This window comes from Bacillus pacificus, from assembly GCF_020861345.1.
Taxonomy (GTDB): domain Bacteria; phylum Bacillota; class Bacilli; order Bacillales; family Bacillaceae_G; genus Bacillus_A; species Bacillus_A pacificus.
The window spans coordinates 3223144-3453829 of the sequence record NZ_CP086328.1; the positions used below are offsets into that span (position 1 = coordinate 3223144).

The 230686-nt window shown below is 34.2% G+C and carries 197 protein-coding genes, 9 pseudogenes, 3 riboswitches and 4 other annotated features (1 of these 213 cut by a window edge); of the genes and pseudogenes, 55 read left to right on the forward strand and 151 right to left on the reverse strand.

Annotated elements, in window-relative coordinates:
* The 11 genes from LMD38_RS16875 to LMD38_RS16925 form a co-directional block, all read right to left on the reverse strand.
* A protein-coding gene (locus tag LMD38_RS16875; RefSeq protein WP_062821936.1) for a glycosyltransferase crosses the window boundary here: on the reverse strand, window positions 1-1195 show its 5' portion. It extends 1367 nt beyond the left edge of the window; the window shows 1195 of its 2562 coding nt (coding positions 1-1195); its start codon is at window positions 1193-1195; its stop codon lies off the left edge, out of view.
* 106 nt (window positions 1196-1301) lie between these two features.
* On the reverse strand, window positions 1302-2450 hold the full coding sequence (locus LMD38_RS16880) for a hypothetical protein (RefSeq protein WP_062821937.1): 1149 nt from the start codon (window positions 2448-2450) through the stop codon (window positions 1302-1304).
* Between the two features lie 315 nt (window positions 2451-2765).
* Window positions 2766-4490 (reverse strand): thiol reductant ABC exporter subunit CydC, encoded by a 1725-nt coding sequence (gene cydC, locus LMD38_RS16885; RefSeq protein ID WP_062821938.1) that lies wholly within the window; start codon window positions 4488-4490, stop codon window positions 2766-2768.
* 2 nt (window positions 4491-4492) lie between these two features.
* Window positions 4493-6208 carry a thiol reductant ABC exporter subunit CydD gene (gene cydD / locus LMD38_RS16890; protein WP_227585352.1) on the reverse strand — a complete coding sequence of 572 codons (1716 nt, stop codon included), beginning with the start codon at window positions 6206-6208 and terminating at the stop codon, window positions 4493-4495.
* On the reverse strand, window positions 6208-7224 hold the full coding sequence (gene cydB / locus LMD38_RS16895) for a cytochrome d ubiquinol oxidase subunit II (protein ID WP_000950072.1): 1017 nt from the start codon (window positions 7222-7224) through the stop codon (window positions 6208-6210). Before cydB ends, cydD begins: the two co-directional genes overlap by 1 nt.
* Window positions 7211-8614 (reverse strand): cytochrome ubiquinol oxidase subunit I, encoded by a 1404-nt coding sequence (gene cydA, locus LMD38_RS16900; protein WP_061182820.1) that lies wholly within the window; start codon window positions 8612-8614, stop codon window positions 7211-7213. Before cydA ends, cydB begins: the two co-directional genes overlap by 14 nt.
* A gap of 605 nt (window positions 8615-9219) precedes the next feature.
* Window positions 9220-10275 carry an LLM class flavin-dependent oxidoreductase gene (locus LMD38_RS16905; RefSeq protein WP_000417590.1) on the reverse strand — a complete coding sequence of 352 codons (1056 nt, stop codon included), beginning with the start codon at window positions 10273-10275 and terminating at the stop codon, window positions 9220-9222.
* 120 nt (window positions 10276-10395) lie between these two features.
* Window positions 10396-10839 (reverse strand): MarR family winged helix-turn-helix transcriptional regulator, encoded by a 444-nt coding sequence (locus LMD38_RS16910; protein WP_001205526.1) that lies wholly within the window; start codon window positions 10837-10839, stop codon window positions 10396-10398.
* A gap of 153 nt (window positions 10840-10992) precedes the next feature.
* Entirely contained in the window at window positions 10993-11316 is a 324-nt protein-coding gene (locus LMD38_RS16915) for a carboxymuconolactone decarboxylase family protein (protein ID WP_000980852.1), read from the reverse strand.
* A gap of 1 nt (window position 11317) precedes the next feature.
* Window positions 11318-11725: a tautomerase family protein gene (locus tag LMD38_RS16920; protein ID WP_001117257.1), complete on the reverse strand. Its 408-nt coding sequence runs from the start codon at window positions 11723-11725 to the stop codon at window positions 11318-11320.
* A 41-nt stretch (window positions 11726-11766) separates the two neighbouring features.
* Window positions 11767-12306, reverse strand: coding sequence for a DUF4865 family protein (locus LMD38_RS16925; RefSeq protein WP_062821940.1), 540 nt, complete (start codon window positions 12304-12306; stop codon window positions 11767-11769).
* Window positions 12307-12426: 120 nt separating this feature from the next.
* Here LMD38_RS16925 and LMD38_RS16930 point away from each other — a divergent pair, with 120 nt between their 5' ends.
* On the forward strand, window positions 12427-13215 hold the full coding sequence (locus tag LMD38_RS16930; RefSeq protein WP_062821941.1) for a LysR family transcriptional regulator: 789 nt from the start codon (window positions 12427-12429) through the stop codon (window positions 13213-13215).
* Window positions 13216-13313: 98 nt separating this feature from the next.
* On the opposite strand, the gene LMD38_RS16935 is transcribed toward LMD38_RS16930, so the two are convergent.
* The 5 genes from LMD38_RS16935 to LMD38_RS16955 form a co-directional block, all read right to left on the reverse strand.
* Window positions 13314-14267, reverse strand: coding sequence for a branched-chain amino acid ABC transporter permease (locus tag LMD38_RS16935; protein ID WP_029141105.1), 954 nt, complete (start codon window positions 14265-14267; stop codon window positions 13314-13316).
* Between the two features lie 49 nt (window positions 14268-14316).
* Window positions 14317-15177 carry a branched-chain amino acid ABC transporter permease gene (locus LMD38_RS16940; protein ID WP_000382789.1) on the reverse strand — a complete coding sequence of 287 codons (861 nt, stop codon included), beginning with the start codon at window positions 15175-15177 and terminating at the stop codon, window positions 14317-14319.
* A gap of 21 nt (window positions 15178-15198) precedes the next feature.
* Window positions 15199-15900 carry a branched-chain amino acid ABC transporter ATP-binding protein gene (locus tag LMD38_RS16945; protein ID WP_001196704.1) on the reverse strand — a complete coding sequence of 234 codons (702 nt, stop codon included), beginning with the start codon at window positions 15898-15900 and terminating at the stop codon, window positions 15199-15201.
* Entirely contained in the window at window positions 15878-16651 is a 774-nt protein-coding gene (locus LMD38_RS16950; protein ID WP_000149327.1) for an ABC transporter ATP-binding protein, read from the reverse strand. Before LMD38_RS16950 ends, LMD38_RS16945 begins: the two co-directional genes overlap by 23 nt.
* Window positions 16652-16739: 88 nt before the next feature.
* The gene (locus LMD38_RS16955) at window positions 16740-17957 is read right to left on the reverse strand and encodes a substrate-binding domain-containing protein (protein WP_061182825.1); all 1218 of its coding nucleotides are present in this window, start codon (window positions 17955-17957) and stop codon (window positions 16740-16742) included.
* 1383 nt (window positions 17958-19340) lie between these two features.
* On the opposite strand from LMD38_RS16955, the gene LMD38_RS16960 reads away from it, so the two are divergent.
* Window positions 19341-20843 (forward strand): IS110 family transposase, encoded by a 1503-nt coding sequence (locus tag LMD38_RS16960; RefSeq protein ID WP_062821942.1) that lies wholly within the window; start codon window positions 19341-19343, stop codon window positions 20841-20843.
* Between the two features lie 233 nt (window positions 20844-21076).
* Here the strand turns inward: LMD38_RS16960 and LMD38_RS16965 are convergent, their stop codons facing one another.
* A complete protein-coding gene (locus tag LMD38_RS16965; protein ID WP_228920370.1) occupies window positions 21077-22303 on the reverse strand; it encodes a protein kinase domain-containing protein in 1227 nt (408 codons plus the stop codon).
* Between the two features lie 166 nt (window positions 22304-22469).
* Window positions 22470-23906, reverse strand: coding sequence for an IS4 family transposase (locus tag LMD38_RS16970; protein ID WP_001053964.1), 1437 nt, complete (start codon window positions 23904-23906; stop codon window positions 22470-22472).
* Between the two features lie 434 nt (window positions 23907-24340).
* On the opposite strand from LMD38_RS16970, the gene LMD38_RS16975 reads away from it, so the two are divergent.
* The 4 genes from LMD38_RS16975 (at window position 24341) to LMD38_RS16990 (ending at window position 29444) form a co-directional block, all read left to right on the forward strand.
* Window positions 24341-25000, forward strand: a complete 660-nt coding sequence (locus LMD38_RS16975; protein ID WP_227585729.1) for a response regulator transcription factor — start codon at window positions 24341-24343, stop codon at window positions 24998-25000.
* Complete coding sequence (locus LMD38_RS16980) at window positions 25001-26431, forward strand: sensor histidine kinase (protein ID WP_062821061.1); 1431 nt, start codon at window positions 25001-25003, stop codon at window positions 26429-26431.
* Window positions 26432-26559: 128 nt separating this feature from the next.
* The gene (locus LMD38_RS16985; protein ID WP_061182347.1) at window positions 26560-27198 is read left to right on the forward strand and encodes a hypothetical protein; all 639 of its coding nucleotides are present in this window, start codon (window positions 26560-26562) and stop codon (window positions 27196-27198) included.
* 1463 nt (window positions 27199-28661) lie between these two features.
* Window positions 28662-29444, forward strand: coding sequence for a M15 family metallopeptidase (locus LMD38_RS16990; protein ID WP_061182346.1), 783 nt, complete (start codon window positions 28662-28664; stop codon window positions 29442-29444).
* 205 nt (window positions 29445-29649) lie between these two features.
* On the opposite strand, the pseudogene LMD38_RS16995 reads toward LMD38_RS16990, so the two are convergent.
* Together LMD38_RS16995 and LMD38_RS17000 are read right to left on the reverse strand one after the other, a co-directional pair.
* Window positions 29650-29916, reverse strand: a pseudogene (locus LMD38_RS16995) (IS4 family transposase); the annotation flags it as partial.
* Between the two features lie 60 nt (window positions 29917-29976).
* A pseudogene (locus LMD38_RS17000) lies at window positions 29977-30189 on the reverse strand (recombinase family protein); the annotation flags it as partial.
* On the opposite strand from LMD38_RS17000, the pseudogene LMD38_RS17005 reads away from it, so the two are divergent.
* Window positions 30189-31301, forward strand: a pseudogene (locus LMD38_RS17005) (Tn3 family transposase); the annotation flags it as partial. The pseudogenes LMD38_RS17000 and LMD38_RS17005 sit on opposite strands and share 1 nt — an antisense overlap.
* A 189-nt stretch (window positions 31302-31490) precedes the next feature.
* Window positions 31491-32927, forward strand: a complete 1437-nt coding sequence (locus LMD38_RS17010) for an IS4 family transposase (protein WP_001053964.1) — start codon at window positions 31491-31493, stop codon at window positions 32925-32927.
* Between the two features lie 62 nt (window positions 32928-32989).
* Here LMD38_RS17010 and LMD38_RS17015 read toward each other — a convergent pair whose 3' ends face one another.
* The 3 genes from LMD38_RS17015 to LMD38_RS17025 form a co-directional block, all read right to left on the reverse strand.
* Window positions 32990-33415, reverse strand: a complete 426-nt coding sequence (locus tag LMD38_RS17015; RefSeq protein WP_061182358.1) for a hypothetical protein — start codon at window positions 33413-33415, stop codon at window positions 32990-32992.
* A gap of 229 nt (window positions 33416-33644) precedes the next feature.
* A complete protein-coding gene (locus LMD38_RS17020) occupies window positions 33645-35387 on the reverse strand; it encodes a UvrD-helicase domain-containing protein (RefSeq protein ID WP_061182359.1) in 1743 nt (580 codons plus the stop codon).
* Window positions 35384-37462 carry an ATP-dependent nuclease gene (locus LMD38_RS17025; protein WP_228919817.1) on the reverse strand — a complete coding sequence of 693 codons (2079 nt, stop codon included), beginning with the start codon at window positions 37460-37462 and terminating at the stop codon, window positions 35384-35386. Before LMD38_RS17025 ends, LMD38_RS17020 begins: the two co-directional genes overlap by 4 nt.
* Before the next feature lie 617 nt (window positions 37463-38079).
* Between LMD38_RS17025 and LMD38_RS17030 the strand changes: the two genes are divergently transcribed.
* Entirely contained in the window at window positions 38080-38274 is a 195-nt protein-coding gene (locus LMD38_RS17030) for a hypothetical protein (RefSeq protein ID WP_000852178.1), read from the forward strand.
* 333 nt (window positions 38275-38607) lie between these two features.
* Here LMD38_RS17030 and LMD38_RS17035 read toward each other — a convergent pair whose 3' ends face one another.
* The gene (locus LMD38_RS17035) at window positions 38608-39525 is read right to left on the reverse strand and encodes a CobW family GTP-binding protein (RefSeq protein WP_062822521.1); all 918 of its coding nucleotides are present in this window, start codon (window positions 39523-39525) and stop codon (window positions 38608-38610) included.
* A 103-nt stretch (window positions 39526-39628) separates the two neighbouring features.
* On the reverse strand, window positions 39629-41065 hold the full coding sequence (locus LMD38_RS17040) for a flavin monoamine oxidase family protein (RefSeq protein WP_062822522.1): 1437 nt from the start codon (window positions 41063-41065) through the stop codon (window positions 39629-39631).
* A 201-nt stretch (window positions 41066-41266) separates the two neighbouring features.
* Here LMD38_RS17040 and LMD38_RS17045 point away from each other — a divergent pair, with 201 nt between their 5' ends.
* Window positions 41267-42211 carry an L-lactate dehydrogenase gene (locus LMD38_RS17045; protein ID WP_061182701.1) on the forward strand — a complete coding sequence of 315 codons (945 nt, stop codon included), beginning with the start codon at window positions 41267-41269 and terminating at the stop codon, window positions 42209-42211.
* Between the two features lie 55 nt (window positions 42212-42266).
* On the opposite strand, the gene LMD38_RS17050 is transcribed toward LMD38_RS17045, so the two are convergent.
* From LMD38_RS17050 to LMD38_RS17075, 7 genes are all read right to left on the reverse strand, one after another.
* Entirely contained in the window at window positions 42267-43280 is a 1014-nt protein-coding gene (locus tag LMD38_RS17050) for an AI-2E family transporter (protein ID WP_062822523.1), read from the reverse strand.
* A 178-nt stretch (window positions 43281-43458) separates the two neighbouring features.
* Window positions 43459-45069, reverse strand: a complete 1611-nt coding sequence (locus LMD38_RS17055) for an amidase family protein (RefSeq protein ID WP_062822524.1) — start codon at window positions 45067-45069, stop codon at window positions 43459-43461.
* 111 nt (window positions 45070-45180) lie between these two features.
* Window positions 45181-45312, reverse strand: coding sequence for a hypothetical protein (locus LMD38_RS28645; protein ID WP_000997344.1), 132 nt, complete (start codon window positions 45310-45312; stop codon window positions 45181-45183).
* Window positions 45313-45438: 126 nt separating this feature from the next.
* Complete coding sequence (locus LMD38_RS17060; protein WP_001277021.1) at window positions 45439-46041, reverse strand: nitroreductase family protein; 603 nt, start codon at window positions 46039-46041, stop codon at window positions 45439-45441.
* Between the two features lie 57 nt (window positions 46042-46098).
* The gene (locus LMD38_RS17065; protein WP_000216684.1) at window positions 46099-46749 is read right to left on the reverse strand and encodes a DsbA family oxidoreductase; all 651 of its coding nucleotides are present in this window, start codon (window positions 46747-46749) and stop codon (window positions 46099-46101) included.
* A 69-nt stretch (window positions 46750-46818) separates the two neighbouring features.
* The gene (locus tag LMD38_RS17070; RefSeq protein ID WP_061182697.1) at window positions 46819-47250 is read right to left on the reverse strand and encodes an Rrf2 family transcriptional regulator; all 432 of its coding nucleotides are present in this window, start codon (window positions 47248-47250) and stop codon (window positions 46819-46821) included.
* A 120-nt stretch (window positions 47251-47370) separates the two neighbouring features.
* The gene (locus LMD38_RS17075) at window positions 47371-48240 is read right to left on the reverse strand and encodes a LysR family transcriptional regulator (RefSeq protein ID WP_062822525.1); all 870 of its coding nucleotides are present in this window, start codon (window positions 48238-48240) and stop codon (window positions 47371-47373) included.
* Window positions 48241-48337: 97 nt separating this feature from the next.
* Here LMD38_RS17075 and LMD38_RS17080 point away from each other — a divergent pair, with 97 nt between their 5' ends.
* Complete coding sequence (locus LMD38_RS17080) at window positions 48338-49243, forward strand: DMT family transporter (RefSeq protein ID WP_000192788.1); 906 nt, start codon at window positions 48338-48340, stop codon at window positions 49241-49243.
* A 42-nt stretch (window positions 49244-49285) separates the two neighbouring features.
* On the opposite strand, the gene LMD38_RS17085 is transcribed toward LMD38_RS17080, so the two are convergent.
* The 5 genes from LMD38_RS17085 to LMD38_RS17105 form a co-directional block, all read right to left on the reverse strand.
* Window positions 49286-49906, reverse strand: coding sequence for a YcnI family copper-binding membrane protein (locus LMD38_RS17085; RefSeq protein WP_061182695.1), 621 nt, complete (start codon window positions 49904-49906; stop codon window positions 49286-49288).
* 34 nt (window positions 49907-49940) lie between these two features.
* On the reverse strand, window positions 49941-51590 hold the full coding sequence (locus LMD38_RS17090; RefSeq protein ID WP_227585641.1) for a copper resistance CopC/CopD family protein: 1650 nt from the start codon (window positions 51588-51590) through the stop codon (window positions 49941-49943).
* A 332-nt stretch (window positions 51591-51922) separates the two neighbouring features.
* Window positions 51923-52342, reverse strand: coding sequence for a VOC family protein (locus tag LMD38_RS17095; protein WP_061182693.1), 420 nt, complete (start codon window positions 52340-52342; stop codon window positions 51923-51925).
* Between the two features lie 83 nt (window positions 52343-52425).
* Window positions 52426-53784 (reverse strand): branched-chain amino acid transport system II carrier protein, encoded by a 1359-nt coding sequence (brnQ, locus tag LMD38_RS17100; protein WP_016717198.1) that lies wholly within the window; start codon window positions 53782-53784, stop codon window positions 52426-52428.
* 238 nt (window positions 53785-54022) lie between these two features.
* Window positions 54023-54715 carry an FMN-dependent NADH-azoreductase gene (locus LMD38_RS17105; protein ID WP_062822527.1) on the reverse strand — a complete coding sequence of 231 codons (693 nt, stop codon included), beginning with the start codon at window positions 54713-54715 and terminating at the stop codon, window positions 54023-54025.
* 443 nt (window positions 54716-55158) lie between these two features.
* On the opposite strand from LMD38_RS17105, the gene LMD38_RS17110 reads away from it, so the two are divergent.
* Window positions 55159-56124, forward strand: a complete 966-nt coding sequence (locus LMD38_RS17110) for an arsenic resistance protein (protein WP_061183903.1) — start codon at window positions 55159-55161, stop codon at window positions 56122-56124.
* A 55-nt stretch (window positions 56125-56179) separates the two neighbouring features.
* On the opposite strand, the gene LMD38_RS17115 is transcribed toward LMD38_RS17110, so the two are convergent.
* From LMD38_RS17115 to topB, 3 genes are all read right to left on the reverse strand, one after another.
* The gene (locus LMD38_RS17115) at window positions 56180-57397 is read right to left on the reverse strand and encodes an MFS transporter (RefSeq protein WP_228919819.1); all 1218 of its coding nucleotides are present in this window, start codon (window positions 57395-57397) and stop codon (window positions 56180-56182) included.
* Window positions 57398-57506: 109 nt separating this feature from the next.
* Window positions 57507-57612: riboswitch (SAM riboswitch) on the reverse strand.
* A gap of 133 nt (window positions 57613-57745) precedes the next feature.
* Window positions 57746-58993, reverse strand: coding sequence for a DUF4153 domain-containing protein (locus LMD38_RS17120; RefSeq protein WP_062822529.1), 1248 nt, complete (start codon window positions 58991-58993; stop codon window positions 57746-57748).
* Between the two features lie 269 nt (window positions 58994-59262).
* Window positions 59263-61407 (reverse strand): DNA topoisomerase III, encoded by a 2145-nt coding sequence (topB, locus tag LMD38_RS17125; protein ID WP_062822530.1) that lies wholly within the window; start codon window positions 61405-61407, stop codon window positions 59263-59265.
* Window positions 61408-61740: 333 nt separating this feature from the next.
* Between topB and LMD38_RS17130 the strand changes: the two genes are divergently transcribed.
* Entirely contained in the window at window positions 61741-62316 is a 576-nt protein-coding gene (locus LMD38_RS17130) for a hypothetical protein (protein WP_061183856.1), read from the forward strand.
* Window positions 62317-62326: 10 nt separating this feature from the next.
* On the opposite strand, the gene LMD38_RS17135 is transcribed toward LMD38_RS17130, so the two are convergent.
* Both LMD38_RS17135 and LMD38_RS17140 read right to left on the reverse strand, forming a co-directional pair.
* Window positions 62327-63967: a multicopper oxidase family protein gene (locus LMD38_RS17135; protein ID WP_062822531.1), complete on the reverse strand. Its 1641-nt coding sequence runs from the start codon at window positions 63965-63967 to the stop codon at window positions 62327-62329.
* Window positions 63968-64085: 118 nt separating this feature from the next.
* Window positions 64086-65369: an aminopeptidase P family protein gene (locus LMD38_RS17140; protein ID WP_061183858.1), complete on the reverse strand. Its 1284-nt coding sequence runs from the start codon at window positions 65367-65369 to the stop codon at window positions 64086-64088.
* Window positions 65370-65558: 189 nt separating this feature from the next.
* Here LMD38_RS17140 and LMD38_RS17145 point away from each other — a divergent pair, with 189 nt between their 5' ends.
* On the forward strand, window positions 65559-65789 hold the full coding sequence (locus LMD38_RS17145) for a DUF896 domain-containing protein (protein WP_000789787.1): 231 nt from the start codon (window positions 65559-65561) through the stop codon (window positions 65787-65789).
* Between the two features lie 47 nt (window positions 65790-65836).
* On the opposite strand, the gene LMD38_RS17150 is transcribed toward LMD38_RS17145, so the two are convergent.
* The 13 genes from LMD38_RS17150 to LMD38_RS17210 form a co-directional block, all read right to left on the reverse strand.
* Window positions 65837-66316, reverse strand: a complete 480-nt coding sequence (locus LMD38_RS17150) for a CcdC family protein (protein ID WP_016717190.1) — start codon at window positions 66314-66316, stop codon at window positions 65837-65839.
* A 15-nt stretch (window positions 66317-66331) separates the two neighbouring features.
* Window positions 66332-66727 (reverse strand): DUF2871 domain-containing protein, encoded by a 396-nt coding sequence (locus LMD38_RS17155; protein WP_228919821.1) that lies wholly within the window; start codon window positions 66725-66727, stop codon window positions 66332-66334.
* Between the two features lie 146 nt (window positions 66728-66873).
* On the reverse strand, window positions 66874-67269 hold the full coding sequence (locus tag LMD38_RS17160; RefSeq protein WP_000358526.1) for a cytidine deaminase: 396 nt from the start codon (window positions 67267-67269) through the stop codon (window positions 66874-66876).
* A 33-nt stretch (window positions 67270-67302) separates the two neighbouring features.
* A complete protein-coding gene (locus LMD38_RS17165; RefSeq protein WP_001983022.1) occupies window positions 67303-68604 on the reverse strand; it encodes a pyrimidine-nucleoside phosphorylase in 1302 nt (433 codons plus the stop codon).
* Window positions 68605-68640: 36 nt separating this feature from the next.
* Window positions 68641-69822: a NupC/NupG family nucleoside CNT transporter gene (locus tag LMD38_RS17170; RefSeq protein WP_000876191.1), complete on the reverse strand. Its 1182-nt coding sequence runs from the start codon at window positions 69820-69822 to the stop codon at window positions 68641-68643.
* 102 nt (window positions 69823-69924) lie between these two features.
* Window positions 69925-70596 carry a deoxyribose-phosphate aldolase gene (gene deoC, locus LMD38_RS17175; protein WP_001017443.1) on the reverse strand — a complete coding sequence of 224 codons (672 nt, stop codon included), beginning with the start codon at window positions 70594-70596 and terminating at the stop codon, window positions 69925-69927.
* A gap of 308 nt (window positions 70597-70904) precedes the next feature.
* Window positions 70905-71852, reverse strand: a complete 948-nt coding sequence (locus tag LMD38_RS17180; RefSeq protein ID WP_061183860.1) for a DNA-binding transcriptional repressor DeoR — start codon at window positions 71850-71852, stop codon at window positions 70905-70907.
* A 653-nt stretch (window positions 71853-72505) separates the two neighbouring features.
* Window positions 72506-72649, reverse strand: coding sequence for a Phr family secreted Rap phosphatase inhibitor (locus LMD38_RS17185; RefSeq protein ID WP_095209882.1), 144 nt, complete (start codon window positions 72647-72649; stop codon window positions 72506-72508).
* The gene (locus LMD38_RS17190) at window positions 72646-72870 is read right to left on the reverse strand and encodes a hypothetical protein (protein WP_061183861.1); all 225 of its coding nucleotides are present in this window, start codon (window positions 72868-72870) and stop codon (window positions 72646-72648) included. Before LMD38_RS17190 ends, LMD38_RS17185 begins: the two co-directional genes overlap by 4 nt.
* A 457-nt stretch (window positions 72871-73327) precedes the next feature.
* A complete protein-coding gene (gene nheC / locus LMD38_RS17195; RefSeq protein ID WP_062822705.1) occupies window positions 73328-74407 on the reverse strand; it encodes a non-hemolytic enterotoxin NHE subunit C in 1080 nt (359 codons plus the stop codon).
* A gap of 107 nt (window positions 74408-74514) precedes the next feature.
* Entirely contained in the window at window positions 74515-75723 is a 1209-nt protein-coding gene (nheB, locus tag LMD38_RS17200) for a non-hemolytic enterotoxin NHE subunit B (protein ID WP_062822706.1), read from the reverse strand.
* Between the two features lie 31 nt (window positions 75724-75754).
* Window positions 75755-76915: a non-hemolytic enterotoxin NHE subunit A gene (nheA, locus tag LMD38_RS17205; RefSeq protein WP_016717184.1), complete on the reverse strand. Its 1161-nt coding sequence runs from the start codon at window positions 76913-76915 to the stop codon at window positions 75755-75757.
* Between the two features lie 599 nt (window positions 76916-77514).
* On the reverse strand, window positions 77515-79341 hold the full coding sequence (locus LMD38_RS17210) for an APC family permease (protein WP_062822707.1): 1827 nt from the start codon (window positions 79339-79341) through the stop codon (window positions 77515-77517).
* 144 nt (window positions 79342-79485) lie between these two features.
* A riboswitch (cyclic di-AMP (ydaO/yuaA leader) is annotated at window positions 79486-79632 on the reverse strand.
* 139 nt (window positions 79633-79771) lie between these two features.
* Here LMD38_RS17210 and LMD38_RS28650 point away from each other — a divergent pair.
* Window positions 79772-79900 (forward strand): hypothetical protein, encoded by a 129-nt coding sequence (locus LMD38_RS28650; protein WP_000031869.1) that lies wholly within the window; start codon window positions 79772-79774, stop codon window positions 79898-79900.
* Between the two features lie 70 nt (window positions 79901-79970).
* On the opposite strand, the gene LMD38_RS17215 is transcribed toward LMD38_RS28650, so the two are convergent.
* A protein-coding gene (locus LMD38_RS17215; RefSeq protein ID WP_085966774.1) for an IS3 family transposase occupies window positions 79971-81304 on the reverse strand; the annotation gives its coding sequence in 2 pieces (ribosomal slippage) (window positions 79971-80917 and window positions 80917-81304; 1335 coding nt in all).
* 123 nt (window positions 81305-81427) lie between these two features.
* Complete coding sequence (gene panE / locus LMD38_RS17220; protein WP_061183865.1) at window positions 81428-82372, reverse strand: 2-dehydropantoate 2-reductase; 945 nt, start codon at window positions 82370-82372, stop codon at window positions 81428-81430.
* Between the two features lie 175 nt (window positions 82373-82547).
* On the opposite strand from panE, the gene LMD38_RS17225 reads away from it, so the two are divergent.
* Window positions 82548-84023, forward strand: a complete 1476-nt coding sequence (locus LMD38_RS17225; protein ID WP_062822654.1) for a hypothetical protein — start codon at window positions 82548-82550, stop codon at window positions 84021-84023.
* Between the two features lie 257 nt (window positions 84024-84280).
* Here LMD38_RS17225 and trhO read toward each other — a convergent pair whose 3' ends face one another.
* A complete protein-coding gene (gene trhO, locus LMD38_RS17230; RefSeq protein WP_000246219.1) occupies window positions 84281-85240 on the reverse strand; it encodes an oxygen-dependent tRNA uridine(34) hydroxylase TrhO in 960 nt (319 codons plus the stop codon).
* A 477-nt stretch (window positions 85241-85717) separates the two neighbouring features.
* Between trhO and LMD38_RS17235 the strand changes: the two genes are divergently transcribed.
* The gene (locus LMD38_RS17235; protein WP_001030650.1) at window positions 85718-87013 is read left to right on the forward strand and encodes an Nramp family divalent metal transporter; all 1296 of its coding nucleotides are present in this window, start codon (window positions 85718-85720) and stop codon (window positions 87011-87013) included.
* A 216-nt stretch (window positions 87014-87229) separates the two neighbouring features.
* Here LMD38_RS17235 and LMD38_RS17240 read toward each other — a convergent pair.
* The 4 genes and pseudogenes from LMD38_RS17240 to LMD38_RS17255 all read right to left on the reverse strand — a co-directional run.
* Window positions 87230-87382, reverse strand: a pseudogene (locus LMD38_RS17240) (alpha/beta fold hydrolase); the annotation flags it as partial.
* A gap of 12 nt (window positions 87383-87394) precedes the next feature.
* On the reverse strand, window positions 87395-88255 hold the full coding sequence (locus LMD38_RS17245) for a M23 family metallopeptidase (RefSeq protein ID WP_062822655.1): 861 nt from the start codon (window positions 88253-88255) through the stop codon (window positions 87395-87397).
* An 82-nt stretch (window positions 88256-88337) separates the two neighbouring features.
* A complete protein-coding gene (locus LMD38_RS17250; RefSeq protein ID WP_016717178.1) occupies window positions 88338-89405 on the reverse strand; it encodes a sensor histidine kinase in 1068 nt (355 codons plus the stop codon).
* Window positions 89395-90093: a response regulator transcription factor gene (locus LMD38_RS17255; protein ID WP_000414533.1), complete on the reverse strand. Its 699-nt coding sequence runs from the start codon at window positions 90091-90093 to the stop codon at window positions 89395-89397. The genes LMD38_RS17250 and LMD38_RS17255 overlap by 11 nt, the downstream gene beginning before the upstream one ends.
* Window positions 90094-90235: 142 nt before the next feature.
* Here LMD38_RS17255 and LMD38_RS17260 point away from each other — a divergent pair, with 142 nt between their 5' ends.
* Window positions 90236-90766, forward strand: coding sequence for a GNAT family N-acetyltransferase (locus tag LMD38_RS17260; protein ID WP_016717177.1), 531 nt, complete (start codon window positions 90236-90238; stop codon window positions 90764-90766).
* Window positions 90767-90817: 51 nt separating this feature from the next.
* On the opposite strand, the gene LMD38_RS17265 is transcribed toward LMD38_RS17260, so the two are convergent.
* Window positions 90818-92446: a peptide ABC transporter substrate-binding protein gene (locus LMD38_RS17265; RefSeq protein WP_000823509.1), complete on the reverse strand. Its 1629-nt coding sequence runs from the start codon at window positions 92444-92446 to the stop codon at window positions 90818-90820.
* Window positions 92447-93033: 587 nt separating this feature from the next.
* On the opposite strand from LMD38_RS17265, the pseudogene LMD38_RS17270 reads away from it, so the two are divergent.
* Window positions 93034-94421: pseudogene (locus LMD38_RS17270) on the forward strand (alpha/beta hydrolase family protein).
* Between the two features lie 151 nt (window positions 94422-94572).
* Here the strand turns inward: LMD38_RS17270 and LMD38_RS17275 are convergent.
* The 7 genes and pseudogenes from LMD38_RS17275 to LMD38_RS17305 form a co-directional block, all read right to left on the reverse strand.
* Window positions 94573-95898 carry a bifunctional S-methyl-5'-thioadenosine deaminase/S-adenosylhomocysteine deaminase gene (locus tag LMD38_RS17275; RefSeq protein ID WP_139867755.1) on the reverse strand — a complete coding sequence of 442 codons (1326 nt, stop codon included), beginning with the start codon at window positions 95896-95898 and terminating at the stop codon, window positions 94573-94575.
* Between the two features lie 53 nt (window positions 95899-95951).
* Window positions 95952-96311, reverse strand: a pseudogene (locus LMD38_RS17280) (YunG family protein).
* A 27-nt stretch (window positions 96312-96338) separates the two neighbouring features.
* Entirely contained in the window at window positions 96339-96782 is a 444-nt protein-coding gene (locus LMD38_RS17285; RefSeq protein WP_062822656.1) for a GNAT family N-acetyltransferase, read from the reverse strand.
* A 214-nt stretch (window positions 96783-96996) separates the two neighbouring features.
* Window positions 96997-98511 (reverse strand): succinyl-CoA:acetate CoA-transferase ScpC, encoded by a 1515-nt coding sequence (locus LMD38_RS17290; protein WP_016717171.1) that lies wholly within the window; start codon window positions 98509-98511, stop codon window positions 96997-96999.
* 127 nt (window positions 98512-98638) lie between these two features.
* The gene (locus LMD38_RS17295; RefSeq protein WP_000389708.1) at window positions 98639-99283 is read right to left on the reverse strand and encodes a LytTR family DNA-binding domain-containing protein; all 645 of its coding nucleotides are present in this window, start codon (window positions 99281-99283) and stop codon (window positions 98639-98641) included.
* Window positions 99284-99364: 81 nt separating this feature from the next.
* Window positions 99365-99970 (reverse strand): pentapeptide repeat-containing protein, encoded by a 606-nt coding sequence (locus LMD38_RS17300; RefSeq protein WP_014893850.1) that lies wholly within the window; start codon window positions 99968-99970, stop codon window positions 99365-99367.
* 54 nt (window positions 99971-100024) lie between these two features.
* Window positions 100025-100948: an alpha/beta hydrolase gene (locus LMD38_RS17305; RefSeq protein ID WP_227585703.1), complete on the reverse strand. Its 924-nt coding sequence runs from the start codon at window positions 100946-100948 to the stop codon at window positions 100025-100027.
* A gap of 204 nt (window positions 100949-101152) precedes the next feature.
* Here LMD38_RS17305 and LMD38_RS17310 point away from each other — a divergent pair, with 204 nt between their 5' ends.
* Window positions 101153-101914, forward strand: a complete 762-nt coding sequence (locus tag LMD38_RS17310) for a DODA-type extradiol aromatic ring-opening family dioxygenase (RefSeq protein WP_227585702.1) — start codon at window positions 101153-101155, stop codon at window positions 101912-101914.
* A 117-nt stretch (window positions 101915-102031) separates the two neighbouring features.
* A protein-coding gene (locus tag LMD38_RS17315) for an IS3 family transposase (protein WP_085966774.1) occupies window positions 102032-103365 on the forward strand; the annotation gives its coding sequence in 2 pieces (ribosomal slippage) (window positions 102032-102419 and window positions 102419-103365; 1335 coding nt in all).
* A gap of 73 nt (window positions 103366-103438) precedes the next feature.
* Here LMD38_RS17315 and LMD38_RS17320 read toward each other — a convergent pair.
* The 3 genes from LMD38_RS17320 to LMD38_RS17330 all read right to left on the reverse strand — a co-directional run bounded on the left by LMD38_RS17320 (window position 103439) and on the right by LMD38_RS17330 (window position 106402).
* Window positions 103439-104653: a multidrug efflux MFS transporter gene (locus tag LMD38_RS17320; protein ID WP_000179308.1), complete on the reverse strand. Its 1215-nt coding sequence runs from the start codon at window positions 104651-104653 to the stop codon at window positions 103439-103441.
* Window positions 104654-104821: 168 nt separating this feature from the next.
* Window positions 104822-105673 carry a GNAT family N-acetyltransferase gene (locus LMD38_RS17325; RefSeq protein WP_062822320.1) on the reverse strand — a complete coding sequence of 284 codons (852 nt, stop codon included), beginning with the start codon at window positions 105671-105673 and terminating at the stop codon, window positions 104822-104824.
* An 18-nt stretch (window positions 105674-105691) separates the two neighbouring features.
* Complete coding sequence (locus tag LMD38_RS17330; RefSeq protein WP_062822321.1) at window positions 105692-106402, reverse strand: DUF554 domain-containing protein; 711 nt, start codon at window positions 106400-106402, stop codon at window positions 105692-105694.
* A 212-nt stretch (window positions 106403-106614) separates the two neighbouring features.
* On the opposite strand from LMD38_RS17330, the gene LMD38_RS17335 reads away from it, so the two are divergent.
* Both LMD38_RS17335 and LMD38_RS17340 read left to right on the forward strand, forming a co-directional pair.
* A complete protein-coding gene (locus LMD38_RS17335; RefSeq protein WP_062822322.1) occupies window positions 106615-107718 on the forward strand; it encodes a CapA family protein in 1104 nt (367 codons plus the stop codon).
* Window positions 107719-107770: 52 nt separating this feature from the next.
* Entirely contained in the window at window positions 107771-107998 is a 228-nt protein-coding gene (locus LMD38_RS17340; RefSeq protein WP_000910230.1) for a hypothetical protein, read from the forward strand.
* A 79-nt stretch (window positions 107999-108077) separates the two neighbouring features.
* Here LMD38_RS17340 and ilvA read toward each other — a convergent pair whose 3' ends face one another.
* From ilvA to ilvE, 6 genes are read right to left on the reverse strand one after another with little or no spacing between them, the layout of a single operon-like run.
* Window positions 108078-109340, reverse strand: a complete 1263-nt coding sequence (gene ilvA, locus LMD38_RS17345) for a threonine ammonia-lyase IlvA (RefSeq protein ID WP_062822323.1) — start codon at window positions 109338-109340, stop codon at window positions 108078-108080.
* A gap of 31 nt (window positions 109341-109371) precedes the next feature.
* Window positions 109372-111045: a dihydroxy-acid dehydratase gene (gene ilvD / locus LMD38_RS17350; protein ID WP_001255810.1), complete on the reverse strand. Its 1674-nt coding sequence runs from the start codon at window positions 111043-111045 to the stop codon at window positions 109372-109374.
* A 46-nt stretch (window positions 111046-111091) separates the two neighbouring features.
* Window positions 111092-112099: a ketol-acid reductoisomerase gene (gene ilvC / locus LMD38_RS17355; protein ID WP_016717166.1), complete on the reverse strand. Its 1008-nt coding sequence runs from the start codon at window positions 112097-112099 to the stop codon at window positions 111092-111094.
* 14 nt (window positions 112100-112113) lie between these two features.
* Window positions 112114-112344, reverse strand: coding sequence for an ACT domain-containing protein (locus tag LMD38_RS17360; RefSeq protein ID WP_016717165.1), 231 nt, complete (start codon window positions 112342-112344; stop codon window positions 112114-112116).
* The gene (ilvB, locus tag LMD38_RS17365) at window positions 112341-114056 is read right to left on the reverse strand and encodes an acetolactate synthase large subunit (RefSeq protein WP_062822324.1); all 1716 of its coding nucleotides are present in this window, start codon (window positions 114054-114056) and stop codon (window positions 112341-112343) included. The genes LMD38_RS17360 and ilvB overlap by 4 nt, the downstream gene beginning before the upstream one ends.
* A gap of 22 nt (window positions 114057-114078) precedes the next feature.
* Window positions 114079-114978, reverse strand: coding sequence for a branched-chain-amino-acid transaminase (gene ilvE / locus LMD38_RS17370; protein WP_016717163.1), 900 nt, complete (start codon window positions 114976-114978; stop codon window positions 114079-114081).
* Window positions 114979-115131: 153 nt separating this feature from the next.
* Window positions 115132-115371, reverse strand: a binding site (T-box leader).
* Window positions 115372-115433: 62 nt separating this feature from the next.
* Window positions 115434-115679: a binding site (T-box leader), on the reverse strand.
* A 201-nt stretch (window positions 115680-115880) separates the two neighbouring features.
* Between ilvE and LMD38_RS17375 the strand changes: the two genes are divergently transcribed.
* Complete coding sequence (locus LMD38_RS17375) at window positions 115881-116639, forward strand: SDR family oxidoreductase (protein WP_000911811.1); 759 nt, start codon at window positions 115881-115883, stop codon at window positions 116637-116639.
* A gap of 90 nt (window positions 116640-116729) precedes the next feature.
* A complete protein-coding gene (msrA, locus tag LMD38_RS17380; RefSeq protein WP_001291871.1) occupies window positions 116730-117266 on the forward strand; it encodes a peptide-methionine (S)-S-oxide reductase MsrA in 537 nt (178 codons plus the stop codon).
* Window positions 117267-117434: 168 nt separating this feature from the next.
* Here the strand turns inward: msrA and LMD38_RS17385 are convergent, their stop codons facing one another.
* The 4 genes from LMD38_RS17385 to LMD38_RS17400 form a co-directional block, all read right to left on the reverse strand.
* Window positions 117435-117641 (reverse strand): hypothetical protein, encoded by a 207-nt coding sequence (locus LMD38_RS17385; RefSeq protein ID WP_062822325.1) that lies wholly within the window; start codon window positions 117639-117641, stop codon window positions 117435-117437.
* A gap of 109 nt (window positions 117642-117750) precedes the next feature.
* Window positions 117751-118392 carry a FusB/FusC family EF-G-binding protein gene (locus LMD38_RS17390; RefSeq protein WP_016717160.1) on the reverse strand — a complete coding sequence of 214 codons (642 nt, stop codon included), beginning with the start codon at window positions 118390-118392 and terminating at the stop codon, window positions 117751-117753.
* Window positions 118393-118502: 110 nt separating this feature from the next.
* Window positions 118503-119189 carry a DUF421 domain-containing protein gene (locus LMD38_RS17395; protein ID WP_061183877.1) on the reverse strand — a complete coding sequence of 229 codons (687 nt, stop codon included), beginning with the start codon at window positions 119187-119189 and terminating at the stop codon, window positions 118503-118505.
* Window positions 119190-119346: 157 nt separating this feature from the next.
* Window positions 119347-119610, reverse strand: coding sequence for a CD3324 family protein (locus tag LMD38_RS17400; protein WP_000878308.1), 264 nt, complete (start codon window positions 119608-119610; stop codon window positions 119347-119349).
* Between the two features lie 326 nt (window positions 119611-119936).
* On the opposite strand from LMD38_RS17400, the gene LMD38_RS17405 reads away from it, so the two are divergent.
* Window positions 119937-120641: a polysaccharide deacetylase family protein gene (locus LMD38_RS17405; protein WP_062822326.1), complete on the forward strand. Its 705-nt coding sequence runs from the start codon at window positions 119937-119939 to the stop codon at window positions 120639-120641.
* Window positions 120642-120676: 35 nt separating this feature from the next.
* On the opposite strand, the gene LMD38_RS17410 is transcribed toward LMD38_RS17405, so the two are convergent.
* A complete protein-coding gene (locus LMD38_RS17410) occupies window positions 120677-122014 on the reverse strand; it encodes a sodium-dependent transporter (RefSeq protein WP_001088180.1) in 1338 nt (445 codons plus the stop codon).
* 300 nt (window positions 122015-122314) lie between these two features.
* Window positions 122315-122537 (reverse strand) — a binding site (T-box leader).
* 220 nt (window positions 122538-122757) lie between these two features.
* Here LMD38_RS17410 and LMD38_RS17415 point away from each other — a divergent pair.
* Entirely contained in the window at window positions 122758-124392 is a 1635-nt protein-coding gene (locus LMD38_RS17415; protein ID WP_062822327.1) for a putative polysaccharide biosynthesis protein, read from the forward strand.
* A 40-nt stretch (window positions 124393-124432) separates the two neighbouring features.
* On the opposite strand, the gene LMD38_RS17420 is transcribed toward LMD38_RS17415, so the two are convergent.
* The 4 genes from LMD38_RS17420 to LMD38_RS17435 form a co-directional block, all read right to left on the reverse strand.
* Window positions 124433-125257 (reverse strand): DUF4037 domain-containing protein, encoded by an 825-nt coding sequence (locus LMD38_RS17420; protein WP_000523167.1) that lies wholly within the window; start codon window positions 125255-125257, stop codon window positions 124433-124435.
* 90 nt (window positions 125258-125347) lie between these two features.
* A complete protein-coding gene (locus tag LMD38_RS17425; RefSeq protein ID WP_000771318.1) occupies window positions 125348-125860 on the reverse strand; it encodes a GNAT family N-acetyltransferase in 513 nt (170 codons plus the stop codon).
* A gap of 77 nt (window positions 125861-125937) precedes the next feature.
* Window positions 125938-126855: a cysteine synthase A gene (gene cysK, locus LMD38_RS17430; protein WP_000762262.1), complete on the reverse strand. Its 918-nt coding sequence runs from the start codon at window positions 126853-126855 to the stop codon at window positions 125938-125940.
* A gap of 10 nt (window positions 126856-126865) precedes the next feature.
* Window positions 126866-128077, reverse strand: coding sequence for an MFS transporter (locus tag LMD38_RS17435; RefSeq protein WP_001149408.1), 1212 nt, complete (start codon window positions 128075-128077; stop codon window positions 126866-126868).
* Between the two features lie 222 nt (window positions 128078-128299).
* Between LMD38_RS17435 and LMD38_RS17440 the strand changes: the two genes are divergently transcribed.
* Complete coding sequence (locus LMD38_RS17440; RefSeq protein ID WP_062822328.1) at window positions 128300-129940, forward strand: peptide ABC transporter substrate-binding protein; 1641 nt, start codon at window positions 128300-128302, stop codon at window positions 129938-129940.
* Between the two features lie 41 nt (window positions 129941-129981).
* Here the strand turns inward: LMD38_RS17440 and hflX are convergent, their stop codons facing one another.
* Both hflX and LMD38_RS17450 read right to left on the reverse strand, forming a co-directional pair.
* Window positions 129982-131241, reverse strand: coding sequence for a GTPase HflX (gene hflX, locus LMD38_RS17445; protein ID WP_062822329.1), 1260 nt, complete (start codon window positions 131239-131241; stop codon window positions 129982-129984).
* A gap of 483 nt (window positions 131242-131724) precedes the next feature.
* Window positions 131725-132279, reverse strand: a complete 555-nt coding sequence (locus LMD38_RS17450) for a cobalt transporter CbiN (RefSeq protein ID WP_016717151.1) — start codon at window positions 132277-132279, stop codon at window positions 131725-131727.
* Between the two features lie 175 nt (window positions 132280-132454).
* Here LMD38_RS17450 and LMD38_RS17455 point away from each other — a divergent pair, with 175 nt between their 5' ends.
* Window positions 132455-133441 (forward strand): ketoacyl-ACP synthase III, encoded by a 987-nt coding sequence (locus LMD38_RS17455; protein WP_062822330.1) that lies wholly within the window; start codon window positions 132455-132457, stop codon window positions 133439-133441.
* Between the two features lie 50 nt (window positions 133442-133491).
* Here the strand turns inward: LMD38_RS17455 and LMD38_RS17460 are convergent, their stop codons facing one another.
* The 15 genes and pseudogenes from LMD38_RS17460 to LMD38_RS17530 all read right to left on the reverse strand — a co-directional run bounded on the left by LMD38_RS17460 (window position 133492) and on the right by LMD38_RS17530 (window position 149612).
* The gene (locus LMD38_RS17460; protein ID WP_062822331.1) at window positions 133492-134757 is read right to left on the reverse strand and encodes an MFS transporter; all 1266 of its coding nucleotides are present in this window, start codon (window positions 134755-134757) and stop codon (window positions 133492-133494) included.
* Between the two features lie 210 nt (window positions 134758-134967).
* Window positions 134968-135303 carry a YrdB family protein gene (locus LMD38_RS17465; protein ID WP_000023130.1) on the reverse strand — a complete coding sequence of 112 codons (336 nt, stop codon included), beginning with the start codon at window positions 135301-135303 and terminating at the stop codon, window positions 134968-134970.
* Between the two features lie 285 nt (window positions 135304-135588).
* On the reverse strand, window positions 135589-137346 hold the full coding sequence (locus LMD38_RS17470) for an MFS transporter (protein ID WP_062822332.1): 1758 nt from the start codon (window positions 137344-137346) through the stop codon (window positions 135589-135591).
* Window positions 137347-137381: 35 nt separating this feature from the next.
* Window positions 137382-137919, reverse strand: a pseudogene (locus tag LMD38_RS17475) (PadR family transcriptional regulator).
* Between the two features lie 176 nt (window positions 137920-138095).
* Window positions 138096-138908: a polyphosphate kinase 2 family protein gene (locus LMD38_RS17480; RefSeq protein WP_062822333.1), complete on the reverse strand. Its 813-nt coding sequence runs from the start codon at window positions 138906-138908 to the stop codon at window positions 138096-138098.
* Between the two features lie 271 nt (window positions 138909-139179).
* Window positions 139180-140121, reverse strand: a complete 942-nt coding sequence (locus LMD38_RS17485) for an ROK family protein (RefSeq protein WP_062822334.1) — start codon at window positions 140119-140121, stop codon at window positions 139180-139182.
* A 19-nt stretch (window positions 140122-140140) separates the two neighbouring features.
* A complete protein-coding gene (gene pfkB / locus LMD38_RS17490; protein WP_000562120.1) occupies window positions 140141-141064 on the reverse strand; it encodes a 1-phosphofructokinase in 924 nt (307 codons plus the stop codon).
* A 12-nt stretch (window positions 141065-141076) separates the two neighbouring features.
* Window positions 141077-141922: a tagatose-bisphosphate aldolase subunit GatY gene (locus LMD38_RS17495; protein ID WP_000961489.1), complete on the reverse strand. Its 846-nt coding sequence runs from the start codon at window positions 141920-141922 to the stop codon at window positions 141077-141079.
* A 4-nt stretch (window positions 141923-141926) separates the two neighbouring features.
* Window positions 141927-143090, reverse strand: coding sequence for an N-acetylglucosamine-6-phosphate deacetylase (nagA, locus tag LMD38_RS17500; protein WP_001110428.1), 1164 nt, complete (start codon window positions 143088-143090; stop codon window positions 141927-141929).
* Between the two features lie 6 nt (window positions 143091-143096).
* Complete coding sequence (locus tag LMD38_RS17505) at window positions 143097-144284, reverse strand: SIS domain-containing protein (protein ID WP_062822335.1); 1188 nt, start codon at window positions 144282-144284, stop codon at window positions 143097-143099.
* 77 nt (window positions 144285-144361) lie between these two features.
* On the reverse strand, window positions 144362-145081 hold the full coding sequence (locus tag LMD38_RS17510; RefSeq protein WP_000560690.1) for a GntR family transcriptional regulator: 720 nt from the start codon (window positions 145079-145081) through the stop codon (window positions 144362-144364).
* A gap of 164 nt (window positions 145082-145245) precedes the next feature.
* Complete coding sequence (locus tag LMD38_RS17515) at window positions 145246-146511, reverse strand: Gfo/Idh/MocA family protein (RefSeq protein WP_000626886.1); 1266 nt, start codon at window positions 146509-146511, stop codon at window positions 145246-145248.
* Window positions 146512-146537: 26 nt separating this feature from the next.
* Window positions 146538-147371, reverse strand: a complete 834-nt coding sequence (locus LMD38_RS17520; protein ID WP_011198667.1) for a carbohydrate ABC transporter permease — start codon at window positions 147369-147371, stop codon at window positions 146538-146540.
* Window positions 147364-148308 carry a carbohydrate ABC transporter permease gene (locus LMD38_RS17525; protein WP_000389885.1) on the reverse strand — a complete coding sequence of 315 codons (945 nt, stop codon included), beginning with the start codon at window positions 148306-148308 and terminating at the stop codon, window positions 147364-147366. The genes LMD38_RS17520 and LMD38_RS17525 overlap by 8 nt, the downstream gene beginning before the upstream one ends.
* Window positions 148309-148361: 53 nt before the next feature.
* Window positions 148362-149612 (reverse strand): ABC transporter substrate-binding protein, encoded by a 1251-nt coding sequence (locus LMD38_RS17530; protein WP_000758667.1) that lies wholly within the window; start codon window positions 149610-149612, stop codon window positions 148362-148364.
* 435 nt (window positions 149613-150047) lie between these two features.
* Here LMD38_RS17530 and LMD38_RS17535 point away from each other — a divergent pair, with 435 nt between their 5' ends.
* The 3 genes from LMD38_RS17535 to LMD38_RS17545 all read left to right on the forward strand — a co-directional run bounded on the left by LMD38_RS17535 (window position 150048) and on the right by LMD38_RS17545 (window position 153184).
* On the forward strand, window positions 150048-150911 hold the full coding sequence (locus tag LMD38_RS17535) for a PucR family transcriptional regulator (RefSeq protein ID WP_000615934.1): 864 nt from the start codon (window positions 150048-150050) through the stop codon (window positions 150909-150911).
* Between the two features lie 102 nt (window positions 150912-151013).
* The gene (locus tag LMD38_RS17540; protein ID WP_062822336.1) at window positions 151014-152117 is read left to right on the forward strand and encodes an ABC transporter ATP-binding protein; all 1104 of its coding nucleotides are present in this window, start codon (window positions 151014-151016) and stop codon (window positions 152115-152117) included.
* Window positions 152118-152719: 602 nt separating this feature from the next.
* Window positions 152720-153184 carry a hypothetical protein gene (locus LMD38_RS17545; RefSeq protein WP_061536817.1) on the forward strand — a complete coding sequence of 155 codons (465 nt, stop codon included), beginning with the start codon at window positions 152720-152722 and terminating at the stop codon, window positions 153182-153184.
* Window positions 153185-153203: 19 nt separating this feature from the next.
* On the opposite strand, the gene LMD38_RS17550 is transcribed toward LMD38_RS17545, so the two are convergent.
* On the reverse strand, window positions 153204-153482 hold the full coding sequence (locus LMD38_RS17550; RefSeq protein WP_062822337.1) for a hypothetical protein: 279 nt from the start codon (window positions 153480-153482) through the stop codon (window positions 153204-153206).
* Between the two features lie 29 nt (window positions 153483-153511).
* Window positions 153512-154774, reverse strand: coding sequence for an MFS transporter (locus LMD38_RS17555; protein ID WP_062822338.1), 1263 nt, complete (start codon window positions 154772-154774; stop codon window positions 153512-153514).
* Window positions 154775-154910: 136 nt separating this feature from the next.
* On the opposite strand from LMD38_RS17555, the gene LMD38_RS17560 reads away from it, so the two are divergent.
* Complete coding sequence (locus tag LMD38_RS17560) at window positions 154911-155393, forward strand: 8-oxo-dGTP diphosphatase (RefSeq protein ID WP_062822339.1); 483 nt, start codon at window positions 154911-154913, stop codon at window positions 155391-155393.
* Between the two features lie 29 nt (window positions 155394-155422).
* On the opposite strand, the gene LMD38_RS17565 is transcribed toward LMD38_RS17560, so the two are convergent.
* The 3 genes from LMD38_RS17565 to LMD38_RS17575 are packed head-to-tail and all read right to left on the reverse strand — an operon-like array spanning window position 155423 to window position 158571.
* Window positions 155423-157048, reverse strand: a complete 1626-nt coding sequence (locus LMD38_RS17565; RefSeq protein WP_062822340.1) for a YndJ family protein — start codon at window positions 157046-157048, stop codon at window positions 155423-155425.
* A gap of 5 nt (window positions 157049-157053) precedes the next feature.
* Window positions 157054-157659: a DUF4166 domain-containing protein gene (locus LMD38_RS17570; protein WP_062822341.1), complete on the reverse strand. Its 606-nt coding sequence runs from the start codon at window positions 157657-157659 to the stop codon at window positions 157054-157056.
* Between the two features lie 3 nt (window positions 157660-157662).
* Window positions 157663-158571 carry a DoxX-like family protein gene (locus LMD38_RS17575; protein ID WP_062822342.1) on the reverse strand — a complete coding sequence of 303 codons (909 nt, stop codon included), beginning with the start codon at window positions 158569-158571 and terminating at the stop codon, window positions 157663-157665.
* 190 nt (window positions 158572-158761) lie between these two features.
* A riboswitch (Lysine riboswitch) is annotated at window positions 158762-158948 on the forward strand.
* Between the two features lie 199 nt (window positions 158949-159147).
* On the opposite strand from LMD38_RS17575, the gene LMD38_RS17580 reads away from it, so the two are divergent.
* Window positions 159148-160377, forward strand: a complete 1230-nt coding sequence (locus LMD38_RS17580) for an aspartate kinase (RefSeq protein ID WP_062822343.1) — start codon at window positions 159148-159150, stop codon at window positions 160375-160377.
* Between the two features lie 353 nt (window positions 160378-160730).
* Window positions 160731-161186: a VOC family protein gene (locus LMD38_RS17585; RefSeq protein ID WP_000041941.1), complete on the forward strand. Its 456-nt coding sequence runs from the start codon at window positions 160731-160733 to the stop codon at window positions 161184-161186.
* Between the two features lie 232 nt (window positions 161187-161418).
* On the opposite strand, the gene LMD38_RS17590 is transcribed toward LMD38_RS17585, so the two are convergent.
* Both LMD38_RS17590 and asnA read right to left on the reverse strand, forming a co-directional pair.
* Window positions 161419-161847 carry a helix-turn-helix domain-containing protein gene (locus LMD38_RS17590; protein ID WP_000051966.1) on the reverse strand — a complete coding sequence of 143 codons (429 nt, stop codon included), beginning with the start codon at window positions 161845-161847 and terminating at the stop codon, window positions 161419-161421.
* 137 nt (window positions 161848-161984) lie between these two features.
* On the reverse strand, window positions 161985-162968 hold the full coding sequence (asnA, locus tag LMD38_RS17595; RefSeq protein ID WP_000284908.1) for an aspartate--ammonia ligase: 984 nt from the start codon (window positions 162966-162968) through the stop codon (window positions 161985-161987).
* A 70-nt stretch (window positions 162969-163038) separates the two neighbouring features.
* Window positions 163039-163297: a binding site (T-box leader), on the reverse strand.
* A gap of 406 nt (window positions 163298-163703) precedes the next feature.
* Between asnA and LMD38_RS17600 the strand changes: the two genes are divergently transcribed.
* Window positions 163704-163838, forward strand: coding sequence for a DUF3934 domain-containing protein (locus LMD38_RS17600; protein WP_000047591.1), 135 nt, complete (start codon window positions 163704-163706; stop codon window positions 163836-163838).
* 100 nt (window positions 163839-163938) lie between these two features.
* Here LMD38_RS17600 and LMD38_RS17605 read toward each other — a convergent pair whose 3' ends face one another.
* The 8 genes from LMD38_RS17605 to LMD38_RS17640 form a co-directional block, all read right to left on the reverse strand.
* On the reverse strand, window positions 163939-167133 hold the full coding sequence (locus LMD38_RS17605) for a DEAD/DEAH box helicase (protein WP_062822344.1): 3195 nt from the start codon (window positions 167131-167133) through the stop codon (window positions 163939-163941).
* Between the two features lie 129 nt (window positions 167134-167262).
* On the reverse strand, window positions 167263-170904 hold the full coding sequence (locus LMD38_RS17610) for an S-layer homology domain-containing protein (RefSeq protein WP_227585270.1): 3642 nt from the start codon (window positions 170902-170904) through the stop codon (window positions 167263-167265).
* A gap of 50 nt (window positions 170905-170954) precedes the next feature.
* Window positions 170955-174878, reverse strand: a complete 3924-nt coding sequence (locus LMD38_RS17615) for a choice-of-anchor L domain-containing protein (protein WP_227585271.1) — start codon at window positions 174876-174878, stop codon at window positions 170955-170957.
* A gap of 224 nt (window positions 174879-175102) precedes the next feature.
* Window positions 175103-176035 carry a response regulator gene (locus tag LMD38_RS17620; protein ID WP_227585272.1) on the reverse strand — a complete coding sequence of 311 codons (933 nt, stop codon included), beginning with the start codon at window positions 176033-176035 and terminating at the stop codon, window positions 175103-175105.
* Window positions 176036-176037: 2 nt separating this feature from the next.
* Window positions 176038-177336, reverse strand: a complete 1299-nt coding sequence (locus tag LMD38_RS17625) for a sensor histidine kinase (RefSeq protein WP_080454405.1) — start codon at window positions 177334-177336, stop codon at window positions 176038-176040.
* A 65-nt stretch (window positions 177337-177401) separates the two neighbouring features.
* A complete protein-coding gene (malS, locus tag LMD38_RS17630; RefSeq protein ID WP_062822354.1) occupies window positions 177402-179114 on the reverse strand; it encodes an oxaloacetate-decarboxylating malate dehydrogenase in 1713 nt (570 codons plus the stop codon).
* 75 nt (window positions 179115-179189) lie between these two features.
* Window positions 179190-180629, reverse strand: a complete 1440-nt coding sequence (gene aspA / locus LMD38_RS17635; protein WP_000224208.1) for an aspartate ammonia-lyase — start codon at window positions 180627-180629, stop codon at window positions 179190-179192.
* A 24-nt stretch (window positions 180630-180653) separates the two neighbouring features.
* Window positions 180654-181925, reverse strand: a complete 1272-nt coding sequence (locus tag LMD38_RS17640; protein ID WP_000713289.1) for a cation:dicarboxylate symporter family transporter — start codon at window positions 181923-181925, stop codon at window positions 180654-180656.
* A gap of 376 nt (window positions 181926-182301) precedes the next feature.
* Between LMD38_RS17640 and pyrH the strand changes: the two genes are divergently transcribed.
* On the forward strand, window positions 182302-183045 hold the full coding sequence (gene pyrH, locus LMD38_RS17645) for a UMP kinase (RefSeq protein WP_001248048.1): 744 nt from the start codon (window positions 182302-182304) through the stop codon (window positions 183043-183045).
* A gap of 51 nt (window positions 183046-183096) precedes the next feature.
* Here the strand turns inward: pyrH and cls are convergent, their stop codons facing one another.
* The gene (gene cls / locus LMD38_RS17650) at window positions 183097-184308 is read right to left on the reverse strand and encodes a cardiolipin synthase (RefSeq protein ID WP_062822349.1); all 1212 of its coding nucleotides are present in this window, start codon (window positions 184306-184308) and stop codon (window positions 183097-183099) included.
* A gap of 118 nt (window positions 184309-184426) precedes the next feature.
* On the opposite strand from cls, the gene LMD38_RS17655 reads away from it, so the two are divergent.
* Complete coding sequence (locus LMD38_RS17655; RefSeq protein ID WP_061183899.1) at window positions 184427-185365, forward strand: esterase/lipase family protein; 939 nt, start codon at window positions 184427-184429, stop codon at window positions 185363-185365.
* 45 nt (window positions 185366-185410) lie between these two features.
* On the opposite strand, the gene LMD38_RS17660 is transcribed toward LMD38_RS17655, so the two are convergent.
* The 5 genes from LMD38_RS17660 to LMD38_RS17680 all read right to left on the reverse strand — a co-directional run bounded on the left by LMD38_RS17660 (window position 185411) and on the right by LMD38_RS17680 (window position 190510).
* Complete coding sequence (locus tag LMD38_RS17660; RefSeq protein WP_016717127.1) at window positions 185411-186556, reverse strand: ABC transporter permease; 1146 nt, start codon at window positions 186554-186556, stop codon at window positions 185411-185413.
* Window position 186557: 1 nt separating this feature from the next.
* Entirely contained in the window at window positions 186558-187667 is a 1110-nt protein-coding gene (locus LMD38_RS17665; RefSeq protein WP_001020172.1) for an ABC transporter permease, read from the reverse strand.
* Window positions 187668-187704: 37 nt separating this feature from the next.
* Window positions 187705-188643 carry an ABC transporter ATP-binding protein gene (locus LMD38_RS17670; protein WP_001093843.1) on the reverse strand — a complete coding sequence of 313 codons (939 nt, stop codon included), beginning with the start codon at window positions 188641-188643 and terminating at the stop codon, window positions 187705-187707.
* A gap of 123 nt (window positions 188644-188766) precedes the next feature.
* The gene (locus LMD38_RS17675; protein ID WP_016717125.1) at window positions 188767-189867 is read right to left on the reverse strand and encodes a sensor histidine kinase; all 1101 of its coding nucleotides are present in this window, start codon (window positions 189865-189867) and stop codon (window positions 188767-188769) included.
* Window positions 189868-189871: 4 nt separating this feature from the next.
* On the reverse strand, window positions 189872-190510 hold the full coding sequence (locus LMD38_RS17680; protein ID WP_000694106.1) for a response regulator transcription factor: 639 nt from the start codon (window positions 190508-190510) through the stop codon (window positions 189872-189874).
* A gap of 283 nt (window positions 190511-190793) precedes the next feature.
* Between LMD38_RS17680 and LMD38_RS17685 the strand changes: the two genes are divergently transcribed.
* Genes LMD38_RS17685 through exsE form a run of 4 tightly spaced genes read left to right on the forward strand, consistent with a single transcriptional unit; the run spans window position 190794 to window position 193732 of the window.
* Window positions 190794-191276, forward strand: a complete 483-nt coding sequence (locus LMD38_RS17685) for an RNA polymerase sigma factor (RefSeq protein ID WP_228919822.1) — start codon at window positions 190794-190796, stop codon at window positions 191274-191276.
* Complete coding sequence (locus LMD38_RS17690; protein WP_016717122.1) at window positions 191273-191716, forward strand: hypothetical protein; 444 nt, start codon at window positions 191273-191275, stop codon at window positions 191714-191716. The genes LMD38_RS17685 and LMD38_RS17690 overlap by 4 nt, the downstream gene beginning before the upstream one ends.
* The gene (locus tag LMD38_RS17695; RefSeq protein ID WP_001039094.1) at window positions 191709-192779 is read left to right on the forward strand and encodes a hypothetical protein; all 1071 of its coding nucleotides are present in this window, start codon (window positions 191709-191711) and stop codon (window positions 192777-192779) included. Before LMD38_RS17690 ends, LMD38_RS17695 begins: the two co-directional genes overlap by 8 nt.
* Entirely contained in the window at window positions 192776-193732 is a 957-nt protein-coding gene (exsE, locus tag LMD38_RS17700) for an exosporium protein ExsE (RefSeq protein ID WP_228919823.1), read from the forward strand. Before LMD38_RS17695 ends, exsE begins: the two co-directional genes overlap by 4 nt.
* Window positions 193733-193763: 31 nt before the next feature.
* On the opposite strand, the gene LMD38_RS17705 is transcribed toward exsE, so the two are convergent.
* The gene (locus tag LMD38_RS17705; protein ID WP_061183902.1) at window positions 193764-195011 is read right to left on the reverse strand and encodes a DUF445 domain-containing protein; all 1248 of its coding nucleotides are present in this window, start codon (window positions 195009-195011) and stop codon (window positions 193764-193766) included.
* Window positions 195012-195153: 142 nt separating this feature from the next.
* Here LMD38_RS17705 and LMD38_RS17710 point away from each other — a divergent pair, with 142 nt between their 5' ends.
* Complete coding sequence (locus LMD38_RS17710) at window positions 195154-195468, forward strand: CPBP family intramembrane glutamic endopeptidase (RefSeq protein WP_073530914.1); 315 nt, start codon at window positions 195154-195156, stop codon at window positions 195466-195468.
* Window positions 195469-195492: 24 nt separating this feature from the next.
* Here LMD38_RS17710 and dsdA read toward each other — a convergent pair whose 3' ends face one another.
* Both dsdA and LMD38_RS17720 read right to left on the reverse strand, forming a co-directional pair.
* Window positions 195493-196833 carry a D-serine ammonia-lyase gene (dsdA, locus tag LMD38_RS17715; RefSeq protein WP_016717118.1) on the reverse strand — a complete coding sequence of 447 codons (1341 nt, stop codon included), beginning with the start codon at window positions 196831-196833 and terminating at the stop codon, window positions 195493-195495.
* A gap of 247 nt (window positions 196834-197080) precedes the next feature.
* On the reverse strand, window positions 197081-198634 hold the full coding sequence (locus tag LMD38_RS17720; protein WP_080495925.1) for an IS200/IS605 family accessory protein TnpB-related protein: 1554 nt from the start codon (window positions 198632-198634) through the stop codon (window positions 197081-197083).
* A gap of 265 nt (window positions 198635-198899) precedes the next feature.
* Here LMD38_RS17720 and LMD38_RS17725 point away from each other — a divergent pair, with 265 nt between their 5' ends.
* Window positions 198900-199445 carry a helix-turn-helix domain-containing protein gene (locus LMD38_RS17725; RefSeq protein WP_000427640.1) on the forward strand — a complete coding sequence of 182 codons (546 nt, stop codon included), beginning with the start codon at window positions 198900-198902 and terminating at the stop codon, window positions 199443-199445.
* A gap of 50 nt (window positions 199446-199495) precedes the next feature.
* Here the strand turns inward: LMD38_RS17725 and LMD38_RS17730 are convergent, their stop codons facing one another.
* From LMD38_RS17730 to LMD38_RS17750, 5 genes and pseudogenes are all read right to left on the reverse strand, one after another.
* Entirely contained in the window at window positions 199496-200176 is a 681-nt protein-coding gene (locus LMD38_RS17730) for a prolipoprotein diacylglyceryl transferase family protein (protein WP_000454859.1), read from the reverse strand.
* 18 nt (window positions 200177-200194) lie between these two features.
* Window positions 200195-200749, reverse strand: coding sequence for a TlpA family protein disulfide reductase (locus LMD38_RS17735; RefSeq protein ID WP_000734019.1), 555 nt, complete (start codon window positions 200747-200749; stop codon window positions 200195-200197).
* A gap of 56 nt (window positions 200750-200805) precedes the next feature.
* A pseudogene (locus tag LMD38_RS17740) lies at window positions 200806-201548 on the reverse strand (M56 family metallopeptidase).
* 4 nt (window positions 201549-201552) lie between these two features.
* Complete coding sequence (locus LMD38_RS17745) at window positions 201553-201966, reverse strand: BlaI/MecI/CopY family transcriptional regulator (protein WP_016717115.1); 414 nt, start codon at window positions 201964-201966, stop codon at window positions 201553-201555.
* 93 nt (window positions 201967-202059) lie between these two features.
* Window positions 202060-202458, reverse strand: coding sequence for a DUF3942 family protein (locus LMD38_RS17750; RefSeq protein ID WP_014893865.1), 399 nt, complete (start codon window positions 202456-202458; stop codon window positions 202060-202062).
* A gap of 496 nt (window positions 202459-202954) precedes the next feature.
* Here LMD38_RS17750 and LMD38_RS17755 point away from each other — a divergent pair, with 496 nt between their 5' ends.
* Complete coding sequence (locus tag LMD38_RS17755; protein ID WP_000762133.1) at window positions 202955-203653, forward strand: peptidase E; 699 nt, start codon at window positions 202955-202957, stop codon at window positions 203651-203653.
* A gap of 56 nt (window positions 203654-203709) precedes the next feature.
* Here LMD38_RS17755 and LMD38_RS17760 read toward each other — a convergent pair whose 3' ends face one another.
* The gene (locus LMD38_RS17760) at window positions 203710-205119 is read right to left on the reverse strand and encodes an MATE family efflux transporter (protein WP_000804169.1); all 1410 of its coding nucleotides are present in this window, start codon (window positions 205117-205119) and stop codon (window positions 203710-203712) included.
* A gap of 99 nt (window positions 205120-205218) precedes the next feature.
* Window positions 205219-205983 (reverse strand): DUF2087 domain-containing protein, encoded by a 765-nt coding sequence (locus LMD38_RS17765; RefSeq protein ID WP_014893866.1) that lies wholly within the window; start codon window positions 205981-205983, stop codon window positions 205219-205221.
* 224 nt (window positions 205984-206207) lie between these two features.
* Here LMD38_RS17765 and LMD38_RS28655 point away from each other — a divergent pair, with 224 nt between their 5' ends.
* Window positions 206208-206333, forward strand: coding sequence for a hypothetical protein (locus tag LMD38_RS28655; protein WP_262464893.1), 126 nt, complete (start codon window positions 206208-206210; stop codon window positions 206331-206333).
* A gap of 852 nt (window positions 206334-207185) precedes the next feature.
* Window positions 207186-207551 (forward strand): PH domain-containing protein, encoded by a 366-nt coding sequence (locus LMD38_RS17770; RefSeq protein WP_043896957.1) that lies wholly within the window; start codon window positions 207186-207188, stop codon window positions 207549-207551.
* A 64-nt stretch (window positions 207552-207615) separates the two neighbouring features.
* Here LMD38_RS17770 and fumC read toward each other — a convergent pair whose 3' ends face one another.
* The 5 genes and pseudogenes from fumC to LMD38_RS17795 form a co-directional block, all read right to left on the reverse strand.
* Window positions 207616-209004, reverse strand: a complete 1389-nt coding sequence (gene fumC, locus LMD38_RS17775; RefSeq protein ID WP_228919824.1) for a class II fumarate hydratase — start codon at window positions 209002-209004, stop codon at window positions 207616-207618.
* Between the two features lie 369 nt (window positions 209005-209373).
* Window positions 209374-210777 carry a Na+/H+ antiporter NhaC gene (gene nhaC / locus LMD38_RS17780; protein ID WP_000843989.1) on the reverse strand — a complete coding sequence of 468 codons (1404 nt, stop codon included), beginning with the start codon at window positions 210775-210777 and terminating at the stop codon, window positions 209374-209376.
* 332 nt (window positions 210778-211109) lie between these two features.
* A complete protein-coding gene (locus LMD38_RS17785) occupies window positions 211110-211769 on the reverse strand; it encodes a class I SAM-dependent methyltransferase (protein WP_016717111.1) in 660 nt (219 codons plus the stop codon).
* Between the two features lie 111 nt (window positions 211770-211880).
* Window positions 211881-212747 (reverse strand): TIGR03943 family putative permease subunit, encoded by an 867-nt coding sequence (locus tag LMD38_RS17790; protein ID WP_153044382.1) that lies wholly within the window; start codon window positions 212745-212747, stop codon window positions 211881-211883.
* A gap of 13 nt (window positions 212748-212760) precedes the next feature.
* Window positions 212761-213737 (reverse strand): annotated as a pseudogene (locus LMD38_RS17795) (permease).
* Between the two features lie 183 nt (window positions 213738-213920).
* Here LMD38_RS17795 and LMD38_RS17800 point away from each other — a divergent pair.
* The 3 genes from LMD38_RS17800 to LMD38_RS17810 all read left to right on the forward strand — a co-directional run bounded on the left by LMD38_RS17800 (window position 213921) and on the right by LMD38_RS17810 (window position 216947).
* Window positions 213921-215108: a GTP-binding protein gene (locus LMD38_RS17800; protein ID WP_061183321.1), complete on the forward strand. Its 1188-nt coding sequence runs from the start codon at window positions 213921-213923 to the stop codon at window positions 215106-215108.
* Window positions 215109-215293: 185 nt separating this feature from the next.
* Window positions 215294-216259, forward strand: a complete 966-nt coding sequence (locus LMD38_RS17805) for a DMT family transporter (RefSeq protein ID WP_061183351.1) — start codon at window positions 215294-215296, stop codon at window positions 216257-216259.
* Between the two features lie 16 nt (window positions 216260-216275).
* Window positions 216276-216947, forward strand: a complete 672-nt coding sequence (locus tag LMD38_RS17810; RefSeq protein ID WP_061183350.1) for a GntR family transcriptional regulator — start codon at window positions 216276-216278, stop codon at window positions 216945-216947.
* Window positions 216948-217003: 56 nt separating this feature from the next.
* Here the strand turns inward: LMD38_RS17810 and fbpA are convergent, their stop codons facing one another.
* Both fbpA and LMD38_RS17820 read right to left on the reverse strand, forming a co-directional pair.
* Window positions 217004-217174, reverse strand: a complete 171-nt coding sequence (gene fbpA / locus LMD38_RS17815) for a Fur-regulated basic protein FbpA (RefSeq protein WP_000098301.1) — start codon at window positions 217172-217174, stop codon at window positions 217004-217006.
* A gap of 193 nt (window positions 217175-217367) precedes the next feature.
* Complete coding sequence (locus tag LMD38_RS17820) at window positions 217368-218267, reverse strand: cation diffusion facilitator family transporter (protein WP_061183322.1); 900 nt, start codon at window positions 218265-218267, stop codon at window positions 217368-217370.
* Between the two features lie 189 nt (window positions 218268-218456).
* Here LMD38_RS17820 and LMD38_RS17825 point away from each other — a divergent pair, with 189 nt between their 5' ends.
* Window positions 218457-219530 (forward strand): WD40/YVTN/BNR-like repeat-containing protein, encoded by a 1074-nt coding sequence (locus LMD38_RS17825; protein ID WP_016717107.1) that lies wholly within the window; start codon window positions 218457-218459, stop codon window positions 219528-219530.
* Between the two features lie 40 nt (window positions 219531-219570).
* On the opposite strand, the gene LMD38_RS17830 is transcribed toward LMD38_RS17825, so the two are convergent.
* Window positions 219571-220677, reverse strand: coding sequence for a DUF4179 domain-containing protein (locus LMD38_RS17830; RefSeq protein WP_228919825.1), 1107 nt, complete (start codon window positions 220675-220677; stop codon window positions 219571-219573).
* Window positions 220674-221240, reverse strand: coding sequence for a sigma-70 family RNA polymerase sigma factor (locus tag LMD38_RS17835; RefSeq protein ID WP_061183324.1), 567 nt, complete (start codon window positions 221238-221240; stop codon window positions 220674-220676). The genes LMD38_RS17830 and LMD38_RS17835 overlap by 4 nt, the downstream gene beginning before the upstream one ends.
* Before the next feature lie 264 nt (window positions 221241-221504).
* On the opposite strand from LMD38_RS17835, the gene asnB reads away from it, so the two are divergent.
* Window positions 221505-223328: an asparagine synthase (glutamine-hydrolyzing) gene (asnB, locus tag LMD38_RS17840; protein ID WP_074585823.1), complete on the forward strand. Its 1824-nt coding sequence runs from the start codon at window positions 221505-221507 to the stop codon at window positions 223326-223328.
* 42 nt (window positions 223329-223370) lie between these two features.
* Here asnB and LMD38_RS17845 read toward each other — a convergent pair whose 3' ends face one another.
* Entirely contained in the window at window positions 223371-224198 is an 828-nt protein-coding gene (locus LMD38_RS17845; protein WP_228919827.1) for a PP2C family serine/threonine-protein phosphatase, read from the reverse strand.
* A gap of 121 nt (window positions 224199-224319) precedes the next feature.
* On the opposite strand from LMD38_RS17845, the gene LMD38_RS17850 reads away from it, so the two are divergent.
* The 3 genes from LMD38_RS17850 to LMD38_RS17860 are packed head-to-tail and all read left to right on the forward strand — an operon-like array spanning window position 224320 to window position 225940.
* Window positions 224320-224730: a MarR family winged helix-turn-helix transcriptional regulator gene (locus tag LMD38_RS17850; protein ID WP_061183326.1), complete on the forward strand. Its 411-nt coding sequence runs from the start codon at window positions 224320-224322 to the stop codon at window positions 224728-224730.
* Window positions 224714-225043 carry a DUF3147 family protein gene (locus LMD38_RS17855; protein ID WP_016717102.1) on the forward strand — a complete coding sequence of 110 codons (330 nt, stop codon included), beginning with the start codon at window positions 224714-224716 and terminating at the stop codon, window positions 225041-225043. The genes LMD38_RS17850 and LMD38_RS17855 overlap by 17 nt, the downstream gene beginning before the upstream one ends.
* Window positions 225044-225103: 60 nt before the next feature.
* On the forward strand, window positions 225104-225940 hold the full coding sequence (locus tag LMD38_RS17860) for an alpha/beta hydrolase (RefSeq protein ID WP_289814197.1): 837 nt from the start codon (window positions 225104-225106) through the stop codon (window positions 225938-225940).
* 18 nt (window positions 225941-225958) lie between these two features.
* On the opposite strand, the gene LMD38_RS17865 is transcribed toward LMD38_RS17860, so the two are convergent.
* From LMD38_RS17865 to LMD38_RS17885, 5 genes are all read right to left on the reverse strand, one after another.
* Window positions 225959-226330 (reverse strand): hypothetical protein, encoded by a 372-nt coding sequence (locus LMD38_RS17865; RefSeq protein ID WP_000461775.1) that lies wholly within the window; start codon window positions 226328-226330, stop codon window positions 225959-225961.
* 87 nt (window positions 226331-226417) lie between these two features.
* The gene (locus tag LMD38_RS17870) at window positions 226418-226993 is read right to left on the reverse strand and encodes a histidine phosphatase family protein (RefSeq protein WP_016717100.1); all 576 of its coding nucleotides are present in this window, start codon (window positions 226991-226993) and stop codon (window positions 226418-226420) included.
* Window positions 226994-227149: 156 nt separating this feature from the next.
* On the reverse strand, window positions 227150-227791 hold the full coding sequence (locus tag LMD38_RS17875; protein ID WP_029141095.1) for a DUF3885 domain-containing protein: 642 nt from the start codon (window positions 227789-227791) through the stop codon (window positions 227150-227152).
* 50 nt (window positions 227792-227841) lie between these two features.
* Window positions 227842-228933, reverse strand: a complete 1092-nt coding sequence (locus LMD38_RS17880) for a serine hydrolase (protein WP_061183329.1) — start codon at window positions 228931-228933, stop codon at window positions 227842-227844.
* A gap of 203 nt (window positions 228934-229136) precedes the next feature.
* Window positions 229137-230678 (reverse strand): SNIPE associated domain-containing protein, encoded by a 1542-nt coding sequence (locus tag LMD38_RS17885; protein ID WP_228919831.1) that lies wholly within the window; start codon window positions 230676-230678, stop codon window positions 229137-229139.
* Window positions 230679-230686 lie beyond the last annotated feature (8 nt).

Here is a 230686-nt window from a genome sequence, read left to right on the forward strand (position 1 = left end):
GTTCTATACACTTATTAAAGTTTTCAGCAACTAACGGAGTTTCATTTTTAACATATGTAATACACTCATATTCACGTAAATACGGTTGAATCATAGCATTGACTTCATTATTTGTACTGTCGTCAGAAATAATAATTTCAATATTTTCATATGTTTGATTCAGAGCGCTGTTAAGCGCCAATTCCAAGTAATACGGCCTATTATACGCAGGAATAAGTATACTTACTTTCGGTAAAGGCGAATTATTATTTATATGTTGTTTTTTCTTTTCTATGTTTATTTTCTTTTCTTTAATTTTTTGATAATAGTCTAATGTATATAATATTGATGGTGGAACTATCCTTCTTGCATAATCTAGAAAATTAGTTATCGCTTTATCTAACTCTTTTTCATTAGATAAGAAACCATATTTTTCTGCTACTAAAATACTATGTGAAAAATCTTCTAATCCATCCATCATTTTATTAGATTCATTTAACTGTTGATCTGGATGTAATCGAAAGTAACTCAGTGTCTCTGCTATATATACTGCTTTTCCTTTACTTAATAAAGATAACCATGAAGCTATATCTACGTTACAAAGATACCTCCTCTTATCAAAAATCCCATACGGTTCTTGTAAATCATTTTTACGAAATAAAACTGTTGTCGGTTCTCCAATATAATTTTTTTGATCGACAATTACCCTATTTGCTAATTCTGTTCCCTCTATAATCGTATCCTCTTTAAATAAACGGACAGTTGAATAAATATGTCGTAGTTCTTTCCCTTTTTCATCAATTACTTGACGATGAGATGTTACAAGCTTAATTTCATTAGCTAGATCATTGAAAAAATACTTCATCATTCTTTCAATTTTATTCACATGAAATAAATCATCATCCATTAAAAAGTTTATATACTCACCGTTCGCTTCATTAAATAACATGAGCGCATTTTCAAACTGTCCGAGAGTTGACTTGTTTTTTATATAAGTAATATTTGAATGATCACATAAGTATTTTTGTAACACCTTTTCTGTTTCGTCATTCGTGCTATCATCTCCAACTATAATCTCTATATTAGGGTACGTTTGTTCTAACACACTACATAACGCCTCTTCAAAGTAGCGTGGACGATTATATGTAGGAATTAATACACTTACCAACGGAAGTTGATCTACCACCTCTTCATTTCTTTCAATACGAGTTCTCATTTTACTCTCTCACCTCTTCGCATATTATTTATATACGCGACACAAAAATCACATTACTGTAACCGAATGGAGCCTATATACTTTTATGCAGACATGAAACGAAATATCATACTTTTCGTTCCTGAATAAACATATTTAATAACATGGACATTTTATTTGCACCTTTTTTATTCATATGATCACTATCATAAAAATCATCATCGCAAAATAATGGCGAATCAAATAAATCTATAATTTGAAAAGAATATTGAGATTGAAAATCTTTTATAACGTTATAAAAATCTTCTTTTAATTTCTTACTACTACAATTGAAATAATGTGAAGTAACAGGAAATACAACAATTAGTGGTTTTATATCATGTTTTAACAATAGTTCTAAATATTTTTTGAAAATCGTTTTATTTTCAACTAAAGTATGAGGATATGACAATTTAGCATGTGAAGCTGCTCTTATTTTTCCGTGTTCTTCAAAAGGAATGTGAAGAGGCGTGTTATTCCATTCAGCATTTAACCAAGGCAACATCAATGATTCATCTTTTAGTTCGTCTAATAAAATATATTCAAAATGCAAATTAAAAATAGAAGAAAGTGGTTTCGGGGTATCTAGATGTGAGAATCCATCAGTGGGTAAAGGAGAATGCACTACAGTATGATGACCGTCTTGAAACAATGGATAATATACTTTGTGAATTCTATATGATTCAGATGATAACGACATGTCAAAGTAAAAAGAGAAATAGGCTATTCCTATCAAACAATATTGAAAGGAATGATCGTTTGATAGAAGTTGTGACGCTATTAAATAATCATAGTACAGGTCTTGTGATGGAAGTGTAAATTTTATTGACTTTTTTGAGAGGAACTCCGTACTTATACCACAATGCGGATAAGATAAGCCCGTCGCAAACAATTCATACGTCGGATCACCCTTTGCTTTTTTCATAGAAATGTATAAAGATATAAGATCCGGATTTATTTGATAGATAGAAATTAATTTATTCCTCCATTCATACATGTATTTTGTTAAATTAATAATTTTTGAACTTTGCACGCCCCTGTTTATTAATTCATTTGTAATTTTTTCTGCGTCCATTCTCCAAATGACTATATATTGAAAAGAATTTTCTATTTGAACAATGGCTGAAACATCTACAAGATGAACGATTGTTTTACATTTATTTTTGTCTAATGCATTTTGAATCTTCCCCTTTGATAATTCATCACTTAAAACAATAATTTTATACTGCTCCTTCACGTATATCCCCTCCATTATATGTATAATATGAAATTCATTTTTCATTCGTAACGATCATATACATTTGCCATCCATCATAAACAAGAATAGAATATTCATTTCAAAACAAAAAAATAGCTCCACCATTAGGCGTAGCTATTTTTCCATTACATACTTAATAAAGTGAAACTTTAATCAGTGGGGGTTTTCTTCATCCCCCACTGATTATTAGTTGAACCAATCGGACTTTTATGGGCAGTTGATCCCCCACCTAACTTCTTTGCTTTCACTGCATTTTAAGGTGGGGGTCTTACTGCCCATTAAAGTCGGATAAAATTATATTCCTTTGTCTAACTCATAAAGCATACGATACTTTTCGTTTTCTTTCAGAAGTTGTTCATGACTACCTTGCATCACAATTTGACCACGATCAAGGAATATTACTTCATCAACATGCTCCATTCCTACAAGATGGTGCGTAATCCAAATTACTGTCTTTTCTTCCGTTGCAGAAAACATCGTTTCAATTAAAGATAATTCTGTCTTTGGATCTAAACCGATTGTAGGTTCATCTAGTACAATGATTGGTGCTTCTTGCATTAGCGTTCTTGCAAAAGCAACCCGTTGTCTTTCCCCACCAGAAAATCTTTTTCCCATCTCATGCATTTTTGTTTGTAATCCATCTGGAAGAGAAGCAATATGAGAAGCTAATTGTGCTTTCTCTAAAGCTTTCCATATCTCTTCATCTGTTGCCTCTGGTTTGCCGATTCGCACATTATTTCCAATTGTCGTATCGAATAAATGCGGCTTTTGATTCAATACAGAAATATATTTTGATAAAAGATTCGTGTGAGCATGTTCACTATTCAATAAAACTTCACCATGTAACGGGCTTAGCGCACCTGTTAACAATTTTAACAAAGTAGATTTTCCGGTTCCGCTTCTTCCTAAAATGGCAATTTTCTTTCCTGCTTTTATTTGTAATGATACGTCTTTCAATACAACTTCATTACTATGTGGGTAACTATACGATACATGATTTAATTCAATGTCTATATGTTTTGGTGCAACATAATCTTTATCTCTAGGTAATTCCTTTTCATCCTGTAAAACACCATTACCTTCTACTTGATTGAGACGATGAGCGGATTCTACATATGATGGAATTCGATCGATAGCATCTGACAGAGGGATTAACGCGTTTGTGACAGATAACGTCATTAAGACGAAAGCCGCAATAACGGTAGGAGCAATTTGTTCACTCGCAGCCTCATTTCCAGTCCATATAATCATTGCAATAACTACAATACCCACTACTAATTGAATAATACTGTCCCGAATATGATTCCAACGCTTCATTCTTTTTTCCGTTTTTAACAACTGAGCATTTTGCTCTACATACTTATCAATGAATTCATCTTTTCTACCACTTGCTTGCCAATCAGATAATCCAAAAACAGCATCTGTTAGTTGTTGATACAAACGATTTCTTCCTTGTTTTAAAGTAACATGATGTCGCTTCATTAAAAGTAACGATACAAATGGAAGCAGAAAAACGATAATAGCTAGCATACACCCTGCAATAAGTGCAAACACTACGTCAAATGTACCGATAACAAGTACGAATATGCTATATACAACTAATGCTAATATGCTAGGAAATATTGTACGTAAATATAGGTTTTGTAAATGCTCTATATCTTCGGATAATACGCCTAACATATCGCCCGTTTGAAATCGTGAACGGAAAAATAACGCCTGTGGTTCTACTATCCCATATAGTTTCGTTCTCATCTTTTCTAATATGCGTAATACAACATCGTGTCCAACTAAACGCTCTACATAATGAAATACCGCTTGTCCTACACTAAACGCACGTGTTGCAACGATAGGAACATATACAGCCATTACATTTTCTGGTCTAAGAGCAGATTTAGAGATTAAATAACCTGAAATGAAAAGTAGCATCGCACCTGAACTAACTCCAAGAAGGCCAAGGAAAATAGTTACAGTCATTCTACCTTTATTTTGCTGTATATACGGTTTAATCCAGTTACTCATCTCTATCCCCTCTCTTTCCTGTGAACATGTAATGCCTCATTCTTTACAAGTTCTTCATACGTTCCACTTTCTATCATTTTCCCTTTATTTAAAATAAGAATATGATCCATTTGTTTCATCCAGTGAAGACGATGTGTTGCAAGAAATACTAACTTACCTTCAAACAGACGTAACATCGCTTGCTTTATTTCAAATTCAGTTTCAATATCAAGATGTGCCGTAGGCTCGTCTAATAAAATAATTGGCTTTTTGCTTAAAAGGGCTCGCGCCATTGCGACACGTTGTTCTTGTCCGCCACTCAGCATACGCCCACCTTCTCCAATTCTTTCATACATTCCATTTGGAAGCGATGTAACAAGTGAACGAAGACCGACTTCATTCATAACTCTTTCCACTTCTTCATCAGTTGTATTTGTTTCATAGAAACAAATGTTATCTTTTAATGAAAGCGGAAAAATATAAGGTTGCTGTGGAATATAAGCAATATTCTTTTGCCACTCTTCACGAGTAGACCCGTCAATTTCTACACCATTTACGATCATCTTTCCACCCGAAGGAGTTAAAAATCCAGCTAATACATCGATTAACGTCGATTTCCCTGCTCCACTTTCACCAATTACACCTATAGCGCCAGTGCCTTTCCAAGTAAAATCAATTCCCTCTAATATAGCTTTTCCAGATTCATCATTCTTTACTTTTACAACTTGTAATTTCAAGTTACTAGTTGAATTCCATATTAAGTCTACATTAGATTCTTTCTTCCCTATTTCTTTTTGTCGCTGTAAAATCTCTTCTATTTGCTCCATTGCAAGTTGTCCATCTAACGTAGCATGATAATTTGCTCCAACTTGTTTAATCGGCAAGAAGTATTCCGGAGCTAAAATTAAAATCGTAAGGGCTGGCAATAGTACAATTGTTCCATCTATTAAACGTATCCCTAATCCGACCGCTACAAATGCAATTGATAAACTCGTAAAGAAATCTAATGCAAATGAAGAAAGAAAAGCAACTCGCAAAGTACGCATCGTTGCTTTTCTATATCTTTTACTTACTTTCTCAATCTTTCCTTCGTGTTGTTTACTTTGACCTAAATACTTTAATGTTTCTAATCCTTTTAACGTATCTACAAAATGATTAGAAAGAACACGATATGTTTCATATTGGCTATCCGCCATTTTCTGCGCTGCTAATCCTAGTAGGATCATAAAAATAATTACGATAGGAATCGTTACAACTAAAATGATTCCAGACTCAATATCTAGTGTAAAAACATATAGTACAATTAGTCCTGGTACGATACTACTTCTAATCATTTTAGGAATTGTTAATTCAATATATGTTTTAAATTTCTCAATACCCTCTATCGATAAGGTAACCAGATGACCTGTTCCAACAGTTTGAACATACCGTGGACCTAATGTGAAATACGCCTCTATTAATTGTTTTCTCAGTAGCGATCCTGTTTTTTCAGCGAAACGTTCCACTAATACTTGTGACATTCGAACTAGCAAGTGACGTACTGCAAACGTGATTCCGAAATAAACTGTTTCATTTAACACAGATTGCACTACTTCTCCCTGAAATAAAAACGTGATAGCTCGCGCTAAAAACACTGTTTGTGCAATAATACTAAAAGCTTCTAACATGCTAATGATTGTTAACACTACATATAAAACTCGGCTACCAGGATACGACGGAAGTCCTCTTTTTCTTTTCATTAGTACTCCAAATCTTTATCTGACTTAACAGGTTGTCTAAACACATAGAAACTCCATATTTGACTTCCCAAAACAAATGGCAATATAGCAATTGAAAAATATGTCATCAGTTTTAGTGCATAATCTCCTGATGCTGCATTATAAATTGTCAAATCGTATATTGACCCTAACGAGCTAATTAAGACACGTGGGAACATGCCAGCAAACACACTCGCACTTAGTAAAATGATTGTTAAACTTGTCATAAAGAAAGCCCAACCATCTCTTCTTCTTTTATTTAATAATGTTGACGCACATAACGCTACAAAAGCTCCGATTGGAACCATAATCCACTCTGTACCATGACCAGTGAAAATATCTGTTTTCCATAACCCTACACCGGCAAAAATAAGAAGTGCTATAATTGCGAGTGGTGCAATTTTCAACGCGGCAATACGTGCACGTTCTCTTAACTTACCTGTTGTACGTATAGTAAGGAATTGCAATCCGTGAACAATACATAACAGAAGGAACATAACTCCTCCAAGTAATGCAAATGGATGAAGTAATTGTAAGAATCCACCTACAGCATTTTTCGTCTCATCAATTGGAATACCTACCATAAAGTTAGCAATGGCAACTCCCCAAAGGATAGGCGGTAGTAAACTTCCTAAAAACATACCCCAATCCCAAAAGCCTTTCCATTTATGATTATCTATTTTCGCACGGAATTTAAAGGAAACACCTCTAATAATTAAAGCAAGAAGCATAAATACAAACGGAATGTAAAACCCACTAAATAAAGTTGCATACCAATGCGGGAATGCCGCAAACATAGCGCCACCTGCACAAACAAGCCATACTTCATTCGCGTGCCAAAATGGACCAATTGTATTTAAATATATTCTTTTCTCTAAATCGTTTTCTCCTAAAAACCTTGAAACTATACCTACACCGAAATCGAAACCTTCAAGTACAAAGAAGCCAACGAATAAAACTGCAATAATAATAAACCACAACTCATTAAGAGATAACATACTCATCCTCCTTATCAAATGGATCATGGCTTTGAGAATTCTGTTTCGCTTTCTTATTCTCATGTCCTTTAATAATACGAACGAATAAGTAAACTGTAATTCCACCTATAATTAAATATAATGATGTGAACGAAACTAAAGAGAATAGCACTTCTCCGAACGTAACATTTGGAGATACAGCATCTTCCGTTTTCATAACACCGAAAACTACCCAAGGTTGACGTCCCATTTCAGTCATAATCCATCCTACTGTATTACCGATAAACGGTAGTGAAATTGCATACACCATTAATTTTAAATACCAAGTTTTTTCAGCTAAACGATCTTTTCTTGATAAGAACCAACCGTACGCTCCTAGAAGAAGCATAAATGTTCCACTCATTACCATCGCTCTAAAGCTCCAGAACATCGTGTGTACTGGTGGAATATAATCTCCAGGCCCATATTTTTCTTCATATTGCTTTTGAATTTGATTCATCCCTTCTACTTGGCCGCTAAATTTATCATATGATAATAGACTTAGCATATACGGGATTTGAATTTCAAACGAATTTTCTTTCTTCTCCGCATCAATTTTCGCAAATACTGTAAATGGCGCTGGATCTTCACTCGTATTCCATAACGCTTCAGCTGCTGCCATTTTCATTGGGTGTGTCTTAATTAATTGTTGTGCTTGCGCATGACCGAAGAATAGTACTAGCGCCGTTGTAAGTGTTCCAACAATGATAGAAATGCGGAATGATTTTTTAAACACTTCAGTTTCTTGCGCTTTCGTTATTTTCCATGCACTCACACCGGCAATAAAGAATGCACCAGTTGCAATTGCCGCTGTAATGGTATGCGGGAATTGTACCCATAATTGTGGATTTTGAATAATTGCTAAGAAATCATTCATTTGTGCACGTCCATCTGCTGCCATTTCATATCCTACTGGCGATTGCATAAATGCACTTGCAGTTAAAATCCAAAATGCTGATAACATTGTTCCAATTGAAAGGAGCCAAATACATAAAAGATGAATGCGCTTCGGTAATTTATCCTCACCGAATACCCATAAACCTAAAAATGTAGACTCAATGAAAAATGCTAATAAACCTTCAATCGCAAGTGATGGACCAAACACATCGCCTACGAAACGTGAATAGGTTGACCAGTTCATGCCAAACTGGAATTCTTGTAGAATACCAGTTACTACACCTACTGCAAAGTTAACAAGGAATATTTGCGTCCAAAACTTTGTCATCTTCTTATAAATTTCTTGTCCCTTTACCACATATAACGTTTGCATTAACGCAATGATAAAAGCTAAACCAATAGACAGCGGAACAAAAAAGTAATGGAAAATCGTTGTTGATGCGAATTGTATTCGTGCCAATTCGAGCGTTTCCATACTACAATCACTTCCTTCATAGTTTTTATAATAAAAGTTAATTGAGCAATCTTATCAAACTCAATTATTAAGAAATACGAAAAGACAAAAACATTTTGTATGTATTGTCGAAAAATATGAAGTTTCAGTTTTTCAAACTATTGTAATGCTATTTTTTACCTTTTCACTATTTCTGTAGTGTTTTATTCGTTAATCGAATTGTATAATATACCTGCATAGTAAATTCAGCTGATTTTTGACGTATTATTGACATCATTTTGTCTGAAATATGTCTTTTGGTATTTTTTTGAATTATATTTTCCTCATCGATAAAATGTGTTTTTTTAATATGAGACTTATCTTTGCATCAATAAAATAATCGTTTTTCTCTTTATACACTTGACTTTTCTACGAAAAAATGTCCTATTAACCAATGGATAAATTCGTTATTTTTTTGTCAAGAGAAAAATGTATTTCTAAAATTCAAACACGAAATAATGTTATTCAAAAATAGAAAATACACTCCCTCTTTCTAGACTAAAAATTCATTTTATTGTCATTTTTCTAAACTAAATTCATACATAAAAAAATACCGAGAATCGATTAGACTCTCGGTATTTTTTAAGTTATTTTGCTGTATGTTTTCTAATAGCCGGTAAAATTTCAGTAGCAATTAATTCGATGTTTTTCTCAATTTTATCAAATGGTACACCACCAAAATCAATTTCTGCCATAAAACGTTGTTGCCCAAACAATTCATATTGGTAAAGCATTTTTTCGATAATTTGTTGCGGGCTACCAACCATTAACGCGTCACGGTAATCTATTGCATTTGTAAATTGTTGTTTCGGATACCCACCACCGCGTAGCGTAAGCATACCAGCATTAATGTGAGGATAGTATTCACTAAGTGCATCTTGTGAATTTTTTGCTGTGTAAAATAAACTCGTTGTTGCAACTGGCAAACTCGCTGGATTAAATCCACTTTGCGCAGCCGCCTCACGGTAAGCATCTACTGATCCTTTAAAGTTAATAGCTGGGCCACCTAGTGTTGTTATCATCATTGGTACACCTGCACGTCCTGCTTTAATCGCACTAGCTGGTGGGCCACCAACTGCACGCCAAATTGGTAAGTTATTATTTTTAGCTCTTGGAATAACCGATGCATGCGCAAGCGGTGCTCTGAACTGTCCATTCCATGTTACATGTTCCTCTTTATTAATTTTTAATAAAAGATCCATCTTCTCTTCAAATAACTCTTCATAATCATTCACATCATAACCAAGTAAACTATATCCCCCAATACGAGATCCACGACCAGCCACAATTTCTGCACGTCCATTAGAAATCAAATCAAGTGTAGCAAAGTCCTCGTATACTCGTACCGGATCAGATGTACTTATTATCGTTGCTGAACTTGCAATTTTTATATTTTTCGTAGCTTGCGCAATCGCTCCTAAAATAACTGTATGAGCTTGCGTTGTAAAGTGCGTTTGATGACTTTCACCGACAGCAAATACATCAAGTCCAGCTTCATCCGCTAACTTTGCTGTTTTAATTAATTCATGAATTCTTTGTTCAGCACTAATTTTCTCTCCGTTATGTGGATTTAAAACATGATCCCCAATTGAATATAATCCAAACTCCATTCCTTTACTTGTATTCATACGGTATTTTTCCATCATTGCTCTCTCCTTTGATGAGGTGTTATTATTTTCTCTTTTAAAAACATTTGTAAGTCAAATGTTTTTCCCTATTGCTTACAACATCACTTGATTAGTCAATTGATAGTGTAAAAAAAATTACTCTTGCGGTAATTCTTTTTTTTCACTATGCTTATGAACTTTCGTCATTAGCTCGTATAACATTTTCTGCTCTTCTTCATTTAATACATCATCAAAAAACGATGATTGAAATGCAAGCTGCTCTGGCAGTGCTCTCTCTAAGGCCGCTTCCCCTTGCTCTGTCAGACTAATTGTTTTCGTTTTCCAATCTTGTTTTCGCACAATATATCCTTCTTTTTCAAGACGCGTTAACATTCGAGAAATACCGCCTTGTGTAACAGTTACCTTTTCAGCTAACTCCATTTGTGTTAGTGGTTGATACGTACGTATTTGCAAAAGCACATCAAATTGAGCAGTCGTTAAATCAAAGCGTTTTAAAAACTCATTTGACATCTGATTACTTTGGTTCGTAAATCGTATTAAACGTAACCATATTAATGATCCTATCGTATTATCACGCATGTTTGATCACTTCCTATCGTGAATCTTACTATCACTTTACTACGCAAGTGATAAAAAAGCAAGAGAAACCGTGAAAAATATTTCATTAAAGTATTGCATACATAACGATAAGAAAGAATTCATGTTTAAACGAATTCTTTCTTATCGTTATTCTTAACTTTCCATTTCATTCATTACTATATGTAAAGTTCCCGCTGCTTTGGGCCAACCAACATAAAAAGCCATATGTGTTATTAATGCAACCAACTCATTCTCCATAATCCCATTTTGTTTAGCTAGCTTCAGATGAAATGGTAATTGTTCTGTATTACCAAGACTGATTAGTGCTGACACAGTACATAAACTTCTTTCTCGTAATGTTAAAGTGTCATCTCGCCACACTTCCCCGAACAGTATCTCTTCACTATAATGTGCAAATACAGGTGCCATTTCTCTCATTTTCTCTTGAATACAATATCCAATGGATTCATTCATCATTTCACTCCCCCTTCACTTTTACCAATTGTGCCATTCCTTGACCAAATGACCAATTTTCTGCAGATGTCTCATTTACCGTAATAAAAATATTTGCACTTTTTATACTAGAACATTCAGAAACCTTCGAGGATATCGAATGATATAGATCACTTTTCTGTTTTATCGTTCTTCCCGGTCCACATGTGATAGAAACATACATCATATTCTCTGTTCTCTTTTCTCCTCTTTCTAATAAATAATATGGATTATATAAAAAGTGATTTTGTTGATAGGGTAAAAACATTTGAAAGAAATCATTTTCAGGAATGTTAAAATGTTCAATTAATGAAAGATGAATACATTCACCTATCTTTTTGATTTCTTCTTTATTTAATTTATTTTCATGATAATAGACGTTCACAAAAGGCATACATTGTCATTCCTTTTTCTTAATTTAACTTCAACAAGTTTTCATCGTGAAATGTGCAAAATCTCATATAATGTAACACCTTTATTCGCTATAATATCAGGCTTCTCTTCATAAAAATTAAACTGACTATATCCCCATTTATCTGGATTATATACTATTACATTTCCTAAACAATTTTCTACCTTTTGATCCACAATGATAGATTGAATCCCACTCAATGATTCACTTGGAGAAATACTTCCTTCATATTCAACAACATATCTACATTTCTTAAAATTACCCTTTACATTAACAACTAATGGAACACCTATATTTATTTGTTGCCATCCAAAAGATTGTAAAATATTATCGTAATACCCTTCAAAGATAAATTTGTTCATTCCTTCATGACCATTCCAAATATATAAAGGTGCATAACAGTTATAGAAATTTCCGTCCTTATCTGCCTCAGTAATTAAATAAGCTTTAAAATTCAGGTCTTGAAAACCATCCGTTTTATACCCATTATCCTTTACCCTTTTCTTAATAATCTCCATATCATAATCTTTCGGCAAAATGACCTTATATTGCATTCCAATCATGTTTATCACTCACTTTCCATCTTATATACACAATGATAAACCGATGATTGACTAACGTAAAATAGGTATAAATTATGTTTGGTATCATTTATAATGATATCGTATAAGGGGCTGTGATAAATGGAAATAAATGATCTTATTATATTCAAAACTGTGGCTAGCGAAGGCTCTATTAGTAAAGCTGCGAAAGAGTTAGGGTATGTTCAACCGAACGTAACTGAGCGAATTAAAAAATTAGAACAAGAGTTAGAAACACCTTTACTACATAGAGATAACAAAGGCGTTTCTTTATTACCTTCTGGTGACATTTTATTAGACTACACAAATCAAATATTAACGCTAGTAGAAGAAGCAAAAGATAAAATTAAAACGAGTGGGTCTTCTTATATAATCGCAACGTCACAATCTATTTTGACTAATTATGTAAGCAAGCGCATTAAAGAAAATTTTAGGAGTTATCAAATATATGTAGAAAATAGTAGTCATTTGCAAAAATTACTGCAGCAACAAAAAGTTGATATGGTCATTACTTATGAGGATTACCCAGACATATCGTTTAAAAAAGTATTTTCCACTTCAATTTCTATCGGCTTATTAAAACCGAAAGAAAAGTGTACCATTGAATTTTCAAAGGAACTCTTCTTCGTTAGTAATGACAAAAAGTGCCCTTTTAGGAATAAGACGATACAATTTCTAAAAGAAAATAATTTATCTCAGCGCCAACTTCAACAATTAGATTCTTATTCGCTTATAGAAGAGTTTATTCAGGACGGAAAAGGAATAGCCTTTTTACCAATTAAAAATGATAAATTAGTACCAATTGAAAATGTTCCAATTGAGAAATTAGCTGTTCATTTCTTTACGAATCAAAATTCTTTCAAACAAATCCCTGATGAACTATTTGATTAATATAATAGCTATAAACGAACTAAATTTACATACAGCAATAAAAATCCCTCCTTTCCGAATCTAAAAGAGGGATTTTCATATTCTATACAATTGATTTTTCACACATTTTGCTCCACTTCTGCACTTTTCTCCTTCTTATTCCGTTTCATATTCTTCAGTCTCTTAACCGTGCCAACTAATCCTTTCGGGAAAACTAGCAATACGATAATGTACAATACACCAAGAATAATCGTCCATCGTTCAAAGATCGGATACTCTGTAGCTAGTTCTGATAAATAATATTTTAGGGATTCAATAATTCCAGCTCCTGCAATGGCTCCTATTAACGTTCCAACGCCTCCAATCATAGTCATCAATAATGCATTTAATGTCATTTCAATTGAAAATACAGTTGTATTAACAAAGCGTAAAGTGATAACAAATAAACCACCGCTAATTGCAGCTACTACTCCTGCAACAATGCTAGCAATAATTTTATAATGAAGAACTTTATATCCTAGTGCTTCAACACGTTGCTCATTTTGTGAAATTGCCTTTAATACTTTTCCAATAGAAGATTTGGTGAAAAGACGTAACAGAACAAAAATGATAAGTAAACATATAAGTGTTACATAATAAAACGTAAAACGATCACGGAATACTTCTGGTACACCAAATGTAAAACCATCTCCTCCGTGAGTGAGCCCACGCCATTTTTCAGCAAGTACGAAAAACAACTGTGAAATAGCAAGTGTTAACATCGCATAAAAATGACTTTTCAGCCGTAAAGAAAGCAAACCGATTATATAACTAACGATTGCTGAAATGATAATTGCAGCTACTATTCCTATTAAAAAGTTCGTTATGGATACTCCTTGTCGATCAAATAAAAGCGCTACGCCATATGCTCCTATCCCAAAGAACATACAATGGCCGAATGATACAATTCCTGTATATCCAAGCAATACATCAAAACTCATTGCAAAAATAGCAAAGATGAAGATTTGAGTGAACAAAATTAACAAGCTCCGTGAATCATTTACGAATGGAAATACACTTAAACAAATGAGCATACATACTCCGAAGTATACTTTAATTCGATTTGATGTGCTGTTCACCATTTCACCCCTTTTCACCAACAAGTCCATTTGGCTTCACTATTAAGAAAAATAGTAACATTAACATATTGATTGCAAGTGATAAATCCGGTATAAAATACGCTGTAAAAGCACCAGCTAATCCGACAATTAAAGAAGCGATGGCTGAACCTTGTACGCTTCCTAGCCCTCCAATGATTACTACTATGAAAGCTAAAATCGCATACTGCATACCCATCTCAGCGAAAATAACGCCTGAGTATGGTGCTAATAAGAAGCCACCTAAGGCAGCCATCCCTGCTCCTAATAAAAAGACGAAAGAAAATATAGCTTTTACGTTAATACCGAGCGCTTGAACCATCTCTTTATCCATTACACCTGCGCGTATCATAAGACCTATCTTTGTTTTTTTGAGCAATAATAATAAGGCAATGTATATGATAACCCCAATTATGATAACGAATAGACGATATTTAATTAATATAACGCCTCCGAACGTAAAACTTCCTTGTAGCCATAACGGTAACTTTGCCCCAATTGGATTTGGTCCCCAAAATACTTTAATACATTCACTAAGTACAAGCATTCCTCCAAGTGTAACAAGAAGCTGTCGAACATGATTTCCGTATACCGGTCTAATAAGGAATCTTTCTAAAATAAATCCAAGGAACATTCCCATAGCTATTGCTCCAATTAAAGCTAACACATAACTCCCTGTCATATTAAATAGCCAAACACCTGTAAATGCTCCCCATGCAAATAAACCACCATGTGCGAAGTTTAGAACACTCATTAAACCGAAAATAAGTGAAAGACCTGATGCTAATAAAAAAATGAGCATCCCTGTTGAAATCCCATTTACAAATAAATTGATTAACACATCCATCCTTCTCACCCCGGATTCATGTTAAGAGATTCCTAAATATTTGTGACACATTTCCTTATCCTCTTTTAATTCATGCATAAAACCGTTATGAACAATTTTTCCGTTATCCATAATATAAAAATAATCACCAATTTGACTAGCCATCATAAAATTTTGTTCAACGAGTAAAACTGTTGTTTTCTCCTTCATTTTCAAAATAGCTATCATTAATTTTTCTATCATAATAGGAGACAAGCCTTTACTCGGCTCATCAATAAGTAGTAAACCATCACTATTAATAAATGCTCTTGAAATTGCTAACATTTGCTTTTGTCCCCCGCTTAAGAGTCCACTTTTTTTGTGCCAAAATTGCTTTAAATCTGGAAATAGTTCAAGCATCCATTCTATCTTTTCTTCCGCTTCTTCGCCCTTACCTCTAGCAAGAGCGAATGTTTCTTCTACTGTCAGATCGTGAAAAATACCTTGATTTTCTGGTACATACCCTATCCCTTTCCTTGAAATTAAATGTGTAGATAATCCATTTACTTGTGTACGATCATAATAAATTTCACCATGTGCGATATGGTGAAACCCCATAACCGAACGTAACGTCGTAGTCTTCCCTGCCCCATTTCTTCCAAACAGTACAGTAATCGTTCCTTTCTCAACAGTAAGAGATACCCCTTGTAAAATATGAAACTGATCTAAATACGTCTCTATATTATTCACTTGTAATAGTGCCACTATATAATCCCCCTAAATAAGCACTTTGTACACGCTCATCTTTCATAATTTCTTCGGGTAAACCTTCAGCCAATAACTCTCCATGAAATAAAACGATTAGATGATCTGACAAACCTAATACCATATCCATTTTGTGTTCAATAAGTACAATTGTACTCTCTGGATGTTTCTTAATATTTTCAATCACTTGTAATATAGCTGGGACTTCCTCAACCGAAATACCTGCCGTCGGCTCATCAAGTAATAACACATCCGTTTTTAAAGCTAATAACATCGCAAGTTCTAGCTTTCTTTTCTCTCCATGTGCCAAATCTTTTGCTAATACATTCTCTTTCTCCTGAAGTAATACTGTTTTTAAGAAACGTCTCGCCTCTCCAACTTGTTGCTTTAATTTTGCTGGACTCGGGAAAAAACTATAGTAATCTTGTACGAATGATTGAACACTTAAACGGACATTTTCAAGTACCGTTAATTCTGGGAATATGTTTGTAAGCTGAAAAGAGCGACCGATTCCTAAGCGTGTTCGATCTGAAATCGATAGTTTTGTAATATCTTGCCCTTTAAAATACACTTCACCTGTTGTGGGTGAAATCTGTCCACTTAGTAAATTAAATAATGTTGTCTTACCCGCACCATTTGGCCCGATAATAGAAATGAGTTTTCCTTTTTGTACAGTTAAATTTACATCTTTAATAACATGATGCTCGCCAAAAGATACACTAAGATTTTTCGTTTCTAGCAAATGTGTCATGAAATCCCCCCTTTAAAGCTTTAAGTATGAAAAAAATACGTACAAAGAGGGGATCCCCTCTTTATACAAAAACAACAGAAAATTCAGTCTATTTATTTTGAACTGGTGGCTCTGTCTCTTTCATCGTTAATTCTCGCTCTAATACTGGCACTGGATAGTCAACACCATCTTGCTTTTTCAACGTGATAGAATAAAGCGTCTGCATCGCTTGGTGATCCTTTTCTCTAAACTTCATCTTTCCTTTCGGTGTATCAAATTCCATTCCTTCCATTTTCTTAATTAATGTATCTACATCTGTATCACCTTTTGTTTTCTTTAACGCTTCTACAATAGAAATTGCCGCTGACATTCCCCCTGCTGTAAATAAATCTGGCACCGCACCATTAAATCGTTTTTTATGTTCTTCTACTAACCAATCATTCACCTTATTTTTCGGGAGTGTATGATAATATACCGAAAACCCTTGCATTCCTACTAACGCATCCATCGTTTTTAATGCCGGAATATCTGGTGCACCAGTAGAAATTTTAATACCTTGCGCTTCCACATTCATATCTTTCAACTGTTTCCAAGGTGAATTTGCCCCTGCCCAAACAATAAATAAATAATCTGGTTTTGAGCTAATGATATTTTGAATATTTGCAGTGAAGTCAGTCGAATTTGTATCAGCATATTGCTCGTTCACAATATTTGCACCTAATTTCTTCGCTCCAGCTTTAAATGCAGCAATCCCTTCACGACCGTAAGCATTATCTTGTGCTAACGTTGCTATTTTCACATCTTTTTTAGCAATTGCTGCAGCACCAGCGACTGCATCTTGAGATGAATTTCTACCTGTTCTAAAAATATATTTATTCCAGTTCTTACCGGTAATACTATCAGCTACCGCCGGTTCTACAACCATTATTTTTTCATATTCTTCAGCTAGTGGTAAAACCGCTAATGTATCACTTGAACTAGACGATCCGACTAAAAAATCAACTTTCTCTTCTTCTAATAACTTCGTAGCTTTTTTTACCGCTACATCAGCTTTTGTTTCTGTATCTTCTACAACAAACTTAATCTTCTTTCCTTCCACTTTCCCAGTTCCACCGGTTGCATAGTCTAATCCTAATTCAAATCCGTTCATGGTTTGTTTTCCATATGATTCTAATGGACCTGTTAATGAAGCAAGAACACCTACCTTAATCGTCTTGTCACCCTCTGTACTTGTTTTCTTTCCTGAACAAGCTGCGGTTATTAATAATGAACCTAAAACACAACCAGTAGCCATCATTCTTAGCCATTTACGTTTTTTCATCGACATTGTGATCCTCCCCATACTTTACTTTCTGATAGAATCAAACACGCCAAAGTCCCCTGTCCGTAATCATGACTAACTATAAGATAGGTAATGGAAAACTCTTGTAGTATCCTCTACATTCGGCACAAATCTATAATCACCTTCCTATTTAATGGAAACGGACATACAATCAATATATATTCTACTTTCCAATTGAAAATACTGTTTCGTTGCAGTATTAATCATGAAAAAAGCTACAATAATTTCCGTAGTCTTTTCCGTAGTCTTTTTAGAATAAATTAGTTAAAAATAAAAGACTACATACTATACGCGAAAGAGTATAAAACAAAGGAATTATATAAGGGGTTAATTGGTTTTGGTGGAGGACATAGCTCATGGCGGGGAGGCGTATCCGCAGATGTGAGGTATCGAGGAACTTAAAAATAAGAATAATCAACTAAACAAAGGTTTATAAAATTGAATAAAATAATCTGCTGTCTAGGAAACTATTAGACGATACAATACAATACAATATGAAATATAATTATAATGCCAGTGCATCTCTTAAGTTAATGTGGGTACACTTTCGAGCAGTAACTCTTGCGATAATTTTGGAGCATTGGTTTCCACATAAAAAAGACTCCGCAGCAAGAGGGTCTTTTTTATGCCTTTTATTCCAATGAACGTGCTAACAACTAAAACTGGTAAATAGAATAAAAAGTGAGTTATAATAATAATGCCAATGTATCTTTTTTGTTAATGTGAGTATGCTTTTGAGCAGTAACTCTTTCAACTTATTGGGAGCATTGGCATACATAGAAAAAAGACTCCTACAAAAAGGGGTCTTTTTTTATGTTTCTTGCTTATCATAAGAAAATAGATTTGTTTACTATGAACATAGACAAGTTTTTTATTGGCAGTAAACCCACTATCCCGGTAAATTAGTTTAGAAGATAAGGGATTTATCTAGGGTGTGCAGAGCCTTGTACCCACAAGTAGTGGAGTGCCCCAATTGCATATAAGAGGTCTAGGATATATAATGCTAGCCCCAATCCAGTTATGGTCGGAAACACCTTAAAAGGTCACTGCACACACTCATTATAACAAATTAATCAAAAAAAGATAAAAAATTCTGTGAACCAGGCAGGAAATAGGATACCAGATAAAGAATTTTTCTTTTAGAAATTTAAAAAGACTATATGCAAGTAAAATTCAAATACGTATATAGTATTTAACAAAATTAGCGATTGAAACTCTTTGGTTATTTGGGGCTGGCTCTTGACTAGACATCTTTACTTAATGTGAGATTTACCATCTGGCGTTATAGTCCTGACATACTACATTGGGCATTAAGCTCTAACGGAAAATTGGACAGTCAGATGTATATATCGCTAGGAGGATTTATGTATGAATGAAAACACAGTAGTACCCTTTAGTTTTATAGAGGAATCCAAAGAAAAAGAGAAAGAAACTAAGAGGAAGATGTACCAGTTATTTGTGGGAATTGACATTGGTTCCTCTTTTCACGTTGCTAGTTGTATCCCCTTTCAAGCTTTTTTGGACCCAAAGGGACGTGAATGGAAACGGACAAAGACAATGAAGTTTAATGCGGACAGTCTGGGAATATCACAGTTCTTACAAGCCTTAGAACAAATGGAAAAACAGCTAGGAATTCATAAATCGGACTTCCTAGTTTTACTAGAACCAACAGGTGGTCACTACTCTTACCTACTTCAACAAGTCCTTTTGAACGAAAATTTTGATGTATACCTATTAGAAAATTCCGCAGTAAAAGACTTCCGCGAAAAACATTTAGGAATTACTGAAAAATCAGATGCAGTTGACGCAAGGGTAATGTCCTATATGGGATGTCATAAAATCTTACACCCTCATATGAAAGGAGTTAGCTTACTTAAACCAGCTTCTGTAACTCAATCTATTTTTCGTTCGTTAACCCGTGACCGATGGTTATTAAATACTCAGTTAACACGGCGTAAAAATCAGGTACAGCAACTTTTAACTGTTACGCACCCAGACCTCAAAGTAGCATTTAAGAAGCTTGGTACCACTTCTGTCATGAAATTCGTATTGAAGTATCCTACTGGTAAAGATTTAAAACTAGCCACACAGGAAGAACTACGACAAGCAATGATTGAATCTGGGGCAAAGAGAGTAGCTACAAAGGCGTCTGAGGCACTAGCAAAAGTTACAGCAAAATCTATAACAATTGATGTCCCTCATTTAGTTGGAAGACAAAATTGGATAATTGAAGAAGCATTACGTATTGAAGAAAGTATTAAAGGAATTGACAATCACATCCAAGAACTACTTCACGGAAATTCAGGAAAAGGTATTAAACCTCACCCTTATACAGAGTTATTATACTCTTTCCCTTTTATGAGTGATAATTGGGCTTGTACCCTTATCGGAGCCATTGGTGATGTTGAACGATTTAATACATATAAAGAGTTCAAAAAATATCTTGGTGTTTCGGCTGAAAATAAACAATCCGGGACATCAGTAAAGGGTACGAGAATGACCTTTAGTGGAGTTCGAGATGCACGTCGAGTGCTGTTTCAAATGGCAATGATTATCATTGCGACAAAATCCCAGCCATCCGTATTCAGCTCCTATTATCATCGTCTAGTAGAGCGTAAAATGAATGGAAAAACAGCAATTGGGCATATGTGTGGCAAGATTGCCAAGATCCTTTATATGATGCTTAAAACGGGGCAAAAATATGACCCTGTAAAACACGCCCAAGCAACTGGTATTCCTTGGGATTCTGTTTACGACAAAAGAGAAAAAAATGCAAACTCGGAGAAATTTTATCAAGAAGCATTAAAGCTTGCGGGGGATTCAACATCTGACGAAATTGAATTAATTGAAACAGATGTTGATTTAAAATAAAGTTATTTAATTTTTAAAACCTAAAACTATCTTAACCACGTTCTAAATTTAAGACAGGGTTAAGATAGTTTTATAATTTTCTATATAAGTTACTTCACTATACTTAAAAATATAAGAATAAAAAAACAGCAAGGTATATACTTTATTGTTTTAGCCCTGTTTCGCAAAATATGTTCTTGCCAAGAAACTTTCAACAAAGTTTTATAAAAATTATCTTGTATTGATAAAATTCTTTAATTTTCTATATTGATGTTTAATAGCGTTTTCAACTCTTCATCTGTCATAAGCCTAATTCGTTTCATTTCTTCAAATATACCTTCTTCTAAAGGATCTCTATTAGCAATATAAGAGAAATAATCACTTAAGAGCTCATGGTTATAAAAATACTGTAATATCTCCATATATTCTCTAAACTCATCTGCATTGAACTTTGAATGTTGTCCATCATATGTACTGTGAATAAAATTATATATAGACCCTTTTGGCACTATCAAAAATGAACCATCGAACCATCTAGTAACACTGAAATGTGCTATCTCATCATCTTCGTAATAATTCTCATATTCTCCATTATTATTAACAATCAAATTTTCTGAAACTATCTTGTCATAATCTCCAAATTCCTGATTCCCCCCAAAATTTTCTAATTCTTCAACTACTTTAGGATAAATGGGATCTATTTTATCGAATTCTAAACGAAAATAGCTAAAGGCAGGATCCTCGTTTGGCAGCTCCCATATTAATTTTTTTACTTTAAATACGTGTCCCCTTCCATAACCAAAGTCAATCATAACCATATCTTTTTCTATTTCCTCTAACAATTTTATATCTATTAAATCCATTCCTCCGCCTGAATGAATAAATGTATGATTAAAGTTTAAAATCGTTAATTGCTTAAGAATTTCTACTACTTGGATTTTGTCTCTCCAAATAACTGTACTTGGATTTTTCTGTTGTACAACGGTTTGTTCTATAAATCTCCATAAGCTTTTATGTGCTTCACGCTCATTTTGAGCTATACTTTCCCACTCTTGCAGTCTAATTAAAAACTCATCAATTGTTGGTCTTTTTTCAGGATTTTCAACTGTCGAATCTGCTAACAGCTTATACAATTCAACAAAATGTTGGTCAGGATATTTATTTTGTAATTTATTATTTTCAAAATAATTAAATTGACCATCAAATGCATATTCTTCACCAGTAAGTATAATCCAAAGTGTTTTTGCAAATGAATAAACATCTGCTGGCTTAGAATCATCTACTTGTGAAGGCGTTCGCATTTCAGGAGCCATTGTTTTTCGATTTCCTAGTGCTTCTTTTGCTTTAGTTAAATCTTCTTTTTCAGGAAAATCCATTAAACCAAAGTCTCCAAAACAAAATTCACCTTGATAATATAGTATATTTTCTGGCTTAATATCACGATGAGTTATTATTTTTTTATGTAGTTCACTTAATGTCATAGCCAAATCTTTAAAAATCTCTATTAGGGGTCACCATACATGCCCATCAACTTAAGAACGAAAACAAAATGAACTTTCGTTCAAACAAACTAAAAAACACGTAATGTACTTTTGGTATTGAAAAGTACACACACCAAATAAACTCTAACGAGTTTCATTTTAAAAATTATGCAGCTTTCTTTTGTTTTCCAAACCCATTATACTCATAGACAACACCCATAATATCAAAGATAGTTTTCTTCTCATATCGATGAGATTTCCGTCCATTCTTCTGTAGGAGGTCGAACAAACGGATTAAAATCTTTGTTAGATTTTGGGTGTTTCTCTGTATCGCTTGATATAACAGCGATACATGATCTTGAATCATCCCAATGGCTTTATATTCACTTAATTCTCTTTTGTTCTTTTGCAAAAGAAGTTTACGCATCTTAAACATCGTAGAAGAACAGATAAAGATGGCAATAAGTCTTCCATACACATGACATTCTAATCGCTCTTTTTTGATAGTTTGCCAATGATGAATTTGAAATAAGGATTTCCACGTTTTAAAAATAATTTCTATTTGCCAGCGAAGGGAGTAAAAGTCATGTATTTGTTCCATCGGAACAACTCCTTCAGGCGTATTTGAGACATATATGTTGATACCCGTTAATCGTTTACTCTTTTCTGAAAATGTAATACCCTTTTTACTTTCAGTGTAACTTTGTTTTTTTCTACGTTCCTGTATCTGTTTGTCTGTTAAACGATAGATAATTACACGTGTGAATAGTTTTTGATTCTTTCCAATGTAAGCTTCTTTTATTTCGTATGTTTGACCGGGTTTTAAATTGTTCATAATATGTTCTAAATCAACTTGGATATACTGTGATTGCTTTTTTACGGTTCCGTTTCGAAAGTATTCTGGAAACGGATTTTTTACATACACGGTATGGTTTAATTTTAATCTGGATATATAATAAGCACCTCGTTGATCCATTTGATCTAAGTCTTCTAATGAAAAATAACCTAAATCACGGATACATAAATCGCTTGGACGTAATGTGTCTAAGCATTCTGTTCCAAAGGTCTTATCATTATTTTTTCCTGGACCTATCTGAAAGTTTAGAAACTGTCCGCTATGTAAGTCATATTCTAATTGAATCTTGATACCCGCTGTTTGTGCACAACCACCTGATCCAGGATATACATGGGCTAAATGTTTTGGTACTTGGAAAATCGTCGCATCTAAAATACGAATTCGTTGAAAATACGTGAGCGCCGCGCTTGAAATGGCCGATGTTTCACAGATTTTACTTTTCCATAATGCCGAAAAAATATATTTCAAAAATTCAACCGCTTTTTTATCAAAGCGTTTATTGAGTCCTTCTGGACTCATAAGAGTGCCTGTGGCCGCATGTAATTGACTGCATAGTCGAACAAGCGAGTCACTCGCTGTACGTTGACTTACCCAAATACATATGGTAGCTAATTCATTTCCAGAAAACTTTCGTTTTCTTTTTACAAAACCCAATTCTTTTGCGAGTTCTTCCAAAAGAGAAGGGGTTAAATGACGATACAGTTCTTCAGAAAATAGTTGTAATTCATCTTGAATCGAAAGATTCATAAAAAATGTCACCCTTTCTAGCTAGCTTTTTAGAAAGAATAACGTTTTTTGTCACTTGGGGGTAGTGAAAATTCTTAAGTTGATGGGCATGGGGTCACCATATCAAAAAAATAAAATTGTACGTTTGGACACAATTTGGTCACATTTAAGCCGGTTCCCTGTACGTTAAGGAATCGGCTATTATCATCCTATTACTTTTTAACCCGTAATATTTAGAAGATAGGCCCGACATGGTCAAAAAAGAAATATGTTTCTTTGATTTGGTAACAATATGAGCTGGAAATGGATCTTATTTATTTGGTAAGATGGGCTAGGTAGTTGAACAAACAGCAATTTGGCAAATTAAATACTAACTGTGATGGAAGTCTAATGTATTATTTATCCCTTTTGGGGGATTTGTACGGTAAGTATTATTTTTTTGGGAGAGTGAACTGATGAAAGCAGAAAAAATATTAATTGTAGAAGATGAGCCAACTATTTCAGATTTAATAAACCTAAATTTGAAAATGGTAAATTATGAAACTATCCAAGTTTACAATGGAAGACACGCTTTAGAATTAATAGAAACGGAACAATTTGATTTAATACTTTTAGACGTTATGCTTCCAGAAATAGACGGGTTTAGCATAATAGATAAAATAAAGCATAAGGACATACCTGTAATTTTTTTATCAGCTAAATCATCCATTACGGATAAGGTTAAGGGTCTTAAAATGGGAGCAGATGATTATATAGGAAAACCTTTTGAATCTATAGAACTTTTGGCAAGAGTTGAAACAGTTTTAAGACGTTACAGTAAAAAAAATAACGCCATAAGTTTCGGGAATTTAGAAATATATATAGAAGAAATGCTTGTGAAAAAAGATGGCAATAGTATCGATTTAACTCTAAAAGAATTTGAGCTTTTATGTCTTTTAATACAAAATAAAGGAATGGCTTTATCTAGGGAAAAAATTTTAGAAAAAATTTGGGGATATGATTACCTAGGAGAAACTAGAACTGTGGATATGCATATTCAAAGGATTAGAAAAAAACTTGATTTAGACGAGAAAATTAGAACGGTTCATAAGGTCGGGTACAGATGGGAGACTTAAATGAAATTTTGGCATAAAATATCCATATATTCATCATTGTTATTTTTGGTAATATTTAACTTTGGTGCTGTTTGTTTAATACAAAATAGTCATAACTTAAACTTAAAAAGAGAGATTGATAGATCATTAGATGAACATAGAAATATTTCGACAGGAATTAGTTATTATAATATGATTTCAAATAATTACTTATATATTGAGTCTAAAAATATAGTTAAGGCTGATTATAAAGAAGTTATAAAAAAATATTTAGAAAAATTGAATTCAAAGAATAATTATTTAGAGATAGTAGACAAAAATAATCATGTAGTTTTTAGTAACCTAGATTTTAAGGTTTCACGAGATAGAGAAGAGTTAAAAAATGCATCTCACGATAAAAGAAAATACATTATAAGAGATGTAGAAAATAAAACATTATTATTTGTAACTAGTTTAATAAATATAAATGGAGAAGATTTGAAGTTTTCATATGTTCGTGATGTAACATATATTTATGAAGATAAAAAAGAACAATATAATTTTTATATTCGATTATCAATAAGTATAACTATAATTTTAGCTATTGGCATGTATATGTTAAGTAGGTATATTACAAAGCCCATAGAGAAGCTAATAAATATAACCCAAATAGTATCAAAGGGTAATTATTCAAAAAGAGTAGAGATTGATTCTAAAGATGAAATAGGTATTTTAGCAGAAAATTTTAATGAAATGGCAGCTGCTGTTGAACAAAAAATCAGTGAACTAGAAATGAAAGCTGCAGAAAAACAAAGGTTCATAGATAATTTAACTCATGAATTTAAAACACCCTTAACTTCCATAATTGGATATGCAGATTTTCTTCGCTTAACTGCATATAATGAACAGATATTTATAAAAGGGCTAAACCATATATTTAAAGAAGGAAAAAGATTAGAGGAATTATCCCGGAAAATGATGGATTTAATGTTGCTTGAAAGAGAAAAATTTAAAATGAGAAAAGAAAATATAGGAGATATATTATTTGATATAAAAGATATATTAAAGCCTAAATTAAAGAGTAAAAGTATCCACTTAATGATTAGCGGTGAAGATTATGAGGTAGTTGTCGAAAGCGATTTAATTAGAAATTTCATTTGTAATTTTATTGATAATTCTATTAAGGCTTCAAAAGAAGGTAGCAATATATATTTACATGTATATAAAAATAAAGAAAATAAAACTGTGCTTGAAATAAAAGATGAAGGTATAGGAATTTCAGAAGAAGATTTACCTAAAGTGTTTGAAGCCTTTTATATGGCTGATAAATCAAGGACTAGGGCTAATAATGGAGTTGGATTAGGACTTACAATATGTTCTGAAATAGCAAAAATCCATGAAATTGAATTAGAAATGGAAAGCCAACTAAATAAGGGGACAATTATAAGAATAACATTTACCTTGAATTCGTAATGAAAGTTCCTGGCATTTTGTTTGCTGCCTTATGATTTTACAACTATGTTACAATTCGTAGATTGTTTCTATAAGGGTATGATGTATTATTCTAACTGTAGCAAACAAATTAAAGGAGGGAAGATTTTATGAAGAAAAAAGGAATCACTGCATTAGGTTTAATTGGAGCATTAAGTATTAGTGGTGGTGCTTTAACTTTTGCACAAGTATCAAAAAATACAGTATCAAAGAACGAAGTAATGACGGAGTCAAGTACTGCACAAGTAAGTAATAAAGATGAAACCTATAAAAAAGTAGTACTAGATGCTTTTAAAAAGTATTTTAATGTAGATGTAATGCAAAATAGTAAAGGGTTAAAATTTAAAACAATAGATGGTTATGGGATGCTTTCTGTAATGTGGGACGATAAAGATAATATTATGGTATATGATGCTATAATAGATAAAAAAACTAATAAGATAATACGCTTATCATGTTTTCCAGAGGTTCCTAAAAATGAAGATTATCAAAATCTTTCTTATGATACAGCGAAAGATATAGCAGATAAATTTGTTAAAGATAATAATTTATTCGATAATACAAATTATGAGTTTTTAGAGAAGGAAAGCATTAAGACAAATTCAACGTTGGATAAAAAATCTCCAGTATATGTTTTCTATTATAAATGTAATGGAGAAGAATGGTCATTAACTGTAAATAAAGATCTCAAGAAAGTAGAACAATTTCAGATCTTCCCCGAAGAACAGATCGGAGTGGGATTGGGCTAAAAGTAGATTTTCATTATGTTTTAAAGAGGATGGAAGGTATTGTAATAATTTCAATTTGGATAACGCACAGTTCAATATTCCCCAAGTTGGAGTATTGTGACAGTCCAAAACCTTCAAGGCTTGACGGGCACCACCATGTGTAAAAATGCACTTAGCCTGTGAAATTCTATGTTCCCTACTAGAACTGCGGGTCACGGGACTTACTTTTTGGGTAGAATAAACTCTATCCTAAACCGACCTATTAATGATCACATACCCGACGGCCGTCCGTTATGTGGGAGATATGCCATAACTTTTTGTAAACATCTGCATAAGTTACTTTCAGTTGTTCTCTAGTTGCTTGTTTTCTTCCTCCAATTTTTTGTTCTTCCTTTTAAGAGGTTGTCATAGGAGTTAAAGTGGATTTATTATCTTGGATAGCTGTTGGGTTCATCATAATCAGATTTATTATTCATGCTTTTATAACAAGAAATGTGAAAAGTAAGATTCCTCAAAGTTCAGCTATCCAATCCATAGTTTGGAGGATAGTGAGAACCACAGTTTTTTGGATGGTGAGTATCTTCCTTATTGTATAGTGGTTACTTCCTAGATTTTTGTGAAGAACTGTACTTAAACAAACGGGCACGATTGTGGAGCAACATAAGTAGGAAATGATCAAAATTTTTTATAAAAGAATGAGTCAATAAAAAATAATAAGAGCGTGTTTTAATAAATCTATTTTTTACAAAAACGCTTTTTTCTATATTTGTTTATCAAGATTATCAGCAGCAATTTGATCAAACATTATTTTAAAGCAACACGTAGCTTCTTGTTTTAGTTTTGTAAGTGACTCAAAAAAGAAGGAATCGTTGCCGTACCTCCTTAACGTAGGAAAATAGGCTTTTTATCTCCCGAAAAATGTCTTATCGTGAATTTCATGTCATTTGGTTGGCGGGACCCCATGTATGGTTGAAAAAATAGAGGTGAGTGCTATGAAAAAGTTATATAGCGGAAATGGAATGTTAATAGTTATAACGATTATTCTATTAATTACATGTATTATCTTTGTGTGTAATCCACTTATTTTCTCAAATTCTATAAAAAGCTTTTAAAAGAATTAAGATATATAAACCCAGCCTAAGAGTAAAGTGTTTGGGATTAGTTCAATCAATAAAGGTAATGGGTATATGCTAGGAAGCTACAAGACAATCGGAGGTTACTTTACGCTTCCTAGCAAAGGTGCTCTTTCTATTCCTAAAACCGGTCCTTGGAGCCCCAATAGCTCATTAATTAAATTCTATCTATATATTAATAACGTGACAGACTAAAGCAGCAACCCTGTGGTTACCCCATATAAATGAAAAAACTCTTAAAATATTTGATATCTTTAAAAATGAGCAAACTCACTTTATACTTCTTTTTCAAATAACTAAATTTATAATGGAAAAATAAATTATAAGAAAGGACTGAAATTACCCGGATTTATGAAAAAAATAGTTATTATTTCAGCCGCTACGATTGGAATCGGTATCACATCCTTCGCTTATTTCGGTTCGAGATCTCCACTACACAATGAAGCGAAAGTTGTTAAAACACAAAAACATGATGAACATCCAAAAGAAGAGATTCCTGCCTTTCCAAAAGCAGCAGATACAGCCAAAAAAACAGATGAAAACTTTCTTCTTGTTACAAATCCAGATTCACCCCTTGTATTAGTAAATAAACATCGTAAATTACCAGATGGCTATATACCAAAAGATTTAACTAAACCAAACGTTCCATTTACATCTCCAAAAGATAAAGAAAAAACATTACTTCGTAAAGATGCTGCCACTGCTCTTGAAAAAATGTTCCAATCTGCAAAAGAGCAAGGTCTAGAGCTTACAGCTGTATCAGGTTATCGTTCATATAAACGACAACAATCCTTACGTAATACGTATATCAAACGTCAAGGAAAAGCCAAGGCTGATTCAGTTAGTGCAGTTCCTGGAACGAGTGAACATCAAACAGGACTTACAATGGATATTAGTTCAGAATCTGCAGAATATAAATTAGAACCTATCTTTGGAGAAACAGAAGAAGGAAAGTGGGTAGCAACACACGCCCATGAATTTGGCTTCGTTATTCGTTATTTAGAGGATAAGACAGATAAAACAGAATATGCATATGAACCATGGCATCTTCGCTACGTTGGCAATCCATATGCTACATACTTATATCAACATCACCTAACATTAGAAGAAGCAATGGGTGAAAAAAATAAGTGAACCATAAAATATATCCTATAAAATAGACACTTAAAAAAGTCTATTCTATAGGGTATTTCTTGTATAAGTGGTCCCGCCCCATCACTATTAACTTAAGGTATATTTTTATACAAAATGCGGTCTTTCCATATAGTTTTTTATTATCTTTTATAGATTTTATAAAAGTAGGCATATCAAATAAACCCTGACAGTTTTCAATTTTTTACTATGCTACCTGATGAGTAGAAGTGGTATACTCATAAACAACACCCAAAATATCAAAGACTGTTTTTTTCTCATATCGATGAGATTTTCGTCCGTTGTGCTGTAGGAGGTTAAACAGACGAAGGAGAACCTTTGATAATTCTTGGGTGTTTTTGTGTAATGCTTGGTAAAAAAGTAAAAAATAACCCTTAATTATGTACATCGCTTTATATTCACTTAGCTCTTTCTGTTTCTTACGTAACAGGAATTCTCGCATTTTAAACATAGTAGGGGTAATACCAGCGTTCTTACAACTAGGGGCAAAGTAACAGTCCATATAGGAGAGATGCTACTTTGCCTCTTCGTATTCCTTCATTATTTTATAAAACGTGTTTTTCTTTAGCTCTAACATTTCCATAAACATAACAGCAGTGATTTCTCCACTCTTCCATTTTGAATGAGTTTCTTCTATTATATTTATTTGTTGTTTGCTTAAAGTCGAAAGAGTCACCTGAGGACGGCCTAAATGTTTTCCTTGAGATTTAGCTACTGCAATCCCTTCCTCTAGGCCTTTCAAAAATGGCAGATGCATGTCCAAATATATCTTATACACAATTAGCTTGGATATCAGATTGGTATATAAGGGATGAAAATTACTCCAAAGCTCTTGGAGCAATCACTGATTTTCAGCATATATATCCATTCTCTTCTCATTGGGGAGATGGTTCGACTTCATCTTCTGATGGACAATTCTTTAGAGCTGGTGGGCAGTCTAGTCCGTTAGCACAAGTAAATGCAAAGCATGGTAGGGATCCAGGCTTAAGTTTTTATACACATATCTCAGATCAATACGCCCCATTTTATGTACAAGTTATTAGTTCTTCAGAAGAAGCTCCACATATTATTGATGGTCTACTATATCATGAAACAGATTTGGAAATTGAAGAACATTATACGGATGCAGCAGGCTTTGTAGATCATGTTTTTGCCATGTGCCATATGTTGGGGTTTCGATTTGCTCCTAGAATCAAAACGTTTAGTAAGAATAAAATCTATACTTTTGAAAAGCCCTTAAATCAACCGCATCTAGAATTTATGATTGGTGGAACAATTCATACAAAGAAAATAAGAGAAAATTGGGACGATTTATTACGATTAACTAGTTCTGTTCGTAATGGAACAGTCACAGCTTCTCTTATTCTCAAAAAGCTTGCGGCCTATCCAAGACAGAATAGCTTATCTGTAACTTTGCGTGAGATAGGAAGGATTGAAAGAACTTTATATACATTAGAATGGTTGCAGAGTCCTGATCTTAGAAGACGTGTACAGGTTGGTTTAAATAAAGGTGAAGCAAAACATGCACTTGCTCGAGCTGTATTTTTTAATCGATTAGGGGAAATTCGTGATCGTTCTTATGAGGATCAATTACATAGAGCAAGTGGTTTGCAGCTTCTTATTTCAGCAATTGTATTATGGAATACGGTATATATATCACGTGCAGTAGATGCTTTACGTGCAAAAGGCGTGGACATTCCAGAAGAATATTTACAACATATATCTCCACTTGGATGGGAACATATTACGTTGACAGGTGATTATGTTTGGAACTTAAATGAAAAAACAAATTTTAATAATCTAAGACCATTACGAGACAAAAATTATATAAAAAAGTAGTAAAGTAAGTAGCCGGTTCCTTAACGTACAGGGAACCGGCTGAAATGTGTCCAAATTGTGTCTAAACGTACAATTTTCTTTTTTTGATATGGTGACCCCATGCCCATCAACTTAAGAATTTTCACTACCCCCAAGTGACAAAAAACGTTATTCTTTCTAAAAAGCTAGCTAGAAAGGGTGACATTTTTTATGAATCTTTCGATTCAAGATGAATTACAACTATTTTCTGAAGAACTGTATCGTCATTTAACCCCTTCTCTTTTGGAAGAACTCGCAAAAGAATTAGGTTTTGTAAAAAGAAAACGAAAGTTTTCTGGAAATGAATTAGCTACCATATGTATTTGGGTAAGTCAACGTACAGCGAGTGACTCGCTTGTTCGACTATGCAGTCAATTACATGCGGCTACAGGCACTCTTATGAGTCCAGAAGGACTCAATAAACGCTTTGATAAAAAAGCGGTTGAATTTTTGAAATATATTTTTTCGGCATTATGGAAAAGTAAAATCTGTGAAACATCGGCCATTTCAAGCGCGGCGCTCACGTATTTTCAACGAATTCGTATTTTAGATGCGACGATTTTCCAAGTACCAAAACATTTAGCCCATGTATATCCTGGATCAGGTGGTTGTGCACAAACAGCGGGTATCAAGATTCAATTAGAATATGACTTACATAGCGGACAGTTTCTAAACTTTCAGATAGGTCCAGGAAAAAATAATGATAAGACCTTTGGAACAGAATGCTTAGACACATTACGTCCAAGCGATTTATGTATCCGTGATTTAGGTTATTTTTCATTAGAAGACTTAGATCAAATGGATCAACGAGGTGCTTATTATATATCCAGATTAAAATTAAACCATACCGTGTATGTAAAAAATCCGTTTCCAGAATACTTTCGAAACGGAACCGTAAAAAAGCAATCACAGTATATCCAAGTTGATTTAGAACATATTATGAACAATTTAAAACCCGGTCAAACATACGAAATAAAAGAAGCTTACATTGGAAAGAATCAAAAACTATTCACACGTGTAATTATCTATCGTTTAACAGACAAACAGATACAGGAACGTAGAAAAAAACAAAGTTACACTGAAAGTAAAAAGGGTATTACATTTTCAGAAAAGAGTAAACGATTAACGGGTATCAACATATATGTCTCAAATACGCCTGAAGGAGTTGTTCCGATGGAACAAATACATGACTTTTACTCCCTTCGCTGGCAAATAGAAATTATTTTTAAAACGTGGAAATCCTTATTTCAAATTCATCATTGGCAAACTATCAAAAAAGAGCGATTAGAATGTCATGTGTATGGAAGACTTATTGCCATCTTTATCTGTTCTTCTACGATGTTTAAGATGCGTAAACTTCTTTTGCAAAAGAACAAAAGAGAATTAAGTGAATATAAAGCCATTGGGATGATTCAAGATCATGTATCGCTGTTATATCAAGCGATACAGAGAAACACCCAAAATCTAACAAAGATTTTAATCCGTTTGTTCGACCTCCTACAGAAGAATGGACGGAAATCTCATCGATATGAGAAGAAAACTATCTTTGATATTATGGGTGTTGTCTATGAGTATAATGGGTTTGGAAAACAAAAGAAAGCTGCATAATTTTTAAAATGAAACTCGTTAGAGTTTATTTGGTGTGTGTACTTTTCAATACCAAAAGTACATTACGTGTTTTTTAGTTTGTTTGAACGAAAGTTCATTTTGTTTTCGTTCTTAAGTTGATGGGCATGTATGGTGACCCCTATTAGTTCATAAATCTTATTACAGTCCTTTACCTTTTCTTCTAAAGGAATTGCTTTAGGCATAACGAAAAAATACTTACCAGTTTTTTCACATGGTAATTCATAAGTTTCGACTGGAATTATACCTTGCTGGCCATTTTTGTATAACTCATGTACTTTAGTAGCTTCTGTTTTAAATCTTTCTAATTTTAACCTTGTATAATCTCCCTTTGATTTTTTAACTTGTTCATCGTTAATTTTTGAAACTTTAACTGCAAATTCGTTATTAGAATTATCCCGCATAAGGTAAACCCAACCATTTCCTCCTTCCCCTAGTGAATCTAATAGTCGATAATCTGTATAGCTCATTCATTAACCCCCATTTTCTATTCTTTTAACTGAGCATATAATATTACTTTTTTATGATAAATTGAGAGGCTTTTTTTATTTAAACTCGTCATATAAGTATAAAGAGATAATAAAGTTATTTAATTCTAATTCAACTAACGCACCCATTAGTTTAAGTACATTTCTTCACAAAGCGAATAATTAAACATAGCTTCCTTTATACTATCTAAGATTCCAATTATATTTAACCTTAAATTAATTGCGGTTCTTTTTCTAAATCTATTATTTGAAAATTGAATTTAGACTCTATTATTGCTCGATTCACTTTTGATAATTCGGGCGTCACTATAAATAGTCTATCCATAGCTCTACTTATACCTACATAATAAATTCGTTGTTCTTCATCTTCAGCTAAGTTTGGGTTAGTAAGAAACTCTATCGTATCTACTATCAATAAGACATTTTGAAACTCATCCCCTTTAGATTTATGAATAGTCCGATGCTGACTAATATCTTCTTTATAGGTTATACATAGTGCTACCTCTTTATAAGAATATGTATTATAAAAATCTTGGCTAGCACCTTTTCTAAAACCAGGCATCTCTATGTCTTCTCTAATTAATTGATAGAATTCCATTAAAGGCTCTTCCAAAAGTGTCCCTTGTCTTTGTATTAATTTTTGTAAGACTAAGACGGATTTTTTGAATTGCTCTTTTTCAGAATAACGAATAAAATTAGCACTCATTATTTTTATAGCATTTTTATAATCACTATGTTTAGCAAACTCTAGAGCTTCCATTGAATTTTTTATAATATTAAAGCGCTTGGTATTATCCTTTAAAGCTAATTCATCTAATAGTTTAGTATTTAGCTTACTATTGTCTACCGCAAATTTCATTGCATTTGCGGTTGGATTATCTCTAGCTAAGGTTTGAATGAACATGCCATTACCGTATTTTTCTTGAATTTCATTATATGCCTCCATGCTATTCCCTACAAATAAGATAGGTCTATCATGGTCTACATTTCTAATTGTAGTTTGATCAATATCTGTTCTAATTTCATTTAATAAATCTATTATTTGATTTGAACTTCGTCTATTTTCTGTAATAGTATATTCACTTTGATTTTCAATTTTGAATTTAAGGTACTCTTCTATACTAGCACCTTGAAATGAATATATTGATTGTGCAGGATCTCCAATTACCCCTACAATAGTTTCTTCTTCTGCTAATAAGGATACTATCTTAGCTTGAATCGGATTAGTATCTTGAAATTCATCTATAAAAAAATAAGGGAACTTAGCACGTAACACACTTAAAATAAAGGGGTACCGTGTAATCAATTCATAACTAAAATACAGCACATCATCATGATCGATTTTACCGTCCTTCCAATATATTTTTTTATAACTAAATAAATCTGTTTCTAAAATTTTTACTATCTTACGTAACTGCTTAGCCTTACTATCCTTACCTCTTAAATTTAATTTTAGTTCACTATTAAAACTATATTTAACACTCGATAACCAATCGAATAGTGCTTCTTTATTTTCTGGTAATTTTATCAATTGATTTATTGTATATGGGTGCCTTAACTTATCATTCATAGAATGATTTTCTAACCAAAATTGAACTTTATTATGTTTAGGTTCGATCGTATCATGACCCTTTATTTTTTGAATTTCTATGTCAAATAGTTCTGCTATATGAGTAAGATATGGTTTAACAACATGACTATATAAGAAGCTATGAATAGTTGAAACTTCTACTTGACTGACGGATTGAGTTCCTAGTCTGTTTAAAATAGTTTCTACAGCTATGTTTGTATATGTTATGCATGCTATTTTTCGAGTTTTCTCTAATCTCTTAGAATTTTTTAATGTGTTTTTAATATGATTAATTAGCCAGTGCGTTTTACCGGCGCCAGGCCCCGCAGTAACTTTGAAATGTTGCTCAATATCTATTGTATCTTCAGAAGAAATAAGAATCATTCTTCACACATCCATTCTATAGCTTCTTTGATATAATCTGGTACGATAAACTCTTTAAATTTAGTGCTTTCTTCTTCTCCAGCTATATTTTTTTTCAATAAGTTTTCCTCTAGTTCATAAGCTAATTCTAATGCATTTTCTCCTTTTCCCACTGAATTTAAATATCTTGAAGCAATTAATGCTTTTTTCTTATCTTCGTCTTTCCATTTTAATCTTTCATCTGCTAATGCTTTTCTAATCCGTTCGTTTTCTTCTGAAGTATTCAAACTCCCAAGCATTGTATCTAATGATTTACCCTCACTATATTGATCCATTAACTTAAAAATCTCTGTTCTATTGGTAGTAGACTCTGTAACCAATCCCTTAAATTTTGGGTTAAAACGAACCAAGTCGTACTCCAATGTTTTACCATAGTTTTCATCCTGCATAAAGAATCTAATATTATCAGGATAACCATTTTTCTCTTCATTTCGTTTATACTCATACCCAGTTTCCTCTATATACATTTCAAGTGGATAACACTTTTTAAATGATATTTTTTTAGACTTATCGCTAGGGTTTAAATTTTTCCACTCTGGATCTCTATCTGTTATACAAGCTATTTTTCTTCTAATAGCATTTGGATTTGAAATATTAAATAAATGTAAAAAGTGATCAAAATATTTTCCATCCGCATTTATTACTGCTATATGATTATCTTCTAGAGAAACATTCAAATATTCAGCGAATATATACATGAGTAACTGTTCTGCCAATCCCTCTACGAAAATAATTTTTTCGGCGAATAGCATATTGGATTTAGTAGCATCTAAAAATCTTTGAACGTATTTTTTACTCTTTTTATTGTCACCGAAAGTTTTTCCTGGATAACCAATTAAAGTTTCACTTTGATTTTTATATATACAAATTAATTCATCCAAATTCACAGCACCGGCTATATGAGTGGAATGTGTAGTAACGAAAATTTGTCTCACTTTTTTGTTCTTTAAATTTTTTTTAAGAAAATTTAATAATTGTCTTTGCATTGTAGGATGTAAGTGTGCTTCAGGTTCTTCAATAACTAACATTGGATATACCTTAGCATTACTACCTAAATAGTCTTCACTTGCATCAACCTGCATTTTTGCAAGTAATAACGACATAAATATTAAATTATTGTATCCAAGTCCATTATTAATAATAGGCATCTTAATACCTGTCTTATATTCAACTATTAATTTTAAAGCAGAATAAAGTTCAATATCTGTTATACTTCCATCGAAATTTGGAGTAGATTTATCATATGAAGCACCTATATCTTGTGCATATGATAAAATATGTTTTTTCCCTTCTGTCATCCGCTCATTCAATAGTGAAATTAAATCTCCTGCGGATTCTCCGAATTTTTTCTTTTTGATTTTAATTTCCGCTTCTTTTTGTTCCTTTTCTAAAGTTTTATCAGATTTTATGTTATAGTCCATGAAGAAATCTAAAACATTTTTTAACAGCGTATTCTTCCCGCTGAACATATCTCGTTCAACATCTCTTATTGCATCTAAAAATTGAAAATCAAATTTTTGTAATGATTCACTATCAGCAGTTATTTGATTAGTAGATTCTCCACCCCAAATTTTATATGTATACAGTCTCAGAAATTCATCTTGAATAACTTGCCATACTTCAAATATATTTTCCGCTTCATTTATTACGCTCTGATACTTTTCATGAAACTTAGTTGGGAGATAAAATTCATATTGCAGTTTAGCTTCATAAGGTTCTTCTAACCTAGTTAGCCAGTTACTTACAGTCACTAAGTCATCACTCATTAAGTCTTCACAGTCGTCTTGCTTTAATGTAGCAGTTATTTTAATACTAGGTGGATATTCTTTTAATTCTTCTATTGGTATGTTTTTATTAAAATCATCAATTGATAAATGCTTTTTACTATTAGAATTAAAAATTAATGCTAATGCTCGTAATAAATTTGATTTACCAGCATTATTATGTCCTAAAATAACGTTTATACCATTATTAAAATCTATAGAGTTGGTACGGAAGTTTTTATAATTAGTTATATTGATATTTGAAATATACATTGAAATTAAGCTCCCTTTAATGATGATTTATAACTATTGTTTGTCCTTAACTTTTTCGATAATCATTTTGGTAAATAGCTCTTTCTGCTTTGTATAGAGGATTCTATTATTTATATTATACAAAGAAAAAATAAAAAGTGGTATAAAACCCCAATTTCACACCACTTTTTTAACAACTATTTTGTTTTATATAGGACTTTATTACGTTTTAAACAACTTTATTATTCACAGACAATAGACCATATTACTTGTTTCTATCATTGCACTTATTAATTTGGATACTTCACCTGAAATGAATAGTATTCTAATTATGTGTGCATTAGTTTTAAGCTTTGTTGTATGAGCAGTCAGTTCAACATATCATCAATTTTAAAAGCTAAATATCTTCTTACATAAAACGTGGGTCTTACCAAGTGTAGCATAAGAATAACCTCTTTATATTGTGCTTTTTCTTTTGAATATATGTCTTCGAAGGAAAATATTTTCTATTTTACTTTTTCTTTTTTTGCATATTTAAAATAGTTTCAGGGAATTTTTCTTACAAAAGGTTCCTTAAAAACCTTATTTTTCAACCTTGATTTTGTATACAAACGTATGCAATAAACGGAGTGGTATAGATGGCAGAAACATTTAGAAGAGGCAAAATAATCGATCATACTAAACGCCTTATTTCCCGTAAAGAGATAATCTCAAGTCAAATGACACAAAATGAATTCTCTTGTATAAGAGAGAGTCTTTTAGGCCAAGCTCAATGTTTAGACTTTATAATAAACGAACTTATTATTGAATTTGACCTAAAAAAGGAATTATAAACTTAATTCAACTTACATATACCTCAAATCATCAAGTAAATTCGGTATACATTTGTATACCGAATTTACTTGATGATTACTTCATGAAAAATCCTTTCTTAACACCATTATAAGAAGGGATTACACTACCCGTATATTTTTCAATTCTTGACGTTATCCATAAAGACTTAAAAAACTAATTTTCTGTAAGTGTTTTAAAAGTTAAAAATAACTGTTTACGGTATAAAAATAGTGCTATCTACCAAGAGGAATTTTTTAATTTCCTTTAGGATAGCACTACACTACATTAACTTAAGTTCTTAAGTCAATTATTGCAGCCTATGTAAAAAACACTTAATTATTTTCCACTTCCTCTAACCCTTCAGCCAATCGCTTCTTATCTAGCCCTTCCCCTATCACTACCAAGTTCGTCGGGAAACCGAAGTCTTGTTCCAGTAAAGTCGGTACCCCGAACGAATATTGGAATAAGTGCGGGTATTTATCTCCATGAAATTTCACAAAACCTTTCACACGATAAATACTATCTGGTAAATTTGAAAGCCATTCGTATAATTTATCTTGATCAATCGATTTCGTAAATTGATATGTCATCGTTTGTATATGTAAATGCTGTTTTACATGTAGCGTCTCATGTTCCGCGTCATTCGTAAATTCAGCTTCTTCTATGTCTTCTAAAGATATATTGCAATATTTTGTTTCAAACAATTTCGCATGATTATTTATCACTTTCACTTCTTCTATTACTTTGTTCTTATCCGCATCTGTTAGTAAATCTGATTTATTAATTAAAATGTGGCTACCAAACTTCAGTTGTTCATGCAATAATTGCTGAACGTTTGCACTTAATACACTTCGATTTAACCATCTTACTGCATCTAAAACGACTACAATGGATTTCACTTCTAAGAAAGGTGCTAAAATTGGTGATACACATGCATCTAACACTTCAATTGGATGCGCAACACCTGTCGTTTCTATATAAATGACATCTGGTCTTTCTTGCTGATATAACGAATGCAACTGTATTTCAAGCTCTTCTTTTAACGTACAACAAATACATCCTTTCAGAAGTTCCCTTAAAACATTCTCTTTTCCAATAATATCGGTATCTACCGAGTATTCACCAATTTCATTCATCAATACTGCAACTTTTCTATTCTTCTTTTTCTCCGCTAACAATAAATTTTGTAATAGCGTTGATTTTCCACTACCTAAAAAGCCACCTAATATATGAATTTCTACTTTATTCATTTGATCGACCATCCATTTCTTTATTTCAAACGTATTCAAAGCGTAATAATTACGATTTATATTTATTATTTTATTAAAAGAGTCGTGATTTGTAAATATATCTTCACTGTTCGTTTACTTCATACGCAACTCTAATTCCAGACTCTATTGCTCCTTGCATCCATCCATGTGTTAATGTCGTATGCTCTCCTGCAAAATGTACTTTCCCAGATGGTGGTGTAATATACGGAAATAACTCGAGCTCTTGGCCCGGTTCGAACGCTGTAAATGCGCCGCAAGAATACGGATTTTGACTCCAGCTAAAAGAGGTTCCAGTGACAAACTCACTATAGACGATGTCACCGTATATTTCCGCTAAATTTTTTAATGCGTAACGAATACGATCTCTTTGCGAGAGACTATCCCATGTTAATGCCTCATCTGCCCACGTATAACTTGCTATAACGATAGCTGTTCCTGGAGTATGAATGCCATAGCTCGGATAGTATGTAAAACGTATAGGTAAATCTGTAATAGATTTACCACCACACTGTCCCGCTTTCTCCCAAAATCTACTTTTAAACTCTATCGCAATTTTCGTTGCAGCAATATAATTCAATTCACGAATTGCTCGTCTTTTAAAATAAGAGAATAAATGGTATGGCTGAACTTCTACAAATCGTAACGCTGAAAATGGAATTGTGACAATAGCAATATCACCTTTTACCATAAACGAATGTAATGTTCGTTCATTTGTTACTTGCATCATTACCTTATTATCTTCCTGTATAATTTTTTCTACTTTATACAGCATAAAAATATTATCTTTTAACTCTGGTAAAAATGAATTTGGTAATGCATCCATTCCGCCTGTTATCTCATAATATTTCGTCGTTGAAGTAAAAAAAATCATTTCCCGTAATACTTCAATTAAAGACATTCCCATATAAGCTTCCATATCAAGAAGTACCCCGATCATGTCTATTGCACCGTCTGAATAATATTCAGTTAAAAATGTGCCGAGCGAATATGCTTTATACTTTTTTTCAACGATAATCCAGTTTTTATTAGGATCTTTTTTTATAAAATTTAGTATGGGTTCTAATACTGCCAACATTAATTCTTCTGCTGTTTTACCTTTTTCGCTCTCCAAAATTGGATATCCAAGTATACTTGGATTTTTTTCGAAGATGCTCAATCTCGTTTTAATATTATTCGTATAAATAATATCTGAAGCGGTTTTATTTATAAAAAGATTTAACGGTAATTTAAATTTACGAATGTATGCTAAAGTTAACTCGTGTGTTTCAGGAATTCGCATCGGCCCTGTATTAAAATATAAACCTCTGCTAAACGGTTCACGCATCGTATATATTCTTCCGCCTATTCGGTTATTCGCTTCTAAAATGGTTATATTATGACCTGCTTCTTTCAATAATGATGCTGCAACTAATCCTGAAATCCCTGCACCAGCAATAATAATATGCTTTGGATTCTTCGTTTTAACGAGCCCCACATTAATAATATGAAGCATTCTTTCCATCGTTAATGGCTGCATCATGCCCTTTTCCCCTTCAATAAAGGATTTTATTGCATTATATTCGATTAACTTACTTCCTATGTTTCATGCAAAGAATTGCACGGATACATTTTCAATTACTTGAATATCTTTTATAAAATGTAATAAACTAGATATGACTCTATAGAAGTAAGACGTATTATCTTACATAATAAAATTAATGAAATTGCGAGGAATTTTGAAATGAAAAAAGGGATTAACCGTGTTGTATTAGTAGGAACAGGAGCGGTTGGATGTAGTTATGCTTACTGCATGATTAATCAAGCTGTGGCTGAAGAATTTGTTTTAGTTGATGTAAACGAAGCAAAAGCTGAAGGGGAAGCAATGGATTTAAGTCATGCTGTTCCATTCGCGCCAGCTCCAACTAGAGTATGGAAAGGTAGCTATGAAGATTGTAAAGATGCTGATCTTGTAGTCATTACGGCTGGATTACCACAAAAACCAGGCGAAACACGTTTAGATTTAGTTGAGAAAAACGCAAAAATCTTTAAACAAATTGTTCGTAGTATTATGGATAGCGGCTTCGATGGTATCTTCTTAATCGCAACTAACCCTGTCGATATTTTAACTTACGTAACTTGGAAAGAATCTGGTTTACCGAAAGAGCGCGTAATTGGTTCTGGTACAACACTTGATTCTGCTCGTTTCCGCTATATGTTAGGTGAGTACTTCAATATTGGTCCACACAACATTCACGCTTATATTATCGGCGAACATGGCGATACTGAACTTCCAGTTTGGAGCCACGTATCAGTAGGTATTCAAAAACTACAAACACTGCTTGAAAAAGACAACACGTATAATCAAGAAGATTTAGACAAAATTTTCATAAACGTTCGTGATGCAGCTTACCATATTATTGAGCGAAAAGGTGCAACTTATTATGGTATTGGTATGTCACTTCTACGTGTTACTAAAGCGATTTTAAATGATGAAAATAGTGTATTAACTGTATCGGCTTACTTAGAAGGTCAATATGGTCAAAAAGATGTGTATATCGGTGTACCTGCTGTTTTAAATCGCAGCGGTGTTCGTGAAATTTTAGAAGTAGAATTAAGTGAAGACGAAGAATTAAAATTCGATCACTCTGTTCAAGTGTTGAAAGAAACAATGGCTCCAGTTCTTTAATATATAAAGTAAAAAGCAATCCAAAATAAATTGGATTGCTTTTTACTTTATTTTTCTATTTTTTAATCGATTCCTCATTATTTACATCAAGTACATCTAATAAAAAGATAAAGATTGGTATCCCGATAATAAGCCCCCATATTCCAAGGAAATGTTCAGAAAAGATGAGAATCATAAATGTATAAAAGATTGGTAAATTTGTTTTCGCAGACATAAACTTCGGATTTAAAAAATAACTTTCAAGAGCATGGATTACTGTAATGAAAATAAGTATGTATACCACGTACATAACTCCGCCTACATTATATGCAATAATACAAAGTGGAAACAAGGAAATAATTACCCCGGCAACAGGAATTAATCCAAGTAAGAAAATCATAACAGCTAATACGAGAAGCTGCGGAAATCCTAAAACAATTAATGCAATAACAGTAAGAATACAATTTACAACCGCAATTAAAAACTGCGCTTCAATTACTTTACCGAATGATCTTGCGAACCTTTCGCCAAAATATGCAATCTCCTCATAAAAAATCTTTAGCTTACTCTCTTTAAATTTAGAAGTAAATGTAATAATACGCTCTTTTTCTAATAAGAAAAATAAGCTTAATATGAGAGACAATAATATTTGTAAACTTACCTTCCCTATATTTGCTATCGATTGATAGATGACATCTACACCTTGTTCTATATACTTTGATACTTCCATTCCGTTAATTGTCGAAAGTGCATATTTAATGATTTCATTATCAGGCGGGTTTTGAAAAAACAATTTAAATTGATAAATCAATTGCGAAATTTGTATCGTTAACACAGGTAAATATTTATACAATGTCGTGCCAATAAAGGAAACTAATATGATATACAAACAGGCAATAACAATTTTCCGATTCACTTTCAATTTCTTTGAAATAAAACGTTGAAATCGATCCATTAAAAATGTCAGTATAAACGTAATTAATATTAAATTGATCATACTTTTTAATCCATATAATACAAGCGCTACTATTATTAAAACGAGAAACCGTTGAAACCCTCTACTTCGAAAAAAATTTTTCACTTCATTCATTAAGATTTAACCTCCCCCTTCAATGGATGGAAATTGAATATATTACATTTTATGAACTTCTATAGACAATCTTTCTTACTAATTAGGAAGAATCCTTTTTTTCTTTTTATATTGTTAGATTCTATTTATATTAGCCCACCTACTTACTTCAGTTGAGCTCTTTTTTTCGTTTAACCTTTTACAATTTAGGTGATTTTCTATTTCTAGACTGCTGCTCATACGCATATCCAATATTGAACAGTTCCTTCTCACCGAATTGCTTCCCGACAAACACTGCACCTACTGGCTCTCCATTGTTATCATATCCTGCTGGCACCGCTAATTCTGGATAGCCAGCTATAGCTGATAGAAGAACTTCCTCGTTATTAATCATAACTAGAGCATCCAAACCTTTTTCTACTAAATATCTATCTAGCTCTTTTCTTGCATTTTCTTGACTCGTTTGCACTACTTTTTCAAACTCATCTTTCGTTATAGCAGATTTTTCAGACGCCTCAATTAATGTTTGTCCATATTTTATTCGTCTATTGCTATCCTTTTTATTAAACGCTATAATCTCTTCTAACGATTTTACCGGTACATTTTTTTGCTTTGAAAGAAAATCGTTAACATTATGTTTGAATTCATATTCTAATGTTTGTAGATTATCTACACCCTCAGCGTTTAACTGAATATCATCAGTCAATATTGCACCTGCATCTTGAAGGTCTTTTCTTATCTTTTGTGCTACTTCTTTTCTATTGTCATCTTGTCGATCTATTGAAAATAGTACTCCTACTTTTTTCCCTTTCAAACCGTCTATTGATAAGTCTTTCGTATAATCCATTCTTTCTTTATCTTTCATTTTTTCTGTCATTGCATCTTTTTCATCATAACTTACCATTATGTTAAATAACGTTGCAGCATCCTTTACCGTTCTTGCCATCGGTCCTGCTGTATCAAGTGTTTCAGCTAATGGAATAATGCCTGATCTACTCACCATACCTAGTGATGGACGTAACCCAACTACTGATTGTTGCGCTGCAGGTGCTACAATCGATCCTGTCGTTTCTGTTCCGACTGCAAGCGGTGCAAAATTTGCTGCAACTACTGTAGCAGATCCAGAGCTTGATCCTGATGTATCAAACGTAATCGGACCATACGGATTCAAATTTTGTCCTTTTTTCCCGCTATATCCGCTAGGCATTGTAAAGGATAAATAATTTGCCCACTCAGACATATTCGCTTTTCCTAAAACAAAAGCACCTTCTTCTTTCAACTTTTTCACAATCGTCGCATCCTCATCTGCAATCCAATCTTTTAACACATACGTTCCTGCACTAGTCGGCATCACTTTTTCCGTCTGTACATTATCTTTTACAATGACAGGAATACCATATAAATTCGATTTTTTATTTCTACCTCGCTCTTGATCTAACTTTCTTGCTTCCTCCATCGCATTAGGGTTTATCTCTGTAACAGCATTTAATGTTATTCCATTTTGATCATGTTCTTGTATTCTAAAAAGATAAATACTCGTTAATTCTTCATATGACAACTTTCCATCATCAATCATTTTTTGAAGCTCATCTATAGTCGCATTTACGACTTCTTTTTCTTTTATCTTTACATTTTCTATGTTAATTCCTTTTAACTGGTTATGTATCGGTTTTAACACTCTATCTTTATCATATACGATACGCTCAGGTTCCTTTGGAAAATAATTTTTATATACGTAATATCCGCCAGCACACGCTAATAAAACAATGCCTCCAGCGATAGACAGCGTTACCTTTACCCATTTCTTCATGTTGCTTCCTCCACTCTATAAGGTGCTTCTTTATACGAAAAAGAGAGTTACCTTTTACTTAACTCTCTCCAATCAAAATGCTAAATGAAAAAATGAAAGATTTCAATCTAATTACTTCTTTTTTTGCATTTGCTTTGCTAACATTTCTTTCACTTGATTATACGTTAACCCTGAATTTTTATTTAAACGCTTTACTTCCTCAACATCAGTACCTACCACTGTATATTTTTTCTCATCATTCATTTTCCTAATTCCCTTCTCAACGGATTATTTCTTATATTTCTTCCCTAAATGCGCATAAATTAACACCACTACAAAAAAGGAAGCTGTTTTTAAGCACAGCTTCCTTCTCGTTACATATTGTATTTCTTAATAAAATTTCACTACATCTTCAGTAGGCAAGAACGTTCTTTCTGCTGGTTGTTCGTTTGGTTCACCAAATGGCATTTGACCTACTAAGCTCCACTCAGCTGGAATGTTCCAAGTTTCTTTCACTTCAGCATCTACGATTGGGTTGTAATGTTGTAATGACGCCCCAATTCCTTCAGCAGATAATAACATCCACACAGTATGTTGTAACATTGCATTTCCTTGATGAGACCAGAATGGGAACTGATCTTTATATAATGGTGCGTTTTCTTGCATTTTTTCTACAGTTGCTTGATCTTCAAAGAATAGTACAGTCCCTACACCTGCATGAAAACCTTTTAGTCTTTCTACAGTCGCTTCAAAGTTTTCTGCTGGTACGCGGGCTCTTAATGTTTCTTTTACAATATCCCAAAACTTTTCATGCTCTCCATCCATTAATACAACCATACGACCACTTTGCATATTGAAAGATGTTGGTGCGTGTAAAGCTGTTTTTAACACTTCTTCAATTCTTTCTTTCGTAATTGCATCGTTTTTTGTTACTTTACGAATCGAACGGCGGTTCACGATTGCTTCTTTTAAGTTTGTTGTAGTTGCTGACATTTTAATTCCTCCAAATGTTTGTTTTATGATCTATTTTGTTATTTCATAACAAGCGAATTAGCAATATCCATCGGTATTACATTGCATACCTTCAAATGAATTTGTTTTATCCTTTTCAATTTCTTTATCAATAACCCTTTCTAGTGTTTCTTTACTAGCAAGCCCTTGAATGACTTCATCTCCAATCATGACAGTTGGAACAGCCATAATATTCGCTTCCTCATATGCGTGCTGAATTGCTTCTTGATGCTTTTCTTTATATTTACGAGTTACTAAAGCATCTTTAAATTCGGCTTCAGGAAGACCTACTTCTACCGCTAATTTTGTTAACACATCAATATCTTCAATGTTTTGCTCTTCTTGGAAAAATGCTGTGAATACGCGGTGATGATACTCATTACCTAGTCCACGTTCTTTCGCAAATTGACATCCTTCAAAAGCTAAATGTGTATATGGATGTGGTGAAACACGTGGCAAGCGCATTTCAATTCCTAACTTCTTCGCTGTCGGAAGAATGAAAGCATCCCATGAACCTAATTTTTCTGGTTCATTCCATGGATCTATTTTTGAATATGGACTTGGACGCAGCTCAAATGGCATCCATTCAATCTCTACATCTTTCTCTTTCGCTACCTCATCTAATGGACCTTTTGCTAAAAAACAAAACGGACATATAAAATCTGAGTATACTTTCATTTTTACAGTCATAACTTTTACACCTTCCCTTTGGTTGTAATCACATTAGTTACATTGATGATAAAAAAATATAAATATGATTTAAGCATGCATTTTTTCTTGCAACGATTCAAACAATTGACCCATCGTAATATTTCTCAAAACTTCTTCCAGCGCGGATTGCGCTTGAATCAAAATGACTTCTAATACAGCTTGAATATTTGCTCCAATTGGACAATCTGGATTCGGTTTCTCGTGAATATGAAATAGCTTATCTTCTTCAACTACGTTCACTGCATGATACACATCTAACAATGTGATTTCATGTAAATCCTTTAGTAATCCCGCGCCACCCGGTCCACGATTGACGTAAACAAAGCCAGCTTGTTTCAAATACGACATCATTTTACGAATAACTACTGGATTTGTATTGACACTCTCAGCCATATAGTCTGAAGTACAAAGTGAAGATGGATTGTTTTTCAAAATAGATAAAATATGAACAGCTATGGAAAAGCGGCTACTAATTTTCATCGTGATCACCACCTTGATGTAATCATTATAGTTACAACTAAAAGATAAGTCAATCCTTTTCATAGATTTTTTATAAGCAAATTAAAAAGTGTCCCATTACGATATATGAGACACCTCTTTTTATTCTGCAAATAGCCCTTGAAATTCTTCAATAAATAGCTGCACAGCGATTGAAGAATCCTTTAATGAAGGAACAGCTAAAGCAATTTCTCTCCATACTTGTGGTTCTAATTCTCTCGTTTGCACATTTTTTGGTAAATTCGTTAAAGATAATTCAGCTAATATTGCAATACCTAGCCCTTCTTGAATCATATTTAAAGCGGTAGTAACGGTAGAAATTACATACTCAGCCCGAAGTGGTACGTTGGCTTGTTTAAACATATCAATGATGGGTGGTTCGTATCCGCCCTTACATAATATAATCGGTTCATTCTCCAAATCACGAATTGTAATAGCTTCCTTCTTACAAAGAGGATGATCCTCTCTTAAAATAACAACCATTTTCCCCTTCGTTAATGGAACAATCTCCATCTCTTTATTAGGCAAAATAACAATTCCTATATCAACAACCCTCGATACTAACCAATCTTCAACTTCCTTAATCGTTCCTTCACAAAGAACGACTTCTAAGTTCGGATACTTCTCCTTAAAATGGTTTATCATTTTTGGTAAGAAATGTGCAGAAGCACTCGGAAAGCTCCCAATTCGAATCGTCCCAACTTCGTGCCCTTTCTCCATTGCAACTTCTTGTTCAATCTTCTCTACACTGCTCAAAACCTCTCTAATATGTACAAGAATTCTGTTTCCTACATCCGTAACGAGTAACCCTTTTCGTTTATCCCGTATAAGAATCGTAACTCCTAACTCTGATTCTATACTTGAAATCGCATGACTTACAGCTGGTTGCGTCATATTTAACACCCGAGCAGCCTTCGTAAAACTACCTAACTCAACAGTTTTTATTAATACTTGTAGTTGTGTAATAGTCATAACTAATCACTTATACTCCTCATAAAAAAGATTCATTTTATTTATTACAGTCGATATCATATCATAGTGAAATGAATAACAACAAGGAGGTCTTACAGTGACACAGCTTTCTCGAACTAAGACGGCCATAATCCTTACCTTTCTCGTTTTCATGTGGGGAATCAATTGGCCTTTATCTAAGTTTGCCTTGCATTATACACCACCCGTTTTATTTGCAGGCATTCGAACTTTAATTGGAGGATTCATTTTACTCCTGTTCGCATTACCGAAATACAAAGAGTTACACTTAAAAGAAACTTGGCATTTATACGTTATTTCTTCTTTACTTAACATCATTATATTTTACGGGTTACAAACTGTAGGTCTTCAATATATGCCTGCTGGTCTATTTTCCGCTATCGTATTTTTACAACCTGTTTTACTTGGTATTTTCTCGTGGATTTGGCTTGAAGAATCAATGTACGGTTTGAAAATTTTCGGGCTTGTACTTGGATTTATTGGTGTAGGAGTGATTAGCTCTAGTAGTTTAACTGGACATATTTCTGTCATTGGAATTCTTCTTGCATTAGGATGTGCGATTGGCTGGGCACTTGGAACAGTATTTATTAAAAAAACTGGTCACCGTGTGAACGCCATTTGGATGGTAACAATTCAGCTGCTTATCGGCGGTCTTTGTTTAGTCGGATTTGGCTCAGAATTTGAAAGTTGGTCTAGTATTGCTTGGAGTATGCCATTTGTTAGTGTACTACTCTTTATTTCATTCTTTGTTATTGCAATGGGGTGGCTTGCTTACTTTACACTCGTTGGAGCTGGTGAAGCAAGTAAAGTTGGGGCTTATACATTTCTTATTCCACTAATCGCTATTATTGTAAGTTCAATTTTCTTACATGAGGCCATTACGATTAGCTTATTCATCGGACTATTATTTATTGTAGTGAGTATTTGCTTCGTAAATATAAAGCCGAAAACGCTTGCTGTAAGGCAGCAGGTTGAAGTGAAATAAATATGAAAAAGAGCCTACTGTTTGTAGGCTCTTTCTTATATCTTACTTTTTACGACGTACTACAAAAACACACGCACCTACCGACGATACAATCGCTAAAATAGATAAGACTATCGCTATTACTTGTATTTTACTAGTACCTTCATTCTTTTCTACATTAGATACTTCACCATGTTCTCCTGTTAGTGACGTACCTTTTGCAATTGTAGTAAGTGAATGTGGTTTTTCAGCTTTTTCATCGCCTGTCCATTCAACAATTTCTCCATCTTTATATTGTTGATATGCATCCCAAGCTATTTTTTGTTCTTTATCCGGATTTTTAGCGACGAAAGTAAACCGCTGAAACTGACCGGGTAAAATCCCTTCTCCTGTTGCTTCCCATACTACAGTTTTAACTTTTCCATCATTATCTTTTTGTTCTTCCACTTTCCATCCTGGCACTGGTTCATACTGTTGGAATTCCACACCAGGCGGTATTTTCAGTGTAACTTTTGTTGTTGCTACATTCTTTTCAACTGGTACTTTTATCGTGTAAGTCTCCCAAGAACCAATGTCAGAAGTTGCTGGCTTTACAGTAACGTGCGCACTAACAGGTAACGAAAAAATTCCCATTGCAATTACTGTTGCGATCATTGTTGTTCCTAATTTTTTTATGCGTTTCATTTTCTATTAGCTCCTTTTCATCTATAACGTCTCTTTATCTGCCACCTACAATAAATTTATAATCCGTATCAAAGCTATCAAGAGACTTTGTTAATCCATGTACTTGTATATTCCAGTTGCCTGTCATGTTAATATACATACCTTCTGCTTCATATTCTCCCGGTGAAACTCCCGAAACTTTAAATGATCCTTTTCCCATATTCATATCTAACGATTGCGTAGTTAATATAATTTGTTCCATATCAGTAACAGGTTGTCCATTCTCATCCTTTAAAGTAATATGGAATATATTTTGTCCTACTCTATTAGGACTTACATGTAACGTAAGTTCATATCCATTATCTAATTGTTTACTCTCTGTAAAAGGTCCAGTAGGAGGCATCGGTGGTGTTTGTACGTTTGTCATAAAAGCTACGATTACGAAAATGATAATTCCAATGATAAACTCTACTTTCACCGTAGCACCTAATCCTTGCTCCGCTCTCATTCTCCCTTTCACATAATGAATAATTCCCAATATCCCCATGAAAATGAATAAAAGTATCTTTGCTAATAAAGCTAATCCATACTTCGTATCAAATAACGAGTGGATTGTTGGAATAAAGAATGTACTGTTAAAAAGACCTGTTATTAAAATCACAATGACCGCACCTGTTGCCCACGGTGAAAAACGCTTAATCATATCCCAATACATACTCCACTTGTCATCCTCTTTACGTAAAAGAAGAATAATGGACGATAGACCACCAATCCATAATGAAGCTGCTAATAAATGTAAAAAATCCATAACGACAGCAATGTCTTTAAACTTTAAACCATATGCATGACTATTAAATGCTTTCATAACAAGTAGCCCAATAAACAATACTATTGGAACGCTCCATACTTGAAACGACGACAGCTTCTCACGCCTCATCGCAAAATACGTAACGATTATAAGCGAACTAATAAGAGTCATTTGAGTAATCCATATATAACCAAAGACAGAAAGCTGTAATGTTTCTTTTAATAGTAAAGGATTGAATGCTTCTAGCCATGAAACATCCGCATTTATTTTCGCTTGTAGTGGTAGATTGAATAACAAACTAATCAATATCCCAAATAAGGAGATCCATATTATGTTCTTACTCCTTGATCGTACCGAGGTTGCATTACCCTTATACATAATAAGATTAAAGAAGAGCACTCCTATAAATAGTGAGAAACTTGTATATAAAATTCCACGTTCCATAATCATATCAATTTGCGGGACATACCCCATCTCTTCTACCTTTACATCGTCTACTCCCGCTTCTGCTAATCCAATACGGAATGGAATAACTCCTTGAATTGGATGGCCATCAGCTGAAATCACTTTCCACTGAATAGAGTAGAGACCGTTTTTGAGATTCTCTTTTAATCCAGCTTCTAATAGCTTTTTATTTTTTTTATCAATATTAGCATCTTTTAAATCGACCCTTTTACCTGATGTATCTCTCACATACAATGTATTAAAACTTGAGACTTGTATGTCCTCATCGAATTCAATTTGCACAACAGCTGGTGCTTTCTTCAACGTTTCATTTTCAGCAGGGTTTGATTTCACAATGTACGCATGAGCAGATGCACTTTTTGGTATCAATATAATAAGCACACATGCAATGAATAGCCATGCCCCTAACCTTTTCATTACTTTCACAATCATTTCACTTCTTTCTTCCTCATCGCTATACTTTCATTCCTTAAAATTCTCAGGTTTTATTCTTCGGCGAAATATTAACCTTATTAAATATAATCTTCTATACGGTATAACTCTTTGTTTGTCTCTCACCGCTAAACTTCTAATACAATAGTAACTACCTTCATAGATACAGCTTATATTTTTAAAGTAGATTGTTATTATATCATAAAATATATTTATGTAAGTTCCTGAGGAAGAAAAGTAATCGTGAATCATTTGTGAAGAAAGTGTGAAATACATAAATAAAAAAGGCATTACGTTATTACGTAATGCCCTTCTTCCATCATAAAATTTCTCTACTTCTCTTCCGGATAATCACAATACTCAATGATTGTTCCCTCTGTATCCGCTGGGTTAAGATATATTAGTCTTCTACCGTGCTTATTAATTCGAAGTGTATGCTCTAACGTTCGAATACCTTGTTCTTTTAGCTCTTCTAGGGCCACATTTAAATCATCGACACGATATGCCACGTGATGAACACCTTTACCTTTTTGTTTAATAAAGCGCGCTATTGGAGATGTCGTATTATTCGTAGGCGCAAGTAATTCAATTCTATCTCCATCCACTTCAAGAATGGCTACTTCGCTTTCAACACCAGGCGCTTCACTTACGTAACGATCTATTAAAGTTCCTGACAACACCTTTTCATAAAAACGTATCGTACTATCTATATCTCGAACTGCGATGCCGATATGATCAATTGTTTTTTTCATTTTATTTCCCCTACTACTTTATTTTTTCTCATTATTAATAGTAACAAAAAAAGTTATAGAAACAAGTTCTATAACTTTTTTATTTAACCTATTTTCTTATTCGTACTAGCTACTGGTTGAACTTTATTTTTCACTTTTAAAACACTAATGCCATATCCGATAAATCCACCGATAATCGCTGGGAAGATCCAACCTAATCCTACTTCATGCATTGGAAGTAAATTAGTAAGAAGATCGTTCACTACTACTAATTTCATACCAGCTGCATTTAATCCATCAAACATACTTACAATAAATGTTATTAACAAGCTACCTTGATACACTTCTGCTCGCCCTTTAAATAATGGGTGAAGAAGTGTTAGGAAAATTAATACGATTGCTAGTGGATAAATTGCGATTAATACAGGAACAGAAATTGCAATTAATTGCGTTAAACCTACATTCGCAACAACTGCACTGAACACTGATAAGATGATTGCTATCTTTTTATACGAAACATTCGGGAATAGCTTATGGAAGAATGAAGAACATGCTGAAACAAGTCCTACACTAGTAGTTAAACATGCTGCTGTAACCATAATACCTAATATAATTCCACCGTATGACCCGAAATAATAGTTTGAAACTTTTGCTAATACTGCACCACCATTATCTAAATGACCAAGTTTTGCAACACTTGAAGCTCCCATAAATGAAAGTGCTGAATAAATCATTGCTAAAATAGATGCAGCAATCAATGTTGCTTTTGCACAAACAATCATAATGTCTTTTTTTGTTTTTGCGCCCTTTTCTTTAATCGCATTGATGATGATAATACCGAATACGAATGATGCTAACGTATCCATTGTTAGGTAACCTTCTTGGAACCCTTTAAAGAACGCATGTGATGTATATGCCTCTGCGGGTGCTTGCATTTCTCCCATTGGATGAATAAAAGCAAATACTACTAAAATCCCAATAAACGTTAATTTAATTGGCGTTAAGATTTTTCCTACAATATCGACAATTTTCGCGGGATTTAGCGAAAAAAAACAAGTAATGCTAAAAAATATAATTGTAAAAAGAATGAGTGCTGAAGAATCCATAGCTTCTGGTACAAAAGGCTTCATACCAATTTCATAAGAAACGCTGCCTGTTCTCGGAATAGCGAATAGTGGACCAATCGCTAAATATAAAACTGTCGTAAATACAATGCCGAACACTGGATGTACACGACTTGCTAACGATTGTAAATCTTCTTTACCTGAGATTCCAAATGCTAATACCCCTAGCAACGGTAAACCTACACCTGTTACTAAAAATCCAGCGTTAGCAATCCACACATTCTCTCCTGCCGATTGACCAAGCATTGCTGGGAATATTAAATTTCCTGCCCCAAAAAATAGTGCAAATAACATTAAACCAATAACAACTATGAACGAAAACGGTACTTTATTCGTCATAATATAACCTCCATTCAAAATAACCTATGTCATTTCCAATTTTAACTAATTGAATTTTCTGAATATTTAACTTAAGTATCAACTATTCTTGAACTCATTATAGTTTGATATATAATATTTTGCAATACTATTTTCAAACTTTTCATTTATTTTATAAATATACATTTTTTAACATAGAAATAGACTAAAAAACCAACATGGTCATCCATGTTGGTTTTTCCATTTTACTATCAATTAATTAAAATTTCGCCGCTACTTTCTTAACGTTCTCTAAACCTTCTTCAACAATTTGCTGTGAGCGATCTGGATATTGGTTGTGCCCTTCAATTACAACAGTCTCTGGATTTGTAATTCCCCAGAATCCAAGTACATTCGTTACATAATTAACGGCCATTTCCATAGGAGCCATTTGTTCTGAAGAGTAATCTGAGCCACGAGCACCTAACACAACAACTTTCTTATCACCAGCTAAACCTACTGGACCATTTGCTGTATATTTAAATGTTTTTCCAGCTTGAGATAAGTATGAAATATATGTGATTAATGGTGCTGGTACTGTGAAGTTCCATAGCGGGAACGCAAATACAACTTTATCAGCTTCTAAAAACTGATTTAAATATTGATCTACGGTTTCTACAGCCTTCTCTTCTTCTGCTGTTAACTCCATTCCTTGACTACGTTTATATCCACCTGAAATAGCAATATTTCCGTAATACGGAAGATCTAATGCAAATAAATCTAACTCCGTAATTTCTGCATTGGGGTTTGCTTCTTTATAAGCACTTACAAATGTTTCATACATTCTTGAACTAACTGCTTGCTCCGCTGGACGATCGTTTGCTTTTACAAATAATATTTTTGACATTGTTTTATTCTCCTCTACTTTTTGATTTTCTTCTTTTTTACCAAATAACGAGCTAAATAATCCCATTTTCTTCACCTAAACTTTCTTATCATATTCATTATTCATCATCACAAAAATTCTTATTCTAATAAAGTGAAACTTTAATCAGTGGGGTTCTTCATCCCCCACTGATTATCAGCCCTCACCAATCGGACTTTTATGGGCAGTTGATCCTCACCTAATTTCTTTGCTTTCGCTGAATTTTGAGATGGGGGTCTTACTGCCCATTAAAGTCGGATAAAAAGTTCCAATAGATACCTTAAGTAAAGATACAAAAAACTTTTTGTTATTTAATTACCTTATGTAAGTGATTGTAATATAGTAACTTACTTTAGTCAAGTAACTTTTAATAAAAAAATAAATCTCAAATTAAAAATATTTACTAAAATACAATTGAATACCAAATACGACTTTATTACTTGTATAATAAAATTAGAGAGGAAAATTCATATTTTAGAAAGGATTTATTCATGAGCACTATAGAAAAGATTCAAACTTTTATTATTCTTTTTGCTGTTACATGCGGCATCGTACTCGGACAATTTAATTTCATACATATGTATTCAGACAAATTTATTGTTCCCTTCTTATTTTTCATGCTATATGGATTATTCCTCAGCATCCCATTAAAAGAAATAAAAAACGGATTTCACAATTTAAAATTTGCGGGAACAAGTCTTACTATTAACTTTTTATGGACACCTTTACTCGCTTGGGGATTAGGTGCACTATTTCTTTCAGATCATCCCGCACTTTGGGTTGGATTTATTATGTTAATGGTTACTCCGTGTACAGACTGGTACTTAATCTTTACTGAAATAGCGAAAGGAAATGTAGCACTTTCTACTGCGATTTTACCTGTAAATTTAATTTTACAAGTACTACTCCTTCCCATTTATTTATTTTTATTCGCTGGTGTTATGAAGACTGTAGCGGTTTCTGTTTTAGTAGAAAGTATTGTTATCGTAATCGTCTTACCATTTTTACTTGCACACGCTACAAAATTCATTATGAATAAACTGAAAAAAGCTGAAACGCTCGAGAATAAACTCATTCCGTTTTTCAGCTCTGCCCAAATTGTATTTTTAAGTTTAGCAATCGTAGCAATGTTTGCATCACAAGGTAAATATTTACTACAAAATATGAATGTCGTTTTATTATTACTCATTCCTGTTCTATTGTTCTTCATCATTAATTTTGTACTAGGACAATTCATCGGGCGCGTTATGCGTTTATCTTATAAAGATACAGTAAGTCTAAACTTAACAACGTTAGCAAGAAACTCACCTGTTGCACTTGCTATTGCTGTAACAGCTTTTCCAAATGAGCCTCTTATTGCACTTGCACTCGTTATTGGACCGTTAATTGAGCTACCAGTACTTGCTTGTGTTTCACAGGTGTTGTTACTTATTAAGAAAAAACGACAATACGCATAATAAAAAACGTCCCGTAATAGGACGTTTTTTATTTTTGAAAAATTTCATACAACACTTATTTCTTATGTATCAATACAAATGAAATAACCGAAACTACAAACGTAATAATCCCAATAATAATAAATATAATAGACGCGGAAATTGACTCTAGGGAATATCCAGTTATTGCAATTCCTATCGGAGTTGATACTAGTAATAACGAATTTAAGAAACCGAAAAATCTTCCTTGCACTTCATTTGGAATTAACTTTCTATACAACACTCCAAAATATACATTACTTACTCCAAATGCAATTCCTGACAGGAAATAATAAACTGAAAATAATATCAGATTTAACGTCGTACCCATTGCCGCATTAAAAATTCCCATAATCGCAGTACATATAAAAGCAGTCGTAATCGTTTTATATGTACGAATCTTTTTCGTAATAAATGCTCCTATTAAAATCCCTATCGGTGATGCCGCAAAAACTATACTATACCATCGCGTAGAAAGATTCATTTCTCTAACAACTATTACTTGCAGTGAAAGTATACATGCTGCTCCAAGTAAATTAATGACCGCAGCGCTCATTAGTAATGTCTTCAACGATTTGTTACTATTAATAACAGAAAATCCCTCTTTAAAATCTTCATAAAAAGGCTTCTTCTTCTCTACTTTTAATTCACGTGGAATTTTGATTCTCATTAAAATTAAAAATGATACAACAAATGTAATTGCATCTAATAAAAATACTCCATGAAAATTAAAAATACTAATTAAAAAGCTAGCCATTAAAGGAATGGCGACCGATATGATTTGTATTGATATTTGCCTCAGCGTAATCGCCTGTTGAACATGCTTTTCTTCCACATATGTTACTAACGCTGCATTTGAAGCTGAAGTAAATAAAGCACTCCCAATTGAACGTATGATAAGTAAAATTAGTAACGGAATGTATAGCATTTTATTATAAAATGCTATAACTGCAATTAAAATCATAACGATACATCTCATAACATCCGCAATTATCATAAGCTTTCTTCTCGACATTCGATCTGCTAACGTTCCTGTTACAGGTGCAAATAAAATTGCCGCCGTTGCAATTGCAATATTTACCCCCGAAACGAGTGATGGCGAGTTTGTTAAATTCATTACCCATAACGGTAAAACAAGTGTAACCATAGAATTACCTATTAAAGAAATACAACTTGCTAAGAAAAAATAAGAAAAAACTTTATTACTCCATATACTAGAGCTATTCTCTTGTATATTACTAACTTCACTTTTCACTGTACTCTCCCCTCTACTCACATATTCTTCTTCTCCTTCTCTTCGTCACCATCCTTTAAAATACAAAAAACCTTCTTCAAAATAAGAAGAAGGTTTACTTATAACCATCTTCTTATCTTTTAGGACTTTTAGATCCTACAGGATTTAGCACCTTTATATAACATTAGGTTGCTGAGGCTTCGAAGGGCCAGTCCCTCCACCTCTCTTAATAAGAAGTTTTTATTCCATTATCTGAATTTTTTATATATTACATCAAAATGATTTCAATATATTTTTCGATGCAGTTAAAAGAGGATGACATCTATCATCCTCTTTTAACAAATTTGTCGTTACATTAACAGTTCCTTTCTAATTAAAAATTAAAGGAAACGTAAATATAACGAAAGCTGCCCAAAGTCCGTAAATTGGCAAATACTTCGTAACAGCATCTTGGATAGCTGTCGGTCCTGATTTGTTTTGCAAGAAACGCATATAGGAAAACATAATCCAAATGAGATTTGCCCAAATCAGTATGTTTACTCCTAAAACAGCAAGTCTATTAGGTGTAATACCGTAAGAAGAAAGTCTGAATACGATGGCTGACAATGCTACAGTGTCAATAATAAGTGCCAGAACAATTAAGGCGAAATTTATATAATCTGAAATGCTCTTTTTCTCGTCTGAATCACTCTCAACGATAGAAAATATAGTAACAGCCAATACACCAAGGAGTATTCCGTTAAAGGCCATTAGAAAATTACGATCCAAGAATGGATTTTTCCCGACCCAAATTACCGTTATAAGATAAATAAACAATGTGATCAAGACAAGCGGACTAAAAATTTTAGATATGTATGGCGTAATATTTTTAGCAAGTTTAAGATTCAATGATACTAAGTATGCAGCCACTACAGCGAGAGCGGCAGCTCCAAATAAAACAACATTACTAAAATAGAACTCTCCTATATCCAAGTCAACAAAGCTAAATAATCGCATGGTGAATATTGCTAGTATCATTCCACTCACTGCCATGCTCGCATAGAGAAGGCAATATTCTAAATTAAATTTAATATACGCTAATCTTGTACTGCCTTTTGAATATTCATTTCCCGTAAACGCAAGTCCCAATAAGACCCATAGCAATATAGGAAGATGTAAATACGCAAGGATACTGCTGTCTTTATAATTTAATGGCAACATATTGAGATACAACCCGGCAATTAGGAACAACGCTGCAAGGGAATAAATAATACTTTTTTTCGGAGTATTATTGTAAACAAAATAAGCAGCGATAAAGGGAATTACACCAAAAGCCAAGTTAATTGGAGCAATTGCTTCCTGCTCAACAAAGTGGAAAATGATTTTCGTGCTTAGCCCTGCTAAAATAGCTAGCATGCCCATGAATAAGAAACCTTTTTGAAACAGCGATACTTTTTCTTTATTTGCCGTCTCCTTGAAATGTAATCTTTCATACCAAGCAGCTAGAACCTGAGAATCAGGTTTTTCATCCCATGCTTGTGAGAATGACTTTCTAAAAGCTTTCGGGTCTTTTCTATACATTCTCTCCAACTCATGAGGGTTATCCATATTTTCAATAATCAAATTGTGATCGTTCATAGTTTTACCTCCTCTAATAAAAAACAGTGTTGTTACCTTTCTATAAAAAGCACCTCACTGATTTATCACGATATTGATTTTAATACAAAATTTATTGTTTTACAATAAATAATTATCAATTATAAAGATTTTTTTATTGTATATTTTATTTCAAATAAAAATAAATAGCACTCCTTATTCAAAAAAATATCCTATAGTATAGACTTTTTTAAGTGTCTATTCTATAGGATACATTTTAATTATCATATTTTTTTATTTGTTGAAACAACTTAATTCTCAAACACAAAATTAATCTTATTATCTTTCCACTCTAACTTCGCATCAAATGTTTTCTCGCCCTTTTTAAAGCCTTTAATTAAATCGGTCTTTTCACCTTTTAAGAGCTTTGTCATATTCTTTTGCGAAATTGTTTTACTTAATATCTTCTTCGAAATGGTAAAGTCACATTGCGTTGTGTTGTAGTTAGAACAGCCGTAAAACGTTGACTTATCAATCACGTCGCCATCACATTTTTTACAGCTACCAACCTTTTTACCTGTTGTAAATTTTGATCCTTTTCGCTCAATCGATTCAACATGTAATCCGGTGAAATCCCACTTCTCAGACATTTCAACCGCATCTTCAATAATTTTAGCTGATAACTTTTTCGTTTGTTCCATAAAAGTTGCTGGTGATGCTGTACCTTCGCCGATTTCCGCAAGGCGCTGCTCCCATTTCGCTGTCATTTCTGGTGAAGCCAGTATTTTATCACCGATTGCAGTAATTAATACTTTTCCTTTATCGGTTGCATACACTTGGTTTTTCTTCACATCTATATATTTACGGTCTTTCAGCATCGTAATAATTCCAGCGCGAGTCGCTTCCGTACCTAAACCTTCTGTTTTCTTTAATACTTTCTCCAGCTCTTCATTCTCTAAATACTTACCAGCTGTTTTCATTAACGTAATAAGTTGTCCTTCAGTATAACGCTTCGGTGGTTGTGTTTTTCCTTCTTTCACTTTCACCTTTACAACTTTTCCTTCTTCACCTTCAGCTACAATTGGAAGAATGGTTTCGTCATCTTTATCGTCTTGGAAAATAACTTTACGCCATCCTTCTTGAATTTGCTGTTTTCCTTTTGAAATGAATTCAGCACGTTCATCTACAAGCGTTACAATCGTTGTATAGTCAAAGATTGCAACTTCATAATGAGCGGCAATCAGTCTTCTTACGATCATATCGTAAATTTTCTTTTCATCACCTGATAATTTGCTTGGGTTTGTAACTTGCTCTGTCGGAATAATGGCGTAGTGATCTGTTACTTTCTTTTCATTCACATAACGCTTATTATTCATAATCGATTCAACCGGAGCTGGTAATAAACCTTTATATTCATCAAACTGACTTAACTTCTGTAAAATATCAGGGAATGTTGCCGCTTCACCTTGTGTAACATAGTTGGAATCTGAACGAGGATAAGAGACAATTCCTTTTTGATATAGTGCTTGCGTTATATCAAGCGTCTTTTTCGGTGAGAATTTAAATGCTTTATTTGCCGTTGCTTGTAGTGATGATAAGTTAAATAAAAGCGGAGGCTGAAATTCTTTACGCTCCGTTTTCATTTCCTTCACTACTGCTGGTTTACCTTGGCAAAATGCCGCAATTTTATTCGCCATATCAGGGTCTTGTAAGCGGGATTCACTATCCTTCTCCCATTTCCCCTCATACTTCTTTCCTTCTATATTAAAGGTTGCGAACACTTCCCAGAACGGCTCTGACTTAAAGTTTTCTATTTCCTTTTCACGCTTTACGATTAACGCGAGTGTCGGTGTTTGTACACGACCAGCTGAAAATACATCATTCATTCCTTTTTTCTTTAACAAAATACTAAACACACGTGATGCATTCATACCAACAACCCAATCCGCACATGACCTTGTATACGCCTCATAGTACGTATTGATTGTATCTGATTCGTCAAGCAAGTTTTTAAATCCTTGATAAATAGCTTGTTTCGTTAAAGATGAAATCCAAAGACGCTTCATCGGCTTTTGCACGTTACAAAGATTAATAATGTTTCGTACAATTAATTCCCCTTCACGCCCAGCATCGCCCGCGTGAATAATTTCTGTTACTTGAGGATTATGTAACAGCTGTTTCACAACATTAAATTGCTTATACTTTGACTTTGTTACTTCAAATTGAAAACGCTCTGGAATCATAGGTAACGTATCAAGTGACCATTTTTTCCACTCTGCGTGATAATGTTCTGGATTACATAACTGCGTCAAATGACCAATTGCCCATGTACAGTACGCTCCATTTGGAAATAACTCATTTGCTTCTACTTCTAAATAACCATCTTTCCGGCGATATTTAAACTGTGAAACAAGAGCCAAACCTTGATCTGGTTTCTCGGCAATAATTAATTTCATTTTATAACTCCCTATCTGTATTCCAGTGTTACTTTCGTTGTCTATCTGTTTAGAGGCGATGATAAAACAACAATCTTATTTATCATTCGCGGGTTACTCCCTGTAATGGGATAACTATAATATTATACGCTTATTCTTTATGGCTTCACAATAGAAACTCTTCATTTAACTCTTACATTCACATGCTCATAATTAAAAAGACGTCCCAAAAAATCAGGAGCCTTCTTACTCACATTAATTAAATTGTGCAGATAATATGCAGATTTAAATACGCATGATTTCTCTCCATATGAACATATGATGAAATGAACGATAAGACAGGGAGGTATCATGATGTTTGCTTATACGTTAACTGCCTTAACACTTTGTTGTATCTCGATTATTATCACATCATATATTTCTAAACGTAACGGTACCCTAATGGAGTATATGGTATTTATCATGTCTTTTAGTATGAGTATCGGTTTAAGCATAGGATTTTATTTAGGTATTCTTTTTAAAGGAGAATTACTCTATTCTACTTTGCTTGCGATTTCGATTAGTGGTTGTATCGGTTTTGTAGTTGGTCTACGTTTTCACCTATATACTGCTTTAGAAGGCATGTTCTCTGGATTAATGGCAAGTATGATGGGAGCAATGATTACAGAAATGTTAAATGCTCAACAAGCTCACAGTATACTGTTTATTAGCCTTTTACTTACGATAACAATAACTATGTCATGTATCATTCAAATTTTATCAGAAACCTTTTCTACTTTTATCCAACAGCGTTTTTTGTTATTACTTTCAATTAGTGTGGTAATTATCGTGGCCGTATTCGTGACATTCCCAGATCATACTCCCCCGCCTTCACCCGGGCATGATCAACATATAGCACCGAAAATGAATAAGCAGCTATCCATAGGATAACTGCTTCCTATTATTCTGGCTTATTAGGAATGTTTGGGTTTGGAACATAGTCAGATTTATAATCTGTATATTTCACTTCCGTTACCATCCCTGCTGAAGCATGATGTAAATCGTGACAATGGAGCATCCAATCACCCGGATTGTCTGCTACAAAGGCTACTTCATACTCTTCTCCTGGTTTTAAGTTCAAAGTATCTTTCACAATTGGAGAACCTTCTATCGGTTTTCCATCTTTACTCAACACCTGGAAGAAGTGACCATGTAAATGCATTGGGTGATCGTCCATTTTAGAACGATTCACCAATTTTACTTTTACTAAATCACCCTTTTTCACTGAAATTGGGTCGATATCCGGAAATACTTTTCCGTTAATTGTATATACCATTTCATTTCCATTCATTTGCGTATTTAAGTCCATATTATATGTGATAGTATACTGCTGATTTAACGTGAAACCACCAAGTTTTTTAGCACCATATGCCGTCATATCTAATTTCGGTAGTTTTTCTTTTTTGTTTGCTTTATCTTTCATCTCTTTACTACCTTCATATTCAATAACAACTTTCATGCCTTTTGCACCTTTATTTTCTGAATGATCTTCAACATACCATTTCCCAAGATTATTAGCAGTTAATTCAATATCATAACGTTCACCCGGTGCAATTGAAATAACTTGATCCTTTATAAGTTTTGGATCGTTTATTGGTTGACCATCTGTCGCAATAACTTTTATATCATGACCGTGAACATGTATATCATGTAATAGATAACCAGCATTAACGAGTCGAAGACGAACTTTATCTCCCTTATTCACTTTTAATGGTTCTACTAAATCCCCGCTTTTACCATTGATTGTGAATAAATCATACGTACTCATATCATGACCTTCCATCTTCATATTTCCATGGCCCACTCCTGCCATATTGCCTGAATCTTTTTTATCACTGCCCATGTCCATATCAGAATGATCCATGCCTTTCATATCATCATTCTTTTTCGTATTTTCATTATCCTTAGATTTATTACCTGTTTGCCCTTTTGTCATTTCTTTTAACTGCTTATTAATTTCCTCTTTACCTGTTATCCATTCATCTAACATTAATGTGTAATCTTTATCATACTTTTCATTTGTATCTTCTACAATAAGCGCTCCATACAACCCTCTATCTAATTGATTTACAGAATCTTGATGTGAATGATACCAATACGTTCCTGGGACGTTCGCTTCAAATTCGTAGGTAAAACTTTTTCCAGGTTCAACCGCATCTTGTGTCACGCCTGGAATTCCATCCATATTATTTGGGACAGGATATCCATGCCAATGAATAGATACTGGTGCAGATAATTCATTTTTTAATGTCACTTTCACTTGTTCACCTTTTTTCACCCGAATTTCTGGACCAGGAGATGAGCCATTAAATGTCCAGACTGGAACAATAACACCGTTACCTAACTTTTGCTTTTCTTCTCTCGCTATTAAAGTAACTTCTGGTCCTTTTTCAACCTTCAATGGTTTTGTAGCTGTTTCAGTCTGTGATGTTTTTTTATCTTTCATATTTTTATGATCATTTGTTGTATTTGTAGTCGCAGAACATGCAGCAATTAAAAATATTACAGAGACCGTAACAGCTGTTAATACAAATCGCTTCATGGAAAATCCCTCCTTTTTCTTTGTCAAAATCATTGTAGAAGATGATTTTCAAGAAAATATGGAGATTTAAAATGAACAAAATAAAAAGGCGCTCAAAATTGAGCACCTTTTCTACTTATTATTTCGTAACAACCTCATCTTTTTTTACATGTACATTATTTTCTCTCATAAACTCTTCAATCTCTTCCACTTCTCTAATGATATCTTTTGACAAGTTTTCATGTCCATCTTTCGTTACAAGAATATCATCTTCAATACGAATTCCAATTGATTCTTCTTCAATATAAAGACCAGGTTCAATTGTTATAACCATACCTTCTTCTAACACTCTATCTTTATATGTTCCTACATCATGCGTATCTAGGCCAAGGAAATGGCTGACACCATGATAATAGTATTTTGATAACTCTTCATCTTCTTGAATTAAACCAACCGCTTTACACCCTTCTGCGAGTACTTTTTTAGCATGCTCATTTAATGCAGCGAACTTTAAGCCCGGCTTAATAATCTCTGTTGTTTCTTTCAATGCTTTTAATACAATATTATACATTTGTTTTTGGCGACTAGAGAATGTTCCATTTGCCGGGAATGTATAACTAATATCAGCATTATAGTAGTCTTTTTGAGCACCTAAATCTAGTAATACTAAATCACCATTTTGAATTTGCGCATCATTATCTTCATAATGAAGAACTGTAGCATTTTTCCCACTTGCCAAAATTGTATTGAACGCATGATGTTTAATGCCAGATGATTTCAATGTGAAATCAAACTGAGCTTCTAATTCATACTCCATCATGTCTGCTTTTGCATGCTTAAGTACGTTATAAATGCCCTCTTTCGTTACAGCAATCGCTTCTTTCATAATTTCAATTTCTTCTTCTGTTTTAAACACTCGCAATTCACAAATATTCGGATATACATTACCAATTGTTACGTGTGGATATTGTTCTCTTACATGTTTAGCAAATGCTAGCGTTTTTGTCTCCGTACCATTCCACTCACGACGCTCTAAATCTAAATAAAGATGCTTCACATTTTCAGTGAAAAGTACATTTGACATTGTCTTTTCAAAGCTATCTAAATATACAACTTTCTTTATACCTGAAATTTTCTCTGCTTCTTCGTTAGAAACTGTTTTACCAACCCACTTTTCCATTACTGGATCTGACTTTTCAATGAAAAGTGTTTCCTCTACACTACCTCCAACCTTCTTCAACATGAAAATAACATTTGGTTCATCGATTCCTGTTACATAGTAAAAATTTCGATTCGGCACAAATTTATAATGTGCATCCGCTGACATATGAGGTGCTTGTCCAGCAAATAAAATAGTAATAGATTCCTCTGGTAATGTGTTTACTAATCGTTCTCTATTTTGAGCAAAAAATGTTGATTTCATAATAATCCCCCTAGCGTTCTATGTATGATTAAAAAAATAATTATCTAATCAATTCATTTTATTATTGTTACAATTTTTCGTCAATTTTTAACCTTTTTTGATGGTGTTGACATAATTAAAATTACACGTTAAAATAACTATACATTAGTAAGTAACTAATGTAATTAACTTTAACTAGAGGTGAAACAAATGAAAAACATTTTATTCCGTATTAACGAATTATCAAAAAAAGAAAAAGTATCTGGATTAACAGTTGATGAAAAACAAGAACAACAAATGTTGCGTCAAAACTATACACAAACATTTCGTGGAAGCCTAGATTCCATTTTATTAAACACAAAAATTGTGGATCAAAATGGTCATAACGTTACACCAGCCGCATTACAAGATGCTCAAATACGTTTAAAATTAAGCAAATGAGTTCCGCGCTAAAGAATTTTAATAAAACATAAAAAGAGCTGGATTTCCTATTTAGAAATTCCAGCTCTTTTTATTGTCTTTTCTAATCTAGTAAACGAACTATACATCGCAATTCTCCATGCCACAATCATGGCAAATGCAAGTAAGAAAAACATTCCACTTAACTCCGCTAAATCAATCGATTGACTTAAATATGATTTCAACGCTACTCGTACAGCTAATAGCCCGATTAAAATAAATATAAATGCTTTTGACGGTTTCATATATATTTGTTCATTTCTTATCTCAAACTTCGTTGTTTTTATAAGAAATATGGAGAAAATAAGCCCTGCAATAATTGCTTCTATTATTTCTAACGACGTTAATCGGAATTCCGGTAAAAAGTACATCATTGCTCCAGTACTCATAAAAATTGGCGGCAATATTATTTTCTTTTTCGTTACCGGCTTTTTCGCTGCTTTAAAGCGAAGAAACATGACACCAACAGCCATACAGACTGCTACAATACTTGATAAAAGTGCTATCATACTTTCCACTCCTATCTATTTAACGGACTTTTTAAGTAAAATCATAAACCAAACGAGCCCGATACTTATAATAAGGTGACCTAATCCAGCCATATGGCTTAAACCGTTAAAGTCAGCTCCATTTACTTGTAGAAGACCTCTCCATAGCATTGTAGCAATAGTAAAAAGTAATCCTACATTATAAACTACAAACCATGCACAAAAGCTCTTTGTTTCTTGTACATGAAATACTTTAAATAGACCCAAAGCAATTAAAAAGAAGACGAAACCAAGTACTAACACATGTGTATGCACCAATTGCAACATTGTCGATCCTTTAATTCCTTGTGCTTTCGAGTACTCTCTTGCAAAAACTCCTGATAATAAACCGATAATTAAGTAGCTGAATGCTGCATTATATAATTTCTTCATTCTATTCCTCCTGCTGTAAACTTTCTATTATTCGCTGCAATCATTTTACGCAAAGTTTATGAACGGAATATGAACAAAATATTACATTCAACATTTAAATATAAAAAAACCTTCCACAATTTATATTTGTGGAAGGGTTTTTCAACTTATTTTAAATCTTCTATTGAGAAAGCACCTGGCAGTAATTGCTCAACAGTCACTTCTTTTTCATCGCCTTTTACATTCGTTAGTAATACAGGCATTTTCGGTTCACAGAATTCAGCAATTACTTGTCTACAAGCACCACACGGTGAAATCGGTCCGTCCGTTTCTCCTGTAATAACTAAGTAACTAAAGTCGCGCTCACCTTCTGATACTGCTTTAAAGATCGCTGTTCTTTCTGCGCAGTTACATAAGCCGTAAGAAGCATTTTCTATGTTACAACCAGTATAGATTTTACCTTCTTTCGTAACTAACGCTGCACCAACAGGAAATTTTGAATACGGAATATATGCTTTTTCTAACATTTTATTTGCTTCTTCAATATATTTTTTCTTATCCATATTATTTCCTCCTCAAAGTAAGTGTAATGATGATTAGTCAGTAATAACTGTATGCACTAATTTAGGAGCCACTGCTGTTTCAGCAATAGAAATGTTCTCATAAATTTTTGCTTTTACATCTTCTACATTTTCGCGGTTTGCGTAGATTGTTACGAATGGCTCGCCTTCTTTTACTGCATCGCCAACTTTTTTACGTAACATTAATCCTACTGCTAAATCGATTTCATCTTCTTTTGTCGCACGGCCAGCACCAAGTAACATAGCTGCGATACCAATTTCATCTGCAACAATGTTAGAAATAACACCTGAAGTTTTTGCAGGTACATCAATTACATACTTCGCCTGTGGCATTTTTTCTGGATTGTCTACAATTGAGCTATCTCCGCCTTGATTACTTAAGAACTCTTTAAACTTCTCTGTTGCTTTTCCGTTTTTCATAACTTCAATTAACATTTCACGCGCTTCTTCTAGTGTATTTGCTTTTTTCGCAAGTACAACCATCTGACTTCCTAATACAAGTACTAATTCTGTTAAATCTTCTGGTCCTTCACCTTTTAACGTATCAATCGCTTCTTTCACTTCTAGAGCGTTACCAATTGCAAAACCAAGTGGTTGTGACATATCTGAAATAACAGCCATAGTTTGACGTCCTACATTATTTCCGATACGTACCATTGCATGTGCTAATTCTTTTGCATCTTCTTCTGTTTTCATGAATGCGCCAGCACCTGTTTTTACATCAAGTACGATTGCATCTGCACCAGCTGCAATTTTTTTACTCATAATTGAACTTGCGATTAAAGGAATTGAGTTAACCGTTCCGGTTACATCGCGTAATGCATAAATCTTTTTATCTGCAGGTGTTAAGTTTCCTGTTTGTCCAATAACAGCTACTTTGTCACGGTTTACAATATCAATAAATTGCTCTTTTGTAATTTCAACGTGGAATCCTTCTACCGCTTCTAATTTATCAATTGTTCCGCCTGTATGTCCTAAACCACGACCAGACATTTTTGCTACTGGTACATCTAAAGCAGCTACTAATGGTCCTAATACTAATGTTGTTGTATCACCAACACCGCCAGTTGAATGTTTGTCTACTTTAATTCCTTCAATTGCTGATAAGTCGATCGTTTCTCCAGACTCTACCATTGCCATCGTTAAATCTGCGCGTTCGCGATCTGTCATATCTTTAAAGAAGATTGCCATTGCAAGTGCACTCACTTGATAATCAGGAATACTTCCGTCTGTATATCCATTAATAAAGAATTTGATTTCTTCAGTCGTTAATTCTTTACCGTCACGTTTTTTCGCAATAATATCTACCATTCTCATTACAATCACCATTCCTTTTTATATGATATGAATCTATTAAAATAATAAGCCTACGATTGTTGCTGATAAGAAACTTACTAATGTTGCACCGAAAAGTAATTTCAAACCAAATCTTGCGACTACATTCCCTTGCTTTTCATTTAAGCTCTTAACTGCTCCTGCAATAATTCCAATTGAAGAGAAGTTTGCAAATGAAACTAAGAATACAGATATAATCGCTGTCGTTCTATCTGAGAAATTAAAGTTTCCTTGTGCTAAATCTGTCATAGCGACAAATTCATTTGATACTAATTTGGTTGCCATAATATTTCCAGCATTAACAGCTTCATGCCAAGGTACACCCATAATAAATGCAAATGGCGCAAATACATAACCAAGAATTTCTTGGAATGAAATACCGATTACACCTTTAAATACAGCGTTAATGAATGCGATAAGAGCAACGAAACCAATTAACATAGCTGCTACTGTAATCGCAACTTTAAATCCATCTATAATGTATTCTCCTAATACTTCAAAGAAAGTCTTTTTCTCTTCCTCTTGTACTTCTAACATATCTTCTTCTTCAGTAACTTCATAAGGGTTAATGATAGAAGCGATAATAAAGCCACCGAATAAGTTAAGCACTAAAGCGGTTACAACATATTGCGGTTTTAATAACACCATATACGATCCAACGATAGACATTGAAACGGTAGACATTGCAGATGCACATAATGTATACATTCTTTTCTCTGGCAATAATCCTAGTTGTTTCTTAACTGAAATAAACACTTCAGATTGTCCTAAAATCGCAGAAGCAACAGCGTTATATGATTCTAGTTTTCCCATTCCATTTACTTTACTTAATGCTAGACCGATAGATTTCACGATAATAGGTAACACTTTAATGTGTTGCAAAATACCGATTAAAGCTGAGATAAATACGATTGGCATTAATACACTTAAAAAGAACGAAAACTCTTTTTGATTTACTAATCCACCAAATACGAAATTCACACCGTCAGCGGCATATTTTAATAGCTCTCCAAAACCATCTGCTATTCCGCTAATTAATATATTCCCTACACTTGTATTTAATAATAAAAACCCCAAAATGAATTGTAATATAACCATCGTTATGATTGGGCGATATTTGACTTTTTTTCTATCATTACTAGCAAGCCAAGCGATACCTAAAATCAATACGAGGCCTAAAACACCGATTAAGTATTTCATAAGCCGTCTCCTCCCATTCGTATCCGCTTACATCTTTTTCAATTGTTAAAGCAATAGATACACTTTACTTTGTGTATCTATTGCTTTTAACATCATTAATGATTAGTAGTTATCTGTAGCACCTTTTGCATCATTTAATACGATTGCAACACTAGCACTTGCTCCAACGCGAGAAGCTCCAGCAGCTACCATTTTTTCTGCATCTTCACGTGTACGAACGCCACCAGATGCTTTTACACCAACGTTTGGTCCAACTGTTTTACGCATTAATGCGATATCTTCAGCAGTTGCTCCGCCAGTTGAGAATCCAGTTGAAGTTTTTACGAAATCAGCACCAGCTTTTACTGATAATTCACAAGCGCGTACTTTCTCTTCATCTGTTAATAGGCAAGTCTCAATGATTACTTTTACAAGAGCTTTTCCTTTTGCTGCTTGTACTACTTCATAAATGTCTTTTTCGACAAGTTCGTCGTCGCCATCTTTTAAAGCGCCTACGTTGATTACCATGTCAACTTCAGTTGCACCTTTTGCGATAGCATCTTTTGTTTCGAAAGCTTTTGTTTCAGTAGTACTTGCGCCTAATGGGAAACCGATTACAGTACAAACATCTACATCATGTCCAGCTAATTCCTCAGCAGCTAGCTTTACCCATGTAGGATTAATACAAACAGAAGCGAATTTATATTCCTTTGCTTCTTCGATTACTTTCATAACATCTTCTTTAGTAGTATTAGCTTTTAAAATTGTATGGTCAATTAACTTTGCAATGTTCATTATCTTCACTCCTCATATCTTTTAACAACTTCATTCTAACTCTTAGTTGAACAAATGTAAATACACTTTTGAAATTTTGTTCATTCTTTTTAAAAAGGGAATTTTCCTATAGTAAATAAAGCTCATTCTAACTAAGAAACACTTCCTATTTAAAATCAAAACTTTTATATTAACAATGGTAGTATGTATCTCAATATCCATAATTATTTTTAAAAAGGCAATTTGTATTCAAACAGCACTCCCATAATTCATACATAACAAAATAAAAGGCTTTCTCAAAATTAATATCTTGAGAAAGCCTTTTATTTCTAATCTTTTTGATAATGTAACAGTTCTTTTGCTGTATGCTGATCGATAATTAATACATTTGCATATCCGCCACGTAACGCACCATCAATTGCTTTTATTTTTCTATTACCACCAGCAACTAAAATAGAACGTTTCTTTAATTTCAGTTCCTCTAACTCAATTCCAATGGTCCGCTTATTAATTTCTTCACTACTAATATTTCCATCCCCATCAAAGAAACGTGAACAAATGTCACCGACCGATTGTTTTTTGAGTAAACTTGTTTCATCCTTATCGAAATAACCTAATCGGAATAATAGCGCTTCGTCTCGCACTGTCCCTACAGTGAAAATTGCAATATTTGCTTGTTTCCCCATTTCGATAATGTGATGAATATGTCGATCCTGCTCTACTAATTCCTTTGTCACTGCATTATCAAATATAACTGGAAGGGGTAGATTTCTTGGCGTCGTTTGAAAAGCATCTGCAAATAAAGCGATTGTTTCATTCGCATATGTATTTACACTCGAATGACTAATACCACCTTTTAACTGAACGACTTCTACACCTTTTACATGTTGCGGTACAATTTTTCTAGCGATTTCATACATCGTCATTCCCCAGCTTACACCAACGATATCACCATTTTTAACCGTCTTTTCCATATACTCAGCTGCATATTTACTAATATACGCTGTAATCGTTGCGTATTCTGGCACTGGAGAAAATACGACATGCGCCTCTAACAAATTGTACTTTTCTTTCAGTAAATTTCCAACGTTATCTAAATCAGCAAATGGATCAGCTATACTAATTTGAACAAATCCTTTTTCTTTCGCGTACTTTAATAACCTAGAAATCGTCGGTCTTGAAATATTTAGTTTGTTAGCAATTTCTTGCTGACTATAATCTGATTGATAATATAATCTTGCAACTTCAACGCTTAATTGTTGTTTATCTTTATCCATAGTAACTCAATACAAATCCTTTCCTGTATTTCCCTTTCGTTACAAGCATTATACAGCTTTATGTAATAAATTTCGACTACAGAATTTTATCTAACTGAACTTCCACTACACTTACTGTATGAAATGAAACATTATTGTGTAGATTTACTAACTCAATATAGTTACGCGTGAAACATGTAAATCCATTATCATTTAATTCACGCATTTTCTGCAATAACGATAACAGGACCGCTCAAAAACGCACGGTAGAATCAAGTTATTTAACATAGAAAAGTTGTATATGAGGCCCAGGATATCAAAAACTGTTTTTCTCATACTTATGGAATTTCCATTCGCGTTTTCTGTAAGGGTTAGTAAAGAGACCATTTTTTGTCCCTTTTTCATGCTTTTTTCTTAATTCCATACGTAATATGCATTAAATCTTCAGTTTGAAGTGAAAAATTAAAACAAGATTTACCTGTTTTAGTGAAATTTAATTTTTGTTAGACAGCTAAGAAAAGATGAGCTGATTTCTTGTTATAAGAGCGTCTTAAAATTTTCGCTTGATGGACAATGGGGTATTACCACATATTAAAAAGCCCATTTCTTTTTAGGAAATAGGCTTTTCTTAGGAATTATAATTATCGTTTTTTAAAAGGGGAATGAACCTTTTACTAGATTCCTCCACCTGGTTCAGTCATATGTTGTACAACAGGTGCTTTTTTTGATGTATTTTGATGAATTTCAGGGTTATTTAATCCAATAGATAATAAAGTGACAGTTACTAGACTTATGACGAAAACCTTAATCTTTTTCATCTTAAATACCCCTTTTCCTTTATTGAAATTTTAGCTTCATAACTCATACGATAATACTCTGAAGCCTCATCCTTCATTCCTACATTATAACACTCATTAGCTAAAAGTTCAGAATAATTTTGAATTTCTTTCCAAATATTTTGTTCCTTAAAATAAGCTATAGCTTCCAAAACAACAAACTCTAATTTTTCAATAGAAACCTTATTAACTAAAGCACTCAAGATATTATAACGGTGGTGGTATTCTTCCGTACAATCTTTTAGCCCTTCATCAATAAAGAATTTTGCCTTTTCATAATTCCCTAATTTATAGTGAACTTCCGCTAAGGTATGTATACCTTTTTTCTGGTACGGTAATCGTGGGGAACTGAATTTTTCATACGCCCGTCACCCTCTCTTTAGATATTACCTGCATATTATTTAAATATTAACACAATTATTTTGAATGCATGCAATTTTGAGGTTGAGAAATATTTTAGGATCAAACTATATATTTCGCACTTAAAATACAGATGGCTAATATCCAATTGCACTTATTTGAAAGGATTATATAAATTTCTATTAAGGCCTATTTTTTATAAATAGAACTGACGACCAATCATACCAAGAAGAGTAAATACCTTGAGATAAGAAGGTTGGTACTCTCGGCAAAAAATAAACAGCGGAACTAGCCCACTGTTTACTTCGCCACACCTTCATGTAATTTTTCTGTATAATCTTTTACATCTTTCCAGCTATCTTTCGCTGTATGTAAATCTTCTTTTATGAAGGTAAATTCTTCCGGACTCATTCCTTTTACGTTTTGTAGTAAATTATTATATTTTGCCCCTACTGTATACCATTGATTCGATATATTTTGCAATGCTGTAATTGCTGCATCAATCGTTTCAGTCATATTTGTTGTTTTATTTTTTACATCTGTCAAAATTGCGACTTCTGCTTGCGCTCCAGAAATTCTATCTTTTAAATTAGCGATTTCTCGTTCTGCATTTGCGATATCTTTTTTCGCAACCGCAATCATCGGTCCGCCAGCAAGACATGTTATTAGAGCTACGCAAAGTACGCCACCAGCAATAACCATATCATTACTCTTTTTAATCGAATCGTTATATGTATTTATTTGTTGCTCTAAAGCTGGAATACCAGCATTCGTACTTGCTAAAATCGAGGTTAGTTGATTTGTATCCGCTTTAAAGCTATTTGTATCTTTCGCCATTCTATCGCGAAAGGCTTTCAAATTACCTAATAATACATCTACCTCATTTTGATTCTTTACAATATCCGCATACAACTTTTCTAAATCCGCTTTTAATTTTCCGCTATCCTTTTGATCAATCGCTATTAACATGTCATTATAATACGATTGAAAAGTATTATTGTAATTAATAATATTTTGATCCGTTTTCATAATTTGAGGCTTCATATTATTTAACCAATATGCCGCATTCATTTTTGCATCTCTTTGATGCTGAATCATATTCCCTTTAAATTCACTATTAATCGAACTTATTTTACTTAAATCCGTCTCTTGTTGATTTTGAATTAATTTTGCATATGAATCCATCGCGAATATGCTTGATGTCGTTTGTGCCATTACATCTTGGAATCCAGCTGGTCCAAGAGAATAGTTTTTCACATTTTCTTGTAGCACCTTTACATTTTGTTCTGCTGCAAAAGGATGTAAAGGAAATGCATTACTCGTTGCCACCCCAGCAATCATTAACGTTAAAAGACATTTCTTATAAAATCGTTTCTGCATACTTTTCACCTAGTTTCTTTATAAGAGTATAAAAAGCTCCTGCTCACAACTGAACAGGAGCTTCAAATCTTTCATCAATACGTAACGCTCTAACGATTCGTATTTAATTAAGCTTTTTTCGTATCTACTACTTTAATATCTTCAGCATAAATCTTTTCTGCATAGTCTTTAATGTTTTTCCAGCTATCTTTCGCAATGTTTAAATCTTCTTTAATGAAAACAAGGTCATTCGGACTAATTGAATCTACATTTTGAAGTAAAGAATTGTATTTTGACCCCATTGTGTACCATTGGTTTGAAATGTTTTGCAACGCTGTAATTGCAGTATCAATTGTATTTGTTAAATACTCCGTTTGTGTTTTAATGTTTGTTAATCCTGCTACCTCTAATTGAGCAGTTGTAACTTGTCCTGTTATTTTTTGAATTTCAGCTTGTGCATTATCAAGCTCTTTTTTTGCTAATACGATTCCAGCTGTACCACCGCCTACAGCTGCTGTACCACCTGCAATTAACGCGACTCCTAACGGCGTTCCTGCACCTGTAGCAATCACTACTGCACCACCAATAATGGCAATTGGCCCTAGAGCTGTCGCAACTGATGAACCGATAATAATTGCATTATATTTACTAATTGCTTCATTGTACGTTGTAATTTGATTTTGCAGAAGCGGGATTCCTGCATCTTGACTAGCTAAAATAGATGTAATTTGATTTGCGTCTCCCTTAAAGTTTTGCGTATCGGACGTCATTTTATTTCGGAATTTCTTCAAGTCATCTACTAACTGATCTACTTGCGCTTTATTCTCATTAATACTACTTGATAATCTAGTTAAACCTTTCGTAAGAGTCGCTTTATCTTTTGCATCTACCGCAGCAACTAAAGTATCGTAATAGTTTTGGAATTTCGTATTGTAATTAATGATATTTTGATTCGTTGAAATAAGCTGTGGCTTTAGTACATCTAACCATTGCTTCGCATTTCCTCTAGCTGTATCCTGGTGCTGAATCACTTTCCCTTTTAAAGCCGCATCAACAGACGATACATTTCCAAAGTTAACATTACCTTGTTTAATAATTGTTAAAGCGTACAGATCCATTACTAAAGCGTTTGAACCCGTTCTTTCCATTGCATCTTTTAGGCCTTCAGGTCCTAATGAATATTCCTCATAATCATTATAAGCTTTTGCGGCCGCATGAACTGGAGCTTGCTTCACTGTACTCTCCGCTGCATACGTATGAGCCGGCATGATATTTCCTGCTGCAAATACTGCCATAAGTGCTGATAGAGCCATTACTTTATAAGGTTTTTTTGTCATTTTTCTTCTCTCCCTATATCGTTACTTATTTTTAATGTACTTCAACGTTTGTAACGTAATCTTCAAATTGATTCGTTTGTTTATTCATTTCATCACTTACTTTTTTAATTTGGTTGAAATGTTTTTGTAGTAAACTACTATCTGTATATGTGCCTTCTTCAACATTCTTTTGAATTTGGATCATATTATTGTTTAAAACTTTCCAATCCGTTAACAACGTTTCTAATGTTGTAATTTGACGATCAATTAGTTCTGTAAAGCTACTTACTTGATCTTCAACGAATGTAATTTGTGTCGCCTCTGCTTCAATTTGTGATAACTTTTGAATAAGTGGTAGTAGCTCTTTTTGCTTTTGCTGAATGCGAAGAGCTGCTTCTCTCGTTTGGCTATCTGCAGCATTTACAATTTCATTACTTAAAGTACCGATAGAAACGAAATCAATCGTTTTCGTTTGTGCAGTTTGATTTGTAATTGTAAATACTTGTTTACCGATATTAATAGAACCTTTAATAATTTCTTGAGGTCTATTCAATATAGTAGTTAGTTCAGCTTGAATTTCCCCTTGAATTCTTTTAATATCTTCTCTTAACTTCACAATATCTCCACTTGATCCTTGTAGTGTTTTTATTGCTTCATCAGCCTTTATCGATAAGTTATTACTATCTTTGTCTAATACTGTTTTAAATCGATTTAGCTCTAATAAATCTTGCTCCATACTCTCTTGGATGCTTTGTACTTGCAATTGTAATTTTCCATATGCACCTGTAAAATCTGCTTTTGCTTGTCCATCTTCATTTACGTTCCCTGCTAGTTCATAGAGCTTACTATAATAGCTATTAAATCTAGTACTATACCTCATCATCTCTTGATTTAAGTCGATTAACTTCGGATTATATTCATCAATCCACTCTCTTACATTTGCCTTTGCAAATTTTTGATGATTCGTCAAACTACTCATCGCATTCACCTTAATGTCTGGCTGTTGTAAAATTACTAGTCCATATGCTTGTATAAGTGGTGACTGTGATCCTAACATTCTAATTGAATTGGATAATGTATTTGGAACAATTACATTTTGTGCATATACTGTTTTCACTTCTGGTTGCCCCTCTTTGGCGTAAGCGCTTACAGGAATGAAGCAACTCGTAGATACTGCTGTAACCAATAACCCTGTAATTAAAGTCTTTTTCACTTTAACTCCTCCTATGTATTAGCAACTATTACTATCGCATTTTATTATTCTATTTTCTTACCCATAATTTGAGATGGTTAAAATAGAGAACGTTCTCACCGCAATCCATGTATGAACCACCTCTCTCGTATTGCTACAGTACTTACTTATCGTCACAAAACATTTTATTATTTTTTCATATGTGATTAGTATGAATAACATTGTATAAAATTTCTATTTTATAGCAATTTCCACATTCACACAGTGAATATATTACATAAAAATATTATTCATCTTAAACTAAATAACGTACGTAAATATGAAATTCCGTTTTGTTTTTATATAAGTTTTATACTGTAAGGTCATTTAAACACAGCTATTTATATAACGTAAAGAAGTATTTTTATTCCCTTTATTTTCAAGCCTTCATGTCTTTATTTCAAAATATAATCCACTTCACTTTTTCAATTAAAATATCCATATATCACAACAAAAATCTCTACTTTCTCCAAGACGAAAAAATTATATTAATATACTTTTATAACCCATATGCAATTATGCATAGCGTATACACAAAAAGGATAGCTTCACTTACGTAAAGCTATCCTTAAAAAACCTTCTTACTTTTTCAAATGATATGGAACTGTCGTAATAACAACATTTCTTTTATAAAGTAAATACGCACGAATAAGTAAACTAGATTGATTATGAAGAATGTTATGCCAACCTTTTTTCGGAATGAACTGTGGTATAACGACAGTAACTCGGTAATTTGATTCACTCGCTTTATATTGTACTGTATCAATAAACTTTGTTAGCGGTTGAATAATACTTCTATAATGAGAATGTAATGTAACAAGCCTTACTTCAGGTTGCCACTTCTTCCATTTCTCTTCAAATTTCTTTTCCTCTTCTCTGTCAAAAGCAACATATACAGCGATAACTTGATCTGCAGAAAGAGACTTCGCATAGTTTAATGAATTTTCTACTACATGCGTCATACCAGCTACTGGAACGACAATTACATTTCCTTCAATCGGTACAATCCGTTCACAAGTTTTTAAACTTAGTTGGTCACCTACTGCATCATAATGCTTCTTAATTCGGTGGAACAAGAAGATAATAACAGGTAAGAAAATAAGGATTGACCAAACTTGTGCGAACTTAGTTAAAAAGAACATACTCATTACGATAAAACTAATGACTGCACCAATTAAATTGACCGTTAATCTCAAAGCCCATCCTTCAGGTTTTTCACGAAGCCATTTTAATACCATACCCGTTTGAGAAAGTGTAAATGGAATAAATACACCTACTGCGTATAATGGAATTAAATGCTCTGTTTGCCCTTGGAAAGCTACAATTAAAATAATCGATGCAATTCCAAGTATAATAATTCCGTTTGAGTAACCTAGGCGGTCTCCTCTAATCGTAAACATTCTCGGTATAAACTTATCTTTTGCAAGGTTTACTGCTAATAACGGAAACGCAGAATATCCTGTGTTAGCAGCAAGGATTAATATTAAAGCTGTTGTACCTTGTATAAAATAGTACATGAAATTACGTCCAAATGTTTGTTCAGCAATTTGTGAAACAACTGTTACTTCTTTACTTGGGGAAATTCCGTAATAATAAGCTAAGAACACAATTCCTGAAAATAAAACTGCAAGTAATGCACCCATTGCAAGTAATGTTTTCGCTGCATTGTTAGGTGCAGGATCTTTAAAGTTTGGAATTGCGTTTGAAATTGCTTCAACACCTGTTAAAGCAGAACTTCCTGATGCAAATGCTCGTAACAGTAAAAACAAACTAATCCCTGCAACTGGTGTTCCAATCGGCGTGTGTAAATTCGGTGACACGTGACCAGTTAAAATATTATATATCCCTACACCAATTAATATAAATAATGCTAAAACGAATAAATAAACAGGATATGCTAAAACGGAAGCTGATTCCGTTACCCCTCTTAAATTTAAGATGGTAATAAATATAACAAATATAATCGCAATGATTACATTATGTGCATGTAAACTAGGAAAAGCAGATGTTAGCGCATCTGTACCTGCAGACACACTTACTGCAACAGTTAAAATATAATCGACTAATAAAGATCCTCCAGCAATTAAGCCCGAATTCATCCCTAAATTTTCTTTTGATACAACATACGCCCCTCCGCCATGCGGATAAGCAAAAATAATTTGACGATAAGATAAAATAAGGGCTGTCAATAATACTAATACCCCAATGGCTATCGGAATAGAATACCAATAAGCGATTGCTCCAACACCTGCTAGTGCAATTAATATTTGCTCTGGACCGTAAGCAACTGATGACAATGCGTCAGAAGAAAGAATGGCTAACGCCTTCGTTTTATTAAGCTTTTGTTCTCCAAGCTCCGTTGATTTTAACGGTCTTCCAATTAAAAATCTTTTAATAGATGAAACCACTGCTGTCCACTCTCCAATAATTTTGTACGAACTTTTCTGCTAGTTATAGCGGATAAACGATTTCTTCAGAAAACAAAAAATGTCTACAAGCCATAACGAAATAGACTTGTAGACATTATATTTTTTGTCGCACAAGCTCCACCTTCCTTCTCAATATAACGCTTACGAGGTTAGCTGTCGGATTCGGGCCTATGAGTAGCCCTACCTTTTTCAAGGATTCACCCCATTGGATTAAGAACTAATCCATAAGAACGGGTCCCCCGCACCATGCGGTTTCAGCGATTTAGAAAATTGAAACTGTGGATTATAATACTCCTTTATTTTCAAAATGTAAACAAAAATTTTTAAAAAGAAAAAATTAAAATGATTGCGCATAATCCGCCGGTAAATATACATAATGAATACTAAAAAATCAATAAAGGAGACCTATATGTCTAAAGAAAAGAAGCCTATTTTTTCCGATTCCTATTTAGATGCATTAGCAAATGAAATTAATCAATTATACGGTAAACGTGAACAGGAAATAAATTTGACAGATAGAACAAAAAGAAATAAATGATTTGTCATAAAAAAAGAAAGCAATACACTTATATAATCTGTACCCTTTGTAAAGGACATTTTAAAAAAAGTTAGGCGGCATCAAGAAGATGGTTTCTGTATTCGACAGGAGTCATCTTCTTTAAATTCCACTGATATCTGTGCTGATTATAGTATTTCATATAGTCTTTAATTTCTTGTTTTAACTGTGTGAAAGATGTACAAGTTTTGATGTGTGCTTCATCTTTAAAGTGCCCGAAAAAAGATTCTTGTGGGGCATTATCCCAACAGTTTCCTCGCCTTGACATAGATTGTCCCAGCTTTAATTTTTTGACTAATTTTTGATAGGTAGGACTTGTGTAATGAGCACCTTGATCAGAATGAATATAGGCATCTTGCGTTAATCGTACCTTCTTATTCTTCTTTAGTTTGTGCAGCGTCGTCGTTGCGATATCTAAGGTAAGTCGTTCTGAAACATGATACGCCAAAACTTCATTCGTAGACCCGTCTAGAATAGTAGATAAATATCCTTTTTGATTCTTACCATAAAACAGGTATGTGATATCTGTAAGAAGTACCTTTCCCGGTACACCTTGCCTAAATTCGCGTTTTAATCGATTGGGTACCACGAAGTGTTCTTTCGTCGCTTTCAACATTTTTTTATAGGGATTTTCTCTACGAATAGGACAGATTATCCCATATTTTTTCATGATTCTACGGATGCGTTTCAAATTGTAGACAACTTGAAATTGACCCGCCAATGTCATTTTGATCTGACGAGCCCCCTTTTTTCGGTTTTTAAATCGAAATGCCTTTAATATAATCTCTTTCACTATTTCATCTTGATGTATTCTTTTCTCTCGCCGACTTTGAGAAATGGCTAAAAAATAATTATAGTATCCAGAACGTGAAACGCCTGCGACCTGACACAAATATCTCACCATATTTTTCAGGCGGTATTTTTCAATGATAGAACGAATTAATAGGTACTTTTGACTAGCGTGTAACGTTATTTCTTTCCCATCCTCCCTTCCATAAATTTGATCTTTTTTAACAGTTCATTTTCAGCTTTTAATAAGTTTCGTTCCGCTTCCAAACGTGCATATTTCTCCTCTAATGTAAGTTCTCTTTCTGACTTTCTTCCTGAGTTTTCCTTACGTGTGTCTCTTAAGCCCCATACACCGTTTTGCTTATAGGACGTACGCCATCTATTTCCTGATGACACAATACGTTGTAGACCGATGATATCTATATCAAAACCACATTCTTCAAAAATAATACGAGGTGGTTTACCCTGTTCATTTTCCTTAATAAAAATACGCTTGAATTCATCGGTATAGGTAATTCCTTTTTGGCTTACCGATTTTACGTATCGATTTTTTGATAATATTTGAATTTCCTTTTCTGTAAGCAATTTTTTCGTCATTTTGAAATTTCTCCGATTCTCATTTTTCTCTCATTATACAAGAAATACCCTATAGAATAGACTTTTTTTAAGTGTCTATTCTATAGGGTACAGTTTATATATATTGCTTTCTTTTTTATTTTTTCATACATCCAATTGTATTGCTGATTTGTTAAAGGTCATTTCTTCATACACTTTCAAATTTTGATATACTGCTCCTAATAATGGTGATTCTATAGAAAATTGTTCTGCTACATCTAGTAAGTATCCTTGTAAGTGCTTCGCTTCAATAGACGAACCTTTTTCCATATCACGCTGCATCGATGACTTCATATTATACGAAATTTTATCAATTGTTTTCATATGTTCTTGGACAATATTATCTTTAATTGGCGCTCCTATACATCTCATAATTTGCATACATTCTTCAAATAAGTTTTGGATAAAATCGCGTCCACCTTCGCTTTCACGAATCGGTCCTATCGGTGCCCGCATTAATGTCGTCACACCCGACATTACAGTAATAAATAAATATTTATGCCACATATCTTGCATAATGTTTTCACTTAAAACAAAACTAGATTTCGTACCTGCAAATGCTTTAGAAATATGCTTTATTCTCTCTGAATCTTGAGACTTCATTTCTCCAAACACAAGTCTGTTGGCAGCGCTAGTTTGTACAATTTCTCCTTGATCGTTTAAAGTCGTCTCGATAAAGCATAAACCGCCAATTACTTTTTCCTCACCGAATTCCTTTTGTAATAGTGATACATGAGCGATACCATTTAACAATGGAATAATCACAGTGGTTTCACCTACAAAAGGCTTCACATCTTGAATTGCCTCGTTTAAGTGATACGCTTTTGTTGAAAATAAAATGACATCAAATGGAGCAGTTCGATCTTCTTTCGTTATTAATTTCGGTTGGAAGGAAAAATCCCCGTTAACACTGCGGATTACAAGTCCTCTTTCCTCCAATTGTTTTTTCCTTTTACTGCGAACAAGAAACGTAACCTCTTCTCTCTTTTCTACTAAGCGTCCCCCAAAAAATCCTCCAACGCCGCCAGCTCCTAATACTAAAATCCGCATACAACATCCCCCTTTTCAAAATATCAATTTATAACTTTTAGTATACATAACATTATACATGTCCCCTACTAAATAAGCTGAATTTTCATTCTTAATCAAGTATAAAACAGTGGTTATTTTCAAATAAATTTGGGCATGTTGTTTTTATAGCATATATGGAAAGGAAACAATGTAAATGGAGGCAATACAAACAATTGAAGAAAAAGATGTAACAACAGCTATATTTCAATTTATATTCCCGTTTTCTTTTAAAACTGGGTATGAACAAAATATGTTCCCTTTCTTACAGAAAAATGACTTTCGCCCTTTTCGACTCGATCATCTTGAAAATGAAAATACATACTATGGAAGGTTTCAAGTTTCACATCAAAATATGGAAGCATACTATCTTTCATTTACAAATAAAATTTTATTTCCTCATTCAGAGCATCAAAAGGGGTTGCAGCGCTATTCTAAAGACCTTAATTTAACTGGACATTTAACAACAAATCTTATTTCCGTTCCATTTAAGATTCATTCTATTGACGTAACACTTTGTCCTTATGAGCTTGGCTTCTTAACAATTCGGACAGAAGTAGAGACCGCTCCAAACATGACATTATCAGAAGCAATTGAATTCGCCGCCCGCTTCCGTGTACTTGAAACTAAAAATGATACAAATGAAACGATTTGCATTGAATGTAATGGAAAAAAATATTCCCAAGTGGAAAGGTTCATTTTTGGTTATTTATTTCATGGCGTAACAGATTTCTTTGAGAAGAAGAGATTAAGAAGTTCTTACTTTCAAACCTTTCCTTTCTTTGAAGATCAAAGAATGTACGTTCAAACTTTACTATGTATAAAAGCAGAGATGGAGCTTACCGAAGTGGATGTTTATCGTACTTCCAGTCTTTCTGGGTTAACAAGTAACGGCAAGGCTTATGTAAGTGCAAATAATCTTCCTTATATTCATGATTATTTAAAACAACACGCTTACCAGAGGTGGGCTCCAAATCGCTATTTCATAATGGAAGAACATATATTCACCTGTGTAACAAATGAGGGGGAACACGAATTTACTAAGCTTGCGAGTCAAATGTATGGGGAGTTTTATTACGCTTTATTATTAAATCTATTTCATAAAATTGTTTTGTTAAAAATGGCAAACGCTTATGCTGAACTAAACATTGAAAAAGATACAAATGAAATCGAGAAATTAATTTACTCAATCAATTCATTTACTGCAAATTACTTTTCTTTAGAGCTCGTATCCCAATCACAGAGTGAAGATATTTTCTTTCGCTTAAGAAAGCTTTTTAACATCGAGGTTTTATACTCGAATGCAAAACAAAATCTTGATAGTTTGTTTAAATATCAAGAAAATGTCGCTTCTAAAAAGGATAGTCTTTTATTATTAATTTTAACGCTTTACTCTGTTGTGGGCCAAATGTTAGGGTTTACTATGATTGACTTGTTAAGAAACACCGATTCAAACAAAATATCGTCGCCACTTGAATTTTTCGCGCTTTTAATAGCAATTAGCGGCATCGTCATTTCACTTATTTTAGGTGCGCAAAGTTTATACCAATGGGGTCTACAACATAAACGAAGAAAAGCATGGGTTAAACAAACTGTACTTTCTGCTGTGAGAGAGAAAGATGATTCGAAATAAAGATGATTATTTTTACATTGAAATATGTGGCACGCTACAGTAATTGAAATTTTTATCAGCGATTTTTCGGATATATCGGCGCATCTCGAAATATATCAGCGATTTTTTAAATATATCAGCGCAACTCAAAATATATCGGCGATTTTCCAGATATATCGACTTACCGACAGAAACCGACAAAAGGCTGAACCGGACAATATAAAAAGGGTATTCCAACATAAAGTTTGGAGTACCCTTTTTTATTACACGAATTCCTCTTACTTCCCTGCTTCGATTTTCTCTAATGCAGCAGCTACTTGTTCTTCCGTTAATTCATGTTGTATTACGTAGCGGTTACGTGGGCTTACACGGCATTCGTGAGAACATGCACGTAAATATTTCGCTTCGTTTTCTTCAGAACATAAAATTTTCTTGTTACATTCTGGATTGGCACAATTTACATAGCGCTCACAAGGTTCACCTGTAAAGTAGTCTTTACCAACGATAACATGTTCTTTTTGGTTTACTGGTACAGCGATACGCTCATCGAACACGTAACATTGTCCATCCCAAAGCTCACCTTGTACTTCTGGGTCTTTTCCGTACGTTACAATACCGCCGTGAAGCTGACTTACATCTTCATAACCTTCACGAACTAACCAACCAGAAAACTTCTCGCAACGAATTCCGCCTGTACAGTACGTTAAAATCTTTTTACCTTCAAGTACTTCTTTATTTTCACGAATCCAATCTGGTAATTCACGGAATGATTCGATATCAGGTTTAATCGCACCTTTGAAGTGACCTAAATCAAATTCATAATCATTTCGTGCATCAATGATAACTGTATCTTCTTGTTTCATTGCTTCATAAAAATCTTTTGGCTCTAAATACTTCCCAGTTATTTCGTGTGGATTAATATCATCTTCTAGACGAAGTGTAACTAATTCTGGGCGAGGACGCACGTGCATTTTCTTGAATGCATGACCATCAGCTTCATCTATTTTAAATACGATACCGTCAAAACGTGGATCGTTGTTCATAGCTTCCATGTATTTCTCTGTTTGTTCTACAGTACCAGAACAAGTTCCGTTAATACCTTCTTTTGCTACAAGAATTCTACCTTTTAATTCAAGTGAATTACAAAATGCTAAATGCTCTGCCGCGAATTCTTCTGGGTTTTCAATTGTTGTGTACATGTAATATAGTAATACTCTGTATGGTTTTGTAGTTGCCAATGTATTTCTACCACCTATCTAATTTTTAAAATCATGTATAAGTTAACGTTCATATCAAAACATATATAATAAGAAAATGAATCCCATTTTCTTCTCTTTATACTATTTTCTATCAGTTAACAAAAATAAAAAACAAGATTACACACCAAAACACTATGGTTATGTTGTAATCCCAATATATTATATATCATACAAATGCAATTCCATCAATTAATATGCTGTATTATCGGCTTTATGTTCACATAAATTTCAAAAACAGCCCTTTAATTCATTATGTTTCCCCACGTCATCACACCATAAACTCCCAATTTTTAATAACACCACACCATTCATTGTATTAAGGCATATAATTTGCACTAAGGAAACATTTATGTTCAAATAAAAAATATAACCTAGTACATTTAAATGTATTGAAATAAAGAATAAGAATACTTACAATAATTTCATCAAGTTAACATACCAAAGGGGAAAACTACTATGAATAAAGATATATCAAAAGATGAACATGTCCCTTCTCAAAGTACAACTGTTCAATCAGCGCATTTAGCATTAAGCGGACAAACGAAAGGCTTAAAAAGACTATTACCATTCTTAGGTCCTGCTTTCATCGCTTCAGTCGCTTATATTGACCCTGGCAATTTCGCGACAAATATTGCCGCTGGATCACAATATGGATATTTATTACTCTGGGTAATTCTCGCTTCTAATTTAATGGCTGTATTAATCCAAACTTTATCAGCTAAATTAGGAATCGCTACAGGTAGAAACCTTCCTGAAATTGCTCGAGAAAACTTCCCAAAACCTGTTTCCATCGGCTTATGGATACAAGGTGAACTCGTTATTATGGCTACTGATTTAGCTGAATTTATCGGGGCAGCACTCGGATTGTATTTATTATTTGGAATTCCAATGTTACCAGCTGCTTTAATTACAGCTGCTGGATCATTTATTATTCTTGAATTTCAACGCAGAGGCTTCCGTCCATTAGAAGCTATTATAACAGGAATGATTTTTATCGTTGTTATCGCTTTCGGTGTACAAGTCTTTTATGCAAAACCGGAATTAAGCCCTTTGCTTTCAGGACTATTTATTCCAAAATTCCAAGGTGTAGACAGTATATTACTTGCAGCCGGAATTTTAGGGGCGACAGTTATGCCGCACGCAATCTATTTACATTCCGCCTTAACGCAACGCCGCGTAGTCGGAACAAATGATGAACAAAAGAAAAAGATTTTCCGCTTCGAGTTTATTGATATCATTATTGCAATGGTTATCGCTGGAGCAATTAATGCAAGTATGTTAATTGTTGCTGCTGCACTATTCTTTAAAAACGGCTTGCATGTCGAAGATCTTGATGTTGCTTTTAACCAGTTCAGTACTTTAGTGGGCCCTGTATCAGCTGCTTTATTTGGAATTGGGCTCTTATCAGCAGGACTATCTAGCTCTTCTGTCGGTACAATGTCAGGTGATATTATTATGCAAGGTTTCATTCGAATGCATATTCCGTTATACTTACGCCGATTTATTACAATGATTCCACCACTAGTGATTATCGCTTTAGGCGTAAATCCAACTTACGCTCTAGTCATGAGTCAAGTTGTCTTATCATTCGGTATTGCCTTTGCATTAGTACCACTTATTATGTTTACAAGTAATAAAAAAATTATGGGTGCACTCGTTAATCACCGCATAACTACCTTTATCGCTTGGATCATTGCTGTACTTGTTATCATTTTAAATATTTTCTTACTGTATCAAACGTTTGTAGGATAATGAAAGAAGAAGGCTGTCTCAAATTTGTGTTGAAGACAGCCTTCTTCTTTTTAAATTATAGATTTTCATCATCCATTTACATGACAGACCGTGCTTTCAACAAATTTTATAAACTCTTCTTCCTCCTCAATAAATGGAAAATGATTACTGTATTCAAATGTCGACATTATCGCATTTGGCATAAGCTCCGCTACTTCCACTGCAAATTCATGCGGACACTGTGTAATGATTCGTAAATGCAGAAGCAAATAAATTACCATTACTATTAAACTCACTGTATAAATGTGTTACACAAAGTGGTTTTCCTTCTCCCTTTTGAAAATACTCAAATTTCCCTCTATCAGTTTCGATATAATATTTCTCCCACATCAGAGTTTCCCCCTAATGTCTTTTTATATATTCTCCTTTTTCCGGCATTATCACACCCTTCTCAGTTCGAAAGTAAAGTGGTAATCCTTCCGAAAGAAACATACTTACCTTGGATGGATCCTGCCTTTGATGATGAATATGTAAATGTGGCTCACTTGAACTTCCTGAGTTACCGACCTGAGCAAGAAATTCTCCTTCATTTACATGTTGTCCTTCCTTCACTTTAATTGACCCTTTCTTTAAATGCGCAAGAACCAAAAATGTCCCTGTTTCATCTAGTCGTAAATAAATATGATTTCCCGCCATTGACTGAAAATCATCCGATCCCGGAACTAAATCTTTTTCATCATTATTAATTGATACAACTGTTCCAGAAGCTGGTGCCATTACTTTCGCTCCATATATTCCATAATCATCCAACTTACTACTTTTCACTTCAGCAGGAGGAATGAGAATATCATATGCCCAGCGCTCATTTGGTTTGATAACGTGATAGTTCGTTTCTAAACGATCACCACCCCAACCTATTAATGCTCGTTCATTTAAAGGAAAGCGCACGACTACTTTAGGGCTCGTAGAATGTACATCTGCCGGGTAAGCAAGTCTACCAATGTTCGCAAACCATCCTAAAGGCCAAGCTCCAATGATAGAGAAAATAACGATGAAGAGTAGCGCTCCATCTATTCGTTGTCTGAAAATTCCTTTCCACACAATTAGTAACGTTATCCCTATTAAAATAAAGAGTGATACTATGCTAAAGGCTTGTATACTCCACCACCCAATGACTGATATAACACCTTTAGCTAAATAAACTATACTCCAACTTGTAAGTACAAAAGCAACTAAAATTACTAATACATATTTCTTCCACATGTCGTATCCCTACTCTCATATCTTTGTTCTACATGATACGAATTAAAAATTACGACATATAAAAGAAATACTTACGACTTTTTTACAATTTTTTATGCTGCGGTAAAGCGATAGTGAAAACAGTTTCTTTCTCGTTACTGCGCACAGTGATATCCCCTTTATGAAGCTCTGCTATACTTCTCGCAATTGCAAGTCCCATTCCTTTTCCACCTGTATGGGAGCTACGTGATTTTTCACCACGATAAAACTTCTCAAAAACGTAAGGAAGGTTCTCATCTGGAATACATTGTCCAAAATTTTTAATTTCTATTTCAACATTCATGTCTCTTTTAGAAACTTGAATTACAATCTCCTTTCCGTCTTTCCCGTACATAATACTATTACTAATTACATTTTCGAATAACCTCACCATAAGTGCTACATCCATTTCCACATGTAACTCTTTATCCCCCTTAATACAAAGGCTCATATCAGCATCATCTAATCGTGGCACAAAATCAATCATAATTTGTTCCATTAACGCTTTCATATTTACTACACTTTTATGTAATTCAATCTCTCTATAATTTATTTGACAGTATTCTAACAAATCATCTACTTGATTTTTTAATTCATAACTTTTTCGCTTTAATATGCTTACATACTGTTCACATTCTTCTCCATTTGAATGCAACTTATTTCCTAACAAGTCCGCATAACCGATTAAAGATGTTACAGGTGTTCGTAAGTCATGCGAAATATTACTAATCATTTCATTTTTCATTTCCTGTGATTTTTTTTCATTCTCAATAGACTCTTTTAAACTTTTAGCCATTCTATTAACATTTGCTGCTAATTCACCAATCTCGTCATTTTTTGAAATAGGTATATATACTTCAAAATTACCATTCCTTATTTCCTTCACGTTCTTATTAATTTCAGACAATCGTTTCATCATTGTTTTTGTCATACATGCAAAGTATGTCGTAGTAAAAATTAAAAAAACTATAAAATATAAAAATGAATATTTTTCCTCTAATGCAGTAACATGACTATATATATTTCCAATTAAAATTTGAAACACTATTATACTTACAGTTGCTAACAAGATGCTACATATGAATGCGGTAAAAAACTTAGCTCTAATGCCTTGTAATGATTTAATCTTCAATTTTATATCCGACTCCCCAAACATTTTGAATAAACTTCGGTTCTTTTGGATCCTCTTCAATTTTATTTCTTAACCTTGCGATATGAACCATTACTGTATTATTGCTTTCATAGGCTCTTTCTTTCCAAACGCTCTCATATATTTCTTCAATAGTAAATACACGATTCTTTGCAGCTGCCATTAAATACAAAATATCATATTCCGTTTTTGTAAGATTGATTGTTTCTCCATATAACATTACTGTTCTAGACACTTCATCTATTTCTAAACCTCTAATGTTTATTTTCTTTTTTATTACTTGGACAGCATTTTGATTGAAATATGTATACCTTCTTAATTGAGCTTTCACTCTCGCTATAAATTCAATTGTACTAAACGGCTTCACTATATAATCATCTGCCCCAGTACTAAATCCAATTACTTTATCTACATCCGATGATTTTGCACTTAAAAACATAATTGGTAAACTATGTTTCTCTCTAATCCTTCTGCACAATTCTATCCCATCCATTTGTGGCATCATAATATCCAAAATAGCAAGTTGAATGTTATTTTTATTTATTATTTCTAAAGCCTCTTCTCCGTTATGAGCACTAAAAACTTTAAAACCTTCTTGCATTAAATTCACGTTCATAAATCTAACAATATCTTGATCATCATCTACAATTAAAATTGAATTTTTCTCCATATACAAACCTCTTTTTGAAATATATTCCACAATCAATTTTATCATAAATCAAAACCATACCTCCCTCTTGAATAATCTTTTTTTTCAGATTACATTATATAATAACAACACATTCTAGTTTCAGAAGAAATGGAGTGAAAGCATGTTTCCTATATTGAAAACCGATCGACTCATTTTAAGAGAACTTACCGAAGAAGATGCACCGGGTATACTACAATGCTTTTCTAATACTGACGTACTGCGCTATTATGGGCAAAAGCCATTACAGGATATTGATCAAGTAAAACAAATCATTCATAACTTTAAGTTGAGTTACAATGCAAGAAGTGGTATAAAATGGGGAATCCAATTAAAAAACAAGAAAGAACTCATTGGTACCATCGGTTTTCACGATTGGTCTTCTGAGCATAAACGGGCCAATTTAAGTTATGCCTTTCTCCCTGAACACTGGGGAAAGGGATATGCGACAGAAGCTATTTCTGAAGTTATATCATACGGTTTCCACACACTTCATTTAAAACGGATCGGAGCAATTGTCTTTCTTGAAAATGAAGCTTCCAATAAAGTGCTATTAAAATTAGGATTTGAAAAAGAAGGCGTTCTAAAAAATTATATGTATCAAGATGATATTCCATATGATACAAATTTTTATTCTTTATTAAAATCGGTTTAATAAAATTCATATGTAAAAAACCTTACTTTTAAAAAGTAAGGTTTTTTGTATTTATTCATTAGCAATATAAGCATTCTTATAAGTATAAATACCACCAAATTGATGCTTTTCAATTCCTTTTACATAATCATTTTGTACGTAAGCTGAGCCCATTTGATAAAGCGGTGCGACCGCAGCATCCCCTAATAGAATACGCTCGGCCTCTTGCAATGCTTCCCATCTTTTCTTCTGATCTAATACTAGATCGCTTTTCGCTTTCTTTATTAATTCATCGTAGTGACGGTTAGAATAATTCATTTTGTTATTTTGATTACCCGTCGTAAATAGTTCTAAATAACTAATTGGGTCTTTATAGTCGGGTCCCCAATTTGCCATAGTTATATCATAATCACCTGTTTGTTCTAACTGTAATTTTTGCTTAAATGGCTGTTGTTTAATTTGTATCGTTAATCCTTGTAAATTCTTTTCTAAATCACCTTTTATATATTCTGCCATACGTTTTGCGTTATCTTGTTCAAACGTTAAAAACTCGAGGTTTACTTGTTCTACTCCAAGCTCTTTTTTCGCTTCTTCCCAAATCTTTTTCGCACTTTGTACATCATATAAAGAAAGGTTTCCGTTTTCTTTCCTAAAATCTTTTCCCGTTTCTTCATTGATATGCCCAACTGGTACTAGCCCAGTTGCAGGTTTTGCTCCGTTATTAATAAAATGAGCAACGAAATCCTCTTTATTTAATGCGAATGAAATAGCCTGACGCACTTTCTTATTTGCTAACGCACTATTTTTTTCATTAAAACGTAGCATAGCAATTGCAGGTTCGCTCGACATATGTAACTCCTTATGCCCTTTATACTTGTCTACAAATTGAGAATTAATAGGCACCCGGTCCAAATTACCAGCTTCGTATAAATTAACAGCGGTCATTGTATCCTTTACAATTTGAAAGTTTATCTCGTCTAATTTCACTTTCTTTTCATCCCAATATGTAGCATTTTTCTTTAATTGAAACTCTTGTTCATGCTTCCATTTCTCTAATACAAATGGCCCATTATATATGAGATTACTAGGTTCCAATGCATAATTCTTTCCTTGTTCTTTCAAAAATGATTCATGCTGTGGTAAGTAAATAGGTAGCGCTAACAACTGTAAAAAATACGGGATTGGCTGTTCAAGTTCCACTTCCAATTTATAATCATTTATAACTTTAACCCCAAGTTCAGCAAGAGGCACTGTTCCCTTATTTATCTCTTTTGCATTTTTCACGTAAAAAAGCATATACGCATATTGAGACGCTGTTTCAGGATTAATTGCACGTTTCCATGCAAACAGAAAATCATTTGCTGTCACACTGTCTCCATTTGACCATTTTGCATCTTTACGCAAATCAAATGTATATTTTTTACCATCTTCACTTCTTTTAAACGATTTTGCTACTGCTGGAATCGGCTGATCTTGATCATCTAATACATACAACCCTTCAAATATGTTCTGCATAACGTGCGCTGACGTACCATCCATCGTTTTCGCTGTATCAAGTGAAGGAATTTCTTCTGATACTGTTACATTTAATACTTGTTTTTTTGCCTCTCTGTCACTTTTATTCGCTTTATTATTACAAGCTGTTAATAATAAAGATGTAACAAGTGCCATTACCATTAAATGGCTCTTTTTTCGCTTCATGAATCGTTCTCCTTAAATATAAAATATTATAAAGCGTTATATATTATAGCAGAAATATGAACAGAAAGATGCGACATTCTTTTGAATATTTATTCGTTCAAAAAAAGCTACTCTTTTAAAAAGGATAGCTAAATATTGAATGTTTAATCTGCGCTGTTCGCTCAAGTGTTTATAAAAAACTCTTATTGCATACCTCCTTTTTTATTTTAACTTTTCTCTGTTTCATGTAAATGCCCCCATAACTAACTTAATAGACGTATAGGTTACAGTTTGGTTAGGATATTTTCGTATCTCCATTCAGCAATGCCACTTTGTTTTTTGGAATTCAGGTTAAGTAGAAAATGATATTTTACAAATCTTATACACTTAAGGATTTTGTAAGAATCAAGTAAGAAAAACGAGAACTTTGTTTCGTATAGTCAAAATATAAAGTGAAGGAAGAAAGAAAGGGTTGAAGCTGCCAAAGCGATTACGACAAAACAAGAACTGTTGGTTTTAGATGAACATATCAATGGTTTAGGCGTTTTTACAACAAAACCTTAATTTATCATACCTGTTTTTTACCATCACATATTGGAGGTTAAAACATGAATAAAAAAAAGAAAATACAAAAATCAGTACTTTCCTTTACCCTGTTCTTTTCTTTAGGCATTTCATCTTTTCCGCTTACAACAGCTATTCACGCAGATACACGTGAGGAACCATCTGTAGAAAAAAAACGAGTCTCTTTAACGGAGCGTACATCATTATTTTTTGAATATCTCCAGCAAGGTAATTATGTAGAGGCACTTCAGTTGACGTCTGCTGCTTTTCAATCCAAGTTCACAGCAAACACATTACAAAACTGGTGGACACAAAGTGGTTGGAGCGTGATAAAAATCATGGGAACCCCCGTGATAAAAGAACGAAACTTAGTCCATCAGACGGTGGAAATTTCAGGAACTACCCAAGGAACTACCATACCGTTACTCCTTAAATTCACACCTGGGGGGAAAGTAGATGAGGTTGGGTTGGGGTAAGGACGCCTCCGGAATCTTATATTATCCCGCATCCTAGCTATGATCAACCTGCTTTCTATCAAGAACGTGAAATCGTCATTGGAAATTCTACCTATCCGTTACCAGCCACATTAACAGTTCCGAAACATAAAGCTGGTGAGAAGGTACCCGTAGTTGTTCTTGTTCATGGTGCTGGCATCCACGATCGCGATAGTACATATATGGGAACAAAAATTTTACGAGACCTTGCGGTAGGCCTTTCGTCCAACGGAATTGCAGTGTTGCGCTATGAAAAACGCACCTTAGAACACGCATTAAAGATGAGTGCAGAACCTGTTACGTTAGACCGTGATACTACAGATGATGCCATATATGCAGCAAAATCAGCAGCGCAGCAGGAAGGCATTGATCCAAACAATATTTTCATTCTTGGACATAGTCTAGGAGCTGGCACAATGCCGCGTATACTAAGCAAAGCACCTTCCTCACTTGTTAGAGGCAGTATCCTACTCGCACCACCTGCACGGGCATTAACTGACATTGCCATTGATCAGAATCAATACCTCGGGGCGCCAAAGGAAGTAATGGATGAACTAAAAAGACAAGTCGCTTTTATCCAGGATCCTACTTTCAATCCTGACCACCCTCCAGCTGGCTACAATTTTGGGTCACCCCATTTTATGTATGATGTTTCTAGGTGGCGTCCAGTTGAAGAAGCAAAATCACGGAAAGAGCCTTTACTGATTCTGCAAGGAACACGCGATTATCAAGTAACAGTAAAAAATGAATATACAAAATGGCAGGAAGGGCTTTCAAATCGCAAGAATGTTCAGTTCAATGAATACCCAAAATTGAATCATTTCTTCACGGAGGGTGATGGGGCATTAAGCCTTCCTAGTGAATATGAAATCCCTGCTAATGTTCCTGAGTACGTTATCCAGGACATTATTAAATGGGTCAACGAGACAAAAAAATAAGAAACATTTAAATCCTTCATATAATCATTATTACGTGAAGGATTTTTGAAACTAGTGATTTTATCTAAATCATTCTCTTCTGTTTTATTAATAAAAAAGTTCAGACAAAAAACAGGCTGTGGAGAAGTCTTTCTCCACAGCCTAAAAATACCTATCTTTGTAAACCTCGTTTATAGCGACTTGCTTCAAATATAATACGCTCTTCATCTAACGTTTTACATTCGCCATTCCAAACGACAAGTTTTCCGTTAATAATTACATCGCTTATATCTTTTCCACTAGCAGCATATACAAGGTGTGATAACACTTCATCCGCTGGTTGTAAATGAGGCTTATTAGACGGATCAATTGTAATGAAATCAGCGCACTTTCCAACCTCAAGTGATCCTGTTTGTTTCATGCCGATTACTTCAGCCGCTCCTTTAGTTGCAAGTGTAAGAGCTGTTTCAACCGGTAACGCTGTTGCATCTTGATGAATACCTTTTTGTAATAATGTTGCGATGCGCATTTCTTCAAACATATCTAAATTGTTGTTTGATGCCACACTATCTGTTGCAATACCTACTTTCACTCCTGTTTCTAGCATCGCTTTTACATTCGCTATACCAGAACCTAGTTTTAAATTACTATTCGGGTTATGTGCTACTCGAACATCATGTTCTGCTAAAAATGCACGCTCATTTTCATTTAATACTACACCGTGTGCAATAACTGTTGGGCGTTTAAATAACCCACAACTTGCTGCATATTCTACTGGACGTTTTCCGTACTGTGCTTCAATATCACGTACTTCACGCTCTGTTTCCGAAAGGTGAATATGAACCATCGTTTGATTTTCTACTGCAATACGTGCGCATTCTTCTAATAGTTCTGTGGAACATGTATATGGACTATGCGGTGCAACCATCGTAGTTAACATACCACTTTCATTATAGTAACGCTTCACATATTTTTCAGCTTCTTCAACGGCTTTCTTTTCATCATCTTTCGTTCCGAAGCTAAATAAAGTTCTTGAAACAGCAGCTCGCATTCCACTCTTTGATACCGTTTCCATAATTGCATCTTGATCTACTCCAATTGGATTAAACATATCAGAGAATGATGTTGTACCACTTTTCACCATTTCAAGTAATCCTAATTCCGTACTAGCGACCGCAAGCTCTGGAGTAAACTGACTTTCAAGTGGCCAAATTCTCGTCTCAAGCCATGGTTGTAATAACATATCATCACCAATACCTCTTAAGAGACTCATTACAACGTGTGTATGTGTATTTACAAGCCCTGGTAAAACCCACTTTCCTTTCATGTCAATTACTTCATCTACTTCAAAATCATTAGCGAATTCTCCGCTCTTCACATCTATAATTTGATCATTTTCTACAATGATATATCCATTTTCTATCACTTCATTTTGTTCATTCATCGTTACGATTGTAGCGTTTACATAAGTTGTTTTCAAAAGTATTTCCCCTTTCAACTCTATGAAGTTCCCTTTAATAAGTTACCACCATTATAGTAACTTATTAAAGATTAAGAGTCAAAAGATAATTTCAATTCTTTCGTTATCTTTTTCTTCAACATGCTATATTGTTTTTCATTTGTATCTGCAAATGCTTCTTCTCGATTTGATTCTATATCCATATAATTCAGTTTTTCATTAAATTGAGCCTCTGTAAAATCAAACCTCTGTCCATCTATAAAGTTATAAAAGTGCTACGCCTCTCTTACTTTTGTCTTTTTAATCTCTCCTCCGTATATGTCTTGAACGACTAGAGCTGTAACACCACACTGTCCCTTTGCTGGATTCTCAGTCGTCCACTTTGAACTTGTTTCAATCGACCACGATCTTATTAGTGCTTCATATATTCTTTTTTCCTTTACATCATCCACTCTAATCTTCCCCTACTATTAATAGTTTTACACATCATATTTCAAAAGAGGCAGTAAACGATCCTTAAAGACCGTTGATGGTGTCTCTCCGATTAACTGTGCGCCCATTTTCAAATAATATCCTTTTGCATTCGGATCACTATCAATCGTAAAACTTTTTAAGCCTAGTTCATTTGCTTTTTCTATTACATACTTCCAAAGTATTTTCCCGTAGCCTTTCCCTTTATAACGAGGATGAATGTACAGGAAATCGAGAGCTTTATCATTACGTAAAAATGAGAAAAATCCAATCTTCGTATTATCGTTTTCAAAAACATATACAAAATTATTATTTATATACTCTTCTGTAATAGTTAAATCTTCCTTACAGGCAATTATGAATTCTTCACTATAATCCCACGTCGCTTTTGATTGTAGTGCGAGTTCACTTAATTCATTTGCTTCACTTAATAACGCTTCTCTTATCTTCATGATTCTTTCTCCTCACCTTCGATATGTAAACTATTAAAATGATTCGAAAAGTAATTAAAAAACCCTCTTATTTTCATAAATCTTTATTATAATCAGTACGGCCTGTAACAATGTATTTAAAGAAAAAAACGCCATCTTTGAAAGTTGGCGTTTTCTTCTTCTAAAATTTTTTTCAAACTCAATCTTTCGTTTTACTATTTCTAACGATACACACCTATACAGTTTCTACTACCGCTTCAAGCATTGTTCCACTTTTAGCATAATTCGTATGCCAAGAAAAAGCTTTTTCTAAAACATGAGGAGTTTGTCCACCTCTCGTTTTAGCTTCTTCGTAATAAGCTCTTAGCTGATCACGATACATTGGATGTGCGCAATTCTCTATAATTAATTCCACTCTTTCTCTTGGGGCAAGTCCTCTTAGATCAACATACCCTTGTTCAGTGACGATAACATCTACATCGTGTTCCGTATGGTCCACATGTGAAACAAAAGGAACGATACTTGAAATGTTACCACCTTTCGCAATCGATTTCGTAACAAAGATAGCTAGGCGAGCATTTCTCGCAAAATCACCAGAACCACCGATACCGTTCATCATTTTTGTGCCTAAAACGTGAGTAGAGTTCACATTTCCGTATATATCTAATTCTAAAGCAGTATTAATCGAGATTAACCCGAGGCGACGAATGATTTCAGGATGATTAGAAATCTCTTGCGGGCGCATCATTAATTTGTCACGATATTTTTCAAAGTTAGAAAATACTTTTTGCATTTTCTCCTCAGAGAGTGTAATTGAGCAGCATGAAGCAAAATTGACTTTTCCAGCATCCATAAGATCAAAGACCGCATCCTGTAAAACTTCAGAATACACTTCTAAATCTTCAAACTCCGAATCTAACATTCCATGAAGAACTGCATTAGCCACTGAGCCAATTCCCGATTGTAGCGGCGCTAAACGATTTGTTAATCGGCCTACTTCGACTTCTTTTCGAAGGAACTCTATTAAATGCTGTGCCATAATAACAGTTTCTTCATCCGGAGGAACAATTGTCGATGGTGAGTCTAATTGGTTCGTAAACACAATCCCTTTCACCTTTTCAACATCGATTGGAATGCCAATCGTTCCAATTCGATCATCCGTTTTCACAATCGGAATTGGAAGTCTTTCTCCTTGCTTACCTGGTTCATATAAATCATGCAGTCCTTCTAACTGCGTGGATTGAGCCATATTCATTTCAATAATAATGGACTTAGCATTTAAAGAAAACGCTAAAGAATTTCCTATTGAAGTTGTCGGAATAATCATGCCATCTTCAGTAATCGCAACCGCTTCCAAAATAGCAAAATCTACATCCATAACGTCAGCGCGAAGTAACTCTGCTGTATGAGATAAGTGCTGGTCCACAAATAAAAAATCTCCGTTATTAATTCCTTTTCGCATAGTCGCATCAGCTTGGAAAGGCAATCTTTTCCCTAAAATTCCTGCTTCCGCAAATAATTTATCTACATCAGAACCTAAAGAGGCACCAGTATAAACATTTACTTTAAAAGATGTATCATTCTTAACTCGGTTTACAAGCGCAAATGGGACTGCTTTTACATCACCTGCACGTGTAAACCCACTTAAGCCTAAAGTCATTCCACTTTCAATCCATGAAGCTGCTTCTTCAGGTGTAACTACGCGATCTTTCAGACGTTCATCCCTAATTCTATCCAAATTATTCTCCATATGTAATCCCTCTCCCTATGAATATTCATAATTATTTTACACTTTAACAGTATCTAAATAGGGATTTCAGTATACAATGGCAAAAATTCAGACAAAACAGCGAATCTAACCTCTAAAGCAGCATAATTTAGAATCCTAGAAGCTTACGAAAATAACTAGCATATGACTGACTCACTGGTACCCTTTCACCATTATCCATAGAAAGTAAAAAAGTTGAATGCGTATCAGGATAAATTGCTTTAATATGATTCACATTTACAATAAAGGAACGGTGGCATCTAATAAATGAATCTTTCGGAAGTAAATATTCGAATTCTTGTAACGAGTATTTATGTGTCCCTGTTAACTCTTCTGCATTTACATACGTCTTTTTATCTTTCGCCTCTAAATACATGACTTTTGAAAAAGGAACCGGAATCCAGCCGTCCGTTGTTTTTAAAGTAACGACTGATTTTCCGTCCGTTAAAGCTGGATAAATGGCTGTCACGCACCCTTCAAGCTTTCCATTGTTTGAGAATGGTACGGCCATACCATGATAAGGAATACCAAAAACATCACGATTCATAAACTCAGAGGTTTTTTGGTTCGTCACCATTGCTTTATGAGCAATCGTTCCTTCCTTTATAGGATCCCCGGCGCTAATCTTTAAATCAATTCGTTTACTTGGCCGATAGTATATATATTCTTTCGTATTCGATACAGCAATTGAAATTTCATCTGAAAATAATTCCCCAACAACATCTAATAGTAAACCTAATGTTTTATCTTCCATTCTATGAACACCTCATTCACTATTATACTACTATTATGATTTGAAAAACCGTTCAGCGTTTTGAACGGTTTTTCAAACAATTTAGTTCACCTTAGCCCCATAACACCTTGCTACTGCAACTGCCTGCGCTATATCTAATTTTACATTTTTCAAATCGAAACTTGTAAAATCAATTCTATCAACTATCGCTCCTTTTAAATTTGCACCGCTAAGTTTCGCCTTACCTAACTGTGCACCAGTTAAATCCGCTTCACGTAAATCTGCTTTTTCTAAATTACATTCATATAGGTCAGCTTCCACTAAACGTATACCCTTTAACATTTGTTTACTTAAGTTCGCGAACCTTAAATTCGTGTATGACCAATCACCCGATATGATAGTTATTCCATCTAAATTCGCTTCTTCAAAATCAGAGCCAGTCATTTTACATTCTTCAAACTTCGATACAAATAAATTCGCACCAACAAGCTTACAATTTGCAAATGTAGTTCCTTGATGGATAGAAGCGTTAAAAAGAGCACCGGTAAAATCACATTCTATGAAATTACAATTTTCAGTAGAAATTTCCGATGCATCTATCCCTCTAAAACGGCATTTTATGAACGTACAATTCTTCAATTCCTCTTCTTTAATCAAAATATCTTGAAAATCTATTTCTACATATTCTTTATTTACAAATTCACTCATAACTATTCCTCCATCTCCTTAAAGAAACCTCACTTCAAAAAGTGAGGTTTCTTCTCATACAATATGTCCATCTAACCAAGAAATCAAATCTTGAAATACTTCATCTCTATTTACTTCATGGAACATTTCATGTCTTCCATTTTCATATAAACGCAGTGTTACATCTTTCACACCGCATTTTTTATAATTTTCATATACTTCTTTTACACCTTTCCCCATATCTCCAACAGGATCACGATCTCCTGAAAAAATATGTATTGGAAGGTTTTGCGGTGTTTTCTTAAACTCTTCTAGTTTATTTACTTCTAATACACCAGAAAATAATTCTCGATAAAAACTAGTCGTACAAATGAATCCACATAATGGATCCGCAATATATTTATCTACTTGACTGTTATCTGAAGATAGCCAATCAAATTTTGTACGATTTGGTTTAAAGTGCGAATTGAAATTTCCGAAAGATAAAAAGTTTAGCATCGGACTTTTCGTTTTCGCTCCGCGTAGTTTCATCTCGATTGTCGCTACTTTATGACCGATACTTCCTAAAAACCCTGGATTTCCACCAGTTCCTGAAATAAGGAATCCATCATACAATTCACCTTTCAATTGTACAGCACGCCTTGATAAAAAAGAACCCATACTATGTCCAAGTAAAAATAGCGGGCATGTCTGCTCTTTTCTTATCGTTTCTGATACAAAAATAACATCAGATACAGCCTTACTCCAACCTACATTTGGTTCAAAATGACCATAATCCTCTTCTCTTTTCACCGTTTTCCCATGTCCTTTATGATCATGCGCATAAACACCATACCCTGCTTCTAATAACGCATCAATAAAGTCTGTATAAACACCTGCATGTTCTGTCATACCATGTGCAATTTGAATAATCCCTTTCGGTTCACCTTCTGGTAACCACTTGCGTAAATAAATTTCCGATCCATCCATTGCCGTAACGAAACTTTCCTGTACGTTCATTTCGTCAGCCCCCAACTCTATTATGTATCTCAAAAATGAATATCTATTCATTATTCTTATTATGTATTATATGCAATTGCTTTCATTATGACAAATGCCTTCCTTTTCCGATTAGCTTCCAAACTATTTCTGTTGACGAAAACAACATAAAATTATATAGTTACTTACATAAAGTAATTATTATATTTTTAGGAGGTTTCTACTATGATGCCATCACTATTTTTAGCACATGGTTCACCAATGCTCGCTATTCAAGATACAGATTATACAAGTTTTTTAAAAATACTTGGAGAAACGTATAAACCGAAAGCAATTGTTATTTTCACTGCTCACTGGGAAAGTGAAGTATTAACGATTTCCTCATCAGATAACGAATATGAAACAATTTATGATTTTGGAGGTTTTCCTCCAGAGTTATACGAAATTAAATATCGTGCAAAAGGTTCTTCTAGCATTGCATCCATGTTAGAAACAAAGTTTAAAAACAAAGGTATTCCAGTCCATCATAATATGACGAGAGGTTTAGATCATGGCTCATGGACACTCTTGCATCGCATGTATCCAGAAGCAAATATTCCTGTCGTCCAAATATCAGTAAATCCATTCCTTTCTGCAAAAGAACAATTTAAGATTGGAGAAGCATTAAAAGGACTTGGACAGGAAGATATTTTAGTAATCGGTAGTGGTGTTACCGTTCATAACTTACGAGCACTGAAATGGAATCAAACTACGCCCGAACAATGGGCAATTGAATTTGATGATTGGATTATTAAACATATGCAGGCTGCTGATAAAGATGCATTATTTAATTGGGAGAAAAATGCCCCTCATGCACAATTAGCAGTACCAAGAGCAGAGCATTTCGTTCCTTTATTTATCGCTATGGGAAGTGGTGAAAATATTGGTGAAGTCATTCACCGCAGTTACGAGCTTGGTACGTTAAGTTATCTTTGTCTCCAATTTTAAATAAAAAGGATGAAGCAATCTAAACTGTACCCTATAGAATAGACACTTAAAAAAAGTCTATTCTATAGGGTATTTCTTGTATAATGAGAGAAAAATGAGAATCGGAGAAATTTCAAAATGACGAAAAAATTGCTTACAGAAAAGGAAATTCAAATATTATCAAAAAATCGATACGTAAAATCGGTAAGCCAAAAAGGAATTACCTATACCGATGAATTCAAGCGTATTTTTATTAAGGAAAATGAACAGGGTAAACCACCTCGTATTATTTTTGAAGAATGTGGTTTTGATATAGATATCATCGGTCTACAACGTATTGTGTCATCAGGAAATAGATGGCGTACGTCCTATAAGCAAAACGGTGTATGGGGCTTAAGAGACACACGTAAGGAAAACTCAGGAAGAAAGTCAGAAAGAGAACTTACATTAGAGGAGAAATATGCACGTTTGGAAGCGGAACGAAACTTATTAAAAGCTGAAAATGAACTGTTAAAAAAGATCAAATTTATGGAAGGGAGGATGGGAAAGAAATAACGTTACACGCTAGTCAAAAGTACCTATTAATTCGTTCTATCATTGAAAAATACCGCCTGAAAAATATGGTGAGATATTTGTGTCAGGTCGCAGGCGTTTCACGTTCTGGATACTATAATTATTTTTTAGCCATTTCTCAAAGTCGGCGAGAGAAAAGAATACATCAAGATGAAATAGTGAAAGAGATTATATTAAAGGCATTTCGATTTAAAAACCGAAAAAAGGGGGCTCGTCAGATCAAAATGACATTGGCGGGTCAATTTCAAGTTGTCTACAATTTGAAACGCATCCGTAGAATCATGAAAAAATATGGGATAATCTGTCCTATTCGTAGAGAAAATCCCTATAAAAAAATGTTGAAAGCGACGAAAGAACACTTCGTGGTACCCAATCGATTAAAACGCGAATTTAGGCAAGGTGTACCGGGAAAGGTACTTCTTACAGATATCACATACCTGTTTTATGGTAAGAATCAAAAAGGATATTTATCTACTATTCTAGACGGGTCTACGAATGAAGTTTTGGCGTATCATGTTTCAGAACGACTTACCTTAGATATCGCAACGACGACGCTGCACAAACTAAAGAAGAATAAGAAGGTACGATTAACGCAAGATGCCTATATTCATTCTGATCAAGGTGCTCATTACACAAGTCCTACCTATCAAAAATTAGTCAAAAAATTAAAGCTGGGACAATCTATGTCAAGGCGAGGAAACTGTTGGGATAATGCCCCACAAGAATCTTTTTTCGGGCACTTTAAAGATGAAGCACACATCAAAACTTGTACATCTTTCACACAGTTAAAACAAGAAATTAAAGACTATATGAAATACTATAATCAGCACAGATATCAGTGGAATTTAAAGAAGATGACTCCTGTCGAATACAGAAACCATCTTCTTGATGCCGCCTAACTTTTTTTAAAATGTCCTTTACAAAGGGTACAGATTAATCATTGCTTCATCCTTTTCTTTTTTATTCACCTAGTTAACTAACTTCCAAATGTCGTTTCTCTGATACCTCTTCGTTCTTATTATGAAAATAAACCCAAATGCACGCAATAAACAATAGTGATGATGTAGAGAAGAAAACATATTGAAAACCAGCATGCGCTGCAATTTGTCCACCAAGTATTGGTCCAATCATATTTCCTAAAAACTGAAACGATTGATTATATCCAAATATTCGTCCCGTTACATGGGTTGGTGTATGTTGTTTTAGTAGAGTTTGTACGGAAGGTAATAATCCTGCTTGTGCGATACCTAATAAAAATCGAAGAATTAATAGTTGCCAAGCTGAGGTTACAAATGCTTGCGGAATAAAAATAATTCCTGCAGCAAACAACGCTACAACTAACGTTTTTTGAGGACCGATATGATCTGATAATCGTCCGAGTCTTGGTGCTGCCAAAATAACAGCTAATCCTGTCGCTGACATAACGGCGCCCGCAATTGTTTCAATATGCGCAGTTTGAGGACCAACTAAATTTTTCACGTATAATGTAACAATTGGCTGAACAGACATATTAGCAAGTTGAATAATAAATGTTGTTACAAACAAACTAATAATTAAATGCTTAGCTGGAACCATCGTCCATACTTTTTTCGTTTGTACTTTTTTTGCTTGAGCAGAGTGATTTTCTTCATGTAAGAAGAAAAAAACGATGAGAAAGGAAAGGAATAAAAAAGCTCCTGTAACAAGAAAAACATGGCGCATTCCAATTAACTCAGACAAATATCCTCCAAGTAATGGACCAAGTAAAGAACCGCTCACGCCACCAGTTGAAATTGTAGAAATTGCCCAACCTGAATGTTCTTTCGGAGTTTCTGCTGCAATAAATGTCATCGCGGTTGAAAGGAAACCAGATACTGCTCCCATTAAAAATCTTAGTGCGACTAATTGATATACATCCGTTACAAACCCCATAAGCGTCATAATAATCGCCATACCAAGGCTAGCACGAATTAGCATCAATTTCCGTCCATGTATATCACCAAGCTTTCCCCATATTGGTGATACGATCGCACCCATTAAAAATGTTACACCAAATGCAAGTCCCGACCACTGTGCAATACTAGAAGTGCCAGTCACACCTAATTCCTCAATATAAAAAGATAAAAAGGGAATTACTAAACTCATACCGGCTGCAGTGGTAAAACAACCTAGCCAACAAATCATTAAATTTCGTTTCCAGCTGGCCATTTTCACACCTTCTTTCTTTAGATACCCATTCTACACCCTTTCTTGTAAAAAGTTTAGTAATTTGCTTTATATGTAAAATTTACTACAAAACCCGCTATTTTCTAATAAGAATCACTACATCTCTACATTATTTTCATAATAAAACCAACTCCACCTAAATGAAGTTGGTTAATAATCCATGATTGGTATTAAACGCGCATTACAACATCTCTCATAAAACTCAACCGGACCTGCTTGTCCAATAATTGCATATTCATATCCATCTTGCTTCATACTATGCAGACTACAATGTAACAATTGCTTCCCTACACTTTTCACACGATTTTGTTTCGCCGTGCCCATTGGACCAAACAATCCTTTCTTTCCTCTCACTACGTCATAACAAGCGAAACCTACTATCACTTCTTTTTGTTCTGCTATATAAATAGGTACATTTTCTTTATATGTACGAAATCCGTACTCTATCGAATGTAACCAACGTTCACCAAATTCCTCACTAACAAAACTTACTAATTTCCCAAAATCAGAAGAGTTAGCCTTTCTAACATGACAAGTTAAATGAGTATAAGCAGGAACAAAACATTTTAAATCAACCGCTAAATCTCTTGGCTCTTCTACAATACGTAATATCTCTTTTTGTATTTGTGGATTTTCAATAAACGTATCCGCGCGAAAGAGTGCATATATAACATGTCCTTCATTCATTATTATTTGCTGAAAACGTTCCATACGTTTCTTCGCTATTTGTAAAATTTCTAGCACCTTATAAGATACCTTATATTGCCCTATTTTTTCATACTCTTGATCCGTTAAATCGTCTTGTTTTCGTAATGAAAGTTTTTCTAAAAAATCCGTCCCCACGTTACGAAATAAATACATATACAACTCGCTGCAAACGCCAGTACCTTCTTTACACATGCCAATAAATAAATGAACTGGTTGAATGATATTACTTTCTCCCTCTTCTGCTGCAATCTTCAATATGTTATGAACACGTTTTGTAAATTGAAATTCCTCCATATGTACCTTCATCCCCTACTACTTTACTATTAAACCGTAACCATAAATAAGTGAAACAATGATTCCAACTATCAATATACCTGGCAGTAAATTTGCCACTTTAATTTTAATAATACTAAGTAAGTTCAATCCGATAGCGGCTATCATAATACCACCTGTAGCTGTCATTTCTACTATAAATTGATTCATTAATTCTTTCGGGACCAAACTATTAATTTGTGTTGCAAAAACTGCGATGCCACCTTCATATAAAATTACTGGAATCGCTGAAAATACTACGCCAATCCCTAGAGTTGTCGTTAATATAATAGAAATAAATCCATCGATAATTGCCTTTGTAAATAAAATATCGTGATTTCCGCGAATCCCACTGTCGAGTGCACCAAGTATACCCATCGCACCAATTGCAAATATTAAAGTAGCTGTTACAAAACCTTCTGATATACTCCCTTTCGATCCAACTTTATTTTCTAGCCAATCTCCTAACTGTTTTAACTTTCCCTCTAATTGTAACCATTCCCCGATAACGGTACCAATTACTAAACTTAGTATGACAACAAGAAAATTTTCACTTTTCAATGCCATTTGAAGTCCAAGTACAGTAACCGCTAAACCGATTGCATGCATAATTGTTCCCTTCATACTTTCTGGAATTCTACTAAATAATTTACCTAGTAAAGTACCACATATAATGCAAATTCCATTTACAACTGCTCCTAATATAACCATTTCTCATTCTTCACCCTTCAAATTCTTTATTTCTATATTTTGGTTTATTCATTGATTTACAGGTTATCTATATGTTAACTTAATATTGAGAATATTAACAAATGTTTTCCACTGCATAAACCGCATTTTTTATATCTGTACATAAACCAATTACTTTTTTGTAGACTCATTGCTAATTGAATTGCGGGATAAACTCAAAAGGGAAGGTATTTATGAAAACTTTACTAAAACGATTTTTGTTAATAGCCTTTTGCATTACGCCAATTGTTGTATTAATTAACCACTCTTTTACTTCAAAAGCGAAAGACAAACCCGATTTCCAAAACAAATCTAGCAAAACTGCTTCAACGAGCGAGAAGAAAATAGAAAACCCGGAAATTACCCTCACCTTTTCTGGTGATACAATGTTCGATTGGCAATTACGTCCGGTAATCGAAAAAAACGGGGCTGATTATCCATTCCAACATGTAAAAGAAGAAATAACAAAAGCTGATATTTCTTTCGTTAATTTAGAGTCAGCATTTACAACGAGAGAAAAGAAAGCTCCAGGACAACTGTTTTGGATTAAAAGTGATCCATCCACGCTTCAAGCTATAAAAAACACCGGTTATGACATCGTAAATATCGGGAATAACCATACACTTGATTATGGGCAAGATGGATTATTAGATACAATCTCTCACGTAGAAAAATTAAAGTTCCCTTATATCGGAGCCGGAAAAAATGCAAAAGATGCATATACAGCACGAGAAATGACTGTAAAAGGAAAAAAATTCAAATTTCTTTCCTTCGTTCGATTTATGCCTGATACGAATTGGGTAGCTGGTGACAATAAACCTGGTGTTGCGAATGGGTATGATTTAAATCTCGTAACAAAAACAATTAAAGAACAAAAGAAAGACGCAGACTATTTAATCGTCTATATGCATTGGGGCGTTGAGAAATCAAATCGTCCTGTAGAATACCAAAAACAATATGTACCTAAAATGGTTGAAGCAGGGGCTGACGCGATTGTCGGGAGTCACCCGCATTGGTTACAAGGATTTGAGTATTATAATAAAGTTCCTATCGCTTATTCATTAGGTAACTTTTTATTCCCAAGTTATGTGAACGGAAAAAGTGCCGAAACTGGCGTATTAACTTTAACTTTTAAAGGAAAGGATGTCCAAATGTCATTCAATCCTTATATCATCCGTAACAATCAAGTTTCCCCTGTAAATGAGGAAGAAAAGAGAAAAGCTCTACAATACTTACAAACAATTTCAACTGATGTAGAAATTGATGATACAGGGAAAATAAAAAACAAACGAAACTAGACAGCTCAAGATCTATTTCTCTGTAATATGCTTTACAGAATAGGTGATAAACATGCTGAAAGACTTATTAGAAAATGTAAGTTTGTTAGAGAACGTTTATAAAATTTCTATAGCAGTTCTACTTTTATGTTCAGTTTTCTCTGTTAGATTTCTAAGAAAAATAAAGCGTGAGAGAAACCTTACTCCTTTTGAATTTACAATGTATGTAATTATTCGCATTGCGATATTTTTTTGGTTAGCTAGCTTTATTCTTCTTGAATTTAATGAGTATCTAGTTTAACTTTAAAAAAGATAGAACAAGCATTATATTCCCCGCTTGTATCTATCTTTTTTATTTCGGTGCTAACTCTTTCCTTCTATTAAATAAGTAAATCAAACAAAACAGGATTTTTATTAAGCTCCATAAATTGAATATTATTTTCTTTAAAACGAGTAATTAATTGCTCATAATCTTCTTTATGTTTTAACTCTACTCCGACTAATGCTGGACCATTTTCTTTATTATGTTTCTTAATATACTCAAAGCGCGTAATATCATCTTCTGGTCCTAATCCTTTATCAAGAAATTCTCTTAGCGCACCTGAACGCTGCGGGAATTCAATGATAAAATAATGCTTTAACCCTTCGTAAATGAGAGAACGTTCTTTCATTTCTTGCATTCTATCAATATCATTATTCCCACCACTTAGCGTACATACAACTGTTTTACCTTTTATTTCATCTCTATATAAATCAAGCGCTGCAATAGATAGCGCACCAGCCGGTTCAGCTACAATCGCATTTTTCTTATACAGTTCTAAAATCGTCGTACAAACCTTTCCTTCTGGTACTAAAACGATGTCATCAATTACATCTTTACACGTTTCAAATGTTAACTTTCCTACCTTTTTAACTGCTGCTCCATCAACAAAACTATCTATTTTCTCCAATGCCACATTATCGTTTTGAAGAAAAGCCTCTTTCATAGATGCAGCTCCCATTGGCTCTACCCCAATAACCTTTGTAGCAGGACTAACACCTTTCACATATGTACCAACACCTGATGCTAATCCACCACCGCCGATTGCTGTAAAAATAAAGTCAACCGATTTCTCCATATCATGCATAATTTCAACTGCCACTGTTCCTTGACCAGCAATAACATACGGATCATCAAACGGATGAACGAACGTCATTCTATTTTCCTCACAATAGCGCTGTGCTTCTTGGAACGAGCTATCAAATGTATCACCAACTAATACAATTTCCGCAAAATCGCCACCGAAAAATTGTACTTGTGACACTTTTTGTTTAGGTGTCGTCGTCGGCATGAAAATTTTTGACGGAATCTTCAATAAATTACACGTATAAGCTACTCCTTGCGCATGATTACCAGCACTTGCACAAACAACACCGTTTTGTAACTTTTCTTTCGGTAAGCTTTGAATTAAATTATACGCACCACGAATTTTGAAAGAGCGAATCAATTGTAAATCTTCTCGTTTTACATAAACGTCACAATCATATTTCTCAGATAAAACTGTATCACGTTGTAACGGTGTTTTAATAACGATATCTTTCATGCAATTATGAGCCATTAAGATATCTTCAATTTTCACTCTCTCCTTTACCTTTTGCACCATTTCATATCATCCTTATCTCTTTTTAATTAGCTCAATCAAAATTCGGGACTTTTAAGACTGCACCTGTATTCGCCGATGTTACCATTTGTGCATAACGCCCAAGCCAGCCCGTTTTCACTTTCGGTTCTGGTCGTTTCCATTCTTTTTTACGCTTATCTAATTCTTCGTCACTCACTCTTACTTCTAACAACCTTTCCTCAACATCGATACAAACGATATCCCCTTGTTCAAGAAGTGCAATCGTCCCGCCCGCAGCTGCTTCTGGTGAAATATGCCCTACCGAAATACCACGTGAAGCACCAGAGAAACGACCATCCGTTAATAGCGCAACATCTGCACCTAATCCCATGCCAGCAATTGCTGACGTTGGTGCTAACATTTCCGGCATACCAGGACCGCCTCTTGGTCCTTCATAACGAATAACAACTACATCTCCTTTCTTCACTTTCCCAAGCATAATACCCGCAAGAGCCTCATCTTGTGAATTAAAAATAACGCATGGTCCTTCAAATCGTTTTACTTCAGTTGCTCCGCTTTTAATAACTGCTCCATCTTTCGCAAGGTTTCCTTTTAATATACGTAATCCCCCTTCTTCACTATGAGGGTTTTCAAGAGAATGAATAACTTCCTTATCTTTAATCTCTGCATGAGCAATATTTTCTCTTAATGTTTGCCCCGTAGCAGTAATACGATCTAAATGAAGTACTCCTTCTTTTCGGCTCATCTCTTTCAAAATTGCACTAATCCCGCCTGCACGATCAATATCTTCCATATGCCAATTGGAAGCAGGGCTTACTTTACATAAATGTGGTACACGCCTTGAAACGGCATCAATACGGCTCATATCATAATCTAGTCCTGCCTCATGTGCGAGTGCTAATGTATGTAACACTGTATTTGTTGAACCGCCCATCGCCATATCAAGCGCGAACGCATCATCAATTGCTTCTTCTGTTACGATGTCTCTCGGTTTAATATCTCTTTCAATTAAAATCTTTAATTTCTCTGCTGCTTGTTTAATTAATTCTTCGCGTCTTGGATCAATAGCTAAAATACTACCGTTACCAGGAAGAGCTAAACCTAATACTTCACATAAACAATTCATAGAATTCGCTGTAAACATACCAGAACAAGAACCACAAGATGGACAGCCATGATCTTCAATATCCTTTAATTCTTCTTCTGAAATTTTCCCAGATTGATATGCTCCTACTCCTTCGAACACAGAACTTAAATCGACAACTTCTCCTTTAGATGTTTTTCCGGCCGCCATCGGACCACCTGAGACAAAAACAGTTGGAATGTTAATACGAAGTGCCGCCATCATCATACCAGGTGTGATTTTGTCACAGTTTGGAATACAAATCATACCATCAAACCAATGTGCATTTACAACCGTTTCTACTGAATCTGCAATAATTTCACGACTCGGAAGCGAATAACGCATACCGATATGCCCCATCGCAATACCGTCATCTACTCCAATTGTATTAAATTCAAAGGGAACCATACCTGCTGCACGCACTGCTTCTTTAACAAGTTTCCCAAACTCATTTAAGTGCTTATGACCTGGAATAATTTCAATAAAAGAATTACAGATTGCTATAAACGGTTTATCAAAATCTTCATCTTTCAAACCAGTTGCTTTTAATAAACTACGATGTGGCGCTTTATCAAAACCTTTTTTAATCATGTCACTTCTCATCTTGTCAAATCCCCTCTTACGTATTTTTCACTTGCAATCTATTACTCTATTTCTTTACTAATTCTTTCGGTGCATCAATCCAGCTCATCATTTCACGAAGCTCCGCCCCTACTTTTTCTAACTGATGATTTTGCTCTGCTTTTTTCATCGCATTATACGTTGGACGCCCAGCTTGGTTTTCTAAAATCCATTTCTTCGCGAATTCACCTTGCTGAATTTCTGTAAGTACTCGTTTCATTTCTTTCTTCGTTTCATCTGTAACAATTCTCGATCCTGTTACATAATCTCCGAACTCTGCCGTATCGGAAATAGAATGGCGCATGTTCGTTAAACCACCTTCGTACATTAAATCAACAATTAACTTTAATTCATGTAAACATTCGAAGTATGCAATTTCAGGGCGATATCCGCCTTCTGTTAACGTTTCAAAACCAGCTTTCACAAGTGCAGTTACACCTCCGCAAAGTACCGCTTGCTCACCAAACAAATCCGTCTCTGTTTCTTCTTGAAATGTCGTTTCAATTACACCTGCACGTGTACACCCTACACCTTTTGCATACGCAAGTGCTACATGTAATGCGGTGCCTGTTGCATCTTGATGTACTGCGACTAATGCCGGAACACCATTTCCTTCTTGAAATACACGGCGAACGAGATGACCTGGACTTTTTGGCGCGACCATTGCTACATCTACGTAACTTGGCGGATTAATTTGTCCGAAGTGAATATTAAATCCATGTGAGAAAAGTAACATTTGCCCTTCACGGAGATTCTCTTCTACTTCTGCTTTATACACATGTGCTTGCTGTTCATCTGGCAGTAACATTTGTACAACTTGCGCGGTTCGAACTGCTTCTGAAACAGACATTACTTCAAATCCATCTGCTTTTGCTACTTCAAAAGACTTACCTGGTCGAACACCAACTACAACTTCCACACCAGAATCACGTAAATTTTGTGCCTGCGCATGACCTTGAGATCCATAACCAATTACCGCAACTTTTTTCCCTTGTAATAACTCTACATTTGCATCTTTCTCATAATACGTTTTCATTTTCCATACACTCCCTATAATTTATTTACTTGCAGTACATCAATTAATTTGTTCAACTGACTAACGAGTAATGTCGCTTCATTTTCAGTACAAACTGCTGTGAGTTTCATTTCAGAAACGCCACTAGTATCTCTTTCGTTTAAATGTAAAGAAGAAATATAATAGCCACGCCGAGCAAAAATCCCACTTATACGTAATAAGACGCTTGGCTCGTTATGAATAACGAGTGAAAAAGTATGACTCATTCTTCCCACCTCTTCATAATCATTTCGTTATTCCCTTTATTTGGCGGAACCATCGGAAATACGTTTTCACCTTCTTCTACACAAAAATCAACTACGACAGGACCTTCATGAGCAATTGCTTCTAACATCACTTGTTTCGCCTCTATTGAATTTGTAGCCCTTAACCCCTTCACTCCATAAGCTTCTGCCACTTTCACAAAATCTGGCGATCCAATTTTTGATTCTGATAAACGATTTTCATAAAACATTTCTTGCCATTGCCTTACCATCCCTAAAAATTTATTGTTTATAATAAATACTTTTACAGGGATGTTATTTTCAGCAATTGTTTGTAGTTCTTGAATATTCATTTGAAAAGAAGCATCACCCGCAATACAAATGACGAGTTCTTCTTCTTTCGCAAGCTGAGCACCAATTGCCGCCGGGAAACCAAACCCCATCGTTCCTAGTCCGCCAGATGTGAGAAAAGTTCGTGGATTTTTCGCTTTATAAAAATGCGCAGCCCACATTTGATGCTGTCCTACTTCTGTCGTAACAATCGCTTCACCATTCGTTAATTCACTTACTAAGCTAATAACATGCTGTGGTTTTAACTCACTTTCTTTTTGATTATAGAAAAGAGGGTATTCCGCTTTCCATTCCTCGGTTTTCATAATCCATTCATCTGTCTGTGTACAAATCTGCATATGTAACAACATGTGTAACGCTTTTTTCACATCTCCAACAACTGGATATTCCACAGTTACATTTTTATGAAACTCCGAAGGATCTATATCAATATGTACCTTTTTTGAATGGGGAGAAAAGAGTTCTAATTTTCCTGTTACACGGTCATCAAAACGAACACCTAAAGCAAGTAATAAGTCACATTCTGTTACTGCCATATTTGCAGCGTATGTTCCATGCATACCGAGCATTCCTAAAAATAATGAATCTCCCGGCGGATATGCACCTAGTCCCATTAAAGTTGATACGACTGGAATACGATTTTCTCTCGCAAATTTGATAAGTTCATCAGATCCACCTGAATGAATGACACCTCCTCCAATATAAAGAAGTGGGCGTTTCGCTTTTGAAATTTCTTTAGCTACCTCTTTCAGTTTCATACTGTCTGGCATAGGCTCTAGTTTGTACCCTGGAATCTCAATCACTTCATTGTAAAAACTTGTTACATTTTCATTTTGAATATCTTTTGGAATATCAATTAATACCGGCCCCGGCCGCCCGCTTTCGGCGATGTAAAAAGCTTCTTGTACGATGCGTGATAAATGATTCACATCACGAACTTGGTAATTATGCTTCGTAACCGGTACTGTAATCCCAACAACATCTGCTTCTTGAAATCCGTCTTTACCAATTAATGGCCTTGCAACTTGCCCTGTAATGACAACTAAAGGAATCGAATCCATATAAGCATCCGCTAAACCCGTAACTAAATTCGTCGCCCCTGGGCCAGAGGTAGCAAAGACTACCCCGACCTTTCCAGAAGCTCTCGCATATCCTTCTGCCGCATGAATGGCAGCTTGTTCATGACGAGTTAAAACGTGCTTCAAACCACTTCCGTATAACGCATCGTATACTGGCAAAATCGCTCCACCCGGATAACCGAAAACAGTCGTTACACCCAATTTCTTCAAACATTGAATCACGTGTCCAGCGCCTGTCATTTCTTCATACTGTAACTTCTCATACGCTGTATACTGCTGCTTCATTTCAATTAACTCCTCTCTTTATTTATGCTAAGCTTTCCGTCAGCCCGGGGACACGTACTCCTCTTTCTCTCGTTAATTTTTTAAATTCTTCGGTCAATTGTTTCGTTACACTTCCTGGTTTCCCATCTCCAATTTCTCTTGAATCAACTTTTACAACTGGAATTAACTCCGCTGCCGTTCCTGTTAAAAACACTTCATCTGCTACATATACGTCATGGCGAGTAAATGGCCTTTCCTCACACGGAATATGAAGTCGCTCACATAGCTCAATAACACTATTTCTTGTAATACCTTCTAATGCTCCTAAATAGGATGGCGGGGTTAATACTTTTCCATCTTTCACAACGAAAACATTATCTCCAGATCCTTCACAAACATATCCTTGTTGATTTAACATAAGAGCCTCTAGCACTCCTGCTTGTGCCGCTTCAATTTTTACAAGTACGTTATTTAAGTAGTTCATCGACTTAATGCGTGGGTCTAATGCATCTGGTGTATTACGTCTTGATGCAACAGATACAACGCTTAATCCATTATCGTAAAATTCCTGTGGGAATAACTTTAATTGTTCTGCAATGATAATAACGCTCGGTTTCACACAACTTCTCGGATCGAGCCCTAAGTCCCCTTTTCCTCTTGAAACAATTAACCGAATATAAGCATCTGCATACTCATTTTTTTGAAGTGTCTGTAAAACCGCTTCTTCCATTTCGTCAACCGTCAGCGGGATTGTAAGTAAAATAGATTTTGCCGATTCATATAATCGTTTTACATGTTCTTTTAAACAAAATACATTTCCACCGTAACTACGAATCCCTTCAAATACACCGTCTCCGTATAAAAAACCATGATCATATACTGAAACAACTGCTTTTTCTTTTTCTACAAATTCCCCATTCATATAAATGTACTGATTTCCCATCTCACATCGCTCCTCTTTTTTTCTCTCTATTTTTGCAATCTATTTCTATATCGATTGCTGAGATGAGTGTTTTTTAACAGAATATTCAGTATATAAACCTTAAAAATATACTCGTCTCAACAATCGATTACATACATACTTGTAGCGATCCATTGCTGAGACGAGGGAATCGTGGTACCACTCAGCTTCCTTACACTTCTCACGAAATATAAGCTCTGCAAGTCCAATTAGACTTTTGTTTTTCTATCGGAAACAACTCCGCTACTTTTTACTAGTTTTCAAAAGTAGTGCTCCGAGGTGATCTTCAATGATGAAATTGTTGCCACCCTCACAGCATCTGGGTAGCTCTCTGAAACAATTTTTATCATTTACTCTCCTCTTCTACGCATTCTCTTATTTTTAAAAATAAAAACTCTCGCCTCAGCAATCAACTACTACAATTTAGTAGCTTTGATTGCTGAGGCGAGAGTTTCGCGTTACCACTCAGCTTCCTTATACTTCTCGCGAAATATAAGCTCTGTAGGTCCAATTAGACCCCCGTCCTTTTACCGGAGACGATGCCGTCGCTCTCTACTCAGTTTCCCTTTCGCAAGCGATGCTCCGAGGTGATCTTCAATGATTCGATTGTTACCACTCTCACAGCCTAGGAGCAGCTCTCTGAAACGATCATAACCATCTACTTTCCTCTTCTTTGCATATACAACATATAAAGTTAGAAAATTCTTAATTCACTTTTATTTGTTAAACGTATTATAGGACGTTGTTCTTTTCATTGTCAACATGTTTTTTCAAAAAAATCAAAATTGGAATACATTACTTACATACACTCATATATTACTTAAGTATGTTTGCATTACTACATAAAGAAAAACTTATAAAGTTTACGAGGAGATGAGGAAACTATGTTAAAAGGGAAAGTAGCGTTAGTTACAGGAGCAAGCCGAGGAATTGGACGAGCGATCGCTAAACGTTTAGCAAATGACGGTGCATTGGTTGCTGTTCATTACGGTAATCGAAAAGATGACGCTGAAGAAACTGTTCATGAAATTCGATCAGAGGGTGGTCAAGCTTTTTCTATCGGCGCAAATTTAGAATCCTTACACGGTGTAGAAAACCTTTATAACGCTTTAGATACTGAATTACAAAAGCGCACTGGTGAAACACAATTTGATATTTTAATAAACAATGCTGGCATTGGTCCTGGTGCTTTTATTGAAGAAACGACTGAACAATTTTTTGATAGAATGGTTTCAGTAAATGCAAAAGCACCATTCTTTATCATTCAACAAGCACTTCCACGTTTACGTGACAATAGCCGAATTATTAATATTTCATCCGCTGCGACCCGCATTTCTTTACCTGATTTTGTTGCATATAGTATGACGAAAGGCGCTATTAATACAATGACTTTTACACTAGCAAAACAGCTTGGAGCACGAGGAATAACGGTGAATGCAATACTTCCAGGGTTTATTAAAACAGATATGAATGCAGAACTCTTGAGCGATCCAATGATGAAGCAGTACGCTACTACTATTTCCGCTTTCAATCGCTTAGGTGAAGTAGAAGACATTGCCGATACTGCCGCATTTCTTGCTTCTCCAGACAGCCGCTGGGTTACTGGACAATTAATTGATGTGAGCGGAGGATCTTGTTTATAAAAAACATATATTTTCAAATCTTTTTTATTGCGCAATAAAACAAATTGTATAATACTATATAAAACATATATATTTAGGAGGATTACAGCAATGTCCGAAAAAACATACGAACTCGCAACCTTTGCAGGCGGGTGCTTTTGGTGCATGGTAAAGCCATTTGATGAACTTCCTGGCATTCATAAAGTACTTTCCGGCTATGCAGGTGGTCATGTAGAAAACCCAACATATGAACAAGTAAAAGCGGGTACATCTGGTCATTTAGAAGTTGTACAAATTACATTTGATCCTTCTATTTTCCCATATGAAAAATTACTGGATTTATATTGGCCACAAATCGATCCAACTGATGATGGCGGACAATTCTTTGACCGTGGTCCATCTTATCGCACCGCTATTTTTTATCATACCGAAACGCAAAAAGAGCTTGCTGAAAAATCAAAACAAGCTCTTGCAGAAAGCGGTATGTTTAAAGAGCCAATCGTAACTGAAATTCGCCCAGCTGCACCTTTTTATGAAGCTGAGGAATACCACCAACATTTCTATAAAAAGAACCCAGAAAAATATGCTACTGAGCAAAAAGAATCTGGCCGTGAAGACTTTATAAAAGAAAATTGGCAAAAAAAATAATAAAAACGCATCGTGCTTTTTTTTCAAAGTGCGATGCGTTTTTATTTTTGATAAAAGTACCATACAATGATGAGAACAACAGCTGTTAATGCCCAAAGCGCTATTTCATTTTTCACTCTACTCTTTTTCTTAGTCATTTCATCTCCTCCTAATAGCAATACAATATATTCAAGATTTCCTCTGTTTCATTGTCCACCTTATATACGTGAATACATCCTTACAAATCCTTATAACAAGACCACCAATGATTCCGATTGCAATTGAAATTGAAATTACTAACATCTGTCCAAAACTAAGAGTAGTTGTGTATGTTATGTAGATAACAATGCATACAAGTAAAACATCCGGTAAAGAAAGCAAAAACTTTTTAAGCATTTTTTCAGCTCTCCTATGTTTTATTTATAAATTATATCTCTCAAAAAGGAAATCTATTACCATTCTCAAAATAAAAGACCTCCAGTTTAAACACTAGAGGTCTTCCATTTTATTTCTTTAATCGCTCAATAAAATCATGTAATTTATCAAGTGATTTCATATTCTGATTACAAGCTACACCATCTTTGCAAATATAGTTTCCCTTTTTAACGAAAGTTCCTGGTATATCACCTTTAATTTCAACTAAAAACATCCCAACTTCTTCATGTCCATGACATAATGAACAAATGCTTTTTTTATTTAAACTTTGGAATGTTCCTTGCAGACCAACAAACTTATTTTTATCATTTTTCGCTATAATAAATTTCCTGCTTGATCCCTTATCAATCCAACTTAAATAAGACAATTCTTTCATATCCAGTTCTTCCATATCAGGCAGTTTTAACTTTTTCGCTTTAGGAAATAATTTTTTTAATGTTTGCGCTGTCACTTCCTGAAACGGAATGACATACGGATTTATTTTCGTTAAAAATGATTCTGCATCTTCTCTATTTTGAACTGTTAATACCGTGTCAATTAACTCCTTCTGCTCATCCGTTAAATTCTCAAATACATGTATTATCTTTTCAATCGCAAGTGATTTTAACGCTTGAATGACTCCTCTATCATTTGCCGTCGCATGCCCATTTGCTAAAATATAAGCTTGTGATTTTATAAAATTGTATTGATCACTTCTAATAAATGCTTCCATCTTTATCACTCCATACAAATTGTTGATCTAGTTTTATTGTATACAATGATTACGTTTTTTGATATGTAAAAGATAACTTGGAAACAAACATTACATACATAGCTTGTACTCTACCGCTGCATTTCCTGACAAAAGAAGCCATCATCTGTTTTCCATTCCGCATATAATACGTCTTCAAACTTAGTAATCCCCTTTTGTTTTATTTGCTTATACAGCCATCCTTCATCAAAACCAGCTTCTCTCAAATTATCTTTCACTACTTTTCCGTCACTAATTAATGAAATTGGTAAGTATACAGGCTTATGTTTTAAACTTAAATCATTTATAGTAGGAGATTCATATTCGCTCTTTTTCAGAACACTTATGTTTCCGTTAGGTTCCAATATCATATATTCAACTTCTCGAATCGAAAAAATATCTTTTTGTTGTCTAAGCATTTGTTGTAATTGGTTAATGTCCAAATGATTTACACTTAATTGTTCACGATCAATCTTTCCATTACGGATAATAATGGAAGGATACCCTTCAAAAAAACTTCTTGTTCCTCTTATTTTTTGAGTTATCACTTCTATAGTATAAATTAAAATTACCCATACAAATACTGAGTATAAAATAGACCACACTTTAATTTTAGGATCATATATTGAATTTCCAACGAGCTCACCAAGGACGATAGCAGAAATAAAATCAAAGGGTGTTAACTGAGATATTTGTGTTTTCCCTAGTATTTTTGTAGCAATTAGTAGAACAAAGAAACCAATTAAAAGCTCTATCGTTATTTGTCCAATATGATTCATAAATGCTCACCTTTCTGCTTTTCACTCAAATGTTCTGTATAGTAAAAAAACGGCACATTTTTCTATTATCTTGTCCATTCATACGTAATATATCCAATACCTACAAGGCAAAAAAGAGTCTAGTTCAAAATAATATTTGAACTAGACTCTTTTATCTTCATTTAGAATACACAATCTTTTTAATCGTTTCTCCGGAAAGAAAATACTCTTCTGCAAGTTGATGAATAGCAATTCCACTTTTAAACGCTTCTTTAATGGCTTTATTTCTTTCATCTAATTGTTTTCTTCCTCCAGATCGTGTGCCCCATTTATAATGTTTCGTTTCTTGTTTTGGAATGTAAATTGTTTCACCTTGTATATACTTTTGAATTTCAGTAATTAAACTTTCTGGTAAAACCGTCGCTGCTTTAACGTATTTCATTTCTGCTCGCCCCTTATTTTTTATGGTTCATTTCAATAAGGTGCAAAGCCAAATATAAAAAATGATACGAGCTCATTTAGGCGATTGTATATTACTTGTCTACCTCACGCAAAGTATCGCCATTTCCATACTTGGCTTTGCATGAGACGCTGCAGTGTCCGGCAATTGAATTGTAATCGCCATGTAAACACCTCCTAATATACCTTTTTCATTACATTATATGATAAATTCCTTCCTCTTGCATCCACATCCTTTTTAAAGCATGAAACTACTTAGTTTGATATAATACTTTTTAGTCCAATCGAAAAGTATAGTGAGGTTGCTTTATGAAAAAGAAAATAATCATTACAATCGTTACATTATTCAGTATTACTGTAGCATTATTTGGAACATACAAATTGATGAATGCAAGAATCTTTCAATTCTTTGGAGATTTAACAAATCGAGTAGAAACAAATGAAAAAGTGATTGCTTTAACTTTTGATGATGGCCCTACTAACAATGTAAAACAAATATTACCGCTACTAGATACATACAATGCAAAAGCTACTTTCTTTTTAATCGGAAATGAATTAGAGAAAAACCTATCGTTAGGAGAAGCTATCGTACAATCTGGAAACCAAATTGGAAACCATACATATTCTCATAACAGAATGGTTTTTAAAACACCTTCTTTTATTAAAGAAGAAATCGAAAAAACAAATTCATTAATCCGCCAAACAGGATTTACAGGCGCAATTGATTTTAGACCACCTAACGGGAAAAAACTAATTGGCCTGCCCTATTATTTAAAGAAAAACAATATCGAAACAATCACCTGGGACCTTGAACCTGATACTTTTTATAAATCTGCAACTGATAAAATTGAATATGTTAATAAAAATGTAAAACCAGGTTCTATCATTTTACTGCACTCTATGTATGATGAGTCTAATGAAAATTTACAGACCATAGAAGGTATTTTAGACTCTTTAACTAAAAAGGGCTATCAGTTCGTAACAGTAAATGAATTGCAAAAAAGAGCAAAATAAAAAGGTAGCGTATCCAGAGCGATACGCTACCTTTTTTAAATAATGCCAAGTACATTTAAGAATACGATAATAATCGCAATTGGTGCGATGAAGCGAAGTAAGAATAACCATAATACAAACAATTTATAGCCTTTATTTTTACTTACACCAAGCTCTCTCATTAATACATCTTTCTTCATTTTTAAAGGAACAAAGATAGAAACTAATAAAACACCCAGTGGCATGAGTACATTACTAACTGCATAATCCGCTAAATCAAAGACTGTCTTTCCGAAAATCTTCAGATCGCTTAATATACCAAATGACAATGCTGACGGTACTCCTACAACGAAGATTAATAAACCTACGATTAAAGCCATTTTTTCACGTTTCCCTTTACCTTTTGCAGTTAAAGATGCCACGCTAATTTCTAACATCGAAATCGCTGATGTAATAGTAGCAAAGAAGAATAGTAATAAGAAAACAATGAAGAATAATTTTCCAAATGCCATTTTACTGAAAATAGCTGGCAGTACGATAAATAATAACCCTGGTCCTTGAGATGGTTCCATTCCAAATGCGAACACTACTGGGAAAATTGCAAGTCCTGCAAGTAATGTAATCACAAGCGTTAAAGCTACGATAGAAAATGCTGAACGCGGTAAGCTTTCTTCTTTCGGCAAGTATGAGCTATACGTTACCATTACTGCTACTCCGACTGATAGTGAGAAGAACGATTGCCCCATTGCATATAAAATGACTTCTGATGTTACGTTTGCGAAATCAGGTTGTAAGAAGAAACGAACTCCTTCTCCCGCACCATCTAACGTAAGTGCACGAACGATTAATACAAAGAATAAAACGAATAGTGCTGGCATGAAATATTTATTTACTTTTTCAACACCATTTTGTACACCTTTACTTACGATGAAAATAGTAATAAGGATGAATAATAGCTGTGAGCCAACTGCTAAATACGGATTGGAAATGATTTCACCAAACGTAGCTTCGTATGCCCCATTTCCTTCCCATAGTCTACCTGTAATTGCATTCCATAAGTATAATAAAATCCAGCCTCCTACAACACTGTAGAAAGAAAGTAATATGAAACATGTTACAATCCCTAATTTCCCTAACCATGGCCATAGTGTTTTTGGTGCGATTTCTCTATACGCATCAACGGCCTCTTTTTGTGTACTTCTTCCGATAACAAATTCAGCTAATAATAGCGGTAAACCAATTAATAATGTGAAACCGATGAAAATAAGGAAGAACGCGCCGCCCCCTCCAATTCCGGCCATATACGGGAACTTCCAAATTGCCCCTAGACCAATTGCTGAACCTGCTGCAGCTAATACGAAACCTAATTTCGATGTCCATTGCTGTGAATTCATTTGTTAATCTCCTCTCTTTATCTTTTTCTGTTTTACAATTCGGTATTTATATTGTTCTATCCACACTCTTTTCTAATACGTTCACTTCCTCTCTACTAATAAAAAACGCCCCTACGTAAATACGTAGGGACGACAAAAATATCGCGGTACCACCCTAGTTATGAAGATACAACAAAGTTAGGACCTAAATAAAAAACGCCCCTACGCAAATACGTAGGGACGATAAAATATCGCGGTACCACCCTAGTTATGAAGCCACAACAAAGTAAGACCTAAATAAAAAACGTCCCTACGTAAATACGTAGGGACGATAAATATCGCGGTACCACCCTAGTTGTGAAACAATCTTCACCACTTTATTTGATAACGGTATAAACTACCGTCTTTCATTTCCTCATAATGTGAGATTTATGAAAGATGCTCCAGGACGAACTTCATGAATAATCTATATACTGATTCACACCAACCATCAGCTCTCTGAAATAGGGAGATATTCACTACTATACCCTTTCATTGCCCAAATATTATTTTCCGAATTGATTACTATCATTTTTATCATACATTAAAAATAGTGTCAACTTATATTTTGAATTTTTATGTATTACATTCTATTTAAAAATTCAAAATATGACTTTTAAATGAATAATATTAGAATATTTATGTTCCATACTATATTAACTACTCTAACAGGTTTATAGTAGTATACGATGAATGCAAGACAGCACGAGTAGGAGGAAAGAAATTTGTCTACGTCAAAAGTTTTAAAAGGAACTGCTTTATTAAGCGGGGCCACAATGATTTCACGTATATTAGGTTTTATATACTTCTTCCCTTTTCAATTACTAGTTGGAACGCAAGGGGTTGCTTTATATGGATATGCATACTCTTGGTACGGTATTTTATTAAGCTTTTCAACAGCGGGTATTCCTATTGCCGTTTCCAAATTCGTTGCAAAGCATAATGCGCTTGGTGATTATAGTACAAGCAAAAAATTATACAATTCTAGTGTAAAATTAATGTTGTTTATGGGCTTTTTAGGATTTTTAATTTTATTTATTGGAGCACCGTACATATCACAATTTATTATTCGCTCGAAAACGCCAGATCCACAATTTATCGCTGACGTAACACTTACGATGCGAGCATTAAGTTTTGCACTTATTATCGTACCAGCTATGAGTGTTACACGTGGTTATTTCCAAGGTTTTCAACATATGAAACCAAGTGCTGTTTCTCAAGTCGTAGAACAAATTGCACGTGTTGTTTTCATTTTAGTTGGTAGCTTCATCGTCTCAAAATTATTAGGGGGTTCAGTAGCTTCTTCAGTTGCAGTTGCTACGTTTGGCGCTGTTATCGGAGCACTTGCAAGCGTCTCTATTTTAATGATGTACTGGAAAAAATATAATGGGTTAAAACCTCCCGAAGGTGAATTAAAATCAAGAGCATCCCATATCCCATTAAAAAATATTTATATAGAATTACTTCGATATGCAATCCCAATTGTATTTGTCGGCATCGCAATTCCACTCTACACGTTAGTAGATCAATATACTGTAGCTGATGTCCTTAGAGCGATGGGAGAGCCGTTAGAAATAGCAAATGCAGTTTTCGCTTATATAACGAACTATGCCCAAAAGTTAATTATGATTCCAGCTTCACTTGCAACTGGATTCTCCTTAACGATCATTCCGGCTATAACGAAATCTTATACAAGCGGGAAATTAGAAGAATTACAAGAACAAATTTCAAAGATATTTCAAGTCTTGTTATTCTTCACAATCCCGGCTGCATTTGCTCTTGCTAGCATCGCTTACGATGCATTCCGCATGGTTTATGTAAATCCTGAAATCGCACTTGGTGGATCACAATATTTAATTTCATTCGCACCGTCTGCTATATTAAGTGCGATTTTCACAGTTTCAGCAGCTATTTTACAAGGAATCGATTATCAAAGAAAAACAATGATTGCATTCTCAGCCGGAATTCTCGTTAAAGTTGTAGTAAATACACCGCTCTTACATTTATTTGGCGGACACGGTGCTGTACTTGGAACCATTCTTGGATACCTCGTTTCCAATAGTATTATGTTGTACTGCATCGTTAAGTTTGCGAAATTTAAAATTGGTGAGACAGCAAAAACAATATTTCTTATTACAATTTACTCCGCAGCAATGTCTGCTGTTGTGATGGCATTAAAATCAATTTTAACATGGTTAATTCCTGGACAAACTTATATGGAATCACTTCTCATTGTCGTTATATGTGGCGCTGTAGGAGGGCTTGTTTACCTTTTATTCGTATTAACAAGTGGACTTGCTTCACATATTCTCGGTGATAGAATTCAACGCTTACCTATACTGGGGAAATTAGTAAAATAAAAAACAAAGAGTTGTAACAAGGGTTACATCTCTTTGTTTTTTATTTCGCATATTGAATACGCTTTTGCTGTTCAGCAATATGTAATTCCGGAGCATGGTGTTCTACTAACTGTAATAGCTCCTCGATTAACACTTCTAACTCCTGTACACTATACTCCGGTTTTCCTATTAAAGCATTCGCCATACGCTCATATAAGTTTTCAGGCTTAATAATCATTCGTTCCACATTATATGGCATCCATTTAAACGCCGGGTGATGTACATACATTTTATTCAAACCAAATAAGACACCAAATATATTCCTTTGTGCTTCACAAATAACATCATATAGCATAAGCCAGTCTTTTCGTTTTAAAAGTGCCTCTCGATTATGCCAGCGATTGCTTAACCAAAGATTTTCTGAAATCATCCGTTTCGCTAGATTTTCTGGATATGCTACCACTCTATCTTTTAATGCATGTACTTTCTCTTCTCCATACAAACTAACACCGTCATGCACGGATGATACAATACATTGTTTTTCATAACTTATATCATATTGATCCACCACATCCGAAATCACTTTCTCTACTGTTTCTGTTAAAAAGTTACTAATCTCTAATTTAATTCCTTCTTTCGTCAAATACGTTTCCGACCATTCTTCTTCCTCATAAGGATGATATGACAAAATTGTTCCACCAATATAGTTAATAGGCCCTTTACGATCCTCATTCTCTGGTGGCATTGACCATAAAATATGTAGTTCTATATCTGAATGTTCATCTTCTAGCTTTCTAGCTACTGAACCGGCTAAAATAATAGCCTCCACTTTTGGGTTCTTCCTATAAATCTCTGACATTTCTATTGCTTTCTCTTTTAATCCCACTTCATTTCCCCCTATAATTGCATTACAGCCTTACTTCTTTTATTTATTTCGATATTACACATTTTATTCCCTTTTCAAAGTTCCACTACATCATATTTCTACCCAATAACGTTGTACAATTTCCCCAGTATGAGAAGAAACTACTTCATTTTCTAACACACCGCCAACCTTTTGAATCGTTTTAGCCGAAGCGATATTAGCTTTATCACAAGTTATTAACACTTTCTGCAATCCTAATTTTTGCGCTTCATCCAATGCAAATTGTAGTTGTTTTGTAGCGTAACCTTGGCGACGTTTATTTGGATGGACACTATATCCAATATGACCACTTTCCCGCAATAATTCTGAGTTTAGTCGATGTCTAATATTTACAAAACCTATAAGTTCCCCTTTTTCAAAACTTAAAAATTGGCTAGACGGTACTCGATTACCTTGTAAGTTTTCTCCCGCTTCTTGTATACTCACTTTTTCAAACCATTCATCGAGAGAATCAAAATTTTGTAAAGAACTACTGCCGTGTGGTTGTTCATCAGCATGTAAAAACGCATCGCGATACTCCATAATTTGTTTGCTATATTCATATGTTGGTTTTAATAGTTTCATTGTGCTTCTCCTCTCTAAATAACCTACAACAAACCCCTTAATAGCTCTCTTTCACCATTAAGGGGTTTCTATCATTTTCATTCAAATAATCCCATACTCAAATAACGCTCACCTGTATCAGGTGCAATACATAAAACTTTTTTACCAGCACCTAATCGTTTCGCAATCATAATCGCTGCGTAAACAGAAGCACCAGAAGACGGCCCAACTAATAATCCCTCTTGTCTAGCTAAATTTCTCATTGTCGTTAAAGCCTCTTCGTCTGCAATTTGAATAATTTCGTTATACACTTCCGTATTTAAGTTTTTCGGGATAAATCCCGGACTTGTTCCTACTAGTTTATGAGGACCTGGAACACCTCCGGATAGTACGGGAGATCCTTTCGGTTCTACTACTGCGATATATAAGTTTGGTAGTTTCTCTTTTAACGTTTCTCCAGTCCCTGTAATAGTTCCACCCGTTCCAGCAGTTGCTACGAATGCATCAAGCTTTCCATCCATTTGTTCATAAATTTCAAGTGCAGTTGTATAACGATGAATATTCGGGTTTGCTGGATTTTCAAATTGCTGCGGAATAAAACTATTTGGAATTTTCTCTTGCAATTCTAACGCCTTCGCAATTGCTCCTGGCATTCTTTGTTCTGCCGGTGTTAAAACTACTTCTGCACCGTATGCTTTCAATAAATTTATACGCTCTTTTGACATATTGTCCGGCATAATTAAAATCGCTTTATATCCTTTCGCAGCCGCGTTCATCGCTAAACCAATTCCTGTATTACCACTTGTTGGCTCAATAATTGTATCTCCTGGTTTGATAAGACCATTCTCTTCTGCAACGTGCAATAAATTATAGGCAGCACGGTCTTTCACACTGCGTGATGGATTAAACATTTCTAGTTTTACATACACATCTGCTGCGTCTTCTGGAATAAATTTAGATAAACGGACGACAGGTGTATCTCCTATTAATTCTGTAACATTTTCACATAATTTCATAGTGCATCCCCTATTCTATCGTTTTCTTATCACTTGGTAATAACCAAGAAGTAAGTCCAATTAATGGTAGACAACTACATAGTAACATAATGAATTGTAGACTATATATGTCAGCCAATTTCCCAAGAACTACAGAGCCTAAAGCGCCGAGTCCAAACGCAAGCCCTACAATTAATCCAGATACCATTCCTACTTTTCCAGGAACAAGCTCTTGCGCATATACAACAATTACACTAAAACTACTTGAACTAATAAAACCGATACATAAAAATAGCGGTATGACCCATACGAGCGAAACGTGGGGTAATAAAAGTGCAAGTGGGGCTGAACCTAGCATTGAAAATACAATAATTGTTTTCTTTCCAAATCGATCTGCTAATGGACCACCAAAGAAGGTTCCTAACACACCAGCAATCATAAATGCGAATACGAAATACTGAGCATTTTTTATCGATAAACCGTAATGCTCAATTAAGTAAAATTGATAAAAGTTCCCAATACCAGCACCGTACCAAGATCGTACAAAAGTAAGAAAAACAAGAAGTAAAATAACAAATTTAATATGTGTACTTACAATCGCATTTTCCGCCTCAAGCGCAGCCCTCTTTTTTCTCCTCACAGCGCCAGTCGCTAATTCATTCCTATACCAATTTGATACGAAAATTAATAATACAATTCCTACCGCCGCAAAGGCCGTAAAACCTAAAGAACCAATTTGTCCAAGCGGAACGAAAATTAACGCTGTAAAAATAGGAGCTAGAGAATTACCTGTATTTCCTCCCACTTGATAAATCGCTTGCGCTAAACCTCGTTTCGTCCCTGCTGCCATATAAGCAACTCGGGCGCCTTCTGGATGAAAGACTGCGGAACCTAATCCGATAAATAAAACAGAAATAATAACAATAATAAAGTTCGGTGCAAACGCGAGTCCAATCATCCCAAGCATACTCGAAAACATACCGAGCGGTAATAAAAATGGTGACGGCTTCTTATCCGAATACATACCAAAAACCGGTTGCATAATCGATGATGTCATATTTAACGCAAACGCAATCCACCCTACTTGCATATAGGATAAATTCATCGTTTTTTCCAAAATAGGAAACAACGCGGGCACAACTGCTTGCATCGAATCATTTAAAAAATGACCGAAACTAATCGCAAATAATATTCGATATATTGTCGGTGTTTCTACTCTGTTTTTTTGCGAAACTGCCTGCATATGTGTATTTCTCCTTCCTGTACAAAATATATATTTATTACAGTAGGTGTAATAAATTCTGACTTTTGAAACATTTCTATTCTATACTGGTTTCATTTCTTTTTCCAGAAATATCACTTCTTACATAATACATTTTTTCTATACGCTTTATCGGATTTATTTATAGAAATTTTCTATATTTTCTTTTATACTAAGGCAGAGATGAAGGGAAGGTTGACAAATATGAAGAAAAAAACAAAAGGGATCGTTGCACTCTCAATCACATTATCTATGTTTTTAACAGCATGTGGTCAAAAACAAGAGGCAACAACTCCCGGAGAAAAGAAAAAAGAATCTTCAAAACAAGTATTAAACATTGTAGAAGCTGGGGAAATTTCTACACTTGATTCATCTATCGCAACCGATGGATTTTCTTACGCTGCATTAAACAACGTAATGGAAGGATTATATATGCCTGGTCCTGACAATAAACCCGTTCCTGCAGCTGCTGAATCGTACAAACTGAGTGAAGACGGAAAAACATATATATTTACATTACACGACTCAAAATGGTCAAATGGTGATCCAGTGACTGCTCATGATTTTGAATATGCATGGAAACGTGCTGTTAATCCAGAAACTGCTTCTGAATACGCACATATTATGTTCGATATTAAAAACGCAGAAAAAATAAATAAAAAAGAATTACCAATTGATTCATTTGGTGTAAAGGCAATTGATGATAAAACACTTGAAGTACAGTTAGAACACCCTGTTCCATACTTTTTAGGTTTAATGGGGTTTGCAACATTTTATCCTCAAAACCAAAAAGTTGTAGAAGCGCAAGGGAAAAATTACGGGCTTGAAGCTGCAAATGTAGTGTATAACGGACCGTTCCAATTAAGTGAATGGAAACATGATACAAGTTATAAAATGACGAAAAATCCGAACTACTGGGATAATAAAAATGTGAAGCTAAATGAAATTAATGTAAATATCGTAAAAGATACTTCAACAGCCGTTAACTTATTTGAAAGCAAACAAGTAGACCGAATTACGATTAATTCAGAGTTTGTTGATAAATATCAAAAAGATCCGAGCTTAAAGAAAATGGAACGTCCTTCTGTGACGTTTTTCCGATTTAGTCAAAAGAATACTTTATTAGCAAACAAAAATGCTCGTAAAGCTATTTCACTTGCTTTTGATAAACAAGGAATCGCAACAACGATTTTAAATAATGGTTCTATACCTGCGAATGCATTCGTTCCGAAAGGATTCGTAAAAGGACCTGACAATAAAGATTTTCGCAGTACAAGTCATGTAAAAGTAGAAACAAATGTGAAAGAAGCTAAAACACTATGGGAAACTGCGAAAAAAGAAACAAACTTACAAAACGCTTCCCTTTCAATCATAACAACTGATGAATCTAACGATAAAAAAATTAGTGAGTTTTTAAAAGGTGAGCTGGAGAAAAACTTACCTGGATTAAAAATCACATTACAACCACTTCCAGTAAAAGCATTTTTAGATCGTGAAGGAAATGGTGATTATGACATTTCACTTTCTACATGGGGACCAGATTATCCTGATCCTACAACATTTTTAAATATGTTCGTTACAGACGGACCGTTTAATAAGATGAGTTACTCAAACAAACAATACGACGAATTAATTGAAAAAACGAGCTCTACTTTAGTAACTGACTTACCAGCACGTTGGAAAGCGTTCCAAGATGCTGAGAAAATCTTACTTGAAGATGATGCAGCCATTGCTCCAATCTTCCAATCAGGTCTTGTATATTTAGAGCGTCCAACAGTAAAAGGTGTTGTTATTCGTCCATTTGCAGGAATTTATTCTTATAAGTGGGCCTCTATTACAGAATAAGAAAAAGGCGATCCTAACACATATTAGGATCGCCTTTTTTATTAAATTGCAAAACGCTTATACTTTTCGTAATCGCTCGTCTTACATTCTACTTCTAGTTTCGTACCTTCGTTTTCATAACTCGTAGATAGAACGTGCGCATGATTATTGAAATAAGAAACTACCTGTCCTTGATCATATGGAATTAACATTTCACACTTCGTATACTCTTTATAGATGTGTGAGCGAATCATTTCTACAAGTTCTTCCATTCCAATATGTTTCTTCGCTGATAAATAAACGCGGTCTTCTTGTACTTTCGGAATTTCAACATCTACCATATCTGATTTGTTATAAGCATAAATTGTTGGGATATTTTCTACTCCAATTTTCTTTAACGTTTCATTTGTAATATCAATTAACTGTTCGTAATTTGGATTTGCGTAATCTACAACGTGAATAAGTAGGTCTGCTTCCGCTACTTCTTCTAACGTTGAACGGAACGCTTTCACAAGGTGATGCGGTAATTTGCTTACAAATCCAACTGTATCCGTTAATAAAAATGATTTGTTATCTGGCAAATCAATATTTCGCACCGATGTTTCTAACGTCGCGAATAACATATCTTTTTCAAATACTTGTTTTTCTTCTGTACCATTGTAAATTTCAAGCATCGCATTCATCGTCGTTGATTTTCCCGCGTTCGTATAACCTACTAATGCTACAACAGGAATTTCATTTTTCTTACGTTGTTTTCGCTGCGTTTGACGCTGCGCAACAAGAGCTTCTAAATCTTTATTTAAAACTGAAATTTGTTCTTCAATTTTACGACGATCCAACTCTAATTTCTTCTCACCGACACCTTTATTTTTCGTACCAACACCGCCGCTCTGTCTTCCTAACGATTCACGAAGACCAATTAAACGAGGCATCATATACTGAAGGTGGGCCACTTCTACTTGCAACTGCGCTTCTTTCGTTTTCGCACGTTGCGCAAAAATATCTAAAATTAATATGGTACGGTCAATTACTTTACAATCTAAATCTGCTTCTAAATTTCGAATTTGAGAAGGCGATAATTCGTCATTAAAGATTACCATATTCGCACCTACTTCATTTACATAGGCTGCTACTTCTTCAATCTTTCCTTTTCCAATATAATGGGATGGATTTACACGTTGTAAATTTTGCGTCACTTGTCCAATTACCTCTACATCACAAGCTTCTGCAAGATTCGTTAGCTCTTCCATCGAATATGCAAAATCATCCTCATTACCTAAATTCACTCCAACTAAAACTGCTCTTTGTAATAATTCTTCCATATATTTATTCCTCCATTTCGATTACGTAAAATAAAAAACACAGGTCGCTGCCTGTGTTTTCGTAAACGGATAAGGGTTCACCAAAGAAATAGAAGAAAGTTGTGCTTTCATCCTATCTCATAGTTAAAAAGTCCCAAGATCGTATACGTATCCACTATAAGTGTTCACCTATACAATCCCATTCTATTTATAAAGGCAAAACAAAAAGAGGGCGTATTCGTCCCTCCCTCTTTTTCACATATAAGCTTAATAAAGGGTTCCTTTAAAATAGGCAGACCAATCCCGTTCACTCTGCACACAGACAGAGCCTTTGAGCGCTATTCAATTATTGGCACAAAGTATTGAGACGTAATCTGATTAAGATCAAAGGAAGCCCCTCCGTTCATTTTAAGTTACATAAAGTGTAGCATAAGTAATTCGCTTTCACAAGGTTAAACCACCTATAGAAACTGAAAGAAAATCTTTATATTTTTACTTTAATCGTCATTTTTTGCGCTTTTTTCTTACAATAAAAATCACAAGAGCTACTATCAGTAACAGACCTACAGAAAGAGTAAGAATTTGCCACCAGCTTAAACCGTTCAACATGCCACCTTTCAAATCGACTTTCTTTGTCGGAACAGATTCTTTTGCAATTTGACTTAAAGTTACTTTGTCCGCCCCTGCCTCATCTAATCTCTTCGTTCTACTACAACTATTTGTGTGTAATTGTTTTTCCAATCCTCTTTGAGAAGAATATACTAAGTACTCTCCTCCTTCCACAAAGTGAAATACACAATCACCACCATTTGTATATACAATAATTTGCGAAGAATTTGTCCCTTTCCAAATCTTCTTCACTTCAAATAATACTTCAATTCCAACCCCTTCTTTCCTTCCAACCTCAATTACTTTTCCCTCAAACACTACATCGTTTTTTTGAAAGGCCTCTTCTGCTGATACGTTAATACAATCACAAGCATAAGATTTCTCTGAAAAAATAATAAGAATAAAGCTACAAATAATGACAACAGGCAACATGCGTAAAACTGTTTTCAAGGAGCTCAACTCACTTCATTATCAATTTTAAAAACTTCTCGTATATTATTTTTTACAACACTCGCTAAATTCCTTCATAGTAAGCTAAGTCGTTCAATACACCAAAAATCTATATTGACATTTTTATAACCTGATATTAGTATCAGGTTATAAAATGAAGTTAGGAGCTGTTCCTATGAATTCTAAATCTCGTATTACTGCAATTGGTACTCATGTTCCAAATCAAATACTCTCTAATCATGATTTAGAAAAAATGATCGATACGAATGATGAATGGATTGTACAAAGAACAGGAATGAAGGAAAGAAGGATTGCTAGCGAAGACGAATACTCCTCACACTTAGCCATTAAAGCAATTGAAAATTTATGTACAACATACAAGAAAAACTTAGAAGATGTCGACTGTATCATTGTTGCTACTACTACTGCTGATTACGTTTTCCCGAGTGTTGCTTGCCAAATACAACAATACTTCAACATACCTCATACAATAGCATTTGATTTAAATGCCACTTGCGCTGGTTTCACATATGGCTTGCACGTCGGTAATAGCTTGATTACTTCTGGATCACATAAAAAAGTACTTGTCATAGCGACAGAGACATTATCAAAAGTTACTGATTACACCGATAGAACGACCTGCATTTTATTTGGCGATGGTGCTGGAGCCATTTTATTAGAAAGAGATGAAAACAAACCAAGCTTTATTGCCGCACACATGGGAACAAATGGGGACGGTGGTATTCATCTATACAGAACAAACTTATCTACAACAACTATGAATGGTACACCACTGCAAACAAATGAAAAAATCGTGCAAAATGGAAGAGAAGTATATAAATGGGCAACACGCACGGTGCCAACAGGGATAAAAGAACTATTACATACCGCAAATATGCAAAAGGATGATATAGACTGGTTCATTCCTCATAGTGCTAATTTACGAATGATCGAATCTATTTGTGAAAAATCTCAAATTCCAATACAAAAAACATTAACGAGTGTGGAATTTATGGGGAATACATCTTCCGTCTCTATTCCACTCGCACTAGATTTAGCTAGAAAAGAAGGAAAATTAAGTAACGGAGATACACTTTTACTATACGGATTTGGCGGTGGTCTTACGCATTTAGGGCTTATTGTGAAGTGGGATTTAATTTAAGTTTATAAAAAGAGGTTCTAGTTAGTAACTAGAACCTCACTTCAATTTCGTTATCCTTTTCGGGACCATATCACAACAGGAATCAGCATGAAAGCTAATACTCCTCCAGCTAATGACAATGCTGCATAACTCGAATTCGCTACTACCATTCCTGATATCGCTCCACCAGAAGCTCCAGCTAACGCAATAAACACATCTATCTTCCCTTGTGTTTTTGCACGTGTAGAAGGTATAGTTGCATCAACAATTTGAGCAGTACCACTTATTAAACCAAGGTTCCATCCTAAGCCAAGTAAAGATAAAGCAACAATTAATAGTATTATAGAATCACTTGGCGCTATCGCAGCTATGACACCTGCTGCTAGTAAAATTACTCCACCTGCTATACTCATCGTAGTTCTGCCTATTTTATCAATTAACATTCCCGTAACGAGAGATGGAAGATACATTGCACCTACATGAAAACCAATTACAAGACCTACTGCACTTAAACCGTGACCGTGGTGTCCCATGTGAACTGGAGTCATCGTCATAATTGCAACCATCACGATTTGAGTAAGTATCATTACGATAGCTCCAACTGTAATGCCTCTTTTATTTTCTTTCGCTTCTTCTGTTACCGGTTGGCCTTTATATGTATGTTCTTGTTTATATGATTCTATCATATTAGCAATAAGTAACGGATCGGGACGAAGCATAACAAATAGTACAAGACCCGCCAGTATAAATGCAGCTGCTGATAATATGAACGGACCAGCAAGTTCAGGAATTCCAATTGAATGAGCAAACCTTCCCATTACACCTACTAAATTGGGACCTGCGACCGCACCAAAAGTCGTCATTACCATCGTAATACTAATAGCAGTTGCTCTTTGCTTCTTATTCGCTAAATCCGTTCCAGCATAACGCGCTTGTAAATTTGTAGCTGTGCCCGCGCCATATATAAGTAAAGAAACTAGTAAAAGAATAATACTATTTGTTAAAGCTGCCATCACAACTCCAATAGCCCCTAGCCCGCCTACTATAAAACCTCCTGCAAGCCCTACGCGGCGACCATACTTTTGCGATAACTTCCCCACAAAGAAAGCCGCTATCGCAGATCCCATCGTAAACATAGCAGCCGGTAAACCTGCAAATGCATCTGTCCCAAGCATTTGCTGCGCAAGAAGTGCACCTACTGTAATCCCAGCAGCCAACCCTGCTCCGCCGAACATTTGTGAAATACTTACGATTAGTAACGTTCGTTTGTATAATTTTTGTTGCTCATCTTCTGTGTACATACGATTAGTTATTGAAACATCTGCTGTATCTATCATTTCCTCATCCTCTCTATAAAACTAATACCCCTTGTTAATGTACTATAGAACAACAAAATCCCCAAATTTTTAACTCTTAAATTTATTCATATTTTGTTGCTCCTCCACTTCAAATAATAATCCCTTAATTTTCAACACTACTCTTTTGTATTATTAAAATACAATATAAAACTACATGACATGTAATTTTATATAGATACTGTAGTAAATTTACTGTTTCCAGACAATGATTAAAGTGCGATTTATTATAAATAACACGGCAAGAATAATAGCAAAAGATTTTTGATCAACAACATATAGAGCAACAGAGCTAACTCCAAACAAGATGATTTCTAGCATAAACCTATATGGTTCTGGCAATTTTAATGATGCTTTAGGTGCAATGAACCGCCCCCATATTATTGCAAAAAGTAGTGGTGAACCAATACCAAAAACATATTTCCCATATACATTCCAAAAAAATTGAAAGCCCCAATAACATAATGATGCAAGAGCACATAATTCTAGAAAAAATCGAATCCCCAGATTTATATGTTTTATAGACATATACAACCTCCTTGAAAACATATGTAGAATCCTATAAAAGTAATATTATGCATCCTATATTTGAACTTGATACGTACCTATTCATTGTATGTAAAAATACTTATTCATACTATTCAGTTCATCTTTGACTTTGGCTGATAATGAATGAGAGTAAATACTTCATGATAGTGACACATATGTCTATAAGCACAAAGGAAAGAACTCCGCCATTCATGTTTCGTCCGTGGAGTTCTTTCCTTTGTTAATAGCCAACTTTCAATAATTAGAATAAAATTCATGTTTGGCCTATTTCCCTTCCAATCCCCCTACTACCCTTTTTTCCCTTCTTTTACTCAAAGCTTTCCCTTCCCAAAATAACAAACTTACGAAAGCACAAATTAAAATAATTGGCACACTTGCTTTATATAAATCTGTAAAACTCATAGCCATCTGGTTCTTAGCATAATGGTTTACATCATTCGAAAATGCGAGTACTTCTTTCTTTATACTTTCCTCTTGTTTTTCAACTTCATTTGTCACTTGATTCATAACTTCTTCTCTTTTTATATCTCTATATTCTACTGGAACAGCATTTAATACTTCATCTACTTTTTGGTGAATTAATTCGTCTTTTTTCTCTTTATTTAACCCTACAAATTTTTCATTTTGATGCTTTTCTACATTCGTTTCTATACTTTGATTCTCTATTTTTTCTTTTGTTACTTGTAATATCTCAGCTTGCTCGACACTACTCACATGAATATTACGCACCTTTTCTTCTGCATAACGATATACATTCTCTTTATTTACAGTTAAGTTGTGAGTTAAGTTAGATACAAATATTGCGACCGCTAAAACAATCCCTACTTGCCGCAACATTGACACAACACTTTGAGAAGCAGTTAATAATTCTCCTTCAAACGAAGACGCACTTAAAACTGTAATTGGTCCTACTACTAAACCATATCCAGCACCTAATATCATACATGGAATAATAATTTCTATATTTGTTGAATTAACATCAATCATTTGCAACCAATAATAAGATAAGCCCATAACAAGAAAGCCTGATAAAATAATAGTTACTTTTCCGAGTTTTTTAATTAAAGTTGCTGCAGCTGGTGAGACAAAAAATATCATTGCTGAAATAGGTGTCACTAAAAAAGCTGCTTCAATTTCCGTTCGACCTTGTATTTTCGTTAAGAATGTTGGAAGTAATACAGTAACTCCAATTAAAAATACATTACTTAATATGACAACGATAGATGCTCCGACAAACATTCGATCTTTAAATAAATTTAAATTCACCATCGGATTATGAATCTTTCGTTCTACTAAAACAAATAGAATAAGAGAAATAGTACTAAGTGCATAGCAAGACAAAGCTATATTACTTTGCCATCCCCATGTATTTCCTTTTACTAATATGAGAGTAAAAGAGAAAATTGCTAAGCTACTTAATAGTAATCCTACCCAATCTATTTTTGAGATAATACGTTCTTCATTTTTTATTTTTAACATAGTGCAGCATAAAAGGATTCCAAGAATACAAATTGGAACATTTACGAAGAACACCCATCTCCAACCAAAATTTTGTGTAATAATTCCACCTATTACTGGTCCCATTGCAGCTGACAGACCTTGTGTTACACCTAAAATTGCAAGTGCAACATGCCTCTTAGCTAATGGCATTGCTGATACACCAATTACCATACTAGTTGGAAATAAAATCGCTGCCCCTACACTTTGTATAAAGCGAGACAAGATAAGAAAATCTCCCGTATTAGCAAAAGCACACAGTACTGACCCGCCACCAAAAATCACCAAACCAAGAATATACATCTTTGCTTTTCCAAAGATATCAGCTATCCGCCCTAACGGAATAGCAAGTACTGCTATTGTCATTGTATAAACATTTAATACCCAAGACATCTTTTCCAATGAAGTATTTACACTCGTTTGTATCGCTGGTAAAGCTATATTCATAATAGTCGTATCAATCATACAAAGAAATATACCTAAACACATTAAAAAGACAATCTTAATCCCCTTTGATTGCTCCATATTCATCCACCCTTTATTTATTGTGAACTTGTTTTTCATTCTTCTGTTTTATTGTTTTTTTGTTTCTAATTGTTCTAGTTTTCTTTTCAATGTCTCAACTTGAGCACTATACGATGCGATACCTACATCGAGTGAAATTTCCTCAACAAAAGTAATACCTTCTCTCCACTTTTCATATTTCAGACGTAGATCCGCAATGTATGCTTCTTTCCTTTCAATTTCGTCCTTAATCCATCTTTTTATCGCCTGATCATCGCTATAATTACCGAAATACATCCTCATTAAAAAATCTGAACGTAAAACATCTTTCTCTACATCCGTTTGCATGTATTGATAAAACTCTTCACGCCCCTCATCTGTAATAAAGTACATTTTCTTATTTGGTTTCCCTTCTTGCATAACAACTTCTTTTTTTATTTTCCCCTCTTTTTCCAACTGACGTAACGTTGGATAGATCATTCCAAAACTTCCATCAAAGAAATGAGTAAATACGTCTTCAAACACAATTTTAATATCATAACCAGACAATTCTTTTTCCATCAACAAACCTAAAACAACATCTCTTCCTTTCAAAATAAGACCCCCACATAGTATATAATCAATAATTATATTAACATTGTTAATATGATTATTGATTATATACCTTATTCTGTTATTTGTAAAATGTTTCTAAATAAAAAACACCCTGTAATTTTATTGTTCAAAATTACAGGGTATTTCTACTTTATATTTCATAAACAAACCTTGTACTATTTTACAACTACATCTTGATTCATTTCAAAACCTTCTGTCTTACCTTCTTTCATTTCATAATAATAAGAAGGCAATTCTATACCATGCTCTACAAAATAATCCTCAATTAACGAAATAATCACTTTCAACGTTTTCAAACGTGCGTATAATTTATCGTTGCTCGCGATTATTTGCCATTTTGCATTTGGCTTATTTGTTTTTTCAAACATGTCTTCCATTGCTTCAACATACTCGTCCCATTTTTCACGGTTACGCCAATCTTCATCTGTAATTTTCCATCTTTTTAAAGGATTATTCTCTCTATCTTTAAACCTCTTTAACTGTTCATCTTTACTAATATGATAGAAAAACTTACCGATTATATAATGATCATCTGTTAGTAGTTTTTCAAAATCATTAATCTCACCATACGCTCTCATCCACTCTTCCTTTGTAGCAAAACCTTCAACACGCTCAACTAACAGGCGGCCGTACCACGAGCGATCGAAAATAGTAATTTGCCCGTACTGAGGTAGTTTCCGCCAGAAACGTTGCAAGTAATGGTACCGTTTCTCATGAGGTGCTGGTGCTCCAATTGGATTTACTTGAAACCCACGCGGATCAAGGTGCTCTGTCACTCGTTTAATCGCTCCGCCTTTTCCAGCCGCATCCCAGCCTTCCATAACGAGCATAACTGCAATTTTTTCTTCTTTTACAATTTGCTGCAACGCTAATAAGCGCCTTTGATATTTTTCAAGTTTCTTATTGTACTTAGATTTCGATTCAATTCTTTTCGTTACATCTACTTTAGCAAGAACTCCATTTTCCATAAAACAAATCCCCCTTGTTGTATGACAATGTTATCTTACCATACTTTTGGTAATTTCTTCATAATTCTATTCCCTTTGACTTATACTTCAAATCGAGAACCGAACTGATAAATCACATCCGTACATACTTTATAGCACATCATCAACAAATGTATATTCCTATTAATATTTCAAACAAAAACAACCATCAGCTGATATATAAACAAGATAATGGTTGTTTAAAAATAAAAAGCTCTACGTGTTAACTATTCTCGATAAATATCTTCTAAAATTATATATTCATTGACTTTTCCTCACATTGATTCAACGCTACATAACAAGCTCCATATACACCAGCATCATTATGTAATGATGCTAAAGCGATTTCCACCTTATTTTGATAGATATCCATTATTTTGTCATGGAACCTTTCTTGAATTTGTTTCAAAAATGGTTCACCTTGCTCTGTAATACCTCCCCCAATAATAATTAATTCGGGGTTAAATATATAAGTAATATTTACTAAACCAGCAACAACATACTGTAGAAACTGTTCATATACATCCTTTGCCAATCGTTCTCCTCTGTACATACGTTCTATAATTTCTTCACCTGTGATTGTACCTATCTCTAGCCCTTGAATTTTTGATGCTTCTTTATACTGACGAATCAATGCCGAAGTCGATGCATATCTCTCATAACATCCCTCTCCGCCACAACTACATTTTTCTCCATTATGAACAATTATCATATGACCAAGCTCTCCTGCTAATCCTTTCACTCCCTGAAGCATTTTGCCATTTATAATGATTCCACTACCAATTCCGGTTCCAAGTGTGATTAAAACAATATGTTCTTTCCCCTGCCCTACTCCTTTCCACATTTCACCGAGACAAGCTGAACGAACATCATTTTCAATACTCGCCACATACCCTGTCTCACTATAAATGTAATCTGCTATTTTTGTACCGCTATATCCCGAAATATTGGCAGAATACAGAACTTCCCCCTTGATATTATCAATAATCCCACACGATGATACACCTACAGAATGAATTTTATAGCTCTTTTCAAACTCATATATTACTTCACAAATGCGATACAAAATTTCTTTCTTTTGATTTTGTACTGGTGTTGTTATTTTCCCTTGTTCATGTACCATTCCTTGTTCATCAATCATTGCATATTTTATAAAAGTTCCTCCAATATCAAAACAAGCAACGTACTTCCCCATATTTCTCCCCTTCCTACTTTTAGACAATTGTAATTTCATTATAGAAATTCTCTACATTTTTAAGCTGTATGTAACCTGTTATTTCCTCAGCTGCGTTAGCCATTCCACACGCCACCGAAAAACGAAGTGCATCCTTTATCCCATACCCCTTTGCGAGTGCTAACGTTATTCCTGCAACCATTGCGTCACCTGAGCCAACGGCATTGATTGTTTTTATTTCTGAAATAATTGCCCTTATGCTTTCATCTTTCGTAATAAGTATCGCTCCTTCTCTTCCAAGTGATAACAAAACATACTGCACGCCCCCCTCGCAGATTTTAGTTGCTTCCGCAATCATTTCTTCCTGTGACACACGTTTTTTTTGAAGCAACTGACAAATTTCTTGCCTGTTTGGTTTAATTAAAAATGGTTTTCCTTGTATGCCATGCAATAATGGTTCTCCACTTGTATCTAATATGAATTTTTTACCGTTTTCAGCCGCCTTTTGTGCCAACTGTTGATAAAATGAATTTGGAATACCCTTAGGTAAACTTCCCGATGCAACAATAAACTCAAAATCTTTTACTATCCTTTCATATTTTTTTATAAAAAGAGCTATTTCATCCTCTGAAATAGCTGGTCCTGCTTCTAATACTTCAGTAGCTGACGCAGATTTTTTTGTGATTAACGCTATACAATTGCGAGTTTCTTCTTTAACGGAAACAAACTCATCAATAATCGATAAATCTTTCAATCTTTTTCTTATGAACTCACCATTACTACCACCAAGTAACCCAGCTCCTGTTACTTCTTCTCCAAGCAAACGAAGTACTCTCGATACATTAATGCCTTTTCCACCCGCAGTTTTTTCATAGTCTTTCGTACGATGTATTTTGTTTAGTTTTAATTCTCCTAATTCATATCGCATATCAACAGATGGATTCAATGTAATTGTCGCAATCATAAGAATATCTCCTTACACACGATTTAAACTTTTGCACATCTTTATTTTATCTGCAACAACCCGTTTCATCGCCATAATTGCATCTGAAAAATATTTACGCGGATCATTTTCTTCTGGATGAGAATGTAGATAATGGCGTAATGCTGTTCCGAATGCAATTTTTAGCTCTGTTGCAATATTTACTTTACAAATTCCTAAACGAATCGTTTCTTGCACTAAACTGTCTGATAATCCAGATGCCCCATGTAGTACAAGAGGAATATTGACTTGCTTTCTGATATTTATTAATCTTTGTAAATCTAATTTTGGTTCCCCTTTATATAGTCCATGTGCCGTTCCAATTGCAACTGCCAATGAGTCAATATTCGTGCGTTCTACAAATTCTTTCGCTTGGTAAGGATCTGTATAAATTGAGTTTTCTACTTTTATATCTTCTTCTATTCCTGATAATTGCCCTAATTCAGCCTCTACTGTTACTCCATATTGTTTTGCATACAACGAAACTTCCTGAACAATCTGAATATTCTCTTCAAATGGATGATGCGATGCATCAATCATAACAGAGCGAACTCCTGAATCAATACAATTTTTAATATCACTTATATCCTCATGATGATCTAAATGTAGGCTAATTGGTATTTCATATTGCTTTCTCGCTGCTTCAATCATATGCAAAAGATATTCTTTTCCCATATATTTTATTGTGCCTGGTGTAGCAGCTATAATAACAGGTGACCTAAGCTCTACTGCGGATTCAATTACTGCTTTTAAAGTTTCTAAATTATGAATATTAAAAGCCGGAACCGCATAACCCTGTTCTTGTGCATTTCTCAGTATAAATTGAGTTGAAACAAGCATACTCTCAAATCCTCTCTTTATTCTTTTTATATTTCATTTCTCCCCCTACAACTGTTCCTATAAGATCTAAATCCTCTGTTAATATAAGAAAATCAGCTCTTTTCCCTGGTGCTATACTTCCAATTTCATTATCAACTCCAATACTTTTAGCAGGAATTAACGATCCCATATGAACACATTCCCATAACGATGCATTTGTCCATTTCTCTATATTCTTCACACCATCAATAAATCGAAGTGTACTTCCTGCTAAAGAACCCGCCTCTGTTCGGGCAATGCCGTCTTGCACTTGGACAACAAATTCTCCTAAATTATATGTGCCATCCCCTAATAAGCCCGCTCGCATACAGTCACTAACTAAACAAGTTTTGTCGTATCCTTTACATTTATATAAAATATTCACTACGCTTGGATGTACATGATGTCCATCTACAATGATTTCACCATACACATGCTCAGTTGAGAGTACCGCTCCAACAACGCCAGGTTCACGGTGATGTAATCCTTTCATTCCATTAAACGTATGCACAAAAATCGTCGCTCCTGCTTGAATCGCATTCTGGCATATCTCATAGTTTGCATTCGTATGCCCAATTGCTACATGAATATTCTTTTTCACAGCATGATGTATACACGCAATAGCACCTTTCCTCTCTGGTGCCATGGCAATTTTTTTAATTGTCCCTTCTGATGCAACAATCCACTCCTCTAACATTTCAATGGTTGGATCAATAAAATATTTAGAGTTTTGTGCACCTTTATAGACCTCCGTAAAACAAGGTCCCTCCAGAAAAGCTCCAATAATATTGGCCCCATCCACTCCTCTTTTTTTTGCATGAGCTATATTTTTTAAAGCTTTCATTATATTTTCTGAAGAATCAGTTAATGTTGTAGGTAAAAAACTCGTAACACCATTTTCCAATAACATAATAGAAATATTGTTTAACGATTCATATGTGCTATCCATTACATCATGTCCCGCTACACCGTGAATATGTGTATCCACAAATCCTGGAGAAATAATACTTCCTTCAAAATCCATTACTAACGCTCCGTCTACTATTTCTTCAACATGTTTTAGAAAGTAGCCATTTACAATATGTAAATATCCACCCTCACGAACACCATCTTCTAGTAGATACATAGATGCTTTGACATAGTAGTTCATAAATTGCTATTCCTTTCCTTTATAAGGATGTACTGTTACCCCTCGAACGATACGATTTACACTTCCACTTGGACAAGGGTTATCTGGAGTAATCCCTAATGCAATAGATTTATATAACGCTAAAATTTGTCCGTATAATATATAAATAAACGTAATATACATGTCATCTTTCAGATTGCGTCCGTCATTGCATAAAAACGTATTTGAATTTCGCCTTGCTTCCTGATTATCTTGATGTGCTATAACAATAATCTCGCTTCTTTCTTTCTCTTGAAAAAGCTCTTTTAATAAATCAAGATCATATTTTTTCGTATACTCATCATTAGATAAAAATAATACAACAACTGTATCCTTATCTAAAATTGATTTCGGTCCATGCCTAAACCCAAGTGTTGTGTCAAACGTAACTGGGATACGACCAGCAGTTAACTCTAAAAATTTTAAAGCAGCCTCTCGAGAAAGTCCCTCGAATACGCCTGATCCTAAAAATACAATTTTACGAAATTCTTTTTCTGCAATTCGTTGAATTTCCTGTTCTTGTTTTTTGATTACATCTTTTCCTAATCTTACAATATCCATAATGCTAGGTTCTAAAAGATGGGTCTGATTATAGTTACATAACATAAGTGCAGTTAACATCATAGAGGTAAAACTTCCTGTCATTGCAAACCCTTGATCGTTTGCCTCCTGTGGCATATACATAACAAAAGCGTTCTCTTTATGCTGAAATTGCTTCGCTAAATTTCCTTCTTCATTACATGTTAAAATAATATGATAAACTGAATGAATAATTTGTTCTCCTAATTGCGCTGCCGCTACACTTTCTGGACTATTGCCTGAGCGAGCAAAAGACACTAAAATTGTTGGGATGTCTGGCTGAAGATAGTAATAAGGACTTGAGACTATATTTGTTGTTGGAATGCTTTCAATATGCATTTTCTTTAAATCCGTAATCCTTTTTACATATGGAACAATTGTGTCTCCAACAAAAGCGGATGTCCCTGCACCAGTGAAAATAACCCTCACTTGTTCATGATCTCTTGAAATACGTGAAAAGAAGTCTATAATTTCATGATGTTTGCTTTGAAAATTCAAATATACTTGCTCCCAAAGATCTGGCTGTTGTGCAATTTCTTTCGCTGTAAAACACGCTCCAGATGTTTCTCTTATTTCATCATTTGCATGTAATAACATTTCAGAACCCCCTTAATATTAGTCCACATCTTATCACGTCATCATTACCAGTTGAATTACAATAAGTATAACTATACTTATTGTAATTCAACTGTGTAAGTAAATTTATCTCCTCTTGCAATGGTCTGTGTGTATTCAATTATATTTTCTTTCGCATATGCAATACGTTCTAGAGATAAAGATGGTTCATTCTTTTCAACTTGTAGCCATGTTGCATGCTCTTTTTCTGCTGCAATCGCTTTGAAACTTTCCACCGCACGTGTGATATGAACTTGGTATTTTGTACGGAAAATCTCGTACATTGGTGTTTCTTCTAATTCTTTCTTCGTTAAATATGGAAAGAACTTTACAGGAATATAAGATGTTTCAAATAGCATGGGTTCTTTATCAGCTAACCTTAATCTCGTAATTTGATACACCTCTTCTCCATTGTTAAGATTCATAATTTTCGATATTTTTTTATCGCAATGAATTATGGAAAATGATACGACTGTTGATGATGGAACCTTTCCAAATTTTTTCATTTCTTCTGTGAAACTATAAAAACGGACAAGACTTTGATTAAATACACGAGGTGAGACAAAACTCCCTTTACCATGTTTTTTATAAATATATCCTTCTTTTTCTAATTCTTGCATCGTCTGCCTTACTGTTGTTCTACTTACATCATGAATCTCGCATAGTTCACGTTCTGATGGAAGCTTATCATGTTCTTGTAAATTCCCAGTTTCAATTTGCTCCACAATAATATCCATTAGTTGGTAGTATAATGGTGTTCGATTATCTTTTGCAATCATGTTTTACTCCCTCATCTATAAAGTTGTTATGACCAGTTTATGGCTATTATATCGAATGAAAATAGGAATTACCATTACTTTCTCACAGAGAAAGATAAGCTTATTCTATCTGTTAAAATTTACTTGAATCGTATATTTAATTTGTTTCTTTATATGCACTCTTCTTACTTTGCTAGATTCATCGATTGTTGTAACTCTGTCACATATTGCTTAAGATTTACTGTTTCACCCGTTATTCTTGATCTTTCAGCAGCAAATGCAATCAAATGACTATTTGCCGAAATCATTGCAGACGTTAAACTTTCTGTTTTATTGCTTTTTACCTTTTCGATAAAATCAGTCATAATTGCATTATCTGCTCCCATATGTCCACCTTCTATTGTTTTTGGGTAAATCGTTTCAACTTCACCTGAAAAATATTTGACCTTCAATTCATTTAAGACATCATGACCATGAATTTCACCATGTGTTCCCATAATTTTAAACGTACGGCAACACTCTTTTGTAAATGCAGACATTGTAAAAGCAACTGTTACATCATTATCAAACAGCAAATTTACTACTTGATGATCCACAACATCATTGTCACAATGGTACACACAACGCCCATAAGGTCCCTTTTTTAGTGCCTCCAGTCTATTTTCAATGCTTGTATCAATAGAAACTACATTCGCTGGCCATTCATCTCTCTCATGTAAATACCATTTTAAAGCAGAATATTGGCAGTTTCCCTCAACTTCACAACCATCTGTACAACGTAACGTCGAACCCTTAGGTGCATGTTCGGATTTAAAATGAGTCAAACTTCCAAAAGATGAAATCTTTTCACACTCTGCACCCACAAGCCATTGTAGCACATCCATATCATGACAACATTTTTGCAAAATCATTGAACTTGATTCAGACTTATTACGCCAATTCCCTCTTACAAAACTATGTGCTTGATGCCAATGACCGACATTTTCATTCCATTGAATTGAAACGATATCCCCTATCTTCTTTTGATCAACAATTTCTTTTAAAGTCCTATAGAATGGTGCATACCTTAACACGTGACATACTGTTAATAACACGTTATATCTCGTGGCAGCCTCTGCAATTTCCAATGTCTCTTTAGGACTTGGTGACATTGGTTTTTCTAATAAAATTTTGTATCCCTTCTCAATCGCTTGCATTACAGGTTTATAATGAAACCGGTCGGGCGAACAAATAAGCAATACATCACAAAGCTTTTCTTTCGCTAATAACTCTTCCCATGTTTCAAATTGCATATCTTCCGAAACGTTATGCATTTCAGAGAATTTCTGTCTTTTTGCATTATCCAATTCTGCAACCGCAACAAAAGTTATCTCTGTTGGATGTTCTAACGCGTAAGAAGCATAAGCGTACATTCCACGACTTCCTGCCCCAATTAATGCCGCCGTAATCATACATATCCTCTCCTATTCTATTATTCTTATTTTCCACCTGTAATTGTAATTCCTTCAATAAATTGTTTTTGTAAAAAAATAAACAATAACAACATTGGTAAAATCGCTAAAAATGATCCCGCCATTAGTACAGGATAGTTTGTTGCATATTGCCCTTGTAGTGAAGATAAACCAACTGATAATGTCATCATATCTGGTGAATTATTTACAATCATCGGCCACATCAATTCATTCCAAGACCAGAGTGTTGTAAATATACCAAGTGCAATTAAACCTGGTTTCGCAAGAGGCAGCATAACATACCAATAAATTTGGAAGTGATTGCAACCATCTAATCTCGCCGCTTCTTCTAGTTCCTTTGGAACGCCCATAAAAAACTGACGCAATAAAAAGGTACCAAATGCACTAAATAACCCAGGTACAATTACCGCTTGTAATGTATTCAACCAATCCAGTTTTACCATAATTAAATATTGTGGAAGCAAAAACACTTGAGCTGGAACCATTAGGACGGAAAGAGTTAGTAAAAACAGTACATTTCTACCTGGAAATTGTATTCTAGCAAAAGCATAAGCTGCTAATGAGCATAAAAACAACTGCCCAATCGTTCTAGCTATTGTAACAATTACAGTATTCATCATAAATTTTAAAAATGGTAATAAGTTGAATATTTCCGTATAGTTACTCCACATAAATTGAGATGGGATAATAACTGGTGAAACTTGAACAGATTCTGCATAAGTCTTTAGAGACGTTAATATCATCCAAATAAAAGGACCAATGGTTAATAAGGCACCTATGATAAGCATTGTATGAATCATAATTTTATTTTTATTGACTGCACCTACTCTTTTATTCATCATAATGCACCCACTTTTTCTGTAATATCATTTGAATCGCTGTAATGATTAATATAATAATTAATAATACAACTGCTATGGCTGCCGAATATCCTTTTTCATTCAAAATAAAGGCATTTTGATAAAATAAATAAACAATAGATTGTGTATTTTCAATTACATTACTTGTTCTACCAATCATCATAAAGATGAGATCGAATACTTGAAATGCTCCAATTAAAGACATAATCGTTACAAAGAAAATAACTGGCGATAAAAGTGGCAATGTAATCTTAAAGAAAATTGTAATTGGCCGGGCTCCATCCATAATTGCTGCTTCATAGTATGTTTTAGGGATGTTTTGGAGACCAGATAGAAAAATAACCATGTTATATCCTATCCCACCCCAAATCGCAACTATAATAATTGAATATAATGCAATGTTAGGGTTGGTAAGCCAATTAGGACCATCAATTCCAAAGCATGATAACATGTAATTGAGTAACCCATAGTCAGAATTATAGATCCATTTCCATACCATCGCGATTGCAGCAGGCATTGTAATAACAGGTAAAAAATATAATGTTCTATACAGGGATTTCCCTTTAATGTTTTGATTTAATAGCACCGCTAATATGATGGATAAAAATATACTGATTGGAACAGTAAGCACGATATAAATAAATGTATTTTGAAAAGCCTTTCCTAAATCTTGATCAGTAAACATCTTTTTATAGTTTTCTAATCCAATCCATTCATAGCTACCAAACGCATCCCACGCTGTAAAACTAAAATAAATATTTTGCAAAATTGGCCACATATAAAAAATGAATAACCCTAGCATAGTTGGGGCAATCATGACATATGCCCATATATAATCTAATTTCTTTTTCTTTTTATATTTTTTTTGTATATGTGTGTGTTTTTGCTCCACTACCTTTATTGATAGATCCTCCATCTCTTCACTCCTCCCATAATTTTTGATTTAAAGTAAGGAGAGAATCCCTCTCCTTATTTTTTAGAAAGAACTTCATTTGCCTTCTCTGTTAATTCTTTTGTTGCATCTTCAACATTCAATTCTCCTCCCCATACCCTTTTTAATACTTTTGTTTCTTGCTCCCATAAAGCTCCTGTATTTTTCACACTCGGTAATGGGTAAGAATATTCAAGACCAGTGATATACGCTTGTAAATTCAAGTTTGGAACGGATTTAACCCATGCTTCTTGTGTTCCATTAAAAGCAGGAATAACTGTTCCAGTTTCTGCAAACACATCTGCTGCCTCTTTAGAACCTAAATATTTCACAAATTCCCAAGCTGCATCCGGATATTTTGTTTTCGCTGAGATGACATTTGCTAGACCATGAATCATAACAGCTCTTTCTTTCCCTTTTGGCATAACAGCAATATTTAAATCAGGATTTTTCTTATATTCTGGTACCATCCAAGGCCCATCAAAAATCATCGCTACTTTACCTGATAAAAACAAATCAGATGCTGTTGTCTCTGTCATTTGAGCAAATGTTGGTGATAATCCTTCTTTAATAAAACTAATGTTATAATTAAACGCTTCAATTGCTTGTGGTTTATTAAATCCTACTGTTTTTTTATCTTTAGAAAGAACATACCCTTTATTTTGGTAAATGAGATCATAATAGCCACCTTGATTTCCCATTGCTGCTGCAAATCCCCAAACATCTTTTTCCTTTTTCGTCAATTTTTTTGCAGCTTCTTTCATTTTCTCCCAATCCCATGAATCATCTGGATATGCTACTCCAGCTTCATCAAATAATTTTTTATTATACCAAAGTGCCGTTGTATCAAAATCTTTTGGAATACCGTAAGTTTTATTATCTACTGTATATAAATCAACTAAAGATTTCGGATAATTTTCCAATTTATACTTATCCTTTTTCGCTTTATCATCCAAAGGCATCAATACTTTCCCCGAAGCGTATTTCACAACATTTGGTCCATTCATCCAAAATACATCCGGCAATGCATTTCCTGTTGCTGCCGTTTCAAGCTTCTGAAAATACTGCCCATACGCTGTTAATTCTATTTTCACCTTAATATTCGGATGTTTTTCATTAAACTGTTGAACCACTTTTTCCACTGCTGGTAGTTGTTTCTTATCCCAAAGTGCATACCGTAATTCTATTTTTTCATCTTTAGATGACGTGTTAACTTTTTCGCCACTGTTAGAACATCCTACTATTGCCAATAGCAATGTTGACAAAAAGAAAATAAACCACTTTTTCATCCCTTTTCCTCCTCTAGAAACAATCATCTATATAACATAATCTTTACTTATGTTTCTTGTAATTCACTGACGACAAATTAAACTAATATAATCAACTTTACAAAAGATTTGGAGCACCTTGTAAATAAAGCGTTTACAAACGGATTTTATTCATTTATAAAAACAATGCTCGTCTCTCCCTTCCCTATCAATTTTAGTAGACTTATGTCATTACCAGTTGAAGGAATAAACTATCATTGATATATTATTTATACATATACCAATTTGATCACGACATGATGTTGTCATTACCAGTTGTTATGAAGTATAACACTATCACTTTTTCCTCTGCAATATATTTTCTGAATTTTTTAAATTTTTATCACGAACTGTATTAATCCATTATCCCTATATAATTTGTTATTAATAAATAATATAAAGATAAGGAGTGTTGATATGATTCAACAATTAAAAAAATATTACGCTAAAGATATAAAAATTAATGAAGCCATACTTTCTGAAGATTACAGTTGGTTTTTGATTGACGGGAATAGAGTAGGAATTCGTAAATCTCGCTTACATAAACGGGAGTGTCAATTGCTTTCATCCCTCTTAACTCCCATCCATACTGACACATGCTACGAAACAAAAATAGAAAAGTATTGGTACGAAGCGTTATATCAGAGTAAAGATATTCAAATAACATCTGTACGCTTTTTACATTTCTTCACAACGCATCCTATAACGGAACGAGAAGAATTTCATAATGCTTTACATTCAATACTTGGTTTTGATACTCCTACAATATGGGAAACTTCACAAACTGGAGTCCTCATCTTAACAGAAAATATATCTGAATATAGATTACAAACAGCCCTTGATACGCTAGAAACAGATTTTTTTATATCCTTATCCTTTTTTGTCGGCAGACACTACACCCAAACCAATCAAGTTTCTCACTTGTATCAATGGGAACGAAATTTATTTTCTTATCTTTCTCCCTATTTATCAAAGAAAATTACATACATTGAACAACTTCTCCCTTATCAATTAATGACCTTATTACCAAAAGAAAAAAGAGAAAAATATACAAATCGTTTATTGGAAAATGTTTCCAATGATAAAGAACTAATAGAGAGTATTAAAGTATTCTTCCAATGTAATTTAAATGTATCACTTGCGGCTAAACAATTATATTTACACCGAAATACTTTACAGTATCGAATTGACAAATTTATTGAAAAAACAGGATTGAATATAAAAACATTTGAAGGTGCTGTGGCTGTTTATTTGGCTTTTCTTTCTTTGAACATCTCGTAATTTTGCATAAAAAAATTAACTTTTTTTGTGCAACTTACCAATTCACCTTACATTAAATAAAACTTATAATTCAGTTAATTATAAAAATAGGGGTGATGTATAATGGCCGAACTCGTATTAAATCATATTTTCAAATTATACGATAATAAAACAACTGCTGTTTCTGACTTCAATTTACATATTCAAGATAAAGAGTTTATTGTATTTGTTGGCCCTTCTGGTTGTGGAAAATCAACTACTCTACGGATGATTGCAGGTTTAGAAGACATTTCTGACGGCTCATTTTATATTGATGATAAACTTATGAATGACGTCGCTCCAAAAGATCGTGACATTGCAATGGTATTTCAAAATTACGCACTATACCCACATATGTCTGTTTACGATAATATGGCGTTTGGTTTAAAATTACGAAAACTACCAAAAGATGAAATTAATCGTCGTGTAACTGAGGCAGCAAAAATATTAGGTCTTGAAGATTATTTAAAGCGAAAACCAAAAGCATTATCGGGTGGACAGCGCCAGCGTGTGGCATTAGGAAGAGCTATCGTTCGTGATGCAAAAGTATTCTTAATGGACGAGCCTCTATCCAATTTAGATGCTAAATTACGTGTAAGTATGCGTTCAGAAATTTCTAAGCTTCATCGCCGCTTAAACACAACTACTATATATGTAACACATGACCAAACGGAAGCAATGACAATGGCATCACGCCTTGTTGTGATGAAAGATGGTATCATACAACAAGTTGGTACACCAAAAGAAGTTTATGATACTCCTGAAAATGTTTTTGTTGGCGGATTCATTGGTTCTCCAGCTATGAATTTTTTTACTGGAACATTAAAAGATAACTATTTTCATATAGAAAACATTCGTTTTAAAGTACCAGAAGGGCAATTAAAAAAATTGCAGAAAAAGGGATACAATAAAAAAACACTTATACTCGGTATTCGTCCAGAAGACATTCACGATGAACCAATTGTCCTTCAATCTTCTCCCGATTCAACTGTCGAAATTAATGTTGAAGTTGCTGAACTATTAGGTGCTGAGACTATGATACATGGAAAACTTGAAAATCAAAGTTTTGTCGCACGAATTAATGCTCGATCAGAACTGAAAGCTGGCGATAAACTTTCAGTAGCCTTTAGTTTAACAAAAGCACATTTTTTTGATAGTGAGACAGAACTACGTATACGTAACAATTAAATACACTTAATTGATTATTCTAAAATTAGATGTACAAAAAAGCTGTGTAGTATGACCTTTACACAGCTTCCTTCTTTAATCCCTTAAACATACTATTACTATTTAACCTTATGATGAGAGAATTCTTCTCTTAAACATTTTGATATTAATCATTTTATTTGTAGGGTTAAGGGGATGACCGTCCGTTTAATTAAAAACAAATGAACGCTGTTAGTATCACATACCATTGCCATATCAAACTCGTTACATATCCCTTCAACCAACACCTTAAAACATTCTTCTATTATCATTTATTTCCGAAAAATTAAAATAAAAAATCTGAAGACACTATCTAAACTTCGGATACTTAAAGTACCACGATCCTTACGGTTTTTAGTAGTATTTCGGATCCAACTTCCCTTTCATTTCATTCCATGCCTAAAGGCGGATCGGCTTTCTTGTTTAGAAAAAGATGTAATAAAACTAAGTACAAGCATAGCAAATAATATAATAACTCCTAACCCAATATTCATAAAACGAATCCCTTACATTATATGGTATAACTTAACATAAAGAGAAGATAATAATAAATAAATCCGTTACAGAATGGGAGCTCTCAAAAAATGCAACGAAAAATATTAACTCTCTTTACGCTTATATGCTTAGCACTACCAATACAAGCTAGTGCATACACATTTCAATCACTACCAATTGCATCAAAGTCTAAACAATGGTATATCGAAATTGATAAATCTCATAACGTAAACAAGCAAGCAATCCAGCCAAAACAAGGTGTATTTGATACATATAGTTTACTCGTAAAAAACATCGGTCATGATGTATCAAACGTATCCGTGGAAATACTTGATAACAATCCTACCTCTAAAGCTACCTTTAAACCTACTACACCTAATGAAAATATTTCTAAAAGTCATACAAGCTTTGACTACATGGTATTCCCATTAGACTTTAATAGTCATAATTTTAAAGTTGTGATTACTTGGGAAGAAAAGAACTTTTCTTACAACGGCCATCCAGTAAATGAAAGTAAAAAAATGAAACAAACATTTGTATTTAATGAAGAGTAAGCCCTAATTTAATTAGGGCTTACTCTTCATTTACAAAACCAGTTTGAATGGCTTCTGTCACTTCTTTTGTTATGTCCAGTTTTGTTGCATCGGTGCTAATTTTCTTATGCCAAATATGCACGGAAGGCTTTTCGTTACAAAAATGTTTTATTAATACTAGTTGATTATATGCTAGCTTATTTTCTCTATGGGTAGCAATATAGACTGTGAAATTTTTTGCTTCAAAGACCTTTTCCTGCAAAGTATATTGGTCGTCCCATTCCTTTGCGACTATATCGTTCAAATTTTCTATAAGCATATAAGTCGTTCCCACCTTCCCTTATATCATCAATCAAATCTTCGAATACTCGGCACACATAATGCTACTCCAATTGTTACAAGTACTAAAATAGCTAGTGTTATAATCGTTATCTCGCCACCTATGACAGTAGCTAACCATCCTACAGCTACATAACCTAGTGGCAATAAAGCAAATGAACCTAACATATCAAGGCTTGCCACTCTTCCAAATGCTTCTTCTGGCACAAGCTCTTGTAAACTCGTCTCCCAAATGAGTCCAAATATCATCATACCGAACCCTTCAATTGCCATTAATATAATTAAAACAGGTGCCCAAGTAATGAACGGCATTATTAAAAGCGCACAACCACTTATTAAAACACCACCATAGGCAAGTACTCCCCGCTTATACCACCGTTCTCTCCCGCCAAATATTAGCGCAGCAACTACAGCTCCAACACCAGAGGATGCCATTCCTAATCCATACACATATGCTTCAAAATGATGATGAACATTAAATAACCATGGAATTAATACGACGATAATTCCTGCATAACAAATATTGATGAAAGAAAAGACTAAAATTGTAATCCATAGCCACGGATGACTTTTTAAAACAAAAACACCTTCCATAAACTCTTGTTTATAATCGACTTTTTTCTTTTCAATAGATTTTACTTTTTTAAACTTTATTTCTCTTAAAAATAATAAACAAAAAAATGATAACAAATACGTTACTGCATCTAGTTCAAACCCTATTCCAGCAGATGCAACTGAAACGATTAATCCTCCAAGAGCTGGTCCAATTAGTCGTATACCTTGATTACTCATTTGCGTTAATGCATTAGCTGCATTGCGAATTTCTGGTACAAATACTTTCGCTCTTACAGCCGCATACGCTGGCTGAAATATGCCTTCCATAAGTCCATATAATGCTACAAGTACATATAGAAGTGGAATTGTTAATACATCCATAAATATAAGTGTTGCAAGTAATAGCATTAATATGCAGCGAACTATATCTGTAAATAACATTACTTTCACCCGATCCATTCGATCTACTACTAATCCCGCAAACGGTAACGCAAGAATATTAGGAAGCATGTACATTGCCATAGTCATTCCCATTACAACTGTTGAACCAGTTAATGAATACACAACGACTGGCAAAATAACCATCGTTATCGAACTACCTAAAGTCGAAAGCAATTGCCCAATCCATAAAAATTTAAAATGTGGTGACGCTTTAACTGGCAATAATAATTTGCCAACATACCCTAAACCTTTTTCTCTTTGTATTCCCCCTTGCATTTCCCTCTCCTCTTTTCAAATAACTATAGAATTTATACGAAGCAACTAAAAACTCCTAATCTTCTATTTTTAATTATATAAGAAATCATTATATCATGGTAAAATTATCAAAAAATATAAAGGAGAATACATCATTATGCCAAATTCACATAACATCGAACACCGCATCTATACAATGTGTATGATGCAGCGCAATAATGAAGTTTTACTTATAAAACGCCCCGATCATCGAGGTTTTCCTGGTTACATCGCTCCCGGCGGAAAAGTAGATTTTCCAGAAAGTATCGTTCAAGCTGCTAAACGAGAAGTAAAAGAAGAAACTGGATTACTTGTTTCAACTTTAACCTTTAAGGGATTAGATGAATATGTAAATCCGAAAGAAAATGTTCGATATATGGTATTTAACTATTGGACAGATTCATTTAAAGGTGAACTCCTTTCGAATCCTCCTGAAGGCAAATTATTATGGGTACCAATCGATACAGCACTAAATCTTCCTATGCAAGATTGGTTTAAAGAAAGATTTCCATTATTTTTTGAAAAAGGTACGTTTGAAATTCAACGTGTTTGGGACAAAGACTTAGACAAACAAGTCGCTATGACAATTACCCATACGTAAAAAAAGCTTGGAATCTCTCCAAGCTTTTCTTACTTCTCCTCTATTTTCTTAATCTCATAATCAATTTCTAAAAACTTAACTCCAAATATCCACATTTTATGGTTAGCTTCTAACATTTGATTGGTGCCCTCTTTAATAATAAACGTCTCTGCTAACGGTAACCGTACTGTAAAGAAACGAGTATGTAAATAAATCCCCTCATCTCCCTTACCATTTCTTCTCAGCTTACTAGTAATAATTAAATTATTATTATCATTACGTAATTTTAAAATCCCCGTCATATTCGAATATGGTAGAGGTAATGCGATATTCATATATGTCTCATTCTTATACGTATGTTTTGAGTAAAGAGCTACAAAAATAGATGCTCCTGCTTCATTTTTTCTTAACCAAGCTCTTACATTCTCCCTTCCATCCTTCTCATCCATTACCCCTATGATAGAGCCGTGCATTGTTTCCCACTTGCCGCCCATTCCTAAATGTATTTGTCCTACACGCTTACTCATTTTCTCATAACAAAATGCTAACAGGCGGAACGAACGAGTCCATTTAATATGCGATTGTAACTCATACTCTGTTGTATTTTCATAAAACCGAATAATGCTTAAAGGTATCTTCGTCACGTCAAATGCCTCACTATGAAAATCATTCATTTTATCAACTAAACCGTTGTATTCCTTACTATCTATTACATTTCTGTTATGTAAAAACGCTTCACCAACTGTCGCCTTTCCTCTTAATCTGCTCATTGGTTTCCCGTAATATTTATAGTTCGGAACACTCTTTTCAATCATCCAGCCGACAAATGCCGGTAACGCTACTCCAATTCCATTCACAACACCGTGAATCCAAACCATTTGAGCAATTGTAATCGTCATTACATGTTTCAAATTCCCATACGAGTATATAAGTGAAAACATAATTGTTACCATAAGTGTACTAGACGATATGATCAGAAGAATCTTTGCGTTGATAGCATTAAATTTCGTACGCCAAATATAAATTCCATAACCATAAATAGCGCATAAATATAGGAACACTGCAAAAAATTCAAATACCCTTGAATACGTAATTCCTACTGCGACTGTCAGAGGTGAAATAACGATGACAAACATAATAACATCATATACTTTACTTCTCTTTTCTCTTTTTCTCCCAATTAAACCAGCCGATAACGGCAATAGAAACGCCGAATAATGAAAGTGTGCAGCTGTGAGTAAAACAATGTCAGAACTAAAGTGCATAATGGAAAGCTTTGCTACTGAGGCGAAAAACCAGAAGCCACCTAAAAACAAATAAATAAACCCACTATCGATTGCCGTTTCTTCTAACGGTTTCCATCCTCTTTCTAGTAATCTACTCACACCAAATAACGCGACAATTCCTGTATATACAAACCAAAATAGCGCAAAGAAATAGTGACTTGTTACGAAAGCTAACATTGCACTAATTGCTGCGATTGGATATAAAAACGATACAAATTCATAAAAGAATACATATGATCCATTTCTTGTTTTCTTATCAATGATGCTAAATGACATCGGTATAAATAACAACATAGATAATAAAATAATTGCTTCCACTGGGTTTATATTTGACCACTCACATATTAAAAAAATAATATAACAAACAAATCCAACTATTATATTTTTCATATTATTTATTTCCTCTCCACAAACGTTCCCTTATATGAAAATAATGAACCAATTAACGGATTGCGTACTTGAACATGAATTCGAAAGCATTGTTGTGTTTCATCATAACTTTCTACAATGTCGGCCTCACCGTATAAGAATCTAGGTAGTGGAACTTTTCTTCCAAACATGTAAAACCATTGTTTCTTTGAAGAAATATGCATTGCCCCTAACTCATCAATATGAAAATTCAATGTAGAGACGAGTAAATGTGGTTCACCAAAATAATCTACAATTTCATTTGCATCAAGTTTCATTACCGCATTAAAATACCTTTTCTTATTATGAAAATAAAAAGTACGATTCCACCGCACAAGTTCATGTCCATGTTCATCACGCTCAGCGGTATTATGTATTGTAAATGGCACTCCCTTACCTCTCTCAGAGAAAAACATTCGAAACTTCGATGCAATTTTTAATATGAATTTTACGAAAAAAGAACCACCGTAAATTTCATCCATCTTCCCTTCTCCAATAAAGCTATTTTCTTCTGTAATCTCATAACGTTTCTGTAATTTCGGATGAAGTTTTTTATAAGAATCCCCTAATAACCTTTCATACATATTAGCCATACATTACCCCTTTCTCTTCCTCTTGCAATTTTTTGCACTTGGCAAATTCGTACTATTTATATAACCGACAATCGATAATCCAATTAGAAGTAGATTTAACGTAATTGGATTAAACGGTTCTGTAAAGCTTACGATATTCGTAAATCCTGCTGCTATCGTTAAGGCTATTAACATAAAAATATGTACGACAAATACTTTTCGTTTTGGAAATGGTAACAGCCATAGGACACCAAAAATAATTTCTAGTAATCCAATTATTTTAAGTATAAAAACACTATGTTCAGTTGAACCAACCATCACCGATAGCATTTTTACTTCTTCTGAATGAGTAAACACTAGTTTCGGTACTATTCCTTGATACATCCATACGAAAGCAAATAAAAAACATACGAGCCAATACGTCACTGTTCTTCTAATGAGCAATCTAGGATGAAGTCCCTTTTCTAACCATAATTTTAAAACATCAAAACTCCAAGCAGTCGCCCAGCCTAATAACGGCCGAAACATATAGAAATCTATTACATTCCCTATACGACCAAACCTCGTATCATAATCATATTGTGTCTCAAAATGAATGTGTTCTTTACACGGTGTATACTTCCAATAACCACGCCCTATTTGAATAAGAGATAATGTATTATCCGTCCAAAACTTTAAAGAAGAAATTCTTTCACCCGTTTCTTTTCTTATTTCACCTATCGATTCCCCTTCCCCAGCTATTTCAAGTCCAAATCCGATTTTTGTTTTATATAGAAATTTCTGTGGTTCTCCTTCTTTTTTCTCTAAATATGAAATTTCAGTAAAGCGGGCATCCCATTCTGTATGTATATGTGGTTCTTGCGTATATTCCCATAATTTCTCCATCGTTGTGTTCATTTCTGCTGAAACATAAATAGGCTTTTTCCTCTTCATTCTTCCACCTCCAATGAACTATAATTTTAATGTACATGTAATACATTTATTTTGCTACATTTTTCACAAACTCCCTTGTAAAAAATAGAATTTTTAAAATATATATAAAACACTTGATTCCTCAAAAAATTTAAATTATTATAAAACAAATGTTACCAACAACTTCATAAATCAAACACTCTCGCCTAAAACGTGAGATAGAGGTTGCGATACTTATGAGTATTCTAATGGAGACACAGAGAGGTCTATGAAATTAGATGAAAGGAAGTATTGCCGAAATCGATATATTTCTCTGTATGTATCGATTGGGGCTGTTTTCGAATAGAAACAGAACTGTCATATGTACAGACGCGTATGTATGAAGAGCTATCTACAAAAAAGAGATATCATTTTCATGGTATTCCTTTTTTGGCGGTTTTTTTATTAGCTCCGTTTTCTGTTTCCCTTTTCCTGTAACAGCACCATCCTCACTTATTTGAGATGGTGTTTTTTGTTTTTCTCTGGTAACTACAGGAATATTGGGATTTATATATGTCCTAATCTATTCTTAAAAATGGATGAAAGAAGGAATTCGTAATGGAAACGATTGTACAAAAATTTGGTGGCACTTCTGTCGGAAGTGTTGAGCGTATTCAACATGTAGCAAATTTAATTATTGAAGAATATGAGCGAGGACATAGTATCGTCTCTGTCGTTTCAGCAATGGGAAAAAGTACTGATGAACTTGTAGCACTTGCTAACGCAATTACAGAAAATCCAAGTAAACGTGAAATGGATATGCTTCTATCGACAGGAGAGCAAGTAACTATTTCATTATTAACGATGGCACTGCAAGCAAAAGGGTATAACGCGATTTCATTAACAGGATGGCAAGCTGGTATTACGACAGAATCTGTACATAGTAGTGCACGGATTACTGAAATTAATACGGATCGAATTCAGTCTTATCTTACTAAAGGCACGATTGTTATTGTAGCTGGTTTCCAAGGAGTCAGTGAAGATCTTGAAATTACAACGCTTGGACGAGGTGGTTCTGATACAACTGCTGTCGCATTAGCTGCTGCACTAAACGCAAAAAAATGTGATATTTACACAGATGTGACTGGCGTATATACGACGGATCCACGAGTTGTAAAAGATGCTTATAAATTAGATGAAATTTCTTATGACGAAATGTTAGAACTTGCAAACCTCGGTGCTGGTGTATTACACCCGCGTGCTGTTGAGTTTGCTAAAAATCATAATGTCATTTTAGAAGTTCGCTCAAGTATGGAACAAGAAAACGGAACAATTGTAAAAGGAGAATGTAACATGGAACAACAATCAATCGTTAAAGGTATTGCATTTGAAGATAATATTACACGCATCACAGTGAAAGGATTAGAACAAGGTTCACTTTCAACTGTTTTCTCTACATTAGCAGCGGCACATATTAATGTAGATATCATCATTCAAAGTATTACTAATGAAGGAACTGTTCATCTCTCCTTCTCCATCCATTCTAATGATTTAAGAGAAACATTAGAAGTATTGGAACAAAATCAAGAGGCACTTCACTATGAAGCAGTAGAATATGAAAATCATTTAGCAAAAGTATCAATTGTAGGATCTGGTATGGTCTCTAATCCAGGTGTTGCTGCGAATATGTTCACTACTTTAAAAGAAGAAGATATTCATATTAAAATGGTAAGTACATCAGAAATTAAAGTGTCTGTCGTTATTGACCGCCTTCATTTAGTGACAGGTGTTGAGGCACTGCATCAATCATTTATGGCGAAAATTGTGCCTTTAGTACAAATGAGTTAATTTCCAGCGGTACTACTTAAAACAAATTATATGAATCTATTTCCTTCCTATTAAAAATAGAAAGCTGTTTGCATTATATAGAGTGACAAGAAATTTATGTGTCATTAAAAAAATACAATTAATTCTATACAACAATCGGATCATTTAATGCCGTACAGGATAGAAATATTTTTGCAAGGAAGTCTCGGTATTGTTTGTTAACAAGATACTATATGACATACTTAAAAACACCTTGTCACATTTCCCTAAACTGTGACAAGGTGTTTTTGTTTGAAAGGAATTTGTAACTTTTTAATAGTATAATGAAGATGATGATTAGATAATACACTTTTACATATAAGGAGATAAAGACAATGTCAAAAAATAAATTACTCAGAATGGACAATGTTAGCATCGTTGTAGAATCCCTTGATCATGCAATCTCTTTCTTCGAGGAGATTGGGTTAAAACTCGAAGGGCGCGCCACTGTAGAGGGGGAATGGGCTGGTCGCGTAACCGGACTCGGTTCGCAGTGCGTAGAGATTGCTATGATGGTGACTCCAGATGGCCATAGCCGAATTGAACTTTCGCGATTTCTTACCCCGCCCGCTATAGGAGATCACCGGACAGCTCCTGTCAATGCCCTCGGTTATTTGCGCGTCATGTTCACCGTTGAAGACATTGATGAAATGGTATCTAGGCTTACTACTAAGCATGGTGCTCAACTCGTTGGTGAAGTAGTTCAATACGAGAACTCTTACCGTCTCTGCTACATTCGTGGAACCGAAGGGATTTTAATCGGTTTAGCGGAAGAACTCGGTAACAAGTAAGTGATGTATTATAAAGGAAACTACTATATTTTTAACCACGTCCTCACTCCAGAACGTGGTTATGCTTGTTTGAGTTTTTAAAAATATATTTTCATTTTACACATAGATTTCAAGACTCTATCCAAACAGTTCTTTAACATATCACTAACATCCAAAAAATCATTATGAAATAATTTAATTATTCGCTTTACCTTTTCCAAGGAAATATAACTGACTCTTCTCATTTTATAACTTATCGCTCTTTCCTATGAAAAAACGATCTATATTCATTCAAAATAACTTTCTTCACATCCGAGTAAAATACCATCATGAATAATGCAACGCCTAATACAACCACCTGTATTTTTTCATATTCAACGAAAGCACTCATAATTAACAAACCAAATCCAATATAAAAACCAAATTCGTTCTCTTTCTCAAAATCCTCATCATCTTCATCAATATGTATTTTTTCTTTCATGTTTTGATTCCCTTTTATTAACGCATCGAGCGTAACATTATACATTTCGCTAAGCAAAATTAAATTATCAATATCAGGATAACTTTTATTATTTTCCCATCTATATATTGCTTGCCTTGTCACACCAATCTTTTTAGCAACATCTTCTTGTGAAAATCCCTTTGACTCTCGTAGTTTTTTTAACTGCTCTCCTAAGCTCATAACGTCCCCCTCTTTTAAAAAATTATGACATAATAGGAGATGAAAAAGAAAGAAACTATTAGTAAAATCCGCTGTAAACCACTCGTTTACACAATAAAAAAGAGAGACTAACTCTTTGAGTTATTCTCTCTCTTCTATTAAAACAGATGAATGTTTTCTTTCTTGCAAGCTTCACGTAAATCATCAGGCCATACAGAAGATTGAACTTCACCGATATGTGCTTTACGTAAGAAGTACATGCACATTCTTGATTGTCCGATACCACCGCCAATTGTTAATGGTAGTACGTCTTCTAAAATACCTTTATGGAAATCGTACTCACGTTTGAAGTCTTCACCTGTTTTCGTTAACTGCTCATCAAGTGATTTACTATCAACACGAATTCCCATTGATGATAATTCAAATGAAGATTGTAGTACTGGGTGCCAGAATAAGATGTCACCGTTTAATTTCCAATCATCATAATCAGCTGCGCGTCCATCATGCTTTTCACCTGAACGAAGTGCATCACCAATTCCGATAATGAAGACTGCACCGTGCTCTTTCGCAATTGCATGTTCACGATCTTTCGGTGTTAATTCTGGATATTTATCTTCTAGTTCTTGAGAAGTAACGAACACAATTTCTTCTGGTAAATACTTCCCAAGGAACGGATATTTTTCAAATAAGTGGTCTTCTAAATCTTTGAATATTCCATAAATTGTTAGTACTGTTTTTTGTAAGTAATCTACAGTACGCCATTCTTTTTGAACGATTTTTTCCCAATCCCATTGGTCAACGTAAATAGAATGTGTTGCATCAAGTTCTTCATCACGACGGATCGCGTTCATGTTTGTATATAAACCTTCACCAGCTTCATATCCATATTCATGCAGTGCAAATCGTTTCCACTTCGCTAGTGAGTGCACAATTTCTAATTCTTCTCCTGAGTGTAACATATCAAATTCAATTGGACGTTCTACACCGTTTAGATGATCGTTTAGTCCTGATTTTTTCGTTACGAATAATGGTGCAGATACACGGAATAATTCAAGTCGTTTTGCTAATTGATCCTCAAAAAATGTTTTAACTTCCTTAATTGCGATTTGAGTCTCTCTTACTGTCATTAATGATTGATACATGGTGGTTTCCTCCTAAAATGTTTGGATGTTGTGAAAAGAAGCCAACAAAAAAAGCCCTTCTTTCCCAAAAAACTGGGACGAAAGGCTTTGGTTCCGCGGTACCACCCAAATTAGCAACAGAGGTTGCTCACTTATACAATACGGAGATGAAGTATCTCGATACTGTTCTTCTTGTAACGGCGAAGTTCCCGGCTAAGTCTACTTTCCTGTCAAGGATTTCGGTTAGCAACTCCAGGAGGTTCTTCATAATAGGCTTCGTATCAGGCTCACACCACCCCTGACTCGCTTAGACTACGTCCTACTACTACTCGTCCTTTCATAGTCGTTTTGTTGTCACATCTCTGAAACATTTTATTAATGATTATTCTATACAAAAAATAAATAAAGTCAACAAAAAGTTTTAAAATATTTTTCAATTCTTTATTTTACGGCTTTATTGATTGTTTCCAATATACCTTCTTTACTTCTTTTGTCTGGGCATTCCAAAAAACGTTTCACTAACAGAAACTAACATATATACAACAATTAATGTAATCGTCCGAAATATAGAATCCGCAGTATTTCGTATTATTTTCATTTTCTTTGTAATTCCTTTCAGTTTACTTGCAAATTCATGATATACTATAGCATTCAAGCAGTTTGTTTTTACTTAAAACAAACATAGTCATTTATAAAGAGTATTTTCTAAATCATTGACTATTATCAAATAAGATTTTTATATAACGGAGTGATTATATGAGTAAAACGAAGGCAAAACCGAAAAAAGGTGTAGGACAAGGTACAGGAAGTAAAGGATGGAACCGTTGGCAATCAAGTGCAAAGAAAAAGAAAGCTGCAAAGCCATACAAAAGTAAAGGTACAAAGAAATAATTGAAATAACATTTGATTTCTTTACTTTGTACAAAACAAAATATAATTATTACAACAAAAAAGCTATACCCTCATACATTTGAAGGCATAGCTTTTTTTATTAGATCATTAAAATATCTCGAATTTCTTCCTCCGTGATGGATGATAATTTCTCTTCTCCTGGCTCAATCACTTCAGCGATTAAATGTTTCTTACTCTCTTGTAGTTCATGCATTTTTTCCTCAATGGTTCCGTGTGCTACTAATTTAATAACTTGTACTGTATTTTTTTGCCCCATTCGATATGCCCGATCTGCTGCTTGTTGTTCAACAGCTGGATTCCACCATAAATCGTATAATATAACCGTATCAGCGCCTGTTAAGTTAAGACCTGTACCACCAGCTTTTAAAGAAATGAGGAATAGGTCTCCTTCTCCTTCGTTAAACCGATTACATAGTTCTACACGTTCTTGCGAAGGTGTATTCCCGTCTAAATAAAAGTATGGAATTGCTTGACGATTTAATTCACGACCAATAATGGACAGCATCTTCGTAAATTGAGAAAAGATTAAAATTCTCTTACCAGTGCTTCTACATTCCTCTAGTATGTCTAACAGTTGCTCGAATTTAGCTGAACTCCCTTTGTAATCATCAACGAATAAAGCAGGATGATTACATATTTGTCTTAATCTCGTTAAGCCAGCTAAAATTCTAATTTTATTTTTACGTAACGTATCTTTGTCTAAATGCTTTAATGTTTCTTCCCTTAATTTCGCTAAGTAAGCAGCATATAGTCTCTTTTGATCCGGTAATAACTCCGATGACTGTAAGTGCTCTATTTTATCTGGAAGCTCTTGTAATACATCTTCTTTTAATCGTCTTAATACGAACGGTTTTACGCGCTTCGCAATATCTTCACGCCTTAAATCACCGAATTCTTTTCTTCCTGGTAATAATTCTGGAAATACGACATGAAAGATAGACCATAGCTCTTCTAATGAATTTTCGACAGGCGTTCCCGTTAGTCCAAAACGATATTCAGCTTGAATTGTTTTCACTGCTCTTGCAGTTTGTGTTGTAGGATTTTTAAACGCCTGTGCTTCATCAAGAAATAGTGTATGAAATGGCCTCGCATATGACCTTACATCTCTTCTCAGTAATGGATATGACGTAATGACGACATCAAATTCCGCTACGTCTTTTAAGATTTTTCGTCGTTCTGTTTGATTTCCATCTGCAATAACCGCTCTAATATGTGGGGTGAATTTTTTCAATTCACTAAACCAATTATAAACGAGCGAGGACGGTGAAACGACTAATATAGGCAGCTTCTTCTCCCGAATTTCAGGCAAAACAGAATCTATATAAGCAATACTTTGCAGCGTTTTTCCAAGTCCCATATCGTCTGCTAAAATACCGCCAAAACGGTAATAGGCGAGTGTTTTCATCCATTCGAACCCGTATACTTGATACTCTCTCATTACAGCATGTAAAGTTGGCGGTACTGTAAACTTTAACTTTTTCGGATTTTGAATGCTTTCAACTAAATCTTGAACAGACTCATCTAAACTTAAAACATTACCTTCATGTAGTCCATTCATCCATTTTACACTCCGAATAAGCGGAACATTCACTTCTTCCCCATGTAAAAATTCTTTTCGAATACCTGATTCTTTTACAAACTGATTAATTTCATTAAACTCTTTGCTCTCTAGTGATAATAAAGAACCATTCGCAAGCCGATAATATTTCCGTTTTTCTTCAAGAGCCGCTAATACACCTTTAATTTCAGCTTCGGGTATTCCTTTTATATCAAAACGAAATGACAACCAATCAATTCTTTCTTTCCTTCTCACTCTAATAAGTGGCGCTGTATCCCCTTTATGAATGCGTAATTTGATTGCTGTTGTCGCGTAAATATCAACTAAACCTTTTAACGTTGGAACAATGTGATATAAAAAGTTATACTCAGCTTCTTCATTATGCATAAAGTAACCGCCTTCTGTTTTCGCAAAGGCACTTTCACTCATAATGTCTAAAATCTCTTTTTCCTTTTTCTCATCACGATTAAAAACAGAAGGTTGCCCGTCTTCTTCTAGCGGATTAATCACGACGTTTCCATAATGAAATTCAAGACCTGCTAGCAAACGATTTTTCACTCGATCTAAATATAGCTTTGCTTTTAACGACGGCGTTTCAACACGATCGGATATGACTTCATCAATGCGCACTGTTCCAAGTTTCATTAATCCAGGCACAACTTTCGCTACGAAATGTTCCATCTTATTTTCAGGAATATAAAACTGATTGCTATTTGAGCGACTCATCATCTTTTGCAATTCAATAAGTCGCATACAATCTTCCATAGGTAAATGATATAATTTCCCATCGTAAAGAGCATAGTTATACATTTCCATAACTTGAACACGATTTAGGCCATCTATATGAAGGGTAAATCCACCATTATTGCCTTTCGTAAACTCAAAATGTAATGGCAATAATCCTTTTGAAATTTGTAACCCGTCAATCAGTTGCTCATTTTGTTTCAGATGTACATGCTCCACTTTAGAAAGTGAAGAGAGTATATCTCTCCACGAAGCTGGCGGTATAAATATCATACTTTCATCTTGTTTCGCATGTACTTCTAATGCATCTTCATACATTTTTTCATTATGATATATTTTAATGAGTTGTTGTATAATCGCGTCCGTTTCTTGTTTAAAACTATGTACATCTGGTGTGTATGTAAATTCATTTGAACAATGAAAACTCTCTCTTTTTTCCACTTTAGAAAGAAATTCTCTAATATGATTTATAAAATATGTTTTCGCAAGTTTCAACTGAATTCCAAGAAGAGCCCCACCACTTTTCGTCGGTACCGGTGAACATATAAATGCAACATCTAATATTTCACGTGTATCAAAACGATGTTGTTTACTTTTGGGCCGCAGCGGTTTGTCTGCAAATAACTGAAACATCCCGTTTGTTAATTGGTCATTTCTGCTACTAACAGAGCCCATTCCACCCGTTTGTTGGTTATAATTTATTTGTATTAGTACGGCTGCAACATGTTGACAGTACGTTTGAAAAGACGCTAATGAAGGACAACTACATCTCGCAACAACATCACCTTTTTTAGCTTTTTCTACTGTAACACGAAAATCCTCGTTCCCTTTTACTGTCGCCTCACAAATTTCTTTCGTTTCATCATAGTAATTCACGATTACTTTATTTGATTTATAATAAGCTTCGCCTCTTTTATATGAGGTTTCTCCGCATACTTCTTTTATAATTGATTTATTTATATAAAAACTCAATGGTGCACCTCCTTACGTCACTCATTTCATTCTATCAATATTGTACATGTATACTCCATTAAGTAAAGTCGTACATACGAAAAACAAAAATAAGCACCTTTCGCTATATAACGAAAGGTGCTTGTCTTTTCATGAATTGATATCATCTAAATACCAAGATCCATCTTTTTTCACTAAATTATACGTATACGTAAATGATTCACCTTGCTCTCCTAAAACTGGTACGCTTACTTTCACACTTAACGTTGATGGTGTTTCACTTACACTTGTGAATGTTTTCATTGCCTCTGTATTATAAACATTCGTTACAGGATATAAATAATATGGATTTAATATCCACTGTCTATTATACTTATAAGCTTTTTCAAATTGCTTCCCTGTAAATTTCGGCTCATAAAACTTTTTCATTTGCTTTTGTAAATCTTCAAATTTTTCTTCTTCCGGCGATTTTACTGCCGCTTGTAAAATGTTATTTGCGTGTTGTTCCGCATCTAATATTAATTGCTGAGCACTTGGTAAAGATAAACCTGATAGCGCTTGCTTATCTTCCTCACTTCCCGAAACTTGAGCACTCACCTTACCTGTCAACCCTTTATAAGCGACATTAATTTCAGTCGTATCTCCGATTTTCGCATCATCCTTTACTGTCACTTCTCCGAGTTCATTCACGATAACGAAATCTTTTGAACTTTTGAAAGTAAGTAGGCTTGGTTGTGTTACTTTTTTATAGCGGTACTGCTCAATCGGCAATCCTAATACTTCACGTTGCTCAATTACTTCTACCGGCACAGGTATCGCTAAACGTACTTGCAATTGTTCTTTTTGCTTTTTCATCACAAATGTTTTTTCAGGATCTACTTGTAGCTTTGTTGGCTTCACAATATAGACCGGAACTTTTATTTCTGAAAGTACTTTCCCATCTTCCACTAACTCAAATAATAGGTCTACTTTCTGTTTTTCTTTTGCACCTGATTTTGTATGAACTGAAAAATCATTGGCATCTTTTCGTTTTGCTTCTACTACATCTGTATTTTTACTTGATACTCGTATTTCCTGATCCTTCGATACTTTCTCTACTTTCATCGTTAATTGATCTTCATCAAAGATTCTTTTTACTACTTTTAAATTTGTTTCTTCTCCCTCTTCAAGTAATAAATAATCTTGCGCTGATTGTAAATCATACTTTTCACAATTACTTATTTTCTTGATCTCTTCATTTATATCTATTAACGATTTCTTGATAGAAAAAATGTCAGCATGAATTATACTCGCCTCTAAACCTGCTTGGACATAATATCCAAGTGCTCCTTTTGCGCAAATACTTTCAAGCGTATTCAAATTATTAGAGTTAACGTCTTTTATGCCCCACGACGCTCTTGCCAACGCTTCTAATTTCAATCCACCTTCTAAATTAGCCCCTATTAAAATTATATTCGCAAGTGTTAAACCACCTCTAATTTCAGCACCTGCTTTCCCCTCAATTTTTGCTTCCCCTTTAAAATTAAGGTTAGGACCAATTCGCTTATGTTCATCTACAATTTTACCGTTTTCAATTCCCGTTCTATACGAATCTGTTTGCTTCACATCTATTTCTACACCTATTGATAAATCTGCTTTAACTATAATCGAACCTTCTACCATTAAACCTAAAGCTGGAATAGTAGGGTTCGGCACGTGAACCATAAACAAAGTTTTCTTAAATGGTTTCAGTGAGAGACCTTTTTTATCAATAATTTCTTTCCATTCTTCAAATGTTAGTGTTTCGGCATTTTTTTTATCACAAGCTACTTTTCCTCCGAAACAGTGCGAGTAATTAAAAGTGTATTTTAAGTTATTCTCAACCTCACTTTTAAGAATAAATTTTAAATCGTCCAAATTAGTTGCATCTTTATACTCCACATCAAAATCTACATCTTTAATTTTCATTTGACCGTTTAGTGCAAAGGTTAGATCATCATTAATTCCTAACTCTTTACCGGTTACTTTAATATCAGTATTCATACTGAATACTTCTTTATCAGCGTCATACTCAGCAAGTGCACGTTGTAAAAAATGCTCTGGTCCCTGTAAAGCGTATTGATTTTTTTCTTTCTCCCCATTAATTTTCTGTTGAAAAGGATTTAAAGGAGCTGACTGCTTTTCTTCCAGCGTTACACCTTCTGCTAAATAAACGGGTTTTGCATTGTCTCTCGTAACCGATACCTTTTCTTTCACATCTATTTTTTCAATTACTTCTTTAGCATCTGGTTGCACTGCTTTTACAACCTTCTCCCCATCACTTCCATCCGTTATAGAGATGATTTTAATAACAACCCCAAGTGGGTTATTTGGGATTGGTGGCAAAATTAAAATATTATCATTTTTCAATTCTTTTACTTTTGCTGCTTCTTTTTTGAATATGAAAGTATCTGTTTGCGTTTGTTCTATGTCGTTTTTATATTGTTCTTTCACTTCATATACGTTCTTTTTATATACAATACTTGCTTTTTCACCGTTTCCTCCATTACCTGTACCGCCACCGGTATTTCCATCGTTATTACCGTCCCCTGTAGTCGGCTCATCTTGCTTGTAATCAATCACTTTACTAATGACCGCTGTCGACTCAGCTCTTGTTAACGTTTGTTTCGGTTTAAACGTCCCGTCTGGATATCCTGAAATGATTTTTGCATTTATTAATGCAGCTATTAATTTAGGATTTTTCGTAAATTCACCTTTATCCTCATATTTTATTTCTTCATTTACTTCCTTTAACTTCAACACTTTCGCAATAATAATCGCCATTTCTTCCCTTGGAATTTCTTGCTCTGGTTTGAAGCTATCTCCATATTCTTTCTTTTCAATAATTCCTTCTTTTATCGCTGTTTCGATATACTGATTTGACCACTTACTTTTCGGTACATCTTTAAACGTCTCTTGATCTTTTATAATCTTATATCCTTGCTGTAACACGATCATCGACAAAAATTGTTCTCTCGTCAATCGATCTTCTGGACCAAAGATTCCATTCCCTTTACCAGATACAATCTTCAACTCTTTTAATCTCTTTATATCTTTATACGCCCAGTAGGAAGGTGGTACATCATCAAATACATATCCATAATCAAGTAATTTAACGATGACTGCTGTCGACTCGGCTCTCGTCAATGTTTGTTTCGGTTTGAACGTTCCATCAGGATATCCTGAAATGATTTTTGCATTTACTAATGCAGCTATCAATTTAGGATTTTTCGTAAATTCACCTTTATCTCCAAATTTTATTTCTTCATCTACCTCTTTTAACTTTAAAACCTTTGCGATAATAATCGCCATTTCTTCCCTTGGAATTTCTTGCTCTGGCTTAAAGTTATCTCCGTATTCCTTCTTTTCAATAATCTCTTCTTTTATTGCAGTTTCAATGTATTGGTTTGACCACTTACTTTTCGGCACATCTTTAAATGTCTCTTGATCTTTTACAATCTTATATCCTTGCTGTAACACGACCATCGACAAAAATTGTTCTCGCGTTAAGCGATCTTCTGGACCAAACAGCCCATCTCCCTTTCCAGATACAATCTTCAACTCTTTTAATCTCTTTATATCTTTATACGCCCAATAAGAAGGTGGTACATCTTTGAATACAAGCTCATTTGTATTCTCAACTGCACTATGAAACTGATTTGTTTTTTTATTTACCTCGTTAGCAGCGTACGCTATTGCACCATCAAATATCAATGTTATAAATAGTACAAACAGTATACTCAATTGAGCTATTTTTTTAAGCCAATTTTTCATCCCGTATTCCCCTTTTGCATTCAAAATGAAATAAAGATAACCGCATCGAATTATTCATCAATTGTAGAAAGAACAGTCTCTATGTTTATACCGTCTCCAACCTTTTTAATGAATGATTTTCCAATATTTAAATCTCCTGAAATTTTAGGTAGCAATAAATAATCAAGCCATACCGTTTCCCCTGACGGAATAGAATTTACAACTCGCTTCAACTCTGTTCCTGGTGTATAAACAAAGTTTTTCTTTTCTTCTTCATTTAACTCTACTTGTAAATCATAAATAACGTTTGGCGATTTATTTTCAATCCCTACCCTAACTACATACGGAAGACCTCTATATGCTTTTTTATCTACTTTAATATGCATCTTCACTCCGTCTTCCCCGTACACTTCAATTGGCTTAGCTGTTTTAAACCCGGCAGAAAGTGGCTCATCAAACGGATATAGTGTAGATGAGAAATTAGCATTCAAATGATATTCACCTTTTTTATCTCCACGAATATACCACTCAGCTTTCTTAACCTCATTTCCACCTATCGTTCCTAAATGGATTGTGTCACTTTGTTTTTCGGAAATCGGAGCTAAACTTAATCCTTCTGGTAAATTTAGTGATACATTTGTATTCGTTAATTCAAATGGTTCGTCTGCGAAACTTTGAATCATCACTTCCACTTTAAAGAACTCTTTCAGCCAACTTACTTTCCCTGGGACTACCATATATCCAACTGCAGGAGGCGCTTCTTTTTCTTGGAAACGTTCATTTTGAATAACAACTGGGTACACATTAACCTCACTTGCACCACTACCGATCGATACGTTTAAATCACCTTGTATAACTTTACCTACATTATTAATAATGTAATCAACTTTTTTATCCTCATTATCTATTTTCAAATGCAGTTCAAACTTATACACGTGGCGATTATCTGGATGATTGACATCAATACCAGCCTTCTCTATTTCTTCTTTCGACATTTGAGTTACGTTCATTTTTCCATCAAATAACTGCGAAGGTTCTAATGTGACTTTTTGCTTCGTCCGCTCATCATTCTTTACAACTACGTCTACAGCAACTGGTTTATAGCCTTTTTTATAAACGTATACTTTATAAGCACCTTCTTGTGGTTTTAACGACAAAGTACCATTGCTACCTGTTATTAACTTTTGTGTTTTCTTTTTTGAATCTTCTAAAACGACGCTAACATTATCTATTCCGCGTCCACTTCCATCTTGTACTTCTAGTAATAAGCCAGTCTCTTTCTCTGTTACTTCAACAGGAATATTCAAACTCTGTTTATCTTTCGTTATCGTAACAGTTGCATTTCCTTTTTTATCTTGAGCTACCAGCTTCCCAGAAGCATCTACTGCTACTACAGACGGATTAGAAGATTTAAAATTCGCACTTTTCGTAACGTCTTTCAGCGAACCATCTTCATATACTCCTGTAACTTTTAATTCGTATGCCTCTTTCGTTTTTAATGCAATTTTCTCCGTACCAACTTGTAATGCTACAAGAGGATTCTCTACTTTTACTTTCACTTCCTTTTTCATATCTCTTACAGATACTGTAATAATAGATTCTCCTTCTTTTTGCGCTACAATATTTCCGAACTTATCAACTTTCACGTTATCGTTGTTACTAGAGAATGTCGCTTCATTATTAATTGATGAACGGTAATCCTCCTCATAAATTCCTGTTACTTGTAACTTTTTCGTACCTTTAATAGGTAGTGTTATATTAGATTCCTGAAACTCAAGATCCTTTAATCCATTTTCAATATATATTGGAACACGCACCTCATGATTTTTGTAATCAACCACAAGAGTTGCTTGTCCCTGTTTAAGTCCTCTAATTTCTCCGTTACTTGTAATCTCAGCTACTCTACCATCATTTATCCAGAAACTTACTTGCTCCGTAATATCCTTTTCACTATTATCATACTTTGCTTTTACTACAAGTTTATCTTTAGCGCCTTCTTTTAGGATAAATTGATTTTTGTTAATTAACACTTCTTTTAACTGCTGTTCTACCGTTATTTTCTTTTCAATCTTAAAATCTTTATACGTAACTACCAGTGTAGTTTCTCCAGCTTTTTTCCCTTTTAAGTCTCTATAATCCCTATCAATTTCAAGCACTTCCGGATTAGTGGATATAATTTCGGATTCATCCGTTATATCTTTCGCACGACCATCCTCATAAATCGCTCCAACAGAAAATGGATACCTGTCTCCCTCAACTATAGTCGGTATATAATTGGGTGAAAGTCTTATCTCTTTAATATTAAGATTAGGCTTTTTAACAGTGACATTTATATTTTTCTTAATTCCACCATATTCTACAACAATTGTAGTACTACCAACATCCACCGCTTGAAATGTCCGTCCATCTAAAATACGTACGACCTTTTCATCTAAACTAGTCAATTTCAATTCACTAGTTACACGAGTACGTGAACCATCCTCATAAATCGCATCGATATAAACAGGACTGATTTCCTGGTCAAAAATCGTAATATTTTCTTTTTCTATATGAATATCTTTTAATACTCTGTTTACCTCTACAGATCCCCATTTAACTAAATTACCATAGGTTACAATTACATTTGTAGTTCCTGATCCTTGCCCAATTACTTTATTATTTGAACTCACTTTTGCCACATTTGGATTTATTGTTCTCATTTCAACCTTATCAGTAATATCTTCTTCCTTACCGTCAAAATACTTAGCTAATACTTTAACCTGTTGTTCCTCACCAATTTTCAATTTAATTGGTTCTGGGGATATTACCATCTCTCTCATAAAGATGCTTCGTGTATTCCGACCACCAGGTTGCGGGTTTTCAAATGCTGATTGTAATGAAAACTGCAAATCACGATCTTGTTTACTTACTTCCATTTCAACTGTCTTTTCGAATTCATTTTTTTCAAAAATTATTTTCCCTTTATTTTTTACATCTTCTGCACTGGTAGCATTTTTAGGAAGACTCAATTTCCACTCTATACTATCTTGCTTATTAATATTATTTGTTCTTTTAATATTTACAATCAATCTCGCTTTTTCATCATTGATATTCTGTACATCCCACATTGAAATATAAAAATCAGTTCTTTCTTCAGGCACCTTTACGTCATCGAAACGAATAGAATTAATCAGAATGTTTGAGTCCACACCATTATCACGTCCATCAGCAATCACTAACTTTATTTTGTTCCAATCATTTACTGTCACATTAGAGATTGCATTTAATACTGTACTCATTCCATCCATCTCTGTATTTTTAGAATTACCCGTATTAGAAATATAGTATTCTGTTTCCCACTTGTTAATTGAAGAAGTGGTTACTGGTCTTCTCGATACATCTGACACAAATGCAATATTTTTTTCATTTACAACCACGCCTACTGCATCCCTATAATAATTAGAAAATTCCTCATACTCATCCGAAGAAAGCACATACTGCATCTGCATTCTCTCTTTCAAGGGCCTAAACTCAAACTCTAGAACACTCGCATCAAATGTCTTCATTCCATCACCTAGTATTTTCTCTAAATCACTATCACCGGGTTGATTATTTATGTTTGTATAACTTCTATACTTATTAGGTCCTATAATGCCTTTCGCATTACCTGTACTTAATATAACTCCGTCTTCAATTCCAAAAATATTTTGCTTCGCTTGAAATGTGCCGGCTGCTTGATTGGCACCTTTATATTTCACATTTCGAATTTCCACTCCATCACCAACGAGCTTTTTCGCTAGCTGTTCTGCTTTTACATTATCATCTAATGTGGATACTGATATGTCTGGATTATTACTCTTACCAGCCTCTTGTACGCTTTTGATTTCAAATTTTCTGTCTTCTTTAGTGGTTTCTTCCCCATTTGCCTTTACGTAAAATCCTGGTAACTGTAAACATAAAATAGCAACTATACAAATTGTTAACACACATTTAAACTGCTTATATTTTCCTCCCAACTACTTATCCCCTTTCTTTTTTTCAAATACATACGTTTCCACTATTAACTCCTTTCTTTTCATTTTTTTGGAAACTCATAACTATATTAATCTATTCCTATTATCAAATTCAATAGCGTTTACCACCATTTGTTCATTTATTCAGAAAATACTTTTCGACACAAAATAAACCAAATCTATGTAAGATTTGGTTTATCAATGTTTATACCCTATATCGTATTTTTTTAATCTATCTCCATCAACCGTTTCGCCTCAAAATACAACACTTGAATAAACTTTTTCGTGTTTATCCGCGTATGACCTGAAACTGCAAATTCTTCTTTTGTCATTTCTGTCATCCGTTTTCTAACTATTGTAAAATCAAAAAATTTCGGAGCATAGCTTTCAAATTTCGGATTTGAAAAGTCTGTTAATCCAAGGGAAGCTAAATGATTCAATGATTGATAAATCGCTCTTCTTACACGTTGTTCAGATGCTTTTTTCTCCTTCTCTATATCTGCATCTGAAGCTATTTCCCCTAATTTTTTCAGTGTAATTTGGTGGAAAATATCTTTTAACGCAGGAAATCCAAATTCAAATGTTTGCGCCTTTTCTTGTCCATATAAATATTCCAGCATACTAAGTAAATCTTTACTTCCGTTCTCTCCCGCAATACCGAGTTCTGCTAGTAAGAAGCGTCCTGAATCTGATATCTTTTTCTCTTCTTGCACTGTTTCACTACGCATTTGCGGCTTTTCCCACTGAAATACATTATTTAATGATTTTTGAATGTCATATATAGAGCGCTCCAAACGAATACGCTCTATCACTTTTCGTACAACAGATACTACTTCTATTTTATTTAATGGTTTTGTAATATAATATTCTACACCAAGTGTATATGCCTCACCAATGAGCTGTTTCGATTCAACTTGAGAAATCATAATAATTTTCCCAGTAAATGAAGACGCTATATGACGAACTGTTTCAATACCGTCTCTCATCGGCATGAGTAAATCAATAAATAAAATATCCACTTTTTTATAATTTAGCTGTTCTGCCTCAACAAAAGCTCCATCTTCCGATTCTCCAATTACTTCCCCAAGATCGCCATCCTCAATAATTTGCGAAAGCATCGAACGGAAAACTTCATCATCATCTACAATATAATAAAACAAACCTATTCCCCTTCCCGCTTTAAACTGCACTCCGGTAAACAAACGATAAACTTACACCCGTTCCCATTTTCATTGTCTTCTAACCTTACTTCTCCGCCGAGCTCTGTTACCATTTCATATATGTAAGAAAGTCCAATACCTGTGGACGGTGTTCCTGTTTGATCATACTTTGAAGTAAACCCGGGCTTAAATACTAATTTCTTATACTTTTGCGCAATACCAGGGCCATCGTCAATTACTTCAAAGATTACATGTTGCTCTCGTTTATATAACTTAATACGAATGAGGCCTCTATCATCAATTGCTTCAACTGCATTCGCAACTAAGTTATTAAAAATTGATAGCACTGTATACACGTGATATGCAGCATGCTCGCCTTCTATATGTTTAGAGAAACGTATATCTTTCCCTAGCATTTCAGCATACTTTTCATTTATTCTTACAATCATTTCTGTAAGCTCATGACCTTCTACGTACTCAGCCACATTTTTATCTAATAACAGTTTAGATAATCCTGCAAAAATCCTTTGATTATCTTTTTTTATTTCATGCACTTCTCCTGCTATTTTCAATGCTGTTTTACCATTCGAATGATCGCTTACTTGTAAATTCCGATATAATTGATACGCTTCTTGTGTAATTAATTCTGCATTTTGTAACGTTTTTTTCAAATGAACAGATTCTACATATAAATTGGATAAGTGCATTAACATTTTTTCATTTTCTTTTCGCACTTGTGATTCTTTTAATTTCGTTTCATATAAATTCATCATATTTAAAAAGCCAAGTGCAAAAAAGCTACGAAAAATAGCAATAATGATGAGTTTATTTACTTCAGAAATTGTTATTGTTGTACCTAGTACTAACATGTGATAAAACGCAAGTTCCGACATACTTGCAACAATTTCAATTGAAATTCCAAGACATCCAATAATAATTGGTCTCTGATGAAACTTATTCACCCTACAGAGTGAAAAAAGACTTCCATAAATAAAATAATAAAAAAACACAGGATAGCGCAAATAAAATGATTCTGTCATATGAAATGAACCTTGCATGACCCAGTCAAGACATACGCGGAATAAGACTACACATATACCAACAACAATACCTGCAACTCCTGCTGGTATTCTTCTTAAAAATAGTAATAAAAAGAAGAATAACGGCGTACCAAAGCTAACGCGAAACGTATCATTAAAAGGATGAAAATTAAGCTCTCCAGCAATCGGAACAACAACCATTAATATAATTAAAAGGGATATGTCTTTCTTCCATAATTGATTCCAATTCAAAGGTGCCACTTCCTATATTCTTTTTTCAATAATAAAAGTGAAAGCCCGCTTATATTTATAAACGGGCTTTATTTCTATATTCTAACCTTTTCTACCGCTTTTATTTGGCGATACTCAGGCTCCCAGATTGCTTCTTTCACTGCAATCTTGATATCGTTATCACTTAAGTTCTCTCTAGCAACACCTTCTGCAACAGCAACTTTCGCTACTTCAATTGCTACCATTTCCGAGATATTACGTAACTCTTCAACTTCTGGTAAAATAGGTGCTCCTGGCTGACTTGTATCCACCATACTTGCAACTGCTTCAGCAGCTGCTGCGAACATGCCGTCCGTCATAACGCTTGCACGTACGACAATTGTTCCAAGACCAAGTCCTGGGAAAATAAGTGCATTATTTGATTGTCCAATCACATACGTTACACCGTTGTATGTAACTGGTTCAAATGGACTTCCTGTTGCAACTAACGCTCTTCCTTCTGTCCACTTGATTAAATCTGCTGGTTTTGCTTCAGCAAGTGGTGTCGGGTTCGACATCGGTAAAATGATTGGTCTTTCTACGTGAGAAGCCATTTCTTTAACAATCTCTTCTTTAAATGCGCCTGCAACAGTTGATGTACCGATTAAAATTGTCGGTTTCACATGTTTCACAACTTCAGCAAGTCCGATTACACCATTTTGCTTCCACTCACTTACTTCCGCTTCTTTTCTTGCATACGGCATTTGGAAATCAAGAAGATCTTCCATATTATCCGTAACTAACCCGTTACGATCAATGCACCAGAAACGCTTATATGATTCTTCTTCTGATACACCTACGCGGACCATTGCATCTCTAACTTGATCTGCGATACCGATTCCAGCCGTACCAGCACCAAATACAACAACGCGGTGTTCACTTAGTGGTACACCAGAAGCTTTCACTGCCGATAGCACAGCAGCAAGTGAAACTGCACCTGTACCTTGAATATCATCATTAAACGTACAAATATCATGACGATATTTATCTAAAATTTTCCGTGCATTTCGAGAGCTAAAGTCTTCCCAATGTAAAAGTGCTTTCGGGAATTGTTTATTTACCGCTTGTACAAATGTATCAATAAACTCATCGTAAGCTTCACCTGTTATACGAGGGTGACGATTTCCAATATAAAATGGATTGTTTAATAGTTCCTCACGATTTGTACCTACATCTAAAATTACCGGTAATACGCGACTAGGATCGATTCCAACCGCGGCCGTATAAACAGCTAATTTTCCGATGGCGATGTTAATACCACCAACGCCCCAGTCACCAATTCCAAGTATACCTTCCCCATCAGTTACAACGACTAAATCAATATTTTCTGCTGTTGCACCAATATTGGCGAACGCTTCTTCAATACCTGACGGATCGTTAATTGATAAATACACACCACGTGGTTTACGATATTCATGACTATATCTTTGAATCGCTACACCAACAGTTGGTGTATATACGATTGGTAACATTTCGCGTAAATGATCTGTTAAAATACGATAAAATAATACTTCATTTCGATCATGTAACGCTGTTAAGTATACATTCTTTAATAAATCATCCGGCTGAGAACAAAATTGTTCGTATGCTCGGCGTGCTTGTTCTTCCAATGTTAAAACTGCTGGCGGTAATAACCCTTTTAAACCTAATTCTTCTCTTTCTTCTTGCGTGAAAGCGACCCCTTTATTTAAAAGTGGTGTTGATAATACTTCTACTCCTCTTAATGTCGTTTCTAATGAACCATTAGAAGCTACTGTAAACTTACTCATAACATCCCTACCTCTATTCATATATAGCATTTCTATATTGTAAACAAAAAAGAGGGGCTTGTCCCCCCTCTTCTGTTAATTTTTCTTTAAAAGAGTTGCTCCTGCAATCCCTGGGTGCGTCATTTCGAATGGATCTAGAATTAATTCTAAGTCTTCTTGTGACAGTACACCATTTTTCACACAAAGTTCTCGAACGGATTGCCCTGTCGCGATTGCTTCTTTCGCAACGCGAGCTGCTGCTTCATAACCGATATGAGGGTTCACGGCTGTAATAATTCCTACACTCTTCTCAACATACTCTTTTAAGCGATCTTCATTCGCTTCAATTCCTTTTAAGCAATTATCTGTAAAGGCACGGAAACCGTTATTCATAATGCTAATTGATTGAAGTAAGTTGAAAACTAGTACTGGTTCCATAACGTTCAATTCTAATTGACCTGCTTCTGAAGCAAGACAAATTGTATGGTCATTACCAATTACTTGGAACGCAATTTGATTAATTACCTCTGGCATAACAGGGTTTACTTTACCTGGCATAATAGATGAACCTGGTTGACGAGCAGGTAACATAATTTCTGCTAAACCAACACGTGGACCTGATGCCATTAAGCGAAGGTCATTCGCAATTTTAGACATGTTCATCATACATACTTTCAGTGCTGCTGATACTTCTGTATATGCATCCGTATTTTGCGTTGCATCTACTAAGTCTTCCGCACCAACAAGTGGTAGTTCACTAATTGCAGCTAAATGTTTTACAACAGCTTGAATATATTCTGGATCTGCATTTAAGCCTGTACCAACTGCAGTTGCTCCCATGTTCACTTCATATAAGTGTTGACGTGATTGCTGAATTCGTTTCATATCACGTTCAAGCACACGAGAGTACGCTTTAAATTCTTGCCCAAGACGAATTGGCACAGCGTCTTGTAAATGTGTACGACCCATTTTAATCACATGATCGAACTGTTCTGCTTTTAATTCAAATACATCGTGCATATAGCCCATCGTTTGTAATAAACCTTCTAATGCGTTTAATGTAGCGATATGAATCGCCGTTGGGAATGCATCGTTTGTGGATTGCGCCATGTTTACATGACTATTTGGACTAATATAATGATAGTCTCCCTTTTCCATTCCTAATAATTCAAGAGCACGATTGGCAATGACTTCATTTGCATTCATGTTCATTGAAGTACCTGCTCCGCCTTGGATTGGGTCTACGATGAAATGATCATGCCATTTCCCGTCAAGAATTTCTTGAGCAGCTTCTGCGATTGCGCCGCCCTTGTTCAATTCCAATCTTCCTACATCTGTATTCGCAAGCGCTGCAGCTTTTTTTACAACTGCGAACGCTCTAATTAAACCTTCATGAATTTTGTATCCTGTAATTGGGAAGTTTTCAACTGCACGCATTGTTTGTACACCGTAGTATGCATAGTTTGGTACTTCTTTTTCACCTAAAAAATCTTTTTCAATTCGAACACCATTTTTAACTTCAGTTAATGTTGCCATACTTATTCACTCCTTAACGATTTCTTATGCTGCTTTTGTTTCTTTGACTGTTTCTACATATTGTTTTGCTTTCTCATTATCGAATTCGCCTTCCCACTTCGACATAACAATGGCCGCTAATGCATTCCCTAATACATTGACAGATGAGCGAATCATATCTAAAATGCGGTCAATCCCCGCAATTAACGCGATACCTTCTAGTGGTAACCCCATTGAACCTAACGTTGCTAATACAACAACGAACGATGCACCTGGAACTCCCGCCATACCTTTGGATGTTAACATGAGAACGAATAATAACGTTATTTGCTCTGTCAGTGACATGTGCACACCGTACATTTGTGCAACAAATAATGCCGCTAACGCTTGATAAATAGCCGATCCAGTCAAGTTAAATGTATAACCTGTCGGAATTACGAAAGAGGCAACTGCCTTTGGACAACCGAACTCTTCCATTTTTCTCATTATATTAGGTAAAACAGCTTCTGAACTTGCTGTCGTAAATGAAAGAATAAGTTCTTCTTTTAAAATTTTCATTAACGTAAAAATGTTTACGCCAACCATTCTTGCATTTATACCTAATACAATCACAACGAATAGTATAACAGTTACGTATACAGCTAGCACTAGTTTTCCTAAAGGAAGTAGTGTTGCTACACCAAATTTTGCAACCGTAACAGCAATTAATGCGAATACACCAAATGGTGCAAATTTCATAACTTGATTTGTAACCCAAAACATCGCTTCGAGTACACCTTCAAAGAAGTTAAAAACAGGCTTTCCTTTTTCCCCAATTGCTGCGACTCCTAAACCGAATAATACTGAGAAGAAAATAATCGGTAATAAGTCACCTTGTGCAATCGATTCAAATACGTTTTTCGGTACGATATGAACAATCGTCTCAGCGAATCCTTGCTTCTCTGTAGCATCTGCTGTTTGTTTATAAGAAGAAATATCACTTTGCTGTAAGTTATTCATATCAACGCCAGTACCCGGCTGGAATATATTCGCCGCAAGTAACCCCATTAAAATAGCGATTGTCGTAATGATTTCGAAATAAAGAATTGTCTTCCCGCCTAGTTTCCCAAGCTTCTTCATATCGCCTACACCAGCTACTGCAACAATTAATGCTGAAATAACAATTGGTACTACAATCATCTTAATTAAGTGAATAAATATATCCCCAATTGGTGTAATATAAGAAATCGCCGTTTTATTGCCATAAAAGACTGCCCCTACTACAATCCCTAAAACAAGCGCGACAAAAATTTGTGTTGCCAATCCGAATTTTTTCATTTATGTTCATCCCCTTCATGCGAACGCTTTCAATTTGAATTTATAAAAGCTACTCACACATCTTATAAGCGAACCTACAAAATCATACAAAAACCTACAAGTTCGTCACAAAAAATTCAAATATTTTTCTTCTTTTTTTCATTGACACCATTTTGTTAAAAAACTATAAAATATACTTGATAAGTAATCAGATTGTTTCGTATAATCAAAAAGATATATACTTACAACAAATCAAAATGAAAAGGAGTGGATGATATGAAAAATTATGTGCAAAAATTCGTTCTATCTTCTTCTTTTCTTTTTCATTTTCTTAAAAAGGAACAAAGGCATTCGCCTTTGTTCCTTTTTTATTGCGATCTATATAGGGGGAATTGTTATGAGGCCATATAAACGTGTCTTAATTAAATTAAGCGGCGGTGCACTTGCCGATCAAACCGGAAATAGCTTTAACTCCAAACGATTAGAACATATCGCAAACGAAATTTTATCCATCGTTGATTTAGATATTGAGGTATCTATCGTCATTGGAGGCGGGAACATTTTTAGAGGTCATCTAGCGGAAGAATGGGGAATCGATCGTGTAGAAGCTGACAATATCGGTACGTTAGGTACAATCATTAACAGCTTAATGCTACGCGGTGTTTTAACAAGTAAAACAAATACAGAAGTGCGCGTTATGACTTCCATCCCGTTTAATGCTGTAGCTGAACCATACATTCGCCTACGTGCAATCCACCATTTAGATAACGGGTATATCGTTATTTTTGGAGGTGGTAACGGGCAACCGTTCGTTACGACAGATTACCCAAGTGTTCAAAGGGCTATTGAAATGAATAGTGATGCTATATTAGTCGCAAAACAAGGAGTAGATGGCGTCTTTACTAGTGATCCAAAACATAATAAAGCAGCAAAAATGTACAAAAAACTAAACTATAACGATATTGTTAGGCAAAACATACAAGTAATGGATCAAGCCGCTTTATTGCTTGCCCGTGATTATAATTTACCAGCACACGTCTTTAACTTTGATGAGCCTGGAGTAATGAAAAGAATTTGCTTAGGTGAACATGTGGGGACGTTGATTAATGATGATGCCTCATTGCTCGTGCATGAAAAATAATTATTAATCATAAAAAAGGGGTGTCTATAAAAGACTCCCTTTCTTTAAACTTTAGAAATAAAAATCAGCCAATCCCCCCAACTTTTCCTTACAACGCTCCCAAAACGATAACTTCTCAAAAAATTCTTTCGTCATTTCTTTTGAATTATGAAAATCCTCCGTTAACGCCTCATTAACTTGTCCTACAATTGAACCACCATGAATATACAAATTCATTTCATCATTTATATTGAAACTTCGGGAAGTAAAATTTGTCGTACCAATAACAGTTAGTTCATTATCAATAAGCATTAATTTGCCATGAAACATCCCTTTTTTATAACCATATACTTTAATTCCATTATTAACAGCTTGGCGAATATACGGATACGCCGCCTCTTTAATAAGAGGAATATCTGGTTTATATGACCAAAGTATTTTTACAGTAACTCCACGTTTTTGTGCTTCCATTAAAGCATTCATTACTTCTTTATTTTTGGCTATAAAGTAAGGTGTTGTAATGACAATTGAATGCTTTGCTTCTTTTATTAATTCTATATATTTTTCAGCGACGTGATGTCCATTGTAACTAGCCATCGTATGTAATGTATTCCCTTTACTCGCTTTATTCGTACTTCTTTTTATCTCTTCTTTCGTATCTCGTTTCCAATCTAAAGCGAATTGTTCTTCTAAATCTTTTGCTCCTTCTCCTTTAAGTCGCACATGATAGTCACGCCAATATCCAAATCGTTTATCTTTTCCTAAGTACTCATCCCCTATATTAAAACCACCCGTATAACCAATCTCTCCATCAATCGTCGTAATACGGCGATGATTACGATGGTGAAGTGAATAAAACCCGAATGGTAATTCAGGTTTTCTACTATATGTAAAATGTACACCACTTTCCCGCAATTCACTTATCATCTTTCTTTCAAATGATAAATCATTAATGCGATCCACTGATAAATAGACGTTTACTCCTTCTTTTGCCTTCTCTTTTAATAAATTTAAAAAAGTATGGCTACTTTTATCATCTGACAAAATAAAAAAGTACGTATAAATAGATCTCTTCGCCTCTCTTATATCAGTAAATAACTGTTTATAAAATGACTTCCCTTCTACATATAATTGAAAGTCACTATAATGAGGTGCATACTCTGTCGGCATGTTTTTCCCGGCTTCCATTTTTCTACCTAAGGTAACATCGATATGCATGCAAATTAAAATAAAAACAACAATAGCAACAATAATAGAAGTAACTCGCAATATTTTTTTAATCATTTTAATTTCCTTCCGCTCAAATTACATTCTACTCTGTAGTGTTTCATTTAAATATATTTTCATACGGAATGTATTTCTTCATTTTCATCGATGTTAAACAGGTAAAGGAGCGAAGAATATGGGAAAAGGAAAAACACCTATTGTTTTTGTCCCTGGACTTTTCGGTTCAATGAATAATATTATTATTCCGGGTACTGGTGATTGGAGCTTCGGACTATCTGCATTTGTTTATGAGCCATTTATTTTGATGTTAGAAAGTATGGGCTATGAACGAAATAAAAACCTATTTATTTGTTTTTATGACTGGCGTCAGCGGATTATTTTTTCTACACAAAAATATTTATTACAAACGATTGCTTATGCTAAAAAAATTACAGGGCGCGATAAACTAAATCTAATCTGTCATAGCATGGGAGGACTTCTTGGACGTTCTTACGTTCAAAGTGAAGAATATAAAAATGATGTAAATCAACTTATCATACTCTGTACACCAAGCGCTGGATCTCCGGCAAATTATAGTTATTGGACTGGAGGTAGTCTCCCTGTCCATGCCTCTTCTAAAATAAATATCGTTCATTTTTATATGGAACAATACATTAACTACTTAAGCACCTTATATAACATGAATACAGTTGAGGCGATACATCTTTATTTTCCAGGATTACAAGATGTTATTCCGTGTAAAGATTACGGGAATTATTTATTTATAAAATCTGGATCTTCAATTACATTTATTCCTTATAGTAAAATGAAAACGAAAAACCCTTTCCTCGATAATTTAAATAAAAATAGATTTATGATACAAAAAAGAAATATTGAAACTACACTCATTGCTGGAGATGGAGAGGAAACCATTCAATATTTACAAGTCGTTCCTTCATATTCTAGTCTGAAATGGACAGACGGCAAAGTCGTCGGTGATATGCTTACAAAACATGGTGACGGGAACGCTATTTTACATAGCGTTTTTCTCCTAGAGGGAAATAAATGTGTTGTGCATGCTTCACATAACGAAGTGCTCTACAAAAGCATTCCGATATTACAAAAGATACTCTAAATTACAAAACAAAAAAGGTGTAGCACTACGCCACACCTTTTTTTGTTAAACAAAGTTCCTCGCATCATTATTTCTTCCAAATTTATAAATCGCAATTAAGAAGAATGCAATTGCAAAAGCGAATAAAATGAAAATATTTAAATACAACTCAGCGAATGGAATTCCTTGCTGTAGTTTTGCTATCGTGTCTAATAACCAGCGCTGCGGAAGGAAATTAGCTACTTTTTGTACCGCTTTTGGCATAATGTCATACGGGAAATAACATCCAGCCAGTAAACATGTCGGTACAATAATCATATTTTGCATTGCATTTGCTGACGCTGAGTTTTTCGAAAAAGCGACAAGGACTAATGATATTCCAATTGCTATTAAAGCAAATAACATGAGTACGCCCAACATCACTATGAAAGGCATATTGATATTCGTATGAAAAACATTCGTTAGGAATAAAGTTGTAATTAGAATTTGTACTGTTAGTATCATCATATTTACCCCAACATTAGATAATATGAACTTCTTTCCGTCTATCGGTGTTGATAAGAGTCTAAAATATGTTCTATTCTCTTTTTCTTTTAAAATATGACCCGATAAGTTCGCTGCTGAAAACAACATAAACATAATAAGGTAACCTATCGTTTGGGTTGTCATATCTTTATTTTTCGAAGTATCTTCTAATGTTTCAGTTTTCATTTTAAATGCACTTTTTTGATACCCTGCGTACATAGTATCAAATGTGCTTTGATCTGTTCCTGCAACTTTACTAATCGCTGCTATATTATCAATATAATTATATAAATAGGACCTTATAAATCCTGTTACTTGATCACCTTTAATCGATGAAATTTCAATATGATCAGGTTTCCCTTCTCGAACACTTTCGGAAAAACCAGAATCTAATGTAATAACACCATCAAGTTTTTTTGAAGTGAGTTTATCTTCTACTTCAGAATCTTTAATCTTACTTACATTTACATGCTTTAATCCTTCTAAAAATTTCACTGTATCATTTGCTATAGGTTGATTTTCTTTATTTATAACCCCGATATTTAACGTTCCTTGCCCTACATTTCCGTATTCCGAAAAGGCGATGAGCGTTCCTATTATTGGCAAGCTAATAATAATAAATAAACTTTTTTTATTTTTCAAAAGTACAGATAACGTTTTTTGTATGAGCCATAAAATATCTTTCATACTATAGCCCCTCCCGTCTACGTAATGCAATAATTGCAATTAATAAAAAGAGTGCCGAAATTCCAAGGTTTAAACCTATTACCGGCAGTGCTGCCCCAACATCATTCGCATAGATAATTTTCATAACAGCTGTATTTGCCCACGTTAATGGTGATAAATTCGTAACGAAATTTTCTTCTACTACGAAATATGCACCACCAAAAATAGAAGCTAATTGCACGACTACCATAATAATTGCTCTCGATGCTTCAGCTGTTTTCGTAATATATCCGATCCCTAAACCGAAGCTAATTGCTAGAAAAACCTGTGTTAATAAAATAATAAATATAATTCCAAGATGGTCGCCCCAATTCGCTTGAAAAACAAATTTACTAAATAACATGACAAGCAATATGCACAGAGCATTTGCTACTAGGCTCCCAAGTACTTTTCCAATGAATATTTCAGCCTTACTTATAGGCGCAGCAATGAGACGATCTCCTGTTTTACGTATTCGTTCTCCTCGAATTAAAGAACTGGCTCCCATCGCTGCATATAGCGCAATCATCGTCGTCATTACAACTGCATAGTAATCCATAGAACCTGGCTTTTTCGCAGCTTGTAAAGATGTTTCTTTTATATAATCATTATGATTTCCATTTGAAATAACTGCGCTCACCTTACTAGGATCTACTTTTGCAACTTCGGCTGCTACATTGTACTTATCAACAAACGTTGTAAGCATGCCTTCCACAATACTTCCCTCAATACTACTTTTGTCACTTCCGTACAATTTTGCGCCATCTTTATTTAATTCTACATAAGCAGCATATTTATTTTGCTTCACTGCTTCCTTCCCATCTATACCTTCAGAAGCTTTTTTAAAATGAATACCCGATTTATCAGCTTCTTTCGCAAATGCTTCAAATGCTTGAGAAAACGTGCTACTCGCTTCATCTTTATATAGCACCTGTATATCTTTAATTGAATGACTATCACTATTAAATGCGTTTGTTAATGCTGTACCTAATACAAGCATAAGCACAATCGGAAAAGCTAACATAAAAACTAAAGTTCTTACGTCTCTGAAATCTCTTTTCATATGCATAATTGCAATATTGAAGATGTTCAATGGATGAACCTCCCTTTACCTTTTCTTCATTTACCTTTTATTTATCTCGTAAGTTTCTTCCAGTCAACGTAAGGAATACTGTTTCTAAGTTTGGAGCCTGCTCCTCTAACGAACGAATTTCAATGTCATGATTAATGAAGTGCTGAATAATTTTATTTAAATTGTTTAACCCTGCATCCGAGTTTACTTTAATTACATTCTCATCAATTTGAACAGCTTTCACTCCATTTATTTCTTTTAACTGTTCTACATCTAAATTTTCTACTGACTTCACTTCAATCCAAATGTCTTTCGTATCCGTAATAATCGCTTTTAACTGTTCTTTCGTGCCCTCTGCAATTACTTTACCGTGATCAACAATTGCGATTTTCGTACAAATCTCTTCTACCTCTTCCATGTAGTGACTCGTATAAATAATCGTGCTTCCCATTTCATTTAATTTCCGAACAGACTGGAGAATATAGTTTCTTGACTGTGGATCAATTCCAACTGTCGGCTCATCCATAATAATTAACTTCGGTCTATGAGCAATCGCACAAGCAATATTCAGCCTTCGTTTCATCCCGCCTGAAAAGTTTTTCGGATAACTTTTATATTTATCGCTAAGCCCTACAAATTGAAGTGCTTCCTCCACTCTCGCTTTTAACTCAGCACCCCTTAACCCATACAATCCAGCAAAGAATTTCACATTTTCATAGGCAGTTAGCTCTTCATAAATCGCAATATCTTGCGGAACGATACCGATATTCATCTTCGCAAATCGATTATGTTTCTTTATATTTTTTCCTAGTATGCTAATTTCACCTTCATTACTTCTTAGCAAGCCAGCAACCATATTTATCGTTGTACTTTTACCAGCACCATTCGATCCTAAAAAGCCAAATATTTCTCCTTCTTTAATAGATAAAGACATATTATCAACTGCGATGAAATCACCAAATTTTTTCGTTAAATTTTTAATTTCTAAAGTATTCATCGTTTCACCCCTATTTCGGTTTCTCTGCTTTTAGTATAAACAAAAAGAATGAACCTGCTCAGTGCAGAAGTTCATTCTTTTCACATGAGATTATTCACTTTTTTCATATGAGATGATTCATTCTCATATCGGCAGCAACATTGTTACTGAAAAACCACTTGTTCCATCTACAATAATTTTACCATTTACAGATGCCGTTCGTTCCTCCATCCCCATAATACCGAGACCTTTTTTAACAAGCATTGCACCTTTTCCATTATCCTTCACTTGTACCTTTACCATCTTGTTAAGTACATGAATATCGATTGAAATGACTGTCGCATCAGCATATTTCATCGCATTTGTTAATGCTTCCGTGACATTTTCACCGATAATCTTCCACTGTATAGGAGAAATCATATCTAAGTTCCCTTTATAAACGAAAGGAATATTCACATCATGCTTACCGGCAAATTCCTCTATGAATAATTTCATACGATGAATACCAATTTGCTCAGTTGGTGGCTTCATATTTTTTAATGTAATCCGAATGCTTTCAATTCCATCTTTCGAAATATGAATTGCATTTTGTAATAACTCAGCAGATTTTTCTTTATCTATCGCCATTAATCTCTTTGCTGCTTCCATTTGAATAAGTGCACCTGTCATCGAATGGCCAATTTTATCATGAATTTCTTGAGAAAGTCGATTTCTCTCTTCTAACTTAAATGTGTACTCTGATTGCCTTATATACTCTTTATTTTCATTTAAGCTTTTCGTCAGCCGTTGCATATCTTTTCGCATCTGATCATTTTGTGATTCAAGCTTTAATACGCGTAATATATACCGTTCTGCCATCGTTAATACGAGAAAGGAAAATGCAACAATTAATCCATATGTCATTCTAATACTTTCATTTGTAAAGATAATAGGAATCATCATAATGAGAAAGAGTTGCCATTTCTTCTCTATATAACGGAATATAATTTCATATAAGTTCAATGGTAAAAACAAAATAAAGAACGGATGAATCTTCCATGTAAATAACATAACTAAGCCAATCGATACAGAAGTTAATATGTTTTTGTGCGTATCTTTTTTACATATAGAGATTAGCACGTTTACAGAAAGATATAAAAGCAAAGTCAGTATAATCCATGGTAAGTTTGCAACATTTAAATAAATGTAACTAAACACAATATATATAAATACAATTAATTTACTTACAATTAACCAAAATTCCATATCTTTAATCTACTTTCCCTGTTAAATAATAAATCGCAATTTGTGTACGATGTTCCAGTCCAGTTTTCCCTAAAACTGACGTAATATAATTTGCAATTGTTCCTTCTGATATGAAAAGTTGCTTCGATATTTCTTTATTCGAAAAGCCTTTTGCAATTAATGCGATAATACTCAGCTCTCTTTCAGTAAAAAGACTTTTATCTATTTTACATTCTTCCTCTTTACTTTCCATTAAATTAGACTTAATTTTATCTAGAACTACATCTTGCATAACTGTTTGACCGTTATATACTCCTTTTATCGCATCACGAATACGCTCTGGATCATTATTTTTTAATAAATAACCTTTTGCCCCGTTCTTCACTGCGTCCAAAATATATTCATCATCATCGAACGTCGTTAAAATTAGCGGTTTCGTTTTCGTCTCTTCGCAAATGAATTTTGTCGCCTCTACCCCGTTCATATTTGGCATGCGAACATCTAAAAGGGCGATATCAACGTCGTTCTTTTTGCAATATTCCACTGCTTCTTTCCCATCATTTACTGTATCTACTACTTCGAACTCTTCATATGTATTTAAAATAATTTTCATGCCTTCTCTAATAAAAGAATTATCATCTGCTATTAATATTTTAATTTTCATGTTTGTTAGTATGGACATTCCCCTACTAACACTCACATCCTTTCTCCCTGTAACATTTCCTACTTGCTCATTATATACTTCTCTTTACCATTTTTTCACACCTTTTTTCATCTAGCTCACCTGCAAAAAATATATTATTCTTTTTTTACAAAATGTGTAGGGTGACTTATCATTCTTTACGTCTATATAATAGAATGCGTCAAAAAGGAGGGAGAGACCCATTGAGGAAAAACAATTAATTGAAAAAGCACAGCAAGGAAGCGAACATGCTTTTCGTATCCTTGTGCAAACATATCGTCACTATATTTTCCAAGTTATCTTTTCTATTTTAAGACATGAAAAAGATACGAAAGATGTTACACAAGAAGTATTCGTAAAAATTCACGCCTCTCTCCCAAATTATCAATTTCGCGGATTAAAAACGTGGATGGCGCGTATTGCCACCAATCACGCTATTGATTATAAGAGAAAAAAAGCTAGAGAAAACGAAGAACTCTCCTTATGTAAAGAAACTGAGGAAAATATAAAATCCTCTCAAAATATTGAGGATTTATTATTGACGAAAGAACAAAAATTACTCATTGCTCAAAAACTGAGAGAACTTCCCCATAATTACCGTGATGTCGTTCTCGCACATTACTTAGAAGAAAAAAGTTATTACGAAATTGCTTTGCAGGAAAATATCGAAGTGAAAACAGTCGAAATGAAACTGTATCGGGCAAGAAAATGGATTAAAAAACATTGGAAGGAGGAAGAGTTTCTATGATGCATTATTCAAAAGAAGATTGGCGCAATTATACATTAGATGTTATAGAAAGTAATGAACGTGAATCTATGGAAGAACATCTTTATGAATGTGATCATTGTTTAGCGCTTTATATGGAAAGTATTGATGAACAACAGGAAAACCTTCCAATGATAAATGATGATTCATTTACGAACGAAGTTATGACGCAAATTAATTTTAAAACGCTACAACCTAATGAAAATATAAAAACAAACTCATTAAAGCGAACGATTATTCACTACATAATTGCAACCGCAGCTACAATTATTTTTATGGTAAGTGGTTTATTCCAATATATTTTCACAGCGACATCAAATTTCGAGAAATCTTCAAAACATAACGAGTCTTCTATCTCACAACAAATTGTAAACAAATCGGTAGACACATCAAAAAAGGACGGAGGTTCAAAGCATGAATAAAAACCCCTTTTTAGCACTTGTATTAGGGCTAATTCCTGGGCTTGGACATTTATATTTAAAGAAATTTGGACGGTTTATTTTATATAGCGGAGGGGCTGTATTTCTATTTATCTTTGCAGCATTTTGTACAATAGCATTGGGAGCGCGTGATATTGCTTTTCTTTCTCTATTTTTACTAGCCGTGTTATGGGTGGTCAACTTACTAGATTTAGTTATCACGATTATTAACCAATCGAAAAAACAAGCAACCGGAGAATTAACAGAGTCCTCTAAAGAGAGCGAACGATTTTATATCATTCTTCTTTCCATCATCCCTGGACTTGGTCATTTTCAATTAGGGCTTATGCAACGTGGACTTACATTTTTAGTAGCTTGTACAGGAATCGGAAGTATGATCATTTTCGTTGCCCTTTTAACATCTCAAGAAAGTTTCCTTATCTTTCTCGTGACGTTACCTGTTTTATGGATTTATAATTTCTTCGATGTTGTTCAGCAACTCCAGAAAAAAGAACGTGGTGAGCAATTAGTTGACCGCACTATTTTTGAAGATTTTGAAGAGCACCGTGAACAAGGAAAGAAAAGTAAAACATTCGCTTCTATTTTAGCGATGTTTCCTGGAGCGGGACATATGTATTTAGGCTTACAGCGACGAGGCCTCCAGCTTATGGCAGCCTTTTTACTTTCCATCTATTTACTTGACTTATTAAGACTTTCAGCGTTTTTATTTTTAGTACCAATCATTTGGTTCTATAGCTTCTTTGACGCTTTACAGCAAACTGCAAAGTATGGAAAAGAACGTGTACATGACGAACCTATCATTGATTATTTTATCAATCATCAAAGATGGATCGGTATCGGGTTAATTACACTCGGGGGTTATTATTTATTAGATCAAACAGTCCTTCCTATTTTGAATGATTACTTCGCAACTATATTTAACATTCATCTTAGCGAGCTGTATTATCGCTATTTCCAAACATCTATCGTTGCACTCCTCTTAATTGGTGGCGGCTTTAAATTGTTACTTGGAAATAAAGAAAATAAAGGTGGTACGAAAGAATGAGAACATGGCGCGTTGGAACATTTTCAATGGGGCTTTCTATTATTGCATTAGGTTGCTTCTTACTATTTTCAGTTATAAAAGGTACTGAGGTATTAGATTCCTTAACAGCATGGTGGCCTGTTTTACTTATTATACTTGGCGTGGAAATTTTACTTTACCTTCTATTTTCTAAGAAGGAACAATCATTTATTAAATATGATATTTTTAGTATTTTCTTTATCGGTATTTTAGGAAGCGTCGGAATTGCTTTTTACTGTTTATTATCAACTGGATTGCTAGATGAAGTTCGTCATTCTATTCATACCACTCGCCAAACGAGTAATATTCCAAGTGGACAACTTAATATACCTGAATCTATCAAAAAAATTGTAGTGGATGCAGGACAGTACCCTCTAACAATAGAGGGAAATGATACAAATCAAATTCATCTTCTTGGAACATATGAAATGACGACGAAAGCTAATGAAAAACTTAATTTAAAACAAGAAGATTTTCTTTCCGTTCAAACAGCCGGGGAAACAATGTATATCACTTTAAAATCATTACCAGTTCAACATACGTTATGGAATTCCGCACCACAGGTCAAACCGACACTCGTTCTTCCACAAAATAAAAATGTAGAAGTTCGTGCTTCAAATAACGAACTATCCCTTTATCCAGGTCAATTACAAAATAATTGGTTTGTACAGGAAAGTTCAAATGTATCTGTTCATTTAACGAAAGAAAGCGATGTATCTTTAATCGCCATAACAAACAAAAAAGAATCCCACGGAAACACACCCTGGGAACAAGTTGAAGATTTAACGAAAAAAGAAGAGAATACTTCAGAAGAAAATCCAGAATTAAACGAACAAGAACATTGGTATAAAAATTCGATTAAAACTGGAAATGGAACGTACAAATTAAGCATTGAGAAAGCTTACAATTTAAATATGAGTGTTATTGAAAAATAAAAAAACCTTCCACAATTGTGGAAGGTTTTTCTCATATAATCGCTTTAATTCCCTCTAACACTAAGCCAATCATAAATCCGCAAACAGCTCCGTTTACTCGGATCCATTGTAAATCTTTACCGACGTTATTTTCAATCATTTCAATTAACGTTTTATCATCTAACTTATCAAGATTTTCTTGCACAAGCTTTCCGATTTTCGAATGGTTATTCTCAACAAGCTTCACAACTTGTTTTTGTAACCAATCTTCTATTTTTTGAACAGTCACTTCGTCATCTTTTATTTTATTCATTTGTTTTTGCAAAAATGGAATAACATACTTATCCGCAAATTCTTCATTGTTTACAAAGGCAACTGCTTTTTGCTGCGCTTGTTCCAACATCTCTTTAATTTTGTCAGTAGCATTCCAATTTGAAATCCATTTTTCTTTCCAATTTTCTAATTCTTGTAGTAACGCTTCATTTTCTTTTACATTTATAATTTCTTGACGAATTTTTGCTAATATAAGCTGTCTCGTGCTATTATCCGCATCTTGTAAGCTGTTAATATTGCTAATAATGAATTTCTGCAAAATGCCGCCAATTTTATCTTCATCTACAATATTCATAAACGACTTCAATGTAAACTGTAAAAATCCATCTACTTTTATATTTTCCATCGCCTTCATACCTAAACTTCCGAGCTGGTAACGTGCTTCATCTTGCGCTGTCCAATCTTTCACTTTTACTAAAATGTAATCAAGTGTCTTCTCATCATATTCTTGCACAACTAATTGATCAACAAGCACTTGTAAGATGTTACTTGTATTCATTGTATGCAAATACGTTTTTAATTCTTTTTCAATAATAACCGCTAATTTTTCCGTATCTATTGAAACAATCGCCTTCTCAGCAATCGTTACAATCCCTTTTTTCACAGCATTAGACTGCATTTCTCTCTCTGCAATTTGCAGCACCATTTGTGCTAGTTGCATTTCTTTTACTTTATTCGTAATACTTTCTTTCGTTAGCCACTCATTTTCTAACGTATTGATGAGCCCTTTCGTTACTCGTTTACGGTTTTTCGGTAACAAAGCTGTATGCGGAATTGGAATTCCCATCGGGTGACGGAATAATGCTGTAACTGCGAACCAATCCGCAAGTCCACCAACTAACCCAGCTTCAAATCCACCTTGAATAATCTCACCAGCTACCGACCCTTGAAAAGGAATAGAAGCCGCAAAACCTACCCCCATAACCCCAAGCGAAATACCCGCTATATATTTAGTCTGTAATGACATCGTATACACATCCTCTTATTATGTAAAATAAAGCTTTTTGTTGTATTTATTTGATATTAGTTCTTTATATCTATACTATAATGAACTAATGCGAAAATAACAAAGAATTTATAATAATACAAGTCTTGGATTTCAATTAGAAATGCTTTATTTCCTTTACTACTATTTAATTAATATCGGTTTTGAAGAGGAAATTATATTTAGAGGATATCTTTGGCCAAGATTAGTTGTGCTACTAGGTAAATTTTGGGGTACATTTCTTACATGTGCATGCTTTGGTATTGCCCATTCATTTATGCCGATTATTTTAGGTGACACCTCTCAAGGAATTGGGGATTGGGTAGGAGCTGGTCTGGCCGGACATTTGCTTTATGCTTTTATTTACACTCGTAATAATAATTTACTCCTCCCCATATTCATTCATGCTTTTTTAGATATGCCCTATAAAGTGGGATAAATAAAAATGAGGCTATTTACAGCCTCATTTTTGGTTTAACGTAAATGCCTCACCTTTTTTATAATACCCATCCATCACATCTTCTGGAACCATACTACCTCCCGTTCCCCACACAATATGAGTACCTTTCTTCATCTTCTCTGTTAACTGTTGTTTTTGTAAATACCCATCTTCTGTACATACTTTCACTGGTCCTATCATACCAGCTAATGCAGAAGGCTCTAAATAAATATTTTCCGTATCAGCTAGTTCTTTTAATAATCTATATAACTCTTCATCACTTACTGTGTAATTTCCACTCAAAAATGGTTCTATCGTTTTACCGACAAATCCAGACGGTCTTCCTACCGCTAGTCCGTCCGCGTCTGTTACATTATCAATCCCGATATCTTGAACGGCAATTTTATCATGAAGTCCTGTCATTAAACCGAGTAACATGCATGGAGAATGCGTAGGCTCGGCAAAGAAACAGTGTACGTTGTCTTTATACAATAACTTTAAACCAAATGCGACTCCGCCAGGTCCGCCCCCTACTCCGCATGGTAGATAAACGAATAAAGGATGTTCTTCATCCACTACAATCTCTAACTCTTCTAATTGTTTTTGTAAACGCGAGGCTGCTACTGCATATCCTAAAAATAAATCATGTGAGTTTTCATCATCTACAAAATAACAGCTAGGATCTGCATCTGCTTGCCTTCTTCCTTCTTCTACAGCTTTACTGTAATCAGCTTCATATTCAATAACATTTACACCTTTGCTTCTTAATAAATCTTTTTTCCATTGTTTCGCATCTGCTGACATATGAACCGTTACGTTAAAACCTAGTTTCGCACTCATAATCCCAATGCTTAGCCCTAAATTTCCTGTTGAACCGACTGCAATTGAATATTTGGCAAAAAACTCTCTACATGTATCACTATCTAAAATGGAATAATCATCTTCTTCTGTTAACATACCGTGCTGCAAAGCTAATTGTTCAGCATGTTTCAACACTTCATAAATGCCGCCTCTAGCTTTAATTGATCCTGATATTGGGAGATGACTATCACATTTTAATAATAATTCTCCTAAAATAGGTTGCTCGTAATTTTTCTCTAAAGCTTGTTTCATAGAAGGGATTTTCAATAAAGGTGATTCAATTATGCCTTTCGTCTCTTTCGTTTCAGGAAAAACTTTCGCAATGTATGATGCAAAACGCTTTAACCTCTCCTTCGCATCTTTTACATTCTCTTCACTGAGTGGCGAATCTTTTATTGCCGTTTCATACTTTTCCATGTTCGGATTCACCCAAAACACTTCTTCTGTTTCAATCAATTTATTTAATAGTGGATATTCCTCTTTTAATTTCTCTATTTCCTTCATTCCTCTTCCTGGTTTAAAATTCTTATAAAAATCTATAAATTGTTGGCGAACCAAGTCAAATGCCAACTACCGAAAAGGAATCTCACCTTTTTCCTGTCCGTAAGATTTGTGACCTTTTCATCCACCTATTGTGAAAGAATGACGGCAGGTTCCTGTTAGGAACGGTCTTTTCTTGCATACTACCATTCATCCAAGTCAGTAGTATGCAAGAGGTTATAAGAAATAAACCAGTACCCCCCTTCTATATTTAAATTTTAAATAATAATTGTTGATTGCTCATATAAACAGTTTTGTGAAGAATACTCCACAATTTCCAATTGTGATGATCTTTCCATGTTTTAATCGTTTGTAGCCATTTTTTATATACTTTTTTCGTATTCGTATCCTTTTCGCTTTCTTCCATTGAAGCGACAAAAATACGGAGTTTTGTTGTAATTTTGTTTTTTAATAATAGAACAACTTCTTTAGGTAATCTTTCTTGGAAACCTAATCCACGTCTTACGATTGTGAACGCAGCGGTTTCGTGAACACTAATACCAAACTTTTTACTATATTTTAATTTTCCGATCACACTTGTATAGGCAGGATTTACTGTTTTGACAGAAAATCCGTTACGAAGAGCCATACGAATTAAACTATCCAACATTTTTTTATACGTAAATTGATGAAATTTACGATTGCTGTATTTATCAGTATCATGAGACTGTCGGAATTTCAAATCCTCTAAAATAATACCACCTACATTGTTTTCTATTAACCATTTTTTGATTTGTTGTACGATTTGTCCGATTACTGTTGTGCGTTTGTTTGTTGAAAATGTATCAAGATTGTGTAAGTAAAAGATCTTCGAACCCTTAAAATTACCTTGTTTTGTACATAAACTAATTGCAATTCGATCCGGATTCACATCGATCCCTGCAATTAAATCAGATTGTGGTGTTTCTTTAAAATCTAATACACGACCTATTTCCGTTTCATCAAACGTAATGTTTACATAAAAATCATTTTGTTTGCGAATAATTTCTACACTATATTTTTGATGATCTATAATCGGTTTTCCTTTTGGATTTACACCGATTTGTTCTCCCATAACAACATTTGTGATTTCATGATAAAAACGATATGGAATAATAATCGGAACTTTGATTCGTGGGCTTTTTGTTTTTCCATTTGTTCGTCCTAATGAATTTGCAATTTCTAACCATCCTTGCCCACAATCATCAACTGTAATGCGCATGTTCAAATTCCCTTTTTTACTTTTATCTCCGCGAGAATATAATTGCCTTGTACGTAAATCTTTCCATTCTTGATTGGATATCTTACCTTTCATTCTTTCATAGAAATTTTTCCGTCCACCAAAAATAATAGGAGGTAATGTTCCATTTTTAATATGTGTTTCATACATTTCAATTTTTTGTTCTAATTTTTGTTGTCTTTTTCTTAATCCAATTAGACACATTTCTAATGAAACTTTTTTTGGGTTTTTCCTGCCACTTTCATAATCATCTTTTTTTTGTAATGTTTTTTCTAATTTTTTTTGATTGTTTTCTAGGTAAACAGGAAGAAGTTCTTTTTGGGAGGAAAGGATGGTTTGTACTTGCAAAACTGCATCTTCACAAAAGCGTTTGTTTAACAAATATTTAAGTTGTAGTTTTTTAATCAATTCTTTCTCGCTTTCTCCTTCAATTAAACGATTAAAACTATATCGTTTTGCACTTTCGAACGTACGGATCAAAGTAATTAAAGCTTCCATTTGTTCTTTTGTAATAGAATTGATTTTACAAGTACGTGTTGTTTTCATCCTTTTCCCCCTTTTCATCACCTGAAAATATTATAGGTTGAATTCTGTAAAATATAAAACCTGTAATTGTAAATTTTTATAGTTTTTTATAGTTTTTTATAGATTCTTATTTACTGTTATTACCTCCTCATCACCTTGTAGCTTGCGATTTAATAAATTATAATTAAATTAATTTTAATATAGTTTAACATAAATTATCCACTTTAGTTAATTTTAATTTAATTTATTTAAATATAATTTAATGATCAGTAAGGAGATTTTCATTATGGAAAATATAGATATTGGTAAAAAAATTGAAAAACAAAGAAAGGAAAAAGGTTTAACGAGTAAAGAACTAGCAAAGATGGCCGATATTACACCATCTATGTTAAGTCAAATTGAACGCGGATCTGCTAACCCTTCTATCCAAACATTAAAAGTTCTCGCTAAAGCGCTTGATGTTCCAACATTTAGCTTTTTACTTGAAGATACAAATACAGACGATTTAATTGTACGCTCTCATAAACGTAAAAAAATGATTATCGATAATTTATCATATGAAATGCTATCACCTGATTTCACAGGAAATTTAGCAACAGCGATTATGACTGTCCCGCCGAATACAGCTTCATCAGAAAATGTACTAGAACATAAGGGTGAAGAATTAGCATTTGTATTAGAAGGGAAAATCACATTACATTTAAATGAAGAAGAATACATATTAGAAACGGGTGATAGTGTAAAAATACCCGCTTATTTAAAACATAAATGGGTAAATCAATTTGAGAAAAATGCGATTGTTTTATTTTCTGTTACTCCACCGATTTTTTAATAGATGTAATAAAAATAGCCACGTGCGGATTCCTCCGTACATGGCTATTTTTATTTTTTCGGCACGAACAAAATCCCTAAACTCAGAACACAAAAACTGAGTATTTGCTGCATCGATAAACCAAATAAAATCGAATTCTGTTCACTAATAAGCGAAAGAATAATATGAGCAACACCCTCAACTATTAGAAAAACACTTATGTTCTTTCCATTTCCGAGCCTTTCATTTTTCATCCATAATAAGCCCAATAGACACAGGGCAAGGATGATCTCGTATACAAAAACGGGGTGATATAAAAATTTAGATTCATATACTTTCACACCCCAAGGCAGTGTCGTTTGTACTCCTATTTTGTGGTGGAATAGAAAATAGAAAACAATACTCATACATAGTCCAATAGGCAATGTATCAAGTAAAATGCGAAGTGAAAATTGCTCCTTTTTACTTTTCCAAACAATGTATACACTTGCAATTATGCATCCTACTATAATATGTTTCATACTTCCTATAGCTAATAATGCTTGCAGTGGCGACCTAATAGCCCATACTGGATTTAAAATTGCCGGTGCAAATTTCCATAAAAATACGATGATAAGAAAAGCATTTGTTACTGCATCCATCATTTTTTCATATGGTACACTTTGTTTCTTCATCTTTCGTTTCATCAACATAAATCCAAATAGACTTCCAATTATAAGAGATACGGGTTGTAACCTCACGATCCACTCCATTAATACAAAATCCCCTCTTTAACTCTCAATTAATTTCTTAAATTTCTCTTCTAATTGATCTGGAGGTAATACGCCTCGTACTTGCTCTACGATAATGCCATCTTTATTAACAAAAAACGTCGTTGGTAAAGAAAATACTTTATAGTCTAATCCAGCTACTCCGTCCATATCTAGTAAAACAGGAAACTTAAATCCGTGACGATCCGCAAAAGCGCTCGCTTCTTGCACTGGATCTCCGATTGTTGCATTTACCGCAAAGATTTCAACATCCTTTTTATATTTATCATACATACGAACTAAGTCAGGTGCCTCCATTTCACATGGACCACACCATGATGCCCAAAAATTAATAAGATACGGTTTTCCCTTTGCATCATGTAACGAATACAACTTCCCGTCTAGTCCTTTTAACGTTATGTTTGGTGCTTTAAATCCTACTTGTGGTAATACTTCTGTTTTTTGTAACTCCGCTTGTTTTTCTTTTCTTTCCTTTTCTTCTTTCTTTGTATTATAAAAGTTCACTCCGGCCCAAATTAGTGCTCCGGCTAGTATAATCACAATTAGTTTCTTCACTTTTCTTCCTCCTAAACACACTACATAAAGTAGTGTTAATACTTAAAAAAAAGAGGCTATATGCACTCTCCGACAATCAGTACAACCGACATACAAAATAAACCTACTGTTACATATACCGAATTCGTATGTAACGGCATATTGAGCTTAACAACTTTTTCATGTAACACTTGCTCAATTCGTAAATTTATTGCTGTTTTTGCAAATGAAGCTGTAACACATCGATTTTCCATTGTCTTTATTTTAATTAATTTTAATAATGCGCTTCCTAACTCGAATTTAGATTTCATTTTCCGCATTGCATACTTATCTGCAGCTAACTCTTGATACACATGATAGCGCTGCAATAGCCCTTTTAATATCGGGATGTATATCATTCCTTCTGCTAATAACGTAAAACAAAATAATTTTAATGGGTCTCGATTGTTTTGATGATATTCTTCATGAAAAATAATCGCATCCATTTCTTCAGCTGAAAAAGTTTGAAGCATCCCTTCTGACACGACAACTTTCGGACGAAGGGAATAAGTACTTTTTGTAACCTTTTAGTATCAAAAAATTGTCGCCACATTCTTTTGCAAACAATAAACACAGTAAGTAGTAGAAATCCAGCGATTATAATACGAATGAATGATAATTCTTTCATATGTTTTTCTAACTGAAACAAGCAAAAATTCGAAAGAAAGAACGCCTTATTTTGAAACAGAAATGGATATGTAACGTAATACACTAACATACTAAAAAAGAGGGAACTAACAATGACTGCTAACAATACGATTTTACGCATTTGCCATTTCATTTCATTAATCCTCTTTTTTTAACTGACTCAATTTATCTTCTAACTTTTTTATTAAAGTCGGATCAACTTGCTCTAATTCATCTAGCATATGATTTACAACTAAATCACCAAATTCCCCCATCAATTCCTGTGTCATTTTCTTCGTTTGATTGGATAAGAATTCATCTTTTGTTTGTACAGCACGATATATTCCACTTCTTTTCATAGTCTGCTTTTCTAAGTGTAATTTCTCTACTAACCTGTTCATAACTGTCATTACAGTATTAAAATTTACAGGTGATTCTTCACTTAATTTCTGCTGTACTTCTTTAATCGTAATACCCTCACTAGACCAAACAATCTCCATAATCTTTGCTTCAAGCGGTCCAAAGAAATGATTTAGCCCTTGTTCATTTAGCTTATAGTTTTGAGTAAACATCGTATAGCTCCTTTCACACTACGAATTGTAGTATAAATGAAATAAAAGGTCAATTATGAATGCTATACACTAAAATCCACTCCCAAATCCCATTTACTGTAAACCTAACTTTTCTCCAAATGTTTCAAACAGATACTGCTCTAATATTTGTACACTAAACTTCTCATTACGCCCAAGTGCAAACAATTCCCGATCTTTCGCTACGATAGTATCTAACGGGATAACGACATTATCCACTATTTTTGTAATTTCAATGATGTTACTTTTTACATTTACCTCTGTTTTAAATTCAATGTTTTCTAATACGATATGCGAGCGTCTTCCTGATGCAAAAAAAGTAAAGTTAGGATTTTTATAAATACCAATTTCACTCTCTAGTGGATATAAATATTGAAAAATGATATCTCTATGTCCATCTTTTATTATTTTTTCATCCTTCTCATCATCCAAGTATTCTTTCACCTTCGTTGTAAATTCAAATCGAAAATCCACTTTTTTCACGCTCCCTCTTTGTATTTTTATATTAAATAAATATATTGAAATAATTTTACCATATTGTAATACAACTTCCTATTAAAAGTAAAAACTCATTTGTAAAATCTATATTATTTCCAGTTCTTTTTTAAAGGATAGGCACTCATTCAATATGAATTCATGCTTCGTTATATCTATTTAAACATATTGTTTCCATATTTTGAAACAATAGTAAGAAGCATTATATAACAATAAGGTGAAACTTTAATCAGTAGGGGTTTTGTTCATCCCCCGCCTAACTTCTTTGCTTCCGCTGAATTTTGAGATGGGGGTCTTACTGCCCGTTATTGCGGGATAAACTGTTTCTAATTCATTTTCCTATATAGCCACTATCACCTTTATTATTCCAATATATTTAAACCCCATTTTCTACTTATTCATTACGTAAGAGAAGGAATGTAACTCTCTTCTATCGAATTTTTATATAACGAAAATGATTAGGTGGTGCTTTACTATGAAATTAGCTGTCATTGGTGGCGGTGATTTACAAGATTCAAATCACTCGCCTATTAATGAGCGACTTATAGAATTAACAAATAAACAGTATCCGAAAGTATTATTCATTCCTACAGCTAGTCATGATGATGAAAGCTATATAAAATTATTTTTAGACACATTCGAAAAACAATTACACTGTGACGTACAAATTTTACGTATTATAGCCGATACACCTTCTAAATATGAAATAGACGAAATGATTCAGTCTGCTGATTTAATTTATCTCGGTGGCGGGAACTATATTCAAATGATTACAGAATGGAAAGAACATAAGCTCGATGAAAAATTACTATTGGCTCTGCAGCAAGGAACGCTCATTGCAGGGTGTAGCGCTGGTGCTATGTGTTGGTTCACATCTAGTATCCGCTCAGATTATGAAGGTTCTGGTTATATAGAGAGTAACGGCTGGGGCATTGTGAACAAAAGGTTTTGTCCACATTATAATCAATTAAATAGAATGAACGCCTTCCATTCCTTTTTACAAAATCATCAAGGTAATATAGAAGGCATTGCACTAGAAGATAATTGCGCCTTATATATTACAGAAGAATCTTTTGAAATTATCGGTGAACCAGAAAAAGCGTGGGAATTTTATATGAGTGATAATAAACTCATTAGACAACATTTTGATATTACTTTAAAAAGCTATTTGTAAATCTGCACTTATAAAAAATGTCCCTAAGTATAATAACTTAGGGACATTTTTAGTGTTTAACTCACTAATCGTGTAATTCGTTTCTTCTGCCATGAAAGCTTATAATATGCATATTGTAGTATTAAGCTGACAATAAATGCTGCTGGGTATCCAATCCATATCCCTTCTATGCCAAGACTTGTATGGTAAGAAAGGTAATACGCTACAGGTACTTCAACAAGCCAAATTGATACGACGCCAATAACAGTTGGCCATAATACTGTACCGCTTGCTCGCATTGTCGCACTAATAATTTGCGCATGACCGAAAATTAAATAACTCCATAATGTGATCATAACTAGGCTATGAGCAATTTCAATTGTAGTTTGACTCGTTAAAAATAGTGCTAGAATGTCTCTTGAGAACAAGTAAATGAGAGATATTAACACACCACCGATGACGTAGTTCATAATAATTCCGGCCTTCACAACTTTCTGCAATCGATCAAATTGATTCGCACCAATTGATTGTGCAGCAAAAATGGAGACTGTAATACCAAGACTAACGGCTGGCATTTGTACATAACTTGCAACTTGGTTCACAACGCCATAAGCTGCTGTTGCATCCGAACCGTAACGATTTACAAACGCGATTACCGCAATTTCTGATAATGAAACTAATATCATATTAACACTTGCTGGAATACCGAGTCGTAGTAATAACTTTAATAAACCCCAATCCATTCGAAGATATTTCCTTACCGTACTATCTAATTGTAGCGGGTGATTTTTCTTCTTTAAATACACTAACATGACAATAAACGTAATAACTGTAGATATAACAGAAGCATAGGCTGCTCCATACACATCTAATTTTGGAGCACCTAACCATCCAAAAATAAGGATTGGTAATAAAATCATATTTAGCGCTGTACTTACAATTAAAAAGTAAAATGGCGTTTTAGAATCTCCTGTACCTCTCATAAACGTTGTGTATGCGAAATATAAAAATAAGATTGGCATCGATATAAATAAAATACGTGCATAATGTACACTTATTTCAATAATATTTTCTGGCGTCCCCATAAGGCGCATAATATCCATTGCAAAAATACTACCTACTATCGCTAACACAACTCCAATAATAAAGGTAAATGTTAGCGTCGTACCAACAATCGCTTTTAAACGATCTTCGTTTTTTGCCCCAAACGCCTGACCAATTAAAATGGAACTCCCTGAACCAATACCAATTACGAATGAAACAAGTAAGAAAAATAATGGGAAGAATGCCGATATGGCCGCTAAATCATTCACTCCAAGCCATCTTCCTACTACTACCATACCGAATAATTGTCCAACTGATTGTAGTACATTACTTAATAGTAACGGTACTAAAAACATGGACATCGATTTCCAAATCGGTTTACTCTCACTTTCTAACTTATGTGACTCCGCACCTTCTTTATTGTTATTTGTAGGTGGTTTCAAATTTCATTTCTCCTTTTATTAAAAATCTGTTTTTCAACTTCCATCTTTTTGTATATTTGTTGTAATGGTGTGCTTCTATTCATATTCTTTCCTATGTTATTATAACTTCACCCAATATTGGCTTCCATCAGCTGTTCTATCTAAAAACCCGTATTCGATTAAATATCTTCTCAAAGTTACAAAATCCGGATATACGCTTTCTATAATAGCATTTACTTCTTTTTCAGTGTACTTTTTATTACTATCAAACTTCGTCACTAAATGACGTAATATAATTAATTTACGCTTTTGCTTTTTTGGAAATTTAGAAAGAGGTCCATCTAATCCCTCTGTAAAATGCGTTTTTAACACTTCATCATTTTCTTCTTCTGTAATATTGTAACGATCATCTACCATCGTTGCTGTTCTATGAATGGGTACAAATTTCGTTTGTACTTTTGATTTTTCTTCTGACAGTTCCATTAACGCTAAAAACACTTTCGCTTGCTTCATTTTCTCTCGAAGTGTAAACCGATGATTGCGGATGGTTGAAGTACTTCCCCCATCCATCTCTTTCACAATCTCTTTATCATTCAGCCCCATATGGAAAAACTGAACCATCTTCTTTTGCAAATCAGTTAAACCTGTATACTTCTTATCTAGATTTAATAAATAATCAAACATCGACGTATGTTCGTTTTGCACATGCAATTGTACAAACTTCTCTGCTTCATACAAAACTTGATTATCTTGATAAATAACACCCTTAATAAACGCTTCTCCACACGCTAAACAAATATATTCCTCTGCTTCCGCTTCAAATACATACCCTTTCTTCAACTCCTCAACTGAAGCGTCCCAAAACTTCTCTGAAATATCACTCATACTAAACACTCCTTTAAAATGTTTGTTTTAAAATAGACAAATCTTAATAACGTTTATTATCACTTCATCATCTTAACATAACCAAAACAAACTTTTCAATATTTCGTTTACCTATTTTGTAAACTTTTATAAAAACGTCTATTGGATATTCTTTTAAAAGGACATAAAGCAACGAAAAGCGAATGTATTTAATATATGAATTACGATAGGATGTGAAACAAAACATGAATATTCTGGACGACCCTTGGTTTACTGTTAAACAAATTGCCCAAAATACATATGCAATTAGTGAATATGGACATTGGGAGAAAGTACATTCAATTTTAACTAAAAAAGGTGTTTCCGTATAAGAAAACACCTTTTACTTTTTATATATTCTATTTAAAGTCTCAACTAAAACCTTACTTGCCTGTACAAATGTATGCTTTCGGTTTCTATCTTCAACAAATGTATTAGCACAACTCCCCATAATCATCATACAACTAATTATGACTAACACTATCTTTCTATTCTTGTAAGTCACTTCATGCCACTCCACTATTACAAAACTTCTTTTGAATGTATCCCATCAAGAAATTTTACATGAATAATAAAACGTGTGAATATGCAATTATGCATATTCACACGTTTTATTACAATGTTATGATTTAATTTAGTTAAAGTACACGTATACCGAGGTGACTAACTTGAAATTTAAAGCGAAAAAAAATCCATTTCACGTCATTTTTATTACAGATTTTCCGAATAGGAAAGCCCACTACGGTGCGATAGTACCTCCTTTAGGGGTGGGATGATAGTGAGGTCAAATGCGATGTATAGATAAAATACCGAAAGTATGTTCTGTACATCAAGTATTTGAAATGGTATAATTTTCATAACAGACAAGTGAAAGTCTCTAAAACAATCTTGTTCTCTGAAAACAGAATACATATGAGGTTGGAGTAACAAATTCTTCTGCTCCGTAAAATGTATTGAGTCGTCAAGTACAAGACGCTAAAACACATTTGAGAACTCACAATCTGACTCGTTTGGTAATAGAACGAGTGCCGTATCTGCTAGATGCACTGGATATGGAGTGGTGATGGCACACCGCAATCTTGCACGTCAGCGATACTAGAAATAGACTTCGCCTTTGGTAGCAAGAATCCCACTGACGTTAGTCAGCTTGCGGCTTTAGCCGTGGGAGTGTCAAATTATTTATCATGATTTTTTTCATTTCACTATTTTTCCAAAATGAAAATTCTATTTTTTTCACCCTCATGATGCTGCTAAATATCGTGAATCTTTCTTCATTCTATTTCTCTCACTACAACGTAACAGAATCATCTCTTTTCGTAAAACATGGTTTCATACTACGTACTGAAATTCCCTTTGAAGATATTCGCCACATTAAATACTCTGGTAAAAAACTTCATTCAAAGAAATGGACTAGACAGCAATTAGAAATCCATTATAATTTATTCGACTCTGTGACAACTTTCGTACCACAAGAAGAAGAAAAATTCATTGCACTTTTAAAAGAAAACTGCCCACATATGAAAATATTGAATATGTCTGCTAACAAATAATATATTTTGGCATTTACAGTAATAAAAAAACCAAGATTCTAAACAAAGAATCTTGGCGTTTTTATTACTCTTTCGGAGCAATCATTTTTTTCGGATCGACAATTTCATCAAATTGTGCTTCTGTTAGTAATCCAGATTGCAATGCTGCTTCTTTTAAAGTTAACCCTTCTTTATGAGCATGCTTCGCAATTTTCGCTGCATTTTCATATCCGATATGCGGGTTTAATGCTGTAACAAGCATTAATGAACGATTCACATTCTCTTTAATGACTTCTTCATCTGCTTCAATACCAACTGCACAATTATCATTAAATGAAACAATTGCATCTGCTAATAAGTGAGCAGATTGTAAGAAGTTATATGCAATAACAGGTTTAAATACATTTAACTCAAAATTGCCTTGGCTCGCTGCAAATCCGATTGTTGCGTCATTTCCCATCACTTGTGCTACAACCATCGTTAACGCTTCACTTTGCGTTGGATTTACTTTTCCTGGCATAATAGAGCTTCCTGGCTCATTTGCTGGAATAATAATTTCTCCTAGCCCACTACGTGGACCACTTGCCAGCCAGCGCACATCGTTAGCGATCTTCATTAAATCCGCTGCTAATGCTTTTAATGCCCCATGCGTATATACAACTTCATCATGACTCGTTAATGCATGGAATTTATTTGGTGCAGAAATAAATTGCTTACCTGTAAATTGGCTAATTTCCTCAGATACCATCTCACCAAATTTAGGATGGGCGTTTATACCTGTTCCAACTGCAGTACCACCAATCGCAAGCTCTTTCATATATGTATTGCTCTCTGCAATCATACGCTCTGTTTTTTCAAGCATACGGTGCCATCCACTAATTTCTTGTCCTAATGTTAACGGTGTCGCATCTTGTAAATGTGTACGACCAATTTTTATAATATGTTCAAATGCAGTTACTTTTTCTGCTAACGTTTCTTTTAATTTCGTAATTGCTGGTAACACGTGATTTTCTACTGCGAGTACACATGCTACATGAAGCGCAGTTGGGAAAGTATCATTTGAACTTTGAGACATGTTCACATCATCATTCGGATGAATATGTACGTCAGATCCCTTCTCTTTCAAAATTTGATTCCCTCGGTTTGCAATTACTTCATTCACATTCATGTTTGACTGAGTACCACTACCTGTTTGCCATACGACAAGTGGAAAATGTTCATTCCATTTCCCTACAATCACTTCGTCAGCTGCTGTCACAATTGCTTCTGCTTTTTCTTCTGATAACTTTCCTAATTTTTTATTAGTAAGTGCTGCACTCTTCTTTAAAATGGCAAATGCTTTTACAATTTCAAGCGGCATTTGCTCTTTTCCAATCGGAAAGTTTTCTTTACTACGTTGTGTTTGTGCTGCCCATAATTTATCAGCTGGAACTTTAATTTCTCCTATTGTATCTCTTTCAATTCTGTACTCCATTTTTTCATCCCCTTGAAAATAAAATACCTACATTTCTTATAATAACAGACTTTCTCTTAAATGATAAGAATTCTCACTCATATATGTAGATATTCTATACTTATTTTTAAAAATTCCTCTTGGCCTAAACTTAAGTTTATGCTGTACCCTTTCCTTTGTAACCTACTATAACACTACTGGAGGAATTCAATACGAAAAAATATGCTTTCATAACAGGTGCAAATAAAGGAATTGGATATGAACTTGTTCGTCAATTAGCAGAAAAAGATACGACAAAAAATTGCTAAATATGAGGTTGAGATAACTTCTTCAACTCCTATTACAAAATAAAAAATCACCTTCTACAACACGTAGAAGGTGATTTTTTATTTATGATGCTTCTTTTCCTTTTTCAGCATCATCAACATACCAAATAAATTTGCCTGTATATCCGTAAATAACCGCTAAAATTAACGATACGAAGCTTAACCACATAAACGGAACGTATGAGAACGTTGCTACACCTAAAATACCAGCCATAAAAATACCATTATCAGACCATGGAACCATACCTGAAGTTAACGTTCCACCTACTTCTGAGTTACGTGCTAATACACGTCGGTCTATTTTTAATTTATCATAGCTTTCTTCCATAATTTTCGGTGTTAAAATTAATGATACGTACATTGCACAACCAAATATATTCGCTAAGAATGCCACGATTAATGTAGACAATGTTACATTACCTGCAGAATTTAATTTCTTCTCAAATTTTGATACGATTACTTTTAAAACACCTAGTTTTTCAAGTAATCCACCAAATCCTAAACCGAAAATAATAACGGCTACTGATCCAAGCATACCGTTAATTCCACCACGGTTTAATAACTTGTCCACAAATTCAACACCAGATTGAATTGAGAATCCATTATACGCTGTTCCAATGGCATCTCCAAAGTTCATTCCTTGGAAAAGAGTTGCCCAAATCGCACCAATTAAAGCTCCCATTGCAATTGTTGGCATAGACGGTCTCTTTAGTGCTAATAGAACAATAACAATGACCGCTGGAACAAGCATCCATATTTTAATATCAAATTGCTTTAATAAAGCTTCTTTTAAAAACTCTACTCGATTTAAATCTACGTTATCTCCGCCATACATCCAACCAGCTACAGTAAACATAATACTAGTAATAATATAAGCCGGAACATCTAATACGAGCATAGCTCGAACGTGAGCAATAACATCTACTTTCGCCATAGAAGCTGCCAGAACAGTACTATCAGAAAGTGGTGATAATTTGTCGCCGAAATAAGCTCCTGAAAGAACTGCACCAGCAACAAGTGGAAGTGGTAAACCAAGCCCTTCACCAATCGCCATCATAGCAATACCTGCTGTTCCAACTGTTCCCCATGATGTTCCTGTCGCGATAGAAGTGATCGAACAAATAATTAATGTTGCTAATAGGAATATGCTAGGGTGAATAAATTCTAATCCATAATAGATTAATGTTGGTACAACGCCACCAGCAATCCATGTTCCAATTAAAGCACCTACTGCAACTAAAATCAGTATTGCTTCTAATCCGTTAGAAATCCCTTTCGTAATTGCATCTTGCAATTCTTGATAACGAAATCCTAATCTTAATCCAAGCGCAATTACTAAAAACCATGAAATAAATAGCGCTAATTGAATTGGGAGATCAAAAATTGTTTGGAAGGAAAAGACAACAGCAAGAAATAGTAATAAAAGAACTATGATTTCTAGCATCGATGGTAATCTTACACTTTTCATTTTTTTCTCTCCTTACAAGTCGATAACATGACGTGTGTCGTCTTACATGTATGTAATATACAATTAGCGAAGACAAAACAAAATTTTCATATTATTTCGATTTATTTTTCCAGTATAATATATTGGACACCTTTTCTATTGTAAAAGTAGATGCTACTTTTCGCAATGGAAAATATAAAAAATGTTACATTTTTTATATTTAACAATCAAAGAGTAACTTTTTTAATATTTGCCAACATAAAACCTTTTACTATTATCCTCACCGTTTAAAGGAATATCATTATTCCCCACACAAAAAAGCACGCATCATTCAAATGATGCATGCTCCACTTTTATTTATACATATTTTGTATTTCTTCTTTATTTTTAAGTATTTCCACAAACTTATCGCTACAACCTTTCGGAAATAATACGCCGAGTCCATATGAATGCTGGAACTGAAAATGAGGGTGCTTTGCTGTGACTTCATCCCAAAACTTATACACACCGAAGTTTCGATCTTTCACCTCAATATCATGAAATAAGACAATACCGTTATTCGCAAGTTTTGGTAACCATGTTTTATAATCATGAGAAACTGCTTCATACGTATGATAGCCATCAATATGCAACAAGTTTATCGTTCCATCTTGAAATTGATCAACGGCCTCATCGAAAGTAGAACGAATTAAATTACCTATATTGGGATAACTCGTATTTACGACTTTCTCTACGATTTGATAAACGCCTTCTCCATATGGACCTGTATGCTCATCTCCCGTCCAAGTATCTACAGCAAAACATTTTGTAGCTAATCCCCCATCCTTTACCCCTTGACAAAAACTAAAAAAAGAAGCTCCTAAATGTGTACCTAACTCGACTAATACTTCCGGCTTTTCAAACCTTACTAAATCATATGCAAAATCTAAATGCCCAATCCACGCCGTATTTGCCCGAATAAAATGGCTATAATTATCAAATTCAAATGTTGGTTTATGAGTAACCCAGCTCATCGCATATCTCCTTCTACCCATATTTTTAACAAACCAAATTACTCTTATCTTTATTTTTTTATCGTTATGATTATGATTCTATTTCATGAAAATATGAAGAATTTATTCTTTTTATTGGGGTAAAGCATCATATACATATGGGTCTGTTGGCTTATTGATTTTCTCCACTTTGTTTACTTTTACGAGTGGAAATAGCGTTCCTTTATATGTCGTTTCGTCCAACAAACCTGTTATTTTCACCCATGTTTCTTGTGGGAGCTTTTTTACGTTTTCCCCTGCAACAATCATCCCCCAGACTGATGCATCCGCAATACAACAAGTTATGCCATATCGCGCCACTACCGCTTTATCACCTGTCACATCCTTATCATTATATATAAACCCTGAGAATGTAATTTCCTTCCCTTTAAATCCTTTTACATCTTGACCAATTATACTCATTGTTTGAACATAATCCTTATCCTCTACTTGTATCTTTCGTTGTCCCAACATACTTTTTGCTAATTGTTCTTCCGCTTGATCAGTCACTTTTAAATTCGAACTTTCATCTTGTTCTTTCCCATTAGAATTTGCCTGTATTCCCTCTTTTTCGTTCTTTTCCATACTTATCGCCTGTACACTTTGATTCATACCCCTTTTTCCTGCTAAACTTCCATCAATTGTTACACCTCCAAATAAAAAAGCACTAATAATTAGAACAACAAATAAAACATATACAAAATATCTTTTTAACCCTAACTTCAATTCCCTATGATGCACACAACAATTACAATCATCTTGTTCCTCTCTCTCATCTCCCCAAACTTGTAATGAACCAAGAAGTAAAATCACTACAAAAGCTATATACGTAAATTTAATCATTTTTGGAGCGATAAAATTATAAATATTGCCTGTTACAAATAGTTTAAATAAGAGCATTGCTAAACCAATTAAAATAATGCCACGAATATAGCGATGATAAGCTTTCTTTTCCTCCACTTTCTCCCACCTCCTATAACGTTGTAATTTGCACGATTGCGTACACCGATAAAATAATAATTCCAATCAAAAAGAATACAAATCTCTTTTGAAAATAAGCAAATAGCATCAATGTATTTTTCATATCAAGCATAGGTCCAAACACAAGAAATGCGAGAAGTGCTTTTACAGAGAAAACATGTCCAAAAGATGCCGCTATAAACGAATCGGCCGCAGAGCAAATAGATAAAACATAACCAAATCCCATCATAATAATTGGGGCAATTACTTCGTTATGTGCTACTGCATCCAGTACATTCCGATCAAAAAATGTTTGAAATACACTTGCTAAAAAGGCACCAATCAGTAAATACTTACCAGTATCAAAAAACTCATCTACAGTGTGATTCATAACATCTTTCCAACTCTTTTTTTTGTTTTTTGAACTGACACCTCTACGTCTTTTAAAACATTTCTTTCGCGATAGCGATAATACACAATTAAACCTATGAATAGAGCAACAAGAATTGTTACCCCAAAGCGTGCATATACAATGTAATCATTTTTTTGAAACGCATATACAGTAGATAAAAGAACAACTGGATTCATAATAGGTGCACTTAGCAAAATAACAATGCCCACATGAAGTGGTAACCCCTTTTGAATGAGCCTTCTTACAATTGGTATAATGACACATTCACACATTGGAAAAAGAATTCCAACAAATACTGCTGGAACCATTGCAACAATTGGAGATTTCGGCATTACTTTTTGAATCATATCTTCTGTCACAAACACTTGAATGAGAGAAGAAACAATTACCCCTAATAAAATAAATGGTATTGCTTCAAATATAATACTTAAAAACACCGTATTCACATTCAACCATTCTTTTGGCATACTTTTATGCAAATTTGCTAAACTTGTAAAATCTACAAAAAATAATAAAAAGAGAAACATAACAATAAGAGCTATTCCTATTAATTCTTTTGAAACCCTATTAAAGACCATCCTTCTCGCCTCCATTTTACTTATATGTAAACAAGTGCTTGTCCAAAAGCTTCCTGCTATAGCACAAATTTCATAGTCTATTTCTATTCTTAAATCGTAATCATTATGATTTATTATTGATTTTTTCTTTTCCATCATTTAATATAAAACGTAATCATTACGATTTAAAGGAGAGAGTATTTCATGAAAAAAGTACCTATCACTGTATTAAGTGGTTTTTTAGGAGCTGGAAAAACTACCTTACTACATCATATTTTGACTAATAAGAACAACTTAAAAGTAGCTGTTATCGTTAATGATATGAGCGAAGTAAACATTGATGCATCCCTTATCAAAAAAGGTGGTTTTTCACGTACGGAGGAAAAACTAGTAGAAATTCAAAATGGCTGTATTTGTTGCACACTACGAGAGGATTTAATGATAGAAGTGAATCGGCTTGTGGAAAACGGTGATATTGACTATATAGTTATTGAATCTTCCGGTATAAGTGAGCCGATTCCAGTTGCCCAAACGTTTACGTATACAGACGATGTTCTGAACATTGACTTAACAAAAAATTGTCGCCTCGATACGATGGTTACTGTTGTAGATGCAAATAGATTTTGGGATGATTTTGCAGATGGTGAAAGTTTATTAGACCGTAAGCAGGCAATTGATGAAAACGATACTCGGGAAGTTATTGATTTATTAATAGATCAAATTGAGTTTGCAAATGTAATTCTCCTTAATAAGATAGACCTACTAGAAAAAGAAGATGTGAGAGAGCTCCATCATTTACTTAAGAAATTAAATCCTAGTGCAAAAATTATTGAAACTTCATTTAGCAACGTACCACTGCAAGAAATTTTGAATACAAACTTATTCAATTATGAGGAAGCGAGTCAATCGGCGGGTTGGATACAAGAATTAAATAGTGAACATCATACACCTGAAACTGAAGAATATGGCATCAATTCCTTTGTGTATCGCCGTAAATATCCTTTCCATCCTGAACGCCTTATGAATTGGCTAGAAAAATGGCCTGTGGATGTCGTAAGAGCAAAAGGCTTTTTCTGGCTCGCATCACGTAATAATATGATAGGGCTTCTATCTCAAGCGGGTTCCTCTATTACAATTCAAGGAGCCGGTGAATGGATAGCGGCATTACCTGAAACTGAAAGAAATCAAATTATTACAGAAGAACCCGAAGTATTGAAAAGCTGGAACGAGCGATATGGAGATCGAATAACCGAACTCGTATTTATCGGAATTGATATGAACCGTTCTTTAATTGAACAATCATTAGATGATTGTCTATTAACAGAAAAAGAAATGGCAGAAAACTGGGATACATTCATTGATCCTATTCCAGCTTTTACTTACACTTCATAATTTAAAATAGAAAGGCTTCCGTAAACGAAAGCCTTTCTATTTTATCGTTCTCTTATTTAACAAACTTCTTTAATCTGAATAACAGCTTTACATAAAGAGAGAATTTTCAGTTTGTTTTTTATTCATTTCGTGATATATTGCATATTGTATACAATATATTTTTTGAAAGGAGGAATCAATACATGATGAATCCAAATCGTTTAAAAGGAATCATTATGGTTGTAATTGGTGCTTGTTTATGGGGATTATCCGGAACAGCTGCACAACAACTTTTTCAATATGAACATGTTTCTACTGAATGGTTAGTTACAATTCGATTGCTTATATCGGGCGTTATCTTGCTCATTATTTCATCATTCGGAACGAGAAAAAAAGAAATATTCAGCATATGGAAACAAAGATCTGATGCTACTAAAATGATATTGTTTGGCCTATTCGGTATGCTTGCTGTACAATACACGTACTTCGCTTCTATTAAAGAAGGAAATGCTGCCGTTGCAACATTATTGCAATATTTAGCTCCTATATTTATTACTGTATACTTACTTTTCAAATGGAACGTTCGTCCATCAAAAATTGATTTTATTTCAATTGCCCTTTCATTAGTAGGCACTTTCCTCTTACTAACAAACGGGTCTGTTCATAACTTAGCTGTTTCTACACCAGCTATTATTTGGGGTATTTTATCTGGATTATCTCTTGCTTTTTATAGTTTATATTCAAAAGAATTACTAGATAGATGGTCTTCCTCAGTTATCGTTGGATGGGGCATGATTATTGGGGGTATGGGTGTAACGATTGTACACTTTATTACTACGAAAGAATTCATTTTATTGTCAACGATGAAATATGTAAAACTAAATACCTTACCGCTCATCACATTTGTCATCATTTTCGGAACACTCATCGCATTTTATTTATACTTAGACAGCATACGATACTTAACCCCGAAAGAAACGACATTATTCGGTTGTACAGAACCACTCGCAGCTATTATTTCTTCTGTACTTATATTACATGTACCATTTCAATCTTTTCAGTTATTAGGGGCCCTTTGTGTCATTGTAATGGTGCTTATCTTAAGCCAAAAACCGGATGAAGGGAAACCCGAATTAAAGCTTGTTCATGAGAAAAAGGAAAATATACAATGAAAGGATTGAATTCACTATGCCTATCCCTCAAAATAATAAAAAACTAGGAAGAGTTTCAGCAAAATCACTCGTTTTAAATCAACTACAAGATTGGATTATTGAAGGTGTACTGAAGCCCAATGAAAAAATTAATGATGGGGAACTAGCTGAAGCACTAGGAGTAAGCAGAACACCTGTAAGAGAAGCGCTTCAAATATTAGAGCTTTCTGGATTAGTGGAAATGGTACCTGGACAAAAAACAAAAATTGCTCCTATTCAGTTAGACGACATTCCGATCATTTATGAGACGATGGCTGGTCTTCACTCTATTATAGGAAAACAAGCACTTCAAAATATTACAGACGCTGATTTGAAACTACTTTCTGTAATAAATGATGATTTTCAGTGCTCTATAGAGAAACAAAACACAAAACAAGCTTTACAACTAGATATACAATTTCACAATACCATTTCTTCTATTGCTAAAAATCAATATATTGAACCCTTTCTAGAAAATATGCAACTTCACGTTTTACGTCTTGAATACTTGTTTTTCCAAAACTTCGTTCCAGCAAGTCAATCTATTGAAGAACATCACTCCATCATTCAAGCACTGCAAAAGCAGGACGAAAAACAAATAGAACGAATGATGACTCAAAACTGGCTTCGTCCAATGAAAGAAATACAAAAAATAATTTCTACGAAATAAAAAGAGAGCTGGCTACACAAAATCGTAACCAGCTCTCTTTTTACTAATATATATAGCTATGCCTGAATATCTGCATAATCTTCCATATCTTCGTACTCTTTTTCCAATTCCTCTAAAGACAGCTCGTATAATTGTCGGTCACGAATTTTAAACACACCCGCTCCAATTAACTCATCAATTAAATGCCTCTTACGATTTTCAACAGCAAAACGGAGTTGACTACTCATCTTTTAAAAAACTCCTTTCTACGATCATTGAAAATGATAATCTTTATCAATTACCACTTTTGATTATAAAAGATGACTCTTTATAAGTAAAGTAATTTCATGAAATATTTACCTTACAAAGTATTTGTGGCCACATTATATATATGTATGCCGTGCGAAAAATGTTATGACACTTTTTCTTATCCTTTTTCTTTCATACTTTGCAAGTTGTCTCACTATGATTAAATTCACCATCTATTTCTACTTGAATGGTGACATGTTCTACATGAAACTTCTCTTTTAATACATCCGTAGCCTCTTTTAATACACTTTGTGTTTCATTTCCTTTAATAATCAAGTGGCAAGTTAATACTTGAAAATCCGATGTGACAGACCATATGTGCAAATCATGAACTTCTTTTACAACCGGAATATTTAATAATGTACTTTTTACCTCTTCCACATTTATGTGTTGTGGTGCACCCTCCATTAATATATGGACCGTATCACGTGTTACACGCCATCCACTAATAATGACTAAAATAGACACAAGAATACTAGCAATCGCATCTGCAGCAGTCCATCCAAAAAACTTAATAAGTAACGCAGCAATTATCGCTCCGACTGACCCTAATAGATCTCCTAATACGTGTAAGAAAGCACTTCTTAAATTTAAATTGCCCTTCACATCTCCGCCTCTCATTAATATCCAAGCTGATAAAATATTAATAAGCAGACCAAGTACAGCAATAATGAGCATCCCATTACTAGCAATCTCAACTGGCTCTTTAAAACGGCGAATTGCTTCAATAAAAATGTATACTGAAATGACAATAAGAACGACACCGTTACATAATGCCGCTAACATTTCGACTCGCTTATATCCATATGTTTTTGCAGTCGTTGCTGTTTTTTCTCCAAGCTTAAACGCAAGTAAACTTAAAGCTAACGATACCGCATCACTTAGCATATGCCCCGCGTCAGATAGTAGTGCTAAACTATTTGTTACAAATCCCCCAATAACTTCAGCAATCATAAAACTTGTTGTTAGTAAGAATGCGAATAGTAACGCCTTTTTATTTTTTGAATGACCATGATCATGTGAATGTCCCATACTAAGGCTCCTTTAAGGATAATATCTGTACATTAGTATGGAACAAACTCCCTATCTTTATCCCATTTCCTCTGTATACACACTTCGCTATTTTTCAAACAAGTCCTTTTTCTCAAATAAAAACAAGACTACTTCTTTTTTATTTTCATATTGTTTACTAAGGAAAGAATTTTTAAGGAGGGGACGAAATTGAAAAGATTATTTCTCTGTATGGAACGTGAACTTGTTGTAGTGAAAGAACGATATGGTAACTATGAAGCAGCGTATCACTTACAAAATATGCAACCTACCTGTATCGCTGTTGATCCATTTCAAAAGAATCGTATATATTGCGGCACTTTTGGACGAGGTCTCTGGTTAAGTGACGATAGCGGAGATTCATGGAGACCAATTGGAGATTCTTATCGTTACTTTGATTTCCCAAAAGAAGATGGTATTTTACATTCTTCGATCACTTCCATTACGATAAGCTCTAATGAACAAGTTAACGGATATGGCGTCGTTTATGTAGGAACAGAACCTAGTGCTTTATTCCGTTCGGAAAATGGTGGTGAAACGTGGACTGAACTTAAAAATATGAAATCATTATTATCTTCTTATACGTGGGCTTTCCCGCCCAGACCGTTTACCCATCACGTACGCTGGATTACAGTTGATCCAAATAATCCAAATACAATCCATGTTTCAATTGAAGCTGGTGCTGTTATTCAAAGTAATGATAGAGGGCATACATGGATGGATAAAAAATTCGGTGCTCCTATCGATGCTCATCAATTGCTTATGCACCCTGAAGCTCCAAATCGCCTTTATGCATCATGTGGTGACGGGTTTATGGGCGGACCTGATCGCGCATACCTCGAAAGTTATAACAGTGGAAACAGCTGGATTTCATGCAGCGAAGGACTTGAACATCATTATTTATACAGCATGGCTATCGATCCAGCTGATTGTGATACAATTCTCGTTTCTGCCGCACCAAGCGCTGACCTCGCTCATCACCGTATTCCTTATGAATCTTATATTTATCGTAAAACGAAAGATACTCCGTTCCAGCAAGTACAGCAAGGTCTACCATCAGCAATCGGTACAGTCATTTCAATGTTTGCGACAAATCCAGCAGAACCACATACGTTTTACACTTTAAATAACAATGGCGTGTTTCAATCCAATGATAGCGGCGAATCGTGGGAACAACTAAACATTCCGTGGAAAGATGAGTATAAAACACAACACCCGCACGCTTTACTTGTTACTAGTTCTTAAGGAGAAAAAGACTGCCTAATCGTTTTAGGCAGTCTCTCTTCTATTTCTTTAAATCAATTACAATATCATCTAGAACAATATCTTTACTCTTCGCTTCTTTTTTCGGTACTTCTATTTTCTTCTCTTTCCCATTCACATACTCCACTCCACCATGATTTTCAGGTGTATGAACTCGCAAGTGCACGTGAGGTGTAACGATAAGCTTTGTTGCATTTTTATTTAACTTTTGGAATGTGGAACTCCAACTACTTTTGTGCGGTTCTGCTACTGTACTAGTTCCGCCATTTCCTTCACCAGCATATTTATTTCCTAAATCATCTTTTATTTCTAATTCCACATCAGCGCTATCCCATATACTTCTTAATACTTTAGATTCTTCCTGATTGAAAAAAACGATAAATGACATCGGAGTTACTTCCATTTTGTCTATATTTACTTTTATTAATTCATTTTCAGAAACCCCATTAACCTTTACTTCTTTACTATCCATTGCTTTTAAACTAAGTGCGAAATTCCAGTTTCCCTTTATTACATTACCTTCATAATCCAACTCAATTGCCTCTATATCCCACCAAACATTTGCAACATCTAATCTTTCACTACCATGACCACTCATCGTAGTCATACCTACATATTTCCCCTCTCCAACTTTTGTAACGTTTGAACTACCTCCTCCGCCATCAAAGCCCATAACTTGCGGACTTCCAAATGGGAACGGTTTCTCTCCTAAATCTTTTTCGCTCTCAATAGAATATGTGATTGTAATAGTTCTACCATCGAACACAGCATCATTAATGGTAATCTTAACCCCATTACTCTCCCGCGTCATATTCAACTCAGTCGAAAACTCTTTATAATTTTCATATAGCCCTGTTCTACCATTATCTAAAAATCGGAATATATCACCTACAATTGGCAATCCCCCTGCATATGTAGGAAACCCAATACCAAGCGTTGCAACTGATAATCCTACTAAAATAGATGCAGCAGCAACGCCTTTTTTCCAACTTTTCATCTTTTTCTTCGTACGAATAGATTGTTTTAAGTTGCGCTTCACTTTTTCTTTTTCAATTTCAGAAGCCTCAATTTCCTCAAGTTCTTTCTCATCTATATCAATATCATTTAATAGTTCATAAATGTCTTTCATATTGCACTACCTCCAAAACTAATATTCGTAGCATTTTGTTGTAGTTTCTTTTTCCCCCGGTACACTCGATTATCGATCGCTGCCCGGGTTAACCCTAACTTGTCACCTATTTCCTCTGTCTTCATACCGAGTAAATATTTCATAATGAATACTTTTTGATCTAGCGGTTCTAATTGATTAATAAGCTTCAATAATTCTTCTCTATCTTCCATAACAATTAATTCATCTTCCGCTGACTTTTCCGTACTAATATGAAACTCATCCGAAATAATTTCTACTTTTTTAGTTGCCTTCCGGTAATAATCAATTGCTTTAAACTTCGCAATCGCTGCAATCCATTTTTTAAAATCATTCGGCTCTCCATGAAACTTATTTGCGTTATTCCAAATGGATAGGAAAATATCATTTACACATTCCTCTATAAGTCCATCATTTTGAATTGGAAGTAGAACTTTATGCGTGATTCCCTTGATGAGTGGTAAATATGTATCGACAACAAATTCTAGCGCATCTTCTTTTTGCCGCTGTAATCTTTTTATAAAATTTTTCTCATTTGATTTCATGTAGCGATTCCCCTTATTTTTTTGTAAAAGCTTTTACACCCTATATAACGTCTAGAAAAAATTTTTCTCTCATCTTTTTATTATTTTTTGTATGTAATGGAATACTTTCCCTTAGCCATTGTCTCACATAACTATGCATTCAAAGAAAATTTTCTCAAGTCTGCAATTTGATTCATGTAGTACACTATTTATATAGTCACTCTTTAACTTAGTGTACATTTTATTTCATTAATCTACTATTTTAAATTAGGAGATGAGATGTGTATGTGTGGAATTACAGGTTGGGTAAATTGGAATAAGGACCTTTCCAATGAACATGTTATTTTAGAAAAGATGGCACATAGTATTCAGCATCGTGGTCCTGATGCTGAAGGATTTTGGTTTTCGCCTCGTGCGGCCTTTGCACACCGGCGTTTAATTGTAATTGATCCAGAAGGCGGAACACAGCCGAAGACATTTCGTACTGGTGATTATACGTATGCTCTTACTTATAATGGAGAAATTTATAATTTCCGTGAGCTTAGAGAGCAACTTAGGAAATGTGGTCATACATTTGAAACGCATTCAGATACAGAAGTGTTACTACATGCTTATTTAGAATGGAAAGAAGACTGCGTACAACATTTGAATGGAATTTTCGCTTTTGCCTTATGGGATGATCAGAAGCAACAATTATTTTTAGCACGTGATCATTTAGGCGTAAAGCCACTCTTTTACACAGAAAGAAATGACAGCATTATTTTCGGATCTGAAATAAAAGCATTATTAGCGCATCCATCTGTCCCCGCTGAAATTGATGCGGGTGGCATAAATGAAATATTTGGATTAGGCTTATTTCGAACTCCAGGGTGTGGCATCTTTAAACATATTAAAGAAGTGCGTGCCGGACATTCTATAACATTTACACGTGATAAAAAAGTAATTACGAAGTATTGGAATTTAAAAAGTAAGGTCCATACAGATTCTATAGAAGATACATCATCACATATTTTATCTATTTTACAAGATACAGTAAAAAGACAATTAATTGCCGATGTCCCTCTCGTTTGCATGTTATCAGGAGGATTAGATTCTAGCGGTATTACTGCACTAGCGGGAAAAGAATTTGCTGCTGAAAATAAAACACTTCATACGTATTCCATTGACTTTGTAAATAGCGCAAAAGATTTCGAACTGACATTTGCTCGCACTGGTTTAGACGCTCCTTGGGTAAAACGCGTTTCTGAACATGTAGGGACATCTCATCATGATATTATTGTGAATGCTGAAGAATTAGCAAATCACTTATTCGTTCCTCTCCGTGCAAAAGATTTACCGAGTGCTGGTGAAATGGAAACTTCACTATATTTACTATTTTGCGAAATGAAAAAAGATGCGACCGTAGCTTTATCTGGCGAATCTGCTGATGAAGTATTCGGTGGATACCCTTGGTTTCATCAAGAAGAATTACTATATGTAGATAAGTTTCCTTGGCTAACAAATTGGAAAAATACATCTCCTCTTCTACTACATGAAGTAAGTAACCAATGTAATCTAGAAGAATATATTGATACACGATTCCAAGAAGCGATACTTGAAGTACCTACTCTTGAAGGCGAAAGTAAAAAATCCGCGAAACAACGTCAAATGTTTTATTTATTTTTAACGAGATTTCTTCCGTTCTTACTTGACCGTAAAGACCGTATGAGTATGGCCGTAGGATTTGAAGTTCGTGTACCGTTTTGCGATTATAGATTAGTTGAATATTTATGGAACGTTCCTTTCAACATAAAAAGCATTGATAATATTGAAAAAGGCATTTTACGTAGAGCATTAAAGCCTGCTTTACCTGATGATGTACGGAATAGAAGAAAAAGTGCTTATCCAACTTCACAAGACCCACATTATTTACAAACAATCCGTCATTTGTCACTCGACATGTGTAGTAATAAAAACAATCCTATTTTCTCTCTTATTAATCATTCCACATTACTTGCTATTGCCGATCAAAGTAATAAAGAAATTAACAATTTCGAAGCAAGAAGTGCTATGGAATACATGCTTCAAGTAAATGAGTGGTTAAAAACGTATCACATCCATATTGCTTAACAAAAAGGAGCTCAAGGATAAAAACCTTGAACTCCTTTTATATTAATTAGTACAACGTTTATTTTCAGTGTCAATGGACCATCCAATAATTGTGGCACAATCTCTACCTTTCCACTGCAGTACATTTGTTAATACTGGTTCAATCTGTAAGCAACTTCCGTCGTGTAATATTTCTATTAAAGATTGGTCATCATCAAACCTTCGTTTATCACACTCTAAAATACCGTCCGTTGCCATTACGATGTGATTCATTCCTTTTTCTAATCCTCTTACGCCTGACGTAAAACAAGGTGTATTTGCTGCAAAAATATTTTTCCTACCAATATATTCGTAATTCTTCCGCTTATTTAATCGCCCTTTACCATTTTTCGTTTTCTCAGAATGGAATAAATATGCGAAACAATCACCGACTGATAACCAATATAAAAATTCACCTTTTCGCAAACAAATTAAGCATGCAAGTTCCTCATCATCTTGATCACATTTTTCAATAAACAACTCATCTGTAAATAATGCTAATAAGTACATATGTGTATGATGAAAAGCTAAATGTATCGGGTAGGAAAATAACTCCTTTAGTTTCTCTTTTCTTTCTGAAATGGCTTCTATTATATAATCAATATTTTTTGTTTTGTGGTGTGTATCAAAAATCATAACAAATTCAAATTGTAATTCCGGATCCCACCAAGCAAGCACCGCATCTCCTCGTTCATATGCATCACTCTCTTGATTTCCCCCATATACGCCGACTGAAAGAGGACCACATTTTTCAACATGTATTTCATCTACATACATCTGTTCATGACTCATCCATTTGAATGTATTCACAGCTATCATCCTCTCTCTTGCTGAATGTATACCTTTACACATAGATTACCTTATATTTCAATAAAAATAAACTTTTTCAACATTTTTTATCCAAATAAAAGGATTTTACTTCTGTAATAACGAATATATCTTATTATACGATATAAAAACAGGAGGATTTATTATGAAAGACATCAATCAGCATTGGGAGAGCATTTATTATCACTTACGATATGAATATGAAGACAACCTTTCTCACCAAGCCATTCGTATTTTACAAATCATTTCTCGTGAGAAAGATATAACAATTGGAAAAGTCGCTACTGAGCTTACTCTCTCTCATAACACAGCATCTGAACACGTAAAGCGCCTTATTCAAAAAGGGTATATCATGAAAGAAAGAAACAAACAAGATGAAAGAGTTGTGAACCTTACTTTAACGAAAGAAGGCATTGAAGTATTAGAAAAGCATACTTTACTAGATAAAGAAAAGATAAAAATATTAGAATCGCAATTATCGAAAGAAGAACAACAAGTAATCGAAAAAGCTTTTTCGTTATTAGCGAAGGAGGCAAAGTATGCATTTCCTCGTTAAAGTAATCGTTTCGGCACTTATTATCGGTGTTATTACTGAAGTCGCTAAACATTATAGTACGATTGGCGGGTTTATTGCTGCCCTTCCTCTCGTAAGTTTACTAAGCCTATTTTGGATTTCTTTCGAAGGCGGGAACAAACAAGAATTAAGTCAATTTGCTATAGGTGTATTATATGGATTTCCTGCATCCGCACTACTATTATTTATCGTTTATATTGGATTAAAAAATTCGTTTTCACTTAGTACATCTGTCCTGTTCGGTATAGGTGTTTGGTGCATTGTTTTTGCTTGTCAAAAATTACTTCAATCTTAGTTAGGAGGGGTTACTATTTATAAACTTGTAGAGGTATTGGGGCAAACTATAGAAGTATATATGAAAGGAAGTAGTAAACAAACTGTAGTCATTCAAACCGGAATGACTTGCTCATTTTATGATTGGCTTCCTATTATAGAAAAGCTTTCACAGCACTTTACAGTCGTTTCCTACCATCGCCCAGGTTATGGAAAAAGTGAACTAAGGAATTATTCACGTACTACGTTACAAGTAACAAAAGAACTTCATATGTTACTACAAAAACTAGATATTCACGAACCAATCATTCTAATCGGTCATTCCTATGGAGGTTTATGTGCACAACATTTTGCGATGTTACATGAAGATAAGTTGCAAGCACTTATTTTAGTTGATTCTACATCCATGAACTTACACCGATTAGATGAACTTCATTTACTAATTTCTGATCAGACTGATTCGGATGATATGTGGCTTCAAAAATATAATACATACTCTAAAATGGATGTAGACATGCTTTCTAATGAACTAAAGCCAATACTCGCTAACCAATCAAGACAGTACATTGAATTTTCTACCTCTCCTACATTATATAAAGCGACAGCTTCTGAACTATCTACGTGGAAAAATTGTGCTCGCTCAATAAAAGAACTCTATAAAACATTAGAAGTACCTTTAATCGTTATCGGTAGAGACCCTCAATATTCTATTACTCAGTTGACTGAGGGCGGCATGCAAAAAGAGGAAGCGACACAACTTGAAGCAATGTGGCAAGAACTGATTCATGAACAATTACAACTCTCAATAAACAGCCAATATATACTTGCCGAACATGCTGGCCACGGAATTGAAAATGATCGACCAGATATTATCATTGAAGCGGTTCACTCCCTAAAAATAAAAAAAGGAAGCAACTAAAGCTGCTTCCTTACTTATCTATTCATAATCTTCTTCATCATCGATTTCTTCGTAATACGCATTCCCATTACTTACATATATAGGGCCATTCGCAACATCAATACGTAATACCCATGCCCACGGCACAGCTAAACGCTTATGTATTGCTCGCCAAAAGCTCATTGATTTTCTTTCGTACTCCTGGAACTCCTGAAGTAACTCTTTGTAGGAGGAACCGTCTAACTGAATATTTGCTTCTAACAAACGAGAATGAGCATAGTACTGCAGCTCTAGTTCAGCAGCAATTTCCATTTCTTCTTCCGTTGCCATACCAATAATTGTTCCATCTGGTGGTACAATTTCATATACGTTGTGAACTTCAATAAGCCCTTCTTTCTCTTTCTCAAACATGTAAACAGCCTCCTTTAACATATTTTTTATGTTACAAAGTCATACTTCTACAATAATATCTCTCTTTCCTCTTTTTTTGATAAACTTTTACAAATTATTTATCTGATGACCCGTATTCTCTATCCTTTCGGCAGAAACTAAATCCTCATTATGAAAATTCAACTTAAATATATCGGGCATACGAATTGTTTTCCAAAATCGAAAATCATATTTTGAATCAAAATAATTCATGAGTAATACCATAATATTCCCATGAGTTCCTATTACAATATTCTTACCTTCATATTTTTTTAATATATTTTGCATACATATTACAGCACGCCTTTGCGCTACATCATTCGATTCTCCGCCTTCGTGTGCAAAATCCCAATCTTCCCACACCTTTTGGACCGCATCATTAAAATCTGCTACTGACTCTGAACTTAATAACCTTTCTCGTAAATCTTCTTCTATTTGTATCGATACATCATATGTATTCGCAATCCCTTGTACAGTTTGAATTGCTCTTTTGTACGGGCTAGAAATCACTACATCAATATGTCTATCTTTTAATAACCTTGTTACATTCTCTGCATCCAAGTGTCCTTTTTCAGATAAAGGACGCTCCCGTTCTTCTTTTGTATAGGTAGAATGGGCATGGCGAACGAAATATATTGTTGTCATTTATTCATCTCCTTTTTCCGTTTCTACCCAAATTCAATACATTACCATCAAATCCCTTTACCTTTGTAATAAGTGCTTTCAAATTTAAATATTGATTTTCATATTAATAAAAGGAAACACCTCTATGGTATTTCCCTCATTTAAAATAGACTACATTCAATTAAATACTTTATCAATTTTATTTCTGTCGTATTCTAATATCCAATCATTATATGTATGATACATATTCCTAATTGTATTAGGAGAGGTAGCTAATACATCACAACCTCTATCATCATAAATGTGAAATATAGTATTCTTGTTAATATTTATGAAATACACCCTATGAAAAATACGCGGTTTTATCCCCATATCTTGATTACAAATTGCTTTTATCATAGGAATATATTTCAAGTCTGAAACTTTACATTTCAAAGTATATCTATGTGTTTTATATACCCCGTCTTCATCGTCTTCTGGAAAAACATAAGGGATTGTATTTTTCTGTAACTTAAACAAATCAGACTTCTCTTTTACATACTTAGAAAAGATATTCAATTTGTGTTTGAAAGTTTCACCGTCTGCATATTCATTTACATCCACTACGATATAAATATCATCTTCTGTTGCATGTAAAGACCGAAATAAAGTAATAGCTCTATTATAAACGCCCTCTAAATATGGGCAGTTTTCATAAATGTTATTGCAATCATAGTTCACACCTAACCTAAAGCGAATACCAATATCCCCATTATAAAATAAAGGTGGTCTAAGTTCTAAATTTGGAAACGTTTCAAGCATATACTCATTCAACCTCATCTCAACACCTACCTTTAACAGCTCATTGTTTACATAATAAAATTATTTCATTATAATTTATTTCTAAACTCTTCATCTGTTATAGCATCTCGAATAAAATAATCTACATTATTTCTCAGCTTTTGATATGCAACTTGATTTTCTATATCGTTAAACATAATGACAACTTCTACTTTATTCCCTTTCTTATCTATAGTATACAAGCTTTTTGTCAATACGAATGCGGTAGAGCCACCTTTTTGACCAGCATATTCAAACTTACTATTTTTAACTGTTCCTTTGAAAATGTTCTCGATTTCTTCTTGCATTGATTTTGGAAAATACTTTCTACTATTTATCTTTTCCATTATACTCATATAATCTTTAGCGTTTGCACCCACTAATCGATCTGACCAAATACGTTGGAATTCCATATCTACTTTTAATGGAATATCCCGTTTTTTCCATTCTTCTTCATCTTTCATCCATTCCTGTATTTGTAACACATGTTTATTATATTCATCTTTTGACATGTTACGTAACGTTTTTAATGACTGATTTTCTGGCACATGAAGTTCTTTTTCTACGTATCCTCTCATATATAGTGCAGCCGTATAAGAAGTAAACTTATCATGACTAGTAAGCTCTAACTCTTTTATGCTTTCATTTACTCTTTCTATTCCAAGCTTTTCTAACAAATATGTCGTATTTGCATTAGAACTATAATGAATCATACCTTTAGCGACTTCTTCTAAAGCGATTTGTCCATTTTTCACTAACTTTCTAGCTTCAGCGTCTTCTAACCAGTCAGGATGCGCTCCACCATCAGTGTTTTTAACGTAATATTTTTCTAGCTCCTGTAATGAAATTTGTTCATCTCGGCTTATCTTTCCTTCTGACACTTGCTTAGCAAATTCAACTGCTATTACGATTTTTGCCATACTCGCTAATGGTAATTTTACATTTTCATTTATAGATGTTACTACTTCTCCATTTCTTTTAATAAATAATGAACATGTTTCATCTTCTTTATGTTCTTTTATGTACTGTAATACATAATCAGGATCTTCTTTTGACAAATAGTAATTCATAATAACAAAGAAAGCTATAACAGCTACTATAATGACTCCTGCAACAATTCCTATAATTTTTAATATGTTCACAATATACCCCCTCTCATATATTCCCTTCTATATTATAATTATAACGAATCTAATTACAAAATTATACAAAATAGAATAACTCTTCCTAAAAAAGAGTTACTCTACTTCATATATTCACCCTGGTTGAAGAGTGTTCATTACGCGTATTTGATTTAACACAAAAAACATAGTAAGCTTTTTCATTAAATTCAAAGGAAAAAATATTAAACAGCTTGCAAAGACTTCTTTTCAAGTTGGATAGATTTTCTAAAGTCTTCAGCCTCAGCTAACTTTGTAAATTCAACCGTCTTGTTGTGGTTTTTCTTCACAACATTTTCTATCTCAGCCAACTCAACCCGGAAGAATTCTTTTCTTGTATTTACCTTGTTTACTCGTTTATCGGCAAACGCTTGATGAAGAGCACTTTCCAAAGCAGGAGCATCTTCACTAAAGATCATCCCATGTACATCAAACGTAAATGGAACCGATGCATCACCCAATTCTTTCACGCGATCCATTGGTTCTAAACGACGAGTCATACCTATTTTAAATACATTCTCACCAAATGAACCTATATTTGAAATGATATACACGTAACCGGCACGCGTGTTTTGTACTCTGTACAATACATCTTCTTTATTTTCCCTCGTATGTTCTAGCTGCGCTTCCAATTCTTTAAGCTTCTCAATTAATTTAGCTTGTTGTTTTTCAGTTGTTTCAGTCATTTGCATTTTTAATTTTTCAATTGCTTGCTCGAAGTGCTTTTCTTCTTTTTCCACTTTCTCTTTTGCTTTTTCTAACTCTTTTAATGCTTTTGCTTCTTCTCTCATGCGTTCTTTTATCTCAAGCTGCTCTTCTTTTTCTTCCTGTTTCATTTGTTCAAATGAATACTTTAAGTACAACTCTTCTATTTTTAAATTTAAATAACCTAACGTAATTGATACCTGTTGCATATCAGTAAGTTTGTTCAATTCATCAAAAATCTTTTTAATCCTTTGCTCACTTGCTTCGAGGTTAGAATATTTTACTTTTGTAATAATATTGTCGCATTCATTATTGAATGCTCTCAAGATAAGTTTAATTGTATCCAGTATGAACTCCTTGCCTTTCTTTCTATCATCTCCAATTGTCCAGTCCAAGCGATGAAATGTAGCTTCCCTATCCTTAACCATTTTCTTTTGTTTTTGTCGAATCTCATTCAATTTGCTTTTAAATACCTCGGACGTTTCAAAACCATACTTAGGATCTACAAATCCAAATGATTGCATGAGCATGTCCTCTTTTAGAAGGATAACTTCTCTTTGCAAACTATCAATCTCTTGAATAATCGCTTGTTTATTGGATGTAAATCCTTCAATCTCCTCACACAATTTTTTTTTAGATTCGGCTAGATTTACAAGGGATTGAACATCCTCAATTCTTTTTGTAAGGGTATCCTTTTCTTTATTCATATTATCAATTTGAGAGGAAAGACTATGTTTCACTTCCATTAGGTCTGTAATAGGTTTGAATGTTTCAAGCTCCGCTAAAACTTCTTGTTTAGTTAATGTTAGCTTTTGTAACTCTTCATTAAGACTCGCTATTTGCTCTTTAACATTTACAACTTTATCAAATCCATTTTCTTCCCATACTTGTTGTACTTTCTTCATTTCCTTATTCCGATTAATGATAAGAATAATTGCAATGATAGGGGGGATGATGAGGATCCATAAAGCAAATAATATTCCAGTGACCCATGGTGAATACAGAAATTTTTCTTTGTACATAGTTTTTT

What these genes read in the sequence shown, in the direction of transcription:
- cydC (WP_062821938.1), bottom strand. Translation starts at nt 4,490, where the DNA reads ATGAGTAACTGGATTAAACCGTATATACAGCAAAATAAAGGTAGAATG.
- cydD (WP_227585352.1), bottom strand. Translation starts at nt 6,208, where the DNA reads ATGAAAAGAAAAAGAGGACTTCCGTCGTATCCTGGTAGCCGAGTTTTA.
- cydB (WP_000950072.1), bottom strand. Translation starts at nt 7,224, where the DNA reads ATGTTATCTCTTAATGAGTTGTGGTTTATTATTATTGCAGTTTTATTC.
- cydA (WP_061182820.1), bottom strand. Translation starts at nt 8,614, where the DNA reads ATGGAAACGCTCGAATTGGCACGAATACAATTCGCATCAACAACGATT.
- LMD38_RS16905 (WP_000417590.1), bottom strand. Translation starts at nt 10,275, where the DNA reads ATGGAAAAATACCGTATGAATACAAGTAAAGGAATGGAGTTTGGATTA.
- LMD38_RS16910 (WP_001205526.1), bottom strand. Translation starts at nt 10,839, where the DNA reads ATGCGTGATAATACGATAGGATCATTAATATGGTTACGTTTAATACGA.
- LMD38_RS16915 (WP_000980852.1), bottom strand. Translation starts at nt 11,316, where the DNA reads ATGATGAATGAATCCATTGGATATTGTATTCAAGAGAAAATGAGAGAA.
- LMD38_RS16920 (WP_001117257.1), bottom strand. Translation starts at nt 11,725, where the DNA reads ATGCCTTTTGTGAACGTCTATTATCATGAAAATAAATTAAATAAAGAA.
- LMD38_RS16925 (WP_062821940.1), bottom strand. Translation starts at nt 12,306, where the DNA reads ATGATTGGAATGCAATATAAGGTCATTTTGCCGAAAGATTATGATATG.
- LMD38_RS16930 (WP_062821941.1), top strand. Translation starts at nt 12,427, where the DNA reads ATGGAAATAAATGATCTTATTATATTCAAAACTGTGGCTAGCGAAGGC.
- LMD38_RS16935 (WP_029141105.1), bottom strand. Translation starts at nt 14,267, where the DNA reads ATGCTCATTTGTTTAAGTGTATTTCCATTCGTAAATGATTCACGGAGC.
- LMD38_RS16940 (WP_000382789.1), bottom strand. Translation starts at nt 15,177, where the DNA reads ATGGATGTGTTAATCAATTTATTTGTAAATGGGATTTCAACAGGGATG.
- LMD38_RS16950 (WP_000149327.1), bottom strand. Translation starts at nt 16,651, where the DNA reads ATGACACATTTGCTAGAAACGAAAAATCTTAGTGTATCTTTTGGCGAG.
- LMD38_RS16955 (WP_061182825.1), bottom strand. Translation starts at nt 17,957, where the DNA reads ATGTCGATGAAAAAACGTAAATGGCTAAGAATGATGGCTACTGGTTGT.
- LMD38_RS16960 (WP_062821942.1), top strand. Translation starts at nt 19,341, where the DNA reads ATGAATGAAAACACAGTAGTACCCTTTAGTTTTATAGAGGAATCCAAA.
- LMD38_RS16965 (WP_228920370.1), bottom strand. Translation starts at nt 22,303, where the DNA reads ATGACATTAAGTGAACTACATAAAAAAATAATAACTCATCGTGATATT.
- LMD38_RS16970 (WP_001053964.1), bottom strand. Translation starts at nt 23,906, where the DNA reads ATGAATCTTTCGATTCAAGATGAATTACAACTATTTTCTGAAGAACTG.
- LMD38_RS16975 (WP_227585729.1), top strand. Translation starts at nt 24,341, where the DNA reads ATGAAAGCAGAAAAAATATTAATTGTAGAAGATGAGCCAACTATTTCA.
- LMD38_RS16980 (WP_062821061.1), top strand. Translation starts at nt 25,001, where the DNA reads ATGAAATTTTGGCATAAAATATCCATATATTCATCATTGTTATTTTTG.
- LMD38_RS16985 (WP_061182347.1), top strand. Translation starts at nt 26,560, where the DNA reads ATGAAGAAAAAAGGAATCACTGCATTAGGTTTAATTGGAGCATTAAGT.
- LMD38_RS16990 (WP_061182346.1), top strand. Translation starts at nt 28,662, where the DNA reads ATGAAAAAAATAGTTATTATTTCAGCCGCTACGATTGGAATCGGTATC.
- LMD38_RS17010 (WP_001053964.1), top strand. Translation starts at nt 31,491, where the DNA reads ATGAATCTTTCGATTCAAGATGAATTACAACTATTTTCTGAAGAACTG.
- LMD38_RS17015 (WP_061182358.1), bottom strand. Translation starts at nt 33,415, where the DNA reads ATGAGCTATACAGATTATCGACTATTAGATTCACTAGGGGAAGGAGGA.
- LMD38_RS17020 (WP_061182359.1), bottom strand. Translation starts at nt 35,387, where the DNA reads ATGATTCTTATTTCTTCTGAAGATACAATAGATATTGAGCAACATTTC.
- LMD38_RS17025 (WP_228919817.1), bottom strand. Translation starts at nt 37,462, where the DNA reads ATGTATATTTCAAATATCAATATAACTAATTATAAAAACTTCCGTACC.
- LMD38_RS17030 (WP_000852178.1), top strand. Translation starts at nt 38,080, where the DNA reads ATGGCAGAAACATTTAGAAGAGGCAAAATAATCGATCATACTAAACGC.
- LMD38_RS17035 (WP_062822521.1), bottom strand. Translation starts at nt 39,525, where the DNA reads ATGAATAAAGTAGAAATTCATATATTAGGTGGCTTTTTAGGTAGTGGA.
- LMD38_RS17040 (WP_062822522.1), bottom strand. Translation starts at nt 41,065, where the DNA reads ATGATGCAGCCATTAACGATGGAAAGAATGCTTCATATTATTAATGTG.
- LMD38_RS17045 (WP_061182701.1), top strand. Translation starts at nt 41,267, where the DNA reads ATGAAAAAAGGGATTAACCGTGTTGTATTAGTAGGAACAGGAGCGGTT.
- LMD38_RS17050 (WP_062822523.1), bottom strand. Translation starts at nt 43,280, where the DNA reads ATGAATGAAGTGAAAAATTTTTTTCGAAGTAGAGGGTTTCAACGGTTT.
- LMD38_RS17055 (WP_062822524.1), bottom strand. Translation starts at nt 45,069, where the DNA reads ATGAAGAAATGGGTAAAGGTAACGCTGTCTATCGCTGGAGGCATTGTT.
- LMD38_RS28645 (WP_000997344.1), bottom strand. Translation starts at nt 45,312, where the DNA reads ATGAATGATGAGAAAAAATATACAGTGGTAGGTACTGATGTTGAGGAA.
- LMD38_RS17060 (WP_001277021.1), bottom strand. Translation starts at nt 46,041, where the DNA reads ATGTCAGCAACTACAACAAACTTAAAAGAAGCAATCGTGAACCGCCGT.
- LMD38_RS17065 (WP_000216684.1), bottom strand. Translation starts at nt 46,749, where the DNA reads ATGACTGTAAAAATGAAAGTATACTCAGATTTTATATGTCCGTTTTGT.
- LMD38_RS17070 (WP_061182697.1), bottom strand. Translation starts at nt 47,250, where the DNA reads ATGAAAATTAGTAGCCGCTTTTCCATAGCTGTTCATATTTTATCTATT.
- LMD38_RS17075 (WP_062822525.1), bottom strand. Translation starts at nt 48,240, where the DNA reads ATGACTATTACACAACTACAAGTATTAATAAAAACTGTTGAGTTAGGT.
- LMD38_RS17085 (WP_061182695.1), bottom strand. Translation starts at nt 49,906, where the DNA reads ATGAAACGCATAAAAAAATTAGGAACAACAATGATCGCAACAGTAATT.
- LMD38_RS17090 (WP_227585641.1), bottom strand. Translation starts at nt 51,590, where the DNA reads ATGATTGTGAAAGTAATGAAAAGGTTAGGGGCATGGCTATTCATTGCA.
- LMD38_RS17095 (WP_061182693.1), bottom strand. Translation starts at nt 52,342, where the DNA reads ATGAAAAAAACAATTGATCATATCGGCATCGCAGTTCGAGATATAGAT.
- brnQ (WP_016717198.1), bottom strand. Translation starts at nt 53,784, where the DNA reads ATGACGAATAAAGTACCGTTTTCGTTCATAGTTGTTATTGGTTTAATG.
- LMD38_RS17105 (WP_062822527.1), bottom strand. Translation starts at nt 54,715, where the DNA reads ATGGGATTATTTAGCTCGTTATTTGGTAAAAAAGAAGAAAATCAAAAA.
- LMD38_RS17110 (WP_061183903.1), top strand. Translation starts at nt 55,159, where the DNA reads ATGAGCACTATAGAAAAGATTCAAACTTTTATTATTCTTTTTGCTGTT.
- LMD38_RS17120 (WP_062822529.1), bottom strand. Translation starts at nt 58,993, where the DNA reads ATGAACGATCACAATTTGATTATTGAAAATATGGATAACCCTCATGAG.
- topB (WP_062822530.1), bottom strand. Translation starts at nt 61,407, where the DNA reads ATGAAATTAATTATTGCCGAGAAACCAGATCAAGGTTTGGCTCTTGTT.
- LMD38_RS17130 (WP_061183856.1), top strand. Translation starts at nt 61,741, where the DNA reads ATGTTTGCTTATACGTTAACTGCCTTAACACTTTGTTGTATCTCGATT.
- LMD38_RS17135 (WP_062822531.1), bottom strand. Translation starts at nt 63,967, where the DNA reads ATGAAGCGATTTGTATTAACAGCTGTTACGGTCTCTGTAATATTTTTA.
- LMD38_RS17140 (WP_061183858.1), bottom strand. Translation starts at nt 65,369, where the DNA reads ATGAAATCAACATTTTTTGCTCAAAATAGAGAACGATTAGTAAACACA.
- LMD38_RS17145 (WP_000789787.1), top strand. Translation starts at nt 65,559, where the DNA reads ATGAAAAACATTTTATTCCGTATTAACGAATTATCAAAAAAAGAAAAA.
- LMD38_RS17150 (WP_016717190.1), bottom strand. Translation starts at nt 66,316, where the DNA reads ATGATAGCACTTTTATCAAGTATTGTAGCAGTCTGTATGGCTGTTGGT.
- LMD38_RS17155 (WP_228919821.1), bottom strand. Translation starts at nt 66,727, where the DNA reads ATGAAGAAATTATATAATGCAGCATTCAGCTACTTAATTATCGGTTTA.
- LMD38_RS17160 (WP_000358526.1), bottom strand. Translation starts at nt 67,269, where the DNA reads ATGGATAAGAAAAAATATATTGAAGAAGCAAATAAAATGTTAGAAAAA.
- LMD38_RS17165 (WP_001983022.1), bottom strand. Translation starts at nt 68,604, where the DNA reads ATGAGAATGGTAGATATTATTGCGAAAAAACGTGACGGTAAAGAATTA.
- LMD38_RS17170 (WP_000876191.1), bottom strand. Translation starts at nt 69,822, where the DNA reads ATGAAATACTTAATCGGTGTTTTAGGCCTCGTATTGATTTTAGGTATC.
- deoC (WP_001017443.1), bottom strand. Translation starts at nt 70,596, where the DNA reads ATGAACATTGCAAAGTTAATTGACCATACAATTTTAAAAGCTAATACT.
- LMD38_RS17180 (WP_061183860.1), bottom strand. Translation starts at nt 71,852, where the DNA reads ATGGATAAAGATAAACAACAATTAAGCGTTGAAGTTGCAAGATTATAT.
- LMD38_RS17185 (WP_095209882.1), bottom strand. Translation starts at nt 72,649, where the DNA reads ATGAAAAAGATTAAGGTTTTCGTCATAAGTCTAGTAACTGTCACTTTA.
- nheC (WP_062822705.1), bottom strand. Translation starts at nt 74,407, where the DNA reads ATGCAGAAACGATTTTATAAGAAATGTCTTTTAACGTTAATGATTGCT.
- nheB (WP_062822706.1), bottom strand. Translation starts at nt 75,723, where the DNA reads ATGACAAAAAAACCTTATAAAGTAATGGCTCTATCAGCACTTATGGCA.
- LMD38_RS28650 (WP_000031869.1), top strand. Translation starts at nt 79,772, where the DNA reads ATGTCTAAAGAAAAGAAGCCTATTTTTTCCGATTCCTATTTAGATGCA.
- panE (WP_061183865.1), bottom strand. Translation starts at nt 82,372, where the DNA reads ATGCGGATTTTAGTATTAGGAGCTGGCGGCGTTGGAGGATTTTTTGGG.
- LMD38_RS17225 (WP_062822654.1), top strand. Translation starts at nt 82,548, where the DNA reads ATGGAGGCAATACAAACAATTGAAGAAAAAGATGTAACAACAGCTATA.
- LMD38_RS17235 (WP_001030650.1), top strand. Translation starts at nt 85,718, where the DNA reads ATGAATAAAGATATATCAAAAGATGAACATGTCCCTTCTCAAAGTACA.
- LMD38_RS17245 (WP_062822655.1), bottom strand. Translation starts at nt 88,255, where the DNA reads ATGTGGAAGAAATATGTATTAGTAATTTTAGTTGCTTTTGTACTTACA.
- LMD38_RS17255 (WP_000414533.1), bottom strand. Translation starts at nt 90,093, where the DNA reads ATGGAGAAAAATTCAATTTTAATTGTAGATGATGATCAAGATATTGTT.
- LMD38_RS17260 (WP_016717177.1), top strand. Translation starts at nt 90,236, where the DNA reads ATGTTTCCTATATTGAAAACCGATCGACTCATTTTAAGAGAACTTACC.
- LMD38_RS17265 (WP_000823509.1), bottom strand. Translation starts at nt 92,446, where the DNA reads ATGAAGCGAAAAAAGAGCCATTTAATGGTAATGGCACTTGTTACATCT.
- LMD38_RS17285 (WP_062822656.1), bottom strand. Translation starts at nt 96,782, where the DNA reads ATGAAGATAAGAGAAGCGTTATTAAGTGAAGCAAATGAATTAAGTGAA.
- LMD38_RS17290 (WP_016717171.1), bottom strand. Translation starts at nt 98,511, where the DNA reads ATGGAGAATAATTTGGATAGAATTAGGGATGAACGTCTGAAAGATCGC.
- LMD38_RS17295 (WP_000389708.1), bottom strand. Translation starts at nt 99,283, where the DNA reads ATGGAAGATAAAACATTAGGTTTACTATTAGATGTTGTTGGGGAATTA.
- LMD38_RS17300 (WP_014893850.1), bottom strand. Translation starts at nt 99,970, where the DNA reads ATGAGTGAATTTGTAAATAAAGAATATGTAGAAATAGATTTTCAAGAT.
- LMD38_RS17305 (WP_227585703.1), bottom strand. Translation starts at nt 100,948, where the DNA reads ATGAACGTACAGGAAAGTTTCGTTACGGCAATGGATGGATCGGAAATT.
- LMD38_RS17310 (WP_227585702.1), top strand. Translation starts at nt 101,153, where the DNA reads ATGATGCCATCACTATTTTTAGCACATGGTTCACCAATGCTCGCTATT.
- LMD38_RS17320 (WP_000179308.1), bottom strand. Translation starts at nt 104,653, where the DNA reads ATGGCCAGCTGGAAACGAAATTTAATGATTTGTTGGCTAGGTTGTTTT.
- LMD38_RS17325 (WP_062822320.1), bottom strand. Translation starts at nt 105,673, where the DNA reads ATGGAGGAATTTCAATTTACAAAACGTGTTCATAACATATTGAAGATT.
- LMD38_RS17330 (WP_062822321.1), bottom strand. Translation starts at nt 106,402, where the DNA reads ATGGTTATATTAGGAGCAGTTGTAAATGGAATTTGCATTATATGTGGT.
- LMD38_RS17335 (WP_062822322.1), top strand. Translation starts at nt 106,615, where the DNA reads ATGAAAACTTTACTAAAACGATTTTTGTTAATAGCCTTTTGCATTACG.
- LMD38_RS17340 (WP_000910230.1), top strand. Translation starts at nt 107,771, where the DNA reads ATGCTGAAAGACTTATTAGAAAATGTAAGTTTGTTAGAGAACGTTTAT.
- ilvA (WP_062822323.1), bottom strand. Translation starts at nt 109,340, where the DNA reads ATGGTGCAAAAGGTAAAGGAGAGAGTGAAAATTGAAGATATCTTAATG.
- ilvD (WP_001255810.1), bottom strand. Translation starts at nt 111,045, where the DNA reads ATGAGAAGTGACATGATTAAAAAAGGTTTTGATAAAGCGCCACATCGT.
- ilvC (WP_016717166.1), bottom strand. Translation starts at nt 112,099, where the DNA reads ATGAAAACGTATTATGAGAAAGATGCAAATGTAGAGTTATTACAAGGG.
- LMD38_RS17360 (WP_016717165.1), bottom strand. Translation starts at nt 112,344, where the DNA reads ATGAGTCATACTTTTTCACTCGTTATTCATAACGAGCCAAGCGTCTTA.
- ilvB (WP_062822324.1), bottom strand. Translation starts at nt 114,056, where the DNA reads ATGAAGCAGCAGTATACAGCGTATGAGAAGTTACAGTATGAAGAAATG.
- ilvE (WP_016717163.1), bottom strand. Translation starts at nt 114,978, where the DNA reads ATGGGAAATCAGTACATTTATATGAATGGGGAATTTGTAGAAAAAGAA.
- LMD38_RS17375 (WP_000911811.1), top strand. Translation starts at nt 115,881, where the DNA reads ATGTTAAAAGGGAAAGTAGCGTTAGTTACAGGAGCAAGCCGAGGAATT.
- msrA (WP_001291871.1), top strand. Translation starts at nt 116,730, where the DNA reads ATGTCCGAAAAAACATACGAACTCGCAACCTTTGCAGGCGGGTGCTTT.
- LMD38_RS17385 (WP_062822325.1), bottom strand. Translation starts at nt 117,641, where the DNA reads ATGCTTAAAAAGTTTTTGCTTTCTTTACCGGATGTTTTACTTGTATGC.
- LMD38_RS17390 (WP_016717160.1), bottom strand. Translation starts at nt 118,392, where the DNA reads ATGGAAGCATTTATTAGAAGTGATCAATACAATTTTATAAAATCACAA.
- LMD38_RS17395 (WP_061183877.1), bottom strand. Translation starts at nt 119,189, where the DNA reads ATGAATCATATTGGACAAATAACGATAGAGCTTTTAATTGGTTTCTTT.
- LMD38_RS17400 (WP_000878308.1), bottom strand. Translation starts at nt 119,610, where the DNA reads ATGAAATACGTTAAAGCAGCGACGGTTTTACCAGAAAGTTTAATTACT.
- LMD38_RS17405 (WP_062822326.1), top strand. Translation starts at nt 119,937, where the DNA reads ATGAAAAAGAAAATAATCATTACAATCGTTACATTATTCAGTATTACT.
- LMD38_RS17410 (WP_001088180.1), bottom strand. Translation starts at nt 122,014, where the DNA reads ATGAATTCACAGCAATGGACATCGAAATTAGGTTTCGTATTAGCTGCA.
- LMD38_RS17425 (WP_000771318.1), bottom strand. Translation starts at nt 125,860, where the DNA reads ATGAAACTATTAAAACCAACATATGAATATAGCAAACAAATTATGGAG.
- cysK (WP_000762262.1), bottom strand. Translation starts at nt 126,855, where the DNA reads ATGAAATTATGTGAAAATGTTACAGAATTAATAGGAGATACACCTGTC.
- LMD38_RS17435 (WP_001149408.1), bottom strand. Translation starts at nt 128,077, where the DNA reads ATGCAGGCAGTTTCGCAAAAAAACAGAGTAGAAACACCGACAATATAT.
- LMD38_RS17440 (WP_062822328.1), top strand. Translation starts at nt 128,300, where the DNA reads ATGAAGAAAAAAACAAAAGGGATCGTTGCACTCTCAATCACATTATCT.
- hflX (WP_062822329.1), bottom strand. Translation starts at nt 131,241, where the DNA reads ATGGAAGAATTATTACAAAGAGCAGTTTTAGTTGGAGTGAATTTAGGT.
- LMD38_RS17455 (WP_062822330.1), top strand. Translation starts at nt 132,455, where the DNA reads ATGAATTCTAAATCTCGTATTACTGCAATTGGTACTCATGTTCCAAAT.
- LMD38_RS17460 (WP_062822331.1), bottom strand. Translation starts at nt 134,757, where the DNA reads ATGATAGATACAGCAGATGTTTCAATAACTAATCGTATGTACACAGAA.
- LMD38_RS17465 (WP_000023130.1), bottom strand. Translation starts at nt 135,303, where the DNA reads ATGTCTATAAAACATATAAATCTGGGGATTCGATTTTTTCTAGAATTA.
- LMD38_RS17470 (WP_062822332.1), bottom strand. Translation starts at nt 137,346, where the DNA reads ATGGAGCAATCAAAGGGGATTAAGATTGTCTTTTTAATGTGTTTAGGT.
- LMD38_RS17480 (WP_062822333.1), bottom strand. Translation starts at nt 138,908, where the DNA reads ATGGAAAATGGAGTTCTTGCTAAAGTAGATGTAACGAAAAGAATTGAA.
- LMD38_RS17485 (WP_062822334.1), bottom strand. Translation starts at nt 140,121, where the DNA reads ATGGGGAAGTACGTTGCTTGTTTTGATATTGGAGGAACTTTTATAAAA.
- pfkB (WP_000562120.1), bottom strand. Translation starts at nt 141,064, where the DNA reads ATGATTGCGACAATTACATTGAATCCATCTGTTGATATGCGATATGAA.
- LMD38_RS17495 (WP_000961489.1), bottom strand. Translation starts at nt 141,922, where the DNA reads ATGCTTGTTTCAACTCAATTTATACTGAGAAATGCACAAGAACAGGGT.
- nagA (WP_001110428.1), bottom strand. Translation starts at nt 143,090, where the DNA reads ATGAACTACTATGTCAAAGCATCTATGTATCTACTAGAAGATGGTGTT.
- LMD38_RS17505 (WP_062822335.1), bottom strand. Translation starts at nt 144,284, where the DNA reads ATGTTATTACATGCAAATGATGAAATAAGAGAAACATCTGGAGCGTGT.
- LMD38_RS17510 (WP_000560690.1), bottom strand. Translation starts at nt 145,081, where the DNA reads ATGATTGCAAAAGATAATCGAACACCATTATACTACCAACTAATGGAT.
- LMD38_RS17515 (WP_000626886.1), bottom strand. Translation starts at nt 146,511, where the DNA reads ATGATTACGGCGGCATTAATTGGGGCAGGAAGTCGTGGAATGTACGCT.
- LMD38_RS17520 (WP_011198667.1), bottom strand. Translation starts at nt 147,371, where the DNA reads ATGAATAAAAGAGTAGGTGCAGTCAATAAAAATAAAATTATGATTCAT.
- LMD38_RS17525 (WP_000389885.1), bottom strand. Translation starts at nt 148,308, where the DNA reads ATGGAGGATCTATCAATAAAGGTAGTGGAGCAAAAACACACACATATA.
- LMD38_RS17530 (WP_000758667.1), bottom strand. Translation starts at nt 149,612, where the DNA reads ATGAAAAAGTGGTTTATTTTCTTTTTGTCAACATTGCTATTGGCAATA.
- LMD38_RS17535 (WP_000615934.1), top strand. Translation starts at nt 150,048, where the DNA reads ATGATTCAACAATTAAAAAAATATTACGCTAAAGATATAAAAATTAAT.
- LMD38_RS17540 (WP_062822336.1), top strand. Translation starts at nt 151,014, where the DNA reads ATGGCCGAACTCGTATTAAATCATATTTTCAAATTATACGATAATAAA.
- LMD38_RS17545 (WP_061536817.1), top strand. Translation starts at nt 152,720, where the DNA reads ATGCAACGAAAAATATTAACTCTCTTTACGCTTATATGCTTAGCACTA.
- LMD38_RS17550 (WP_062822337.1), bottom strand. Translation starts at nt 153,482, where the DNA reads ATGCTTATAGAAAATTTGAACGATATAGTCGCAAAGGAATGGGACGAC.
- LMD38_RS17555 (WP_062822338.1), bottom strand. Translation starts at nt 154,774, where the DNA reads ATGCAAGGGGGAATACAAAGAGAAAAAGGTTTAGGGTATGTTGGCAAA.
- LMD38_RS17560 (WP_062822339.1), top strand. Translation starts at nt 154,911, where the DNA reads ATGCCAAATTCACATAACATCGAACACCGCATCTATACAATGTGTATG.
- LMD38_RS17565 (WP_062822340.1), bottom strand. Translation starts at nt 157,048, where the DNA reads ATGAAAAATATAATAGTTGGATTTGTTTGTTATATTATTTTTTTAATA.
- LMD38_RS17570 (WP_062822341.1), bottom strand. Translation starts at nt 157,659, where the DNA reads ATGGCTAATATGTATGAAAGGTTATTAGGGGATTCTTATAAAAAACTT.
- LMD38_RS17575 (WP_062822342.1), bottom strand. Translation starts at nt 158,571, where the DNA reads ATGAAGAGGAAAAAGCCTATTTATGTTTCAGCAGAAATGAACACAACG.
- LMD38_RS17580 (WP_062822343.1), top strand. Translation starts at nt 159,148, where the DNA reads ATGGAAACGATTGTACAAAAATTTGGTGGCACTTCTGTCGGAAGTGTT.
- LMD38_RS17585 (WP_000041941.1), top strand. Translation starts at nt 160,731, where the DNA reads ATGTCAAAAAATAAATTACTCAGAATGGACAATGTTAGCATCGTTGTA.
- LMD38_RS17590 (WP_000051966.1), bottom strand. Translation starts at nt 161,847, where the DNA reads ATGAGCTTAGGAGAGCAGTTAAAAAAACTACGAGAGTCAAAGGGATTT.
- asnA (WP_000284908.1), bottom strand. Translation starts at nt 162,968, where the DNA reads ATGTATCAATCATTAATGACAGTAAGAGAGACTCAAATCGCAATTAAG.
- LMD38_RS17600 (WP_000047591.1), top strand. Translation starts at nt 163,704, where the DNA reads ATGAGTAAAACGAAGGCAAAACCGAAAAAAGGTGTAGGACAAGGTACA.
- LMD38_RS17610 (WP_227585270.1), bottom strand. Translation starts at nt 170,904, where the DNA reads ATGAAAAATTGGCTTAAAAAAATAGCTCAATTGAGTATACTGTTTGTA.
- malS (WP_062822354.1), bottom strand. Translation starts at nt 179,114, where the DNA reads ATGAGTAAGTTTACAGTAGCTTCTAATGGTTCATTAGAAACGACATTA.
- aspA (WP_000224208.1), bottom strand. Translation starts at nt 180,629, where the DNA reads ATGGCAACATTAACTGAAGTTAAAAATGGTGTTCGAATTGAAAAAGAT.
- LMD38_RS17640 (WP_000713289.1), bottom strand. Translation starts at nt 181,925, where the DNA reads ATGAAAAAATTCGGATTGGCAACACAAATTTTTGTCGCGCTTGTTTTA.
- pyrH (WP_001248048.1), top strand. Translation starts at nt 182,302, where the DNA reads ATGAGGCCATATAAACGTGTCTTAATTAAATTAAGCGGCGGTGCACTT.
- cls (WP_062822349.1), bottom strand. Translation starts at nt 184,308, where the DNA reads ATGATTAAAAAAATATTGCGAGTTACTTCTATTATTGTTGCTATTGTT.
- LMD38_RS17655 (WP_061183899.1), top strand. Translation starts at nt 184,427, where the DNA reads ATGGGAAAAGGAAAAACACCTATTGTTTTTGTCCCTGGACTTTTCGGT.
- LMD38_RS17660 (WP_016717127.1), bottom strand. Translation starts at nt 186,556, where the DNA reads ATGAAAGATATTTTATGGCTCATACAAAAAACGTTATCTGTACTTTTG.
- LMD38_RS17670 (WP_001093843.1), bottom strand. Translation starts at nt 188,643, where the DNA reads ATGAATACTTTAGAAATTAAAAATTTAACGAAAAAATTTGGTGATTTC.
- LMD38_RS17675 (WP_016717125.1), bottom strand. Translation starts at nt 189,867, where the DNA reads ATGGAATTTTGGTTAATTGTAAGTAAATTAATTGTATTTATATATATT.
- LMD38_RS17680 (WP_000694106.1), bottom strand. Translation starts at nt 190,510, where the DNA reads ATGAAAATTAAAATATTAATAGCAGATGATAATTCTTTTATTAGAGAA.
- LMD38_RS17690 (WP_016717122.1), top strand. Translation starts at nt 191,273, where the DNA reads ATGATGCATTATTCAAAAGAAGATTGGCGCAATTATACATTAGATGTT.
- LMD38_RS17695 (WP_001039094.1), top strand. Translation starts at nt 191,709, where the DNA reads ATGAATAAAAACCCCTTTTTAGCACTTGTATTAGGGCTAATTCCTGGG.
- exsE (WP_228919823.1), top strand. Translation starts at nt 192,776, where the DNA reads ATGAGAACATGGCGCGTTGGAACATTTTCAATGGGGCTTTCTATTATT.
- LMD38_RS17705 (WP_061183902.1), bottom strand. Translation starts at nt 195,011, where the DNA reads ATGTCATTACAGACTAAATATATAGCGGGTATTTCGCTTGGGGTTATG.
- LMD38_RS17710 (WP_073530914.1), top strand. Translation starts at nt 195,154, where the DNA reads ATGCTTTATTTCCTTTACTACTATTTAATTAATATCGGTTTTGAAGAG.
- dsdA (WP_016717118.1), bottom strand. Translation starts at nt 196,833, where the DNA reads ATGAAGGAAATAGAGAAATTAAAAGAGGAATATCCACTATTAAATAAA.
- LMD38_RS17720 (WP_080495925.1), bottom strand. Translation starts at nt 198,634, where the DNA reads ATGAAAACAACACGTACTTGTAAAATCAATTCTATTACAAAAGAACAA.
- LMD38_RS17725 (WP_000427640.1), top strand. Translation starts at nt 198,900, where the DNA reads ATGGAAAATATAGATATTGGTAAAAAAATTGAAAAACAAAGAAAGGAA.
- LMD38_RS17730 (WP_000454859.1), bottom strand. Translation starts at nt 200,176, where the DNA reads ATGGAGTGGATCGTGAGGTTACAACCCGTATCTCTTATAATTGGAAGT.
- LMD38_RS17745 (WP_016717115.1), bottom strand. Translation starts at nt 201,966, where the DNA reads ATGTTTACTCAAAACTATAAGCTAAATGAACAAGGGCTAAATCATTTC.
- LMD38_RS17755 (WP_000762133.1), top strand. Translation starts at nt 202,955, where the DNA reads ATGAAATTAGCTGTCATTGGTGGCGGTGATTTACAAGATTCAAATCAC.
- LMD38_RS17765 (WP_014893866.1), bottom strand. Translation starts at nt 205,983, where the DNA reads ATGAGTGATATTTCAGAGAAGTTTTGGGACGCTTCAGTTGAGGAGTTG.
- LMD38_RS28655 (WP_262464893.1), top strand. Translation starts at nt 206,208, where the DNA reads ATGAATATTCTGGACGACCCTTGGTTTACTGTTAAACAAATTGCCCAA.
- LMD38_RS17770 (WP_043896957.1), top strand. Translation starts at nt 207,186, where the DNA reads ATGATTTTTTTCATTTCACTATTTTTCCAAAATGAAAATTCTATTTTT.
- fumC (WP_228919824.1), bottom strand. Translation starts at nt 209,004, where the DNA reads ATGGAGTACAGAATTGAAAGAGATACAATAGGAGAAATTAAAGTTCCA.
- nhaC (WP_000843989.1), bottom strand. Translation starts at nt 210,777, where the DNA reads ATGAAAAGTGTAAGATTACCATCGATGCTAGAAATCATAGTTCTTTTA.
- LMD38_RS17785 (WP_016717111.1), bottom strand. Translation starts at nt 211,769, where the DNA reads ATGAGCTGGGTTACTCATAAACCAACATTTGAATTTGATAATTATAGC.
- LMD38_RS17800 (WP_061183321.1), top strand. Translation starts at nt 213,921, where the DNA reads ATGAAAAAAGTACCTATCACTGTATTAAGTGGTTTTTTAGGAGCTGGA.
- LMD38_RS17805 (WP_061183351.1), top strand. Translation starts at nt 215,294, where the DNA reads ATGAATCCAAATCGTTTAAAAGGAATCATTATGGTTGTAATTGGTGCT.
- LMD38_RS17810 (WP_061183350.1), top strand. Translation starts at nt 216,276, where the DNA reads ATGCCTATCCCTCAAAATAATAAAAAACTAGGAAGAGTTTCAGCAAAA.
- fbpA (WP_000098301.1), bottom strand. Translation starts at nt 217,174, where the DNA reads ATGAGTAGTCAACTCCGTTTTGCTGTTGAAAATCGTAAGAGGCATTTA.
- LMD38_RS17820 (WP_061183322.1), bottom strand. Translation starts at nt 218,267, where the DNA reads ATGGGACATTCACATGATCATGGTCATTCAAAAAATAAAAAGGCGTTA.
- LMD38_RS17830 (WP_228919825.1), bottom strand. Translation starts at nt 220,677, where the DNA reads ATGAAAGACATTTATGAACTATTAAATGATATTGATATAGATGAGAAA.
- LMD38_RS17835 (WP_061183324.1), bottom strand. Translation starts at nt 221,240, where the DNA reads ATGAAATCAAATGAGAAAAATTTTATAAAAAGATTACAGCGGCAAAAA.
- asnB (WP_074585823.1), top strand. Translation starts at nt 221,505, where the DNA reads ATGTGTGGAATTACAGGTTGGGTAAATTGGAATAAGGACCTTTCCAAT.
- LMD38_RS17845 (WP_228919827.1), bottom strand. Translation starts at nt 224,198, where the DNA reads ATGTGTAAAGGTATACATTCAGCAAGAGAGAGGATGATAGCTGTGAAT.
- LMD38_RS17850 (WP_061183326.1), top strand. Translation starts at nt 224,320, where the DNA reads ATGAAAGACATCAATCAGCATTGGGAGAGCATTTATTATCACTTACGA.
- LMD38_RS17855 (WP_016717102.1), top strand. Translation starts at nt 224,714, where the DNA reads ATGCATTTCCTCGTTAAAGTAATCGTTTCGGCACTTATTATCGGTGTT.
- LMD38_RS17860 (WP_289814197.1), top strand. Translation starts at nt 225,104, where the DNA reads ATGAAAGGAAGTAGTAAACAAACTGTAGTCATTCAAACCGGAATGACT.
- LMD38_RS17865 (WP_000461775.1), bottom strand. Translation starts at nt 226,330, where the DNA reads ATGTTTGAGAAAGAGAAAGAAGGGCTTATTGAAGTTCACAACGTATAT.
- LMD38_RS17870 (WP_016717100.1), bottom strand. Translation starts at nt 226,993, where the DNA reads ATGACAACAATATATTTCGTTCGCCATGCCCATTCTACCTATACAAAA.
- LMD38_RS17875 (WP_029141095.1), bottom strand. Translation starts at nt 227,791, where the DNA reads ATGAGGTTGAATGAGTATATGCTTGAAACGTTTCCAAATTTAGAACTT.
- LMD38_RS17885 (WP_228919831.1), bottom strand. Translation starts at nt 230,678, where the DNA reads ATGTACAAAGAAAAATTTCTGTATTCACCATGGGTCACTGGAATATTA.